General features: G+C 71.4%; 255 protein-coding genes and 1 tRNA gene (1 of these 256 only partly in view). 147 read left to right on the top strand and 109 right to left on the bottom strand.

From position 1 onward, the window contains the following. Positions 1 to 177, top strand: the 3' portion of a protein-coding gene (locus tag ACQSSQ_RS10615) for an alpha/beta fold hydrolase (RefSeq protein WP_431327048.1). It extends 666 nt beyond the left edge of the window; the window shows 177 of its 843 coding nt (coding positions 667-843); the start codon falls outside the window, past its left edge; the stop codon is at positions 175 to 177. Here the strand turns inward: ACQSSQ_RS10615 and ACQSSQ_RS10610 are convergent. After that, a complete protein-coding gene (locus ACQSSQ_RS10610) occupies positions 170 to 754 on the bottom strand; it encodes a GNAT family N-acetyltransferase (RefSeq protein ID WP_431327047.1) in 585 nt (194 codons plus the stop codon). The genes ACQSSQ_RS10615 and ACQSSQ_RS10610 overlap by 8 nt on opposite strands. A gap of 67 nt (positions 755 to 821) precedes the next feature. Here ACQSSQ_RS10610 and ACQSSQ_RS10605 point away from each other — a divergent pair, with 67 nt between their 5' ends. Next, complete coding sequence (locus ACQSSQ_RS10605) at positions 822 to 1,166, top strand: iron chaperone (protein ID WP_431327046.1); 345 nt, start codon at positions 822 to 824, stop codon at positions 1,164 to 1,166. A 16-nt stretch (positions 1,167 to 1,182) separates the two neighbouring features. On the opposite strand, the gene ACQSSQ_RS10600 is transcribed toward ACQSSQ_RS10605, so the two are convergent. Beyond that, positions 1,183 to 1,635, bottom strand: coding sequence for a MarR family winged helix-turn-helix transcriptional regulator (locus tag ACQSSQ_RS10600; protein WP_431327045.1), 453 nt, complete (start codon positions 1,633 to 1,635; stop codon positions 1,183 to 1,185). 123 nt (positions 1,636 to 1,758) lie between these two features. Between ACQSSQ_RS10600 and ACQSSQ_RS10595 the strand changes: the two genes are divergently transcribed. Together ACQSSQ_RS10595 and ACQSSQ_RS10590 are read left to right on the top strand one after the other, a co-directional pair. Then, positions 1,759 to 2,976: an MFS transporter gene (locus tag ACQSSQ_RS10595; protein ID WP_431327044.1), complete on the top strand. Its 1,218-nt coding sequence runs from the start codon at positions 1,759 to 1,761 to the stop codon at positions 2,974 to 2,976. After that, on the top strand, positions 2,973 to 3,797 hold the full coding sequence (locus ACQSSQ_RS10590) for an aldo/keto reductase (RefSeq protein ID WP_431327043.1): 825 nt from the start codon (positions 2,973 to 2,975) through the stop codon (positions 3,795 to 3,797). The genes ACQSSQ_RS10595 and ACQSSQ_RS10590 overlap by 4 nt, the downstream gene beginning before the upstream one ends. A 3-nt stretch (positions 3,798 to 3,800) precedes the next feature. Here ACQSSQ_RS10590 and ACQSSQ_RS10585 read toward each other — a convergent pair whose 3' ends face one another. The 6 genes from ACQSSQ_RS10585 to ACQSSQ_RS10560 form a co-directional block, all read right to left on the bottom strand. Next, positions 3,801 to 4,247: a hypothetical protein gene (locus tag ACQSSQ_RS10585; RefSeq protein ID WP_431327042.1), complete on the bottom strand. Its 447-nt coding sequence runs from the start codon at positions 4,245 to 4,247 to the stop codon at positions 3,801 to 3,803. A gap of 52 nt (positions 4,248 to 4,299) precedes the next feature. Next, positions 4,300 to 5,301, bottom strand: a complete 1,002-nt coding sequence (locus ACQSSQ_RS10580; RefSeq protein ID WP_431327041.1) for a GlxA family transcriptional regulator — start codon at positions 5,299 to 5,301, stop codon at positions 4,300 to 4,302. Next, positions 5,298 to 6,221, bottom strand: a complete 924-nt coding sequence (locus ACQSSQ_RS10575; protein WP_431327040.1) for an RNA polymerase sigma-70 factor — start codon at positions 6,219 to 6,221, stop codon at positions 5,298 to 5,300. The genes ACQSSQ_RS10580 and ACQSSQ_RS10575 overlap by 4 nt, the downstream gene beginning before the upstream one ends. Further along, the gene (locus ACQSSQ_RS10570; RefSeq protein WP_431327039.1) at positions 6,218 to 7,138 is read right to left on the bottom strand and encodes an NAD-dependent epimerase/dehydratase family protein; all 921 of its coding nucleotides are present in this window, start codon (positions 7,136 to 7,138) and stop codon (positions 6,218 to 6,220) included. The genes ACQSSQ_RS10575 and ACQSSQ_RS10570 overlap by 4 nt, the downstream gene beginning before the upstream one ends. A gap of 81 nt (positions 7,139 to 7,219) precedes the next feature. Further along, the gene (locus ACQSSQ_RS10565; protein ID WP_431327038.1) at positions 7,220 to 8,092 is read right to left on the bottom strand and encodes an RNA polymerase sigma-70 factor; all 873 of its coding nucleotides are present in this window, start codon (positions 8,090 to 8,092) and stop codon (positions 7,220 to 7,222) included. Then, positions 8,089 to 8,682, bottom strand: coding sequence for a carboxymuconolactone decarboxylase family protein (locus ACQSSQ_RS10560; protein WP_431327037.1), 594 nt, complete (start codon positions 8,680 to 8,682; stop codon positions 8,089 to 8,091). The genes ACQSSQ_RS10565 and ACQSSQ_RS10560 overlap by 4 nt, the downstream gene beginning before the upstream one ends. Before the next feature lie 161 nt (positions 8,683 to 8,843). Between ACQSSQ_RS10560 and ACQSSQ_RS10555 the strand changes: the two genes are divergently transcribed. The 3 genes from ACQSSQ_RS10555 (at position 8,844) to ACQSSQ_RS10545 (ending at position 10,186) form a co-directional block, all read left to right on the top strand. Then, on the top strand, positions 8,844 to 9,305 hold the full coding sequence (locus tag ACQSSQ_RS10555) for an SRPBCC family protein (RefSeq protein WP_431327036.1): 462 nt from the start codon (positions 8,844 to 8,846) through the stop codon (positions 9,303 to 9,305). Further along, a complete protein-coding gene (locus tag ACQSSQ_RS10550; protein ID WP_431327035.1) occupies positions 9,302 to 9,652 on the top strand; it encodes an ArsR/SmtB family transcription factor in 351 nt (116 codons plus the stop codon). The genes ACQSSQ_RS10555 and ACQSSQ_RS10550 overlap by 4 nt, the downstream gene beginning before the upstream one ends. A gap of 87 nt (positions 9,653 to 9,739) precedes the next feature. Next, positions 9,740 to 10,186, top strand: coding sequence for an SRPBCC family protein (locus tag ACQSSQ_RS10545; RefSeq protein WP_431327034.1), 447 nt, complete (start codon positions 9,740 to 9,742; stop codon positions 10,184 to 10,186). Between the two features lie 34 nt (positions 10,187 to 10,220). Here ACQSSQ_RS10545 and ACQSSQ_RS10540 read toward each other — a convergent pair whose 3' ends face one another. Continuing rightward, the gene (locus ACQSSQ_RS10540) at positions 10,221 to 10,907 is read right to left on the bottom strand and encodes a response regulator transcription factor (protein WP_431327033.1); all 687 of its coding nucleotides are present in this window, start codon (positions 10,905 to 10,907) and stop codon (positions 10,221 to 10,223) included. Next, a complete protein-coding gene (locus ACQSSQ_RS10535; RefSeq protein WP_431327032.1) occupies positions 10,904 to 12,121 on the bottom strand; it encodes a sensor histidine kinase in 1,218 nt (405 codons plus the stop codon). The genes ACQSSQ_RS10540 and ACQSSQ_RS10535 overlap by 4 nt, the downstream gene beginning before the upstream one ends. Before the next feature lie 162 nt (positions 12,122 to 12,283). Here ACQSSQ_RS10535 and ACQSSQ_RS10530 point away from each other — a divergent pair, with 162 nt between their 5' ends. Beyond that, positions 12,284 to 14,572, top strand: a complete 2,289-nt coding sequence (locus ACQSSQ_RS10530) for an MMPL family transporter (RefSeq protein WP_431327031.1) — start codon at positions 12,284 to 12,286, stop codon at positions 14,570 to 14,572. Next, positions 14,569 to 14,943: a DUF6223 family protein gene (locus ACQSSQ_RS10525; RefSeq protein WP_431327030.1), complete on the top strand. Its 375-nt coding sequence runs from the start codon at positions 14,569 to 14,571 to the stop codon at positions 14,941 to 14,943. Before ACQSSQ_RS10530 ends, ACQSSQ_RS10525 begins: the two co-directional genes overlap by 4 nt. Here the strand turns inward: ACQSSQ_RS10525 and ACQSSQ_RS10520 are convergent. The 6 genes from ACQSSQ_RS10520 to ACQSSQ_RS10495 all read right to left on the bottom strand — a co-directional run bounded on the left by ACQSSQ_RS10520 (position 14,938) and on the right by ACQSSQ_RS10495 (position 19,937). Further along, positions 14,938 to 16,152 carry an RNA polymerase sigma factor gene (locus tag ACQSSQ_RS10520; RefSeq protein WP_431327029.1) on the bottom strand — a complete coding sequence of 405 codons (1,215 nt, stop codon included), beginning with the start codon at positions 16,150 to 16,152 and terminating at the stop codon, positions 14,938 to 14,940. The two genes, ACQSSQ_RS10525 and ACQSSQ_RS10520, sit on opposite strands and share 6 nt — an antisense overlap. A 5-nt stretch (positions 16,153 to 16,157) precedes the next feature. Then, positions 16,158 to 16,568, bottom strand: coding sequence for a YciI family protein (locus ACQSSQ_RS10515; protein ID WP_431327028.1), 411 nt, complete (start codon positions 16,566 to 16,568; stop codon positions 16,158 to 16,160). Positions 16,569 to 16,648: 80 nt separating this feature from the next. Next, a complete protein-coding gene (locus ACQSSQ_RS10510; protein ID WP_431327027.1) occupies positions 16,649 to 17,899 on the bottom strand; it encodes an RNA polymerase sigma factor in 1,251 nt (416 codons plus the stop codon). 9 nt (positions 17,900 to 17,908) lie between these two features. Beyond that, complete coding sequence (locus ACQSSQ_RS10505) at positions 17,909 to 18,307, bottom strand: YciI family protein (RefSeq protein ID WP_431327026.1); 399 nt, start codon at positions 18,305 to 18,307, stop codon at positions 17,909 to 17,911. A gap of 143 nt (positions 18,308 to 18,450) precedes the next feature. Further along, entirely contained in the window at positions 18,451 to 19,032 is a 582-nt protein-coding gene (locus tag ACQSSQ_RS10500) for a dihydrofolate reductase family protein (RefSeq protein ID WP_431327025.1), read from the bottom strand. Positions 19,033 to 19,097: 65 nt separating this feature from the next. Next, positions 19,098 to 19,937 (bottom strand): helix-turn-helix domain-containing protein, encoded by an 840-nt coding sequence (locus ACQSSQ_RS10495; protein WP_431327024.1) that lies wholly within the window; start codon positions 19,935 to 19,937, stop codon positions 19,098 to 19,100. Between the two features lie 498 nt (positions 19,938 to 20,435). Here ACQSSQ_RS10495 and ACQSSQ_RS10490 point away from each other — a divergent pair, with 498 nt between their 5' ends. Further along, positions 20,436 to 20,975 (top strand): hypothetical protein, encoded by a 540-nt coding sequence (locus ACQSSQ_RS10490; RefSeq protein ID WP_431327023.1) that lies wholly within the window; start codon positions 20,436 to 20,438, stop codon positions 20,973 to 20,975. 53 nt (positions 20,976 to 21,028) lie between these two features. Here ACQSSQ_RS10490 and ACQSSQ_RS10485 read toward each other — a convergent pair whose 3' ends face one another. Both ACQSSQ_RS10485 and ACQSSQ_RS10480 read right to left on the bottom strand, forming a co-directional pair. After that, positions 21,029 to 21,484 carry a hypothetical protein gene (locus tag ACQSSQ_RS10485; protein WP_431327022.1) on the bottom strand — a complete coding sequence of 152 codons (456 nt, stop codon included), beginning with the start codon at positions 21,482 to 21,484 and terminating at the stop codon, positions 21,029 to 21,031. Between the two features lie 508 nt (positions 21,485 to 21,992). Beyond that, positions 21,993 to 22,583, bottom strand: coding sequence for a dihydrofolate reductase family protein (locus ACQSSQ_RS10480; RefSeq protein ID WP_431327021.1), 591 nt, complete (start codon positions 22,581 to 22,583; stop codon positions 21,993 to 21,995). A 59-nt stretch (positions 22,584 to 22,642) separates the two neighbouring features. Between ACQSSQ_RS10480 and ACQSSQ_RS10475 the strand changes: the two genes are divergently transcribed. Both ACQSSQ_RS10475 and ACQSSQ_RS10470 read left to right on the top strand, forming a co-directional pair. Then, complete coding sequence (locus tag ACQSSQ_RS10475) at positions 22,643 to 23,239, top strand: TOPRIM nucleotidyl transferase/hydrolase domain-containing protein (protein ID WP_431327020.1); 597 nt, start codon at positions 22,643 to 22,645, stop codon at positions 23,237 to 23,239. Then, on the top strand, positions 23,236 to 23,955 hold the full coding sequence (locus ACQSSQ_RS10470; protein ID WP_431327019.1) for a VOC family protein: 720 nt from the start codon (positions 23,236 to 23,238) through the stop codon (positions 23,953 to 23,955). The genes ACQSSQ_RS10475 and ACQSSQ_RS10470 overlap by 4 nt, the downstream gene beginning before the upstream one ends. Here the strand turns inward: ACQSSQ_RS10470 and ACQSSQ_RS10465 are convergent. Next, positions 23,949 to 24,614: an SDR family oxidoreductase gene (locus ACQSSQ_RS10465; RefSeq protein ID WP_431327018.1), complete on the bottom strand. Its 666-nt coding sequence runs from the start codon at positions 24,612 to 24,614 to the stop codon at positions 23,949 to 23,951. The two genes, ACQSSQ_RS10470 and ACQSSQ_RS10465, sit on opposite strands and share 7 nt — an antisense overlap. Before the next feature lie 156 nt (positions 24,615 to 24,770). Here ACQSSQ_RS10465 and helR point away from each other — a divergent pair, with 156 nt between their 5' ends. The 5 genes from helR (at position 24,771) to ACQSSQ_RS10440 (ending at position 30,179) form a co-directional block, all read left to right on the top strand. Next, complete coding sequence (gene helR / locus ACQSSQ_RS10460; RefSeq protein ID WP_431327017.1) at positions 24,771 to 26,936, top strand: RNA polymerase recycling motor ATPase HelR; 2,166 nt, start codon at positions 24,771 to 24,773, stop codon at positions 26,934 to 26,936. Between the two features lie 155 nt (positions 26,937 to 27,091). Beyond that, the gene (gene arsM, locus ACQSSQ_RS10455; RefSeq protein WP_431327016.1) at positions 27,092 to 27,907 is read left to right on the top strand and encodes an arsenite methyltransferase; all 816 of its coding nucleotides are present in this window, start codon (positions 27,092 to 27,094) and stop codon (positions 27,905 to 27,907) included. Positions 27,908 to 28,022: 115 nt separating this feature from the next. After that, positions 28,023 to 28,631 (top strand): VOC family protein, encoded by a 609-nt coding sequence (locus ACQSSQ_RS10450; protein WP_431327015.1) that lies wholly within the window; start codon positions 28,023 to 28,025, stop codon positions 28,629 to 28,631. Positions 28,632 to 28,645: 14 nt separating this feature from the next. Continuing rightward, the gene (locus tag ACQSSQ_RS10445) at positions 28,646 to 29,431 is read left to right on the top strand and encodes an alpha/beta hydrolase (RefSeq protein WP_431327014.1); all 786 of its coding nucleotides are present in this window, start codon (positions 28,646 to 28,648) and stop codon (positions 29,429 to 29,431) included. A gap of 37 nt (positions 29,432 to 29,468) precedes the next feature. Beyond that, positions 29,469 to 30,179, top strand: coding sequence for a HEAT repeat domain-containing protein (locus tag ACQSSQ_RS10440; protein ID WP_431327013.1), 711 nt, complete (start codon positions 29,469 to 29,471; stop codon positions 30,177 to 30,179). Positions 30,180 to 30,188: 9 nt separating this feature from the next. Here the strand turns inward: ACQSSQ_RS10440 and ACQSSQ_RS10435 are convergent, their stop codons facing one another. Both ACQSSQ_RS10435 and ACQSSQ_RS10430 read right to left on the bottom strand, forming a co-directional pair. After that, on the bottom strand, positions 30,189 to 32,579 hold the full coding sequence (locus ACQSSQ_RS10435) for an ATP-binding cassette domain-containing protein (protein ID WP_431327012.1): 2,391 nt from the start codon (positions 32,577 to 32,579) through the stop codon (positions 30,189 to 30,191). Between the two features lie 107 nt (positions 32,580 to 32,686). Then, a complete protein-coding gene (locus ACQSSQ_RS10430) occupies positions 32,687 to 33,094 on the bottom strand; it encodes a VOC family protein (protein ID WP_431327011.1) in 408 nt (135 codons plus the stop codon). A 98-nt stretch (positions 33,095 to 33,192) separates the two neighbouring features. Here ACQSSQ_RS10430 and ACQSSQ_RS10425 point away from each other — a divergent pair, with 98 nt between their 5' ends. Then, complete coding sequence (locus ACQSSQ_RS10425) at positions 33,193 to 33,717, top strand: hypothetical protein (RefSeq protein WP_431327010.1); 525 nt, start codon at positions 33,193 to 33,195, stop codon at positions 33,715 to 33,717. Here ACQSSQ_RS10425 and ACQSSQ_RS10420 read toward each other — a convergent pair. Further along, on the bottom strand, positions 33,714 to 34,175 hold the full coding sequence (locus tag ACQSSQ_RS10420) for a helix-turn-helix transcriptional regulator (RefSeq protein ID WP_431327983.1): 462 nt from the start codon (positions 34,173 to 34,175) through the stop codon (positions 33,714 to 33,716). The genes ACQSSQ_RS10425 and ACQSSQ_RS10420 overlap by 4 nt on opposite strands. 135 nt (positions 34,176 to 34,310) lie before the next feature. Between ACQSSQ_RS10420 and ACQSSQ_RS10415 the strand changes: the two genes are divergently transcribed. Beyond that, positions 34,311 to 35,066 carry an SDR family NAD(P)-dependent oxidoreductase gene (locus ACQSSQ_RS10415; RefSeq protein WP_431327009.1) on the top strand — a complete coding sequence of 252 codons (756 nt, stop codon included), beginning with the start codon at positions 34,311 to 34,313 and terminating at the stop codon, positions 35,064 to 35,066. Here ACQSSQ_RS10415 and ACQSSQ_RS10410 read toward each other — a convergent pair. Beyond that, positions 35,047 to 35,511, bottom strand: a complete 465-nt coding sequence (locus ACQSSQ_RS10410) for a ribosomal protein L7/L12 (protein ID WP_431327008.1) — start codon at positions 35,509 to 35,511, stop codon at positions 35,047 to 35,049. The two genes, ACQSSQ_RS10415 and ACQSSQ_RS10410, sit on opposite strands and share 20 nt — an antisense overlap. Before the next feature lie 110 nt (positions 35,512 to 35,621). Here ACQSSQ_RS10410 and ACQSSQ_RS10405 point away from each other — a divergent pair, with 110 nt between their 5' ends. The 4 genes from ACQSSQ_RS10405 to ACQSSQ_RS10390 all read left to right on the top strand — a co-directional run bounded on the left by ACQSSQ_RS10405 (position 35,622) and on the right by ACQSSQ_RS10390 (position 40,416). Beyond that, complete coding sequence (locus ACQSSQ_RS10405; RefSeq protein ID WP_431327007.1) at positions 35,622 to 36,314, top strand: response regulator transcription factor; 693 nt, start codon at positions 35,622 to 35,624, stop codon at positions 36,312 to 36,314. Then, the gene (locus ACQSSQ_RS10400; protein WP_431327006.1) at positions 36,311 to 38,926 is read left to right on the top strand and encodes a DUF4153 domain-containing protein; all 2,616 of its coding nucleotides are present in this window, start codon (positions 36,311 to 36,313) and stop codon (positions 38,924 to 38,926) included. The genes ACQSSQ_RS10405 and ACQSSQ_RS10400 overlap by 4 nt, the downstream gene beginning before the upstream one ends. A 25-nt stretch (positions 38,927 to 38,951) precedes the next feature. After that, on the top strand, positions 38,952 to 39,365 hold the full coding sequence (locus tag ACQSSQ_RS10395; protein ID WP_431327005.1) for a VOC family protein: 414 nt from the start codon (positions 38,952 to 38,954) through the stop codon (positions 39,363 to 39,365). A gap of 115 nt (positions 39,366 to 39,480) precedes the next feature. Further along, positions 39,481 to 40,416 carry an SMP-30/gluconolactonase/LRE family protein gene (locus ACQSSQ_RS10390; protein ID WP_431327004.1) on the top strand — a complete coding sequence of 312 codons (936 nt, stop codon included), beginning with the start codon at positions 39,481 to 39,483 and terminating at the stop codon, positions 40,414 to 40,416. 3 nt (positions 40,417 to 40,419) lie between these two features. On the opposite strand, the gene ACQSSQ_RS10385 is transcribed toward ACQSSQ_RS10390, so the two are convergent. After that, positions 40,420 to 41,289 (bottom strand): pyridoxamine 5'-phosphate oxidase family protein, encoded by an 870-nt coding sequence (locus ACQSSQ_RS10385; RefSeq protein ID WP_431327003.1) that lies wholly within the window; start codon positions 41,287 to 41,289, stop codon positions 40,420 to 40,422. Positions 41,290 to 41,431: 142 nt separating this feature from the next. On the opposite strand from ACQSSQ_RS10385, the gene ACQSSQ_RS10380 reads away from it, so the two are divergent. Then, positions 41,432 to 42,361: a sulfite exporter TauE/SafE family protein gene (locus ACQSSQ_RS10380; protein ID WP_431327002.1), complete on the top strand. Its 930-nt coding sequence runs from the start codon at positions 41,432 to 41,434 to the stop codon at positions 42,359 to 42,361. Positions 42,362 to 42,380: 19 nt separating this feature from the next. Here ACQSSQ_RS10380 and ACQSSQ_RS10375 read toward each other — a convergent pair whose 3' ends face one another. Genes ACQSSQ_RS10375 through ACQSSQ_RS10365 form a run of 3 tightly spaced genes read right to left on the bottom strand, consistent with a single transcriptional unit; the run spans position 42,381 to position 44,116 of the window. Beyond that, positions 42,381 to 42,911, bottom strand: a complete 531-nt coding sequence (locus tag ACQSSQ_RS10375) for a DUF1990 domain-containing protein (RefSeq protein ID WP_431327001.1) — start codon at positions 42,909 to 42,911, stop codon at positions 42,381 to 42,383. 11 nt (positions 42,912 to 42,922) lie between these two features. Beyond that, positions 42,923 to 43,540 (bottom strand): deaminase, encoded by a 618-nt coding sequence (locus tag ACQSSQ_RS10370; protein WP_431327000.1) that lies wholly within the window; start codon positions 43,538 to 43,540, stop codon positions 42,923 to 42,925. 9 nt (positions 43,541 to 43,549) lie between these two features. Continuing rightward, positions 43,550 to 44,116, bottom strand: coding sequence for a TetR/AcrR family transcriptional regulator (locus tag ACQSSQ_RS10365; protein ID WP_431326999.1), 567 nt, complete (start codon positions 44,114 to 44,116; stop codon positions 43,550 to 43,552). A gap of 52 nt (positions 44,117 to 44,168) precedes the next feature. On the opposite strand from ACQSSQ_RS10365, the gene ACQSSQ_RS10360 reads away from it, so the two are divergent. Together ACQSSQ_RS10360 and ACQSSQ_RS10355 are read left to right on the top strand one after the other, a co-directional pair. Then, on the top strand, positions 44,169 to 45,026 hold the full coding sequence (locus ACQSSQ_RS10360) for an alpha/beta hydrolase family protein (protein ID WP_431326998.1): 858 nt from the start codon (positions 44,169 to 44,171) through the stop codon (positions 45,024 to 45,026). A gap of 24 nt (positions 45,027 to 45,050) precedes the next feature. Further along, the gene (locus ACQSSQ_RS10355) at positions 45,051 to 45,677 is read left to right on the top strand and encodes a CG0192-related protein (RefSeq protein WP_431326997.1); all 627 of its coding nucleotides are present in this window, start codon (positions 45,051 to 45,053) and stop codon (positions 45,675 to 45,677) included. A 31-nt stretch (positions 45,678 to 45,708) separates the two neighbouring features. Here ACQSSQ_RS10355 and ACQSSQ_RS10350 read toward each other — a convergent pair whose 3' ends face one another. From ACQSSQ_RS10350 to ACQSSQ_RS10340, 3 genes are all read right to left on the bottom strand, one after another. Beyond that, complete coding sequence (locus ACQSSQ_RS10350; protein ID WP_431326996.1) at positions 45,709 to 46,176, bottom strand: PPOX class F420-dependent oxidoreductase; 468 nt, start codon at positions 46,174 to 46,176, stop codon at positions 45,709 to 45,711. A 4-nt stretch (positions 46,177 to 46,180) separates the two neighbouring features. Beyond that, entirely contained in the window at positions 46,181 to 46,591 is a 411-nt protein-coding gene (locus tag ACQSSQ_RS10345) for a VOC family protein (protein ID WP_431326995.1), read from the bottom strand. Between the two features lie 85 nt (positions 46,592 to 46,676). Continuing rightward, the gene (locus tag ACQSSQ_RS10340) at positions 46,677 to 47,492 is read right to left on the bottom strand and encodes a helix-turn-helix domain-containing protein (RefSeq protein ID WP_431326994.1); all 816 of its coding nucleotides are present in this window, start codon (positions 47,490 to 47,492) and stop codon (positions 46,677 to 46,679) included. A 130-nt stretch (positions 47,493 to 47,622) separates the two neighbouring features. Between ACQSSQ_RS10340 and ACQSSQ_RS10335 the strand changes: the two genes are divergently transcribed. Next, positions 47,623 to 48,000 (top strand): nuclear transport factor 2 family protein, encoded by a 378-nt coding sequence (locus ACQSSQ_RS10335; protein WP_431326993.1) that lies wholly within the window; start codon positions 47,623 to 47,625, stop codon positions 47,998 to 48,000. Positions 48,001 to 48,055: 55 nt separating this feature from the next. Next, the gene (locus ACQSSQ_RS10330; protein ID WP_431327982.1) at positions 48,056 to 48,253 is read left to right on the top strand and encodes a DUF1918 domain-containing protein; all 198 of its coding nucleotides are present in this window, start codon (positions 48,056 to 48,058) and stop codon (positions 48,251 to 48,253) included. On the opposite strand, the gene ACQSSQ_RS10325 is transcribed toward ACQSSQ_RS10330, so the two are convergent. Together ACQSSQ_RS10325 and ACQSSQ_RS10320 are read right to left on the bottom strand one after the other, a co-directional pair. After that, positions 48,250 to 48,645, bottom strand: coding sequence for a hypothetical protein (locus ACQSSQ_RS10325; protein WP_431326992.1), 396 nt, complete (start codon positions 48,643 to 48,645; stop codon positions 48,250 to 48,252). The two genes, ACQSSQ_RS10330 and ACQSSQ_RS10325, sit on opposite strands and share 4 nt — an antisense overlap. Before the next feature lie 24 nt (positions 48,646 to 48,669). After that, entirely contained in the window at positions 48,670 to 49,005 is a 336-nt protein-coding gene (locus ACQSSQ_RS10320) for a YnfA family protein (protein ID WP_431326991.1), read from the bottom strand. 114 nt (positions 49,006 to 49,119) lie between these two features. Between ACQSSQ_RS10320 and ACQSSQ_RS10315 the strand changes: the two genes are divergently transcribed. After that, positions 49,120 to 49,611 carry a class I SAM-dependent methyltransferase gene (locus ACQSSQ_RS10315; RefSeq protein ID WP_431326990.1) on the top strand — a complete coding sequence of 164 codons (492 nt, stop codon included), beginning with the start codon at positions 49,120 to 49,122 and terminating at the stop codon, positions 49,609 to 49,611. Positions 49,612 to 49,639: 28 nt separating this feature from the next. Here ACQSSQ_RS10315 and ACQSSQ_RS10310 read toward each other — a convergent pair whose 3' ends face one another. Continuing rightward, complete coding sequence (locus tag ACQSSQ_RS10310) at positions 49,640 to 50,131, bottom strand: phosphoribosyltransferase (RefSeq protein ID WP_431326989.1); 492 nt, start codon at positions 50,129 to 50,131, stop codon at positions 49,640 to 49,642. Positions 50,132 to 50,205: 74 nt separating this feature from the next. Between ACQSSQ_RS10310 and ACQSSQ_RS10305 the strand changes: the two genes are divergently transcribed. Next, positions 50,206 to 50,853 (top strand): MBL fold metallo-hydrolase, encoded by a 648-nt coding sequence (locus tag ACQSSQ_RS10305; protein ID WP_431326988.1) that lies wholly within the window; start codon positions 50,206 to 50,208, stop codon positions 50,851 to 50,853. A gap of 2 nt (positions 50,854 to 50,855) precedes the next feature. Beyond that, positions 50,856 to 51,554: a VIT1/CCC1 transporter family protein gene (locus ACQSSQ_RS10300; protein WP_431326987.1), complete on the top strand. Its 699-nt coding sequence runs from the start codon at positions 50,856 to 50,858 to the stop codon at positions 51,552 to 51,554. 5 nt (positions 51,555 to 51,559) lie between these two features. Here the strand turns inward: ACQSSQ_RS10300 and add are convergent, their stop codons facing one another. Beyond that, positions 51,560 to 52,621 (bottom strand): adenosine deaminase, encoded by a 1,062-nt coding sequence (gene add, locus ACQSSQ_RS10295; RefSeq protein WP_431326986.1) that lies wholly within the window; start codon positions 52,619 to 52,621, stop codon positions 51,560 to 51,562. A 130-nt stretch (positions 52,622 to 52,751) separates the two neighbouring features. Between add and ACQSSQ_RS10290 the strand changes: the two genes are divergently transcribed. Beyond that, positions 52,752 to 54,281: a helix-turn-helix domain-containing protein gene (locus tag ACQSSQ_RS10290; protein WP_431326985.1), complete on the top strand. Its 1,530-nt coding sequence runs from the start codon at positions 52,752 to 52,754 to the stop codon at positions 54,279 to 54,281. A 60-nt stretch (positions 54,282 to 54,341) separates the two neighbouring features. Here ACQSSQ_RS10290 and ACQSSQ_RS10285 read toward each other — a convergent pair whose 3' ends face one another. Together ACQSSQ_RS10285 and ACQSSQ_RS10280 are read right to left on the bottom strand one after the other, a co-directional pair. Continuing rightward, positions 54,342 to 57,140, bottom strand: a complete 2,799-nt coding sequence (locus ACQSSQ_RS10285; RefSeq protein WP_431326984.1) for an AAA family ATPase — start codon at positions 57,138 to 57,140, stop codon at positions 54,342 to 54,344. 54 nt (positions 57,141 to 57,194) lie between these two features. Then, positions 57,195 to 58,772: an Ig-like domain repeat protein gene (locus tag ACQSSQ_RS10280; RefSeq protein ID WP_431326983.1), complete on the bottom strand. Its 1,578-nt coding sequence runs from the start codon at positions 58,770 to 58,772 to the stop codon at positions 57,195 to 57,197. Between the two features lie 111 nt (positions 58,773 to 58,883). Between ACQSSQ_RS10280 and ACQSSQ_RS10275 the strand changes: the two genes are divergently transcribed. The 3 genes from ACQSSQ_RS10275 (at position 58,884) to ACQSSQ_RS10265 (ending at position 61,586) form a co-directional block, all read left to right on the top strand. After that, entirely contained in the window at positions 58,884 to 59,675 is a 792-nt protein-coding gene (locus ACQSSQ_RS10275; RefSeq protein ID WP_431326982.1) for a glycerophosphodiester phosphodiesterase family protein, read from the top strand. After that, complete coding sequence (locus tag ACQSSQ_RS10270; RefSeq protein ID WP_431326981.1) at positions 59,672 to 61,063, top strand: MFS transporter; 1,392 nt, start codon at positions 59,672 to 59,674, stop codon at positions 61,061 to 61,063. The genes ACQSSQ_RS10275 and ACQSSQ_RS10270 overlap by 4 nt, the downstream gene beginning before the upstream one ends. 127 nt (positions 61,064 to 61,190) lie before the next feature. Continuing rightward, entirely contained in the window at positions 61,191 to 61,586 is a 396-nt protein-coding gene (locus tag ACQSSQ_RS10265; protein WP_431326980.1) for an RNA polymerase-binding protein RbpA, read from the top strand. Positions 61,587 to 61,707: 121 nt separating this feature from the next. On the opposite strand, the gene ACQSSQ_RS10260 is transcribed toward ACQSSQ_RS10265, so the two are convergent. The 8 genes from ACQSSQ_RS10260 to ACQSSQ_RS10225 all read right to left on the bottom strand — a co-directional run bounded on the left by ACQSSQ_RS10260 (position 61,708) and on the right by ACQSSQ_RS10225 (position 69,416). Then, positions 61,708 to 62,175, bottom strand: a complete 468-nt coding sequence (locus tag ACQSSQ_RS10260; protein ID WP_431326979.1) for an FxsA family protein — start codon at positions 62,173 to 62,175, stop codon at positions 61,708 to 61,710. Between the two features lie 26 nt (positions 62,176 to 62,201). Beyond that, a complete protein-coding gene (locus ACQSSQ_RS10255; protein WP_431326978.1) occupies positions 62,202 to 62,945 on the bottom strand; it encodes a polyprenol monophosphomannose synthase in 744 nt (247 codons plus the stop codon). Continuing rightward, a complete protein-coding gene (lnt, locus tag ACQSSQ_RS10250; protein ID WP_431326977.1) occupies positions 62,942 to 64,474 on the bottom strand; it encodes an apolipoprotein N-acyltransferase in 1,533 nt (510 codons plus the stop codon). Before lnt ends, ACQSSQ_RS10255 begins: the two co-directional genes overlap by 4 nt. A 221-nt stretch (positions 64,475 to 64,695) precedes the next feature. Next, positions 64,696 to 66,240, bottom strand: coding sequence for an amidohydrolase (locus ACQSSQ_RS10245; protein WP_431326976.1), 1,545 nt, complete (start codon positions 66,238 to 66,240; stop codon positions 64,696 to 64,698). After that, positions 66,240 to 66,839: a GNAT family N-acetyltransferase gene (locus ACQSSQ_RS10240; RefSeq protein ID WP_431326975.1), complete on the bottom strand. Its 600-nt coding sequence runs from the start codon at positions 66,837 to 66,839 to the stop codon at positions 66,240 to 66,242. Before ACQSSQ_RS10240 ends, ACQSSQ_RS10245 begins: the two co-directional genes overlap by 1 nt. A gap of 7 nt (positions 66,840 to 66,846) precedes the next feature. Next, positions 66,847 to 67,287, bottom strand: a complete 441-nt coding sequence (locus ACQSSQ_RS10235) for an Lrp/AsnC family transcriptional regulator (protein ID WP_431326974.1) — start codon at positions 67,285 to 67,287, stop codon at positions 66,847 to 66,849. A gap of 71 nt (positions 67,288 to 67,358) precedes the next feature. Further along, the gene (locus ACQSSQ_RS10230; RefSeq protein WP_431326973.1) at positions 67,359 to 68,465 is read right to left on the bottom strand and encodes a M24 family metallopeptidase; all 1,107 of its coding nucleotides are present in this window, start codon (positions 68,463 to 68,465) and stop codon (positions 67,359 to 67,361) included. Between the two features lie 24 nt (positions 68,466 to 68,489). After that, positions 68,490 to 69,416 (bottom strand): 5'-3' exonuclease, encoded by a 927-nt coding sequence (locus ACQSSQ_RS10225; RefSeq protein WP_431326972.1) that lies wholly within the window; start codon positions 69,414 to 69,416, stop codon positions 68,490 to 68,492. Positions 69,417 to 69,588: 172 nt separating this feature from the next. On the opposite strand from ACQSSQ_RS10225, the gene ACQSSQ_RS10220 reads away from it, so the two are divergent. Beyond that, on the top strand, positions 69,589 to 69,888 hold the full coding sequence (locus ACQSSQ_RS10220) for a thiamine-binding protein (protein ID WP_431326971.1): 300 nt from the start codon (positions 69,589 to 69,591) through the stop codon (positions 69,886 to 69,888). Between the two features lie 111 nt (positions 69,889 to 69,999). On the opposite strand, the gene ACQSSQ_RS10215 is transcribed toward ACQSSQ_RS10220, so the two are convergent. The 7 genes from ACQSSQ_RS10215 to pafA form a co-directional block, all read right to left on the bottom strand. Beyond that, positions 70,000 to 72,747, bottom strand: a complete 2,748-nt coding sequence (locus ACQSSQ_RS10215) for a DEAD/DEAH box helicase (RefSeq protein ID WP_431326970.1) — start codon at positions 72,745 to 72,747, stop codon at positions 70,000 to 70,002. Positions 72,748 to 72,757: 10 nt separating this feature from the next. Further along, positions 72,758 to 73,615 carry a twin-arginine translocase subunit TatC gene (tatC, locus tag ACQSSQ_RS10210; RefSeq protein ID WP_431326969.1) on the bottom strand — a complete coding sequence of 286 codons (858 nt, stop codon included), beginning with the start codon at positions 73,613 to 73,615 and terminating at the stop codon, positions 72,758 to 72,760. 65 nt (positions 73,616 to 73,680) lie between these two features. Beyond that, positions 73,681 to 73,944 carry a Sec-independent protein translocase subunit TatA gene (tatA, locus tag ACQSSQ_RS10205; protein WP_431326968.1) on the bottom strand — a complete coding sequence of 88 codons (264 nt, stop codon included), beginning with the start codon at positions 73,942 to 73,944 and terminating at the stop codon, positions 73,681 to 73,683. A gap of 189 nt (positions 73,945 to 74,133) precedes the next feature. Then, the gene (locus ACQSSQ_RS10200; RefSeq protein ID WP_431326967.1) at positions 74,134 to 75,102 is read right to left on the bottom strand and encodes a helix-turn-helix transcriptional regulator; all 969 of its coding nucleotides are present in this window, start codon (positions 75,100 to 75,102) and stop codon (positions 74,134 to 74,136) included. Further along, entirely contained in the window at positions 75,099 to 76,061 is a 963-nt protein-coding gene (locus ACQSSQ_RS10195) for a helix-turn-helix transcriptional regulator (protein WP_431326966.1), read from the bottom strand. The genes ACQSSQ_RS10200 and ACQSSQ_RS10195 overlap by 4 nt, the downstream gene beginning before the upstream one ends. A gap of 100 nt (positions 76,062 to 76,161) precedes the next feature. After that, positions 76,162 to 77,124, bottom strand: coding sequence for an FKBP-type peptidyl-prolyl cis-trans isomerase (locus ACQSSQ_RS10190; protein ID WP_431326965.1), 963 nt, complete (start codon positions 77,122 to 77,124; stop codon positions 76,162 to 76,164). A 91-nt stretch (positions 77,125 to 77,215) separates the two neighbouring features. Next, positions 77,216 to 78,577, bottom strand: a complete 1,362-nt coding sequence (pafA, locus tag ACQSSQ_RS10185; RefSeq protein WP_431326964.1) for a Pup--protein ligase — start codon at positions 78,575 to 78,577, stop codon at positions 77,216 to 77,218. Positions 78,578 to 78,733: 156 nt separating this feature from the next. Here pafA and ACQSSQ_RS10180 point away from each other — a divergent pair, with 156 nt between their 5' ends. Together ACQSSQ_RS10180 and ACQSSQ_RS10175 are read left to right on the top strand one after the other, a co-directional pair. Beyond that, complete coding sequence (locus ACQSSQ_RS10180; protein ID WP_431326963.1) at positions 78,734 to 79,723, top strand: ATP-binding cassette domain-containing protein; 990 nt, start codon at positions 78,734 to 78,736, stop codon at positions 79,721 to 79,723. Then, complete coding sequence (locus ACQSSQ_RS10175) at positions 79,720 to 80,559, top strand: ABC transporter permease (protein WP_431326962.1); 840 nt, start codon at positions 79,720 to 79,722, stop codon at positions 80,557 to 80,559. Before ACQSSQ_RS10180 ends, ACQSSQ_RS10175 begins: the two co-directional genes overlap by 4 nt. A gap of 49 nt (positions 80,560 to 80,608) precedes the next feature. Here the strand turns inward: ACQSSQ_RS10175 and prcA are convergent, their stop codons facing one another. The 3 genes from prcA to ACQSSQ_RS10160 are packed head-to-tail and all read right to left on the bottom strand — an operon-like array spanning position 80,609 to position 82,374. After that, positions 80,609 to 81,307 carry a proteasome subunit alpha gene (prcA, locus tag ACQSSQ_RS10170; protein WP_431326961.1) on the bottom strand — a complete coding sequence of 233 codons (699 nt, stop codon included), beginning with the start codon at positions 81,305 to 81,307 and terminating at the stop codon, positions 80,609 to 80,611. A gap of 42 nt (positions 81,308 to 81,349) precedes the next feature. Beyond that, positions 81,350 to 82,165 (bottom strand): proteasome subunit beta, encoded by an 816-nt coding sequence (gene prcB / locus ACQSSQ_RS10165; protein WP_431326960.1) that lies wholly within the window; start codon positions 82,163 to 82,165, stop codon positions 81,350 to 81,352. Beyond that, positions 82,165 to 82,374, bottom strand: a complete 210-nt coding sequence (locus tag ACQSSQ_RS10160) for a ubiquitin-like protein Pup (protein WP_431326959.1) — start codon at positions 82,372 to 82,374, stop codon at positions 82,165 to 82,167. Before ACQSSQ_RS10160 ends, prcB begins: the two co-directional genes overlap by 1 nt. 158 nt (positions 82,375 to 82,532) lie before the next feature. Between ACQSSQ_RS10160 and ACQSSQ_RS10155 the strand changes: the two genes are divergently transcribed. Beyond that, positions 82,533 to 83,177: a hypothetical protein gene (locus ACQSSQ_RS10155; RefSeq protein ID WP_431326958.1), complete on the top strand. Its 645-nt coding sequence runs from the start codon at positions 82,533 to 82,535 to the stop codon at positions 83,175 to 83,177. Here ACQSSQ_RS10155 and dop read toward each other — a convergent pair. Further along, complete coding sequence (gene dop, locus ACQSSQ_RS10150) at positions 83,164 to 84,681, bottom strand: depupylase/deamidase Dop (RefSeq protein ID WP_431326957.1); 1,518 nt, start codon at positions 84,679 to 84,681, stop codon at positions 83,164 to 83,166. The genes ACQSSQ_RS10155 and dop overlap by 14 nt on opposite strands. 60 nt (positions 84,682 to 84,741) lie before the next feature. On the opposite strand from dop, the gene ACQSSQ_RS10145 reads away from it, so the two are divergent. Beyond that, positions 84,742 to 85,248, top strand: a complete 507-nt coding sequence (locus tag ACQSSQ_RS10145; protein WP_431326956.1) for an NUDIX hydrolase — start codon at positions 84,742 to 84,744, stop codon at positions 85,246 to 85,248. A 28-nt stretch (positions 85,249 to 85,276) separates the two neighbouring features. Here ACQSSQ_RS10145 and metH read toward each other — a convergent pair whose 3' ends face one another. From metH to ACQSSQ_RS10120, 5 genes are all read right to left on the bottom strand, one after another. Further along, the gene (gene metH, locus ACQSSQ_RS10140; RefSeq protein WP_431326955.1) at positions 85,277 to 89,068 is read right to left on the bottom strand and encodes a methionine synthase; all 3,792 of its coding nucleotides are present in this window, start codon (positions 89,066 to 89,068) and stop codon (positions 85,277 to 85,279) included. A gap of 124 nt (positions 89,069 to 89,192) precedes the next feature. Further along, a complete protein-coding gene (locus ACQSSQ_RS10135; RefSeq protein ID WP_431326954.1) occupies positions 89,193 to 89,672 on the bottom strand; it encodes a GNAT family N-acetyltransferase in 480 nt (159 codons plus the stop codon). A 35-nt stretch (positions 89,673 to 89,707) separates the two neighbouring features. Next, positions 89,708 to 91,468, bottom strand: a complete 1,761-nt coding sequence (gene arc / locus ACQSSQ_RS10130) for a proteasome ATPase (RefSeq protein WP_431326953.1) — start codon at positions 91,466 to 91,468, stop codon at positions 89,708 to 89,710. Positions 91,469 to 91,694: 226 nt separating this feature from the next. Beyond that, on the bottom strand, positions 91,695 to 92,591 hold the full coding sequence (locus ACQSSQ_RS10125) for a tRNA (adenine-N1)-methyltransferase (RefSeq protein WP_431326952.1): 897 nt from the start codon (positions 92,589 to 92,591) through the stop codon (positions 91,695 to 91,697). Continuing rightward, positions 92,584 to 93,771, bottom strand: a complete 1,188-nt coding sequence (locus ACQSSQ_RS10120; RefSeq protein WP_431326951.1) for a M50 family metallopeptidase — start codon at positions 93,769 to 93,771, stop codon at positions 92,584 to 92,586. Before ACQSSQ_RS10120 ends, ACQSSQ_RS10125 begins: the two co-directional genes overlap by 8 nt. 64 nt (positions 93,772 to 93,835) lie before the next feature. Between ACQSSQ_RS10120 and ACQSSQ_RS10115 the strand changes: the two genes are divergently transcribed. From ACQSSQ_RS10115 to ACQSSQ_RS10105, 3 genes are all read left to right on the top strand, one after another. Further along, positions 93,836 to 94,726, top strand: coding sequence for a RecB family exonuclease (locus ACQSSQ_RS10115; RefSeq protein ID WP_431326950.1), 891 nt, complete (start codon positions 93,836 to 93,838; stop codon positions 94,724 to 94,726). 160 nt (positions 94,727 to 94,886) lie between these two features. Then, positions 94,887 to 95,477 carry an ArsR/SmtB family transcription factor gene (locus tag ACQSSQ_RS10110; protein WP_431326949.1) on the top strand — a complete coding sequence of 197 codons (591 nt, stop codon included), beginning with the start codon at positions 94,887 to 94,889 and terminating at the stop codon, positions 95,475 to 95,477. Beyond that, positions 95,474 to 96,853, top strand: a complete 1,380-nt coding sequence (locus ACQSSQ_RS10105; protein ID WP_431326948.1) for an MFS transporter — start codon at positions 95,474 to 95,476, stop codon at positions 96,851 to 96,853. The genes ACQSSQ_RS10110 and ACQSSQ_RS10105 overlap by 4 nt, the downstream gene beginning before the upstream one ends. Here the strand turns inward: ACQSSQ_RS10105 and ACQSSQ_RS10100 are convergent. From ACQSSQ_RS10100 to ACQSSQ_RS10070, 7 genes are all read right to left on the bottom strand, one after another. Next, positions 96,743 to 97,216, bottom strand: coding sequence for an anthrone oxygenase family protein (locus ACQSSQ_RS10100; protein ID WP_431326947.1), 474 nt, complete (start codon positions 97,214 to 97,216; stop codon positions 96,743 to 96,745). The two genes, ACQSSQ_RS10105 and ACQSSQ_RS10100, sit on opposite strands and share 111 nt — an antisense overlap. Continuing rightward, positions 97,213 to 97,917 carry an HAD family hydrolase gene (locus tag ACQSSQ_RS10095; protein ID WP_431326946.1) on the bottom strand — a complete coding sequence of 235 codons (705 nt, stop codon included), beginning with the start codon at positions 97,915 to 97,917 and terminating at the stop codon, positions 97,213 to 97,215. Before ACQSSQ_RS10095 ends, ACQSSQ_RS10100 begins: the two co-directional genes overlap by 4 nt. 72 nt (positions 97,918 to 97,989) lie before the next feature. Further along, positions 97,990 to 98,844 (bottom strand): PAC2 family protein, encoded by an 855-nt coding sequence (locus tag ACQSSQ_RS10090; protein ID WP_431326945.1) that lies wholly within the window; start codon positions 98,842 to 98,844, stop codon positions 97,990 to 97,992. A gap of 69 nt (positions 98,845 to 98,913) precedes the next feature. Beyond that, positions 98,914 to 100,152 (bottom strand): cysteine--1-D-myo-inosityl 2-amino-2-deoxy-alpha-D-glucopyranoside ligase, encoded by a 1,239-nt coding sequence (gene mshC / locus ACQSSQ_RS10085; RefSeq protein WP_431326944.1) that lies wholly within the window; start codon positions 100,150 to 100,152, stop codon positions 98,914 to 98,916. 23 nt (positions 100,153 to 100,175) lie between these two features. Beyond that, positions 100,176 to 101,000: an SCO1664 family protein gene (locus tag ACQSSQ_RS10080; RefSeq protein WP_431326943.1), complete on the bottom strand. Its 825-nt coding sequence runs from the start codon at positions 100,998 to 101,000 to the stop codon at positions 100,176 to 100,178. After that, positions 100,993 to 101,517, bottom strand: coding sequence for a DUF3090 family protein (locus tag ACQSSQ_RS10075; protein WP_431326942.1), 525 nt, complete (start codon positions 101,515 to 101,517; stop codon positions 100,993 to 100,995). The genes ACQSSQ_RS10080 and ACQSSQ_RS10075 overlap by 8 nt, the downstream gene beginning before the upstream one ends. Before the next feature lie 62 nt (positions 101,518 to 101,579). Then, positions 101,580 to 102,269, bottom strand: a complete 690-nt coding sequence (locus ACQSSQ_RS10070) for an MSMEG_4193 family putative phosphomutase (RefSeq protein WP_431326941.1) — start codon at positions 102,267 to 102,269, stop codon at positions 101,580 to 101,582. A 49-nt stretch (positions 102,270 to 102,318) separates the two neighbouring features. Between ACQSSQ_RS10070 and corA the strand changes: the two genes are divergently transcribed. Then, the gene (gene corA, locus ACQSSQ_RS10065) at positions 102,319 to 103,302 is read left to right on the top strand and encodes a magnesium/cobalt transporter CorA (RefSeq protein ID WP_431326940.1); all 984 of its coding nucleotides are present in this window, start codon (positions 102,319 to 102,321) and stop codon (positions 103,300 to 103,302) included. 3 nt (positions 103,303 to 103,305) lie between these two features. On the opposite strand, the gene ACQSSQ_RS10060 is transcribed toward corA, so the two are convergent. Then, positions 103,306 to 104,031, bottom strand: coding sequence for an SDR family NAD(P)-dependent oxidoreductase (locus ACQSSQ_RS10060; protein WP_431326939.1), 726 nt, complete (start codon positions 104,029 to 104,031; stop codon positions 103,306 to 103,308). Between the two features lie 111 nt (positions 104,032 to 104,142). Between ACQSSQ_RS10060 and ACQSSQ_RS10055 the strand changes: the two genes are divergently transcribed. After that, entirely contained in the window at positions 104,143 to 105,042 is a 900-nt protein-coding gene (locus tag ACQSSQ_RS10055; protein ID WP_431326938.1) for a helix-turn-helix transcriptional regulator, read from the top strand. Here the strand turns inward: ACQSSQ_RS10055 and ACQSSQ_RS10050 are convergent. From ACQSSQ_RS10050 to ACQSSQ_RS10035, 4 genes are all read right to left on the bottom strand, one after another. Next, positions 104,996 to 105,418, bottom strand: coding sequence for a hypothetical protein (locus ACQSSQ_RS10050; protein ID WP_431326937.1), 423 nt, complete (start codon positions 105,416 to 105,418; stop codon positions 104,996 to 104,998). The genes ACQSSQ_RS10055 and ACQSSQ_RS10050 overlap by 47 nt on opposite strands. 4 nt (positions 105,419 to 105,422) lie before the next feature. Beyond that, a complete protein-coding gene (locus ACQSSQ_RS10045; protein WP_431326936.1) occupies positions 105,423 to 105,854 on the bottom strand; it encodes a peptidoglycan-binding domain-containing protein in 432 nt (143 codons plus the stop codon). A gap of 171 nt (positions 105,855 to 106,025) precedes the next feature. After that, positions 106,026 to 106,865 (bottom strand): undecaprenyl-diphosphate phosphatase, encoded by an 840-nt coding sequence (locus tag ACQSSQ_RS10040; RefSeq protein ID WP_431326935.1) that lies wholly within the window; start codon positions 106,863 to 106,865, stop codon positions 106,026 to 106,028. Next, positions 106,862 to 107,914, bottom strand: coding sequence for an LLM class F420-dependent oxidoreductase (locus tag ACQSSQ_RS10035; protein WP_431326934.1), 1,053 nt, complete (start codon positions 107,912 to 107,914; stop codon positions 106,862 to 106,864). Before ACQSSQ_RS10035 ends, ACQSSQ_RS10040 begins: the two co-directional genes overlap by 4 nt. Before the next feature lie 117 nt (positions 107,915 to 108,031). Between ACQSSQ_RS10035 and ACQSSQ_RS10030 the strand changes: the two genes are divergently transcribed. Together ACQSSQ_RS10030 and ACQSSQ_RS10025 are read left to right on the top strand one after the other, a co-directional pair. Beyond that, complete coding sequence (locus ACQSSQ_RS10030; RefSeq protein WP_431326933.1) at positions 108,032 to 108,976, top strand: aldo/keto reductase; 945 nt, start codon at positions 108,032 to 108,034, stop codon at positions 108,974 to 108,976. Between the two features lie 11 nt (positions 108,977 to 108,987). Next, on the top strand, positions 108,988 to 109,182 hold the full coding sequence (locus ACQSSQ_RS10025; protein ID WP_431326932.1) for a DUF5703 family protein: 195 nt from the start codon (positions 108,988 to 108,990) through the stop codon (positions 109,180 to 109,182). On the opposite strand, the gene ACQSSQ_RS10020 is transcribed toward ACQSSQ_RS10025, so the two are convergent. Beyond that, positions 109,179 to 110,501 carry a M20/M25/M40 family metallo-hydrolase gene (locus tag ACQSSQ_RS10020; RefSeq protein ID WP_431326931.1) on the bottom strand — a complete coding sequence of 441 codons (1,323 nt, stop codon included), beginning with the start codon at positions 110,499 to 110,501 and terminating at the stop codon, positions 109,179 to 109,181. The genes ACQSSQ_RS10025 and ACQSSQ_RS10020 overlap by 4 nt on opposite strands. 138 nt (positions 110,502 to 110,639) lie before the next feature. Between ACQSSQ_RS10020 and ACQSSQ_RS10015 the strand changes: the two genes are divergently transcribed. Both ACQSSQ_RS10015 and ACQSSQ_RS10010 read left to right on the top strand, forming a co-directional pair. Then, positions 110,640 to 110,725: transfer RNA gene (locus ACQSSQ_RS10015), tRNA-Leu, on the top strand. A 79-nt stretch (positions 110,726 to 110,804) separates the two neighbouring features. Further along, positions 110,805 to 111,932: a tyrosine-type recombinase/integrase gene (locus tag ACQSSQ_RS10010; protein WP_431326930.1), complete on the top strand. Its 1,128-nt coding sequence runs from the start codon at positions 110,805 to 110,807 to the stop codon at positions 111,930 to 111,932. A 506-nt stretch (positions 111,933 to 112,438) separates the two neighbouring features. Here the strand turns inward: ACQSSQ_RS10010 and ACQSSQ_RS10000 are convergent. After that, complete coding sequence (locus ACQSSQ_RS10000) at positions 112,439 to 112,711, bottom strand: helix-turn-helix domain-containing protein (protein WP_431326928.1); 273 nt, start codon at positions 112,709 to 112,711, stop codon at positions 112,439 to 112,441. Between the two features lie 96 nt (positions 112,712 to 112,807). Here ACQSSQ_RS10000 and ACQSSQ_RS09995 point away from each other — a divergent pair, with 96 nt between their 5' ends. Genes ACQSSQ_RS09995 through ACQSSQ_RS09985 form a run of 3 tightly spaced genes read left to right on the top strand, consistent with a single transcriptional unit; the run spans position 112,808 to position 114,056 of the window. Continuing rightward, entirely contained in the window at positions 112,808 to 113,068 is a 261-nt protein-coding gene (locus ACQSSQ_RS09995) for a helix-turn-helix domain-containing protein (RefSeq protein ID WP_431326927.1), read from the top strand. Then, positions 113,065 to 113,286: a helix-turn-helix domain-containing protein gene (locus ACQSSQ_RS09990; RefSeq protein ID WP_431326926.1), complete on the top strand. Its 222-nt coding sequence runs from the start codon at positions 113,065 to 113,067 to the stop codon at positions 113,284 to 113,286. The genes ACQSSQ_RS09995 and ACQSSQ_RS09990 overlap by 4 nt, the downstream gene beginning before the upstream one ends. After that, positions 113,283 to 114,056 (top strand): BRO-N domain-containing protein, encoded by a 774-nt coding sequence (locus ACQSSQ_RS09985; RefSeq protein WP_431326925.1) that lies wholly within the window; start codon positions 113,283 to 113,285, stop codon positions 114,054 to 114,056. Before ACQSSQ_RS09990 ends, ACQSSQ_RS09985 begins: the two co-directional genes overlap by 4 nt. Before the next feature lie 47 nt (positions 114,057 to 114,103). Here ACQSSQ_RS09985 and ACQSSQ_RS09980 read toward each other — a convergent pair whose 3' ends face one another. After that, positions 114,104 to 114,361, bottom strand: a complete 258-nt coding sequence (locus ACQSSQ_RS09980; RefSeq protein ID WP_431326924.1) for a hypothetical protein — start codon at positions 114,359 to 114,361, stop codon at positions 114,104 to 114,106. 134 nt (positions 114,362 to 114,495) lie between these two features. Here ACQSSQ_RS09980 and ACQSSQ_RS09975 point away from each other — a divergent pair, with 134 nt between their 5' ends. The 55 genes from ACQSSQ_RS09975 to ACQSSQ_RS09705 all read left to right on the top strand — a co-directional run bounded on the left by ACQSSQ_RS09975 (position 114,496) and on the right by ACQSSQ_RS09705 (position 145,035). Continuing rightward, the gene (locus ACQSSQ_RS09975) at positions 114,496 to 114,939 is read left to right on the top strand and encodes a hypothetical protein (RefSeq protein WP_431326923.1); all 444 of its coding nucleotides are present in this window, start codon (positions 114,496 to 114,498) and stop codon (positions 114,937 to 114,939) included. Beyond that, on the top strand, positions 114,927 to 115,487 hold the full coding sequence (locus ACQSSQ_RS09970; RefSeq protein ID WP_431326922.1) for a hypothetical protein: 561 nt from the start codon (positions 114,927 to 114,929) through the stop codon (positions 115,485 to 115,487). Before ACQSSQ_RS09975 ends, ACQSSQ_RS09970 begins: the two co-directional genes overlap by 13 nt. Positions 115,488 to 115,617: 130 nt before the next feature. After that, positions 115,618 to 116,058, top strand: coding sequence for a hypothetical protein (locus ACQSSQ_RS09965; RefSeq protein ID WP_431326921.1), 441 nt, complete (start codon positions 115,618 to 115,620; stop codon positions 116,056 to 116,058). Further along, positions 116,058 to 116,354 (top strand): hypothetical protein, encoded by a 297-nt coding sequence (locus tag ACQSSQ_RS09960; protein WP_431326920.1) that lies wholly within the window; start codon positions 116,058 to 116,060, stop codon positions 116,352 to 116,354. The genes ACQSSQ_RS09965 and ACQSSQ_RS09960 overlap by 1 nt, the downstream gene beginning before the upstream one ends. Continuing rightward, positions 116,351 to 116,680: a hypothetical protein gene (locus tag ACQSSQ_RS09955; protein ID WP_431326919.1), complete on the top strand. Its 330-nt coding sequence runs from the start codon at positions 116,351 to 116,353 to the stop codon at positions 116,678 to 116,680. The genes ACQSSQ_RS09960 and ACQSSQ_RS09955 overlap by 4 nt, the downstream gene beginning before the upstream one ends. After that, positions 116,677 to 116,913 (top strand): hypothetical protein, encoded by a 237-nt coding sequence (locus ACQSSQ_RS09950; protein WP_431326918.1) that lies wholly within the window; start codon positions 116,677 to 116,679, stop codon positions 116,911 to 116,913. Before ACQSSQ_RS09955 ends, ACQSSQ_RS09950 begins: the two co-directional genes overlap by 4 nt. Positions 116,914 to 116,992: 79 nt before the next feature. Beyond that, entirely contained in the window at positions 116,993 to 117,280 is a 288-nt protein-coding gene (locus tag ACQSSQ_RS09945) for a hypothetical protein (RefSeq protein ID WP_431326917.1), read from the top strand. Continuing rightward, positions 117,277 to 117,825 carry a hypothetical protein gene (locus ACQSSQ_RS09940; RefSeq protein ID WP_431326916.1) on the top strand — a complete coding sequence of 183 codons (549 nt, stop codon included), beginning with the start codon at positions 117,277 to 117,279 and terminating at the stop codon, positions 117,823 to 117,825. Before ACQSSQ_RS09945 ends, ACQSSQ_RS09940 begins: the two co-directional genes overlap by 4 nt. After that, positions 117,822 to 118,199 (top strand): hypothetical protein, encoded by a 378-nt coding sequence (locus ACQSSQ_RS09935; protein WP_431326915.1) that lies wholly within the window; start codon positions 117,822 to 117,824, stop codon positions 118,197 to 118,199. The genes ACQSSQ_RS09940 and ACQSSQ_RS09935 overlap by 4 nt, the downstream gene beginning before the upstream one ends. Then, positions 118,196 to 118,789 (top strand): hypothetical protein, encoded by a 594-nt coding sequence (locus ACQSSQ_RS09930; protein WP_431326914.1) that lies wholly within the window; start codon positions 118,196 to 118,198, stop codon positions 118,787 to 118,789. Before ACQSSQ_RS09935 ends, ACQSSQ_RS09930 begins: the two co-directional genes overlap by 4 nt. Then, on the top strand, positions 118,786 to 119,079 hold the full coding sequence (locus ACQSSQ_RS09925; protein ID WP_431326913.1) for a DUF1508 domain-containing protein: 294 nt from the start codon (positions 118,786 to 118,788) through the stop codon (positions 119,077 to 119,079). The genes ACQSSQ_RS09930 and ACQSSQ_RS09925 overlap by 4 nt, the downstream gene beginning before the upstream one ends. Further along, on the top strand, positions 119,076 to 119,696 hold the full coding sequence (locus ACQSSQ_RS09920) for a hypothetical protein (RefSeq protein ID WP_431326912.1): 621 nt from the start codon (positions 119,076 to 119,078) through the stop codon (positions 119,694 to 119,696). The genes ACQSSQ_RS09925 and ACQSSQ_RS09920 overlap by 4 nt, the downstream gene beginning before the upstream one ends. Beyond that, positions 119,693 to 119,887 (top strand): hypothetical protein, encoded by a 195-nt coding sequence (locus ACQSSQ_RS09915; RefSeq protein WP_431326911.1) that lies wholly within the window; start codon positions 119,693 to 119,695, stop codon positions 119,885 to 119,887. Before ACQSSQ_RS09920 ends, ACQSSQ_RS09915 begins: the two co-directional genes overlap by 4 nt. Further along, positions 119,884 to 120,327 (top strand): HNH endonuclease, encoded by a 444-nt coding sequence (locus ACQSSQ_RS09910; protein WP_431326910.1) that lies wholly within the window; start codon positions 119,884 to 119,886, stop codon positions 120,325 to 120,327. The genes ACQSSQ_RS09915 and ACQSSQ_RS09910 overlap by 4 nt, the downstream gene beginning before the upstream one ends. Positions 120,328 to 120,364: 37 nt before the next feature. After that, entirely contained in the window at positions 120,365 to 122,101 is a 1,737-nt protein-coding gene (locus tag ACQSSQ_RS09905; RefSeq protein ID WP_431326909.1) for a DNA cytosine methyltransferase, read from the top strand. Continuing rightward, positions 122,098 to 122,781: a hypothetical protein gene (locus ACQSSQ_RS09900; protein ID WP_431326908.1), complete on the top strand. Its 684-nt coding sequence runs from the start codon at positions 122,098 to 122,100 to the stop codon at positions 122,779 to 122,781. The genes ACQSSQ_RS09905 and ACQSSQ_RS09900 overlap by 4 nt, the downstream gene beginning before the upstream one ends. Then, positions 122,778 to 123,362 (top strand): WhiB family transcriptional regulator, encoded by a 585-nt coding sequence (locus ACQSSQ_RS09895; RefSeq protein ID WP_431326907.1) that lies wholly within the window; start codon positions 122,778 to 122,780, stop codon positions 123,360 to 123,362. The genes ACQSSQ_RS09900 and ACQSSQ_RS09895 overlap by 4 nt, the downstream gene beginning before the upstream one ends. Continuing rightward, positions 123,359 to 124,456, top strand: a complete 1,098-nt coding sequence (locus ACQSSQ_RS09890; RefSeq protein ID WP_431326906.1) for an RNA ligase — start codon at positions 123,359 to 123,361, stop codon at positions 124,454 to 124,456. Before ACQSSQ_RS09895 ends, ACQSSQ_RS09890 begins: the two co-directional genes overlap by 4 nt. Beyond that, positions 124,453 to 125,352, top strand: a complete 900-nt coding sequence (locus ACQSSQ_RS09885; RefSeq protein ID WP_431326905.1) for a phosphatase domain-containing protein — start codon at positions 124,453 to 124,455, stop codon at positions 125,350 to 125,352. The genes ACQSSQ_RS09890 and ACQSSQ_RS09885 overlap by 4 nt, the downstream gene beginning before the upstream one ends. Then, positions 125,352 to 125,816, top strand: a complete 465-nt coding sequence (locus ACQSSQ_RS09880) for a hypothetical protein (RefSeq protein ID WP_431326904.1) — start codon at positions 125,352 to 125,354, stop codon at positions 125,814 to 125,816. Before ACQSSQ_RS09885 ends, ACQSSQ_RS09880 begins: the two co-directional genes overlap by 1 nt. After that, positions 125,806 to 126,348 carry a hypothetical protein gene (locus ACQSSQ_RS09875; RefSeq protein ID WP_431326903.1) on the top strand — a complete coding sequence of 181 codons (543 nt, stop codon included), beginning with the start codon at positions 125,806 to 125,808 and terminating at the stop codon, positions 126,346 to 126,348. The genes ACQSSQ_RS09880 and ACQSSQ_RS09875 overlap by 11 nt, the downstream gene beginning before the upstream one ends. Further along, the gene (locus ACQSSQ_RS09870) at positions 126,338 to 126,637 is read left to right on the top strand and encodes a hypothetical protein (protein ID WP_431326902.1); all 300 of its coding nucleotides are present in this window, start codon (positions 126,338 to 126,340) and stop codon (positions 126,635 to 126,637) included. The genes ACQSSQ_RS09875 and ACQSSQ_RS09870 overlap by 11 nt, the downstream gene beginning before the upstream one ends. Then, positions 126,585 to 126,836 carry a zinc finger domain-containing protein gene (locus ACQSSQ_RS09865; RefSeq protein ID WP_431326901.1) on the top strand — a complete coding sequence of 84 codons (252 nt, stop codon included), beginning with the start codon at positions 126,585 to 126,587 and terminating at the stop codon, positions 126,834 to 126,836. Before ACQSSQ_RS09870 ends, ACQSSQ_RS09865 begins: the two co-directional genes overlap by 53 nt. After that, positions 126,833 to 126,991, top strand: coding sequence for a hypothetical protein (locus ACQSSQ_RS09860; RefSeq protein ID WP_431326900.1), 159 nt, complete (start codon positions 126,833 to 126,835; stop codon positions 126,989 to 126,991). Before ACQSSQ_RS09865 ends, ACQSSQ_RS09860 begins: the two co-directional genes overlap by 4 nt. Continuing rightward, positions 126,991 to 127,395: a hypothetical protein gene (locus ACQSSQ_RS09855; RefSeq protein WP_431326899.1), complete on the top strand. Its 405-nt coding sequence runs from the start codon at positions 126,991 to 126,993 to the stop codon at positions 127,393 to 127,395. Before ACQSSQ_RS09860 ends, ACQSSQ_RS09855 begins: the two co-directional genes overlap by 1 nt. A 150-nt stretch (positions 127,396 to 127,545) precedes the next feature. After that, positions 127,546 to 127,728, top strand: a complete 183-nt coding sequence (locus tag ACQSSQ_RS09850; protein ID WP_431326898.1) for a hypothetical protein — start codon at positions 127,546 to 127,548, stop codon at positions 127,726 to 127,728. After that, complete coding sequence (locus ACQSSQ_RS09845) at positions 127,721 to 128,284, top strand: 3'-5' exonuclease (protein WP_431326897.1); 564 nt, start codon at positions 127,721 to 127,723, stop codon at positions 128,282 to 128,284. The genes ACQSSQ_RS09850 and ACQSSQ_RS09845 overlap by 8 nt, the downstream gene beginning before the upstream one ends. After that, on the top strand, positions 128,284 to 128,574 hold the full coding sequence (locus ACQSSQ_RS09840) for a hypothetical protein (protein WP_431326896.1): 291 nt from the start codon (positions 128,284 to 128,286) through the stop codon (positions 128,572 to 128,574). Before ACQSSQ_RS09845 ends, ACQSSQ_RS09840 begins: the two co-directional genes overlap by 1 nt. A 3-nt stretch (positions 128,575 to 128,577) precedes the next feature. Beyond that, on the top strand, positions 128,578 to 128,916 hold the full coding sequence (locus ACQSSQ_RS09835; protein ID WP_431326895.1) for a hypothetical protein: 339 nt from the start codon (positions 128,578 to 128,580) through the stop codon (positions 128,914 to 128,916). Beyond that, positions 128,909 to 129,223 (top strand): hypothetical protein, encoded by a 315-nt coding sequence (locus ACQSSQ_RS09830; RefSeq protein ID WP_431326894.1) that lies wholly within the window; start codon positions 128,909 to 128,911, stop codon positions 129,221 to 129,223. Before ACQSSQ_RS09835 ends, ACQSSQ_RS09830 begins: the two co-directional genes overlap by 8 nt. Beyond that, complete coding sequence (locus ACQSSQ_RS09825; protein WP_431326893.1) at positions 129,220 to 129,468, top strand: hypothetical protein; 249 nt, start codon at positions 129,220 to 129,222, stop codon at positions 129,466 to 129,468. Before ACQSSQ_RS09830 ends, ACQSSQ_RS09825 begins: the two co-directional genes overlap by 4 nt. Then, a complete protein-coding gene (locus tag ACQSSQ_RS09820; RefSeq protein WP_431326892.1) occupies positions 129,461 to 129,820 on the top strand; it encodes a hypothetical protein in 360 nt (119 codons plus the stop codon). Before ACQSSQ_RS09825 ends, ACQSSQ_RS09820 begins: the two co-directional genes overlap by 8 nt. Beyond that, complete coding sequence (locus ACQSSQ_RS09815) at positions 129,813 to 130,775, top strand: DUF5131 family protein (RefSeq protein WP_431326891.1); 963 nt, start codon at positions 129,813 to 129,815, stop codon at positions 130,773 to 130,775. The genes ACQSSQ_RS09820 and ACQSSQ_RS09815 overlap by 8 nt, the downstream gene beginning before the upstream one ends. Next, positions 130,759 to 130,974 (top strand): hypothetical protein, encoded by a 216-nt coding sequence (locus ACQSSQ_RS09810; RefSeq protein ID WP_431326890.1) that lies wholly within the window; start codon positions 130,759 to 130,761, stop codon positions 130,972 to 130,974. Before ACQSSQ_RS09815 ends, ACQSSQ_RS09810 begins: the two co-directional genes overlap by 17 nt. After that, a complete protein-coding gene (locus ACQSSQ_RS09805; protein WP_431326889.1) occupies positions 130,971 to 131,174 on the top strand; it encodes a hypothetical protein in 204 nt (67 codons plus the stop codon). Before ACQSSQ_RS09810 ends, ACQSSQ_RS09805 begins: the two co-directional genes overlap by 4 nt. Next, positions 131,171 to 131,326, top strand: a complete 156-nt coding sequence (locus ACQSSQ_RS09800) for a hypothetical protein (protein ID WP_431326888.1) — start codon at positions 131,171 to 131,173, stop codon at positions 131,324 to 131,326. Before ACQSSQ_RS09805 ends, ACQSSQ_RS09800 begins: the two co-directional genes overlap by 4 nt. Continuing rightward, positions 131,323 to 132,090, top strand: coding sequence for a hypothetical protein (locus ACQSSQ_RS09795; protein ID WP_431326887.1), 768 nt, complete (start codon positions 131,323 to 131,325; stop codon positions 132,088 to 132,090). Before ACQSSQ_RS09800 ends, ACQSSQ_RS09795 begins: the two co-directional genes overlap by 4 nt. Beyond that, a complete protein-coding gene (locus tag ACQSSQ_RS09790; protein WP_431326886.1) occupies positions 132,087 to 132,686 on the top strand; it encodes a hypothetical protein in 600 nt (199 codons plus the stop codon). Before ACQSSQ_RS09795 ends, ACQSSQ_RS09790 begins: the two co-directional genes overlap by 4 nt. Then, positions 132,686 to 133,183 (top strand): DUF6221 family protein, encoded by a 498-nt coding sequence (locus ACQSSQ_RS09785; protein ID WP_431326885.1) that lies wholly within the window; start codon positions 132,686 to 132,688, stop codon positions 133,181 to 133,183. Before ACQSSQ_RS09790 ends, ACQSSQ_RS09785 begins: the two co-directional genes overlap by 1 nt. Beyond that, complete coding sequence (locus ACQSSQ_RS09780; protein ID WP_431326884.1) at positions 133,180 to 133,737, top strand: hypothetical protein; 558 nt, start codon at positions 133,180 to 133,182, stop codon at positions 133,735 to 133,737. The genes ACQSSQ_RS09785 and ACQSSQ_RS09780 overlap by 4 nt, the downstream gene beginning before the upstream one ends. Continuing rightward, positions 133,734 to 134,180 carry a hypothetical protein gene (locus tag ACQSSQ_RS09775; protein WP_431326883.1) on the top strand — a complete coding sequence of 149 codons (447 nt, stop codon included), beginning with the start codon at positions 133,734 to 133,736 and terminating at the stop codon, positions 134,178 to 134,180. The genes ACQSSQ_RS09780 and ACQSSQ_RS09775 overlap by 4 nt, the downstream gene beginning before the upstream one ends. Before the next feature lie 315 nt (positions 134,181 to 134,495). After that, a complete protein-coding gene (locus ACQSSQ_RS09770; RefSeq protein WP_431326882.1) occupies positions 134,496 to 135,266 on the top strand; it encodes a hypothetical protein in 771 nt (256 codons plus the stop codon). 351 nt (positions 135,267 to 135,617) lie between these two features. Further along, positions 135,618 to 135,938 (top strand): hypothetical protein, encoded by a 321-nt coding sequence (locus tag ACQSSQ_RS09765; protein WP_431326881.1) that lies wholly within the window; start codon positions 135,618 to 135,620, stop codon positions 135,936 to 135,938. A 168-nt stretch (positions 135,939 to 136,106) separates the two neighbouring features. Next, positions 136,107 to 136,727, top strand: a complete 621-nt coding sequence (locus ACQSSQ_RS09760) for a hypothetical protein (protein WP_431326880.1) — start codon at positions 136,107 to 136,109, stop codon at positions 136,725 to 136,727. 64 nt (positions 136,728 to 136,791) lie between these two features. Further along, the gene (locus ACQSSQ_RS09755; RefSeq protein ID WP_431326879.1) at positions 136,792 to 138,411 is read left to right on the top strand and encodes a hypothetical protein; all 1,620 of its coding nucleotides are present in this window, start codon (positions 136,792 to 136,794) and stop codon (positions 138,409 to 138,411) included. 19 nt (positions 138,412 to 138,430) lie between these two features. Further along, positions 138,431 to 139,852 carry a phage portal protein gene (locus ACQSSQ_RS09750; protein WP_431326878.1) on the top strand — a complete coding sequence of 474 codons (1,422 nt, stop codon included), beginning with the start codon at positions 138,431 to 138,433 and terminating at the stop codon, positions 139,850 to 139,852. Next, entirely contained in the window at positions 139,852 to 140,817 is a 966-nt protein-coding gene (locus ACQSSQ_RS09745) for a hypothetical protein (RefSeq protein WP_431326877.1), read from the top strand. The genes ACQSSQ_RS09750 and ACQSSQ_RS09745 overlap by 1 nt, the downstream gene beginning before the upstream one ends. A 60-nt stretch (positions 140,818 to 140,877) precedes the next feature. Continuing rightward, positions 140,878 to 141,621, top strand: a complete 744-nt coding sequence (locus ACQSSQ_RS09740) for a hypothetical protein (RefSeq protein ID WP_431326876.1) — start codon at positions 140,878 to 140,880, stop codon at positions 141,619 to 141,621. Between the two features lie 8 nt (positions 141,622 to 141,629). Further along, on the top strand, positions 141,630 to 142,016 hold the full coding sequence (locus ACQSSQ_RS09735; RefSeq protein WP_431326875.1) for a hypothetical protein: 387 nt from the start codon (positions 141,630 to 141,632) through the stop codon (positions 142,014 to 142,016). A gap of 14 nt (positions 142,017 to 142,030) precedes the next feature. Continuing rightward, positions 142,031 to 143,059: a major capsid protein gene (locus ACQSSQ_RS09730; protein WP_431326874.1), complete on the top strand. Its 1,029-nt coding sequence runs from the start codon at positions 142,031 to 142,033 to the stop codon at positions 143,057 to 143,059. After that, entirely contained in the window at positions 143,059 to 143,400 is a 342-nt protein-coding gene (locus ACQSSQ_RS09725; protein WP_431326873.1) for a hypothetical protein, read from the top strand. The genes ACQSSQ_RS09730 and ACQSSQ_RS09725 overlap by 1 nt, the downstream gene beginning before the upstream one ends. Before the next feature lie 21 nt (positions 143,401 to 143,421). After that, positions 143,422 to 143,802, top strand: coding sequence for a hypothetical protein (locus ACQSSQ_RS09720; protein WP_431326872.1), 381 nt, complete (start codon positions 143,422 to 143,424; stop codon positions 143,800 to 143,802). Next, on the top strand, positions 143,802 to 144,233 hold the full coding sequence (locus ACQSSQ_RS09715; RefSeq protein WP_431327981.1) for a DUF6093 family protein: 432 nt from the start codon (positions 143,802 to 143,804) through the stop codon (positions 144,231 to 144,233). The genes ACQSSQ_RS09720 and ACQSSQ_RS09715 overlap by 1 nt, the downstream gene beginning before the upstream one ends. After that, a complete protein-coding gene (locus tag ACQSSQ_RS09710; protein ID WP_431326871.1) occupies positions 144,230 to 144,616 on the top strand; it encodes a hypothetical protein in 387 nt (128 codons plus the stop codon). Before ACQSSQ_RS09715 ends, ACQSSQ_RS09710 begins: the two co-directional genes overlap by 4 nt. Then, positions 144,613 to 145,035: a hypothetical protein gene (locus ACQSSQ_RS09705; RefSeq protein ID WP_431326870.1), complete on the top strand. Its 423-nt coding sequence runs from the start codon at positions 144,613 to 144,615 to the stop codon at positions 145,033 to 145,035. The genes ACQSSQ_RS09710 and ACQSSQ_RS09705 overlap by 4 nt, the downstream gene beginning before the upstream one ends. Here ACQSSQ_RS09705 and ACQSSQ_RS09700 read toward each other — a convergent pair. Further along, on the bottom strand, positions 145,032 to 145,295 hold the full coding sequence (locus tag ACQSSQ_RS09700; protein ID WP_431326869.1) for a hypothetical protein: 264 nt from the start codon (positions 145,293 to 145,295) through the stop codon (positions 145,032 to 145,034). The genes ACQSSQ_RS09705 and ACQSSQ_RS09700 overlap by 4 nt on opposite strands. A 55-nt stretch (positions 145,296 to 145,350) precedes the next feature. Between ACQSSQ_RS09700 and ACQSSQ_RS09695 the strand changes: the two genes are divergently transcribed. From ACQSSQ_RS09695 to ACQSSQ_RS09600, 20 genes are all read left to right on the top strand, one after another. Beyond that, on the top strand, positions 145,351 to 145,602 hold the full coding sequence (locus tag ACQSSQ_RS09695; protein WP_431326868.1) for a hypothetical protein: 252 nt from the start codon (positions 145,351 to 145,353) through the stop codon (positions 145,600 to 145,602). Next, positions 145,599 to 146,126, top strand: a complete 528-nt coding sequence (locus ACQSSQ_RS09690; protein ID WP_431326867.1) for a phage tail tube protein — start codon at positions 145,599 to 145,601, stop codon at positions 146,124 to 146,126. The genes ACQSSQ_RS09695 and ACQSSQ_RS09690 overlap by 4 nt, the downstream gene beginning before the upstream one ends. Before the next feature lie 95 nt (positions 146,127 to 146,221). Further along, a complete protein-coding gene (locus tag ACQSSQ_RS09685; protein WP_431326866.1) occupies positions 146,222 to 146,878 on the top strand; it encodes a hypothetical protein in 657 nt (218 codons plus the stop codon). Positions 146,879 to 147,202: 324 nt separating this feature from the next. Next, positions 147,203 to 150,508 (top strand): phage tail tape measure protein, encoded by a 3,306-nt coding sequence (locus tag ACQSSQ_RS09680; RefSeq protein ID WP_431326865.1) that lies wholly within the window; start codon positions 147,203 to 147,205, stop codon positions 150,506 to 150,508. After that, positions 150,505 to 152,496 carry a hypothetical protein gene (locus tag ACQSSQ_RS09675; protein WP_431326864.1) on the top strand — a complete coding sequence of 664 codons (1,992 nt, stop codon included), beginning with the start codon at positions 150,505 to 150,507 and terminating at the stop codon, positions 152,494 to 152,496. The genes ACQSSQ_RS09680 and ACQSSQ_RS09675 overlap by 4 nt, the downstream gene beginning before the upstream one ends. Before the next feature lies 1 nt (position 152,497). Then, positions 152,498 to 154,078 carry a hypothetical protein gene (locus ACQSSQ_RS09670; protein WP_431326863.1) on the top strand — a complete coding sequence of 527 codons (1,581 nt, stop codon included), beginning with the start codon at positions 152,498 to 152,500 and terminating at the stop codon, positions 154,076 to 154,078. Positions 154,079 to 154,097: 19 nt separating this feature from the next. After that, on the top strand, positions 154,098 to 154,367 hold the full coding sequence (locus ACQSSQ_RS09665) for a hypothetical protein (protein ID WP_431326862.1): 270 nt from the start codon (positions 154,098 to 154,100) through the stop codon (positions 154,365 to 154,367). After that, positions 154,364 to 154,561, top strand: coding sequence for a DUF7620 family protein (locus ACQSSQ_RS09660; RefSeq protein ID WP_431326861.1), 198 nt, complete (start codon positions 154,364 to 154,366; stop codon positions 154,559 to 154,561). Before ACQSSQ_RS09665 ends, ACQSSQ_RS09660 begins: the two co-directional genes overlap by 4 nt. Continuing rightward, the gene (locus ACQSSQ_RS09655) at positions 154,558 to 154,866 is read left to right on the top strand and encodes a putative phage holin (RefSeq protein ID WP_431326860.1); all 309 of its coding nucleotides are present in this window, start codon (positions 154,558 to 154,560) and stop codon (positions 154,864 to 154,866) included. The genes ACQSSQ_RS09660 and ACQSSQ_RS09655 overlap by 4 nt, the downstream gene beginning before the upstream one ends. 60 nt (positions 154,867 to 154,926) lie before the next feature. After that, positions 154,927 to 155,685 (top strand): peptidoglycan recognition protein family protein, encoded by a 759-nt coding sequence (locus ACQSSQ_RS09650; protein ID WP_431326859.1) that lies wholly within the window; start codon positions 154,927 to 154,929, stop codon positions 155,683 to 155,685. Positions 155,686 to 155,688: 3 nt separating this feature from the next. Continuing rightward, on the top strand, positions 155,689 to 156,180 hold the full coding sequence (locus ACQSSQ_RS09645) for a hypothetical protein (protein WP_431326858.1): 492 nt from the start codon (positions 155,689 to 155,691) through the stop codon (positions 156,178 to 156,180). Positions 156,181 to 156,314: 134 nt separating this feature from the next. After that, positions 156,315 to 156,524 carry a hypothetical protein gene (locus ACQSSQ_RS09640; protein WP_431326857.1) on the top strand — a complete coding sequence of 70 codons (210 nt, stop codon included), beginning with the start codon at positions 156,315 to 156,317 and terminating at the stop codon, positions 156,522 to 156,524. 2 nt (positions 156,525 to 156,526) lie between these two features. Next, a complete protein-coding gene (locus ACQSSQ_RS09635; protein ID WP_431326856.1) occupies positions 156,527 to 156,658 on the top strand; it encodes a hypothetical protein in 132 nt (43 codons plus the stop codon). Continuing rightward, entirely contained in the window at positions 156,655 to 156,786 is a 132-nt protein-coding gene (locus ACQSSQ_RS09630; protein WP_431326855.1) for a hypothetical protein, read from the top strand. Before ACQSSQ_RS09635 ends, ACQSSQ_RS09630 begins: the two co-directional genes overlap by 4 nt. Before the next feature lie 3 nt (positions 156,787 to 156,789). Then, positions 156,790 to 157,302: a phage tail fiber repeat family protein gene (locus ACQSSQ_RS09625; protein ID WP_431326854.1), complete on the top strand. Its 513-nt coding sequence runs from the start codon at positions 156,790 to 156,792 to the stop codon at positions 157,300 to 157,302. Positions 157,303 to 157,305: 3 nt separating this feature from the next. After that, positions 157,306 to 158,895, top strand: a complete 1,590-nt coding sequence (locus ACQSSQ_RS09620) for a LamG-like jellyroll fold domain-containing protein (RefSeq protein WP_431326853.1) — start codon at positions 157,306 to 157,308, stop codon at positions 158,893 to 158,895. Next, complete coding sequence (locus tag ACQSSQ_RS09615) at positions 158,888 to 159,700, top strand: LamG-like jellyroll fold domain-containing protein (protein ID WP_431326852.1); 813 nt, start codon at positions 158,888 to 158,890, stop codon at positions 159,698 to 159,700. The genes ACQSSQ_RS09620 and ACQSSQ_RS09615 overlap by 8 nt, the downstream gene beginning before the upstream one ends. Before the next feature lies 1 nt (position 159,701). Continuing rightward, entirely contained in the window at positions 159,702 to 159,959 is a 258-nt protein-coding gene (locus ACQSSQ_RS09610; protein ID WP_431326851.1) for a hypothetical protein, read from the top strand. Positions 159,960 to 159,970: 11 nt separating this feature from the next. Beyond that, positions 159,971 to 160,288, top strand: a complete 318-nt coding sequence (locus ACQSSQ_RS09605; protein ID WP_431326850.1) for a hypothetical protein — start codon at positions 159,971 to 159,973, stop codon at positions 160,286 to 160,288. 10 nt (positions 160,289 to 160,298) lie between these two features. Further along, positions 160,299 to 160,523, top strand: a complete 225-nt coding sequence (locus tag ACQSSQ_RS09600; protein ID WP_431326849.1) for a hypothetical protein — start codon at positions 160,299 to 160,301, stop codon at positions 160,521 to 160,523. An 86-nt stretch (positions 160,524 to 160,609) separates the two neighbouring features. On the opposite strand, the gene ACQSSQ_RS09595 is transcribed toward ACQSSQ_RS09600, so the two are convergent. Both ACQSSQ_RS09595 and ACQSSQ_RS09590 read right to left on the bottom strand, forming a co-directional pair. Next, positions 160,610 to 161,029 carry a helix-turn-helix domain-containing protein gene (locus ACQSSQ_RS09595; protein ID WP_431326848.1) on the bottom strand — a complete coding sequence of 140 codons (420 nt, stop codon included), beginning with the start codon at positions 161,027 to 161,029 and terminating at the stop codon, positions 160,610 to 160,612. A 74-nt stretch (positions 161,030 to 161,103) separates the two neighbouring features. Then, positions 161,104 to 161,307 carry a hypothetical protein gene (locus tag ACQSSQ_RS09590; RefSeq protein ID WP_431326847.1) on the bottom strand — a complete coding sequence of 68 codons (204 nt, stop codon included), beginning with the start codon at positions 161,305 to 161,307 and terminating at the stop codon, positions 161,104 to 161,106. Positions 161,308 to 161,447: 140 nt separating this feature from the next. On the opposite strand from ACQSSQ_RS09590, the gene ACQSSQ_RS09585 reads away from it, so the two are divergent. The 4 genes from ACQSSQ_RS09585 to ACQSSQ_RS09570 all read left to right on the top strand — a co-directional run bounded on the left by ACQSSQ_RS09585 (position 161,448) and on the right by ACQSSQ_RS09570 (position 163,850). Next, positions 161,448 to 161,660 (top strand): hypothetical protein, encoded by a 213-nt coding sequence (locus tag ACQSSQ_RS09585; RefSeq protein WP_431326846.1) that lies wholly within the window; start codon positions 161,448 to 161,450, stop codon positions 161,658 to 161,660. Between the two features lie 3 nt (positions 161,661 to 161,663). Beyond that, positions 161,664 to 161,954: a hypothetical protein gene (locus tag ACQSSQ_RS09580; protein WP_431326845.1), complete on the top strand. Its 291-nt coding sequence runs from the start codon at positions 161,664 to 161,666 to the stop codon at positions 161,952 to 161,954. A 373-nt stretch (positions 161,955 to 162,327) separates the two neighbouring features. Beyond that, positions 162,328 to 163,188: a COG1361 family protein gene (locus ACQSSQ_RS09575; protein WP_431326844.1), complete on the top strand. Its 861-nt coding sequence runs from the start codon at positions 162,328 to 162,330 to the stop codon at positions 163,186 to 163,188. A 263-nt stretch (positions 163,189 to 163,451) separates the two neighbouring features. Continuing rightward, positions 163,452 to 163,850 (top strand): hypothetical protein, encoded by a 399-nt coding sequence (locus tag ACQSSQ_RS09570; protein WP_431326843.1) that lies wholly within the window; start codon positions 163,452 to 163,454, stop codon positions 163,848 to 163,850. 90 nt (positions 163,851 to 163,940) lie between these two features. Here the strand turns inward: ACQSSQ_RS09570 and ACQSSQ_RS09565 are convergent, their stop codons facing one another. The 4 genes from ACQSSQ_RS09565 to ACQSSQ_RS09550 form a co-directional block, all read right to left on the bottom strand. Further along, positions 163,941 to 164,990 carry a hypothetical protein gene (locus tag ACQSSQ_RS09565; RefSeq protein WP_431326842.1) on the bottom strand — a complete coding sequence of 350 codons (1,050 nt, stop codon included), beginning with the start codon at positions 164,988 to 164,990 and terminating at the stop codon, positions 163,941 to 163,943. Positions 164,991 to 165,278: 288 nt separating this feature from the next. Further along, on the bottom strand, positions 165,279 to 165,932 hold the full coding sequence (locus tag ACQSSQ_RS09560; RefSeq protein WP_431326841.1) for a LuxR C-terminal-related transcriptional regulator: 654 nt from the start codon (positions 165,930 to 165,932) through the stop codon (positions 165,279 to 165,281). Positions 165,933 to 166,041: 109 nt separating this feature from the next. After that, entirely contained in the window at positions 166,042 to 167,163 is a 1,122-nt protein-coding gene (locus tag ACQSSQ_RS09555) for a hypothetical protein (RefSeq protein ID WP_431326840.1), read from the bottom strand. A gap of 394 nt (positions 167,164 to 167,557) precedes the next feature. After that, positions 167,558 to 168,394, bottom strand: a complete 837-nt coding sequence (locus ACQSSQ_RS09550) for a class II glutamine amidotransferase (RefSeq protein WP_431326839.1) — start codon at positions 168,392 to 168,394, stop codon at positions 167,558 to 167,560. A gap of 143 nt (positions 168,395 to 168,537) precedes the next feature. Here ACQSSQ_RS09550 and ACQSSQ_RS09545 point away from each other — a divergent pair, with 143 nt between their 5' ends. Further along, positions 168,538 to 168,879: a hypothetical protein gene (locus tag ACQSSQ_RS09545; RefSeq protein ID WP_431326838.1), complete on the top strand. Its 342-nt coding sequence runs from the start codon at positions 168,538 to 168,540 to the stop codon at positions 168,877 to 168,879. Positions 168,880 to 168,918: 39 nt separating this feature from the next. On the opposite strand, the gene ACQSSQ_RS09540 is transcribed toward ACQSSQ_RS09545, so the two are convergent. From ACQSSQ_RS09540 to ACQSSQ_RS09520, 5 genes are read right to left on the bottom strand one after another with little or no spacing between them, the layout of a single operon-like run. Next, entirely contained in the window at positions 168,919 to 169,509 is a 591-nt protein-coding gene (locus ACQSSQ_RS09540) for a hypothetical protein (RefSeq protein WP_431326837.1), read from the bottom strand. Positions 169,510 to 169,565: 56 nt separating this feature from the next. Continuing rightward, positions 169,566 to 170,462, bottom strand: coding sequence for an aldose 1-epimerase family protein (locus ACQSSQ_RS09535; protein WP_431326836.1), 897 nt, complete (start codon positions 170,460 to 170,462; stop codon positions 169,566 to 169,568). Beyond that, positions 170,459 to 172,012 carry a GMC family oxidoreductase gene (locus ACQSSQ_RS09530; protein WP_431326835.1) on the bottom strand — a complete coding sequence of 518 codons (1,554 nt, stop codon included), beginning with the start codon at positions 172,010 to 172,012 and terminating at the stop codon, positions 170,459 to 170,461. Before ACQSSQ_RS09530 ends, ACQSSQ_RS09535 begins: the two co-directional genes overlap by 4 nt. 11 nt (positions 172,013 to 172,023) lie before the next feature. Then, positions 172,024 to 173,364 (bottom strand): NAD(P)/FAD-dependent oxidoreductase, encoded by a 1,341-nt coding sequence (locus tag ACQSSQ_RS09525; protein WP_431326834.1) that lies wholly within the window; start codon positions 173,362 to 173,364, stop codon positions 172,024 to 172,026. Next, positions 173,361 to 175,223, bottom strand: coding sequence for a glycoside hydrolase family 15 protein (locus ACQSSQ_RS09520; protein WP_431326833.1), 1,863 nt, complete (start codon positions 175,221 to 175,223; stop codon positions 173,361 to 173,363). Before ACQSSQ_RS09520 ends, ACQSSQ_RS09525 begins: the two co-directional genes overlap by 4 nt. A gap of 169 nt (positions 175,224 to 175,392) precedes the next feature. Between ACQSSQ_RS09520 and ACQSSQ_RS09515 the strand changes: the two genes are divergently transcribed. Both ACQSSQ_RS09515 and cydB read left to right on the top strand, forming a co-directional pair. Next, positions 175,393 to 176,787 carry a cytochrome ubiquinol oxidase subunit I gene (locus ACQSSQ_RS09515; protein ID WP_431326832.1) on the top strand — a complete coding sequence of 465 codons (1,395 nt, stop codon included), beginning with the start codon at positions 175,393 to 175,395 and terminating at the stop codon, positions 176,785 to 176,787. 10 nt (positions 176,788 to 176,797) lie between these two features. Then, a complete protein-coding gene (gene cydB / locus ACQSSQ_RS09510; protein ID WP_431326831.1) occupies positions 176,798 to 177,808 on the top strand; it encodes a cytochrome d ubiquinol oxidase subunit II in 1,011 nt (336 codons plus the stop codon). Here cydB and zwf read toward each other — a convergent pair. Then, positions 177,800 to 179,203 carry a glucose-6-phosphate dehydrogenase gene (gene zwf, locus ACQSSQ_RS09505; protein WP_431326830.1) on the bottom strand — a complete coding sequence of 468 codons (1,404 nt, stop codon included), beginning with the start codon at positions 179,201 to 179,203 and terminating at the stop codon, positions 177,800 to 177,802. The two genes, cydB and zwf, sit on opposite strands and share 9 nt — an antisense overlap. A gap of 115 nt (positions 179,204 to 179,318) precedes the next feature. On the opposite strand from zwf, the gene ACQSSQ_RS09500 reads away from it, so the two are divergent. Beyond that, positions 179,319 to 179,768 (top strand): phosphatase domain-containing protein, encoded by a 450-nt coding sequence (locus ACQSSQ_RS09500; protein ID WP_431326829.1) that lies wholly within the window; start codon positions 179,319 to 179,321, stop codon positions 179,766 to 179,768. A 1-nt stretch (position 179,769) separates the two neighbouring features. On the opposite strand, the gene ACQSSQ_RS09495 is transcribed toward ACQSSQ_RS09500, so the two are convergent. Continuing rightward, positions 179,770 to 180,141, bottom strand: a complete 372-nt coding sequence (locus ACQSSQ_RS09495) for a VOC family protein (RefSeq protein WP_431326828.1) — start codon at positions 180,139 to 180,141, stop codon at positions 179,770 to 179,772. A 109-nt stretch (positions 180,142 to 180,250) separates the two neighbouring features. Between ACQSSQ_RS09495 and ACQSSQ_RS09490 the strand changes: the two genes are divergently transcribed. Then, positions 180,251 to 180,985 carry an MBL fold metallo-hydrolase gene (locus ACQSSQ_RS09490; protein ID WP_431326827.1) on the top strand — a complete coding sequence of 245 codons (735 nt, stop codon included), beginning with the start codon at positions 180,251 to 180,253 and terminating at the stop codon, positions 180,983 to 180,985. Here the strand turns inward: ACQSSQ_RS09490 and ACQSSQ_RS09485 are convergent. From ACQSSQ_RS09485 to pdxR, 4 genes are all read right to left on the bottom strand, one after another. Continuing rightward, on the bottom strand, positions 180,982 to 182,604 hold the full coding sequence (locus ACQSSQ_RS09485) for an MFS transporter (protein ID WP_431326826.1): 1,623 nt from the start codon (positions 182,602 to 182,604) through the stop codon (positions 180,982 to 180,984). The two genes, ACQSSQ_RS09490 and ACQSSQ_RS09485, sit on opposite strands and share 4 nt — an antisense overlap. An 81-nt stretch (positions 182,605 to 182,685) precedes the next feature. Next, on the bottom strand, positions 182,686 to 183,522 hold the full coding sequence (locus ACQSSQ_RS09480) for an Rv0361 family membrane protein (protein WP_431326825.1): 837 nt from the start codon (positions 183,520 to 183,522) through the stop codon (positions 182,686 to 182,688). A 64-nt stretch (positions 183,523 to 183,586) separates the two neighbouring features. Next, complete coding sequence (locus tag ACQSSQ_RS09475; RefSeq protein ID WP_431326824.1) at positions 183,587 to 185,047, bottom strand: hypothetical protein; 1,461 nt, start codon at positions 185,045 to 185,047, stop codon at positions 183,587 to 183,589. Positions 185,048 to 185,070: 23 nt separating this feature from the next. Further along, the gene (pdxR, locus tag ACQSSQ_RS09470) at positions 185,071 to 186,585 is read right to left on the bottom strand and encodes a MocR-like pyridoxine biosynthesis transcription factor PdxR (protein ID WP_431326823.1); all 1,515 of its coding nucleotides are present in this window, start codon (positions 186,583 to 186,585) and stop codon (positions 185,071 to 185,073) included. A 28-nt stretch (positions 186,586 to 186,613) separates the two neighbouring features. On the opposite strand from pdxR, the gene ACQSSQ_RS09465 reads away from it, so the two are divergent. Then, positions 186,614 to 187,573, top strand: a complete 960-nt coding sequence (locus tag ACQSSQ_RS09465) for a DMT family transporter (RefSeq protein WP_431326822.1) — start codon at positions 186,614 to 186,616, stop codon at positions 187,571 to 187,573. Further along, positions 187,554 to 188,699: a GTPase family protein gene (locus tag ACQSSQ_RS09460; RefSeq protein WP_431326821.1), complete on the top strand. Its 1,146-nt coding sequence runs from the start codon at positions 187,554 to 187,556 to the stop codon at positions 188,697 to 188,699. Before ACQSSQ_RS09465 ends, ACQSSQ_RS09460 begins: the two co-directional genes overlap by 20 nt. A gap of 3 nt (positions 188,700 to 188,702) precedes the next feature. On the opposite strand, the gene ACQSSQ_RS09455 is transcribed toward ACQSSQ_RS09460, so the two are convergent. From ACQSSQ_RS09455 to ACQSSQ_RS09440, 4 genes are read right to left on the bottom strand one after another with little or no spacing between them, the layout of a single operon-like run. After that, on the bottom strand, positions 188,703 to 189,839 hold the full coding sequence (locus ACQSSQ_RS09455; RefSeq protein ID WP_431326820.1) for an FUSC family protein: 1,137 nt from the start codon (positions 189,837 to 189,839) through the stop codon (positions 188,703 to 188,705). 46 nt (positions 189,840 to 189,885) lie between these two features. Continuing rightward, positions 189,886 to 190,311 carry an SRPBCC family protein gene (locus ACQSSQ_RS09450; protein WP_431326819.1) on the bottom strand — a complete coding sequence of 142 codons (426 nt, stop codon included), beginning with the start codon at positions 190,309 to 190,311 and terminating at the stop codon, positions 189,886 to 189,888. A 10-nt stretch (positions 190,312 to 190,321) separates the two neighbouring features. After that, on the bottom strand, positions 190,322 to 190,678 hold the full coding sequence (locus tag ACQSSQ_RS09445) for a DoxX family protein (RefSeq protein ID WP_431326818.1): 357 nt from the start codon (positions 190,676 to 190,678) through the stop codon (positions 190,322 to 190,324). After that, a complete protein-coding gene (locus ACQSSQ_RS09440; RefSeq protein ID WP_431326817.1) occupies positions 190,675 to 191,181 on the bottom strand; it encodes a CGNR zinc finger domain-containing protein in 507 nt (168 codons plus the stop codon). Before ACQSSQ_RS09440 ends, ACQSSQ_RS09445 begins: the two co-directional genes overlap by 4 nt. Positions 191,182 to 191,227: 46 nt before the next feature. Here ACQSSQ_RS09440 and ACQSSQ_RS09435 point away from each other — a divergent pair, with 46 nt between their 5' ends. Both ACQSSQ_RS09435 and ACQSSQ_RS09430 read left to right on the top strand, forming a co-directional pair. Continuing rightward, positions 191,228 to 191,860, top strand: a complete 633-nt coding sequence (locus tag ACQSSQ_RS09435) for a LysE family translocator (RefSeq protein ID WP_431326816.1) — start codon at positions 191,228 to 191,230, stop codon at positions 191,858 to 191,860. Continuing rightward, positions 191,857 to 192,489 (top strand): GrpB family protein, encoded by a 633-nt coding sequence (locus tag ACQSSQ_RS09430; protein WP_431326815.1) that lies wholly within the window; start codon positions 191,857 to 191,859, stop codon positions 192,487 to 192,489. Before ACQSSQ_RS09435 ends, ACQSSQ_RS09430 begins: the two co-directional genes overlap by 4 nt. 44 nt (positions 192,490 to 192,533) lie before the next feature. Here the strand turns inward: ACQSSQ_RS09430 and ACQSSQ_RS09425 are convergent, their stop codons facing one another. Genes ACQSSQ_RS09425 through ACQSSQ_RS09410 form a run of 4 tightly spaced genes read right to left on the bottom strand, consistent with a single transcriptional unit; the run spans position 192,534 to position 196,751 of the window. Beyond that, complete coding sequence (locus tag ACQSSQ_RS09425) at positions 192,534 to 193,949, bottom strand: vWA domain-containing protein (protein ID WP_431326814.1); 1,416 nt, start codon at positions 193,947 to 193,949, stop codon at positions 192,534 to 192,536. Further along, positions 193,946 to 194,824 carry an AAA family ATPase gene (locus ACQSSQ_RS09420; protein ID WP_431326813.1) on the bottom strand — a complete coding sequence of 293 codons (879 nt, stop codon included), beginning with the start codon at positions 194,822 to 194,824 and terminating at the stop codon, positions 193,946 to 193,948. The genes ACQSSQ_RS09425 and ACQSSQ_RS09420 overlap by 4 nt, the downstream gene beginning before the upstream one ends. Positions 194,825 to 194,850: 26 nt before the next feature. Further along, positions 194,851 to 196,125: a DUF445 domain-containing protein gene (locus tag ACQSSQ_RS09415; RefSeq protein WP_431326812.1), complete on the bottom strand. Its 1,275-nt coding sequence runs from the start codon at positions 196,123 to 196,125 to the stop codon at positions 194,851 to 194,853. A 29-nt stretch (positions 196,126 to 196,154) separates the two neighbouring features. Beyond that, on the bottom strand, positions 196,155 to 196,751 hold the full coding sequence (locus ACQSSQ_RS09410; RefSeq protein WP_431326811.1) for a helix-turn-helix domain-containing protein: 597 nt from the start codon (positions 196,749 to 196,751) through the stop codon (positions 196,155 to 196,157). 18 nt (positions 196,752 to 196,769) lie between these two features. Here ACQSSQ_RS09410 and ACQSSQ_RS09405 point away from each other — a divergent pair, with 18 nt between their 5' ends. The 5 genes from ACQSSQ_RS09405 to hrpA are packed head-to-tail and all read left to right on the top strand — an operon-like array spanning position 196,770 to position 203,398. After that, positions 196,770 to 197,447 carry an AzlC family ABC transporter permease gene (locus ACQSSQ_RS09405; RefSeq protein WP_431326810.1) on the top strand — a complete coding sequence of 226 codons (678 nt, stop codon included), beginning with the start codon at positions 196,770 to 196,772 and terminating at the stop codon, positions 197,445 to 197,447. Next, complete coding sequence (locus ACQSSQ_RS09400; protein ID WP_431326809.1) at positions 197,444 to 197,755, top strand: AzlD domain-containing protein; 312 nt, start codon at positions 197,444 to 197,446, stop codon at positions 197,753 to 197,755. The genes ACQSSQ_RS09405 and ACQSSQ_RS09400 overlap by 4 nt, the downstream gene beginning before the upstream one ends. Positions 197,756 to 197,805: 50 nt before the next feature. Beyond that, complete coding sequence (ypfJ, locus tag ACQSSQ_RS09395; protein WP_431326808.1) at positions 197,806 to 198,705, top strand: KPN_02809 family neutral zinc metallopeptidase; 900 nt, start codon at positions 197,806 to 197,808, stop codon at positions 198,703 to 198,705. A gap of 4 nt (positions 198,706 to 198,709) precedes the next feature. Continuing rightward, positions 198,710 to 199,504, top strand: coding sequence for a CPBP family intramembrane glutamic endopeptidase (locus tag ACQSSQ_RS09390; RefSeq protein ID WP_431326807.1), 795 nt, complete (start codon positions 198,710 to 198,712; stop codon positions 199,502 to 199,504). A 24-nt stretch (positions 199,505 to 199,528) separates the two neighbouring features. Further along, complete coding sequence (hrpA, locus tag ACQSSQ_RS09385; protein WP_431326806.1) at positions 199,529 to 203,398, top strand: ATP-dependent RNA helicase HrpA; 3,870 nt, start codon at positions 199,529 to 199,531, stop codon at positions 203,396 to 203,398. Between the two features lie 34 nt (positions 203,399 to 203,432). Here hrpA and ACQSSQ_RS09380 read toward each other — a convergent pair whose 3' ends face one another. Further along, the gene (locus ACQSSQ_RS09380) at positions 203,433 to 203,909 is read right to left on the bottom strand and encodes a hypothetical protein (protein ID WP_431326805.1); all 477 of its coding nucleotides are present in this window, start codon (positions 203,907 to 203,909) and stop codon (positions 203,433 to 203,435) included. 69 nt (positions 203,910 to 203,978) lie between these two features. Here ACQSSQ_RS09380 and ACQSSQ_RS09375 point away from each other — a divergent pair, with 69 nt between their 5' ends. After that, positions 203,979 to 204,809, top strand: coding sequence for a DUF427 domain-containing protein (locus ACQSSQ_RS09375; protein WP_431326804.1), 831 nt, complete (start codon positions 203,979 to 203,981; stop codon positions 204,807 to 204,809). Between the two features lie 54 nt (positions 204,810 to 204,863). Here ACQSSQ_RS09375 and ACQSSQ_RS09370 read toward each other — a convergent pair whose 3' ends face one another. The 7 genes from ACQSSQ_RS09370 to ACQSSQ_RS09340 form a co-directional block, all read right to left on the bottom strand. Then, complete coding sequence (locus tag ACQSSQ_RS09370) at positions 204,864 to 205,232, bottom strand: FKBP-type peptidyl-prolyl cis-trans isomerase (protein ID WP_262852667.1); 369 nt, start codon at positions 205,230 to 205,232, stop codon at positions 204,864 to 204,866. 42 nt (positions 205,233 to 205,274) lie between these two features. Continuing rightward, a complete protein-coding gene (locus ACQSSQ_RS09365; protein ID WP_431326803.1) occupies positions 205,275 to 206,099 on the bottom strand; it encodes an aldo/keto reductase in 825 nt (274 codons plus the stop codon). Continuing rightward, complete coding sequence (locus ACQSSQ_RS09360; RefSeq protein ID WP_431326802.1) at positions 206,096 to 206,575, bottom strand: MarR family winged helix-turn-helix transcriptional regulator; 480 nt, start codon at positions 206,573 to 206,575, stop codon at positions 206,096 to 206,098. Before ACQSSQ_RS09360 ends, ACQSSQ_RS09365 begins: the two co-directional genes overlap by 4 nt. After that, a complete protein-coding gene (locus tag ACQSSQ_RS09355) occupies positions 206,572 to 208,644 on the bottom strand; it encodes a YhgE/Pip family protein (RefSeq protein WP_431326801.1) in 2,073 nt (690 codons plus the stop codon). The genes ACQSSQ_RS09360 and ACQSSQ_RS09355 overlap by 4 nt, the downstream gene beginning before the upstream one ends. After that, positions 208,641 to 209,255: a hypothetical protein gene (locus tag ACQSSQ_RS09350; protein WP_431326800.1), complete on the bottom strand. Its 615-nt coding sequence runs from the start codon at positions 209,253 to 209,255 to the stop codon at positions 208,641 to 208,643. Before ACQSSQ_RS09350 ends, ACQSSQ_RS09355 begins: the two co-directional genes overlap by 4 nt. A 206-nt stretch (positions 209,256 to 209,461) precedes the next feature. Further along, complete coding sequence (locus ACQSSQ_RS09345) at positions 209,462 to 210,670, bottom strand: acyl-CoA dehydrogenase family protein (RefSeq protein WP_431326799.1); 1,209 nt, start codon at positions 210,668 to 210,670, stop codon at positions 209,462 to 209,464. 26 nt (positions 210,671 to 210,696) lie between these two features. Beyond that, on the bottom strand, positions 210,697 to 211,989 hold the full coding sequence (locus ACQSSQ_RS09340; RefSeq protein ID WP_431326798.1) for an acyl-CoA dehydrogenase family protein: 1,293 nt from the start codon (positions 211,987 to 211,989) through the stop codon (positions 210,697 to 210,699). A gap of 176 nt (positions 211,990 to 212,165) precedes the next feature. Here ACQSSQ_RS09340 and def point away from each other — a divergent pair, with 176 nt between their 5' ends. Beyond that, positions 212,166 to 212,759, top strand: coding sequence for a peptide deformylase (gene def, locus ACQSSQ_RS09335; RefSeq protein ID WP_431326797.1), 594 nt, complete (start codon positions 212,166 to 212,168; stop codon positions 212,757 to 212,759). Positions 212,760 to 212,988: the final 229 nt, after the last annotated feature.

Genomic DNA, 212,988 nt, shown 5'->3' with positions numbered 1-212,988 from the left:
CGCCCCGTCCTCGTGGTCGCCGGGGAGGTCGACCTGAACTCGCCGCCGCCGGCGATGCGCGAGGTGGCCGGGATCTTCCCTGACGCGCGCCTGGTCGTGCAGCCCGCCGCGGGGCACTACCCGTGGCAGGACGACCCCGACGCCTTCGTGACGACCGTGGAGGCGTTCCTCAGCTGAGGGCCCGGTCGTCGGCCAGCCGGGCGTGCAGGTGCATGTCGTGCCACCCGTCGGCGTGCCGGGCGGCCGAGCGTCGCGTCCCCTCGAGCGCGAACCCCGCCTTCACCGCGACGCGGCACGAGGCGGCATTGGCGATCGCGTGCTCGATCTCGAGCCGGTGGAAGCCGACGTCGTCCAGGAGCCACGACCCGACGGCTCGTACGGCGCGGGTGGCGACCCCACGTCCGCGCGCCTCGGCGACCGTCCAGTAGCCGATCTCCGCGTAGCCGTCGACCAGGTCGACGTCGCTGAACGCCACGCGTCCGAGGAGCGCTCCACCGTGGTCGACGACGGCCCACTGACCGCCGGCCTCGGAGGACCACTGCTGCACCGTGGCGGTGATCCACTGCGCGGCCTCGGCGGCCGTCAGCGAGCGCACGTGCCAGCGCTGGACGTCGGCGTCCTCGTACGCGGCGACCAGCGCCTCGGCATCGCCCGGGCGCCAGGGGCGCAGCACCAGCTCGTCGGCCGAGAGGGTCGGTTGCGGCCTATCGCTCAGCGTCCCGCGGGGGAGCGACGGCTGGACGAGGTCGGGCACGTCGACAGCCTAGAGCGGTTCGCCGGGCCGTCGGGCGCGGTGACCGCGCCCGCCCTACGCTGAGCCGGTGGGAACCGTCGACACGTACGTGGAGGGGCTCGAGGAGCCGCGCCGGTCGGTGATCGCGGCGCTGTACGCGGCGGCGTCCGAGGCCGTCCCTGAGGCCGAGCAGGGCAAGGGCTACGGGATGCCGGCCCTGGTCTACCGCGGCAAACCGCTGGTGAGCGTGATGGCGACGAAGAAGCACCTCTCGCTGTTCCCGTTCAGCAGCGAGGTCGTGGCGCAGTTCGAGGACGACCTGGACGGGTTCGACACGGCGAAGGGGACGATCCGCTTCCAGCCGGAGGCGCCCCTGCCGACGAACCTCGCCGCCCGGATCGTCGAGGCCCGTCGGGCGCAGATCGACGGCTGACGCGCGCCGGCGCGGGTCAGTGGACCGGCGCCACCAGGCCGCCGACGACGTCGACGAGCGTCTTGAGCTCCGGCACGGCGCGCGCGTCGTCCAAGGTTCGCTCGAGCACCGCGTCGTGGACCGGTCGTGCCTCGTCGAGGAGGGCTCGTCCCTGCGGGGTCAGCTCGGTGTAGATGCCGCGCCGGTCGTCTGCGCACAGGATCCGCGTGAGGATGCCGCGGTCCTCGAGCCGGTTGACGAGCCGGGTGGTCGCGGAGGGGGAGAGGGCGGCGGCGCGGGACAGCTGCTGCATCCGCATGTGCCAGCCGTCCTGTCGGCCGAGCGCGTCCATCACGGTGAACTCCACGACCGACAGTCCGACCTGCGCGCTGAGCTGCCGCTCGAGCTCGGATTCGATCAGCCCGTGGAGCGACGCCAGCGTGCGCCAGCCCTGGGCCCGGACCTCGACGGCGTCGTCCGAGATGCCCATGTGTGCCACCTCACCTAGATAGTTGCTTGCGCGGGCTATTGCTGCGTGCAATCGTCAATAGAGCGCGTGTGCAACTACCAGCGTACGCGGTCCACCCGGTGTCCACCAGCAAGGAAGTCAGAGATGCCTGCAGGACTGATCGCGCTCGCCCTCGGCGGGTTCGGCATCGGCCTCACGGAGTTCGTCATCATGGGACTGCTGCCCGAGGTCGCCGCCGACTTCGGTGTCAGCGAGGCTGCGGCCGGCTGGCTCATCACGGGGTACGCCCTGGGAGTCGTGGTCGGCGCCCTCGGTCTCACCGCGGCCACCACGCGCCTGCCGCGCAAGAGGGTGCTGCTGGGGCTGCTGGTGCTGTTCGTGGCGGGGAACACGACGTCGGCGCTCGCGCCGTCGTACGAGGTGATGCTCGCCGGTCGTGTGGTGGCAGCCCTGTGCCACGGGGCGTTCTTCGGGATCGGCGCGGTCGTCGCCGCGAGCTTCGTGCCCGCGGCGAAGAAGGCGGCCGCCGTCGCGATCATGTTCACCGGCCTCACCGCCGCGAACGTCTTCGGTGTCCCGTTCGGTACGTTCCTCGGCCAGCAGCTCGGGTGGCGGTCGACCTTCTGGGCGATCACCGTGATCGGTGTCATCGCCTTCGTCGGCGTCCTCGCGCTGGTGCCCGACGACCGCGGCCAGCACGTGCCGACCCGGTTGCGCGACGAGCTCCACGCCTTCCGCAGCGGCCAGGTGTGGCTGTCGCTCGTGGTGACCGTCCTGGGGTTCGGCGGCATGTTCGGAGCGTTCACCTACATCGCGTACACCCTCACGGAGGTCTCGGGTTTCGCGTCCTCCGCGGTACCGTGGCTCCTTGTGCTGTTCGGCCTCGGGCTCCTGGTCGGCAACGTCCTCGGCGGGCGGTTCGCCGACCGGACGATCGACACGACCTTGCTGGTCGTGCTCGCCGGCCTGGTTGCCGTGCTCGTCGCGTTCGCGCTCACGGCGCAGAGCCGGCCCGCGACCGCGGTCACGGTCTTCCTCATGGGCGGATTCGGGTTCGCGACCGTGCCCGGCCTCCAGACGCGGATCATGCGCTACGCGGCTCAGGCGCCGTCGCTGGCGTCCGGGGCCAACATCGCGGCCTTCAACCTCGGCAACGCGCTGGGGGCGTGGATCGGCGGCGTGACGATCACGGCCGGCCTGGGCTACACGTCGCCGATCTGGGCCGGAGCCGTGATCACGGCGCTCGCGCTGATCGTGATGGCTGCCGCGGCGACCGCCGCCCGCCGGACAGGACGGGAGGAGCAGCCCGCCCCGCAGCAACCGACCGCACCCCACCAGCTCTCGACGAGAGGAATCTCATGACCATCCCCACCGTGACCCTCAACGACGGCGTCACCATGCCCCAGATCGGCTTCGGCGTCTTCCAGGTCCCCGACGCGGAGACGACCGCCGCTGTCGCCTCCGCCTTGGAGGCCGGCTACCGCAGCATCGACACGGCCGCCGTCTACGGCAACGAGGCGGGCGTCGGCAAGGCGCTCGCGCAGTCCGGCCTCGCCCGCGACGAGCTGTTCGTGACCACCAAGCTGTGGAACACCGACCAGGGACGGGAGAGCGCGCGCCCGGCCCTCGAGGCCAGCCTCGCGCGGCTCGGCCTCGAGCAGGTCGACCTGTACCTGATCCACTGGCCCGCTCCGGGGCGCGGGCGCTACGTCGAGACGTGGCAGGCGTTCGAGGAGCTGCGAGAGTCCGGTCTCACCCGGTCGATCGGCGTCTCGAACTTCCGCCCTGAGGACCTCGAGGCGATCGTCGCCCTCGGCGGGACGGTCCCGGCCGTCAACCAGGTCGAGGTCCACCCGCAGCTCCAGCAGCGAGACATCCAGGAGGCCGACGCCCGGCTGGGCATCCTCACCGAGGCCTGGAGCCCGCTCGCGAAGGCCGGCGTCCTCGGCGACCCTGTCGTCACCGAGATCGCGGCCGCGCACGACCGGACGCCCGCGCAGGTCGTCCTGCGCTGGCACCTCGAGCAGGGGCGCATCGTGATCCCGAAGTCCGTGACGCCGTCGCGGATCGCGGAGAACCTCGCGATCACCGACTTCACGCTCACGTCGGACGAGGTGGCGCGCATCGACGGTCTCGAGGCCGGCCGGCGTACGGGCCCGGACCCGGCGACCTTCAACGGCTGAGCCTCAGCCGATCCCGTGCGGGGTCTCGGGCGGCTCCGGGGGTACGGGTCGACCGGGTGGCCGGACGCGGCGGCGTACCCTCAAGGCCGCCGCGCCGGCCAGGACGCCGCCGGCCACGACCACCGCCACGACCGCGGGGTTGAGCCGCCAGCGGCTGCCCGGCGTGTCCGTCGTGGCCGCACACTCGTGCAGCGGGAAGCGGTCGCCGGCGTGGAACACCGACGTCAGGTCGGCCGACACGTACGCGAACGAGCCCGCGGGCAGGCCGAAGCTGGACAGCGTGCGGTACCACCGGCCGTTGGACCGGTCGATCCAGCACGTGACGTTCGCGTGCGAGCCGGGTCCGTCGGGCGGTTCGAGATGGCCGATGACGTGCCGTGCGCCGTCCCAGACCGGCACCTGGTGCGGCACGGTCGTCACCACCGCGGGGTAGTCGGCATCGAGTCCCATCACCCGACCGTAGACCCGGCCGTGGCTCGGGCCGGGCGTCGTTGCGTCCTTCTCAGGATGCGACCTGCCCGTCGAACCTCGCGCGGAAGGCGCGCCGGTACGCCGAGGGCGAGGTCCGCACCACGGTCGCGAAGCGCTGCCGGAGCGTGACGGCGCTCCCGAACCCCGTGCGCTGCGCGATCGTCTCGATCGGGAGGTCGGTCTCCTCGAGCAGCTCGCGAACGCGGGCGAGCCGCTGGTGCAGCACCCAGCGGCTCGGGGTCGTCCCGGTCACCTCGCGGAAGCGGCGCGAGAAGTTCCGCGTCGACATGAAGGCGAGCTCGGCGAGGGCGTCCAACGACAGCCGGGCGTCGAGGTGCTCGACGGCGTACGCCATCGCGCGACCCACACCACCCTCGGACGGTCGGTGGGGGACGGGTGACGTCACGAGCTGGGCCTGCCCGCCCTCGCGGTGGGGCGCGACGACCATGCCGCGTGCCACCTCCCGGGCGACCCTGGCCCCGAAGTCCTTGCGGATCAGGTGCAGGCTCAGGTCGATGCCGGCCGCCGTGCCCGCGGACGTGAGGACCTGGCCGTCGTCGACGTAGAGCGCCTCGGCCTCGACCCGGACGCGAGGGAACTCGCGCGCCAGGCGCCGGGCGTGCTGCCAGTGGGTCGCGGCGCGCCGGCCGTCGAGCACGCCCGCCTCGGCGAGCACGAACGCTCCCGTGCAGAACGAGACCATCCGGGCTCCGCGGGCGTACGCGCGCCGGAGCGCGTCGACGACCAGTGGGTCGGTCGGTCGCCGGAGCTCGTCCTCCTCCGGGACGATCACCGTGTCGGCGGCGTCGATCACCTCGACGCCGTGCGGGATCGCCGCCGCGAACAGGCCGCGGGTCGCGCGCGCCACGCCCGGCCGGGCGGCGCACACGCGCACGTCGTACCAGCCGGGGGTCTGCTCCGGGGGTGGCTGCGCGAACGCCTCGAGCGCGACGCCGAGCTCGAAGGGAGTGAAGTTCTGCGGGACGACGACGGCGATGCGGTGCGGGCGCGCCGTGCTCGGTGCGGCCGTCATGTCGGGCGGCGCCGGGATTGGTTGGCCTCGCGGACGACCGCCCACGGGTCCGCGAGCGGGCCGAGGTGTCCCAGCTTCTCGGGGTTCAGCACCGTCCGGATCGTCTGGACCTGCCCGTCGAGCACCTCGAGGCTCCACGTGTTGAGCACACGGCCGTCCCGGTCCCGCAGGATCGCGCCCGGCTGGCCGTTCGTCTCGCACGGCTCCACAGTGCCGCCGATCCCGACGAACGTGGTGATCATCGAGGTCGCCACCCGGGCGACGTTCTCCGCGCCGATGACCCCGCGCGCCCACTGCGGGGCCTTGCCGCCGCCGTCGCCGACCATCGCGACGTCGGCCGCGAGGGTGTCGCGGAGCGCCTCGACGTCCCCCTCGCGGAGGGCGGCGAAGAACCGGTCGGCGAGCTCGTCGCGCTCGGCCCGGTCGGCCTCGAAGCGCGGCTTGCCCGCCTCCATGTGGCGGCGCGCGCGCACCGCGAGCTGGCGGCACGCCTCCTCCGAGCGTCCGACCGCGGCAGCGACCTCCGCGAAGCCGAACCCGAACACCTCGCGGAGCACGAAGACCGCACGCTCCAACGGGCTGAGGCGCTCGAGCAGCAGCAGGGCGGCCATCGACACGGAGTCCGCCAGCTCGGCCGAGCGTTGCGGGTCCTCGTAGGGGTCTGAGACGAGCGGTTCGGGGAACCATGGCCCGACGTACGCCTCGCGGCGCACGCGCGCGGACCGCAGCACGTCGATCGAGAGGCGGGACACCACCGCCGACAGGAACGCGCGCGGCGACGCGGGTTCGGTCGGGGTCGACTCGTACCGCAGCCAGGTCTCCTGGACGGCGTCCTCGGCCTCGCTCACGCTGCCGAGGATCCGGTAGGAGATGGCGAAGAGCAGCGGCCGCAGCTCCTCGAAGTCCTCGACGCGGCTCATGCGAGATCTTCCGCGAAGCCCTGGCGCCACGACGGGTAGCGCAGCGTCCAGCCGAGCTCCCGCTTGGCCTTGGCGTTGGAGAACGCGCGCCCCTCGGTCATCATCGAGACCGCCACCTCGCCGGCGAGCAGCCGGGCGACCCACTTCGGGACCCGCATCGGCGGCTTGGCCCCCGCGCACGCCGCGAGGTACGGAAGCCACTCGCTGGCCGGGGCGGGCTCGTCGTCGACGATGTTGAACACCCCGCTGGCCTTCTGCTCGACCGCGAGGACGGTGGCGCTCGCGGCGTCGTCCAGGTGCACCCACGACGCGTACCCGCCGCCGCCCCCGACCAGCGGGAACTGCCGCTTGCGCACGAGCTCGACCTGGTCGTCGGTCGCACCCGGGCCGTACAGCCCGCCGTAGCGCAGCGCGGCTCCGCCGACCGCGAGCACGGACTCCTCGACGTGGCGGATCGCCCGCATGCCGGGGTTGGCGGCGGTGCCCTCGTGCAGGTCGAGCGGGTCCTCCTCGGTCTTCACCCATCCACCTTCGCGGATCCCGTTCCAGTTGGCGTAGCTCTGCGCGACGACGTGCGGGACGCCGGTCGCCTCGGCCGCGGCGAGGAGGTGGTCGGTGCCCTCGGTACGGAGCCGGTTGGTGGTCGCGAACCAGCGGTCGATGTGCTTGAGGTCGGGAGTGCCGGAGATCGCCGTCATCTCGTGCACGATCACGTCCGGGCGTGCGCCTGCCACCGCCTCGCCGACCGAGACCGCGTCGAGCCCGTCCATCACGACCGGGTCGGCGCCGAGCTCCCTCAGCCCGCCCTGCTTGGCCGGGTCCGTCGTCGTCGCCGTCACCTGGTGACCCCGTGCCACCAGCTGAGGCACGAGCCGCCGCCCGATCACTCCGGTCCCACCCGCCACGAACACGCGCATGATGCTCACCTTCCTGTCCGTCCATGCCTCTCTCATGAGGACGAGACAGCGCGGCCGGCTGTGACACGCGGCGGGCGGGGCTCAGCGGCTGAGCGTCATCTCGCCCCCGAGGCGGGTCAGCTTCTCCGGGTTGCGGACGTAGTAGAGCTCGGTGACGAGGCCGCCTTCGACCCGGACCGCGAGAACGCCGTCGAGCTTCCCGTCGAGCCGGGCGATGAGCGCCGGCCAGCCGTTGACCTGGGCCGGATCCACCGACATCGCCGCCCCGACCCTGGCCAGCCCCGCGCCGAAGAGACGCGCGACCTTGTCGGCACCCACGATCGGCCGCGGGACGGCCTGGGCGATGCCACCGCCGTCGCTCAGCGCGACCACGTCCGGGGCGAGGACGTCCACCAGGCTCTGCAGGTCCCCGGTCTCCACCGCCCGCCGGAAGGCCTCGAGCGCGCCCCGCGTCTCCGCCACGGACACCGTGGTGTGGGGACGGCGGGCGGCGACGTGCTCGCGAGCGCGGTGCGCGACCTGCCGGACCGCCGCCGGCGACTTGCCGACCGCCTCCGCGATCTCGTCGTACGGCGTCACGAACACCTCGCGCAGCACGAAGACCGCGCGCTCGGTCGGGCTCAGCGTCTCGAGCACGGTGAGCATCGCGAAGGAGACGCTCTCCGCGAGCTCGACGTCCTCGGCGACGTCGGGCGTGGTCAGCAGGGGCTCGGGGAGCCACTCGCCGACGTAGTCCTCGCGGCGACGCGAGACCGCCCGCAGCCGGTTGAGCGCCTGCCGGGTGACGATGCGGACCAGGTACGCGCGTGCGTCGCGGACCTCGTCGTGGTCGACGCCGGCCCACCGCAGCCAGGTCTCCTGGACGACGTCCTCGGCGTCGGCGGCAGAGCCGAGCATCTCGTACGCGACCGTGAAGAGCAGGCTGCGGTGGGTGACGAAGGCGTCGTCGCTCATGCGGGCGAGCGTACGACGGCGCTCGGGTCGGCCAGCGGCGGCAGACCGCAGGCCGCGGCGAACTCCTCCGAGTGGATGCCGAGCGCGATGTTCGATCGGGCGGCCATGTTCATCGCGCCGACGCGTGCGGTCAGCTCGATGAGTCCGGCGGCTCCGAGGTCGTCCAGAAGGGCGGCCGACATCGCGTCGGTGACGGCCGGCGGGGTCTGGCACATCGCCACGGTGTACTCCATGACACGCCGCTCGAGCGGGGTGAACACCTCCGACTCGCGCCAGCGGGGCACCTCGCGAGCCTTCGTCTCGTCGAGCCCGTGGTTGTGCGCCATGAAGTAGTGCAGGTCGAGACAGGCGTCGCACCCGATCGTGGCGGCCGCCGCCATGGACGCGAACGAGGCGAGGTTCGGGTCGAGGCGGTCCCACTTCTCGACCTTGCGGCCGAACTTCATCATGTCCATGAAGATCGTGCGGTGGTTCCACATCACGCCGGCCGAGTCGGGCACCTTGCCGACCATCTTGCGGGCCATCGTCTTGAGAAGCGTGCCGTACACGCCGGTGATCTCGGTCGCGGGGACGCGGGTCGTGCTGGTCATGTCTCCTCCTGGTCTGGGTTGCTCTCGGCATGAAGACACCGACGGTGCGCCGCCTGTGACACGGAGGAGGAGAAACTTCTCGGAGAATGCGCAACCGATGGTTGCATATCAGGCAGAGGGAGCGTAGCGTAATGCGCAACCAACGGTTGCAGGAGGATCCCATGGAGTTCGGAACCATCGAGCGCGAGATCTACGTCGACGCGTCGCCGGAGATCGTCTTCGAGGTCGTGAGCAGTCCCGACCACCTCAAGGAGTGGTGGCCGGACGAGGCGTCGTACGAGGTGCGGCCCGGCTCGCGGGGAGAGATCGTCTTCGGGGACCGGGACACCGACGGGACCGTCGTCGCCTTCTCCGTGCTCGAGGCGAACCCGCCTCGGACCTTCTCGTTCCGGTGGACGCACCCGGCCGACGAGGACGCGAGGGAGGGCAACTCGCTGCTCGTCACCTTCGACCTCACGCCCAAGGGCGGCGGCACCCTCCTCAAGATGACCGAGACCGGGTTCCGCGAGATGGGCTGGGAGGCCGCCGTCCTCGAGCAGCAGTACCACGAGCACGTCACGGGCTGGGACTTCTACCTCGCGCGGATCGCGCCGTACGTGGCGACGCTGGAGACGCGGCGATGAGCGTCGGGGTCGCCGAGGACGTCGACGACGACCTCTGGTCGGCGATCGGTGATCCCACCCGACGCCGGATGCTCGACCTGCTGCTGGCGTCGGGGCCGGGCACGGCCACGTCGCTGAGCGACCAGCTCCCCGTGACACGCCAGGCCGTCGCCAAGCACCTGAACGTGCTGGACCAGGCCGGACTCGTGCACGGCACGACGGCCGGGCGCGAACGCCGCTACCAGGTCGACGAGGCGCAGCTCGCCCGCGCCGTGGCCCAGCTGGCCTCGGTCGGTGCGAGCTGGGAGGCACGGCTGCACCGCATCAAGAGGATCGCCGAGGCGATCCAGCGCGACCGGGAGGCCTGAGCCCCGGTCGCCGCACCCCGAGCAGCCCGCCGCGCCACGCGGTGGGAGGAATCAGTGCGCCCTGCGCACCGACGAGAGGAAGTACAGATGGTGGACATCCTGCACAGGGTCGGGGTCGAGACGACGTCGCCCGAGAAGGTGTACGACGCGCTCGCGACGATCGATGGTCTCGCCGGCTGGTGGACCGAGGACACGAAGGGGAAGCCCGACGACGTCGGGGGAGTGGTCGAGTTCCGCTTCCCGCTCGGTGGCTTCGACATGGAGGTCCAGGACCTGCGGTCGTCCGAGCACGTCGGGTGGAAGGTGGTCGACGGCCCCGAGGAGTGGGTGGGGACGACGATCGACTGGGACCTCCGCCAGGAGGGCGACTACACGATCCTGATGTTCGCGCACCGCGGCTGGAAGGAGCCGGTCGAGTTCATGCACCACTGCAGCACGAAGTGGGCGACCTACATCATGAGCCTGAAGTCGCTCGTCGAGACGGGCGCAGGCGCACCCTGCCCCCACGACGTGCACATCGCGGACCAGGACTGAGGCCCGCGCGGGCGCTGCCGCCCGGCGCGGCGCGCTACGTCCCGACGAGCCCGGTCTCGTACGCGATCACGACCAGCTGTGCGCGGTCGCGTGCGCCGAGCTTGACCATCGCATGGCTCACATGGGTGCGGGCGGTGGCCGGACTGAGGAACAGCGAGGCCCCGATCTCGTCGTTGCTCAGCCCCTTGCCGACGAGCGCGAGCACCTCGCGCTCCCGGCTGGTCAGCACCGCGAGCCGCCGCTCAGAGGCCTGGGCGGCGGCTCGTTGTGCCGTCACCTGCGCGATGAGCCGCCGGGTGATCCGCGGCGCGAGGAGCGCGTCGCCCGCAGCCACGACGCGGATCGCGTGCAGGAGCTCCGCCGGCCCTGCGTCCTTCAGCAGGAAGCCGGAGGCACCGGACTCCAGGGCCTCGAACACGTAGGCGTCCGTCTCGTACGTGGTCAGGATCAGCACCTTGACACGCTCGAGGCCCGCCGTCCGCGCAATCTCCGCGGTGGCACGGATCCCGTCGACGCCCGGCATCCGGATGTCCATCAGGACCACGTCCGGCCGGGTGGCGCGCGCCAGCTCCACGGCCTCGGCGCCGTTGGTGGCCTCGCCGACCACCTCGACGTCGTCCTCAACCTCGAGGAGCACCCTGAACCCCGATCGGACGAGGCGTTCGTCGTCGGCGAGAAGAACCCTCACGCGCGCGCCGGCACGCGGCGTACCGACGGTCATCGTGACGTCTCTCCCGCCGGCACGACCGGGAGCCGCGCGCTGACCTCGAACCCGCCGTCCGGGAGAGGCCCGGCGGTGAGGGCCCCGCCGAGAAGGTCGCACCGCTCCTGCATGCCGACCAGCCCCCGGCCAGGCACGCCCGGGGGAGCGGGGTCGACCGACGGTGGGACGGAGCCGCGCGGGCCCTCGTCGGTCACCCGGACGGCGACCGCGTCGGCCTCGTACGCGAGCACGACCGTCACCCGCGTCGGACCGGCATGGCGGATCACGTTGGTGAGCGACTCCTGGACGATCCGGTAGACGGCGGCGCTCACCGTGCTCGGGAGGGTCGCCGGGGGAGGGGCGGCCTCGGTCTTGACGTCGAGCCCGGCGTCGCGCGCCTGCGCGACGAGGTCGTCGATCCCCTCGATCCCGACCAGCGGCGCACGGTCGTCGGAGTCGGCCCGCAGGACCCCGAGGATCGTCCGGATCTCGCGCAGCGCCTGGGCGCTGGTCTGCTCGATCGCTGTCAGGGACTCCTTGGCGCGCTCGGGGCGCCTGTCGAGCACGTGCGCGGTCACGCCGGCCTGGACGTTGATGATCGCGATCGCGTGCGCGACGGTGTCGTGGACCTCGCGCGCGATCCGAAGCCGCTCGGCGTCCACGCGTGCGCGCGCCTCGTCCTCGCGGGTGCGCTCGGCCAGCTCGGCACGCTCGACGGCGTCGGCGGCGATGACCTTGCGCGAGCGCACGGACTCGCCGAGCGCGGCGCTCATGACCGACGCCCCGATGCGGAAGAACACCCAACCGAGAGCGGCCTTGGGCTCGATGTCCGCGGCTGCCACCAGCCAGCCGACTGACAGCACGCCGATGCCCGCGGCGGCGACGAGCAGGGAGCGCCGACCGTCGCCGTACGCGGTGACCGTGTAGAGGGCGACGAAGAGCGCGAGCCAGGTCGGTCCGTCGGGCAGGTCGACCGCGTAGTACGCCAGGCTGCACGAGGCGACGGTCACGAACACCGGGACGGGCCAGCGGCGGCGTACGGCGAGGGCGAGGCCGCTCACGGCGAGCAGTGCCGGACCGAGCAGGCCGAGGTCGTCGAGCGGACGCGCCGCCACCTCCGACGACTCGGCCGCCCTGCGCACGCCCTGGACCTGCATCACGGCGACGAAGGCCGCCAGCAGCAGGTCCTGAGCCGCGACGGGCAGTCGAAACCCTCCCGTGCGATCGCGCATGTCGTGATCATAGGGTCCGGCGCGGCGATCGGGCTCCGTCGAGAAGCGTGAGGGTCTACGTCGAGGAGCGCGGTCACCGCCGGCGTCCTCACGCCGAACGAGGGGCGTACGGCCGTCCGCCGGCCGACGACCCGACGGCTTCTGCGGCCCGACGATCGTGGGATGAACCCAACGACGGACACGACAGACAGCCACAGCGCGTCCCGCCAGGACGGCCCCGTCCCGGCGCGCGCGACCCGGCCCGGCCCCCTGGGGCGGCTGGCCCGGGTGTGCTTCCGCCGGCGCGGGACGGTGCTGATCGCCTGGTTCCTCGCCCTGTGCGCCGCCGTCGGACTCTCGTCAGCGTTCGGCGGAGAGTTCGTCAACGGCACGTCGCTGCCGGGGTCGGACTCCGAGAAGGCGCAGAGCCTTCTCGCGGACCGGTTCCCCGCGCAGGCAGGCGACCGGATCGACGTCGTCGTGCGTGCGGACGACGTCACGTCGCCCGAGGTGCGTGCGGAGGTCGGGGCACTGGTCGCGCAGCTCGAGAGCGTGCCGCACGTCGCCGAGGTGGAGAACCCGTACGCCTCGGCCGACGCGCTCGCGCAGGCGGTCTCGCCCGACGACCAGGTCCTGGTGGCGCGCCTCTACCTCGACGTGGCGAACCCGAACGACATGCCGGTCGAGGACACCGAGCGCCTGCTGGCCGCCGCCGACGCGGTCGACGGTGGCACGATCGACGTCGCGCTGAGCGGAGACGCGGTGCGCGCTGCGGAGACTCCGATGAGCAACGCCGAGGCGGTCGGGCTGATCGCGGCCGCGGTCGTCCTGCTGATCGTGTTCGGCTCGCTCGTCGCCGCGGGGTTGCCGCTGGTGATGGCGATCGCGAGCCTCGCGGTGAGCGCGAGCCTGGTCGGTCTGGCGGCCGCCGTGGTGGACGTCCCCGAGTTCGCGACGACGATCGCGGCGATGCTGGGCATCGCGGTCGGGATCGACTACGCGCTGCTCATGGTGACGCGGTTCCGCGAGTGGCGTGCCGCCGGGCTCGACCCTGAGGCCGCGACGGCGGCGGCGCTCGACACCGCGGGCCGGGCTGTCCTCGTCGCCGGAGCGACGGTCATGATCAGCATGCTCGGCCTGTTCGCGATGGGGCTGTCGATCATGGACGGGACGGCGCTCGTCGCGATGCTGGCGGTGCTCGTGGTCGTCGTCGCGGCGGCCACGCTCTTCCCTGCGCTGCTGGGGTACACCGGGCGGTGGGTCGATCGGCTGCGGCTGCCGCTGGGGCGCCGTCGCCGTGGTGCCGCGGTCGGGGCCGACGGCCACCTGGCACCGTCGGCGGCATGGGTGCGGTGGAGCCGGCTCGTGGAGCGGCACGGCGTCCTGGCGACGGTCGGTGCGGTCGCGGTGCTGATCGTCCTCGCCCTGCCGTTCCTCGGGGTGAGCTTCGCGATGCCCGACGCGAGCAACGATGCGAAGGACACGTCGAACCGGCAGGCGTACGACACGCTGGCGAGCGGCTTCGGGCCCGGCTACAACGGGCCGCTGCTGGTCGTCGCCGACCTCGCGAAGGGGGCGGACGGTGTGGTGCTGGACCGGTTGCAGGAGGGCCTCGCGAGCACGCCCGACGTCGCCGCGGTGTCACCGGCACGGGTCAGTCCCGACGGAGACACGGCACTCTTCACCGTCGTGCCGACGACCGGTCCGCAGGATGCGACGACCGAGGACCTGGTGCACGCGGTCCGCGACGAGGTGATCCCGGTGGCGACGCAGGGGAGTGGTGCGACCGCGCACGTCGGAGGTCGGACGGCCACCAGCATCGACCTCAACGCGTCGCTCGTGGACCGCCTGCCGTACCTCGTCGGGGGAGTCGTGCTGGTGTCGATGGTCCTTCTCACCGTGGCGTTCCGCAGCGTCGTCATCCCGGTCACGGCCGCGGTGATGAACCTCCTGTCGGTCGCGGCCGCGTACGGCGTCCTCGCCTACTTCCTCGAGGGCGGCTGGGCCGGAGGGCTGGTCGGGATCGACGAGCCCGCGCCGCTGGCGGGATACATCCCGGTCATCATGTTCGCCCTGCTGTTCGGGCTCTCGATGGACTACGAGGTGTTCCTCATCAGCCGGATGAGCGAGACGTGGAGCCGGACCCGCGATAACCGGCAGGCGGTGCTGTCCGGGCTCGCCGGCACGGGACGCGTGATCACCGCGGCCGCGAGCATCATGATCGTCGTGTTCGCGATGCTCCTCGGCATGGACGGGCTCGTGTTCACGTGCTTCGGCGTCGGCATGGTCGCCGCCATCCTGATCGACGCCACGATCGTGCGGATGCTGCTCGTGCCCGCCGTGATGCTGCTGCTGGGTGAACGCAACTGGTGGTTGCCACGGATGCTGGCACGGCTCCCGCAGCTCCACGTGGAGGGCCGCGCGGACGCGTACCTGCCGCCCGTCGCGAGCCCCGCCGGAGCGTCGCGATGAACGCCGTGACGGAGATCGTGCGAGCACAGACGGTGGCCGCGGACGCGTACGACCTGACAGCGGAGCGGCTCGCCGCCTCGGGCGCCGCCGTGGTCGCCCTGATCGGGATCGTCGCGGGCGTCGTCGCGCTCGTGCGGGCCCGGCGCGCAGGCCCGGCCGGCGGGCGCAGGGGAGGGGTGGTGGCTGTCGGCGCAGGTGCGGTCGGCGCTGCCGTGGGTGCGACGGTCGCGCTGACGGCGGACGGAGGGCTCGGCACCGGCAACGGCCTGGGTGGTGCCGTCGTGGCGGTGGTGCTCGGGCTGGTCAGCGTCGCGATCGGCGCAGCAGGCCTCGGGCGCGCCCGACGGGCCGAGGCGCGGCGAGCCTCATGACGCCCCCTTCCGGACGGTCGCCCGCACGCGTGCAGCCTGGCGTACGAGGTGCTCGTGCTCCGCGACGTTCGTGGCCAGCCGTGCGGCCTCGGCGTACGACGCCCCGGCCGCGAGCAGGTCGCCGTCGAGCTCGGACAGGTGACCGCGCACGGCGTGCCAGCGGTGGCGCTCGCCGATCACCTCGCGCACGCGGTCCGTCTCCCGCAGGCCGGCGGCCCCGCCCAGGACGTGGCCCACCGCGATCGCGCGCGCGAGCACGGCGGCAGGGTGCTCGCGCACCGGGTCGTCGCTCAGCGCGACGAGGTCGTCGTACCAGGCGAGGATCTGGGGCCAGTCGGTCTCCTCGGCGGTCATGGCGTCGTCGTGCAGGGCGGCGATCGCAGCCTCGATCTGGTAGCGGCCCGGGGGAGCGGCATCCGTCTGCACGGCGAGCGCGGACTGCAGGACGCGGACGCCTTCGGCGATCTCGCGCCCGTCCCACAGGCTGCGGTCCTGGCGGTCGAGCGTGACGATGCGGCCCTCGGTGTCGATCCGGGCGGGCAGCCGGGCGTGGTTCAGGAGCATGAGGGCGAGGAGCCCGCGCGCCTCGGGTTCGTCCGTGGCGAGCGTGAGCTGGCGAGCGAGCCGGATCGCCTCGGCAGCCAGGTCGACGCGTTCGGCGTGACCGGCGGTGTAGACCAGGTACAGCACGCGCAGCACGACGGCCAGGTCGCCGGGCTGGTCGAGCCGGCGCCCGCGCAGGGTTCGCTTGGCGCGACTGATGCGCTGCGCCATCGTCGCCTCGGGGACGTAGAAGGCGTCGGCGATCTCGCGCGTCGTCAGGCCGCCGACGGCTCGCAGCGTGAGGGCGACCTGCGACGCGGGGGACAGGTCGGGGTGACAGCAGCAGAAGAGCAGGAAGAGGGTGTCGTCACCCTCTTCGGTGGCTCTCCCTCGCGGCTGCGCGTACGTCGCCTCCTCACGCCGGAGCCGGGCGGCCTCGCTGCGCCGGGCATCGACGAGGCGCCGCGTCGCGACCGTCGTCAGCCACGCGCGCGGGTCGCGCGGCGGATGCTCGGGCCAGACCCGGAGTGCCTCCACGAGCGCCTCCTGGAGCGCGTCCTCGGCGGCGTCGAAGTCCTCGCCGCGCCGTACGAGGCCCGCGAGGACCCGGGGGACGAGGGCGCGCAGCGCGCCCTCGTCCAGCCGTCGTACCGGATCGTCGACCACCCGGGTCAGTCCTCCGTCGGAGGTCCGGCCATGACCTCCCGCACGTCGATCCACTCGTACAGTGGGGATCCACCGGGGCCGGGCTCGGAGGAGACGTACGCCGCGACCTCGAGCGCTCGGTCGTGGGAATCGACGTCGATCATGAACCACCCGGCGACGAGGTCGCTGGTCTCGGGGTGCGGCCCGTCCGTGGTCACCGGGGCCGCGTCCGGGCCGCCGTAGCGCACCCAGGTCCGGCTGGGGACGAGCGCCTGGGCGTCCACGAGCTCACCGTTCTCCTCGAGCATGTCGTTCACGTGCTTGAGGAACGCCATGTGCGCCTCGACGTCCTCGGGTGCCCACTGGTCCATCGGCGGCACGGGGCGGTGCGGCTCAGGGCCGCCACGGTAGTGCTTGAGGAGCAGGTACTTCGGCATGGTGACCTCCTGGTGTCGTGGGTCGCGCGTTGCGAGCCCTTCACCTGTAGAGCGGAGCGGGTCGTCGCTTCTCGACATCATCACGCGTCCATGACGCGGGCGAGGAGGTGCGCGCGTTCGGCGGCGTTGGCGGTCAGGCTCGCCGCGCGGGCGAACTCGGCTCGTGCCTCGGCCGAGCGGCCGAGCCTCGCGAGGAGGTCCCCGCGGACGCTCGGCAGCAGGTGGTAGGAGCGCATCGCCGGCACGTCCACCAGCGTGTCCGCCAGGGCGAGTCCCGCGGCGGGCCCGTGGGCCATCGCCACGGCGACCGCGCGGTTGAGCTCGACGATCGGGGAGGGGTACGACGTCGCGAGCACCTCGTACAGGGAGGCGATCCGCTCCCAGTCGGTCGCGTCGGCGCTCGGTGCGCGGGCGTGGCAGGCCGCGATCCTCGCCTGGAGGGCATAGGGACCCGTGCCACCCAGCTCCTCCACTCGATCGAGCGCACCCAGACCGTGGGTGATGAGCAACCGGTCCCACCGTCCACGGTCCTGCTCGTCCAGCGTGACGATCTCGCCGGACGGTCCGGTGCGAGCGGGCAGGCGTGAGGCCTGGATCTCCATCAGCGCCACCACCGCGTGCGCCTCGGGTTCGCGGGGCGCCAGCGACGTGAGCATCCGTCCGAGACGCATGGCTTCCTGGCACAGGTCGGCACGTGCCCAGGACGCGCCGGCCGTCGCGGTGTAGCCCTCGTTGAAGACCAGCAGGACGGTGTCGAGCACGGAGCCCAGCCGGTCGGCGAGCGCGTCCCCGACGGGGACCTCGAACGGCACGCGAGCCTCCGCGAGCGTCTTCTTCGCCCGGGTGATCCGGGCCGCCATCGTGGTCGTCTTCACCCGGAACGCCCGGGCGATCTCCTCGGTGGACAGCCCGGCGACCACCTTGAGGGCCAGCGCCACGCGTGCTTCCGCCGAGAGCACCGGGTGGCAGGCGGTGAACATCAGCCGGAGCACGGCGTCGTCGACGTGCGACTCGAGCTCTATCTCGTCCATCGGGGCCTCGTGGGCGGGGAGCTCGCGACCGAGCAGCTCGACCTTGCGTCGGAGGAGCACCGCCCGGCGGATGGTGTCGACGCCGCGCCGGTGCGCCACCGCCATGAGCCACGCGCCCGGGTTGTCCGGCACCCCCGACTCAGGCCACTGCTCGAGGGCGGCGACGAGGGCGTCCTGCGCCAGGTCCTCGGCCAGGCCGACATCGGACACGAGGCCGGCCAACGCGGAGACCAGCCGGGCGGCCTCGATCCGCCAGACCGCCTCGATCGCCTGCTGGGTCGCTGAGGGCGCGCGGGTCACGGCCGATCCTCAGCGCGCGTCCTCCTCGGCCGCCGCGACCTGCTCCGCGAACGCGGGGTCGAAGTCCGAGGCGTCGAGGATCTTGCGGATCTCGACCTCGCTGCTGCGCACGGGGGAGCGCTTCACCCACTCGACGGCTTCCTCGAGGGAGGAGACCTCCCAGATCTGGTAGCCCGCGATCAGCTCCTTCGCCTCGGCGAACGGGCCGTCGACCACCGTGGCCTTGCCGTCGGCGTCGATGGCCACCCGTTTGCCCTTGCTCGTCGGCGCCAGCCCGTCGCCGGCGAGGACGATCCCCGCCGCAGCCAGCTTGGCGACGTACTGCTCCATCGCCTCGAAGTCCTCAGGACTGGCGAGCACGCCCGCCTCGGTCTCCGCCGTCGCCTTGCCCAGGATCATGACCTTCATCTGCGACCTCCACGTGTGCCTCGGACCGGTGCCGTGACCGGCGCCTCTCGTTGCTCATCTATGCGTCGATCGGGAGGCACTGGATTCGACAGCCGCGCGCACGATTTCTCATCGGCGATGGGCTCACGGGGTAGTGGTAAGGGTCAACGGCGCACTGGGAAGCGCAGGTGAAGCACCCGGTTGCCTTGAATCACCTCGTCAGGATCCTCCAGCAGGTGCTGCGCGTCGACCGACCCGAAGTAGCGCTTGCCGGACCCGAGCACGACCGGCACGACGTCCATGCGCACCTCGTCGACGAGGCCTGCAGCCAGCACCTGGCCGCCGACGTCGCCGGCGGCGACCTCGACAAGACGGTCACCCGCGAGCTCCCGCGCCTTGGCCACGGCCGCCTTGGCGCCGTCGACGAAGTGGAACGGCGCCTCGGGGGCCCACCCCTCGGGCCTCGGCCGGTGCGTCACGACGACCACGTGGTCGACCCCGCCCGGAGGCTCGCCGTCCCAGCCGTCCGTCAGGTCGAAGACGCGGCGGCCGGCGATCGTCGCACCGATCTGGTCCCAGTACGGCCGGGTGTAGTCGTACGAGGCCTGCGACACCTTCAGCACGCCGCTCTCGTCCAACGGCACGTCACCGCCGGTCAGCCAGTCGAACAGCGGCCCGGGCTGGTCGTTGTCGTCGGCGATGAAGCCGTCCACGGACGCCGACGCGTACATGACCACCTTGCTCATGGCCTCTCCTCTGGTCTGGGGAGCCCCCAAGCTAGCGCGTCACGAGCAGTCGCTCTTGTACGAAATCAATCGGCCGGCAGTGACCACCCGTCGAGCGCGTGGCCCGGGTGCTCGCGCAGGAACCGCCGCCTGACCTCGACGTACCGCGTCGGCGTGAGCCCGGTGAACTCCTTGAACTCGTGGACGAAGTGGGCCTGGTCGAAGTAGCCGGCGCCGGCGGCGAGGCCGGCCCAGTCGACCGGTACGGCGGGGTCGATCGAGAATACGGCGGCAGTGAAGCGATAGGTGCGGGCAAGGCGTTTCGGCGTGACCCCGACGAGCTCTTTGAAACGCTGCGACAGGTGAGTGCTGCTGACACCGGCGGCCGCGCTCAGGTCGGCGACCGCCACCGAGCCGCTGGCCGTCGCGATGACGCGGCTCGTATGTCGGACCAGCCCCAGTCCTGCCGCCTCGCTCAGCCGTCGTCTGAGCTCGTCCTCGAGCAGCGTCAGCATCTCGTGGGGTCCGGGCGCCGCGGCCAGCCGGTCGCGCAGCTCAGCGGTGGCGGGCCGGCCCCAGACCTGTTCCAACGTCACCGGCCGGTCGCGCAGCTCGGCGGCGGGCATCGGCAGGAACGGCGCCAGACCCCACGGCTTGACGTGCACACCGACCGAGCGGGTCTGCGCCGGGTAGCCGAACTCCAACGCACGGGTGCGCATCGTGACCACGCAGCCGTCGGCGTACGCCGCTGTCTCGAGGTCGGCGCCGGCGCGGACGCGGAACGGCGCGCCGAGGTTCACGATGAGCAACGCCGACGGCGACGGCGGTAACGTCAGCAGGGCGTACGGCGGCGCACCCTCCAGGTAGTAGAGGTCGTCGATCAGCCCGTCCAGCGGCGGTCGCGGCACTCTGGACACGTACTCCACAGGCCCAGTATCGCCGAGGTCAAGAGAGGGGCTCGTGGCAATGAATTGACAGGCTGCGTACCAAGTCTGAGCGTATTCGTAGCTGCTGCGGCGGTTACGTCGCGTACGCTGGCGGCGTATCCTCACCGGATCGCGCAACGTCACGGCGCAGCAGATGACTCGAATCGAATCCCGCGCGACGCCTATGAGGCCTCGCGCGTCCAGGACTTTCAACGGCGACTACACCCAGTCGTACCTCCGCTCCTACGAACACCTCGTGAAACGCGCCGGGGCTGGCGGTGCGTCGCATGTCACTGGATGTCCACAGTGCGACGGTGATGACGGTCTCGACGCTCGTGACCAGCTCGAAGCACTGATCCTGCGGGGCGGTCGACGGGGGAGACGGCTCGCCGAGTTGGTCGCGATGCTCGACGAGCGCTTCCGCCAAGCAACGACGCCGAACCCACAAGTCGCGGTCGGCGGTCAGTGGTGGCGCGCTCGAAATCTGGATTGAGCCGCATGGATGGTACAGCGCAGCGGGTGGTCGACAGTTGGCCGCTTCTGGCTGGCCAGCTTCGTTATGCCCTCGTCGCTGAGAAGGAGGAGATTCTCGCGATGCAGTGGCACTCCGCCTCATTCAGGAAGCGTGGCACCGCGGATTCGTTCTATGTTTTCGGCGTGACAGTGGACGCATTGGACCGCGAGTGGCAGCTCCTCGCGAAGGCCGACCCGGCAGCCCGTGCCGCACTTGCAGCAGAAGACCCCGACTCGGCGTATCAGGCGATCTTCTGGTCGCGGAATGACCTTCTCGAGGATCCAGAAATGCCGCACGCCGGTGATCTCTACTGCGCGTGGGCGGAGCTTGAAGATCTGTATGAGATCGGCCGCTCAGCGCCAGAGCAGTTCCACACCTTGGCACGGACGGCCGCTGCGAGCTGGCTAGCTCGACCGTCGGCCCAGTCCAGCGACTGGATCCAGACGTGGGTGAACGAGACGCGCGAAGCCATCGCAGCCCTGTTCCGCCGCGATGGAACCATCCTTGATGAGAAGCCGCGCTGAGCAAACCGGGCAGGTCCCCGAAGCCGCGGGTGAAAGCAATCTGGGCTCGCAACTCAAGTGACTGCAGTAGCCCACACCGGCACAGGCTGTGGCTCATGGTCGATGTCGTCTTCATGCACGAGGGCAGCCTCGTCGCCCCACGAGATGACGCCGGGCGAGGCGTCTTCGAGCACCTCCGCGATGACCTCGTCCAGGTCTTCGGTGATACGGATCCTGCCGCTGAAGGGGAGATTCCCCTGTGAAGTGACGGAGCAACGCAGTTGTCCGGCCTGCGGGTCGTACCAGGCGTAGAACTGGGCGTGAACGTCGCTTCCCGCCCATCTAGTGCTGAGCCCGGTCACCACAAAGGCAATCGAATCGACAAGCTCTTGGCGCGACGACGGCTGTTCAAGGCCAACGCCGTATGACCAGGTGTTGCGACGCACTTCGACTTCCGGGGCGCTGGGCAGCAGCGACACTTCGTTGTCGTCGAGGTATTCGCGAATCCAGGTCGCCAGGATCCCCGCCATGCCTGAAGTCTGGCACCGGTTCGTAGAGCCACACGAGGAACTTCACCGTTTCGGCGATCTCCTGCTTGGCGGAGTGGACAGGCCCGCGCGTGGTCGCGCCGGCGGCCGCCTTGGCCCGGATGCGGCGAAGGTGATGCCAGCTGGCGAAGTGCTGGACCGGACTTGCTCGTCGGGGACGGGCACAGACTCGACGAGCAGGACCCGTACGGAGCCATCAACCTGCATCGAAAAAGCTCCCGAGATTGTGGATACATCCAAAATGAGACTCACTCGGTGTTTGCGCGGGTCAACGGCGTGTCGCGATGGCAGCAACGAGCCTCGGCCCAGATGCTTTCGCCGCACGCCAAGCGCCTCGATAGCAGACGCTGCCTCGTTTCAGCAGGTCAGACCGGTTCACGCAACTTCAGGAGGGAAGTGGTTCAGGCCGAAGCCAGTGATTCATCTGATGCAGCATGCAGATCAAGAACTGACATAATGTCGCTTATCGGCGCGTCAGAACGCCCGTTCCTCATTCGGTCTCCGGCGGTCCCTCCAGACGCCGGAGCCGCATCAGGGTGACGCCTGACGGATATGCGGTCGGCGCCTCGTGCAACGCGAACCGGGTCGGTCGCGTGCCGTCCGGGAAGATCCGCTTGCCCTCGCCGATCACGACGGGACAGATCCAGAGGTTCACCTGGTCGACCAGGCCTTCGCGGAACAGCGTCTGCAGCAGGTCGCCGCTGCCCCAGGTGTGGATCTGCTGGTGGCGCTCGCGCAGCTCCGGCACCTGGGCCGCAGCGTCGGAGACCTGGGTGCTGTGCTCCCACGTGAGCTCCGGCTCTCCACGTGAGGCGACGTACTTGGGCACCCGGTCGAACACCTGTCCGATCGCGTCGGCCTGCCCAGGCCAGTAGCCGCGGAAGATGTCGTACGTCGTACGACCCAGCAGGAGCGCGTCGGATGCCGCGACGTCCGCGTCGAGCTGGGCGCCGGACTCCTCGCTCCAGTACGGGCGCTCCCACCCGGCGTACCGGAAGTCGCCGTCCTGCATGGTCGGGCCGCCGTTCGCCTGGATCACGCCGTCGAGCGTGACGTTCATGTTGACGTGCACCTCGCCCATCGCTGCTCCTCCGCCGAAACCCGGTTGACCCTCCCGACCACCCCACCTTCAATGGCGAGGTGACCACTCCGCAAGCCGTCGTCCTGGTCGAGGGGAACAGCGACCGGGTCGCGCTGCAGACGCTGGCGGCTCGCCAGGGACGGGATCTCGTCGCCGACGGCGTCGAGGTCGTCGCCATGGGAGGGGTCACCAACACGCGGGCGTTCGCGACGCGCTTCGGGCCGCAGGAGCTCGGCCTTCGGCTGGCCGGGCTCTACGACCTTCCGGAGGAGGACAAGCTCCAGCGCGGTCTGGTCGCAGCGGGGCTGAGCGCCGCAGCCGACCGCGACCGCCTGGCGGAGCTGGGATTCTTCGCCTGCACGGCAGACCTGGAGGACGAGCTCGTGCGCGCGCTCGGCGTCGAGGGCGTCGAGGCTGTGATCGAGGCGGCGGGCGAGTCGTCCTCCCTGCGCCTGCTGGCGGGCATGCCGGCTCAGCGGAGCTGGTCCCGCGAGGCCGTGCTCCGACGCTTCCTCGGGGTGAGGTCGGGTCGCAAGGCACGGTACGCGGCTCTGCTCGTCGAGGCGCTGGAGCCCGGACGCGTTCCCGAACCGTTGACCGCCGTCCTCGCTCACGTCACAGAAGTCCGGTCGGCGACCGTAGGAGGACGGCGATGACGACGACCCTGCACGCACTCTGCTTCGACGCGTACGACCCGCCCGCACTCGCCCGTTTCTGGGCCGGGGTCCTCGCCTGGGACACGACGGACGACTCCCCCGACGGCGTCGACCTGCTCCCCCGCGATGACACCGGGTTCCGGCTCCGGTTCGTCGCCAGCGACGAGCAGAGGTCCGGGCAGAACCAGATCCACTTCGACCTGACGAGCACCTCCCTCGACGACCAGCAGGCGACGGTCGCCAGGGCGCTGCGGCTCGGCGGCAGCCACCTGGACATCGGTCAGGGGCCCGACGCGGAGCACGTCGTGCTCGCCGACCCCGAGGGCAACGAGTTCTGCGTGATCGAGCCGGGCAACAACTTCCTCGCCGACTGCGGGTTCATCGGGGCGCTCTCGTGCGACGGCTCGCAGGCGGTCGGCTACTTCTGGAGCGAGGCGCTGGGCTGGCCGCTGGTCTGGGACCAGGACCAGGAGACCGCGATCCGCTCACCCCACGGGGGTCCGAAGGTCACGTGGGGTGGACCGCCCGTGGCGCCGAAGACCGGCAAGAACCGGCTGCACTTCGACCTCGCTCCCCCGGCCGACGGCGACCCGCAGGCGGAGGTCGCTCGTCTCGTCGCGCTCGGGGCGAGACGGATCGACAGCGGTCACCTCGGCGGCGGCCGAGTCCTGATGGCCGACCCGGACGGCAACGAGTTCTGCGTGCTCGCTCAGTAGCGGGCGGAGAAGGCTCCGTCGGCGTGCAGCAGCTGACCGGAGACCCATCGCCCTGCCGGTGACACGAGGAACGCGACCACGCCGGCGATGTCCGCCGGGGTGCCCAACCGACCGAGCGGGTGGTGGCCGGTCAGGGACTCGCGCGTCTCGGCATCCATCCACCCGGTGTCGATCGGACCCGGGTTGACCACGTTGGCGGAGATGCCTCGGGGGCCGAGCTCGCGCGCCGCGGAGATCACGATGCGGTCGAGCGCGCCTTTGGAGGCGCCGTACGGGAGGTTGCCGGTCGTGTGGTCGCTGGTGAGCGCCACGACTGCTCCGCCGCCGGCGGGGACCTGGCGGGCGAACGCCGCGATCAGCAGGAGGCTGGCACGCGCGTTCACCGCCACGTGGCGGTCGAAGCTCTCGGCGGTGGTGTCGAGGACGCCGGTCTCGACGTCGTATGCGTGGCTCAGGACGAGCGCGGTGATCGGGCCGCGCTCGCGGACGACCTCGTCGACGAGCTGCTGCGGCGCCGCTGGCAGCGACAGGTCGCACGGATGGTCGACGTCGCTGAGGTCGCTGGTCGCCACGTCCCAGCCGTCGGCGGCGAGCCGAGGGACGACGCCGGCGGCGATGCTGTCGGCGCGCGCGGCGCCGGTGATCAACGCGAGGGGCACCCGCACACGATAGGCGCGGGGCGACAGGGCGGGGAAATGAGAAAAGAGGGGAAACCACTCCCCTCTCCTTTCCAAGGTATAGCGCCCTGGGGGGCTTGAAACAAGCCCCCGTCCGTCCCGCACAATCTCCTTCGACCTCGATTTGGAGCTGATCACTTGCCTTCTGAGACGCCCAGCGTTTTCTCCCTCGTCGACCACCCGGCCAAGGCCGATCCCGCGCTCGTCGCCGCCGACGAGCAGCACTTCGCGGCGATCGCCGAGAGCCTCGAGCACACGATCGCGGACCTGACCGAACGCCTCGACGCCGCGCGCAAGGCTCCCGGTCGCGGGGGTACGGCGGCCCTCGAACGCGACCAGGAGATCCATCGGCTCACCGCCCGGCTGCGGACCTTCCGTCGGTTCAGCCTCGACCTGTGCCTCGGCAGGGTCGTCGGCACGGACGGCGACGCGCCGGTGTACGTCGGTCGCCTCGGCCTCACCGACCGTGACGGACGCCGGCTCCTGGTCGACTGGCGCTCCCCCGCCGCCGAGCCGTTCTTCGCCGCCACGCTGGCCCGTCCGATGGGGCTCGCGAGCCGCCGTCGCTATCGCTGGAACCAAGGCCGGATCAGCGACTACTGGGACGAGGTGTTCACCCCCGACGGCCACGAGGGGAACGCCGCGCTCGACGACGACTCCGCCTTCATCGCCAGCCTGGGGAGCAGCCGGTCCTCGACGATGCGTGACGTCCTCGGCACCATCCAGGCCGACCAGGACGCGATCATCCGCGCCGGTTCCCGGGGCGCGCTGGTCGTCGACGGAGGGCCGGGGACCGGCAAGACCGTGGTGGCGCTGCACCGGACGGCATACCTGCTCTACTCCGATCCCCGCCTGGGGCACCGACGCGGCGGTGTTCTGTTCGTGGGGCCCCACCAGCCGTACCTCGCGTACGTCGCCGACGTGCTGCCCAGCCTCGGCGAGGAGGGCGTCCAGACCTGCACGGTGCGCGACCTCGTTCCCGAAGGCGCCTCGGCGGCGGTCGAGAGCGACGACGAGGTCGCCGGGCTGAAGGCGACGGCCGGGATGGTGCACGCGATCGAGGCCGCCGTCGGGATCTACGAAGAGCCACCGACCGAGGGCATGGTGGTCGAGACGCACTGGTCCGACGTGTGGCTCAGTGCCGACGACTGGGCCGAGGCGTTCCGCTCGCCGGACCCGGGCACCCCTCACAACGAGGCGCGCGAGCAGGTGTGGGACGAGCTGCTGGCGATCCTCGTCGACAAGCACGGCGAGGACGACGAGATCTCGGCGGACCTCGTCCGGCGATCGCTCTCGCAGAACGCGGAGCTTCGCGAGGCGCTCGCGAAGGCCTGGCCCCTCGTCGACCCGGACGACCTCGTGAGCGACCTCTGGACGGTGCCCGCGTACCTCCGCCTCTGCGCTCCCTGGCTCACGACCGAGGAGGTGGCGCGGCTCCAGCGCGTCGACGCGAAGGGGTGGACGGTCTCCGACCTGCCGCTGCTCGACGCGGCACGACAGCGTCTCGGTGACCCGGAGGCAGCGCGTCGGCGCAGGCGCGAGGCCGATCGTCTCGCCACCGAGCGCGAGCAGATGGACCGGGTCGTCGACGATCTCATCGCGGCCGACGACTCCGAGCTGATGCTCATGACGATGCTCCGCGGCCAGGACATGCGGAACTCGCTCGTCGACGACGCCGGGGGTGAGACCGTCGATCCCGACCTGCTGGCCGGACCGTTCGCCCACGTCGTCGTGGACGAGGCCCAGGAGCTGACCGACGCGGAGTGGCAGATGCTCCTGCTGCGGTGCCCGTCGCGCAGCTTCACGATCGTCGGCGACCGTGCGCAGGCCCGGCACGGGTTCACCGAGTCGTGGAAGGAGCGGCTCGAGCGGATCGGCCTCGACCAGGTCGAGCTCGCGTCGTTGACGATCAACTACCGGACCCCGGAGGAGGTCATGGCGGCGGCCGAGCCCGTGATCCGCGCTGCGCTCCCGGACGCCAACGTGCCCACCTCGGTCCGCGCGAGCGGCATCCCGGTCGTGCACGGTTCGACGTCGGATCTCGGAGAGGTCCTCGGCGACTGGCTGAGGACGTACGACGAGGGCACGGCCTGCATCGTCGCCGCCGAGGTCGTCGACACCACCGCGTACGACGCGACCGCCCGCGCACGCTCGCTCACGCCGGAGAACGTGAAGGGTCTCGAGTTCGACCTCGTCGTGCTGATCGATCCCGCGACGTTCGGGACCGGCGTCGAAGGCGCTGTCGACCGCTACGTCGCCATGACCCGCGCGACGCAGCAGCTCGTGGTCCTCACCAGCGCCTGAGGTCAGACGTCGACCGTGAAGCCGAGCTCGACGTCGCAGGCCGCCTGGCCCCCGCGGATGCCCCAGCTCGCCGCGGGGGCCTCGGAGTATTGACATGGTTCGGTCGACGCGCGACCGTCGATGTATTGACATTCTTCAATGCGTGGAGGTGCGTGATGGGGACGTCCGACGAGGCGCTGCGTGACGAGGTCCGCCGGCGCTACGCCGAGGCTGCGGTCAGGGTTCGTGAGGGCGCGAGCAACGCGGCGGTCCTCGACACGACGGAGGGCAGCACCTGCTGCTCCCCTTCAGCGTCCGCGTCGGCTCCGTGCTGCGGACCTGGCGGCGAGGTCGACGACACGTTCGGTGCCGGGCTGTACGCACCCGACGAGACCGCGGAGCTCCCTGCCGAGGCGCTGGCCGCGAGCCTCGGGTGCGGCAACCCTTTGATGGTCGCCGCCCTGAGTCCCGGCGAGAAGGTCCTCGATCTCGGCTCGGGCGGCGGCATCGACGTGCTGCTGTCCGCGCGGCGCGTCGGACCCACGGGGTTCGCGTACGGCGTCGACATGACCGACGAGATGCTCGACCTGGCACGGGCGAACGCGGAGAAGGCCGGTGCCGACAACGTGCGGTTCCTCAAGGGCACGATCGAGGACGTCCCGCTGCCCGACGCAGCGGTCGACGTCGTGATCTCCAACTGCGTGGTCAACCTTTCGGTGGACAAGCACAAGGTGCTCGCCGAGATGTTCCGCGTGCTGGGCCCGGGCGGGCGGATCGGGATCTCGGACGTCGTCGCGGAGGACCACCTGACGACGGCCGACCGCGCCGAGCGAGGGTCGTACGTCGGCTGCATCGCGGGTGCGCTGTCACGCCGTGAGTACCTCGACGGGCTCGCCGCCGTCGGCTTCGCCGAGGCGGAGGTCGAGTTCACCCACGAGGCGGCGGCCGGCATGCACAGCGCGATAGTCCGCGCCACCAAGCCCGGAGGATGACGCCTCAGAGCATCGGTCACGAATCGAGAAGCCCCTCCCCTCCCCCGGCTTCTAGCGTGAAGTCATCGACATCGCGTCCACCCGGACGACGAGACCATCCGTTGAAGGAGCAGTCATGACTTCCATCGCATCGCTCACCCTCGAGGCGCCGGACCCGGCGGCGGCAGCACAGTTCTACGAGGACGCGTTCGGCCTGGGCGACCTTGTGACCGTCCGGACGTCCGAAGAGCCGACCTCCGGTTTCCGCGCGTACACGCTGTCGCTGGTGCTGCCGCAGCCGTCGAGCGTCGACAGCTATCTCGGCACGGCGGTCGACGCCGGCGCCACCGTGCTAAGGCCGGCCGCCAAGAGCCTGTGGGGCTACGGCGGTGTCGTCCAGGCGCCCGACGGCGCGATCTGGAAGGCCGCGACGCCGTCGAAGAAGGAGAAGGGACGCCCCGTGCGCGAGATCGACGAGGTCGTGCTGCTCATCGGCGCGTCCGACGTCGCCGAGACCAAGCAGTTCTACGTCGACCACGGGCTGGAGGTCGAGCGCAGCTTCGGCCGCAAGTACGTCGAGTTCAAGGCGCCCGAGGGGCATGTGAAGCTCGGCCTCTACGGCCGGAAGGCCCTGGCGAAGGACGCCGGCGTGCCCGTCGACGGCGACGGTTCGCACCGGATCGTCATCGTGAACGACGCCGGCACGTTCACCGACCCCGACGGGTTCGCCTGGGACGTCGCCTGAGCAGAATCAAGCCCGTGCCGCAGATCGACGTCGAGAAGCTCCGCCGCGAGGCGCACGCCCGGGCGCTCGGGCGTGCGCGCCGGCCGTTCGACGGCAGCGTCGAGGATCTCCAGCGCGGGGGTGTGGCGATGCGCCGCTATCGGCCGGCGCTCCCCCGCCCGGATGCCGCGATGGTCTTCCTCCACGGAGGATACGGACTGTTCGGCGACCTCGAGCTGCAGGACAGGTCGTGCCGGCGGCTCGCCGAGGAGCTGGGCGTCGTGGTCCTCTCCGTGGACTACCGGCTCGCCCCCGAGGCGTCGCTCGACGACTCCGTCGCGGATGCTCTCGACGGAGTGGCGCTCCTCGCCCAGGACGGCTTCGCGCAGGTGTTCCTGTGCGGCGACTCCGCGGGTGGCGCGGTGGCGCGGTCGGCCGCCGTACGCACGACCTCGCCGGTGTCCGGGCTGCTGCTGACGAACCCCAACCTCGATCTCACCCTGCGTTCCTTCGACACGGATCGGCCGGGTGGCCCCGACCGTGAGCTGTCGGCGTTCTCGTTCCGGTCCTGGGCGCGGGTCGCGGACCTCGACGAGGCACCGCGCCTGCAGCTCTCCGCAGCCGGCCTCCCCCGGACGCTCGTGGCCGTCGGAAGTCTCGACGCGCTCCTCCCCGAGGCACGCGCGCTCGCCGAGACCTGTCGGCGCGACGGCGTGGAGTGCCGCCTGGTCGAGCTGTCCGGGGCGGAGCACGGCTTCCTCGGCACCGACCGCGCCGGCGAGGTCCTCGCCGAGGTCCGGAGGTTCTTCGGTCTGGGATGACCGGCCGGCGCATCCCCCGCGTCGTACGATGCAGCGCGTGACGGCCGTCGAGGAGCACCGCGCCGCGCTGAGAGAGATGCCGGCCTCCGAGGTCCGCGCCTATCTCAGCTCCCGCTCGGGGCTCCCGGGGCCGCGGGCGAACCTCGAGCTGATGGGAGCGTTCGCCGACGTCGCGCCCGAGCCGCTCGTACGCGAGCTGGCTGGCGATGACGACGAGTACCTGCGCTGCTGCGGGACGGTCGGGCTCGGTCGCCTGCTGGGTGAGCGGTCCGCCGATCAGCGCAGCGAGCTGTTCGCCGTGCTCCACGCTCGTGCGGCCGACGCGTCGTGGCGCGTCCGCGAGGCCGCGGCGATGGGGCTCCAACGCCTCGGTGACGTGGACGCAGACGGGCTGCGCTCCGTGGTTGCCGTGTGGGCGACCGACGAGCACCCGCTCGTGCGGCGAGCGGCGATCGCGGGGATCTGCGAGCCGCGGCTGCTGCGCGACGAGTCGACGGCGCGGGCAGCCTTGGACGCCTGCGCGGAGGCCACCTCCAGCCTGGCCGCCGTGCCCGCGTCGCAGCGCCGGGACCGGGACGTCCGTACGTTGCGCAAGGCCCTCGGCTACTGCTGGAGCGTCGCGGTGGCCGCGCTCCCGGACGAGGGCCTGCCGCGCTTCGCGGCTCTCGCCGGCAGCACCGACCCGGACGTCGCGTGGGTCGTCCGCGAGAACCGGGGCAAGGCCCGGCTTCGCCGCCTGCTTGAGTGAGCCCGCGCGTCAGCCCCCGACGTACTCCGCGAGGTGCTGACCGGTGAGCGTCGAGCGGTCCGCGACCAGTGCCGCCGGCGTGCCTTCGAAGACCACCGTGCCTCCGTCGTGACCCGCGCCCGGGCCGAGGTCGATGATCCAGTCGGCGTGCGCCATCACGGCCTGGTGGTGCTCGATCACGATCACCGACCTGCCGGACTCGACCAAGCGGTCGAGCAGACCGAGCAGCTGCTCGACGTCCGCGAGGTGGAGACCCGTGGTCGGCTCGTCGAGGACATAGACGTCACCCTTCTCGGCCATCTGCGCGGCCAGCTTCAGCCGCTGGCGCTCGCCGCCCGACAGGGTCGTGAGCGGTTGTCCGAGGCTGAGGTAGCCCAGTCCGACATCAGCGAGCCGGTCGAGGATCTTGTGCGCGGCAGGCGTCCGTGCCTCGCCCTCGCCGAAGAACGACTCGGCCTCGGTGACCGACATCGCGAGGACCTCGGCGATGTTGCGGCCACCGAAGGTGTACTCGAGGACCGAAGCCTGGAAGCGCCGCCCCTCGCACTCCTCGCACGTCGACTCGACGGTCGCCATCACGCCCAGCTCGGTGAAGATCACGCCGGCGCCCTTGCACGCCGGGCAGGCACCCTCGGAGTTGGAGCTGAACAGCGCCGGCTTGACCCCGTTGGCCTTGGCGAACGCCTTGCGGATGGGCTCGAGCAGCCCGGTGTAGGTCGCGGGGTTGCTCCGGCGCGACCCGCGGATCGCGCCCTGGTCGACGACGACCACGCCCTCGCGCTCGGCAATCGACCCGTGGATCAGCGAGCTCTTGCCGGACCCGGCGACGCCGGTCACGACGCACAGCACGCCCAGCGGCACGTCCACGTCGACGTCACGGAGGTTGTGGGTCGACGCGCCGCGGATCTCGAGCGCTCCGGTGGACTCCCGGACCGTCTCCTTCAGCGATGCTCGGTCGTCGAGGTGGCGCCCGGTCGTCGTGTCGCTCGCCCGCAGACCGTCGATGGTGCCCTCGAAGCAGATCGTGCCGCCCGCCGTGCCCGCACCGGGGCCGAGGTCGACCACGTGGTCGGCGATGGCGATCGTCTCGGGCTTGTGCTCGACGACGAGGACGGTGTTGCCCTTGTCGCGCAGCTGGAGCAGCAGGTCGTTCATCCGCTCGATGTCGTGCGGGTGCAGACCGATCGTCGGCTCGTCGAAGACGTACGTGACGTCGGTCAGCGACGAGCCGAGGTGACGGATCATCTTGGTGCGCTGCGCCTCGCCGCCCGACAGCGTGCCGGCGGGACGGTCGAGGCTGAGGTATCCCAGGCCGATGTCCTGGAAGGCGTCGAGCAGGTGCTGGAGCCCGCCCACGAGCGGAGCGACGCCGGGCTCGTCGAGGTCGCGCATCCACTCGGCGAGGTCGCTGATCTGCATCTGGCACAGCTCGGCGATGTTCTTGCCCTTGATCTTCGACGAGAGCGCCTCCTTGCTGAGCCTGGTGCCCTCGCAGTCCGGGCAGGTCGTGAAGGTGATCGCGCGTTCGACGAACCGGCGGACGTGCGGCTGCAGCGCGTCGATGTCCTTGGAGAGCATCGACTTCTGGATCTTGGGGATCAGGCCCTCGTAGGTGAGGTTGACGCCCTCGACCTTGATCTTGGTCGGCTCCGCGTAGAGGAGCTGCTGCAGCTCCTTCTTGGTGAACGAGGCGATCGGCTTGTCCATCGGGAGGCCGGCGCCGCTGAAGATCCGGCCGTACCAGCCGTCCATGCTGTAGCCGGGGACGGTGAGCGCTCCGTCCTCGAGCGACTTGGAGTCGTCGTACAGGGCCGTCAGGTCGAAGTCGCTGATCGACCCCATGCCTTCGCAGCGCGGGCACATGCCGCCCTGGTAGACCGCGCCGCGGACGACGGTCTTCTCCTCCTTGCCGCCCTTCTCGGTCTTCATCACGCCGCTCGCCACGCGGGTGGGGACGTTGAAGGCGAAGGCCGTCGGCGGTCCGATGTGGGGGGTGCCGATCCGGCTGAAGAGGATCCGCAGCATCGCGTTGGCGTCGGTCGCCGTGCCGACAGTCGAGCGCGGGTTGGCCCCCATCCGCTCCTGGTCGACGATGATGGCCGTCGTGAGCCCGTCGAGATAGTCGACCTCGGGACGCGACAGCGTCGGCATGAAGCCCTGGACGAACGCGCTGTAGGTCTCGTTGATCATCCGCTGGGACTCCGCGGCGATCGTGCCGAACACCAGGGAGCTCTTGCCGGAGCCGGACACGCCCGTAAAGACCGTCAGGCGGCGCTTCGGGAGCTCGACGCTCACGTCCTTGAGGTTGTTCTCGCGGGCACCCTGCACCCGGATCAGGTCGTGGCGGTCGGCGGCGTGCGCAGCGGTGCCGGTGCTCGCCGAGGTGGCGGCCTTGGTCATCGTCTCTCCATCGGTCGAGCGGGCGGGGCGGTGCTCGGTCCCACCCTAGAGGCGGATCAGGTCGGTTCCGGCCACGTCGCCCCCGGACAGGGCGACGTCCGGAGGCGTCAGGTCTGGTTGATGCGCAGCAGGTTGCCCGACGGGTCGCGGAAGGCGCAGTCACGGACGCCGTACGGCTGGTCGGTCGGCTCCTGGACCACGTCGGCGCCGCTGGCCTCCAGCTTCTCGAACAGGCCGTCGAGGTCGTCGGTCGCGAGCGTGATCGAGCCGTAGCTGCCCTTCGCGATGAGCTCGAGGATCGTCCGTCGTTCGTCGTCGGTGATGCCGGGCTCGGCACCCGGGGGGTAGAGCAGGATGCCGGTCTCGGGCTGGTTCGGCGGGCCGACGCTGATCCACCGCATCCCCTCGAAGCCGACGTCGTTGCGCACCTCGAAGCCCAAGGTGTCGCGGTAGAAGCCGAGCGCTGCCTCCGGATCGGTCTGCGGCAGGAACGCGTAGTGAATGGTGATGTTCATGGCAGTCACGCTAGTGGCGACCGGGACCGGGTCGCTTCTCGATTCCTGACTGTTCCCTCGGGGTGACCGCGGTAGCGACGGTGAGTGAGGATGACGCCATGACGACGCTGGCGCACCTCCGCAGGACCGCACTGTCGCTGCCGGAGGCCGAGGAGCAAGCCGATACCGGGCTGGTCTCCTTCACGGTCGGTGGCACGGAGTTCGTGAGCGTCACGCAGGAAGGGGACGTCCGGCTGCGGCTCACCGGTGCCGATGTTGAGATCGCCCTCGCCGAGCAGCCCGGCGCCACGCCGCTCCCGCAGGGCGCTTCCCCCATCGGCGTCCAGGTCCCGCTCGCCGGCCTGAACGGCCAACAGCTCAACCACTGGGTACGCCTCGCGTGGCTCGCCTGCGCGCCGGAGCGGCTGTCGGCACCGGCGCGGGCCGCGGAGACCGCCCGGGCCGGCGAGGTCGGCGACCTGCCGAGGGCCATCGGCAACCCTGCGACGCGAGCCCTGGTGGCGGCGGGGCTCGCCTCGCTGGCCGACGTCCGCGCGTACGGCGTCGACCGGCTCGGCGCGCTGCACGGTGTCGGCCCGAAGGCGGTCGCGATCCTCGAGCGCGAGGTCGCCGCACTCCCCTAGCTGTGGCTCGGTGCGGGCGTACGACCGTCCGTGCGCTCCTCGCCGAGGGGACGCGGCTCGCGGTTCCGGATCGGGCGGGTGACCTGCTTCGCGACGCACGCGGGCATCCCGTCGAGCGGGGCGATCGTCCTCTCCTCCGCCGCGCGGCGGAAGGCGCTCGGCGGGACGCCGACCAGCTCCGTGAACCGGGTGCTGAAGGTCCCCAGGGACGAGCAGCCCACCTCGAAGCACACGTCGGTCACGCTGAGGTCTCCGCGGCGCAGCAGCGCCATCGCCCGCTCGATGCGCCGGGTCATGAGATAGGAGTACGGCGACTCCCCGTACACGAGACGAAACTGACGGCTCAGGTGCCCGGCCGACATGTTCACGCCCTTCGCGAGCGCCTCGACGTTGAGCGGCTGCGCGTACTCGCGGTCGATGCGGTCGCGCACGCGGCGCAGCAGAGCGAGGTCGCGCATCCGCTGGGTCTCCGTGGGGCTGACGCTCACCCGACCGATCGTGCCACGCGCGGCCGGTCAACTGCCAGTGCCGACCCGCTCGCGCCCGCTAGCCTCCAGACACCGGTCACGCTCCCTCGTCCAGGAGGCTTCTCGATGTCAGAGCTCAACGGAAAGCGCATCTTCATCACCGGATCGGCAGCGGGCATCGGCCGCGCGATCGCGTCACTGGCCCTCGAGCAAGGCGCTCAGGTGGTCGTCAGCGACCTCGACGCGGCTGCCGCCGAGGCGACGGCGGCCGAGCTGGGCGCCGCGGGGACGGCGAGCTGCGACGTCTCCGACGAGGCTGCGGTCCAGGCCGCGGTCGCCGAAGCGGTCGGGATCCTGGGTGGCCTCGACGTGCTGGTGAACAACGCGGGGATCGAGGTCGCGAGCCCGCTCGTCCAGCAGTCGACCGAGAGCTTCGACAGGATCTTCGCCGTCAACGTGCGGGGCCCGTTCGTCGCGACGAAGGCCGCCGTGCCGCACCTCGTGGAGTCCGGCGGCAACATCGTCAACATCGCATCCATCGCCGGCCTCGGCGGGAGCCCGCTGCTCGGGTCCTACTGCGCGACGAAGGCAGCACTCATCCAGCTCACGCGCGTCACGGCCGTCGAGCTGCGCGCGTCGGGCGTCCGCGTCAACGCGGTGTGCCCGGGATTCGCCGACACGAGCATGGTCGACCGGCTGCGCCCCGACTTCGAGGGTGCGACCCAGGTGCCCTTCGGCGACCTCGTGGCCGCGAAGCAAGGGCGCCTCGGCACTCCTCGCGACATCGCGGAGGTCGCCTGCTTCCTGGCCTCCGACCGCGCGTCGTGGATCACCGGCAGCAGCTACGTCCTCGACGGCGGACTCACGGCGAGTCTCGTGTAGGCGTCACCAGCGCCGACGCCCCGGCGGCGTTGAACGTCTGCGCGACGGCGCACGCACTCCGCTCGCTCCGCCCCCTCACGACACGGCCGGGCGTGGCGCTGACGATGGCGCGCGCGTCGGCCAGCCCGAGCGCCGTGGTCTCGCGGACGGCCTTGATGACCTGGATCTCGTGGGGTCCCACGTCGGTCAGGTGGACGTCGTACTCCCCCGGCTCCGCGTAGCGGGCGGCGATCGCCGGGCGGGGGCGCTCGCCGGTCCTGACGAAGGTCCACCAACCGCCGGCGACCGCGTCGAGGGCGGACACCACCAGAAGGACGCTCGCCGCGCCGAGCACCCAGCTTGAGTCGGCGGCGATGACCAACCAGGTGAGCGCGGCCAGGCAAAGGATCCTCGGCAGCGCCCGGCGTACCTGCGCCCGGCAGGTCGTACGTCCCACGTCGCCCACGGCGCGATTGTGTCGCAGGCCTCGCGTGCGCGTCTGCCGGACCACGATCTGCACAGAACCTCCACACGTCGTCCACGCCTTCCGACCGCGCGCACTCGTAGCCTTCGAGCATGAGCACAGAGCGCCGGCAGGTTCTCGTCGTGGAGGACGACACGGTCATCAACCAGGCGGTCTCCGACCGGCTCGAGGCCGAGGGGTACGACGTCGTCCGCGCGTGGGACGGACCGGGGGCGGTCGACGCGTACGCCGTGCACTCCCCCGACGTGGTCGTGCTCGACGTCATGCTTCCCGGGTACGACGGGCACGAGGTGTGCCGGCGGATCCAGGCCGACCGGCCCGTCCCGGTCCTCATGCTGACGGCGCGGGCGGACGAGACCGACGTGCTGGTCGGGCTCGGCGTCGGTGCGGACGACTACCTCACGAAGCCGTTCCGCATGCGCGAGCTCGTCGCCCGGGTGTCCGCGCTGCTGCGCCGCGTCGCCCGCGCCGCGGAGCTCACGGGACGTCGCGAGGTCGCGCTCGGTGACCTGCGCGTCGATGCCGACGCGCGGCGGGTGTGGCTGGCGGACGAGGAGGTGCGCCTGACGCCGACCGAGTTCGACCTCCTGCTCTGCCTGGCCGGGCAGCCGGGAGCGGTCGTCACCCGCGACCGGCTGATGGCGGAGGTGTGGGGATGGCCCGGTGCCGCCGGCACCCGCACACTCGACAGCCACGTGAAGGGCCTGCGTACGAAGGTCGGCGCCGACCGGATCCGTACCGTCCACGGCGTCGGGTACGCCCTCGAGACCGGCGACGACCGATGACCTCGCAGCCGCTCGCCCGGGTCACGTCGATCAAGGTCAAGCTCGGCCTGCTCGTCGTGGTCAGCGTCGCGGTCGCGCTGGCCGTCGCGACCCTCGGACGCGCCGGTGGCGTGCCGGTGTGGCTCGGCGTCCCCGTGACCATGCTGCTCGCGCTGGCGGTGACCCAGCTGCTGGCGGTCGGCATGACCTCGCCGCTGCGCCAGATGACCGATGCCGCCAGGCGGATGGCAGTCGGCGACTACGACGTGCGGGTGAGCGAGACGTCGAAGGACGAGGTCGGTGAGCTCGCCCGGGCGTTCAACACGATGGCCCGCGACCTCGCGACGGTCGACCGGCAGCGCCGCGAGCTGGTCGCCAACGTCAGCCACGAGCTGCGTACGCCGCTGGCGGCGCTCTGCGCGGTGCTGGAGAACCTCGTCGACGACGTCGGTCCTCGGGACCCGGAGTCGCTCGCGGCAGCGCTGGCGCAGGCCGAGCGCCTGGCGGGACTCGTCGAGGACCTGCTCGACCTCGCCCGCGTCGACGCCGGCAAGGCACCGCTCGAGCCCGAGCCGGTCCCCCTCGCCCCGCTGCTGGCCGACGCCGTCGCCGAGGCGAGGGTCCTCGGCCGTGCCGTGACGTACGACGTCCGCGTCGAGCCGCCCGACCTGGTCGTGCGCGCCGACCCCGCACGGCTGCGTCAGCTCGCGGCCAACCTCCTCGACAACGCCTCGCGCCACAGCCCCGCAGGCGGCACCGTCCTGGTCACGGCGACGCGTGCCGGGGAGCGCTACCGCCTGGAGGTGCACGACCAGGGTCCCGGTGTCGCCGCGGAGGACCGGGAGCGGGTCTTCGAGCCGTTCGGCACCCTCAGGGCGAACGAGGGCGGGGGCGGCACCGGGCTCGGACTCGCGATCGCCCGATGGGTCACCGAGCTCCACGACGGCACGATCCGCTTCGTCGACCCCGAGACCGGCGGCGACGGCGCGCGGATCCGCGTCGAGCTGCCCGTCCAGCCCGCAGACCGCCCCGCTCACCGCCAGGAGGACACCATGCCGACCCCGCCGCCACCTTCGACGACCCCTTCCTCCAGCGCGCGTCCGCCCGCTCCTCCCGTCGTCACCCCGCACCCCGGCCCGTACCCCTCCCCCGGGGTGCCTTCGGGGCCGGTGCCTCCGAGGCCGCTCGGCAACGACGTCTTCGGCGCCTTCTGGCCCGACCGCGGGGTCCCGGCCCGGCTGTCGGTGCTCTTGGGCGCGCTCGCGACCGGCGTGCTCGCGGGCATGGTCCTGCCGTACCGCACGGTGGGTCTCGGGACGTTCCTCGTCCTGCTCGCGGCCGGTGCCGTCGTCCTCGCCGCGAGTGCGAACCGTCGCGACCCCTTCACCCTCACGTGCGCCGCGATCGGCGTCCTGCTCGCCGCGACGACGATGTTCCGCGCCGCCGAGTGGATCGTGGTGCTCTGCCTCCTGGCTGCGGCGACGATGATGGTCTGCGGCGCCACCCGCGGGCGTACGCTGCCGGGCTTCGTCCTCTCCGGTCTCGCGTGGCCGCTCGCGGGGTTGCGTGGCATCCCGTGGCTGGGCCGGACGTTCGGAGTGCTGACCGGGCTCGGCAAGAGCGCTGCGCTGCTCCGGACGGTCGGGCTGTCGGTCCTGGGACTTCTGGTCTTCGGCCTGCTCCTCGGGTCCGCCGACGCCCTTCTCGCGGAGTGGGTGGATGCGCTGCTCCCCGACCTGACGATCGACACGTTCGTCCTGCGCGCGTTCGTGGCCGTCGCGGTGGGCGGCACCGTCCTCGCCGCGGTGTACCTCGCGCTGAACCCACCCCGCGTCGAGCAGGGCAACGGCACGGTACGCCCGGTCGCGAACCGCTTCGAGTGGCTCGCCCCGGTGCTCGTCGTCAACGGCGTGTTCCTCGCGTTCCTCGTCGCGCAGGCGACCGTCGTCTTCGGCGGGCACGACTACCTGCAGCGCACGACCGGGCTGACCTACGCCGAGTACGTGCACCAGGGCTTCGCCCAGCTCACGGTCGCGACGGCGCTGACGCTGCTCGTCATCTGGGCCGCAGCCCGCAAGGCGCCCCGCGAGACGGCAGCCGACCGGACCTGGCTGCGTGCGTCGCTCGGCCTGCTGTGCCTGCAGACGCTCGTCGTGGTCGCGTCGGCGCTCTACCGGATGCACGTCTACCAGGAGGCGTACGGGTTCACCCAGCTCCGCCTGCTGGTCGACGTCTTCGAGGGTTGGCTCGGGCTGCTCGTGCTCGCCGTGCTGGTGGGCGGCATCGCGCTGCGGGCCGCCTGGTTCCCGCGCTTCGCCCTGCTGAGCGGTGCCGTCGCGCTCCTCGGCATCGCCGTGATCAACCCGGACGCGTGGGTCGCCGAGCGCAACATCGATCGGTACGAGGAGACCGGTCGCATCGACTGGACCTACCTCCGCGAGCTTTCCGACGACGCCGTCCCGGCACTGACCGAGCTCCCAGCCACGCTGCAGGCGTGCGTCCTCGACGGACGGGAGGCCTCCTCCGACGACTGGCTCGAGTGGAACCTCGGCCGTGCTCGCGCGGCCGAGGCGCTCGACGGCGTGACGCCCGGACGGGTGGACCTCGCCACGAGCTGTCCACCGTCGTTCTGACGACAGGTCCCCTAGCGTGAGGTCCATGGCCGTCTATCCCCAGCTGTTGCACACCGTCCTCGACACCACGACGCCGCGTGAGCTCGCGGAGTTCTACCGCGAGCTCCTCGGGCTGCGCTACCGGGCGGGCGACGAGCCCGACGCCTCCGGAGACGCCGAGGAGCCCGGGTGGCTCGTGCTCGTGGACGAGGACGACAAGCGGATGCTGGCGTTCCAGCGGGTCGAGAGGCTCGCGCGGACGACCTGGCCCGACCACGACGTGCCGATGCAGCTCCACCTGGACCTCACGGTGCCCGACGTCGACGAGCTGTACCGGCAGCGGGAGCGTGCCGAGACGCTCGGGGCGGAGCTGCTGCTCGACCGCAGCGACGACGCCGACGAGCCCCTGTTCGTCTTCGCCGACCTCTCGGGCCACCCCTTCTGCATCTTCGTCGCCTAGCGACAGCCGCCTCCGGGGGCAGCCAGGACCGCCGGTCGTCGCTTACGGTGGGGGTGTCCGCCTGTTGTCGCTGCGTCGACCGGCGCGCGGCTCTCGGTCACGAGGAGTGACGATCATGCGTACATCCCGCTTCGTTCTCGCCTTCGCGCTCGCGCTCGTCGTCGCGGTCCTGGCCCCGCCGGCCGCCACGGCGAAGGCGTTCCCCGACCGGCTCGAGCTGCCTGACGGCTTCCTCCCGGAGGGGATCGCCATCGGCCCCGGACCGACCGCGTGGTTCGGCTCGCGCGCAGACGGCGACATCTTCGAGGTCGACCTGCGCACCGGCGCCGGGCACATCATGAGCCAGGGACCGGGCACACCCTCGGTCGGGCTCAAGTCCGACCGCCGCGGGCGGCTCTTCATCGCCGGAGGACCGGCCGGCGACGGACGCGTCGTCGACGTCGACAGCGGCGAGATCCTGGCGTCGTACCAGTTCACGACGGCGGCGAGCTTCGTCAACGACGTCGTCCTGACCAAGCGCTACGCGTGGTTCACCGACTCCTCGCAGCCCCAGCTGTACGGCGTGCCGCTCGCTCGCGACGGGCGGCTGGCCGACCCCGAGGACGTCGTCACGCTGCCGCTGTCCGGCGACTGGGTGCAAGGCACGGGGTTCGGCGCGAACGGGCTGACGGAGACGCCTGACGGACGCGGGCTGCTCGTCGTCCACTCGACCGCCGGTGAGCTGCACCGGGTGGACCTCCGCACCGGCGCGACCCGCCGGGTGGACCTGGGCGGATACGCGGTGTCCAACGGCGACGGCATGCTGCTGCGCGGCCGCACGCTGTACGTCGTGCAGAACCAGCTCAACAAGGTCGCCGTCTTCCGGCTGGACCGGGCGGCGCGCACGGGCCGGCTGATCCACACCATCACCGATCCGGGCTTCGACATCCCGACCACGGTGGCGGCGTTCGGCCGCTGGCTCTACCTGCCCAACGCCCGCTTCACCACTCCGCCGACGCCGGACACGCCGTACTGGGTGACGCGCGTGGATGCGCCGCGCGGCTGCCGCTGACCCTCAGCCACCCTCGGCGTACTCGTCGAGCAGCCGGTCGACGAAACCGACGAAGCTCCGCGCGTAGACCGCCGGCCCGCCGTACGGGTCGTGGTGCACGACCGCGACCTCCCCGTCGTCGGTCGGCTGGGTGAAGTCGAGCTCCCACCACCCGGCGTCGTCGAGCGTGAGCACCGGCAGGCGTCCGCCGTGCGCTCCCCCGGCCAGACGAGGGCGGTAGCGGAGGTCGTCGTCCGCCAGGTCGACGTGCTCGTCGGGGACGAGGTGGGCGATCTGGCCGTGCGCGACGCGGGTGCCGTTGAAGGTCCGCAACCACGTCGCGTACGACGGCGGGAACGTCACTCCCAGCTCGGCCTCCGCCGCGCGGATGCGGTCCTCGGGGGCGCCCCTGCCCTCGTGCACGGTCGGCGCGCCGCGCTCGCGGAGGGACTCCCACACGGCGGCGGCCTCCCAGCCGGTGACGTCGATCTCGTGCGTCACGGGGACGTCGGACCGGTGGTCGGCGAACCGTGCCCACGTCAGCCGTACGCGGACGAGGACGATCCTCACGTCGGACAGCGAGGCCTCGTACTGGGGGAACGCGTCGAGGTACGCCGCCGCGCACCGCACCCGCTCGCGTCCGGTGGGGATGTCGGCCTCGCCCTCGCACTGCAACGTGCTTCCGTCGCGGCCCCCGACGACCAGGGCGGTACGCCGGTCCCGCCGGAGGTTCGCGACCTTGCGCGACGACGCCCGTGCGTCGAAGAGGAGCTCGCCTCGATCCGTTACCGCGACCTCGAGGTAGGCCGCCTGCGGCCCACCCTCCGGGCCGACCGTGGCGACGACGGCGTCGCGCTGCGCTCGGACGTAGGCGATGAGCTCGTGCCGGTTCACGGGGGCACGCTATCGGCTGGTGTGGAGGCCTCCTCGACACGCCCCGTCTCACGACCTGGAGTTTCTTGCAGGGTGCACAAAAATCTGGTTATTGTGTAGCGAACAACGTGACTTAAGCGATTACACCATCATTGGGGACTTGATGCGAAGCCTGGTTCTTCTCTCGCTCGTCGGCCTCGGCGCGCAGCTCGTCGACGGCAGCCTCGGCATGGCCTACGGCGTGACGTCGACGACGCTGCTGCTGGCGATCGGCACCAACCCGGCTGCGGCGTCGGCCACCGTGCACCTGGCCGAGATCGGGACGACCCTCGTCTCCGGGGCCGCCCACTGGCGCTTCGGCAACGTCGACTGGAAGGTCGTCGCGAAGATCGGCATCCCCGGTGCGATCGGCGCGTTCGCGGGCGCCACGTTCCTCTCGAGCCTGTCGACCGAGGCCGCGGCTCCCCTGATGTCCCTGATCCTGCTCGCCCTCGGCGCCTACATCCTCGTGCGCTTCACGGCCGCAGGGATCCCCCAGGGCAACCTCGGCAAGCCGCTGCGCAAGCGGTTCCTGGCGCCCCTCGGCCTGGTCGCCGGGTTCGTCGACTCGACGGGCGGTGGCGGCTGGGGTCCCGTCGGGACGCCGGCCATCCTCGCCAGCGGGCGGCTCGAGCCGCGCAAGACGATCGGGTCGATCGACACCAGCGAGTTCCTCGTGGCCATCGCCGCGAGCCTCGGCTTCATCGTGGGGATCGGCTCGCAGGGCGTGAACTACACCTGGGCGCTCGCGCTGCTCATCGGCGGCATGATCGCGGCCCCGATCGCCGCCTGGCTGGTCCGGCACATCCCGCCGCGCGTGCTGGGCTCCCTGGTCGGCGGCCTCATCATCATCACCAACGTCCGCACCCTGCTGAAGAGCGACTGGATCGACGCCTCGGGCGACGTGCGCTCGGTCGTGTACCTCGCGCTCGCCGCGCTCTGGGCAGCCGCGGTCGTCTACTCGTTCCGCCAGCTCCGCAAGGAGCGTGAGGACGAGAAGCGCCTCGCCGAGGAGGCGGAGGCGGCCTCCGACGACGCTCCCGTCCACCCCTGACGGACCTGCTCGGTCGGGCTCAGGGAGCGACGAGCGCCCGGAAGTAGCGTGCGGTCATCCACCGCTGCACGAGCCGGCTGGGCGCCGGGGCCAGGCGGGTGAACCAACGGGCCTGCCGGGAGAACGCGCGGATCCGGGCGGTGACACGTCCCTCCGCGTCGATCGCGACCTCGAAGCGCTCCTCCCCGCACTCGGGGTGGCCGTCGAGCGTCCCGTACGCGAAGCCGCGCCGGGCGGGTTCGTCGACCACCGCGACCACCTGGCACGGTGCGTCGAAGCGCAGCGGACCCAGCCGGAGGCGCTGGACGACCACGGCCCCCTCGACGACCGGCACCTGCGTCGCCACCACGGTGTTGCCCGCCGCCCGGTGCATCCCCAGCGTCAGGAGCCTCGTCGCGGCCGCGTCGAAGAGCGCGCCGCCCGACCCGAGGACGCGCGTCTCGTCGGCGTGGTGGTAGCCGGCCGGCATCGGCCCCGCGGTCGCCCCGACCTCGGGGTAGGTGAGGCTGCGCCCGGTCCACCGGCGTACCGAGAGGCTCCGTCTGCCCATCGCTCCCGTCCTCAGCTCAGCGGGATCCCGCGGTGTCCCTTGTCGCGCTGGTAGGCGTCGGAGATCGCGGCGTAGGTCGCCGCGAGCGCCTCCATCCTCCCGACGAGCAGACCGCCGTCGTCGGCCTCACGGATCTCGGACGCGAGGTCGGTGCTCGTGAAGTAGGCGTTCGCGCGGTTGTAGAGGTCGCGCCCGGGAGCCGGCGCGTCGCGGTCGGGGTCCGGCACCGCGTACACGGCCTTGAGGATGGCGATGTCGTGCGGGATCGCGAAGGCGTCGGCGGAGTCCTGGTGGCTGAACAGGTAGGAGACGTTGTCGAACCCCGACCACGCGATCGCGCTCAGGCACAGCGAGCAGGGCTCGTGGGTGGCGAGGAAGACGCACTCCCCTGGCTCGGGGCGAGCACCCGCCGGCAGCTCGTAGAACCGCTTGATCGCGTGGACCTCGCCGTGCCACAGCGGGTTGGCGGTCTCGTTGTTCGTCTCGGCGACCACCACCGAGAGGTCGGCCTTGCGCAGGATCGCGGCGCCGAAGATCTTGTTGCCGGCCGTGACGCCCGCCCGCGTGAGCGGGACGATGTCGCGCTCGACGACGTCGAGGAGTCGGTCGAGGGTCTCGGGCGCCGTCATGGACGGAGACTACGGCACGCGGGCGACCGCAGCGGCGACGACGGAGCGCAGGTGCGCGGCGACGGCGTCGAGCGGCTCGGCGCTGCGCTGGCTGCGGGACAGGACCACCGCGCCCTCCACGGAGGCGAGCACGGTCCAGGCGAGCCCGCGCGCCTCGTCGGCCGCGATCCCGTCCTTCTCGAGCGTGGCGGCGATGAGACGGTGCCAACGCGCGAAGGCCGGCGTGGACACGGGCTCACCGTCATCGCCGAGGGCCGGCTCCTCGGCCGCCACGGCGAGGACCGGGCAGCTCGCGTGGTAGCCGGTGGACTCCAGGAGTCGCCGCCAGCTCGCCACGAAGGCGTCGAGCGCGTCCAGCGCGCTGTCGCTCTCGCGCAGCAGGGTCTCGATCCGGTCGGACACCCACGCGACCGCCTCGGCGACGAGCTGCTCCTTGCCGCCCGGGAAGTAGTGGTACGTCGAGCCGAGCGGCGCGCCGGTGTGCTTCGCGAGCTCACGCACGCTGGTCGCGCCCACACCGCGCATGCCGATCATCGTCGCCGCGCCGGCGACCATCGTCGATCGCGCATCACCCATGCCGTCACCCTACCCCTTGACTAGAACGACTGTCATAGAACACACTCCGATTATGACGACTGTTCTAGACGAGGCCACTATCCCCACCGACGACGGCCGCACGCTGTACGGACGCTGGTTCGAGCCCGTCGGGCGCCCGCGGGGCGTGGTGGTCGTGGCTCCGGCGATGGCGACCGACGCCGCGTACTACCGCCACCTGGCGTCGTGGCTGCGCGACCAGCAGCTCGCGGTCCTGCTGTTCGACTACCGCGGCTACGGATGGTCCGGCTCGGGGGCGCTCGCCGACGTGGACGCCGATGCGATGCGGTGGATGCTCGACGCGCGCGACGCGGCGGCGTACGCGATCGAGCGCGCGGACGGGCTGCCGGTCACCTGGATCGGGCACAGCCTCGGCGGTCAGGCCCTGGGCGTCGTGCCGCACGAACGGCTCGCCGGCGCGGTGCTCGTCGCCTCCGGCACCGGCACGTGGCGCTACAACGTCGCGAGCCTGCGGTGGCGCGCCCCGCTCTTGTGGAAGGTCATCGCGCCGGTGGCGATCGCCGTGTCCGGCTACTTCCCCGGCAAGCGTCTGGGCGTGCTCGGGGACGTGCCGCCGCACGTGATGCGGCAGTGGGGCCGGTGGTGCATGCAGCGCGACTACCTGTGGTCGGAGTTCCCCGATCTCGTCACGGCGTACGAGGAGGTCACGACGCCGACGGTCTCGCTGTCGTTCGTCGACGACGAGCTGCTCGCCGAGCGCAGCTTCCGGGATCTCGCCGACCGGCTGCCCAACGCGGTCGTCGAGTTCCTCCGCGTCTCACCCGCCGACCACGACCTCCGCGCCGTCGGGCACCACGGCTTCTTCCGCAAGGACAAGGCGGCCCTCTGGGAGTCGCTCCTCCTCCCCCGCCTCGCGACCCTCCCGTCCTGAGCGGCACGTGATGGGATAGGCCGCATGGCGCACATCCATCGGGCCGAGATCCGGCCGACCAAGCTCGAGCTGCTCGACGCGTGGGTCCCCGCGCAGCCGTGGGCGATCGGGGTCGCCGGTCCGCTCTCGCGCCTGGGGGCCTACCGGTTCGACGATCCCGACGGCGAGGTCGGCATCGAGACGCTGCTGGTCGCCTCGGGCGAGGGGCCTGTCCTGCAGGTCCCACTCACCTACCGCGGGGCGCCGCTCGAGGGCGCCGAGCCGTCGCTGGTCGGCACGATGGAGCACTCGGTGCTCGGGTCGCGATGGGTGTACGACGGCTGCGGCGACCCGGTCTACGTGCAGGCGGTGCTCGCCGCGATGCTGACCGGCGGGCAGCAGGCCGACGAGATGGTCGAGACCGACGACGGCCTCGTACGCCGCGAGCCGACGACGTTCGTCACCGGAAGCGGCTCCGCCGGCGCCTCCGTGCCGCAGGTCCTCACCCCGGTCCCCCGCAGCGACGCGACGCAGACCGTCGTCGACGCAGGACGCGTCACAATCGTCGTACGGCGTGTCCTGGCGGGCACCACCGAGGCGGAGCCCGCGACGTACGCCCTGCGAGGACGGTGGCCGGGCCAGGACGACGACGTCGTGCTGGTGACCGCGTGAGGCACGCCGACCCCGGTCGTACGCCTCCCGCTCAGTCGTCGGCGAGACGCGGCGGGAAGCCCCCGGTCGCGACCGGGCCCCAGCGTTCGATCGTCACCCGGATGAGCGACTTCCCCTGCTCGACCATCGCCCGGCGGTAGTCGTCCCAGTCGGGGTGCTCGCCGGCGACCGCGCGGTAGTAGTCGACCAGCGGCTCCACCGCGTCCGGAAGGTCGATGACCTCCGCCGTGCCGTCCACCTGGACCCACGGGTCGTCGAAGTCCGGCCCCAGCGACAGCAGCGACGCAGCAGGGCGGCGTCGCAGGTTCGCGGTCTTCGCGCGGTCGGGGTAGGTCGAGACCACGACGCGACCCTCGGCGTCGACGCCGTACGTCACCGGGCTCATCTGCGGCGACCCGTCGGCGCGCGTCGTGTGCAGGACGGCGTGGCTGCGGCTGCGCAGGAACGACAGCAGCGCGTCGCGGTCGACGGTCTCGGCGGTCGCGATCCGACGGGGCACCCGGTCAGCCCTGCCCCGAGATGTTGACCATCCACGACACGCCGTAGCGGTCGGTCAGCATGCCGAAGGAGTCGCCCCAGGGGGCCTTCTCCAGCGGCACCGCCACCTGGGCGCCGTCGGACAGCGCGTCCCAGTAGCCTCGCAGCTCGTCTTCGTCGTCCCCGCTGAGCGAGACGGTGCCGTTGGGGGTGGGCTCCCCCATCTCGGGTGGGGTGTCGGATCCCATGAGCACCATGCCGTTCGGCGCTTCGAGCTGCGCGTGCATGATGCCGTCCGCCTGGGCCGGGTCCGCCGTCGCGTCGAACTCGGCGAAGGTGCTGGTCGTGAGCTCGCCCCCGAGGACGGAACGGTAGAACTCCATCGCCGACCGCGCCTGGTCCTTGAAGGACAGGTACGGGTTGAGTCGCGTGGTCATCGCTTCCTCCGTGGTGTCGTGCCCGCGTCCGCGGGTCACCTCCCACCTTGGCCTCGGCGCCGCCGACACGCCAGAGGGCGGACCGTCATCCCTGGTCGGCCGCGGCCGAGCCGACGTGTGCGCGCAGCCAGGACGTCGTCTCGGGGTCGGCGGGGACGAAGGTCTCGATCGCGAGCTCGGAGAGCGTGAGGTCGAGCGCGGTGCCGAAGGTCGAGATCACCGACAGGAACGACAGGAGGGTGTCGTCGACCCGCAGCACCATGGGCACGTAGATCTGCGGACCCGGGTCGACCGTACGCCGGGTGTCGGCGCCGGCCGGGTAGGCGGCCAGCTCGTCGTGCAGGGCGAACATCTCGTCGTCCCCGCGCGCCTCCGCGCCGCGCTGCAGGGCGGAGAGCACAGACGCCCGCCACTGCGGAAGGTTCTCCATGTGCGGCGCGAGGCCGTCCGGGTGGAGCGTTAGGCGCAGCGCGTTGACGGTGCCAATGAGGAGGTCGGGCGAGACGAGCGCGGTGAGGAGTGCGACGCCGGCGTTGGAGTCGACGACGTTCCACAGCCGGTCCACGGCGAGCGCCGGGTTCGGCTCGTGCGCCACCAGCACGTCACGGACTGCTCGACGGGCGGCCACGAGGTCGTGGTCGTCGAGCGAGCGCTCCGGGAACGCAGGAGCGTACCCGCCGTGGAGGAGCAGACGGTTCTGCTCGCGCATCGGGATCTGCAGCGCCTCGGACAGCCGCTGGATCATCTCGCTGCTCGGCCGGGAGCGGCCGGTCTCCATGAAGCTGATGTGGCGGGTCGAGATCCCGGTCTCGCTCGACAGCGCGAGCTGGCTGTAGCGCCGGCGCGTGCGCCACTCCCTCAGCAGGTCGCCGAGGGCGTTGTTCTCGGTGGTCGTCGTCACGGGACCACTCTTGCGCACCGACGGACCACGAACCATGACGTGACAGGTCATCGACGCCGTTCCCTGCCAGGGGTCACGGTGGACCTACACGAGGCGCACCGAGGGTGCGGCTCCCGACGAGAGGAACACCATGACCGACGTCATCACGACCTACGACACCCTTCTCGCCGACTACCTGGCGTTCTGGAACGAGGCCGACCCCCAGGCGCGGGCGACCGTCGCCGAGCGCACCTTCACCGCCGACGTGCACTACGTCGACCCTCAGGCCTCGGTGAGCGGCCGCGACGCGCTGACCGAGCACGTCGGCGCCGTCCACGCAGCCCTGCCCGGGATGACGTTCTCGATCGGCGACCTGGTCGACGGCCACCACGACGTGGTTCGGTTCCGCTGGTTCCTGGGGCCGGCAGCCGACCCGCGGCTGATCGAGGGCTTCGACGTGGCGACGCTGAGCGAGGAGGGCAGGATCACGTCGGTCATCGGGTTCCTCGACAAGGTCCCGCAGGGCTGACCCCCGTGACGTCGTGGCCGCCTCGCCGTAGCCTGGCGAGAAGGGGGTGAGCGAGATGCACGCGACTGTCGGTGAACGAATCCGCTTCCACGGTCGGACGGTCGGAGCCGCCGACCACAGCGGTGAGATCGTGACGGTGAAGGGCGAGGACGGGCAGCCGCCGTACGTGGTCCGGTTCGACGACGGGCACGAGGCGCTGGTCTACCCGGGCGCGGACTGCGAGATCGAGCACGCCGACCCGAAGGGCGGCTAGACGGGGGCTGCGTCCTGGCGGTCGGCGGCTCGGGCCGCGGCCGCCGGACGGGCCGTCCACGCGCGTACCGCGGGCGAGGTGAGGCAGATCAGCGCGGCAGCGTTGAGGAGCGTGCCCGCGAACGGCCGGGCGTCGTCCGCCGGGACCGGTCCACCGGTGACCAGCAGCCAGCCGACTCCGACGACGGCGAGCGCGGTCCCGAACGCGTACGCGAAGCACAGGACCAGCCGCGCCCAGGAGGCGCCGCACGCCACCAGGCCCAGCAGGGCGAGCAGGACGAGGGTCTGCGCGGGTCGCAGGTCCGGGAGCAGGACGTCGGTCGCCAGCATGAGCACGGCGACGACGGCCAGCGGGCGCCAGGCGTCGGCGGGCATGCGGCGGGGGTCCTTCACGGGCGGAATCCTACGGGCGGCGTCTCAGGCACTGCGCGGCGCGTACATGATGATGGCGACGCCGAGCAGGCACACGAGCGCCCCGGCGACGTCGAAGCGGTCCGGCCGGAACCCGTCCACCGCCATCCCCCACAGGAGCGAGCCGGCGACGAAGACCCCGCCGTACGCGGCGAGGATGCGCCCGAAGTGGGCGTCGGGCTGGAGCGTCGCGACGAACCCGTATGCGCCGAGCGCGATCACTCCCGCCCCGATCCAGGCCCACCCGCGGTGCTCCCGCACGCCTTGCCAGACCAGCCAGGCGCCGCCGATCTCGAACACCGCCGCCACGGCGAACAGGACGATCGAGCGCATCACGGACATCGGGGGCTCCTTCGGGTCAGGTGGTGCGCAGGATTGTTCCAACTCGGCCACGGTTGACGCGCCCGAGGGACCATCGTGTGGGACAACGTCCCACGCTCGTGCCAGCATCGGGCTGTGCGACACGACACGTCAGCAACGGTCGGACGACGGCGTACGGCGGTTCCCCCGCTGTGCTCCACCGCTCTCACCCTCGCCGGCCCCGGCGCGGGCCGGACGGCGGTCGTGCTCGGATGCGCGGGAGGCGTCGAGGCCACCGCCCTCCTCGAGCTTGGATGGACCGTCATCGGCATCGACGAGGACCCGTCCGCGCACGACGCGGTGCGCGCGATGACCGACGTCGAAGGGCTCGGGCGGCTCACCACGGTGGTGGGGAGCCTGCCGCGCATGAGCCGCCTGCCGGACGCGGACCTCGTGCACGCGCGATCGGCGTTGCTGGCCGACGGTGCGCGGCAGCTGTGGGGCCGGATCACCACCGCCCTGCGGCCGGGAGGCTACGTCGCGGCGCGGATCACGGAGGGCGACGAGTCCCTCCTCCGCGGGTGGGAGCTGCTCAGCGAGCGCTGGATCGCCCCCCAGGTGGTCGAGGTCGTCGCGCGGCGCGCCTGAGCCTCAGGCGCGGCGCTGGCGCGACGCCTCAGGCGTCGACCACACCCGTCCTGCGCACCACCGGCGGCAGCGTCGACCAGGGGAAGTTGATCCACGCCTCGGTCCGGCGCCAGGCGAAGTCCGGCTTGATCACCGAGTGCGGCTTCTCGTAGATCACCGCCGTCCGCGCCGTACGGACATGGTCGGCGCAGAACTCGTGGACCAGCTCGAGCGTCTTGCCGGTGTCCGCGACGTCGTCGACGATGAGGACGTCCGCGCCCGTGAGGTCGGCGCGGTCCAGGAACGGCGGCAGCATCACCGGCACGTCCAGGCGGGTGTCGACGCCGGTGTAGAACTCGACGCTCATCGTGAAGAGGTTCTTGCAGTCCAGCGCGTACGCCAGAGACCCGGCGGGGATCAGGCCTCCCCTCGCGATGCCGAGGACGATGGTCGGCTCGAAGCCGCTGTCGGCGACCATCTGGGCGAGCTCGCGGCTCGCCGTCCCGTACAGCTCCCAGGTGAGGACCTCACGCTCCGCCATGGCCCGAGCCTAGCCGTGGATCTCGTGGACCGGCGGGCGAGCGTCGCGCGCGCGCCGAGGGCAAGAATGGCCCCATGGACATCACGCGCTTCGGCCACGCCGCCCTCCTCGTCGAGTCGGGACCGCACCGGGTCCTCATCGACCCCGGCACCTTCAGTCGCGAGGAGACGTTCTCCCTCACCGACCTCGACGCGATCGTCGTGACCCACCAGCACCCCGACCACGTGGACCCGGCGCGGATCGAGGGGCTGCTGGCCGCCAACCCGGACGCCCGCCTCCTGGCGGAGCCGCAGACCGTGGCAGCGCTCGAGGGCCTCGGCGTCTGGCAGGCGACGGCCGCCGACGTCACGGTCGAGCTCGGCCCGTCCATGACGCTGACCGGCGTCGGCTTCCAGCACGCCGTCATCCACCCCTCCATGCCGCGCGTCGGCAACGTCGGGGTGCTCGTCGAGGCCGACGGCACGCGGCTCTTCCACCCCGGCGACTCGTACGAGACCGTCCCCGCCGACGTCGACGTGCTCGCGGTCCCGCTCAGCGCTCCGTGGGCCAAGGTGAGCGAGACCGTGGACTTCGCCCAGGCCGTCGGCGCGCGCGTGGTGTTCCCGATCCACGACTGCACGATCTCCGACCGTGCGTACCCGATCTACTGGGGCCGCGTCGCCGAGCTCTCCGGCGCCGAGGACGCGCTCCTGCTGGGCCAGGACGGATCGGCGGCGCTCTGAGCATGGTCGACGACGCGGAGCCGTCACGCGGAGACCTCGGTGGACGGCTCAACCAGCTGCGTGCGGGTGTCCTCGGTGCGAACGACGGGATCGTCTCGACCGCCGGCATCGTCATCGGCATGGCGGCCGCCACCAACTCGGTGCCGGTGATCCTGGCTGCCGGACTCGCGGGACTCGCCGCCGGCGCGCTGTCGATGGCGTCGGGTGAGTACGTCTCGGTGAGCACGCAGCGCGACACCGAGCGGGCGCTCCTCGAGGCCGAGCGTGCCCAGCTGGCTCGGGATCCGGAGGGAGCGCTCCAGGAGCTCGCCGACGAGTACGTCGCCAAGGGCCTGAGCGCGCCGCTCGCCCTCCAGGTCGCCACCGAGCTGAGTGCCGGCGACGCGCTCGGCGCGCACGCCGATGCGGAGCTCCACCTGGACCCCGACGCGCTGACCAACCCGTGGCAGGCGGCCGCCGCGTCGATCGTGTCGTTCACGATCGGCGGCATCCTCCCGCTGCTCGCGATCGTGCTCGTCCCGGTCGACGTCCGCGTGCCGGTGACGTTCGTCGCCGTGGTCCTCGCGCTGGTGCTCACCGGGTACGTGAGCGCACGGCTCGGCCACGCCCCGACGAGCCGGGCGACGGTACGCACGGTGGTCGGCGGAGCGCTCGCGATGGGAGCGACGTTCGCCCTGGGCTCGGCGTTCGACGTCGGGTGAGCCGGTCAGCTCTCGAGCATCGCCTCAGCCACGACGACGTCGATCTCGTCGCGGATCGCGACCTTGAGCGTGTCCGGAGCGAAGGAGACGTCGACCGCGGCACGGGCGACGTCGGCCAGGTCGGCGAGGCTGAGCCCGAAGACGTCGTGCGCGAGCTGGTACTCGTGCTCGAGGGTCGTGTCGAACATCCCCGGGTCGTCGCTGTTGAGCGTGACGAGGACGCCGGCGTCGCGCAGCGCGACGAACGGGTGGTCCTCGATCGCCGTGACGGCGCCCGTGCGCAGGTTGGAGGTCGGCGCGATCTCCAGCGGGACGCGTCGCTCGACGAGTTCGGCGACGAGCGCGGGGTCGTCGGCGGCACGGATCCCGTGTCCGATCCGGACCGCGCCCAAGGTGTCGAGCGCGTCGCGCACGGTCTGGGGCCCCGTCGTCTCCCCCGCGTGCGGCACGCTCGCGAGGCCGAGCGCGCGAGCCCGGGCGAAGACGTCGGCGAACTGAGGCCGTTCGACCCCGATCTCGGGACCGCCGAGCCCGAAGCCGACCGTCCCGTCGGGCGCGTGCTGCTCCACCCACGCGATGGTCCGCTCCCCCGACTCCAGCCCGAGCTCGCCGGGGATGTCGAAGATCCACGCCAGCTCGACGCCGGCCTCGCGGGCGCGGGCGCGCCCGCCGAGCAGCGCCTCGGCCAGCTCGTCCGGCGCGATGCCCATGAGGAGCTGGCTGTCCGGGGTGACGGTCAGCTCGGCGTACCGGACGTTCTGCGCGGCCATGTCCGCGCCCACGCCGGCCACCAGGTCCTCGACGTCCTGCGGGGTGGTCACGAGCTGGTTGGTCTGGATGTAGACCTCGATGAAGTGGGCGAAGTCGCGGAAGCGGTAGAACTCCCGCAGCTCCTCGATCTCGGTCGGCACCCCCACCTGCGGATGGCGGCGGGCGAGGCCGAGGACGGTCTCGGGGGATGCTGCTCCCAGCAGGTGCACGTGGAGCTCAGCCTTCGGGAGGGCGTGCACGAAGGGATCCACGGGGCGTTCGCGACTGATCGGCGACACGGCGGAGGGGTTGCTCACCGCGCCATTGAACCACCCCGTACCGTGGGCAGGGTGCCTTCGCTCGGGTCGGGGGCACACCTGCGTGGCGTGACACGCGGAACACCCTGACCGCGACGACTTATCTCATATGTGAGATACGGTGGAGCCCATGACTGACGACTACCTGACCAGGATCGGGAACCTCATCCGCGACGCGCGCAAGCATCGCGGCCTGACCCAGGCAGAGCTTGCTCAGCTCCTGAAGACGAGCCAGAGCGCCGTGAACCGCATCGAGCAGGGCCAGCAGAACCTCTCCCTCGAGATGCTCGCGCGCGTCGGCGCCGCCCTCGACTCCGAGTTCGTGGCGCTGGGCACCTCCGGCCCCAGCCACCTGCGGGTGGCCGGCGAGACCAAGCTCTCCGGCGCGATCGACGTGAAGTCCTCCAAGAACGCCGGCGTCGCCCTGCTGTGCGCCGCCCTCCTCAACGAGGGCCGGACGACGCTGCGCAAGGTCGCTCGCATCGAGGAGGTCAACCGGCTTCTGGAGGTCCTCCAGTCGATCGGCTTCAAGACCACCTGGATCGGCGACGAGGGCGACCTCGAGCTCGTCCCCCCGGCCACGCTCGACATCTCGGGGATCGACGCCGAGGCGGCACGCCGTACGCGCAGCATCATCATGTTCCTCGGCCCGCTCATGCACCGCGAGCAGTCCTTCGAGATCCCGTACGCCGGTGGTTGCGACCTCGGCACGCGCACCGTCGAACCGCACATGACCGCGCTGCGACCCTTCGGCCTCGAGGTGAAGGCCACCGAGGGCAGCTACCACGCCACGGTCGACCAGGCCGTCGCCCCGACCCGCCCGATCGTGCTGACCGAGCGCGGCGACACGGTGACCGAGAACGCGCTCCTGGCCGCCGCGCGCTACGACGGCACGACGGTGATCCGCAACGCCAGCCCCAACTACATGGTCCAGGACCTGTGCTTCTTCCTCGAGCGGCTCGGCGTCCGCATCGAGGGCATCGGCACGACGACCCTGCGGGTGACCGGCCGGTCGCGGATCGACGTCGACGTCGAGTACGCGCCGAGCGAGGACCCGATCGAGGCGATGAGCCTGATCACCGCCGCCATCGTGACCGAGTCGCAGATCACCGTCCGCCGGGTCCCGATCGAGTTCATGGAGATCGAGCTCGCGCTGCTGGAGGAGATGGGCTTCAGCTACGACCGCAGCGACGAGTACCTCGCGGAGAACGGGCACACCCGCCTGGTCGACATCACCACCCACCCCTCGGTCCTGCACGCCCCGATCGACAAGATCCACCCGATGCCGTTCCCGGGGCTCAACATCGACAACCTGCCGTTCTTCGCCGTCATCGCGGCGACCGCGTCGGGCACGACGCTGCTGCACGACTGGGTGTACGAGAACCGCGCGATCTACCTCACCGAGCTCAACAAGCTCGGGGCGAACGTCAAGCTGCTCGACCCGCACCGGGTGCTGATCGAGGGCCCGACACGGTGGCGCGCGACGGAGCTCGTCTGCCCGCCGGCGCTGCGGCCCGCGGTCGTCATCCTGATCGCGATGCTCGCCGCGAAGGGCACGTCGGTGCTGCGCAGCGTGTACGTGATCAACCGCGGCTACGAGGATCTCGCGACCCGGCTGAACGCGCTGGGCGCCGAGATCGAGACGTTCCGCGACATCTGACGCGGCTCCGGTGATCGAGCAGCCCGAGCCGCTGGGCAAGGGCATATCGAGATCCCCGGACTACTCTCCGGCCGCCGGCCCGCCAAGGTGCTCCCCGAGCCCCTTGCGGGACCGGATGCCGAGCTTCGCGTAGCTCGCCGACAGGTGCCACTCCACCGTCTTGATGCTCAGGAACAGCTGCTCGGCGATCTGGCGGTTCGTCAGCCCTGACGCCGCCAGCTCGCACACGGACAGCTCCGCGGGTGACAGGCGGTCGACGCGCGACTCGGAGGCGCCTGCGTCCACGACCGGCGGCGCCAGTCCGGAGAGCTGCTCGGAGAGGCGGGCGGCACCGATGCGGTCGGCGATGCCGCGCGCCCGGGCAGCGAGGCTCACAGCCTCGGCCTGACGAGGGTCCGACGTGTCCTCGGGGTCCGCGGACCCCGCGAGCAGGGCGGCGAGCCGGCCGAGCGCCTCGGCGTGGTGCAGCTTCGCCTCCGTACGCGACAGCAGGCCGACGGCCTCGCGCAGCATCCGCACCGCTTCCTCGAACGGTTGCGGCACCGACGCGGCCGAGAGCGTCGCTCCGAGTCCGCGGGGCGCCCCGAAGCGCCGGGCGTCAGCGACGATCTCCTCGGCGATCTGCAGAGCCAGGTCGGTCTTGCCGACGGCGGTCGCGGACACCACCGCTGCGCGGTGCCACGCCTGGAAGCCGGGAGTCCGGAAGCCCTCCGAGAGCTCCATCGCCTCCGTCAGGCTGGTGAGCGCGTCGTCGTGACGCGCGTTCGCCGCGTCGACGACTCCGCGCAGGTACGCGTCGGTCGCGAGCAGGAGCGGCGGCGCGGCGGGATCGTCCTCCAGGGTCGCGACCAGCTTCTCCGCAAGGTCGACGTCGCCCATCGTGACGTAGATGCGCCCGAGCACCGAGGTCGCCGGATGCGTGAACGCCCGCCACCCGTACGCCCCGGCCGCGACGCACGACTCGAGGTCGGTCCGCGCCCGGCGCAGACGGCCGCGCTCGAAGTGCAGGTAGCCGCGGTGGTAGAGGTTGTTCGCCCGGCTGAGCACCGCTCCGCGCTCGAGGGCGCGGGCGATCGACCGGTCGAGCAGCCGGAGGGAGGCGTCGTCGCGCTCGGCCTCCACCATCGCCGCCAGGCCCATCACGTAGCCGGCTCCGGCGCCCTCCTCGTAGTCGATCTCCCCGACGGGCGCCACGCCGCGCTCCCCCAGGTCGCCGGCCCGCTCGGCGTCCTCGCCCGAGATCGCGAGCCGGTACGCCTCCTGGCACAGGAGCAGCGCGTCCGCAGGCGTGTCGTCGGCGGGGTCCTGGGCGACCACAGCGGCGAGCTGCGCGTCGCGTGCGCGTCCAGGCTCGCCCCGCTGGAAGCCGATGCCCACGATGCGCGCCAGGACCTCCGACCGCGCGGTGGCGTCGTCGAGGAGGGCGAGCGCACGACCGAAGGCGTCCTCGGCGGCCTGGCCGCGTCCTGCCTGGAAGTGGGCGTTGCCGAGGTCGACCCAGCGCCGCGCCCGGACTGAGGCGTCACCCGAGAGGTCGGCGGACCAGTGCTCGACGGCCCCGTCCAGGTCGCCGACCAGGACGCAGGCACCCCCAGCGGCGTCGCGGAGTCGGCTGCGGAGCGCGCCCGGCAGCCCGTCCTCCTGGAGCGCACGCTCGTACATCCGCCGAGCGAGGTCGCCCGCCCCCGCGGCGACCGCCTCGTCGGCGGCGTCGGCGAGCGTGGCCGCGACCCGCGGGTCCGCTCCTGGACGGGTCCGCAGGAGGTGCGGACCGTGGACGGCTACCGGGAACCCGGCCGCGGCGAACGCGGTGGCGATCCGCTCGTGCACGTCACCGAGGGCGTCGGCCCCGACCACCGACTCGACGACGTCGACCACGATCGGGTGCGCCGCGGCCGCCGGCAGCGCGGGGGTGATCAGGTGGGCGGCGCGCAGCGTGGCGTACGCGTCCTCGAGTCGTGACGGCGTCAACCCCGTGACGGCGAGGAGCTGCTCCTCCTCGTTGCGGTCGGCGAGGCACACCACGGCGACGAGCACCCCGCGCGTCACGTCGTCGAGCCCGCGGACGCGCTCGGCGACCAGGCGCGCTGCCCCGTCAGGCCCGTTCGGGTCGCCGGGTCCGACGCCTCCCCCGGTCCGCAGCTCGCGCACGCACTCGGCGACGTAGTAGGGCAGACCGCCGCTGGCGGCCGCCACGAGATCGACCGTCTCCCGGCCGGCGGGCAGCCCCTCGGCCCGCAGCCACGTGCCGACCTCGGGCCGGGTCAGCGGGCGGAGGTCGGCCCGCAGGACTCCCCCGCCGTCCAGCAGCGCCGAGAACGGGCCGGCGTCGCTCCCCGGCTCCGTGCGGACCCCGAGCGCGACGACCACGGGGTCGTCCGCGAGGAGGGTCGGAAGCCCGCAGAGGACCTCGGCGGAGAGCCGGTCGCACCATTGCGCGTCGTCGACCGAGACGAGGACGGGGCCGGCGGCCGCGAGGCTGCGCAGCACCCACGCGGCGGCGTACCGCAGCGCGAGCACGTCCGACTCCGGCGGACCGCCGCGCAGCGCGGCCTGCAGCCGTGCGCCCGGACCGTCGAACGGCGCCATGCCGGAGCCGACCTGCTGGGCGTCGCGACCGAGGAGCTGCCACAGGGCGGATCCCGGCAGGTCCTGGTTGAGCCGGTCGCCCACCGCGCGCAGGTGGCGTACCGGGGCGAGCGTCTCGGGGCCGAGGGCGAGGACGCGGCTCTTGCCGACCCCGGCGGGCCCGGTGCACGCGAGGCAGGCGCCGTGTCCGGAGGAGACCCTGGCGGCGGCCAGCTCCCACGTGGCAACCGCGGTGTCACGCCCGTACAGCCGGCCGTCCGGCTGGTCCATGCACCGGAGTGTAGACCAGCCGGACGGCGCTGCGCCGGGTCTCGCGAGGCCGCGTCAGCGTCGTACGCGGACGACGACCTTGCCCGAGCGGCTCGGGGCGGCGACCGCCGACCCGAGGTAGCGGACGGTGAGGCGGTGCTTGCCCACCCGGGACATGCGCGGCAGCCTGACGGTGATCCTCCCCCGGTGTCCTGCCTTCAGCGCCACGACCTTGATGCGGCGCTTGCCGTCGTACACGGCCACCTTGCCGGTGGGCGTCACCGCCGCGCGGACCCGCACGACGACCTTCGCCCTGCTCGTCCGCCGGACCGTCCGCTTGGTGGCCTTGAGCGTTGTCGCCGACACGGCCTTCGTGACGACCACGGCGCGGGTCGCCGTCGCGGGTGCGTAGGTGAACGAACCGCCGTACGCGGCCGTGACCGGGCGCGAGCCGGGCCTGAGCGCCGTCCCGGGCACCGCGAGCGTCGCCTTGCCACCGGACAGCGTCCGGGTACCGAGGAGGGTGCTGCCCGAGCGGAAGGTGACAGTGCCGCTCGGCGTCCCGCCGGACCCGGTGACCGTGGCCGCGACGGTGAACCCCTTGCCGTACGCGGTACGGGTGAGCGAGGTCGCGACCGCCGCGGTGGCGACGCGCTTCTGGACCCGGACGGCCAGGCTGTGGCTGTTGCCGGCGGCGATCGCGGTGTAGCGCGTCGACGGGGACGGCTTCGGCAGCGACGCCTGTCCCTGGGTGTTGAGGCCGAACCCGACGACGACGCCGTCCGAGCGCAGCGCGAGGGAGTAGTTCGCGCCGGCAGCGATCGCGACGTATCGCAGGCCCCCCGTGAGCGCGGGGACGGTGGTCTGCCCGTGCGTGGGCGCGCCCCAAGCGACGACCTTGCCGTCCGAGCGGAGGGCGAGCGAGTGCCGCTGCCCGGCGGCGACGTCGGTGTAGGTCGTCCCGGCCGGGAGCGGCGGCACGGTCGTCTGGCCCCACGTGCCGTCTCCCGCGGGGATCACGGCACCGTCGGACCGCAGGGCGAGGGAGTGCCGGTCCCCCGCGGCGATGGCGGTGTAGCTCTGGCCGACGAGCAGCAGCGGGATGTCGAGCTGCCCGTCGTCGTTGCCTCCCCACGGGGTGATCCGGCCGTCCGAGCGCAGCGCCAGGGAGTGCTCCCGGCCTGCGGCGACGGCGGTGAAGGTGACGCCGGGCGGCGGCGCCGGCTCCGTGCTCTGCCCCTCGTCGTCGAGCCCCCAGGCGCGGACGGTGCCGTCGGAGACCAGCGCGACGCTGTGCCACCCGCCGGCGGCCACCGCCGTCCAGTCGAGCGCGGGCGCGAGCGCAGGGACCGTCGTCTGGCCGTCCGTCGCCGGGCCGAACGCGGCGATCTCACCGTCGGTACGCAGGGCGAGCGAGTGCTCGATCCCCGCGGCGACGGCGTTGTACGCGACGCCGGCGGGCAGCGCAGGGAACGTCCCCTCGCTCGAGGCGGCGGCCACGGCGACACCTGTCCCGGGCTCGGCGACAGGCTGTCCGACGGGTGCGGCCGAGGCGGTGCCGGGGACGGTCGCGGCGAGACCCGCCACCAGGGCCAGGGTTCCGAGAAGTGCCGTGGTCCGGGTCCCGGAGCGCGCGGCGGTGCGTGCAGTCATGCTGATCCTCGTCGATCGGTGGTGTGACAGCCTCAACCCTCGGCCCCGACGGCGCGGACGGAGTTCTCCAAGCACCCTGGTTCGTGAACCTGGGGGCGGCATACTGGGGCCGTGACAGCCGCGGTGCCGCCCTTTCTCGCCTCCCCGACGCCGCGGGCGTACGCCCATCGCGGCGGTGCGCACTACGCCCCCAACGCGGGCATCGAGAACTCCCTCGCGGCGTTCGAGAACGCCGTCCGGCTGGGCTACCGCTACCTCGAGACGGATGCGCGGGTCTCCGCCGACGGGACCGTGTTCGCCTTCCACGACGCCTCGCTCGACCGCACCACGGACCGGACGGGTCTGCTCGCCCGCCTCCCGGCCTCGGAGATCGCCCGGGCCCGGATCGGCGGCCGGGAGCCCGTGCCCCTCCTCCGTGACGTGCTCGACGCCTTCCCCGACGCCCAGATCAACGTGGACGTCAAGGAGATGGCGTCGGTCGTGCCGACGCTGAAGGCCATCCAGGACGTGGGCGCTGCCGACCGCGTGTGCATCGCGTCGTTCTCGCACCGCCGGCTCAGCCGGGTCCGGGCGGCGGCGCCTCACCTCGCGACCTCGGCCTCTCCCCCGGAGATCGCCCGCGTGATGCTGGACCCCTGGCGCGCGCTCCCCGCGGTGCGCCGGATGGGGGCGACCTGCGTCCAGGTGCCGACCCGACACGGCTGGCTGTCGATCGTGACCCCGCGCTTCGTCGAGGTGGCCCACCGCCTCGGGCTCGAGGTCCACGTGTGGACGATCGACGACCCCGACGAGATGGCACGGCTCCTCGACCTCGGGGTCGACGGGCTGATGAGCGACCGCATCGACGTCCTGCGGGACGTCTTGACCGCCCGTGGGCAGTGGACCGGAGGAGAGGCACGATGACGACCGCACGGACGAGCGACCAGCCCGGGTCGGCGGCCTCCCGTCGCCGGGAGCAGCGCGCCTGGTACTGGTACGACTGGGCCAACTCTGCCTACATCACGAGCGTCGGCACCGTCCTCATCGGTCCCTACCTGACCTCGGTCGCCGAGCGGGACGCGTGCGGCCGGGTCGGCACCACCGACAACCCCTGCGACGGCAACGTCGACCTGCTGGGTCTCGGCCTGTCCGCCGGGTCGCTGGTGTTCTACGTCGTCACCTTCGCCACGCTCCTGTCGGCGGTCGTCCTCCCGATCGTGGGCGCCGTCGCCGACCGCGTCGAGTCCAAGCGCACCCTGCTGGCCCGGCTCGCCTGGGCCGGCGCGATCGCGGCCTGCTGCATGTTCCTGGTCGCCGGAAGCAACTGGCAGCTCGGAGCGCTGCTGCTCGTGGTCGCCAACCTCTGCATGGGTGCGTCGCTCACGGTGTACGACGCGATCCTCATCGACATCGCGGAGCCCGACGAGCGCGACCGGGTCTCGTCACGGGGATGGGCGTTCGGCTACCTGGGCGGAGGCCTGCTCCTCCTGCTCAACCTGGGGCTGGTGCTCGGGGCCGGCGACCTGATCGGCACGGACACCGCGGTCCGCATCAGCCTGCTCTCCGCCGGGCTGTGGTGGGGCGGGTTCACGATCGTCGCGTACCGCGGACTCCGCGACCACCCGCCGCTCGACGTCGTCGCCGACCCGCGGCAGGACGCAGGGCTGGTCCAGCGCAGCTTCGGGCAGCTGTGGAGCACCCTGAAGCACCTCAAGAACTATCCCCAGACGATGCTGTTCCTCATCGCGTACCTCTTCTACAACGACGGCATCCAGACCGTGATCTACTCGTCGTCGGTCTTCGGGCAGAAGCAGCTCGGCTTCTCCCAGGAGGTGCTCATCGCGACCATCCTGCTGGTGCAGTTCGTCGCGATCGCCGGGGCCCTCTCGTTCGGACGGGTCGCCCGCAGCATCGGTGCCCGCCGCACCATCATGGGCGGGCTCGTCGTCTGGATGGTGATCGTGTCCGTCGGCTACGTCCTGCCGGCCGGCCAGGTGGTCCCGTTCCTCGTCCTCGCGACGGGCATCGGCATCGTCATGGGCGGAACACAGGCCCTGTCCCGCTCGTTGTACTCGCAGATGATCCCGAAGGGTCGCGAGGCCGAGTACTTCAGCCTCTACCAGGCAGCCGAGCGCGGGACGAGCTGGCTCGGTACGCTGGTCTTCGGTCTCGTCCACCAGATGACCGGCTCCTACCGCCCGGCGATCTTCGCCTTGATCGTCTTCTTCCTGGTCGGGTTCGTGCTCCTGGTGCGGCTCGACCCACGACGTGCGATTCGTGAGGCCGGCAACACTGTCCCGGCAGCGGTCTGAGGGTGGCGTAGGACACGGTCTGCTCTCAGGGGAATCTCACGAGCCCCCGATACGTTGGACAGTGTGTACGGAAACGGACACCCGGTTCCGTACGACCATGTAGTGATCCATTGTCGGGAGGGCAGTAATGGCTGAACGCGCACTCCGGGGGGCGCGCCTCGGAACCCAGAGCTTCGAGGACGAGCGTGGCGTCGAGATGGCGCCGCGGCAGGACGTCGAGTACGTCCTCCCCGACGGCAAGACCTTCACGGTGACCATGGCCGACGACGCCGAGGTTCCGGCTGAGTGGGAGGACCCGCGCACCGGCAAGATCGGGCGTCTGGTCGACGGCACCGAGCCCGAGCACAAGGACGTCAAGGCCCCGCGGACGCACTGGGACATGCTCCTCGAGCGCCGCTCGATCCCCGAGCTGGAGGAGATCCTCACCGAGCGTCTGGAGCTGCTCCGCGCCGGCGAGATCGGCCCGGCCCACCTTCACCGTCCGGCGAAGACCAAGGCGAAGGCCCGCAAGCGTACGGCCTGACCGGCACGCACAGCAGAATCCCCCGATCGCCTGGGTCGCACCGTCCCCCCGTGGTGCGGCCCAGGCTTTTCTGTGCCTCCTGGTCGTCCGCTCTGTGCCTCCTGGTCGTCCACGCTGTGCCCTACTGGTCGTCCACGACCTCGCCCTGGACGACGCTCCCGGACGCCGGGCCCGAGGCCGAGGACCCCGCCCCCTGGACGGGGCGGCCGAACCGGTCGACGACCATCCACGTCCCCTGCCGGTCGACCCAGCGGCGGGTGCGGCGGCGTACGAGGCTGCGGACCGGGGGCAGGAAGAGCAGCAGGCCCGCCGCGGCGGTGAGGAACCCGGGCACCGCGAGGAGCAGGCCTGAGACCACCGTCAGGGCCCTGCCGCCGCCCTGCGGCGGGACGACGCCGTCCCGCGTGGCCTGACGCATCGCCTGCCAGCCACGACGTCCGGCGTCGCGCAGCACCAGCACCCCGATCACCGACAGTGCCAGGAGCGCGAGCAACGTCGGACCGACCCCGACGAGCTGGCTCACCGCGACCGCGACCGCGATCTCGGCGACCGGCAGCAGCAGGAACGCGGCGGCGATCCCTCGACGCATCGGCTTCCCCTCTCGCGTGCGGGCGTTCAGTCCCGTTGGTTCGAGCCTACGCGGCGCAGCCAACGGGTCCGGTCGTGCAGACCCCACCCCGTCACCCGCCACAGGGCCTCGCGGACGATCGCGCCGTCCATCTTCGACTCCCCCGCGACGCGCTCGACGAAGGTGATCGGCACCTCGCGCACGTCGTACCCCGCACGGACCGCGCGCCGCGCGAGGTCGACCTGGAAGCAGTAGCCCTGCGACGCCACGTCCTCACCGAGGAGGTCCTTCAGCACCTCGCTCCGGAACGCCCGGTAGCCGCCGGTTGCGTCCCGCAACGACAGGCCGAGCGCCATGCGCACGTAGAGGTTGCCCCCGCGCGAGAGCACCTCGCGCCGCAGCGGCCAGTTGACGACGGACCCGCCGTCGACCCAGCGCGACCCGAGCACGAGGTCTGCGCCGGCGTCGACCGCCTCCAGGAGCCGGCGGAGCTCCTCAGGGCGGTGGGAGCCGTCGGCGTCCATCTCGACCAGCACGTCGTAGCCGCGCTCGAGGCCCCACGCGAAACCCGCGAGGTACGCCGCTCCCAGCCCGTTCTTGGCGGTGCGGTGCAGGACGTGGACCGCGGGGTCGGACGCCGCCATCGAGTCGGCGAGGGCACCGGTGCCGTCCGGGGAGCCGTCGTCGACCACGAGGACGTCGACGTCGGGCTGCGCGGCACGGACGCGACCCACGATGGACTCGATGTTGTCCGCCTCGTTGTAGGTCGGGATCACCACGAGGGCTTTCACCGGCGACGCACCTTCCTTCGGATACCGCTCAGCAGGACGACGGCCACGGCAAGCAGCGCTGCGCCCTCGATCCAGACCCCGAACCGGGTGCCGGTCGTGACCGACGTGGCCGCCTGCACCTGCTCGGCGAGGAACGCGGGCTCCTGCTCCGGCGCCGTCGCCTGAACCGTACCGTCCGGACGGATCACGCCGGAGATCCCGTTGGTCGACGGCACGGCGACGTAGCGGCCGGACTCGACCGCCCGCAGCCGCGCGATCTGCCACTGCTGGTCGGGCTGCGGGGTCCCGGTGAACGTCGCGTTGTTGGTCTGGACCACGAGCATCTCGGCGCCGTCGAGCACAGCGCTGCGGGCCAGACCGTCGAAGACGACGTCGAAGCACATCATCGTGCCGACAGTGCCGTCGCCCATCGAGAGTGCGCCGGACTCGTCGCCGGAGAGCATGTCGCGCGGCACCTCCTCGGCGAGCAGCGGCACGAGCCACTCCGAGAAGCCGCGCATCGGCACGTACTCGCCCCACGGGACGAGGTGCTGCTTGATGTAGCGATCACCGGGTCCGGTGACGGGGTCCCAGACGAGACCGGCGTTGTACGCGGTGTCCTCCGTGGGGCCGTCGAGGATGGCGCCCACCAGGATCGGCGCACCGACGTCGCGGGCGGCGCCGCTGATCGCCTCCCCGGCCTCGGCGTCGGTCGTGGGATCGATGTCGGAGGCGTTCTCGGGCCAGAGCACGAGGTCCGGCTGCGGCAGCTCACCGCTGTGCACGCGGGCGGCGTACGCCGACGTCTCGCGCACGTGGTTCTCGAGGACCTGGCGCTGCTCGCCGTACCACTGCGCACCGGTGCCGGGGACGTCTCCCTGGATGACGGCCACCTGCATCGAACGCCCGTCCCCGGCGAGGCCGACCGGCAGGACCGCGCCGACCGCGAAGACGGCCGCCACCGCTGCCGCGCCGAGCACCAGTCGTCGTCCGCGTCCCGACTCGGCGCGCCAGCGTCCGAAGGCCCACACGACGAGCGCCGCCGTGAGGAAGACGGCGCCCGACAGGGCCGAGACGCCGAGCCACCGTGCGACCGGCGCGAGCGGCGTGTCCACTGCAGCGAACGCGAGCCTCCCCCACGGGAATCCGCCGAACGGCAGCAGGCTCCGCAGCATCTCGGTGGCCATCCACGCCAGCGCGCCGAGCAGCGGCCACGCACGCCGGCGGGAGAGCACGGCGAACGCGGCCCCGAACGCGGCGTAGAAGAGTCCCTCGAAGGCGGCCAGTGCGACGTACGCCGCGGGGACGTCGAACACCAGCACCCAGTTCAGGAGGACGAGCAGGAAGGACGTGCCGAACACCCACCCGTACCACGCACCGGCGCCGGCACGCGCGCCGCGGAGGGCGACCACGAGCAGGATCACACCGGGCCACACGAGCCACGGCTGCGACACCGGGGCGAAGCCGCACGAGACGAGGAGGCCGCCGGCAAGAGCGACGACGGTCCGCCGGATCCAGGTCCGGTCGGCGAAGGAGAGGGCACGCGGCACGGGACAACGCTACCGGGCGAGGTGCGGGGCGGGAGACGCGAGAGGCGATCGGGACACGCCGGACGAAGATCCGCCAGAAGCCCGACACCCTTCGGACCAGCTGTCGCTGTTGTCTAGTGGGCGCCGGGGCTTCTGGCGTTGGGCCTCTCCCCGTGATACTCGCCAGCATCCGAGAGGCGATCAGGTACGACAGTGCCGAACCTCAGCGCCCGTGTCAACCGTCAGGCACCACTCGAGGCGATCTCGTACGCGACGCGACCCCCGACCACGGTCCGGATGCAGCGTGCGTCACCCGCTGCGGCGGCCTCGACGGGGTCGGCGTCCGCGGGAACCTCCCAGAACGCGAGGTAGGCCGCAGCCCCTGCCTCCAGGCGGCCCGCGTCGTCGATCCGCGCGGCGCGCCAACCGCCGACCGTGTGCGCGTGGACGGCCTGCATGAGCGAGAGCGCCTGGCCACCGGCCTGCGGACGGGTCGCGGCCTGCACCGCGTGCCACGGCGCGAACGGGGTCACCGGCGCGTCGGAGCCGAACGCGAGCGGGACGCCGATCGCGGCCATCGCAGCGAACGGGTTCATCCGCTGGGCGCGGTCCCTGCCGACGCGCGCGGCGTACATGCCGCTCGGGCCGCCCCAGGCTGCGTCGAAGGCGGGCTGCACGCTCGCGGTGACCCCGAGCTGGGCGAGCAGCTCGAGGTCGGCGCCGGACGGCATCTCGAGGTGCTCGACGCGGTGCCGCGCCGCCCGTAGCGTGTCCGTCCCGAGGACGTCGCGGGCGCGCCGCAGACCTTCGACGAGCGTCGCGCTCGCCCGGTCGCCGATCACGTGGAAGCCCGCCTGCAGTCCGGCGCGGGTGCAGCCGACGACGTGCTCGGCGACCTCGTCCGGGTCGAGGTACTGGTGGCCGATCGTGGAGGGCTGGTCGTCGTACGGCTCGTGCAGGGCGGCCGTGTGCGAGCCGAGCGAGCCGTCGATGTTGAGGTCGCCAGCCAGGCCGGCGACGCCGTACGCGCGCGCCTCGTCGTACGCGCCGCGCGCACCCCAGTAGGTGACCACGTGCGGCACGACCTCGGCGTCGCTCAGTGCCCGCACGAGGTCCACGTCGTCGAGCGGCGAGATGTCCGGTGCGGCGTTCTCGTGCACGGACACGATCCCGGCCGCCGCCGCCGCTCGCAGCGCCGTGGCGATCGTCGTGCTGCGGTGCGCAGGGTCGGACAGCGTCGCGAGGTGGCGGCGTACGAGGTGGTGGGCGTCGCGCTCGACACGACCGAGGTCGCTCCAGCCGTCGGCCTCGCGCACACCGCCGACGCGGCTCACGAGGGCCGCGGAGACGACCGCCGAGTGCCCGTCGACGCGGGCGAGGTAGACGGGTCGCCCCTCGGCGGCGCGGTCGAGGTCGGCGCCGGTGAGGCTTCCGTCCGGCCACGCGGTGTCGTCCCACCCCTGACCGTGCACGATGACGTCGTCGGAGTGCGAGGCGTGGGCGTGGAGGCGTTCGAGCGCCTCGACCCGCGAGCGGGCACCGGAGAGGTCGAGGCCGCGGAGCGCGTGGCCGGTCATCGCCAGGTGCGCGTGCGCGTCCACGAACCCCGGCGTGAGCAGCGCGCCCTCGAGGACGTGCACCTCGGTCGCGCCGTCGGCCCAGCGGTCGGCGTCGGCCTCGTCGCCGACCCACGTGATGCGGTCGCCCTCGACCGCGAGCGCCGTCGGTCGGCGCCGGTCCACCAGCGTGACGCCGCGGTAGAGCGTACGACCCTGGTCGGCGGCCATCAGCGCACCTCGGAGGCGCCGGGCCCCGTGGGGGTGTCACCGTGCAGCGTGAGGTCGTGCTCGTCCGGTCGCAGGTCGAGCCAGAAGTAGACGTTGTCCCACCGCTGGTCGCCGATCGCGACGAAGTCGGGGATGCGGCCGTACTCCTTGAAGCCGAGCCGCTCGTACAGCGCCATGGCGGCGTGGTTGTTGCCGCGCACGTCGAGGGTGAGGACCTCGATGCCGGCCTTGCGGGCGTAGTCGACGAGCTCGTTCACGAGCCGCTGGCCGAGCCCGCCCCCGCGCGCGGCGGACGAGACGGCGACGCGGCCGATGTCGGCGTGCGGCTGCTCCGTCTCGCCGATCCGGCGTGACCAGTAGGCGAAGCCGACGACGCTGCCGTCCGAGGCCTCGGCGATGGCGAGGCACGCGTCGTCGAGGTCGCTCTCGTGCACCAGGTCGCCGAGGAGGTCGCCGACGTCGGAGCGACTCGGTGGCTCCAGCCAGCCGAGCGCCGCACCCTCCTCCACCAGCTGGGCGATGAGCGCGTGCAGCGAGTCGAGGAGCTCGGGCTCCGGCTCGGTGACGCGCCGTACGGTGAAGGAGGCCAGGTCGGCCATGCTCGGGTCAGCCTCCGATCGGGCGGTTCTCGTAGTACGTGGACAGGACGATCGTGCTGCGGGTGGAGACGTTGGCCGCTGCACGGATCTCCGCGAGCAGGCCCTCCAGCGCTCCGGTGCTCGGCACGCGAACCTTCAGGACGTAGCTCTCCTCGCCTGCGACCGAGTAGCACGCCTCGATGGCGTCGAGGTGGCGGAGGCGCTCCGGTGAGTCGTCGGGCTGGCTCGGGTCGATCGGCCGGATGGAGATGAACGCCGTGAGGCCGAGGCCGATCGCGTCGTGGTCGAGCTGGGCCTGGTAGCCGCGCACGACGCCGCGCGCCTCGAGCCGCTTCACCCGTTGGTGGATGGCGCTGGTGGACAGCCCTGTAGCCCGTCCGAGGTCGGTGAAAGACATCCGGCCGTCCGCGGACAGGAGCCGGACGATCTGCGCGTCTGTCTCTTCCACGTCGGACAGGATATCGATCACCGGGCGCGAAGCATCCCTCTGCCCGCTGGCAGAGACGTCGCCGTCCATGGTCAGTCGAGGACGACGAGATCGCGGGTCGTCACGTTGAGCCGCTCCAGGCCGTCGTCGGTCGTCACGACGATGTCCTCGATCCGTGCCCCGTGCCGTCCCTCGAGGTAGATCCCGGGCTCGATCGAGAACGCCATCCCGGGCTCGAGCACGAGCGCGTTGCCGGACACGATGTAGGGCTCCTCGTGCGTCTCCAGCCCGATGCCGTGCCCCGTCCGGTGCAGGAACGCCTCGCCGTAGCCGGACTCGGCGATCACGTCGCGGCCGACGGCGTCGACGGACTGCGCCGAGACGCCCGGACGGGCGTACGCGCACTGCGCCTCCTGGGCGCGCTGCAGGACCTCGTAGTACGCGAGGAAGTCGGCCGGCGCGGTGCCGCCCGCGACGTAGGTGCGGGTGGAGTCCGAGCAGTAGCCCGACGGCATGATCCCGCCGATGTCGACGACCACCGGGTCGCCCTTCTCGATCACCCGGTCGGTGACCTCCGCGTGCGGCGACGCGCCGTTGGGACCGGAACCGACGATGACGAACTCGACGCTCTCGTGGCCCTCGGCGAGGATCGCCTCGGCGATGTCGCGACCCACCTCGCGCTCGGTGCGTCCCGGACGGAGCCACTCCTCCATCCGGGTGTGGACCCGGTCGATCGCCGCACCGGCGTCGCGCAGCGCGTCGATCTCCCCGGGGGTCTTGCGTATCCGCAGCTGACGGAGGACCGGTCCGGCGAGCACCTGCTCCGCGTCGCCGAAGGCGTGCCCGAACGCGAACACGCGCTCGGCCCACATGTGGTCGTCCACCGCGACCCGACCCGCACCCTTCGCGGCGGCGGTCGCGGCGGCGTACGGGTCCTCCGTCTCCTCCCAGCCGACGAGGCGGATCCCGTGCTCCTCCACACCCGCCTCGACAGCCATCGCGACCTCGAGGCGCGGCAGCACGAGGACGGGCTCGCCCTCGGTCGGCAGCACCAGGCAGGTCAGGCGCTCGAGCGGCATCGCGGCGAAGCCGGTGAGGTAGCGCAGGTCGGCGCCGGGGGTCACCAGCAGGGCATCGATCCCGGCGGAGCCCGCGGCCTCGCGGGCGGCAGCCAGCCGGAGGGAGACGTCAGTCGGCATGTCCTCGACACTACCGCCGGGCGGTCACGGCGCGGACAGGGCGGTGACCGCGCGCTCGGCGGGACGCCCGAGACCCCACGCCTCCGCGAGCTCCGCCATCTCGCGGACCTGCTCGGTGGAGATCGGGTGCAGGGTGAGGTCGACGTCGAGCGGGAGGTCGCGGACGACCTCGACGACGCGCGGCGCCACGGCGAGGTAGTCGGCGGCGGCGAGCAGGTTGGTGCGCGCCCTCGGGGCGATCTTGGTGTGCCGGTCCGCGGCCGCGGCGACGATGCCCGCGAGGTCACCGTGCGCGGCCAGGAGTGACGCCGCGGTCTTCTCGCCGATGCCGGCGACGCCGGGGAGCCCGTCGGACGGGTCGCCCCGCAGGACCGCGAAGTCGGCGTACTGCGACGGCTCGATGGCGTAGCGCTGCCGGATCCACGCCGCGTCGACCGGTTCGAGCTTGCTCATCCCCTTCGCGGGATAGAGGACGCGCACGCCACGCGCGTCGTCGACGAGCTGGAAGAGGTCGCGGTCCCCCGTCACCACGTCGACAGGGCCGTCCCAGGTCGTGGCGAGCGTCCCGATGACGTCGTCGGCCTCGTAGCCGTCGGCGCCGACGACCGGGATGCCGAGGATCTGCAGCGCCCGTGCGATCACGGGGACCTGCACGTCCAGCAGGTCGGGGGTCTCCTCCACGTCGGGACCGGTCTCGGTCGGGGTCTCGACGCGGTGCTCCTTGTACGACGGGATCAGGTCGACGCGCCAGGCCGGCCGCCAGTCGTTGTCCCAGCACGCCGCCATCGCCTGCGGCTCCGTGAGCTCGACGAGCGTCGCGACGAAGTCGAGCATCCCGCGGACCGCGTTGACCGGGGTGCCGTCGGGCGCCTTGAGGCTGTCGGGCAGCCCGAAGAACGCGCGGAAGTAGAGCGAGGCCGAGTCGAGCAGGAGCAGCTTCTGCTGGGACATACCCGCACCGTAGCGGGAGACACCGACCAATCGCCCGCGAGCCAGGCTCGGCGCACCCGCGAGCCAGGCTCGGCGCACCCGCGAGCCAGGCTCGGCGCACCCGCGAGCCAGGCTCGGCGCACCCGCGAGCCAGGCTGGGCGCACCCGCGAGCCAGCGCCGTACCCTGAAGCGATGATCGCAGCGTTCAGCATCAGTCCGGGCACCTCCGACGACACCGGCGGGGTGGCCGAAGGGGTCGCTCGGGCCATCGCCGTGGTGCGCGCCAGCGGGTTGCCCCACGAGACCAACGCGATGTTCACCAACGTCGAGGGCGAGTGGGACGAGGTCATGGACGTCGTCAAGCGTGCCGTGGAGGCTGTCGCCGAGGTGTCGCCGCGGGTGTCGCTGGTGCTGAAGGCCGACATCCGCCCAGGCCGTACCGACCAGCTCACCGAGAAGGTCCGGCGCATCGACGAGCTCCTCGAGGACTGACGCGTACGACAGTGGCTCGCGAGCGCACCGACAGTGGCTCGCGAGCGCACCGACAGTGGCTCGCGAGCGCACCGACAGTGGCTCGCGAGCGCACCGGGAGTGGCTCGCGGGCTACTCGGAGACGGAGGAGTACGCGATCACGCCGCGGCGCAGCAGGTCCGCGGCGGACCGCGCCTTCTTGCGCAGCGCGTCGTCCGTCGCCGCCGCGGCCACCTGCTCGATGACGTCCAGGAGCTGCTTGACCGCGCGGACGAAGTCGCCGGCTGCCACGTCGTTGGACTCCAGGACGACGTCGAGGTCGTAGCCCGAAGCCCACTGCCACGCCGTCCACGCGAAGCCGAAGTCCGGCCGGCGCAGGAACGACAGGCGGTGGCCGCGCTCGACCTGCTCGAGCTCAGCCCAGATGTGCGCCATCTGGTCGGCGACGATCGCCGACTTCCCGCGCGGGAACCGCGGCGGCCCGTCGCCCTCAGGATTGCGTGACTCGTAGGTGAGCCCGCTCAGCACACACGCGAGCTCGGCCGGATCCAGGTCGTCCCACGTCCCGCGCCGCAGGCACTCCCCCGCGAGCAGGTCGAGCTCGGAGTACAGCCGCTGGAGCCGCTGCCCGTCGGGCGTCACGGTGTCGCCGTCGAGGTAGCCGAGCTCGTCGAGGACCTCGCACACCCGGTCGAACTGCCGCGCGACCGTGTTGGTGCGCTGCTCGATGCGCCGACGCTGGTTGACGGTGTCGCGCTCGAGCCGGAACCAGCGCTCCGCCCACCGCGCGTGCTCCTCGCGGTCCGGGCACTGGTGGCACGGGTGCTGCTTGAGCTGGGTCCGGAGCTCCTCGATCTCGGGATCGTGCACCGGTGCGCCCTTGCTGCGCCGCGCACGGGGGAGGTCGAGGTCGCGGGTCTTCTGCCGCAGCGTCGACGCGAGGTCGCGACGCTGCTGCGGGTTGCGCGCGTTGAACGTCCGCGGGACGTGCATCCGCGTGACCGGCTCGACCGGCGTCGGGAAGTCGACCAGCCCGAGCCGACGCGCGTGACGGTCCTCGGTGAGGACGAACGGTCGCGGTGCGCTGCGGTCCTGCGCGCCCGGGTCGAGGACCACGGCCCATCCCGCCCAGCGGCCGGCGGGGACGGCGATCACGTCGCCGTGCCGCAGCCGGGCGAGCGAGGCCGCGACGTCGTCGGCGTGGGACGCGCGCCGCTTGCGGGAGGCGTTCTGCTCGAGGTCCTTGATGCGGCGGCGCAGGGCGGCGTACTCCATGAAGTCGCCGCGCGAGCACGACGCCGCCTCCGCGTACCCCGCCAGCGCCTCGTCGGCCTTGTGGACCTGGCGGGCGAGCCCGACGACCTGACGGTCGGCCTGGAACTGCGCGAAGGACTGCTCCAGCATCTGCCGTGCGGTGGCCCGCCCGACCTGGTGGACCAGGTTGACGGCCATGTTGTACGACGGGTGGAACGACGACCGCAGCGGGTACGTCCGGGTGGACGCGAGGCCCGCGACGTGCTTCGGGTCGAGCCCCGGCTGCCAGAGGACGACGCCGTGGCCTTCCACGTCGATGCCACGGCGACCGGCACGACCCGTGAGCTGCGTGTACTCCCCCGGCGTGATCTCGGCGTGGGTCTCGCCGTTCCACTTCGTGAGGCGCTCGATGACCACCGAGCGGGCCGGCATGTTGATGCCGAGCGCCAGCGTCTCGGTCGCGAACACCGCCTTGACCAGGCCCTCGCTGAACAGGTGCTCGACGACCTCCTTGAAGGTCGGCAGCATGCCGGCGTGGTGCGCCGCCACCCCGCGCGCCAGACCCTCGACGAAGTCGGCGTAACCGAGGACCTCGAGGTCGGCCTCGGGCAGGTTGGCCGTCGCCTCCTCGACGTACGCGCGGATCTCCCGCTCCTCGGCGGGGCTGGTGAGCCGCAGGTTGGTGGAGAGGCACTGCTCGACCGCGGCGCGACAGCCGGCGCGGCTGAAGATGAACGTGATGGCCGGCAGGAGTCCGGCAGCGTCGAGACGGTCGAGGACGTCGACGCGGTTGGGCGTGTAGTTGCGCGAGCGGTGCCGATGGGCGCCGTACGACTTCCCGCGCTTGCCGCGCCGCCCCGGGCCGCCGCCGGCCCTCCCGACCTGACGCATCCGCCACTCGTCGCGGGCGATCCGCTCCAGCTCGCTGTTGACCTGCGCGCCCTCCGTCGGGTCGCCCTCGAACAGGTCGTAGAGCCGGCGGCCGACCAGCACGTGCTGGTAGAGCGGCACAGGACGCTTCTCCGACACGACCGTGACCGTGTCGCCGCGGACCTCCGAGAGCCAGTCGCCGAACTCCTCGGCGTTGGAGACGGTCGCCGACAGCGACGCGACCTGCACGGACTCCGGCAGGTGGATGATGACCTCCTCCCAGACCGCGCCGCGGAACCGGTCGGCGAGGTAGTGGACCTCGTCCATGACCACGTATCCGAGGCCCTCGAGCGTGCGGGAGCCGGCGTACAGCATGTTGCGCAGCACCTCGGTCGTCATGATGACGATCGGCGCCTCGCCGTTGATCGTGTTGTCACCCGTCAGCAGCCCGACCTGGTCGGGGCCGTAGCGCTCGACGAGGTCGTGGAACTTCTGGTTCGACAGCGCCTTGATGGGCGTCGTGTAGAAGCACTTGCGCCCCGTCGCGAGCGCGAGGTGGACGGCGAACTCGCCCACGAGGGTCTTGCCGGACCCGGTCGGCGCCGCCACGAGCACGCCGTGGCCGTCCTCCAGCGCCTCGCACGCCTCGATCTGGAACGGGTCCAGGCTGAAGTCGTAGAGTCCGGCGAACTCGGCGAGGAGGGGTCTGGCCTGCGCGGCCCGGAACTGGGCGTAGCGCTCCGCCGGAGAGGTCATGCCCTCAAGACTACGGGGCGGGCCTCGGGTCGTCCGGCGTGTCCAGGTCGCTCGGCAGGTCGTCCTCCGGCTGGTGCTCGACGGTGATGTCGGACATCTCGTCGTCGCCCACCGCCAGGCCCTCGGCCGCGGCACGCTTGGCTCGCCGCCGGTCGGTGAGGTGGGCGATGGCCTCCGCGATGAGGAACAGCAGGGTCATCGGCAGCGCCAGCACGACCATCGTCAGCGGATCGGTCGACGGCGTCGCGATCGCGGCGAAGACGAACGTCGCGACGATGATCCACGAGCGCGATCGCGCGAGCTGCGCCCCGGAGACCGCGCCCATCGCGTTGAGGAGCACCACGAACAGCGGGATCTCGAACGCCACCGAGAACACGAGCAGGATGCGCAGCACGAACGCCAGGTAGTCCGGGAGCGCGTTGAAGTTCGACGCGAAGTCGGGCGTGAACCCCATCAGCAGCTCGATGCCCTTGGGGAGCACCAGGTAGCCGGTGACGAACCCGATGATGAACAGCGGGCCCGCGATCGCGCAGAAGAGGATCGTCCAGCGCCGCTCGTTGCGGTGCAGCGCAGGGACGATGAAGGCCCAGATCTGGTAGAGCCAGACCGGGCTGGACACGACGAGGCCCGCGACGAGCGAGATCTTCAGCGCGAACGTGAACGGGTCCGCGATCCCCGAGAACGTCAGAGCCTCGTTGATGTCCTGACCGTTCTCCTCCAGCGTCTCGACGGCCTGGAAGTAGGGAACCGTCAGGAAGTCGAGCAGCTGGTCGTAGAAGAATGCCGCGAGCACCGTGCCCGCGACGATCGCCAGGACCGCCTTGAGGAGCCGGTCGCGCAGCTCGCGCAGGTGCTCCGCCAAGGGCATCGTGCCGTCAGGGGCCGCCGCCGGTCTCGGCCGCTTCCCCCTCGAGATGAGCGCCACGGGTCAGGTCAGGGCGTGTCGGGGTGCTTGTCGTACGAGCTCGGCCGGGTCGGCTGCACGACGTCGGACGGCAGAGCCGCCGGCTTCTCCGGTGCCGGCTGGGCGACGGGCTTCTCGTCGTCGTCGTCCATCAGGCCCTTGGTCTCCGACTTGAAGATCCGCAGGGCGCGGCCGGATCCCCGAGCGAGCTCGGGAAGCTTCTTCGCACCGAAGAGCAGGACCAGGACAGCCAGGATGAGGATGATCTCCATCGGGCCGATCTGCTTGAACATAGGGACCTCACGATCTCCGTGCGTCGTTGCGCAGGACGCGCTCCGTTGCGCCTTCAGTGGCATCGTACGCTGCCGCGGAAGCAGCAGTCGCGCGTACCGGCCAGCCGGACCGGATGTGGCCACGATAGCCACGTCCCGTTCACTCTGGCGACACCGGTCTCACGGCCGGCCCGGCCGGTCGGACGGGTCTCAGGACTCGTCGTACGCCGCCAGCGAGGCCCTGGTCTCGCTCGCCACCTGCTCGGCGAGCCGCCGGGGCTCGACGACGCGGATGTTGCCGGCCGCGCGCAGCACGAAGCGCTTCAGCCACGCCTCGTCCCCCGTCACGACCTTGATCAGCACCCAGCCGTGGTCGTCGGTGCCGAGCTCGGTGTGGTCGACGTACTCGCGGACCCACAGCGCGTTCGGGTGCAACGCGATCACGGCCTCCGCGTCGCCCTCGTGGGGCTCGAAGAGGTGGGTCGTGTAGTCACGGCGCTCCACGCCCTCGTGCTCGGCGACGGGCGTCTCGAGGACCTCGATGCCCTCGACGCGGTCGAGCCGGAAGAGGCGTACGGCGTCGGCGCGGTAGCACCATCCCTCGAGGTAGAGCCTGCCCTCGGCGGTGATCAGGCGCAGCGGGTCGACGTCGCGCTCCGTCCGCTCGTCGCGGGACTCGACGCGATAGGTCAGGTGGACGCGCCGGCCCCGGGCGAGCGCGTCGGCGGCCCGCTCGTGGACCGCGGACGCAGGCTCGTCGACGAGGATCTCGGCCGCGTCCACACCGCGCTCGGAGCCGCCCGTCGCCGCCTGGAGCTTGGCCAGGGCCGACTCGATCGCCGGCTGGTCCTGGCCGCCGGCCGTCTCGCGCAGCGCACGCAGGGCGGTGATCAGGGACGCCGCCTCGTAGCCGTTGAGCCGCAGGGGCCGGCCGAGGAAGTCCGCGTTGTCGATGTAGACGACCCCGTCGGCGGTGAGGGCGTCCATGTCGATGTCGATCATCTCGCCCGTCACCGCCTCGGGGAGGCCGCAGAACCAGAGGACGTTGAGGTCCTTGACGATCTGCGCCTTCGGGACGCCGAAGAGGTCGGCGACCTCCGCCACGGGGACGCCGTCGTTGGTGCGCAGGAACGGGACGAGCGCGAGCATGCGCTCGATCTGCTTCGCGGACGGGCTCACAGCTCCGCCACCTCCAGGACACGGGCGAGACGGGAGCGCACCTCGGTGCGCAGCTCGGCGGGCGAGACGGCCACGGCGTCGGCGCCGTACGACGCGATCTCGGTCGCCAGCTCCCCGACCGAGCCGTACGGGAGCTGGATGAGGTCCCAGCCGTCCTCGGTCGGTTCCTGCTTCGTGGCGCGTCGCCGCAGCCCGAGGCCACGACCCTTGCGGACGCGCACCACCGCGTCGGCCGTGGGAGGCGCCGGGAAGAGCGACGCGGCGATCTCGCGCACGTCGGCGTCGTCGGGCACGTCGAACTCGTGGGGTGCGCCGGCCGGCTGGACGTCGCCCACGACACGGCTGAGGCGGAAGAGCCGCTGGTCGGCGCGGTCGCGGTCGTAGCCGACCAGGTACCAGCGGCCGTGCCACGACACCAGCCGCCACGGCTCGACGATCCGCTGGGCGCGGGCGCCGTCCGCGCGCTCGTAGAGGAACGTGACGGGCGTGCGGCTGACGACGGCCTCCCAGATCGGCTCGAATGCCGGCTCGCTGGCGGCGAGCCTGGGCTCGACCCCGGACAGCGCCTCCGGGTCGACCGGGACCCCGGCGGCCAGCAGCTTGCGCAGCGCCACCGCGGTCGCCTCCCCCAGGCGCGCGCTCTGCCAGACCCGGGCGGCCACGCCGATGACGGCTGCCTCCGCGGGCTCCAGGTCGATCGGCGGGAGCTCGAACTCCTCACGGCGGATCCGGTAGCCCGGCTCCACGCCGTGGTAGGACTCGGTCTCCCCCACCTCGATCGTGATCCCGATCGTCCGCAGCGACTCCTTGTCGCGCTCGAACATGCGGTCGAACGCCGTGTCGGACTGGCCGCGGTAGGGCTCGATGACCTCCCGGATGCGGGACTTCGGGAGGTAGGTCGGTGTCACCAGGAGGGCGATGAGGAGATTCATCAGCCGCTCGGTCGTGCGTGGTGCCACCAGGTGCTCCTCGTCGGGTCGGACCAGCAGGTCAGCCCGCGAAACGCAGGCCAGCCAATAAACTACAGCGTTCGACCCGACGAGGAGGACAGGCTCCGGGCTACTCCGTCGGGGTCGCCGTGGGGCTCGGCGTGTCCGTCGCGGCCGGGGCGCCCTTCTTGACCAGGTCGACGACGAACACGAGGGTGTCACCGCCGTTGATGCCGCCCTGCGGGTTGCCGGCCGAGCCGTAGCCGTCGGCGTACGGGATGGTGACGAGGACGCGGCTGCCGATCTTCTGGCCGACGAGCCCGGTGATGAAGCCCGGGATCATCTGGCCCTGCGTCAGCTGGAAGTCGACGGTGTCGCCACGGTCGTACGAGCTGTCGAACGTCGCGCCGTCGCGGCCGTTGACGCCGATGTAGCGGACGGTGACGGTGTCGTCGGCCTTGACGGTCGCGGCCTTCTTGTCCTTCGCCGGGATGACGACCTTGGACTCGGTCTTGGCGACGACGAGCGGCTTCTTGTCGAGCTTGACCGTCGGCTTCTTGCCCCAGGCGCCGGTGACGGTCACGTCGTCGATCGTGCCGGTGGCCTTCGGCGCCTCCCACTTGGAGATGACGTCGGCGACGACGAGCATCGTCTCCTTGGCCTGGTCGGTGCCCTCCTGCGCGCCCAGGTCCTTGCCGGTGACGCCGATGAGGACGCGGGTGCCGAACGGCTTGCCGATCACGGCCGGCGAGATGATCTGGTCCTGGTCGGCGCTCATCGGGGTCGCGCCGCTGGCGTCGGTCTCGAACGTGTTGCCGAGCTCCTCGCCGTCCTTGGCCTGGATGATGACGTACTTCATCACGACGTCGTCGCCGTCGGCGACCTTGGCGCCGTCGCCCTCGGTGATGACGCGGGTCGTGACCTTGTCGACCTCGACGCCCTTGGCGTCCTCGACCTTGGGCGCCTCGCCGACCTTGCCGGTGACCTTGACCGAGTCGAGGTCGCCCGCGTCGGAGTCGTCGTCACCTCCCCCGCCACAGGCGGCGGTGAGGACGAGGAGCGGGGCGATGATGACGGCTGCTAGGCGGCGCACGCGGAGGCAACTTTCACTCGGGGGGCTGGGCAACGTCAGCAACCGTAGCCGACGAACCTCAGAATTCGATGAGTGAGGCTGAGAACGACGGTCACATCCCGTCGATCAGCTTCTGGACCCGCTCGTCGTGGGCACGGAAGGGGTCCTTGCACAGCACCGTGCGCTGAGCCTGGTCGTTCAGCTTGAGGTGCACCCAGTCCACCGTGAAGTCCCGCCGGCGCTCCTGCGCACGCTTGATGAACTCGCCGCGCAGACGGGCGCGGGTGGTCTGCGGGGGCTTCGACTTGGCCTCGAAGATCGCGAGGTCGTCGGTCACCCGCGCCACCGCACCCTGGCGCTCCAGCAGGTAGTAGAGGCCGCGGTCGCGGAGGATGTCGTGGTAGGCGAGGTCCATCTGCGCGATGCGCGGGTGGCTCCAGGTGAGGTTGTTCTTCTCGCGGTAGCGGTCGAGCAGGCGGTACTTGATGACCCAGTCGATCTCGCGCTCGACCAGCGACAGGTCCTCGGACTCCACCGCCTTGAGGGTGCGCTCCCACAGCTCGAGCGCACGGGCCGCCACGGGGTCGTCCGGGTTGTGGCGGTCGACGAAGGCGCGCGCCTTGCCGAGGTACTCGGACTGGATCTCCAGCGCCGACAGCTCGCGCCCGTTGGCGAGCGACACCTTGCGGCGTCCGGTCATGTCGTGCGAGATCTCGCGGATGGCCCGGATCGGGTTGTCGAGGGTGAGGTCGCGCATCGGGATGCCGGCCTCGATCATCTGCAGCACGAGGTGGGTCGTCGCCACCTTGAGCAACATCGTCGTCTCGCTCATGTTGGAGTCGCCGACGATCACGTGGAGCCGGCGGTAGCGCTCGGCGTCGGCGTGCGGCTCGTCGCGGGTGTTGATGATCGGTCGCGAGCGTGTGGTCGCCGACGAGACGCCCTCCCAGATGTGCTCGGCGCGCTGCGACACCGAGAACATGGCGCCCCGAGGCGTCTGCTGGACCTTGCCCGCGCCGCAGATGATCTGGCGCGACACCAGGAACGGGATGAGGATGTCGGCGATCCGGCTGAACTCGCCGTCGCGCGAGACGAGGTAGTTCTCGTGGCAGCCGTAGGAGTTGCCGGCCGAGTCGGTGTTGTTCTTGAAGAGGTAGATGTCGCCGAGGATCCCGTCCTCGCGCAGCCGCGTCTGGGCGTCGAGCAGGAGCCCCTCGAGCACCCGCTCCCCCGCCTTGTCGTGCGTGACGAGCTCCACGATGTCGTCGCACTCGGGCGTCGCGTACTCCGGGTGGCTGCCGACGTCGAGGTAGAGGCGTGCGCCGTTGCGCAGGAACACGTTGCTGCTGCGGCCCCAGGAGACGACCCGGCGGAAGAGGTAGCGCGCCACCTCGTCGGGAGACAGGCGTCGCTGTCCGCGGAACGTGCACGTGACGCCGTACTCGTTCTCGATGCCGAAGATCCGTCGCTCCACGTCTCCACCCTATGCCCGAAGTGGTCGCGGCACCTGTGCGTTCACCACGGGTCCGCCGACGACTTTTTCGGTCGAGTTCTGTCTGTCCCTTGTGCAAGGCTGAGTGATCTTCCTAAAAGGAACAGTTGGACCGTGCAACGACACAAGGTGAGGGACATGGAGAGCGGCATCGCGATCGAGACGCACGAGCTGGTGAAGACGTTCGGGGACAAACGGGCGGTGGACGGGATCGACCTCCGGGTGCCGGAGGGAGGCGTGTACGGCTTCCTCGGGCCCAACGGAGCGGGCAAGACGACGACCATCCAGATCCTCGCGACGCTGCTGCGCCCGGACGGCGGGTCCGCGCGCGTCCTCGGGCACGACGTGGTCTCGGAGGCCGACGCGGTCCGCAGCGTCGTGAGCCTCACCGGCCAGTACTCCTCGGTCGACGAGGACCTGACCGGCCGCGAGAACCTGCAGCTCCTGGGCCGCGTCCTCGGGTTCTCCCGGGCGCAGGCCCGCAGCCGCTGCGACGACCTCCTGGAGGCGTTCGGGCTCACCGACGCGGCCAACCGCCAGGCCAAGCGCTACTCCGGCGGCATGCGGCGACGGCTCGACATCGCCGCGAGCATCGTCGTCACGCCGCAGCTGCTCTTCCTCGACGAGCCGACGACCGGTCTCGACCCCCGCAGCCGCATCCAGGTGTGGGACATCGTCCGGTCGCTCACCGCACGCGGCACGACGGTGCTCCTGACCACGCAGTACCTCGACGAGGCCGACCAGCTCGCCGAGCGGATCGCGGTGATCGACGCCGGCAAGGTCATCGCGGAGGGCACGAGCAGCCAGCTCAAGGCCGAGGTCGGCTCCGGAGCGCTGCACGTGCACCTCATGGACGCCGCCGACCGCCCGCGTGCGATCGACGTGCTCACGCGGGCGTTCGGGCACGAGGTGTTCCCCGGGTCCGACCCGGCCGACGTCACGGGCCGCGTCGACGACCGCACCAAGGTCCCGGTCGCCCTGGCGACGCTCGCCGCGGACGGCGTGGAGCTCGCCGGCTTCAGCTACGGCCAGCCGACGTTGGACGAGGTGTTCCTCGCGCTCACGGGCCACACCGCGGAGGACGCCGAGGCCGCCGACCAGACCGACACCGAAGGAGCGATGGCATGACGACGACGACCAGCACCGACACGCGGATCGCCGCCGAGAAGCTCGACGCCGTCCTCGCGACCGGCCCGCGTCCCCCGCGGGCGAGCGCGCTGACGACGTCGCTGGCCTTCGGGTGGCGCGCGATCCTGCGCATCAAGCACGTCCCGGAGCAGCTCTTCGACGTGACGCTGTTCCCGGTCATCTCGGTCCTGCTCTTCACGTACCTGTTCGGCGGCGCGATCGCCGGCTCGACGACCGCCTACCTGCAGTTCGTCCTGCCCGGCATCCTGGTCCAGACGGTCGTGATGATCACGATGTACACCGGGGTCGCGATCAACACCGACATCGAGAAGGGTGTCTTCGACCGGATCCGCACGCTGCCGATCTGGCGGCCGTCGGCGCTCGTCGGCGCGCTGCTCGGGGACGCGGTGCGCTACACCCTGGCGTCGATCTTCGTCGTCACGCTCGGCCTCATCCTGGGCTACCGGCCTGACGGCGGTCCCGTGGGCGTGGTCCTCGGCATCGCCGTGCTGATGGTGTTCAGCTTCGCGTTCAGCTGGATCTGGACGTGGGTCGGCCTGCTCGCCCGCAGCCCTCAGTCGGTGATGGGGATCAGCATGATGGTGCTGTTCCCGCTGGCATTCCTCAGCCCGGTCTTCGTCGACCCGTCGACGATGCCGGACTGGCTGCAGACGTTCGTGGAGATCAACCCGATCTCCCATGCCGTCTACGCCGTGCGAGGCCTGATGTCCGGGGATGCCGTCGGCGACGAGGTCATGTGGACGTTCGTCGCGTCGGCAGTCATCCTCGCGATCTTCGCGCCGCTGACGATGCGGGCCTACAGCCGGCGTCGCTGAGCGCGGACCGCTGGGTCGTCGCCGCCCGAGACATCGGGCGGCGACGTCGTCAGCCGGCGGCGAGCGCCTCGTCGACCTGGGCGTCGGTCAGCCGCTTGAACTTGCGCGGCTGGCTGCGGGTCCGGTCGAGCACCGCCACCTCGAGGTTGTCCGCGACGAGCGTGCGCGGCGTCGTGTCGTCGTGCCCGAGCGCTCTGGCGGCCAGGCCGATCGCCGCGGCCAGACCCAGGCCCTCGGAGTACTGCTCCTTGAGGTAGCCCTCGGCCGACTCCGCCTGCCCGCCCATGACGGCGTGCCCCTGGATGTCGGCGACGGAGCCGTCGTACGTCAGCCGATAGATCTGGTCCTGCGCCGCCGTTGCCCCGACCTCGGCCACGAACAGCTCCACCTCGTACGGCTTCTCGCCGCCGGAGGAGAAGATCGTGCCGAGCGTCTGCGCGTACGCGTTGGCGAGACCGCGGCCCGTGACGTCGCTGCGGTCGTAGGAGTAGCCCCGCAGGTCGGCCAGCCGGACGCCGGCGATGCGCAGGTTCTCGAACTCGTTGTAGCGCCCCACCGCCGCGAACCCGATGCGGTCGTAGATCTCGCTGATCTTGTGCAGGGCGTTGGACTGGTTCTCGGCGACGAAGAGCACGCCGTCGGCGTACTGGACGACCACGACGCTGCGGCCGCGGGCGATCCCCTTCCGCGCGAAGTCCGCGCGGTCCTTCATCAGCTGCTCGGGCGAGACGTAGAACCCTGCGCTCACGTGAGTCCTCTCTGGTCAGGCGTACGGCGGTGGGTCGGGGCGTCAGTCCAGCGGGGCCGAGGGCCCGTCGGGACGGACCATGCGGCCACCGATCACGCGGTCGGCGATGGCCGCGGTGGTGTCGTCGTCGTACGCGCGGTATCCGTCGGCGGTGATGACGGCGACCATCGGGAAGATGCGGCGCGTCAGGTCAGGGCCCCCGGTCGCCGAGTCGTCGTCGGCCGCGTCGTACAGCGCCTGGATGCACGCGGTGACCGTCTCGGTCTCGTCGAGGTCCGGGGAGTACAGCTTCTTGAGGGCGCCGCGGGCGAAGGTCGACCCCGACCCGACGGAGTGGAAGGAGCGCTCCTCGTTGCGGTTGCCGGTGACGTCGAAGACGAAGATGCGTCCGACGCCGGCATCGAGGTCGTACGCCGCGAACAGCGGCACGACCGCGAGCCCCTGCATCGCCATCGCGAGGTTGTTGCGGATGAGCGTCGCGAGGCGGTTGGCCTTGCCGTCGGTCGAGAGCGGCGTGCCCTCGATCTTCTCGTAGTGCTCGAGCTCGAGCTGGAAGAGGCGCGTCATCTCGACCGCGATGCCCGCGGTGCCGGCGATGCCGACCGCGGAGAACTCGTCGGCCGGGAAGACCTTCTGGATGTCGCGCTGGGCGATGACGTTGCCCATCGTGGCGCGGCGGTCGCCGGCCATGACGACGCCCCCGGGGAAGGTCGCCGCCACGATGGTCGTCGCGTGGGTCACCTGGTGGGCGACGGACGCGTCCGCCAGCCGGGCCGCGGGGAGCAGCTCGGGCTGGTGTCGTGCGAGGAACTCGGTGAAGGAGGACGAACCGGCCGTGAGGAACGCCTCAGGCAGCATCACTGCCCACCCTTCTGCACGAAGCTGCGCACGAACTCCTCGGCGTTCTCCTCGAGCACGTCGTCGATCTCGTCGAGGATCGAGTCGATGTCGTCGTCGAGCTTCTCCTTGCGCTCGGCGACGTCCTCCGAGGGCTCGACCTGGACGTCTTCCTCGTCCTCGGTGCTCTTGCGTGTGGTCTTGTGCTGCTGCCCACCGTCGCGTGCCATCGCAAACCTCCTCGAGTCGGCTGTGCGTGCCGTGGACTCGACCCTATACCGCAGCGGTGACCGAGCGCGTGCGACTTCGCGGGCGGCGAACGCAGGGCCCGACGGTGCAGCCGACCGACGGTGCCGGAAGCCCTGGCGCCCAGTGAAAGACTGGGCCCATGGACGAGCCTGACGGCGGCTGGCGCAACACGACGCACGACTGGCGCCGCGGGGTCGACGTCTCCCACCTGGAGGCGGTCAGGGCGTCGGCGAGCGCGTACGCACCGGGCGGCACCCTCCACCTCGTGCTCGAGGTGCTCGCGTACGCCGCCGACGAGGCGGAGGCGCGTGGCGCTGGACGAGCCGCGGTCACGGTCTATGCCGACGGGTCGGTCGAGGTGGCCGACGACGGCCGGGGCACCGACACCCGTACGGACCTGGCGGGCGAGGTCGTCAAGAAGCCGGTGATGGCCACGCGCGACCTGCGGTTCTTCGACGCGCCCGCTCCCCCGCTCCTCGGCGACGGCCACCCCCGGCGCGGGATGTCGGTGGTCGCCGCGCTGAGCACGCGCCTCGTCCACACGAACCGTCGGACGAACGGCTCGTGGCGGCAGGGGTACGAGCACGGGGTGCCCGTGACCGGTCTCGAGCCGATCCAGGACGACGGGAGCACGGGGACCACGGTGCGGTTCTGGCCGGATCCCCTTCTCCGCTCCCTGGACGGCGACGCGCTCGCGGTGGTGGCCCGCGCGGCGTCGACGCCTCGTCTCGCCGTCGAGCTGGCGGTCCCCGCGACCGCTCCGGAGCGCCCTAGCGTCCCGTGATCGCGTCGAACAGGCCCTGGGCGGTGTCGTGGGCCTCGAACAGCCCTCCGACGTGCTCGCGGGTCCCTCGCAGCGGCTCCATGGTCGGGATTCGCTGGAGCGTGTCGCGGCCGGGGAGGTCGAAGATCACCGAGTCCCACGACGCTGCCGCCACCGCCTCGGGATAGCGCGTGAGGCACTGTCCGCGGAAGTAGGCGCGCGTGTCGTCCGGCGGCTGCGTGACAGCGCGCTCGACCTCGGTGTCGGAGAGGAGCCGCTTCATCCGCCCCGAGCGGACGAGACGGTGGTAGAGCCCCTTCTCCGGGCGGAGGTCGGCGTACTGGAGGTCCACGAGGTGCAGCTTGGCGTGGTCCCAGTCGAGCCCGTCGCGCTCGCGGTAGGACTCCAGGAGCGCGAGCTTGGCCACCCAGTCGAGCTCATCACGCAGCTGGAACGCGTCCTCCGCGAGCCGGGTCAGCACCGACTCCCAGCGGTCGAGGACGTCCTTGGTCTGCCCGGCGGCCGGGTCCTCGCCGTCGTGGCCCTGCTCGACGAACGTCTTCGCCTTCTCGAGGTAGGCCCACTGCAGGTCCAGCGCCGTGATCGTGCGGCCGTCCGCGAGCTCGACCGCCGTGGTCAGGGAGGCGTCGTGGGAGATCGCGTGCAGCGCGTTGACGGGTTGTGCGAGCTCGAGCCCGCTCCTGAGGAAGCCAGCCTCGATCATCGCGAGCACCAGCGCGGTCGTGCCGAGCTTGAGGTACGCGGCGATCTCCGACATGTTGGCGTCGCCGATGATGACATGCAGGCGGCGGTACTTGGACGGGTCGGCGTGCGGCTCGTCGCGGGTGTTGATGATCGGGCGCTTCAGCGTCGTCTCGAGACCGACGCCGACCTCGAAGTAGTCGGCGCGCTGGCTGATCTGGAAGCCGCTCTCGGAGCCGTCCTGCTGGCGCCCCACCCGTCCGGCGCCGCAGACGACCTGGCGGGAGACGAAGAACGGCGTGAGGTGCTCGACGATCGCGCCGAACGGCACGTCGCGGCGCATCAGGTAGTTCTCGTGGGCCCCGTACGAGGCGCCCTTGTTGTCGACGTTGTTCTTGTAGAGCAGGAGCCCCGGCGACCCGGGGAGCTGCGAGGCGAGGTCGGCGCCGCGCTGCATGACCAGCTCGCCGGCCTTCTCCCACAGCACGACGTCGCGCGGGTTGGTGCACTCGGGCGTGGAGTACTCCGGGTGCGCGTGGTCGACGTAGAGCCGGGCGCCGTTGGTGAGGATGACGTTGGCGAGACCGAGGTCCTCGTCGGTCAGCTGCGTCGGGTCGGCGCGGTCACGGCTGAGGTCGAAGCCGCGGGCGTCACGGAGCGGATTCTCCTCCTCGAAGTCCCACCGGGCGCGTCGGGTCAGTCCGTGAGCGCTCGCGTACGCGTTCACGACCTGGGTCGAGGCCACCATCTGGTTGGCCGTGGGCTGCCCCTTGACCGAGATGCCGTACTCGACCTCGGACCCCATCACCCGTCGCACCGTCATGCCGCCAGCCTAGCCGCGGCTGCCGCGCTCCCCCGGAAACCGCGCTGTCATGATGGCCCCGTGGACGAGATCGTGGCGCTGTACGACGACGGCGGGCGTCCCTGCGGATCGGCGCCCCGGTCACGGGTCCGGCGCGAGAACCTGCACCACGCCGCGACGGCGGTCGTCGTGCTCGATCCTGCGGGGCAGGTCTACGTGCACCGCCGCACCGACACCAAGGACGTCTTCCCCGGGATGTACGACGTGTGCGCCGGCGGCGTCCTGCTCGCGGGCGAGGCGCCGTACGACGGGGCCGTCCGTGAGGTCGCCGAGGAGCTCGGGATCACCGGGGTCGCGCTGGAGCCGATCTTCACCGGACGGTACGACGACGAGCACACCTCGTACCAGGCGTTCGGCTACCTCGTCGACGGGTGGGACGGCCCGATCCGGTGGCAGCCCGAGGAGGTCGCGTGGGGCGGCTGGATGCCGCTCGAGGACGTCGTACGCCGTCTCGACGACCCGGCATGGCCGCTCGTGCCCGACTCGTACGCGCTGGTCGGGCCGTGGTTGCGCGCCCGCGCGCGCTGACGCGCGCTCGGGGCGGCCGGCGTACGGGTCAGTCGTCCTCGGTGCGGTAGCCCAGGTTGGGCGAGAGCCACCTCTCCGCCTCTGCCACCGTCCAGCCCTTGCGCTTGGCGTAGTCCTCGACCTGGTCGCGCCCGATCCGTCCCAGGACGAAGTAGCGCGAGTCCGGGTGCGAGAAGTAGAGGCCGCTGACCGCCGCGCCCGGCCACATCGCCATGCTGTCGGTCAGCTCGATCCCCGTGCTGCGCTCGACGTCGAGGAGCTCCCAGATCGTCTGCTTCTCGGTGTGCTCCGGGCACGCCGGGTAACCCGGGGCCGGGCGGATGCCGGAGTAGCTCTCCTTGATCAGGTCGTCGTTGGTCAGCGCCTCGTCGGGGGCGTAGCCCCAGAACTCCTTGCGGACCCGCTCGTGGAGTCGCTCCGCGAACGCCTCGGCCAGCCGGTCTGCGAGCGACTCGAGCAGGATCGCGCTGTAGTCGTCGAGGTCCTTCTTGAACTCGGCGATCTTCTCGGCCGCACCCAGGCCTGCCGTGACCGCGAAAGCTCCCACGTAGTCGCGGAGCCCGGTGTCCTTGGGTGCGACGTAGTCCGCGAGCGACTTGCGTGCCGAGCCCTCGCGCCCCTCGCCCTGCTGGCGCAGCGCGTGCAGGGTGGTCAGGACCTCGGTGCGCGTCTCGGCGGTGTAGACCTCGATGTCGTCGCCGGGCACCTGGCTCGCCGGGAAGAGACCGAACACGCCGTTGGCGCGGATCCACTTCTCGTCGATGATCCGGTCGAGCATCGCCTGCGCATCGTCGTACAGCTTGCGCGCCGCCTCACCCGTCGACGGGTTGTGGAGGATGTCGGGGAACCTGCCGCGCATCTCCCACGCGTTGAAGAACGGCTGCCAGTCGATGTAGTCGCGCAGCTCCTCGAGCGAGTAGTCGGTGAGCGTCCGGACGAACTGGATGTGCCCTTCGTGGCGGTGGTCGCAGCCCGGACCGCTGCAGACGTCGCGCGCCTGCTGCAGCAGCATGTGCGGCCGCGGCGGGCGGTAGTCGCTCCAGTCGATCGGCGTGGCCTGGGCGCGGGCGCCCTCCAGCGTGAGCAGCGCCCGCGTGCTCTGCCGGGCGGCGTGGCGTTCGCGCAGCGAGGCGTAGTCGGCATCGGTGTCGGCAAGCAGCTGCGGACGCTGTTCGTCCGACAGCAGGGCCGCGACGACCGGGACCGAGCGGGAGGCGTCCTTCACCCAGAGGACCGGGCCGTGGTACTTCTGGTCGACCTTGACCGCCGTGTGGGCCCGCGACGTCGTCGCACCGCCGATGAGCAGCGGGATGTCGAACCCCTGGCGCTCCATCTCCGAGGCGAGGTTGACCATCTCGTCGAGCGACGGCGTGATGAGGCCGGACAGGCCGATGACGTCAGCGTTCTCGGCCTTGGCGGTGTCGAGGATCTTCTGCGCAGGCACCATGACGCCAAGGTCGACGACGTCGTAGTTGTTGCACTGCAGGACCACACCCACGATGTTCTTGCCGATGTCGTGCACGTCGCCCTTGACCGTCGCCATGACGACCTTGCCGTTGCTGCGCTCGGCGTCGCCGGGCTGCTTCTCGGCCTCGATGAACGGGATGAGGTAGGCGACGGCCTTCTTCATCACCCGAGCCGACTTCACGACCTGCGGCAAGAACATCTTGCCCTCGCCGAACAGGTCGCCGACGACGTTCATGCCGGCCATGAGGGGGCCTTCGATGACCTCGATCGGGCGACCGCCACGGTCGGCGATCTGCTGCCGCAGCTCCTCGGTGTCGGACTCGGCGTACTCGTCGATGCCCTTCACGAGCGCGTGCGTGATCCGCTCGTCGACCGGGAGCGAACGCCACTCCTCGTTGGCGACCTCCTTCGCCGCGCCGTCACCGGCGAAGTCGCCGGCGATCTCCAGCAGCCGCTCGGTCGCGTCCGGCCTCCGGTTGAGCACGACGTCCTCGATGCGCTCGCGCAGCAGCTCAGGCACCTCCGCGTAGACCTCGAGAGCGCCGGCGTTCACGATGCCCATGTCCATGCCGGCGGCGATCGCGTGGTAGAGGAACACCGCGTGGATCGCCTCGCGGACAGGATTGTTGCCGCGGAACGAGAACGACACGTTGGAGACGCCGCCCGAGACCAGGGCGTGCGGGAGGTTCTGCTTGATCCAGCGGGTGGCCTCGATGAAGTCGACCCCGTACGCGGCGTGCTCCTCGATGCCGGTCGCGACCGCGAAGACGTTGGGGTCGAAGATGATGTCCTCGGCGGGGAACCCCACCTCGTCCACCAGGATCCGGTAGGCGCGCTCGCAGATCTCCTTGCGCCGCTGGAGGGTGTCGGCCTGACCGTCCTCGTCGAAGGCCATCACCACGATCGCGGCACCGTAGCGGCGGCACAGCCGCGCGTGCTCGACGAACGCCTCGACGCCCTCCTTCATCGAGATCGAGTTGACGATCGGCTTGCCCTGGACGCACTTGAGCCCGGCCTCGATGACCTCCCACTTCGAGGAGTCGACCATGACGGGGACGCGGCAGATGTCCGGCTCGGAGGCGATCAGGTTGAGGAACCGCACCATCGCCTCGACGCCGTCGATCATCCCCTCGTCCATGTTGACGTCGATGACCTGCGCGCCGTTCTCGACCTGCTGGCGCGCGACGTTGAGGGCCGTCGTGTAGTCGCCGGCCTTGATGAGGTTGCGGAAGCGGGCCGACCCGGTGATGTTGGTGCGCTCGCCGACGTTGACGAACAGCGTGTCCTCGACGACGGTGACCGGCTCGAGACCGGCCAGCCGCAGCGCGGGGGTCGTCGTCGGAGGCACCCGCGGCGCCGTGTCGGCGACCCTGGCGGCGATCGCCTCGATGTGCGCCGGTGTGGTCCCGCAGCACCCGCCCACGAGGTTGACGAAGCCGGCGTCGGCGAACTCCCCGAGGATCGCCGCGGTCTCGTCGGGCGCCTCGTCGTACTCGCCGAAGGCGTTGGGCAGACCCGCGTTGGGGTAGCAGCTGACGAAGGTGTCCGCGATCCGCGCGATCTCCGCGATGTAGGGACGCATCTCCTTGGCGCCGAGCGCACAGTTGAGGCCGACCAGCAACGGCTGCGCGTGGCGGACCGAGTGCCAGAACGCCTCCGTGACCTGACCCGACAACGTGCGGCCCGAGGCGTCGGTGATGGTGCCGGAGATGATGACCGGCCACCTGCGGCCGTGCTCGGCGAACACCGTCTCGACGGCGAAGATGGCCGCCTTGGCGTTGAGCGTGTCGAAGATCGTCTCGATGACGACGATGTCGGCCCCGCCGTCGAGCAGGCCGCGGGTCGCGGTGGCGTACGCCTCGACCAGCTCGTCGTACGTGACGTTGCGGGCACCGGGATCGTTGACGTCGGGCGAGATCGACGCCGTTCGCGAGGTCGGCCCGAGGGCTCCCGCGACGTAGCGCGGGCGGCCGGTGGCTTCGGCGACCTCGTCGGCGGCGGCTCGTGCGAGGGCCGCGGACGCGTGGTTGAGCTCGTACGCGAGGTCCTCCATGCCGTAGTCGCGAAGCGAGATCGCGTTGGCGTTGAAGGTGTTGGTCTCGATGATGTCGGCGCCCGCGGCGAGGTACTCACGGTGGATGCCGGTGATGATCTGCGGCTGCGTGAGTGACAGCAGGTCGTTGTTGCCCTGCACGTCCGACGGCCAGTCCTTGAACCGCTCACCGCGGTAGCCGGCCTCGTCAGGACGGTCGCGCTGGATCGCCGTGCCCATCGCCCCGTCGAGCACGAGGATGCGCGACCGCAGCGCCTCGGTCAGCTCGTCGGTCGCGTCCGGACGGTGGTGGCTGCTCACAACGCGTGCCCTTCCGAATGGGTGAGGAGATGGCGAACGCCAGCCTCGAGCCTAGTCCACCGCCGTCGGCCGACGGCGGTCATCAACCCTCCGTCCAGCATGTGAACGGGACGGTCAGCGCGTCTCAGGCGAGGGCCTTCCCGAGGTAGACCGACAGCGGATCCTGGGCGTAGTAGCCGAACGGCTCGACGTCGGCGTAGCCCGCCGAGCGGTAGAGCGCGATCGCCTCCGGCTGGAGACGGCCGGTCTCCAGGATCACCTCGGCTGCGCCCGCCTCCGCGGCTGTCGCCTCCAGCCACGCCAGCACCCGTCGCGCGTAGCCCCGACCGCGGGCGGACTCACGGACGTACATCCGCTTGACCTCGGCCCGGCCGTCACCCAGCAGCCGCCACCCGCCCGTGGCGACCGGCGTGCCGTCGACGTCGTACGCCACCGCGAACACGCCACCGGGCGCACGGAACTGCGCGGCGTCGGTCGGACCCTCGTCCGGGCTGCCGTAGCGGCGGACGTACTCGGCCTGCACCTCGGCGATCAGCGTCACGGCGTCGGCGTGGTCGTAGCCGACGGCGCGGATGTGGAGCGGGACGGTCGTACGCGCGGTCACGGAACCATTGTCCGTGACCGCGGCGCACGCCCCTCTCAGAGGTACTGCCCGGTGTTGGCGACGGTGTCGATGGACCGACCCGGCTCGCTGCCCTGCTTGCCGGAGATGAGCGTGCGGATGAAGACGATCCGCTCGCCCTTCTTGCCCGAGATCCGCGCCCAGTCGTCGGGGTTGGTCGTGTTGGGCAGGTCCTCGTTCTCCTTGAACTCGTCGAGGCACGCCTGCAGCAGGTGCTGGACGCGCAGCCCCTTCTGGTGCAGCTCGAGGAAGTCCTTGATCGCCATCTTCTTGGCGCGGTCGACGATGTTCTGGATCATCGCGCCGGAGTTGAAGTCCTTGAAGTAGAGGACCTCCTTGTCACCGTTGGCGTAGGTGACCTCCAGGAAGCGGTTCTCCTCCGACTCCGCGTACATCCGCTCGGTGGTGCGCTGGATCATCGCCGCCACGCACGCGTCCTTGTCCCCCGCGAACTCGGCGAGGTCGTCCTCGTGGAGCGGCAGGGTCCGGGTGAGGTACTTGGAGAAGATGTCGCGCGCCGACTCGGCGTCGGGGCGCTCGATCTTGATCTTCACGTCGAGGCGTCCCGGGCGCAGGATCGCGGGGTCGATCATGTCCTCGCGGTTGGAGGCACCGATGACGAGGACGTTCTCGAGGCCCTCCACACCGTCGATCTCGCTCAGCAGCTGCGGCACGATCGTGTTCTCCACGTCGGAGGAGACGCCCGACCCACGGGTGCGGAACAGCGAGTCCATCTCGTCGAAGAACACGATGACCGGGGTGCCCTCGGACGCCTTCTCACGCGCGCGCTGGAACACCAGGCGGATGTGCCGCTCGGTCTCGCCGACGTACTTGTTGAGCAGCTCGGGGCCCTTGATGTTGAGGAAGTAGGAGCGCCCCTCCTCGCCCGTCTTGGCCGAGACCTTCTTGGCCAGCGAGCTCGCGACCGCCTTCGCGATCAGCGTCTTGCCGCAACCCGGCGGACCGTACAGCAGGACGCCCTTCGGTGGCTTGAGCTCGTGCTCGACGAAGATCTCCGGGTAGAGGTACGGCAGCTCGACCGCGTCGCGGATCGACTCGATCTGGCTGTGGAGCCCGCCGATGCTCGAGTAGTCGATGTCCGGCACCTCCTCCAGCACCAGCTCCTCGACCTCCGACTTGGGCACCCGCTCGTAGACGTAGCCCGCCCGGGAGTCGAGCAGCAGAGAGTCGCCGGCGCGCAGCCGCGTGTCCTGCAGCGAGTCGGCGATGCGGGCGATGCGCTCCTCGTCAGCGTTGCCGATGACGAGCGCGCGCTCCCCGTCGGCGAGCAGCTCCTTGAGCATGACGACCTCGCCGACGGTCTCGAAGTCGAGCGCGGCGACGACGTTGAGCGCCTCGTTGAGGATGACCTCCTGACCGCGCCGCAGGTCCTCGACCTCGACCGACGGGCTCACGTTGACCCGCAGCTTGCGGCCGCCGGTGAACACGTCGACCGTGTCGTCCTCGTTGTGCTGGATGAACGTGCCGAACCCCGTCGGGGGCTGCGCCAGCCGGTCGACCTCCTCCTTGAGGGACAGGATCTGGTCGCGCGCCTCTCGCAGCGTGTCTCCGAGGCGCGCGTTCTGGGCGGTCACGGCGGCGAGGCGAGCCTCGGTCTCGGCAAGGCGAGCGTCGACCGCGCTGTCGGGGCGGCCGGTCGCGAGGCGCCGGCGGAGGTGCTCGACCTCCGCGCGCAGGTAGTCGATCTCTGCCTGCTGCTGGTGCACGGTCTGCTCGGTCGCAGGCGGACGCCGGTCGGTGTGGTCGGACTCGCTCATGTCGTACCTCCCGCGAAGGCCGCCACACCGTGTGCCCCGTTCACCGCCGGGGTCGACCCGTGTGCGCGGCGTGCTGGCTCCTCGTACGACGACACTACCCGCCCCCGGTGACGAACCGCTCGCGTCCGAGCCGGGTTATCAGAATGAGATACGACGGGTGTGATTTACCTCACGTCGTACGGCCGTGGCTCGGCCGCGCGACCGTGCGGGCGCTGCCGGGTGGACGTCACTCCGGGAGGTCGGCGGGGCGGGGTCCGCTGTAGTCCGGGCCGTACGCGCCGGGGGCCGGTCGCCGCTTCTTGGCCAGCGCGCGCTGCCCGTGCGCCATCCGGCGCGAGGTCACGAGGAAGGCGGTGTGGCCGTTCATCGAGTGCTGCGGCCGCACCGCCAGGCCTTCGAGGTGCCACCCGCGCTGCATCGTCTCCCACGCCGCCGGCTCCGCGAACTCGCCGTGCGCGCGCAGCGTCTCCACGACCCGCGACATCTGCGTCGTGGTCGCGACGTAGCAGCACAGGATGCCGCCGGGAACGAGGACCTGGCCCGCGAGCGCGACGTACTCCCACGGGTCGACCATGTCGAGGATCATCCGGTCGACGTCGGTGTCGACGACGCTCTCCCCCAGCTCGCCCACGGTCAGCCTCCAGGCAGGGTGCGGGCCGCCGAAGAACTGCTCCACGTTGCGGGTCGCGATCTCGGCGAAGTCCTCCCGCTGCTCGTACGACGAGACCAGACCGCTCTCGCCGACCGCCCGCAGCAGGAACGTCGTCAGCGCGCCGGACCCGGCACCGGCCTCGAGGACGCGGGCCCCGGGGAAGATGTCGGCGAAGGTGACGATCTGCGTGGCGTCCTTGGGATAGATCACCGCCGCGCCGCGCGGCATGGACGTCGTGTACTCGTGCATGAGCGGGCGGAAGACCAGGTACTGGCCGCCGAGCGAGGACTCGACCACGATGCCCTCGGGCTGGCCGATCAGCGCGTCGTGCGCGATCTCGCCGAACTTCGTGAAGAACTTTTTGCCGTCCTCCAGCCGGATGTTGTGCCGTCGCCCCTTGGCGTCGGTGAGCCGAACCCACTCGCCGGCCGCCATCGGCCCGCGGTGCACCCCCGAGAGGCGCTCATCCATGCGTCTGCCTTCCTGCGTCGCCCTGCCTGCCACCTGGACGGACCCGCTCCGCGAACGCCGTGTCGACGTCCGTCATCACGAGGACGCCGTACAAGCGGTCGCCGTCGACGACGAGGTAATCGCTGGACGGAGTCCTCTGCATCGCCCGGATCAGCGCCTCGCCGGCGAGATCGACGGGCAGCGTGAGGCCCGGGGAGAGCGTACGCGCCAGCGCTCCGACGCTGACCCAGGGGCGTCGTTCCTCGGGCGTCGCGAGCACCGCGCGCTCGTCGACGATGCCGTCGATCGCGCCTGTCGCGCCGTGGACGACGATGGAGCCGGCGCCCGCCTGCCGGGCCTGGTCGATCGCCTGGTTCAACGGGGTGTCACGGGGTACGTCGAGCGCGCGGCGGGCGAGCCCCCGCGCGGTGAGCCCCGGCAGGCCGCGCCGGATCCGAGCGGCGACCAGCGCCTGGGAGGCCCCGGTCCAGAGGAACATCGCGACGACGAACGCGATCAGGTAGTCCAGGATCGTGATGTCGAAGCCGAAGAGCTCTCCACCCACGAACGGGAACGCCAGCGCCAGGAGCGCGACGACGCGCCCGCCGTACCCGGCGGCGACCGAGCCGGCGTACGGGTTGCCGGTGGCCTTCCAGACGGCCGCACGGAAGACGCGACCGCCGTCGAGCGGGAGGCCAGGAAGCAGGTTCAGGACACCGACGACCAGGTTGGCGAGCGCGAGCGCGCGGAACGCGAAGAGGAGGAGACCCGAGTCGGGGACGAGCAGCGCCGCGCCCCAGGACGCGGCTCCGACCGCGAGCGAGGTGAGGGGGCCGACGACCGCGATCCAGAACTCCCGTCCCGGCGTGTCCGGCTCGCCCTCGATCTCGGTGACGCCGCCGAGGAAGTTGAGGGTCACGGAACGCACGTCGTACCCGAATCCCTTGGCGACCAGCGCGTGGGAGATCTCGTGCAGCAGCACGGAGAGGTAGAGCAGCACCGCGAAGGCGAGCCCGGCCACGAAGGTGAGGGCCCCGAGGCCTGGCGCGATGATCTCGATGGTCGGCTGGAGGACGAACGCGATGAGGACCGCGACAAGCAGCCACGAGGAGCGCACGAGCACGTCGATCCCCCCGATCTCGCCGAGGCGCAGCGTGCCCGGAGGGCGGGTGCGTGAGGGGGGTGTGGACGACGCGTTCACGTCGTCCACCGTATCGGGTCGTGGCACACCGGGATTGTCGGTCGCCTGACCTAGGCTGACCGACATGAGGACGGAGACCGTGGAGCGCACGCTGGTGGACGGTGTCGACGTGATCGGCTCCCTCTCCCCCAGCCGCGCGTCGGACTTCATGACGTGCCCGTTGCTCTACCGCTTCCGCGTGGTCGACCGCATCCCCGAGGAGCCGTCGCCGGAGGCGGTCCGGGGCACCCTCGTGCACGCGGTGCTGGAGGACCTGTTCGACGCCCCGGCCGCTGAGCGGACGCTCGAGCGCGCGCGCTCGATGGTCGGTCCCGCGTGGGCACGGCTGCAGGAGGCCCAGCCCGACGTGGCGGGTCTGTTCGACGACGGTGCTGCCCTCGCCGAGTGGCTCGGCAGCGCGGGCGACCTGCTCGGGTCCTACTTCGTGCTCGAGGACCCCCGTCGGCTGGAGCCGGCCGAGCGCGAGAAGTACGTCGAGACCGTGATCGACGGCGGTCTGCTGCTGCGCGGCTACGTCGACCGCGTGGACGTCGCGCCGACCGGCGAGGTGCGCGTCGTCGACTACAAGACGGGGCGGGCGCCGCGCGAGGTGTTCGAGGCCAAGGCGATGTTCCAGATGAAGTTCTACGCCCTGGTCATGTGGCGCACGACCGGCACGATCCCGACGCTGCTGCAGCTGATGTACCTCGGCAACGAGGAGATCCTCCGCTACTCCCCCGACGAGCAGGACCTCCTCGCGACCGAGCGCAAGCTCCGTGCGCTCTGGTCGGCGATCGAGCGTGCGTCCACCACGGGCGAGTGGCGGCCGCACAAGAGCGCGCTCTGCGCCTGGTGCGACCACAAGGCGCGGTGCCCCGAGTGGGGCGGCGTCATCCCGCCGCTGCCCGAGCGGGAGACGCTGCCGCTCGAGCCCGCGGTGCTCTCCCCCGCCGAGAGCCCGACCGCCGCCGACTGACGCCGGGTCACCTTCTGGGAGTTCCGGGTCACTCTCCGGTCGGCGCGAGCGCGTCCGTGCGGCGGGCGCCAGACGCTGACCCGGCGACGCCAGACGGTGACCCGGCGCGGATTGCAAAAGACTCTTTGCAAAATTCCCTTTGCAGTCTTACGCTCGCCTCATGTCCACGGATCAGAGTCGTGTCGTCCTCGACGCCTCCTCCCTCAAGGCGCTGGCGCACCCGCTGAGGGTGTCCCTGCTCGGCTCGCTGCGCCGGTACGGCCCTGCGACCGCGACGCAGCTCGGCGAGCGGCTCGGCATGAGCTCGGGCTCCGCGTCGTACCACCTGCGCCAGCTCGAGAAGGCCGGACTCGTCACCGACGACGCCACGCGGGGCAACGCCCGCGACCGCTGGTGGCGAGCCGCTCACCGGGTCACGGAGCTGCGCGGCGAGGACCTCGACCCCGCTGACGCCGACGCCGTCGACGAGTACCTCCGCTCGATTGCGGCGAGCTACACGCTGCTCCTCCAGCAGACCGTCAACGAGCGCACGACCATGGCGCCCGAGTGGCGCGACGCGATGGACATGAGCGACTACCTGCTAAGGCTGACCCCCGACGAGGCCAAGACCCTCGCAGTCCGTCTGCACGCCGTCGTGCGCGAGTTCCGCTACGACGTCCCCGAGAACCGCGCGCCCGAGGACGCCGACCGCGTGAGCGTGGTCCTCCAGATCCTCCCCCAGCCCGACAGCGCCGTGGCGGAGGAGTCGTGACGTCCGCAGCCACCCGGCGCACTCGCGCCCCGCTCGCCGGGCTCCTCCTCGCGATGGCCGTCGCGCTCACCGGCACACGCGTCTCGGCGATCGCCTTCCCGTGGTTCGTGCTGGTCACCACCGGCAGCGCGACCAAGACGGGTCTCGTGGCGTTCTGCGAGCTCACGCCGTACGTGGTGGTCAAGGCACTGACCGGTCCGTGGGTCGACCGTGTCGGCGGGCGCCTCGTGTCGTGGACCACCGACCTCGTCAGCGCCGCCGCGGCGGCCGCGATCCCGCTGCTCCACCTGCTGGACGCGCTCTCGCTGGAGGTCTTCCTCGTGCTCGTCGCCGTGGTCGGAGCGGCACGGGGACCGGGCGACCTGGCGAAGGAGATCATGATCCCGGAGGCGGCCGACCGGGCGAAGGTGCCTCTCGTCCGGGCGACCGGGCTCTCCGGCACCATCGAGCGGCTCGCCTCGACCGTCGGGCCCGCGGTCGGCGGGGCGCTGATCGCGTGGGTCGGTCCGGTCTCCGGCGTCGGGCTGACGGCAGCGTGCTTCGTCCTCGGCTCCGCGCTGGTCGGCCTGAGTCTGCCGCGCGGGATGGGCGGACCGGACCACGAGCACAGCTCCGAGGACAGCGCGGACGGCGGCGAAGGCGAGGCCGCGCCGCTCCCCTACCTCCACCGGCTCGGGGAGGGCTTCTCGTTCCTGCGCCGCGATCCGCTCCTCGTCGCGATCGTCGTCATGGTCGGCATCACGAACCTGCTCGACATCGCGTTCGTCGCAGTCCTGCTCCCCGTCTGGGCGCACGAGTCGGGCGCAGGCGCGGGCACGCTCGGCCTCGTCCTCACCCTGACGAGCGCGATGGCCGTGGTCGGGAGCCTGCTCGCCTCGGCGTTCGCCCACCGGATGCGCCGGCGGCCGGTGTTCTTCCTCGGGTTCCTCGTGGCCGGGGCGCCACGGTTCCTCGTCCTGCTCGCCGACCCGCCCCTCCCGGTCCTGCTGACGGTCTTCGCCATCGGCGGGCTGGGGTCGGGCTTCCTCAACCCGATCCTGAGCGCCGTCTTCTTCGAGCGGGTCCCGCGTCGCCTGTACGGGCGGGTCGGTGCGCTCACCGACGCGGTCGCATGGGCCGGGATGCCGATCGGGGGTCTCGCGGCCGGGGTCGTGGTCACGGCCGTGGGACTGTCCCCGGTGCTGCTCGTCAGCGGCGTGGCCTACTTCCTCACGACCACGCTGACCAGCCTGCGGCCGGAGTGGCGCGAGATGGACGCGGGTCGGTCAGGCGGCGAGCGCGGTGGCGTACGCGAGGAGGGCGATGCCGGAGAGGACGGCTCGGACGTGGTTGCCCAGGGTCCAGGGCCGGGAGTATCCCACCCAGGCGACGCGTGAGGCCTCGGCGTCGGACGCGTCCACCGCGTCGATCGCGTTGTTGCGCGGGATGTGGAAGGCGCCCGTCAGCACGATCGTGAGCAGGTACGCGAAGGAGCCGGCGAGCAGCCACCCGCGCTCGACGTCCTCAGCGGCGAACGCGAGGACGACCAGCGCGACGGCCACCACCGCCGTACCGGAGAACCACACCTGGAACCCCGGGCGCACGGCCCACCGGTTGGTCTCCTGCATGAACGCCACGGCCTCGTGCGGCGGGCGCCGGTCGAGCGACGGCATCACCATCACGGAGAACGCCACGTAGACCCCCGCCATCACGCCGGCGCCGAGGGCGCCCAGCGCGGTGACGACGGTCGCGACGGTCACGGGACCAGGCCGTCCTGGAGGGGCAGCAGCAGCGCGCCCAGGTCGCACGGATCGAGTCCCGCGAGCGAGTCGACCTGGGTCCGGCGCTCGCCGGCGTCCACCGCGACGAGGTTGGGCACGACGAGGACGTGGCAGCCCGCAGCCGACGCCGACCGCGTGCCGGTGTTGGAGTCCTCGATCGCGACGCAGCGCTCGGGAGCGACGCCCAGCGCCGCCGCGGCGGAGAGGTACGGCTCGGGGTGCGGCTTGCCGTTGGTGACGGTGTCCCCGGTGACGACCGCACCGAAGGGGTTGTCGCCCAGCCGCGCGATCATCGGCTCGGCGATCGCGGAGTACGACATGGTGACCAGTGCCTGCGGGACCCCTGCCTCGGCGAGCGCGGCGATCATCTCGCGCGCTCCCGGACGCCACGCGAGGTCGCCGCTGCGCATGTGCTCGGCGACCGTGCCGACGAGGGCGTCCACGACGTCCTCGGCCATGATCGGGAGGCCCATCCGGCGGGTGATCTCCCGTCCGGCCTCCAGCAGGTCGCTCCCGACGAGGTCGAGGCCGTCCTGCTCCGACCAGGTTGCGCCGAATCGACCAGCGAGCGCGAACTCCGCCGCGAGCCAGACCGGCTCGGTGTCGACGATCGTGCCGTCGAGGTCCCAGAGGACCGCGTCGGGCAGTGCGGTGCGGGTGGCGCAGTCGGACAGGCTCATCGGCTCGCTTCGTGTCAGGAGGGAGCGGGTGCCACCCGCGATCGGCCGAGGTCGAGTCTACGCGAGCGAGGGTTACGTATCGGTGTCGCGCGAGCGACGCTTCAGGTAGCGCTCGAACTCGCGCGCGATCGCGTCGCCGGACGCCTCGGGGAGCTCGGAGGTGTCGCGTGCCTCCTCGAGCGACTCGACGTAGGCCGCGATCTCGGAGTCCGAGCTCGCCAGCTCCTCCACGCCTCGCTCCCACGCACGAGCGAGGTCGCGGAGGTCGCCCAGCGGCAGGCTGATCTCGAGGATGTCCTCGAGGTAGCCGAGAAGGGCGAGGGTCGCCTTCGGGCTCGGCGCCTGTGCGACGTAGTGCGGCACGGCCGCCCACAGCGACACGGTCGGCAGACCGGACTCGCTGCTCGCGACGGTGAAGACCCCGTTGATGCCGGTCGGGCCCTCGTACTGGGACTCCTCGACGTGCAGGCGCGCGGCGAGGTCGGCGTCGCTCGTGGAGCCGGTGACGGGGATCGGGCGGGTGTGCGGCGTGTCGGCCAGGAGCGCGCCGAGCGTGACGACGCCGCGGACCGAGAACCGGTCGGCGAGCATGAGCAGCTCGTCGCAGAACGGGAGCCAGCGCATGTTCGGCTCGAGGCCTCGGACGAGGAGGACGTCGCGGTCCGAGCCCACGGGACGCGCGACGAAGACCCGCGTCGTGGGCCACGAGATGGACCGCTCGCCGTCGTCGTCGCGGCCGATGTAGGGCCGGTTGACCTGGTAGTCGTAGTAGTCGTCCGGATCGAGCTCGGCGACGAGCTCCGCGTCCCACCACTCGATCAGGTGGTCCACGGCTTCCGTCGCGGCTTCCGCGGCGTCGTTCCAGCCCTCGAAGGCGACGACCATCCAGGGGTCGACGACCGCGGGGAAATCGCTCTGCTCGCTCACCCCTTCACTCTATGACGCCGGTGGAGGTCGAGGAGAGAGTGATGGCGGCTCCTGGCCGCAGAAGGTGGCTCAGGCGACGCCGAGCAGGGCGTCGACCGCGGCGCCGACGACCCGGCCGGACGCGGGGTCGTGGTCGCCCGCTCCCCCGCCGGCCAGCGCGGCGTCGACCCAGGCGTCGACGGCCGCGACCGCCCGAGGCGTGTCGAGGTCGTGGGCGAGCGCCGCGCGGATCGCGTCCACGACCGGGGCAGCCTCGGACCCGCCGGCCGCGAAGGCGTCACGCCAGCGCGCGAGGCGCTTCTGGGCGTCGACGATCTCGTCGTCGGCCCACTCCCACGGCGTGCGGTAGTGGTGCGCGAGCAGCGCGAGGCGGATCGCCGACGGGTCGTGGCCGTCGGCCCGCAGCCGGGAGACTAGCACCAGGTTGCCGAGGGACTTCGACATCTTCTCGCCCTCGAAGGCCACCATCGCCTGGTGCACGTAGGTTCGTGCGAACCGCGTCTCGGTGGCGACCTGCGCCTCGGCGGCCGACATCTCGTGGTGCGGGAAGACGAGGTCGGTGCCGCCGCCCTGGACGTCGAAGTCGTGGCCGAGCGTCTCGAGCGCGATCGAGGCGCACTCGACGTGCCAGCCGGGTCGCCCAGGTCCGAAAGGGCTGTCCCAGGACGGCTCGCCGGGGCGCTCGGCCTGCCACAGCAGACAGTCCAGCGGGTCGCGCTTGCCCTCGCGGTCGGGATCGCCGCCGCGCTCGGCGAAGAGCCGGAGCATCGTCTCGCGGTCGTACCCGGACACGCCTCCGAAGTCGGGGTCTGCGTCGACGGAGAAGTAGACGTCGCCGTCCACCTCGTACGTCACGCCGCGGTCGCGCAGCCGCTCGACCAGGGCGATCGCGAGGTCGATCGACTCGACGGCTCCGACGTAGTGGTCGGGCGCGAGGATCCGGAGCGCCGCCATGTCCTCGCGGAACAGCTGGATCTCGCGCTCGGCCAGGTCCGTCCACGCCACGCCGGTGGCGGTCGCGCGCTCCAGCAGCGGGTCGTCGACGTCGGTGATGTTCTGCGTGTAGACCACCTCGAGGCCGCGGTCGCGCCACGCGCGCTGGAGGAGGTCGAAGGTCAGGTACGTCGCGGCGTGCCCGAGGTGGGTCGCGTCGTACGGGGTGATGCCGCAGACGTAGAGGCGCGCCCGCTCCTCGGGATCGACGGTCGCGAGCGCCCCGCTGGCGGTGTCGAAGACCTGGACGGCGGAGCCTCGGCCGAGGCCGAGCTCGGAGAGGTCGGGGACTTCGGGGGACGTCCAGGCGCGCATGTCACGAGGGTATAAGGCGTCGCCTACAGCGGTGGCCACGGGATCGTGGGCCAGCGGTCGCCCGGATCCGGCATCCGCCCCGACACGAGCAGCTCCGCGACCCGCTCGCTCAGCGCGGCGCGCTCACGGCGGGTGAGGAGCTCGGCGAGCGCGTCGTGGAGCGGACCTGCGGCGAGACGGCCCTGCAAGCGCTCGAGCGTCCGCCGCTCCCCCGGCTCGAGCGCCGCGTCGGCCCAGCCCCACAGCACCGTGCGGAGCTTGACCTCCTCGTGGAACGTGAGCCCGTGGTCGCACCCCAGCACCGCGCCGCCTGTCGGGAGCAGGTGGCCGCCCTTGCGGTCGGCGTTGTTCACCACCGCGTCGAAGAGCGCCAGCGCCCGGAGCTCGGGCGAGTCGCGGTGCAGCAGGACCACCGGGCGGTCCTCGACGTCGACAGCCTCCACGACGGCGAACCACCCGTCCGGCGCCTGCCCCGCCGGGACGACCGCGACCTGAGGGGCGTCCACGTCGACGTCGATCCACACCTGAGCCATACCGAATCCGAAGGGCCCCTCGCGCAGCACGGTGGGAGGGACGACGTGCCAGCCCGCGGCCTCGGAGACGAGGTACGACGCTCGCTCCCGGGCCGCCAGGGTCCCGTCGGGGAAGTCCCACAGCGGGCGCTCGCCGCGTACCGGCTTGTAGACGCACTCCAGGACGTGGTCGTCGCGGGTCACCCGGCCGAAGAACGTGCCGTTGGACGCCTCGACGAGACGGCCGGTCACCTCCAGCGTCCCGTCGGTGAGCGTCCGCAGCGTCGCCTCGCGGTCGACCCCGTCGCCGACCTCGCGGGCCGCGCCTTCAGTCACGTGCGACCCGGCGGAACCCGTTGGCACGAGGGCACAGGTGTCCCTCGGGCTCGACCACGCCGCCGCAGAACGGGCACGTGGGGCGCCCGGCCGCCACGACGCTCTTGGCCCGCTCGGCGAACTCGAGCGCGACCTCCGGACGCAGCGTCACCACCAGCACGTCGCTCGCCTCGGTGTCCTCGTCGTCGGTCGCGGCGAACGCCTCCACGACGACCTCACCGACGTCGGGCTCCCACGCGAGGGTCATCGCGCCGACCCGGAACTCCTCCTCGATCGGCTGGTCGAGCGGGTCCAGGTCCACCGACCGCCCCGGAGCCGGCGTCGACGCGGTGCCGCCGCCGACCTCCACGAGGAGGGCCTCGAGGCGCTCGGCGAGCACCCGGACCTGCTCCTTCTCCAGGGCCACCGACGTCACGCGGGACCCGTCGCTGGCCTGCAGGAAGAACGTCCGCTCCCCGGGCGCGCCGACCGTCCCCGCGACGAAGCGCCTCGGGCGTTCGAACCGGTGGATCAGCATGGCACCGAGCCTAGACAGACCCCTCGGAGGCGGCGACTCCTGCCCCGGGTCGCGGCCATCGGTCACGCACCTCCGCCGACGGGCGCGTCGCCGGTGGGACGGTCACCCTCCGGCTCGGGGACGAGGTGGCTCAGGTCGGAGCCCAGGTCGTTGACGTGCCGGACGGTCGGCCGGTGCGTCCCGTACGTGACCACGCTGACCGAGCCGGGCGACACCACGATGCGCTGGAACTGGTCCAGGTGCAGGCCGAGGGCGTCGGCGAGCACGGCCTTGATGACGTCGCCGTGGCTGGCAGCGGCCCACACCGCGCGCGGGCCGTGACGGCGCTCGACGCGACGGTCGATGCGCCGGACGGCCTCGATCGCGCGCGCCGACACGTCGGCGAGGCCTTCGCCGCCGGGGAAGACCACCGCGCTCGGCTGCTGCTGGACGGTCGCCCACAACGGCTCCCGGGCGAGGTCGGCGATCTTCTTGCCGGTCCAGCGGCCGTACCCGCACTCCACGATCCCGGGCTCCCTGCGCACGGGGACGTCGCCCTTCTGCGCGTCGGCGATCTCCCGGGCGGTCTGCATGGTCCGCATCAGCGGGCTGCTCACGACCACCGCGAGCGGGACGACCGACAGGCGCTGCGCCGTCGCGCGAGCCTGCTCGCGGCCGACGTCGTCGAGGCTGACGCCCCGGGTGCGCCCGGCGAGGACACCGTCGGCGTTGGCGGCGGTCCGTCCGTGTCGGACGAGGATCAGGGTCGGCACGCCTCGAGCGTAGTCGGCCTGCTGCCGCCCGACGGGCCAGAATGATGAGGTGATCCTGGACTGCGCCGCCTACCGCGACGAGAAGGCCGTGCACTCGAGCAGCTCGTTCGACGGGCTGGCCGAGGTCGCCGCCACGCTCACCGGCCCCGCCGACTTCGTGTGGGTGCTGCTCCAGGACCCCACGTACGAGGAGTTCCGTGAGCTGGAGACCGTGTTCGGCCTCCACCCGCTCGCGGTCGAGGACGCCGTCACGGCGCACCAGCGACCGAAGATCGACGTCTACAAGGACTCCGCCTTCCTGGTGCTGCGCTCGCTCGAGTACGACAAGGTCTCCAACGAGGTCCTGATGAGCGAGGTCGCCATGTTCATCGGCGCGCACTACGCGATCACGGTGCGCCACGGGTCGTGGCCCCAGCTCGACCAGATCCGCGACCGGGCGGACAAGCAGCCGGACCTCGTGAAGTACGGCTCGGTGTCGGCGGCGTACCACGTCGTCGACGCGGTCGTCGACGAGTACCAGGTGATCGCCGAGGAGCTCACCGAGGACGTCGAGGAGGTGGAGACCGCCGTCTTCTCCCAGGAGCCGCCGGCGTCGACCGCCCGCGTCTACCCGCTCAAGAGGGAGCTCCTGGAGTTCCGGAAGGCCGTCGTCCCCATCCACGCCCCGCTCCAGGACCTGCTGGGCGGACGCGCGAAGTGGTCGGTCCCCGAGGGTCTCCTTCCCTACTTCCGCGACATCGCCGACCACCTGGTGCACGCCCGGGGCACCCTCGACGTCCTCGACGGGCTGCTCGACAACGTGATGGCGGCGCGGGCCACGCAGATCTCCGTCCAGCAGAACGACGACATGCGCAAGCTCGCCGCGTACGCCGCCATGTTCGCCGCGCCCACCCTCGTCGCCGGCGTGTACGGGATGAACTTCGACGACATGCCGGAGCTCCACTGGGCGCTCGGCTACCCGATGGCGCTCCTGCTCATGGTCGGCTCCGTCACCGTGCTGTGGCGGCTGTTCAAGCGGTCCGGCTGGCTGTAGCGCTCACCACGGCAGGAACCCCTCACGCCCGAAGAAGGCACCCGTCGGCCCGTCCGGCGGCACGGTCGCGGCGCGGACGCTCGCCTCCGCGCCCTCCGCGACGGTCTGCGTCCCGCGGTGGTCGTTGAGGTCGGTGGCGGTGTAGCCCGGGTCGGCCGCATTGACACGGAAGTCCGGCAGCGCCTTCGCGTACATGGTGGTGACCATGTCGAGCGCCGCCTTGGAGGACGGGTAGACGAGGCTGACCAGCGTCGACTCGAACCGGCTCGGGTCCTGGGTGACGCCGAACGAGCCCATGCCGCTGGAGACGTTCACGACGCGCGGGTGCTCTGAGGCGCTCAGCAGCGGCAGGAACGCCTGGGTGACGCGGACGGGGCCGAGGAGGTTGACGCCGAAGACGGGGAGGAAGTCCGCGGGCACGGTGTCCGCCGGACCGACCCGCCTTCCCGTGATCCCGGCGTTGTTGACGAGCACGTCGAGCCCAGTGGCGGCGGCCTCGACCGTCGCCGACGCCGAGCCGACGGAGTCGTCGGAGCTCACGTCGAGGGTGACCGGCCGGACGTCGAGCCCGTCGTGCCGGAGCGTGTCGGCCACCTTCGTCCCGAGCTCGGCGTCTCGCGAGCCGAGCCAGACCGTCCATCCCAGCCCCGCCAGCCGGCGTACCGTCTCGAGGCCGATCCCCTTGTTCGCCCCGGTGACCAGGGCCGTCGTCTTCGTGGTTGTCGTCATGTCTCGACTCTCGGCCCTCGCGCCGACCCGCTCCAGGACCGGTTCGTCCTGGTACCGGCCGTACCCGGCTCCGGCATGGTCGGCACCGTCCGCGCGTGCCATCGTGGCGGTGTGGATCGCCGAGAGCTGGGACGCCTCCTCGTCCGTGCCCGCAGCCGCGTCGCGCCGGCCGACGTCGGTATCCCTGCGGGACCACGCCGCCGCGTGGCGGGGCTGCGCCGCGAGGAGGTCGCGATGCTGGCCGGCATCAGCGTCGACTACGTGACCCGGATCGAGCAGGGCCGCGGAGCCCACCCGTCAGCGTCCGTCCTGGCCGCGCTCGCACGCGCCCTGCGGATGAGCGACGACGAGCGCAGGGAGATGTTCGACCTGGCCGACACGGCCTCGCCCCGAGAAGGCCACGTCCCGATGCTGGTCCGGTCCAGCATCCTGCGCCTGCTCGACCGGCTCGAGGACCAGCCGGCGATCGTGCTCAGCGCCAAAGGCGACGTCCTCGCGTGGAACCCGCTGGCGGCGGCGCTCCTGGGAGACTTCTCGGCGCTCACGCCCCAGCAGCGCAACATCGTCCGTCAGCGGTTCCTCGGAGCGCCGAGCCGCGTGTCGGTGTCGCCGGACGAGGCCGCGGTCACCGCCGCCCAGTCCGTGACCTCGTTGCGCGCGGCGGCCGCGAAATACCCCGACGACCCCGACCTGCGACGGCTCGTCGAGGAGCTGCGGGCGCGGAGCCCGGAGTTCGAGCGCCTGTGGCTCGACGCCCCGTCTCAGGTGTGGCGCAGCCATCAGAAGACGATCGAGCACCCGACGGTCGGCAGGCTCACCCTGGACTGCGACGCGCTCGAGATCGCCGAGACCGACCAGACGGTGATCGTCTACTCGGCCGAGCCCGGGTCGCGTGCCGCGGAGCTGCTGCAGCTGGTCAAGGTCGTCGGCACCCAGAGCCTGGGTGCCGACGACCGACCCAGGGTCACGGACAGGCCGACGCCCACTCGATCTTCACGCCGGTCAGGGTGAAGGCGCTCGGGACGTACAACGACGTGTTGGGCGGGATGCACTCGTACACCACCGCGCCCGTCGCGTTGACGACGTAGCGCACCCAGACCCGGTCATCGTTCCGGGTGTTGGTCATCCAGTCCGCACCTCGGCTGCGAGAGCCGAGGTTCTGGTACGAGCTGGTGACGTCCTGATAGGCCGCAGTGGGCCTGCTGGCCTGCCAGTCGCTCGCGGACAGGTAGAAGCACACCCGCGGGTAGGCGCAGCCCCTGAAGGAGTCCGCTGCGGCCGGCGAGGCGCCCGCTGCGACGCACGCGAGCGCAACGGCAGCGAGCAGACCGGCGATCCGGTGGATGCGGGCCCGACCTCGGGAGCTGGTGCGGCTGGGACCTCCCACGTCGTCACCAGCTCAGCTCGCGGCAGACGTTGGGGTCCTGATCGCCCTCCCAGGCGACCTGCCGGTGCTTCATCGCGTCGCGAGTCTGAGGACCGTAGACACCGTCGGCGGTGACTCCCTCGATCTGCTGGACCCGCTTGAGGGCCGCCTTGGTCTTCGGCCCGAAGTTGCCGTCGACCGTGATCTTCAGAACGGTCTCGTTGTAGCCGCGGTAGCACCACGCGATCGAGTTCTGCAGGGTCCGGACGGCGGCACCGACGTAGCCCTGCTGGAGGTGACAGTGCAGCGGCGTGCTGCTGCTGGCAGCCGGGACAGCGACGATCCAGCCGCTGCGGGTCGTGGTGAGCAGATTCTTGGTACAGGACGGGCTCGCGGACGCCGGGCTGGCGGCGGACATCAGGCCCACCATGAGCCCGGCGACGGCGAGCACGCTCACGATCCATTTCTTCACAGAGATTCCCCTCGTTGCGTTGTCGGACGAGACGAGAGGGACGTTGTCAGTCGTGGGCGCGTGAGGGCACGCGAGATGTCAGCAATGGCCGAATTCGAACGGATCCTGGCGTTATCGCACGGTTTTCTGTGCGTCAGGACCAGCCAGCGGTCGTGACTAACCGACGGTCGTGCCGGCCGCGATCGTCCCGGTCGCGAGCAGGATCAGGACCAGCGAGCCGAGCCCGATCCGGTAGATCACGAACGGCGTGTACGAGTGCTTGCTGACGTAGCCGAGCAGCCAGTGGATGACGGAGATGCCCACCACGAACGACACGACCGTCGCGAGGATCGTCGGACCGACGCCGTACGCGTTGTCGCCCCCCGGGATCTCGGGCAGCTGGAAGAGCCCCGCCCCGACGACCGCCGGGATCGCCAGCAGGAACGCGTAGCGGGTGGCGGCGGCACGGTCGTACCCGAGTGCCCGGCCCATGCTGATCGTCGCGCCCGAGCGCGAGACGCCCGGGATCAGAGCCATCGCCTGGGCGAGGCCGAAGAGCACGGCGTGCTTCGCGTTGAGGTCCTCGATCGTCCGGTCCAGGCGCCCGAGCCGGTCGCAGATCCCGAGGACGACACCCATCACGACGAGCATCGTCGCGATGACCCAGAGGTTGCGGAAGTCGCTCTCGATGACGTCCTTCAGCGCGACGCCGAGGATCACGATCGGCAGCGAGCCGATGATGACGAACCAGCCCATGCGCCACTCGAGCGTCGTCCGCGCGTTGCGGTCGAAGAGGCCGCGCAGCCAGCCGCCGGCGATGTTCCAGATGTCGCGCCAGAAGTAGATGATGACGGCGAGCTCGGTCCCGATCTGGATCACGGCCGTGAACGCCGCGCCCGGATCCTCCCAGCCGAAGAACTTGGGGAAGATCGCGAGGTGGCCGGACGAGGAGATCGGGAGAAACTCGGTGAGGCCCTGGATCAGGCCGAGGACGAGGGCTTGAAGCAGGTCGCTCAAGAGCCGAGACCCGAGGCGTCGAGAGCGTCGGAGACGGTACGCAGGACGTGCGCGCGCTCGTCGTGGGTGCTGCCGAAGGTCGAGATCGCCAGCGTGGTCACGCCGGCACCGGCGTACGCGTGGAGGCGCTCGGCGATGCGCTCCTTCGGACCGATGAGGGCGGTCTGGTCGACCAGCTCGAACGGCACCGCGGCCGCGGCCTCGGCCTGCTTCTTGTCCAGGTAGAGGTCCTGGATCTTCTGGGCGGCGTCCTCGAAGCCCATCCGACGTGCCAGGGCGTTGTAGAAGTTCTGCTGGCGGCTGCCCATGCCTCCGACGTACAGGGCGGTGTAGGCACGCACCATGTCGGCACACTTCTCGAGGTCGTCGCCGACCACCACGGGGACCGTCGGCACGATGTCGAACCCGTCCAGGGTCTTGCCGGCCTTCTCCCGGCCCGCGCGGATGTGGTCCGTGGACACCGCGGCCTGCTCGGGGTTGAAGAAGATCGCGAGCCAGCCGTCGGCGATCTCGCCGGCGAGCTCGAGGTTCTTGGGGCCGACCGCCGCCAGGTAGATCGGGATGTCGGGGCGGTAGGGGTGAAGCATGATCTTGAGCGGCTTGCCCGGGCCGTCGGGCAGCGGGAGCGTGAAGTGCTCGCCCGCGTAGTTCAGCGGCTCCTCGCGGGCGAGGATCGTGCGGACGATCTCGACGTACTCGCGGGTGCGGGCCAGCGGCTTGTCGAACTTGACGCCGTGCCAGCCCTCCGACACCTGCGGTCCGGACACACCGAGGCCGAGACGCACCCGTCCCTCCGACAGGCGGTCCAGCGTGGCGGCCGTCATCGCCGTCATCGCGGGCGTCCGGCCGGGGATCTGCAGGATGGCCGTGCCGAGCTCGAGCGTCGTCGTGCGAGCGCCGATCCACGACAGCAGCGTGGGAACGTCGGAGCCGTACGCCTCTGCCGCCCAGGCGGACGAGAACCCGAGGGACTCGGCGTAGACCGCCGTCTCCACCCGCTCCGCCACGTCCGGTCCGGCGACGTACCCGACGTTGATCCCCAGCTTCATGCTCTGCTCCTTCATCGACGTGCACAGCGATGCGAGGGCGAGCCTAGCGGCACAGGTGCCCCCGCCTCGACTAGCCTTCCGACAGGGCCCCGGACGGGCCGCCACGCGAGGAGAGACATGCACGAACGCTTCGTCGGTCGCAGCGGGCTGGCCGTGTCGCGGCTCGGCCTGGGCACCGCCTCCTGGGGGCGTGACACCGACGAGCACGAGGCGGCCGACCTCTTCCGCCTGTTCCTCGAGGCCGGCGGGACGCTGCTCGACACGGCAGCGTCGTACGGCGCGGGGGCCAGCGAGGCGCTGATCGGCAGGCTTCTCGCCGACGTGCGCCGCGACGACGTCGTGCTGGTCTCCAAGGCGGGCACCAGCGGTCCGTCAGGGCGTGCGGGGACGTCGCGGAGCGCGATGCTGTCCACGCTCGACACCTCCCTCGCCCGGCTGGGCACGGACCACCTGGACCTCTGGCTGGTGCAGGGATGGGACCCTCGTGTGCCGGTGGACGAGACGCTGTCCGCCCTGGACCACGCCGTCGCCACGGGCCGTACGCGCTACGCCGGGATCGCCAACTACACCGGCTGGCAGACCGCGTACGCCCACACCCGCCAGGCCCTGCTCCCGTCCGCCGCGCCGATCGTGGCCACCGAGGTCGAGTACTCCCTGCTCGCGCGCCAGGTCGAGCGGGAGGTCGTGCCGGCGGCCGAGACGCTGGGCGTCGGGCTGCTTGCCTGGTCGTCGCTCGGACGCGGGGTGCTCACCGGCAAGTACCGGTACGGGATCCCGTCGGACTCCCGCGCCGCGTCCGACCACCTCGCCGGGTTCGTCGAGCCGTACCTGGACGCCCCGTCGCGGCAGGTCGTCGAGGCCGTCTGCCGGGCTGCCGAAGGGCTTCAGCTGACACCTCTCGAGGTCGCTCTCGCCTGGGTCCGGGACCGCCCAGGTGTGGCGAGTGCACTCATCGGCCCCCGGACAGCGGCACAATTGAAGGCAGCGCTCTCGGTGGAGCAGGTCACGCTCCCTGTGGAGATCACCGAGGCGCTCGAGGACGTGTCGATCGAGACGGTGTAGACGGAGGCGGTGTGGCGGAGTACGAGTTCCAGCGGTTCTGGCTGCCGCGCACGGAGTCACGCCAGGCGGTGCGCCGCCTGCTCGTCGACGCGGCCGAGCATCATGGCTGGGAGCTCGACCGTCTGCGGCTCTTCCCGGACGGTCGTCGCCGGGTGACGCTGCGGCGGCGCATCATCCGCGTCCGCAGCACGCTGACGCCGCACTAGGCCAGGTCCAGCAGCCGGTCGAACACCCGCGCGCCGAACTCCAGCGCGTCCGTCGGCACCCGCTCGTCGACGCCGTGGAAGAGCGCGGTGAAGTCGAGGTCCGCCGGCAGTCGGAGCGGCGTGAACCCGTACGACCGGATCCCGAGCCGGTCCCACGCCTTCGCGTCGGTGCCGCCGGACATCAGGAACGGGGCGATGTGCGCCTCCGGGTCCTCCGCGTGCAGGGCCACCGTCATCGCGTCGACGAGGTCGCCGCTGAACGGGTACTCCAGGGCCGGCTGGAGCGTCACCGGGTCGATGGTGACCGCGTCCCCGGCCAGCGCCCGGACCTCGGCGAGGAACGACGACTCCTGGCCCGGCAGGAACCGCCCGTCCACGTGGGCCGAGGCCTCGCCCGGGATGACGTTGACCTTGTAGCCGGCGTCGAGCATGGTCGGGTTGCTGATGTTGCGCATGCCCGCGCGGATCATCCGCGCAGCCGGACCGAACTCCGCGAGCAGTTGCTCGACCGACGCCTGCGGGGCGGCCGTCAGCTCGCGCACCTTCGCGAGGAGCGCCTGCATCGACGGCCCCGGCTCGTACGGCCAGTCGTGGTCGCCGATCGCCGCCACGGCGCGGCCGATCGCCGTGACCGCGTTGTTGTCGCGCACCATCGATCCGTGACCGGCCGTGCCCTGGGCGGTCAGCCGCATCCAGGCGAGCCCCTTCTCCCCCGACTCCAGGAGGTAGAGCCGCTGGCCGCCGATGTGCGTCGAGAACCCGCCGACCTCGCCGATCGCCTCCGTGCAGTCGGCCACGAGGTCGGCGTGGTGATCGACGATCTTGTGCGCGCCGTGGATCGAGCCCGCCTCCTCGTCCGCCGTGAACGCCAGCACGATCGTGCGCTGCGGTGCGAGGCCCGCCCGTCGCCGGGCGCGGACGACCGAGAGCACCATCGCGTCGAAGTCCTTCATGTCGACCGCACCCCGGCCGTACAGGTAGCCGTCCACGATCTCGCCCGCGAACGGGTCGTACGACCAGTCCGCGGCCTGGGCAGGCACGACGTCGAGGTGACCGTGGACGAGCAGCGGCGGGAGCGAGGTGTCCGCGCCCTCCCACCGGGCGATCACATTCGTACGCCCGGGGGTGACCTCGACGATCTCCGGCTCGAGGCCCACCTCGGAGAGGAGCCCGGCGACGTACTCAGCCGCCTTGCGCTCCCCCGGACCGCTGTCGTCGCCCGTGTTGGTGGTGTCGATCCGGATGAGGCTCCGGCAGATCTCGACGACCTCCGCGGCAGGGTCGACGGGCAGGGTCGTGGGCGTGTCTGCGGCGGTCATTCCCCCATCCTGCCTGGCCAGCGGGCCGGACGACGAATGGGCGCCCCCCGGTTTGGAGTTCACCACCGGGGGTTTGCTAAAGTTCTGACGCACGGTGAACGACGCGGTCGGCACGACGCGGAGGCTCACCGAGACCCAGTCCGGGTGGCGGAATAGGTAGACGCGCTAGCTTGAGGTGCTAGTGCCCGTATTAGGGCATGGGGGTTCAAGTCCCCCCTCGGACACATAGTTTGACCAGGGAAGTAGCCCCGATCCGGCTCCTGAGGACACACTCAGGACTCAGGTCGGGGCTATTCTGCGTTCATGGCGAGCCCCGAGCACCGCGTCCACGAAGCGTCCGGCACCGAATCCTGGCGGGTCCGCTTCCGCATCGGCGGGAAGCAGCGGTCCGAGACCTTCTACGCCGAGTCGACCGCGGAGGAGTTCGCCGCGCTGGTCAACACGCTCGGCGCCGAGCGTGCCCTCGCGTACTGGCTGCGGGAGACGGCTGACCCCGCCACGCCAACGCTCGACCAGTGGGCTGACCGCTACCTCGCGGCCCTCACGGGTGTCACGGACGGCACCCGCCGCACCTACGCGCGGATGTACCGGAAGGTGTGGAGCCCCCTCCTCGGCTCCTACCCGCTCGACGCGATCAGCCGCGAGACGATCCAGCTCGCGATCGCCAAGCTCGACCCCGATTGGTCGGACAAGACGATCCGGAACCATCACGGTCTGCTGGCCTCGATGATGAACGGCGCTGTCGTCGACAAGCTGATCGCTGGCAGCCCATGCAAGGGTGTGCGCCTCCCCCGCCGCACCGAGCACACCGTGGTCGAGATGCGGTTCCTCGACCACGGTGAGTTCGACCGCCTCCTCGGTGAGGTTCCCGCGCACTACCAACCGCTCGTGCTGACCCTCGCTGGCACGGGAATGCGGTGGGGTGAGGCTGAGGCCCTCGAGGTCGCCGACGTCGACTTGGCGAAGCGGACCGTGCGGATCACGAAGGCCGCCAAGTGGGACGGGTCGAAGGCGGCCCGCGACGTGGGCCCGACCAAGACTCGCCGCTCACGGCGGACTATCACCCTTCCCCCGCAGGTCGTTGCGGCCCTCGCTCCCCTGGTGTCTGGCCGGTCGAAGTCCGACCGGCTGTTCCTCGCCCCCCGCGGAGGCCCGCTGCGTCACCGGACGTTCTACGACGACTGGAAGCCGGCTGTCGAGCGCGCAGGACTCGATCCTCAACCACGGATCCACGACCTCCGCCACACGCACGTGGCATGGCTGATCGCACAGGGCGTCAGCCTCCCGGTGATCCAGGCGCGGCTCGGTCACGAGAGCATCACCACCACCATCGACAGGTACGGGCACCTGCTCCCAGACCTTCAGCGTGCGGCGGCGGATGCAGCGGAGGCAGCTCTGGCCGGGGTCTCGCTCAGCGCGATCGAGGCTTAGAGCCGACGCTCGTCGTTCACGTGCTCGGCCACCCAGCGCTCAAGCAGGTCCCGGACCACGTCAGACAGAGACTCACCACGTCTGTCAGCGATCTCCCGCGCGGACTCGAACAGGTCGTCAGGGATCCTGAACGCGCGAATCGGAGTCCCCCTGCCTGCCATGCCGGACGACACTTCACCTTCCGACGCGCCGAGGGTGTACTACACCCCTGGTCACAGAATGATCACGAGGTTGCGTGATTCACATAGCCCCGTCAGTGCCGGTCGATACGGTTTCAATCACCTCGGGGGACCGCGCTGGGTGGTCGAGAGGGACCAGGGGTAGTGCCAGGGGGTAGATAGGAATGAAGGCGTTCCAGCCGGTCGAGATGCTGGGTGTGCAAGTCCGCGAGGTAGACGACCTGGGCCGGCGATCGCTGTACGTCCCGTCAGTGCGCATGGCGTTCATCGAGCGCTCGCTCGACGCCGAGCAGCGGGAGGAAGTCGCGTGTTCCCTCCTAGGAGCGATCAGTGCTCGTCTGGGTCGATCGCCTCGTCAGCAACCACATCCTGACGTCCCGCAAATTCCATGAGGCGCCAGAACGAGCCGAGCTTGTAGAGCGACGCCAACTTCGTGAGATCGTCCAGGTCCCACGCCTCGAGCCCCCGGTCGCGGTCGGACACGTAGGTCTGGCCGCGACCGATGAAGGTCGCAACCGCTGTCTGGCTGAGCCCAAGCTCCTCGCGTCTGCTCCTCAGAGCGGCGGAAATCTGGCGCGTTGCCGGGGATGTTTCACGCATCTCGCTCCTTCTCACCATGGTGGCACTCTACCGCTTTTGCGGTTCACCACTCCAAATCGCTTGCATTCGTTACCGCATATCCGGTAGAAAGTACTCATGCCCCCCACTCCACCCCCAGCCATCAGTCCGAAGGTGGCTACCGCAAAAGCGGTAACGGTCGAGCTGGCGCGCCGCGGCCTCAGCCAGTCCTGGCTCGCGAATCAGATCAGCATGTCGGAGAACACGCTCTCGGCGCGGATGACCGGCCGCAAGGCGTTCGACGTCGCCGAGCTCGACCTGATCGCCACTGCGTTCGGCCTCTCGATCTTCGAGTTCATGCGCATCGCCGAGGACGAGGCAACTCGGAGCGCCGCATGATCAACGTCCTCACCACGTCCCAGGTCGCCGAGCGGCTCGCCATGACCGAAGACTACGTTCGCCGGCAATGCGAGTCCGGCGCGCTGCGCGCGGTGAAGCTCGGGAACCGGTGGCGAATCACCGAGGCCGCCCTCGAGCAGTTCCTCGCCGGCAATGCCCCCGCAGCTCAGCCTCGTGCTGAGCGGTTGAGCGCGCGCCAGCGGAGGCGGTCGGCATGACCGCCCTCGACCTCTTCCGCTACGACGAGCACCAGGTACGCGTTGTGGTCCGTGACGGCGATCCCTGGTTCGTGCTCGCCGACGTGTGCAGCGTGCTCGACCTGACCAACCCCACGATGGTCGCGGGCCGGCTCAGGGTCGATGACCTAAGTACTGCTGAGGTCATCGACTCGATGGGCCGGACCCAGACCGCGCGGATCGTGAGCGAGTCCGGGCTGTACGCGGTGATCTTCCAGAGCCGTAAGCCTGAAGCGCTCGCGTTCCAGGATTGGGTCACCCACGACGTCATCCCGGCGATTCGCCGTACGGGATCGTACGGCGCACCGGTCGGCATCTCGTTCGAGGAGATGACGGCGCAGGTGATCGCCGGACTCCAGGACCGCATTGCCGCGGCCCAGGAGCGAGCGAAGGCGCTCGAGGCCCCGGCCGCGGCGTGGAACGGACTCGCGGCGGCCGATGGGGACTTCACCGTCTCCGACGCGGCGAAGGTCCTCGCCCGCGGCGGCATCGAGACCGGGCCCCGGAAGCTCTACGCCTGGCTCGACGACCACGGATGGATCTTCCGCCGCGGCGGACGCTGGCAGGCGAAGCAGACCGCCGTCAACGCCGGCCTCCTCGTCGAGCGCGTCACCTCGGGCTACTTCGACGAGCACACCGGCGAGCGCAAGCAGGCCGACCCGCAGGTCCGCGTGACCCCGAAGGGCCTCGAGCGCCTGCGGGAGCTCATCGGAGGTCAGGGACTCGCCGTCATCGACGGGGAGGCGTCATGACGAGCCCGTACATCGAGCAGCTCGCCCGCCACCGGCCGAAGCGGTGGCTACTCGGGCAGTCGCAGCTCGAGTTCTTCGACGTCGTCGGCCAGGCCGAGCAGTGCGCGGCCGATCTTGACCGAGAGCTGCATCGCGGCGATCGCGTCGGCCTGAGCGTTCAGCGCCTGCTGGTACACGTTCGCGATCGCGTGCTCGACGGGGGCCGTCGGCGTTCCGCTCTGGAGAAGCGCGTCCGACTCCTTCCAGTGGAGCGCATGCTCCCTGGCCCGTTCCTCGATCTCGTCCAGCGCGTGTCGCAGTTCCATCGCCGAACCGTACCGAGCGGCGGGATCACGCCGCAGGAGAACGGCGACCCCTCGCCCTGAGATCTCCTCGCCCCGTTTCCCCCGGCGGGGCGAGGTCAGACCCACCCATCCATCACCCACCGCAGGAGCACTCCATGCTTCGCTCCACCGGCGCCGTGGTCGGCGCCATCCTCGGCGGCCTGGCCGCCATCGCCCTCGCCCTCGTGGTCGGGGTCTACGGGTTCGGCTGGTTCTCCCAGCAGTCCGCCGGCTTCCGAGGCGAGACCTCGAAGCGGAACCTCGTCGAGGCCAACGGTGCGTACCGGATCGCCGCGTACGACTCGTTCTTCGACCGCTGCGCGTCCGTCCAGGCGACCGAGGATTCCATCCGCGTGCAGCTTGAGGAGATGGCGACCGCCAGCCCCGAGCGCAAGCAGCAGATCGCCGCGAACGTCACCGCGTCCCGCGCGGTCCGGGCCCAGGCGATCCGCCGCTACAACACCGACGCCGCGAAGACCTACACCTCCGGCCAGTTTCTCTCCTCCGACCTCCCCTACCAGCTCGACATCAACGCCAAGGAGACCTCATGCACCGCCTGACCCGCCCGCTCACGATCCTCTTCGCCGCGATCGCCGTCGCGCTCACGCTCTCCGCGTGCGACACCACGACGAGCGCCACACAGAAGGAGGACACGGCCCGCCAGCACACGTACTCGACGCTCACGTCGAAGCAGCCCGCCGCGAGCATGGGCTACTCCCCCACACGGGAGACGAAGAACCGCTGGATCAAGACGTGGGACGACCCATCGAAGCTGTCGTACGTCTACCTGCTCAACGCCGCCGGCGACACCATCGGCTACTACGTGCTCACGGGCCTGCCGGTGTCGTACTGCACCAGCCTGATCCCCCCGTACACGTGGGTCGACCGTCCTGGTGACGGCTCGTCGGAGAAGGTGCAGGCGCCCGCGCCGTCGGTCGACGGAACGTACTCCTCCGGCTCGAACTGCGCCGTCTTCTACGGCTTCGACGCCACCTCTGGCGCGTACATCGAGTACACGACCGGCCAAGGCATCAACGCCCTCGTCTACGACCAGCCGCTCCCCCGCTTCAAGGACGCGGAGCCGCTCGGTCAGGCACGTCAGAAGTAGCACCTCGGACCCGGCGGGTGCGCGCTGCCGAAACAGGACCGCGCACCCGCCGAGCACCAGACGCAGCACGACCGCGGCACACCTTCACGCACGCCGCGGCCGCAACCACTACCAGAAGGGTACGACACCCATGGACACAACCACGCTCATCCAGGCGTCGGCGAAGGTCGTCACGATCACCGAGCTGAAGCCGGGCGACGTCTACAAGCGCGTCGACGACGCGTACGGCGGCACGAAGCTGATCTTCGGGATCGTCCGCGACGTCATGAACAACGGCACCGACGCTGCCTTCACGGCGCTCGAGGTCGAGTCGGGTTATCAGCCGACGCCAACGGTGAAGGTCTTCAAGGCTGGGGCGAGCCTGTCGCTGTTCGCAGCCCGACCGGACGAGGTGTCGGCGCATCTGGTCGACGTGCAGATGGCCGCCGCACGCCGGGTCGCCGACGCCGAGCGTGCCCTGACAACGGCTCACGAGGCGTTTGACGCGGTCGTCGCGATCCGCGACGACATCTCGCGGGGCCACGAGCTCACCCCGGCGACCACCGGCGCGATCGATGGGCAGGTGGCGTGATGCAGGCCGCCGTCATCGAGCTCTACCCGTCTCGGGCGGAGCGCGCCCAGTACACCGCGAACCCCGCTCACAAGGTCGTCGGTCGTCTCGACCTGTCGCCCGAGGTCGGGATCGCCTTCCCGATCGACCGCGGTCTGGTGCGCGACCGGATCCGCGATCGCCGCGCCGCCGTCGACTACCTCGAGTCGCTCGCGGCCGCTACCGCGCAGGCGATCGCGCACATCACCGGCGAGGACGTGTGCGTCTACGCCAGGCACGCCGGCGCCGACCGCATCGACACGGAGGTCACCCGATGACGCACGTCCACCCATCCGGTTTCCTCGCCGACGGCACACCGGCGCTGCGGCACGCCGACTGGGCAACCTGCCGCTGCGACGGCCGTACGACCTGGTGCGCGATCTGCGAAGGCCGCGACCTGCAGCTCGAGGCAGTCGCCGAGGCCGTCGGCATGCCGGTCGACCGTGAGGGACACCCCTCGCGACTCGCCCCGGTGATGGCCATGACCGTGCCGCCCCGGCCGCGCATCGACTGGGTGAACGTCGCGACGTGGTCGTGGGTCGCTGCGGTGGCCGTCGGCACGGCGGTGTTGCTCGCGGTGGTCGTGGCGGGCTGGCTGTCGTGAGCGCGCTCGCTGCGGAGAAGCGACCGCCCCGGTTCAGCACGACGGTCAACATCGACTACGTCGACGTGGACGTCGACGCCTCCGAGCTCGAGGAAGCGGGCTGGGTGTACGTCGGCGAAGGCCACCCGACCACCGACTCGCTCATCGACGTCATCCGCCGTGCACACGACGACGAGCACGACGGCCCGCTGCGGTGGTGCCAGCACACCGTCTGCAAGGCGGTGGCAACGTGATCGGCCGCGTCGTGTTCGCGGTCCTCGCGTCACAGCGCGCCTGCACGGTCGGCGAGTACTTCCTCGGGCGGGGCTGGCGGTGGCCGCGATGAAGCCCGGCCGGTACGCCCGCCTGACCCGCGCGGTGACGGACGCCGTGCCGATGCTCGCCCCCCGCGAGCGGCAGCTCCTCCAGGCACTCATCTCCGAGCACCGCCAGCAGGAGATCGCTCTCGGACGCGTCCGGACCCTGGCCGAGTCGTACCGCCAGCGCGCGGTCGACCTCCGCGCGATCTCGACCACCGACCCCGGCGTGTGCCTCCGAGCGTCCCAGCTCGAGAACGTCACCTCCGACCTCACCCACGCCCTCACAGGAGCAGCCCGATGAACCGACTCACCACCGTCCTCACTGCCGCCGCGCTGGTCGTCGGTGTCGGCGGCGCTGCCCGAGCCGACGCTCCCGAGCAGCCCGTCTGCTACCGCACCGACTCCGGCTGGTCGCTGGTGTCATACGACCAGGCGACCGAGCTCGGCGCCGCCCTCGGCACCGGCGTGATGCCCCTCAACGGGTCGTGCCAGGCGCTCGCCGGCGGCGCGCTCGTCCTCACCCCCGTCGACCCGGTCGACCCTCCGGAGGCGAAGCCGGCCGCGCTCCCGCTCGTCCGCTACGTCGAGCCGACGTGCCGCCGCCCGCGGGGCCGGGTGACCGTCGAGTTCGTCGCCCCAGGCGTACGGTTCATCGGCACCCGCGGCATGAACGCGCAGCACGAGTACAGCCTCAAGCAGTTCCGGAAGAAGCGGTTCAAGCCGGGCGCCGAGATCCAGTGGTACGCCGAGTCGCGGCCCGGCCACTACATCCTCGTCGGTGACTCCTCGGCGTCGTCGTTCGGGGAGTCGCACCGCTTCGCGAAGCCGCGGGGGTGCAAGCGATGAACGAGATGGCCGAGGCGATCCGCCGCCAGATGGACCAGGCGCACGAATCGATGATGGTCGACCGCAACGGCTGGACCGACCAGCAGTGGGTCGAGGATGCGAAGCACCTCATGGACCACGTCGACGGCGCGGTCACGTCCCTGCTGAACGGACACGCTCACGCGCTGATCCGGCTCGCCCTTCCCAGGCTGATCGAGACGCCCGCCGAACGTGCGGCGCTCCCCCGCGAGACCGTCGTCCGCAGCGCCGGCGGCACCATCGCCTGCCGCTACGACGACGCCTCCGGCTTCGTGTTTGGCATGTCCTCGCCCATCAAGTGGAGTGACCTCGGACTGCCGCTCACCGTCCTCTGGGATCCGGAGGCCGACCGATGACGGACATCGACTTCGCCGATCTGCGCGCGAAGGCGCAGGCTGCACCGAACACAACCGCAGCGAGCATCGCGGCAAGGCCGAAGATCCTCCTCGCGCTGCTGGACCGCCTGGAACGCAGCGAGGCTGCCGTCGCGCGGGCGCGGGCCGCGGCGGAGGTCGACGTCACGCGGGACCGGTGCGCGCACGCCATCCTCGCGGCTCTCGACGACGGACCGCACGTCCTGCCCGACGTGGGGACGGTGGCGCGGGCGCTCGCTGAGCGTGACGTGATGTTCGAGACCTACACCGAAGAGCTGCAGCGGTCGTGCGTTGAGGCATGGCTGCCCGAGGCCACCACCGTCCTCGCCCTGTTCTCCGAGCAGCCGACCGTGGACGCGGTGAAGCGCGACGCGCTCGATCCGGTGGTCGACCACATCAACCAGCGGCCCGAGTACGTCCAGGCGCTTCGCAACACGAGGGGTGACGGCGACCAGGCTGACTACTGGCGCTGGCAGGGGCACGCCGAGGCCCGCCGCCAGCTCGCCGCGAAGCTCGGCCTTCCCGTGCCACACGAGTCCTCCGACCGCATCGAGCGGGAGGCGAGCCGATGATCGCGCGCTTGGACCGTCTCGTGTTCTACCGCGGCTACGACCGCCTGAGGTTCGACAGCCGGGGCAAAGTGCTCGGCCACGTCCCTGACTGGCGGTGGCGTTACGTCGCCGCGAACGGGAACGTGCTCGCGGTCTCGTCGGAGGGCTACCGCAAGCGCATCGACGCGGTGAAGTGCGCGGCCCGGGTCACAGGCCACGGCATCGACTACCTGCGGCCGGCGGTCGACGAGGCCGCACGAACGGCGGTCGTGGTCGAGACGGTCAGCGTCCGCGTGGAGGTCGTCAAATGAGGTACACCGTCCGCCCCATCAGCGACCGCACCCCGTTCACCGGGAAGCACCGCCGCTCGGCGTTCGACTCGACCTGGACGTCGACCCAGCAGCTCCTCGAGCGCGAGGTCAAGATGCTCGACGGCCGCGACCTCGTCGTCGAGTGCGACGTCACCGAATCCCAGATCCGCATCGACGGCGGCCTGTACGCCAACGCCCGACCGACCTCGCCCGCGGTGCGGGTCGCGTTCACGTCGAAGCACGGGCCGCTGACGTACGCCACGGACCGCTTCGACAGCTGGCAGGACAACGTCCGCGCGATCGCCCTGTCGCTCGAAGCGCTCCGCCGCGTCGACCGCTACGGCGTGTCCGAGCACGGCGAGCAGTACACCGGCTGGAAGCAGCTCCCCGCCGGGACCGCGATGCCCGCCTCACACATGACCCACGACGAGGCATGGCGCGTGATCGACAAGGCGCTCGGCTTCAAGCTCAGCGCCGACGAGCGCGCCGACACCAACGAGGCCAGGGCGGCGTACCACCTCGCGCGACGACGCGTTCACCCCGACCGCAACGGCGGAGACCGCACCGCCTGGGACCAGGTCGAGGCCGCCGCGAAGGTGCTGGGGGTGCTGTCGTGAGCGCCGCGTACGTGCGCAGCCGCTACGCCGTGGACTACAAGGTCGGCGACCGTCTCGTCGTCGACGGCCGCGCGGGGACGCTCGCCTCGTTCCCCGACCAGTACCTCGGCGTCCGCTTCGACGGCGAGACCCGTACGAGTCGCTGCCACCCGACGTGGCGCGTCTCGCGCGAGAGCGGCGGTGCTTCATGACTGCCGTCCCGACCGCGGTCCGGCAGGACGTGTACGACCGTGACGCTCACCGGTGTGTCCGCTGCGGCAAGGGCGGGCAGCTGACGATCCAGCATCGGATCGGTCGCGGCATGGGCGGCACCCGGGACCCGAAGGTCGCGGCCGTGTCAAACCTCCTCGCCCTGTGCGGCTCCGGGACGACCGGCTGCCACGGCTGGGTCGAGCACCACCCCATCCTCGCGGACGCGCACGGGTGGTCTGCCCCGAGGCGAGCGACCACGACCGCGTGGGCCGTCTACAGCTGGCGCGGCTGGATCGCGCTCAGCGACGACTACGGCGTCGATGCTGTCGACCCGCCCGGCCCGGACACAGACCAGGGCATCGCCCTCGCGTCATGCGGCTGCGACTGCGGATGCCTCACCCCACCCCGCCACCAGCTCCACGGAGAGGGCCCGATGTGACCGCCCTCCACTCCCCCGACATCGAAGGAGGCCGCGCGTGAGCGCCAACCTCACCATGACCGACCTGTTCTGCGGAGCAGGTGGCAGCTCGACCGGCGCGATCTCCGTGCCCGGCGTCCAGGTTCGCCTCGCCGCGAACCACTGGGACCTCGCGATCGAGACCCACAACGCGAACCACCCCGACACCGACCACCTGCAGGCCGACATCTCCCAGACCGATCCCCGCTACATCCCGGCCACCGACATCCTCTGGGCGTCGCCGGAGTGCACCAACCACTCGCGGGCGAAGGGTCGCCGGCAGATCTTCCAGGCCGACCTGTTCGGCGACACCCTGCCCGACGAGGCCGCCGAGCGCTCCCGCGCGACGATGTGGGACGTCGTCCGCTTCGCCGAGGCGCACCACTACCGCGCGATCCTCGTCGAGAACGTCGTCGAGGTCGTCGACTGGTCCTCGCCGCACGGGGTCCGTGGCGGCCTGTTCCAGGCGTGGCTGTCGGCGATGCACGCGATGGGCTACGACCACACCCTGATCTCGCTCAACAGCATGCACGCCCAGGCCGGCGGGCTCCCGGCGCCGCAGTCGCGCGACCGCGTGTACGTGGCGTTCTGGCGACGCGGCGAGCGGCGCCCGGACTTCGAGCGGATGCAGCGCCCGAAGGCGTACTGCCCGACGTGCGACCAGCTGGTCGATGCGATGCAGGTCTTCAAGAAGTCCGGCACGAAGGTCGGCCGCTACCGGTCGCAGTACGTCTACCGCTGCCCGAACATCACCTGCCGAAACCAGGTCGTCGAGCCGGGCTGGCTGCCCGCCGCGACGATCATCGACTGGTCGAACCGCGGCCAGCGGATCGGCGACCGCGACAAGCCGCTCGCCGAGAAGACGATGCGCCGGATCCAGGTCGGCATCGAGCGCTACTGGTCGCCGATCGCCGTCGAGCACGGCGGCAACCAGTACGACGCCGCCGACCCGAAGCACCCCGGCTACGGCGACCCCAGCTCGTACTACCGGGCGTGGCCGGTCGACGAGGTGCTCCGCACGATGCACACCCGGGAGTCGAAGGCGATCGCGTACGCGCCGGTGATGGTGCCGGTCGAGGGCCGCGACGGGAAGCATCCGACGAGCTCGGTCGACGCGCTCCGTACGGCGACGACCCGCAATGAGTCGGGGTGGGCGTTCCACCCGGCGTTCATCGCCGAGCTGCGGGGCGGCGGGTCGACCGCCCGCCGGGCGTCGGACGCTCTGTCGACCGTCACCGCGTCGGGCAACCACCACGCGCTGATCACGACGTACTACGGCAACGGCGGGGTCCGCCCGGCCGACGAGGCTCTCGCGACAGTCACGACGCTCGAGCGGCACGCGCTCGTCGTTCCGGCCGGCGGCACGTGGAACGACGACGCCCGGCCGACCGCCGAGGTGCTGCGCTCGCTCACGACCCGCGAGGCGTACGGACTCCTGATGAGGAACAACGGCAGCAGGGGCGACGGCGCCGAGATGACGACCCCGGTCGACGAGCCCGCGCGGACGATGACGACCAGCGGGCACCAGTCGCTCCTCGCCGCCGACCGCCCGACCGTCGACATCGCCGACGTCCACTTCCGAATGCTCGAGCCCGACGAGATCAAGCAGGCCATGGCGTTCCCCGCCGACTACGTGATGCGCGGCAACCGCCGCGAGCAGGTCAAGCAGTCCGGCAACGCCGTCACCCCGCCCGCGGCCCGCGACCTCATCGGCGCCGTCGTCGCCGCCATCACCGGAGAGGACGTGGCGGCATGATCATCCGTGGATCAGCGACCGCCGCCGTGATGGGCGGCGACTACGACCGCCAGCTCCCGATCGGGAAGCGAGGCGCCACCCGGTACGCCGACCACAGCGTGCGAGCGACACCGTGCACCGGCTGCAAGCGCAACACCAAGCCGGCCGACAAGGACCAGGCGGGTCGCTGCGGAACCTGCGCGGAGCGGGCACGCCGCGCCGTACCCAGCGTCGAGGAGGTGCCCCCGGCCCCCGCGATCGTGCCTGCGCCCCGCCCGAAGCGGACCCGCACGCCGAAAGCGAAGGCACGCCCCGCACCGCCCCGGGAGCGCCGTGCCCCGCGACTGCGCCCGATCGACGCCGACGCCGTCGTCGCCGCCTACGCCGAGCGCTCGATCGACAACATCGCCGCCGACATCCAGGTCAGCGCACGCAGGGTCCGCGAGACCCTCATCGCCGCCGGCGTCCCGATCCGACCCAGCGGGACACGGATCAAGCCCGGCACCACCCGCCGCTCACGGACCTTCGACGCCGGCGCGGCCGTCGCCGCCTACCGGGACGGCAACGGGATCGGCGCCATCGCGAAGAAGCTCCGCGTCGGCAAGGCCCGCGTCCGCGACGCCGTACTCCAAGCCGGGCTCGAGATCCGCCCCGAGGGCGGCATCCCCGGCCGCCCCCGCACCAGGAAGGACGCAGCATGACCACCATGACCGCGGCCGCGTGCCGCCGACACGACCCCGAACTGTTCTTCTCCGACCTGCCATCCGCCAAGGACGAGGCAAAGCGCGTCTGCCTCGGCTGCCTGCTCCGGGAGGCGTGCCTCACCGGTGCGCTCGCCCGCAACGAGCCGGCCGGTGTGTGGGGTGGCCTCACCGCCGACGAGCGGCTGCTCATCGCGACCCGCGACGGGATGCGCCGCACCACCGCGCAGCGCCACAACCTCGACACCGACGCCGTCCTCGCAGCCATCGCCGCCGGGCAGCCGATGACCAAGGTCGCCAAACGGTTCGGCGTCCACCAGAGCGTGATCCGCGCGGTCCGTGACGAAGCTGGCGACACCGCGCGCCAGGTTCAGGCGCCGCGGACCGCCGCCACCGACCTCCCCGCCGAGGAGATCGCGGCCGCGTACGCCGCCGGCGCGACGCTGCACCAGCTCGAGTCGAGGTACCACGCGGCCCCGAAGACGATCCGGAAGGCGATCGTCTCCCAGGGCGGAGCGATCCGCCCCCGATCGATCGGTCCCCGCCCCACGATCCACGGCCCAAGGCCGGTGACCGTGTGAGCACCGAGAGCTTGACCCTCGACCAGATCCTCGACGTCGCCGACCTCTCGGTCGCGATCAAGGACGGATACGTCCGCGAGCGCGAGCACCCCGACGACCCGGACCTGGTGATCCTGAACTACGCCGAGAAGGCGCAGTACGAGCGCGTCTGGACGCCCGTCACCCGAGCCTGTCGTGGGCTGATCGTGCGGAAGAGCACCGGCGTCGTGCTCGCGCGGCCGTGGGAGAAGTTCTTCAACTACGGGGAGCACCCCGTCGACGCCCTCGACCTGGACGCGTCCGCCGAGGTCACCGACAAGATGGACGGCTCGCTGGGGATCCTGTACCCCGCTCCGGACGGGTGGGCGATCGCGACGCGCGGATCGTTCACGTCTGAGCAGGCGGTCCACGCGACCGCGCTGCTCCGCCGGGAGTACCTCGAGCATTGGTCGCCGCTCCCGGGGCTGACGTACCTGTTCGAGATCGTCTACCCGTCGAACCGGATCGTCCTCGACTACGCCGGCCTCGACGACCTCGTGCTCCTCGGCACCCGCCACATCTCGACCGGGTACACCTTTGGCCCGACATCGTTTCCGTGGGACGGGCCGCGTACCACGACGTACCCCGAGTCGACGCTGCGCGAAGCCCTCGCGCGGGCTCCGCGGTCGAACGCCGAAGGGCTCGTCGTACGGCGCCGCATCGCCGGGCTGATGGTGAAGATCAAGCAGGACGACTACGTGCGCCTGCACAAGCTCGTCACCGGCCTGTCGGAGCGGGCGGTGTGGGAGCACCTCGCCGCCCACGGCGGATCGTACGACGCTCTTCTGGCGTCGGTGCCCGACGAGTTCCACGGCTGGGTCCGTGACCACGCCGAAGCGCTGATCGACCGCCACGAGGACATCGTCGGCCGCGCGCACGCCGAGCACCACCACCTCCTCGAGTGGCTCGGCGACGACTTCGAACGCAAGCAGTACGCCCTCGCCTGCGCCGACAACCCGCTCAAGGGCCTCATGTTCCACCTGCTCGACGGCCGCGACATCACGCCGGTCGTCTGGAAGCAGATCCGTCCCGTCGGGGCCAACCCGATGCGCCACATCTCGGAGGACGTCGCATGACCACCCTGCTCATCACCCGCGGCTACCCCGGCTCGGGGAAGACCACCGCCGCCCGCGACTGGGTCGCCCGCGAGCCGCACCAGCGGACCCGCGTCAACCGTGACGACCTCCGACGCAGCCTGTTCGGGGTCTCCCACGGCCTGTTCCACGACCAGGAGAAGACCGTCACTCGCGTCGAGTTCGCCATGGTCCGCTCCCTGCTGCGCGCCGGCCGGGACGTCGTCGTCGACGACACGAACCTCCGGCTGAGGTTCGCCCGCGACTGGTGCGACCTCGCCACCGCCCTGGGCGCCGACTTCGAGGTCCTCGACGTCACCACCGACGTCGAGCAGTGCGTGAAGAACGACGCCGCCCGACCGGAGCCGGTCGGCGAGCAAATCGTCCGCGGGTTCGCCGCCCGCTACCGGATGCCGTGGCCCAAGGTCCACCCCACCGAGCGGACCGCCGACGCAGCCGCTCCGGACATCTACGTGCCAGACGAGACGCGCCCCGAGGCCTGGATCGTCGACGTCGACGGCACCCTCGCCCTGATGGGCGACCGCAGCCCGTTCGACTGGACGAGGGTCGCCGAGGACCGACCGAACACCGCGGTGATCCAGCTCGCCCAGACCCTCCACGACGCCGGCTACGTCCTGATCGTGATGTCCGGTCGCAGTGAGGAGTGCCGCACCGCCACGAAGGCGTGGCTCGACGAGCACCTCGACGGGTACGCCGAGCTCCACATGCGCGCCGCCGGTGACAACCGGCCCGACCGGATCGTGAAGGCCGAGCTCTTCGACACCCACCTACGCCACCGGTGGAACGTCCGCGGTGTCCTCGACGACCGAACCCAGGTCGTACGGATGTGGCGGGCGATGGGCCTCACCTGCCTCCAGGTCGCCCCCGGGGACTTCTGATGAGCAACTTCGAGCCCGCCCGGCTGTACCTCTGGGACCGCGCCGGCGAGACGTGGGGCGTGTACGGGTTCGAGCACGTCGGGCCAGCGTGCGCGCCGTTCGAGGAGGTCGCTCGGTTCTTCCCCGACCGCCCCGGTGTGACGAACCCCCGCCGCGCCATCGTGCTGGACCCCCAGGACGAGGACGTGCAGGCGTTCGTGCAAGTCGCGTTGGCGGTCGGCTCGTCGTCAGCGGTGGCTGTCAACCTCGCGCGCAAGATCGCCGCCCAGAGCACCCCGCCCAAGCCGCCGATGGAGGAGCCGCAGGAGTGGGGCGCGAAGGTCACCGACGACCGTGCGGACTGGATTCGCGTCCACGGGTCCGATGTCCGCAAGGGCTGGTACGCGCCCGCTGATGTCGTTTGGGACGACTGGGCCAGCATGCTCAACCCCCGTCCGTACGAGGGGGTGCGTGATGGCGACTGACCGCCGCACGAAGCGTCGCTTCGCGCACGAGCTCTACCCCCACCCCGGCGAGGGCGTGGTGCAGCCGCTCGCCGAAGCGGTCCCGTACCTCTACGCGCTCGCGATCGGCTTCGAGATCTGGGGCACCGACTGGCACGACCTGTGGAGGCCTGAGCATAAGGAGACCGAGCCTGACCGTGAGCCGCTGTCGCGACGCCTGGCCGTCGCACGCACACTCCGGCTGATCGACGCCCGGTCGGCTGCCCTGCACGCTGACGCGCTGCTCCAGGGCCTGACTGGCGAGGAAGCGTGGCGGTGGGCCGAGACCCGCGCCAGGGATGAGGAAGGCGGGACCGTGTACGACCGCGCCGTTCACTACGGCGTCCCGGTCGAGCGGATCAAGCCGTACCCCGTCGTCGAGGAGCCGGATCACCACAACCACGTCGAGGAGCCCGACGCGCACGGGTGGCGCATCTCCACCCGCGTCGTCGGCAAGGAGTCGGAGTGCCCCGAGTGCACGGAGCCCATCGAGGGGGTCTCTGATGGTGACTGACCGCGAGGCACTGGAGGAGGCGCGCACGCGCTTTCTCTCCGAGCTGGACCACTGGAAGGCGGGCCAGCGATCCGGCATCGAGATCGTCGCTGCGCTCGCCGCCCACGATCGCGAGGTCCGCGAGGCGACGAAGAAGGGGATCGCGGAGGCGATCGAGGCGAGGGTGAACGCCGAAAGCTACGGAACGACGTCCGGGATTGCGTGGGTCGGCGGGTGGCAATCAGCCACGTCTGAGCATGCCCGCATCGCCCGCGGGTGGGAGCCGGCCGGGGGTGCGTCTCATGGTTGACGTCCGGCACACCGTCGACTGCCCTGTGACGTACTGCCAGGCACGACCGGGGCAGTCGTGCATCACGATCGAGGGCGGTCCGCGGCGGTGGCCGCACGACGAGCGTGAGCGGGTCGCGAGCGCCGTCACGCGGGGTGCGGCCGCTGGCCGGAAGGCCGCACAGGACGCGCTCCGTGCCGCGCTGGGAGATGAGCCGTGAGCGACCTGACCATCCTCCGCGACCACGCCCGGTCGATGGCCGTGCGCGGCGGCAAGGACGCGCCGCTGTGGACGCAGATCGCCGACGAGATCGACCACTACCTCACCGAGCCCGACACCCCGGGGCTCTTCGACGACGAAGGAGGGGCCACCTGATGGCGCTCCCGTGGGTCCGTCTGGACTCCCACATCGCCTCCCACGACAAGGTCCTGGCGCTGCTCGCGGACCCCTCGTCGAAGCGCTGGCAGGCCGCGTTCTCGTACGTTTCGGCGCTCGGATGGTCCGGTTCGCAGGGCACCGAGGGCCAGATTCCGGCGACGGCGCTGCCGTTCGTGCACGGAACCACGGTCACTGCGCGCCTCCTGGTGAAGCACCAGCTGTGGGACGAAGTCGGGCCCGGGCAGGGGTGGGTGATCCGGAACTACCTCGAGCGGCAGATGTCGAACGAGGCGTTCGAAGCCCTGCAATCACGGCGCCAGATGGGTGCGGAGAAGGGCGGCTGCCGGAAGAACCACGGGCCCGACTGCTGGCAGAACGGCAGGTGCACGCGTGCTGCCTGAACGCACTGCGTCCAGGCACTGCCTCTACGCAGTGCCATACGGACGGACGAACGAACTAAGAACAGTGGCTGAGGCAGATCGTTCCCCTGACCACCGCAACCGCGGGCGCGCATACGGCCAATTCATCTCGATCTTGAGCAGGGCACGCCTGTGAACGACCGCCTCGACGAAGCCACCGAACGGTACGGCGACCGTCGCGACCGGATCCGCAAGCACCGCGACGACGCCATGGCTCGTGTCACCGAAGCGCAGAAGCAGCTCTGCCCCAACCACCACTCCCCCATCTGCACCGAATGCGGACACCCCGCACCGAAGGAGACCCCCGATGTCTGACCGCCCGATCGTCGCCATCGACTGCGAGACCACCGGCCTCGACCCCGACCGCCACGACGTGTTCGAGGTCGCCTACCAGCGCCTCGGCCTCGACGAGGAGCCGACCACGGTGTGGCTCTCCCACAGCCTCGCCGATGCGTCCCCTCGGGCTCTGCGGATCAACCGGTACGCGGATCGGTGGCCGTACGGCACGACCGAGCCCACCACCAACGGCGGCGATGGATCTTGGCCGACGACGAGCACCCTCGACCTACGGCGGGCGATCGACGGGGCACACATCCTCGGTGCCAATCCGGCGTTCGACGTCGCGTTCCTGCAGAAGCGTCTGAAGGTGGCGACGTGGCATCACCGCCTGATCGACATCGAGGCGTACGCGATGGGCTTCTTCGGCTGGTCGCTACCTCGCGGGCTACGGGACATCGCCGACGAGTTCGCCCAGCTGGGTCACGACATCCCCGCCCCCGACCACTCTGCCGCTGGCGACGTCCGCACGCTGGTCGCGTGCTGGCAGGCGTTCGGCGTCACGCCCTCCGCCCGCCAGGCGGAGGGCGTGTGATGGCCGCCGGCACTGCGACGGTCGTCTTCCGCGTGGACACGTCCCGGTTGATGGCGGCCCTCGAAGAGGTGCGCGAAGCGTACGAGCGGCTCGCCCAGCAGGTCGCCGAGGCGACCACGCGGGCCGGCGGTCGCGGTCGTCCATCCGCGTTCGACCGGATCTACCTCCGCACGGTCGCCACCGAGCAGTACCTCATCGGCCGCGACCACCTCACGGAGCTCCTCGAGCGGATGCACGCCGACATCGGGCTCCCGTTCATCCCCCCGAACATCACGCTCGGCGAGGAGTAGCCGATGCTCACCACCAGCCCTCCGAAGGTCGCCGTGTCCCGAAACGCCATCACCCGCATATGGCAGATCACGTGCACCGCGTGCGAACCCGGCTTCGTCGCACTGCCGCAGCCCTGGGCGTTCGCGCAGGACGGCGACACCGCCCGCCTCGTCGCGCTCTGGCACGTCGCCGAGCACCAACGGGACGCCTGCGGGACGTGCGGCGCGATCCCCCCGATCCTCAAGCCCGTCGTCGACCCGGACCACCGCAACACCTTCCGCATCGGCGACCGCGTGTTCCGGATGACCCCCTGGGGCGTGACCGAGCTGGTCCCCGCACCGAAGGAGGCCCACGATGCCTGAACCCGGAACAGCCGACGGGAACGTGATGGCCGCCGCCTACCTCGCCGCCCTCGTGGTCGTCGTGGTCGCGGTCGTCGTCACGACGATGCCCGTCAGCGTGCTCCGCGCACCCCGCCGTCGGCCGTACAGGGGCGCCCTCGCCGCGGTGCACGACCTGCACCACCGCCGACCCCACCAGCTCGGCGACTTCGTCCACTTCGGGCAGGCCGTGTTCCCCGACCTGTGCGACCACTGCCGGGTCGCCTACCCGTGCGACACGGTCCAGGCGATCCAGGAAGCACTCGACCCCCGAAAGGCCAACCGATGAGCCGCACAGCAGACTCCTACCGCCGCTCTGCCAGGATCACGGAGATCGTGGGCGAGCTCGACGATGTCGCGATCGCCTACGCCAGCGGCCACACGAACAACCTCGGGCCGGTGCACCAGGCCCGCACCGACGCCCAGCGAGCGGTCTTCGATACCGCGGTCGCTGCGAGGAACGCCGCCCGCGCGCTCCGAGAGGCGAACGACGCGCTCACGGCTTCTCTGGTCGAGCGGGGTCGCCGTGTCTGACCAGCGGCTCCCCCGGGTCCTGATCGTGCCGACCATCGCCGATGCCGCCGCCCCCACGATGGCCGAGCTGAACGACGGCATCGACATCGGCAGCGTCCTCCCCGACACAGTGACGTTCTCGTACGCGCCGACAGACGAGCTCGACCCCCACGCGGAGGCGTGGGACGAGCTCTACCGCCGCCTCGACGCCGGCGAGCAGGTCGCCGTGCTCGCCGCAGACGGAACGGTCATCGCGCACGCCCAGGGCCCCGTCCGACCGTCCGGCGACCACCAGATCACGTGCCGTGTGACGCTCCCCGCTCCTGTCGGAGAGCCCGCTGACGCGACGAACGAGGAGGAAGGCCGTGGGTGACCGCACGGGCATCGAGTGGACGGACGCGACGTGGAACCCGGTGACGGGCTGCACGGAGGTGTCGCCGGGCTGTGACCACTGCTACGCGAAGACGCTCGCCGAGAGGTTCCGTGGCGTCGAGGGCCACTACTTCGAGCAGGGGTTCGATGTCGTGCTCCGGCCGGACAAGCTCGACCAGCCGCTGCGGTGGCGTCGCGCGCGGAAGGTGTTCGTCAACAGCATGTCGGACCTGTTCCACACCGACGTGCCCGACGAGTACATCGCGCGTGTGTTCGCGGTGATGGCGTGCGCCCCCCAGCACACGTTCCAGGTCCTCACGAAACGTCACGGCCGGATGCGGTCGCTGCTGTCGTCGTCGAGCTTCCAGCAGCTCGTGTACCGGGCTATCAACGATCTGCCGTCCGCGGTGCGGGCGGACGTCGCCGGCACGCTGCCGCTGCCGAACGTGTGGCTAGGGGTGTCGGTCGAGAACCAGCAGTGGGCCGACATCCGCATCCCCGCGCTGCTGCAGACGTCCGCGGCGGTCCGCTTCCTTTCGTGCGAGCCGCTGCTCGGACCGATCGAATTCCAGCGCGTCCCTGGCTTCAATCGGATCGGCTTGGACCTGAGTGCCTGGTGGGTGATCGTCGGCGGCGAGTCCGGCCGGGGCGCTCGCCCGATGCACCCGGACTGGGCGCGGTCCCTCCGCGACCAGTGCATCGCTGCCGGGGTGCCGTTCACGTTCAAGCAGTGGGGTGAGTGGGCGCCCGGCCACCGCAACGGCCGGATGAGCAAGCACCGCTTCCGGTACGAGTCGACCCGGTTCGCGCCGGACGGCACCCGCTACAAGGCGAACGAGCCGGACCTGTACTCGTACCCGGGCATGGAGTCCGTGCTGCGCGTCGGGAAGCGTGCTGCCGGGCGTGAGCTCGACGGCCGCACCTGGGACGACTCCCCGGGTGGCGACCGTGCCTAACCCGTTCACGCGCTACCGAGCCCGCGTCTACTCGGACCACCGTCTCGGACGCCGCACCTGGCACCTCGAGGTCCGCGACCTCGAGACCGGTGACGTCGTCTACCGCGACAACACCGGCTCCAACGTCCGCCTTCACGACCTCGGCGCCGAGGTCGTCGCTCATGCCCGGTTCGCGGCGTACGCGGGGTGGTTGAAGTGACCGACTGCCCGACCCCGACGAAGCGCCGGCACCGGTCGAAGGACGCCGCGCTCGCGCAAATCACGTCGCTGTACTCCCACGGGCGCGGCAACCCGGACCTCAACGCCTACCGCTGCGTCTGCGGCTCCTGGCACGTCGGCCACTCGTCATGGCTCCTGCGGAAGCGGATCCGCCGCGCGCTGCGGAGGCGACCCCGATGAGCACACGCAAGGAGCGGAAGAACCGCTGGTGGCTCCGCTGCCCCGGCTGCGGCGGGTGGAAGGGCAGCACGCACGGCGAGCGCCAGACCGGACCCCACTTCGACCCGTTCACCAAGACCTACGTCTGCTCTACTCGGAAGGGCATCGCATGAACGACTCCCCCACTGACGCCGACGTCGTGTGCCTGTTCGCTGGTCGCGACGAGCCGCGCGTCGTCCGCGGCCGCCACGATGACGGCTGCACCGGCGACTGCCGCGGCTGCCTGCCCTGCCCCCACGCCCACTGCATCGTCTGCGGCCGGGTCCACGTCGACCAACTCGTGTGCCCGCTGTGCGTCAGCGCGACCCGCGACCACCTCCACGCGATCGTCACCCTCTGCCGCGGCCTGCGGGCCCGCACCGTCGACAAGGCACGCGACGCCGCCCCAGAACGCGACCGGATCCTCGGCGGCGACGCCATGGTGATGATCGGCCCGTACGGCACGAGCAGCGACGGCGGAGCCACCCGCCGCGGCGACGCCCAGCCGCCGCTTGCGGTCCTCGCCTCCTGGGAGGACGACTGGCGGCGAGCGTTCGGTCAGGCCGGCGGCCCGCGCGCAACCATCCGCACCGCAGCCGCCTACCTCGACCGCTGGCTCCCCCGCGCCGCCACCGAGCTCGACACCTTCGACGCCTTCGCGACCGAGGTCCGCGAGCTCCGCGCCTCCCTTGAGGCAGTCCTCCACGCCGGCGACCGCGACGACTCGACCGCGACCGCCTGCTTCGAGTGCGGCGGTCAGCTCGTACGCGAGGTCACCGACACCGGGCGTGTGGATGAGTACACGTGCCGCAGGTGCCATCGCCGCTACTCTGACGCCGAGTATTGGCTCGCAGTGAAGGCGAACCTCGAACGCCAGGCGGAGGAGAGCACGGGATGATCAGTGACAGCGCCGCGGCGGAGCTCGAGGCGTGGGCGACGCTCGGGGCGACGGTCCTCGCCTGCTTCGCACTCGTCCTCGCGGCGCTGGCGTGGCGTCGGGAGCAGCAGCTTTCCCGCCGGCTGGTCGAGAACGAAGAACGGAATCAGGAGATGCGAGAACGCGCCCAGGCCGCTCTGGTCACGACCTGGTTGGCCGAGGGCGAGGCGCAGCCCGTAGGTCCAGCCGAGCGGCCGTGGGGCCACTACGTACCGCTGTTTCAGATCTTCAGGAACGCCTCCGAGACGTCGGTCTACCAGGCCACCGGTGAGTACGTCCTCGACGGCCAAGTTCTCGGCCCGATGCAGCCGCGTGCCCAAGTCCCGCCATCCGTCGACGGCATCGGTTTCAGGATCGCGAACCGAGATAAGGCGCGACTCGCTCGAGCCCTCGGCGAGGACGGGTCGTTCGATGACGTGCTCGTCACCATCACCTTCAGAGATGCCGCGGGACTCTGGTGGCGACGCGAGATCGACGGGAGACTCAGTCGGGTCGACGGCCCCGCGCGGACCGAACCCCCATGGCGCCCGGACTTGATTGAGGGCGACGAGGAGTGATGGACGTGAGAACGCACGCGATCGCTGACTTCCTGCTCGCCCGCATCGCGGAGGAGGAACTCGGCGCCCGCGCCGCAGTCCTCGCTTCGCCGTCGTGGAACGTCACCTACACGACGTCGCTGGAACACGGTGGCTACCCCGCGGATGCCGGCGACACGTACCGCGACGTACGTGACGGCGAAGGAGACCTCGTCGTCGAAGCGACTCCTTCGGCACCGACGTCGCACACCGCCGCACACGTAGCCCAATGGGACCCGCGCCACGTCCTCGAAACCTGCGAGGCGCGACGCCGGATCGTCACCCACTACCTCGCCCTCTCTCAGGCCGAAGACGACCTGCGAGCGGACCCCGAGTCACAGATCCCCGAGAACATCACTCACACCGCAGGGGGCGTCGCCGGACTCGACCTCGCGCTCCACGCACTCGTCCAGCCGTACCGCGACCACCCCGGATTCAACGACGACTGGGCCACTGACGGCCTCCGAGGGTTCCGATGATCAGCGACAGCGCGGCACTCGAGCTCGAGGCATGGGCGACCGTCCTTGCGGCCGGCGCAGCGATCGTCGCGCTGTTCTTCGCCCGAGCTGCCTGGAAGCGCGAGCAGAGCGTCGAGAAGAAGCTCCTCGCGTCTCAGAAGGCTAGCCGACGGGCCGAGAAGCGCGCACAGGCTGAGAAGGTTGCGGCTTGGCTCAACACCGACGTGGAGGACCACACGCTCGCCGGCGATCCCATTCTGAGCCACTCCCTCGCCGTCAGGAACGCATCCGACGCCCCCGTCTACGACGTCAAACTCGTCATCTACCACCGCGACGAGGAGCTAACACTGCCGGTTTTCACCGACGTCATCCCGCCCACGAACGAACCGGAGAACCTCGAGCTCGTCCCCGAGGAAGCGGCGAAGCTGAACGAGCTGTTGCTCGGGGATCCGTGGGGTCCAGGCCCGCTGCTCGTATCGATCAAGTTCCAGGACGCCTCCGGACGCCGCTGGCACCGTGACCGATTCGGCAACCTCGCAAGGCACGAGGGCGAGCGATGGAGCGACGGAGAATGATCACCCTCGTCGCAAGCAAGGCCGCCGCCAGTGATCCGACGGTGAGTTGGGAGCTTGTGGTCGCAGTGGGGGCGTTCCTGCTCTCGTTCTACGCGGCATCCCGCGAGTGGCGTGAGCGCCGGCAGGCCGCGATCGAGGTGCGTTGGGAGCGTGTCCCCGCCCCAGACGGAGGACGATCGCCGCATAGCTTTCTCGTGATCGCCAACCACGGCCCGGCCACGGCGAAGAACGTCTCCGCGATCCCGAAGGGCGCGAACGGTCGGCCCGTGGACCTCGTGTCGCCAGACCTCCTCCCCCTGGCCGAACTGCACCCAGGACAGGACTTCCACCTCCAGGTGACGGTCATCCTCAACGTAGGGTTCCGGTCGGTAGAGCTCGGATGGAAGGATCACCGCTGGCGACGCCAGCGGCGCACGGTCGTCGTCTCGCCACGCGCCTACTGACGCCGCCAAGCAGCCCGACGTTCCTAGCGGTAGAAGTGGCGATCGTCGACCGGCGGCTGACAGTCCGCCCTCCCGCAGCGGATTTCGACCATGCGCCCAGTGCTTCCCGGTTGGTGCGACTCTGACCACCAGATGTCCACCTCTGCGGCGCCGTGGCCGTACGGACACTCCGCAACGTGTGTTTCGATCGATCCCGACATGATTCCTCCTTCGCGGCCACGCCGAGCGCGCGGCTCTCAGTACGTCCGCACCGTAGATTCCGAGGGGCGGTAACGTCGCGCCGATACGACCCCTTCGAACTCCGGAGTCCTACCGATGCCGTACATCCCTGACGACGAGGAGATGGACCGCCCCGGCTATCCCAGCCGGGAGACCGTCCAATGGAAGGCGATCAATCCGGACGACCCGCCCGACGAGTTCACTCCAGACCTCGTCCGCAGCATGTCGATGGGTGAGATCGCCGTCCTCGAGCGCAAGGACAACGGGATCCTCAACCCTGACCAACAGGCGTCCTTCGACTCCGCTGCCGACGTAGCTCTGAAAGACCTACGCGAGGCCGCCAAGAAGGTGGGCGAAACTCTCAAGGAGAGTCTCAAGACCGCCGACCTGAGGGTCGACGTCCTGCCGCGCTCGGTGAAGGGCGGCTACGACAGCCTGCTCAACCGAAATAGCAAACTGCAAGAGAGTCTCGACACTCTCAGCAGGCCCGTCGGGACGCGAGCAACGAGGCCCTACATCCCAGACTTCAGCCACCTGGGCCTTCCAACACCTCCCCACCTCCAGCAGCGCGACATCCGCAGTGTGGAAGAAGAGGTGGACCTGCAGCGAAAGGAGTCGTCACGTCTGGTGGAACTCGCCCAAGAACACGTCGAACTGTCACGGCGACGTGACAACTCGGATGCGGCACTTAGCGTCCTGTTCTGGATCGTCTCGGGGTTCGCGATCGTGCAGGGAGTCAGTTCGTTCGTCGTCATGGAAACGGCGGACGAGAGGATCGCCACCGGCCTAATCTCGCTGCTCCTGCTGGCCGTCGCCGTCGTCGCCTTCTTCGGTGTCCGAGCCAAGCAACGCAAGCGACGGCGCTGACGCCGCCCTCCACATGTCCAACGCCCCTCGTACGCTCGATGCATGGTCGGTTGGGGCACACCTGAGCAGGTCGCCGTGTACGTCGGGCGACCGTCCCGAACGATCCGCACGTGGGTCGCACGCAACCGGATCACCGCGGCCTGCGACCTCGCGAGCCGTCGCATCCTCGTCCACGCCGGCGACGCTCGACGCCACGCCGACACGCACGAGAACCGCGCACCTTTGCGAACGCAGGCCGCCTGAGTCATGATCTGAAGCAGACGACCCCTGCCCTCCAGCAGGAAGTCCACACACTGAGCACGAGCCCTCGCACACCAGTGCCGGGGCTCGACTGCTGTCCGGGGAGGCACGATGCCCCGCGCACACAAGCGCTGCAGCGACCCCACCTGCGACAACCGGATGCCGTGCCCCGCGCACAAGCCACCCGACCGCCGCCCCAGCCGCCACCACCGCGGCTACGGCAACGACCACGACGACCGAGCCGCAGCCCTCAGGCGCCAGGCCGCGAGCAAGCAGCTCCCCTGCGCCCTGTGCAACAAGCCCATCGACTACACCCTCCGAGCACCACACCCCCACTCCTTCGCCGCCCACCACACCACGCGCGACAAGGCCGGACCCATCGTCCAAGCCCACAAGCGCTGCAACGAGATCGCCGGCCAACCAGACGCGTGACCCGGTCGAATCGGACATAAGGGGTGGGCGGGGACCCCTCCCCCGGCCCCACCCGGAGTACCGCCGGGGTCTGCTGAAAAGGGCGCGTACGGGTTCCGGGAGGGGTCGCGAAACCTGCACTTTCTCGCCCGACAGGGGCACCCCGATCCCGACATGGGAGGTACCGCCGTGCCCGGACCTGCACCGAAGCACCCGTCCGTACGAGCGCGGCGCAATGACCCGAAGTCGGGGTTCGTCACCCTGCCGTCGAAGGGCCGCGAGGGCGACGCGCCACCGTGGCCGCTGAAGCCGGACAACGCGCTGATCGTCGAGCACCGGGTCGCGGTGTCGATGGTCGAGCGGATCGAGGTCGCCCTCGACCAGGAGACCGACGGACGGAAGCGTCGACGACTGACGAAGGACCTGGAGGCCGCCGAGGTCAAGGCCGAGACGCTGCAGTCGCAGATCGAGGGTCAGGCCGAGGCCGAGCTCGAGGTGTGGCGGGAGCTGTGGGCCACTCCGCAGGCGGTCGAGTGGGAGCGGACACACGCGTTCCGTGCCGTGGCGATGTTCGTGCGCTGGTCGGTGAAGGCCGAGGGCGGGAACCTCGACGCCACGAAGGAAGCGCGGATGTGGTCCGACCGGCTCGGGCTGAACCCGCTCGCGTTGCACAAGCTCCGCCAGGAGGTCGAGCAGGGCGACGCGGCCGAGGAGAAGGGCGACGAGCGTCGGAAGCGGCGCGCGCAGAAGAAGGCGCCGGCGGCGTCGGACCGTCCTGACCCGAGGGCTGCGCTGCACGTCGTGAGCTGACGTGGCGACGCTCATCGTCCCCCGGTGGGACCCTGATGAGCCGTGGCCGACGTTGGGGCCGCAGGTGTGTGACCTCATCGAGGAGCGGATGGTCTTCGGGCCGGGGTCGTTGAAGGGCCAGCCGGCCGTGCTGGACGACGACAAGCGCGCGATCATCTACGCCGCCTACGAGGTGTTCCCGCAGGGTCACGAGTTCGCGGGTCGGCGGCGGTTCAAGCGGGTCGGAGTGTCGGTCCGGAAGGGCCTCGCGAAGACCGAGCTGATGGCGTGGGTGACGCAGGGCGAGCTCCACCCCGAAGGCCCGGTCCGGTGCGACGGGTTCGACGCGTACGGGCAGCCGGTCGGGCGGCCGGTGGTCGACCCGTACATCCCCCTGCTGGCGGTGACGGTCGAGCAGGTCGAGGAGCTCGCGTTCGGCGCGCTCTACATGATGGTCACCGAGGGCCCAGACGCGGACCTCTTCGACGCCACGCAGGAGCGGATCGTCCGCCTCGACGAGCGTGGACGTGCGGACGGCAAGGCCGTGCCGCTGGCGAACTCCCCCGGCGCCCGCGACGGCGCGCGTACGACATTCCAGGGCTTCGACGAGCCGCACCGGCTCCACCTGCCCCGGCAGGTCGCCGCACACGAGACCATGGTCGCGAACCTCGAGAAGCGGGTCTTGGAGGACCCGTGGGGGCTGTACGTCGGCACCGCCGGCGAGCCCGGTCAGGGATCGGTCGCCGAGGGCGTCCACGCTGAGGCGAAGGCGATCGACAAGGGCGAGATCGACGAGCCGCAGCTGTTCTACTTCCACCGCGAGGCCGGTCCCGGCTACGACATGAACGACCTGGACCAGCGGATCGCCGCCGTCGCGGAGGCCACCGGCCCGGTCGGCGAGTACGGGCCGGGCCAGTTCCGGTCGATCGCGAAGCAGTGGGACCGCCCGAAGGCCGACAAGAAGTACCTCGAGCGGGTGTGGCTGAACCGGTGGACCCGGTCCGATGAGCAGGCGTTCGACCCGAAGAAGCGGCTCACCCTCCTCGTCGACGAAGACCCGTTCAAGCGGAACGCGTTCGTCACCGCAGGGTTCGACGGCGCCCGGTTCCGTGACTCGACTGGCATCGTCATCACGCACGTCGAATCCGGTCGGCAGAAGCTCTGGTCGCTGTGGGAGCGCGAGGACTACAACCTCGACCCCGAGACCGGCGAGCTGGAGCCCTGGGAGATCGACGAAGCCGAGGTCACCGAGTCCGTCACGAAGCTGATGACTGACCTCGAGGTGTGGCGCTTCAACGCCGACCCGCCGCACTGGACCGAGACCGTCGGCTCGTGGGCCGGCACGTGGGACTGCGTCGAGGAGTGGTGGACCAACCGCATCAAGGCGATGGCGTACGCCGTGCGGAACTACGGCGAGGCGATGGACACCGGCGCGGTGACCTTCGTCGCCGGCGACCCGCTCGAGGAGAAGTTCGCCGAGCACATGGGCAACGCCGGCCGCAAGGACGTGAACCTCTGGGACGACGCCGAGGACTCCGACGAGCACCAGCGCGGCCGCCAGCTGTTCATCCTCCGCAAGCTCCACACCGACCGGAAGTTCGACGCGCAGATGGCCGCGATCCTCTCCTGGGAGGCGCGGCTGGAGGCCATCAAGCAGGGCGCCAAGCCGAGGCGCCGTCGAGGAACCGTGAAGCGGCTCCGCTGACCCGAGGGGAGGCCTCGTGATGGACGTCGAGACCCCCGCGGGTCGGATCTTCAAGCGACTCGCGACTCAGCTGCACGACCGCCGCGTCGGCCGGCAGGGCAGCAAGGTCTGGCACCAGCGGAACACGAAGCCGCTTCGGATCCGGCCTGGAGTGCAGCGCCTCGACGACTACCTGCGGGGCGAGCCGCCGCTCGACCGGGTCGCGAACGAGTGGAAGGCCCACGTGCGCGAGTTCATCCGCAAGGGCTCGCTCAACGCCGCCGACCTCCTGATCTCGTCGACGGCGAACCGGATGAACCTGCGCGACTTCCGTACGGCGGCCGCGGACGACGAGATGGGCGACCAGCGCGCCCGCGAGCTGATGCGGCTCAACGGCATGTCGGTGAAGATCCGCGAGGTCCACGAGTGCTTCCTCGCGCACGCCGACGCGTACGCGATCGTCACTCCGCCGTCGAGCGCGCGGCCGTACCCGCTGATGACCGCCGAGGACGCCCTCCAGACGATCACCCACGACGATCCTGCGACAGGCGAGAGCCTCGCGGGGCTGAAGATGTTCCGCGACGAGTGGGACACCGAGGACGTCGCCTACCTGCACCTGCCGGGCAAGGTCCTCGTCGCACGCAAGCCGGGCCGGACGTCGATCACCGACGGCGGCATGTGGTCGATGTCGGAGCGGTGGTACTGGGACGAGGAGATGTCTCAGGACGTCCCCGACGGCCGGCTCGCGATCGTGCACTTCCGGAACCGGTTCGGCCGTGGCGAGTACGAAGGTCACCTGCCGACCCTCGACCGGATCAACGACAAGGTCGCGTCCGAGTGGTGGCTGATCAAGATCCAGGCCCACCGCCAGCGTGCGATCAAGGGTCTGCCCGAGACCGACGAGCAGGGCAACGAGGTCGACTACACCGACGTGTTCGTCTCCGCCCCGGACGCGCTGTGGCAGGTCCCGGCCGACGCCGAGTTCTGGGAGTCGTCCCCGGCCGACATCTCCCAGGTGACGAACGCCGTCAAGCACGACCTCGAGCGGCTCGCCGCGACGACCTCGACGATGCTCCACACCATCACCCCCGACGCCGCCTCGGGGTCGGCCGAAGGCGCCGCGCTGCTCCGCGAGGAGCACACCTTCAAGGTCGAGGACCGACGCGACCGCGTCGCGTCGCCCTGGGCGGGGGTGATGGAGCTGATGTTCGCCTTCAGCGACGAGCCCGAGGACAAGAAGCGTGCCGACCGGTCGCAGATCGAACCGATCTGGGGGCCGCTGCAGAGGTTCTCGCTGACGGAGAAGGCCGACGCCTCAGCGAAGGCCACGGGCACGCTGCCGACCGAGTCCATCTGGACCGACATCTGGCAGTACCCGCCGGCCGAGGTCCAGAACCTCCGCACCCTCCGCGGTCGCGACCTGCTGTTCCAGCAGCCCACCCCGCCGCCACCGGCGAGCTGATGGACACCTCGACCGAGGCCGAGATCACCACCTGGGTCGCGTCCTCGTCGTACGCCGCCGCCCAGCTGAAGGCGACCGCCGCAGGGCGAGCGCAGACGTTGTGGGAGCAGTTCCAAGACTGGTACTCCACCGCGCTGGTCGCCGCGCTCGCCGCCGAGGTCGCGAACCTCTCCCAGGCGGCGCAGGACGCCACGCAGGGGCTGTACGGGCAGTACGTCGCGAACGTCATCGCCGCCCTGCGGGGGACGTCGGTGCAGATCCCGAGCATCGACCTCCCGCCGGTCCGCAACGGCGTCGACCTGTCGCTCGTGCACACCCGCCCGGCCGAGGCGTACCGGCGCGCGATCGCGGTCGGGAAGACCGAGGACCAGGCGCGGCAGGCGGCCGTGCTGCGCGCCGGCGGGCTCGTCACCAGCGACATCCTCCTCGTCGGACGCTCCACGCAGGTCGAGACGATGCGGGGCCTCGACGTCGCCCGCTACCGGCGGGTCATCCGCCCCGAGCTGTCGGAGACCGGCACCTGCGGGCTATGCATCGCGGCGTCGGACCGGATCTACCGCCGCGGCGACCTGATGCCGATCCACCCGCCGTCGTGCCAGTGCACCACCCTGCCGATCGTCGGCGACGACGACCCAGGGCTGTCCCTGAACCGTGAGGACCTGGAGCGGCTGTACGCCGACGCTGGCTCCACGGCCGCGGACGACCTCCGCAAGACCCGGTACACCGTCAACGAGCACGGCGAGTTCGGCCCCGTCCTCACCAAGGCGGGCGACGCCTTCCGTGGCCCGACCGAGGTCGCGCTCGAGGACGACCCCGACCGTGCCGCCCGGATGCTCGACAAGCTCCTCCCCGTGCTCGACACCCTCGAGCAGCGGGCAGCCGCCGGAGAGGACGTCTCCGGCCCGCTGGCCTACCAGCGCAACCTCGTCGCCCGACTTCGACGCATCACCGAGTCGGCCGCCTGATCCCCCGCCCGGCACGCCCGCCATGGGCAGCCGGGCACCAACCCCGACATGGGAGTCAACATGCTCGAGCCGATCACCCTGCCCCTCCACCCGACCCTCGTCCACCCACTCACCGGCCAACCGCTGCGCGCTCTCTACGTCGACAAGCGCGGTCGCGCACGGTTCCCGATCATGGGCGGCGACCCGTCGAACGACGACAAGGGCGACACGGACGACAAGGGCGGCGACGACGACAAGGGCGGAGACGACCTCGGGTTCCCCAAGGACACCCCGGTCGACGACATGAAGCCCGAGGAGCAGGCGGCCTACTGGAAGCACCAGGCCCGCAAGCACGAGGGCCGCTCGAAGGAGTGGCAGACCAAGACCGGGAAGAAGAACCCGGACGAGGTCGTCACCGACCTCTCCGAGCTCGCGACCCTGAAGCGCGGGCAGCTCTCCGACGCCGACAAGGCGATCGAGGACGCGAAGGAGCAGGGCCGCAAGGAGGCCCGAGCCGAGGCCGCCCCTCGGCTCGCCCGCGCCGCGCTCGAGGCGCGCCTGGAGCACCTCGACAGCAACAGCCGCGAGGCGCTCATCGACACCATCGACCTCTCGAAGCTCGTCACCGAGAGCGGCGACGTGGACACCGACAAGGTGGCCGCGCTCGTCAAGACGATCGCCCCAGCCGACAAGGACAAGGGCAAGCGCGAGTACGACTTCGGCGGCGGTCGCCGCGGCGGAGGCGCAGGAGCCTCCGGCGTCGCGGCAGGCCGTCAGATGTTCGAGGACTCGCGCCGCAAGACCACCACCACCAACGGTTCCTAGGAGGAATCATGCCTCGTCTCAAGACCGAGACCATCGGCGCTGGTGACCTGTCCTGGCTGGGCTCGAACCACGGCATCGCGAATGCCCGCACCGAGCTGCTGGACATCAGCGCCTTCACCGCCGGCACGCACTACCCCAACGGGTACATCCCGTCCGGCCTCCCCGTCGCGAAGGTCGGCGGCGTCCTCGTCCCGTACGACGCGACGGAGGGCACCGTCACCGGCGCCGGCGTGCTCGCGGGCTTCGTGCTGACCGACCAGCCGGTCGTCGGCACGAACGACTTCGCGGTGCCGGTCATCGACCACGGCCGCGTCGTCTCGGCGAAGCTGCCGGTCTCGTTCACCCCGCCCACGGCTGCCGCCAAGTCGGCCGCCACGACGTTCGTCTTCATCTGAGAGGGGTCTGAAACATGGCTCTGTGGACAGACATCATCGACCCCGCCACCCTCACGGGGTACGCGCGGGCGAGCCTGGCCGACTACGAGGCGCGCAAGGGCACCCTGGCGCGCTGGCTACCGAACCGGACCGTCCCCGACATCGTCGCGCGGTTCGTCGCCGGCTCGACCGGCCTCATCGACGTCGCGGACTTCCGCGCCTACGACGCCGAGCCGAAGGCCGGCAAGGGGCCGTCCGGCAAGCGCGTCACGCTCGAGCTGCCCGCTCTTGGCCGGTTCATCCCGGTCTCGGAGTACAACCAGCTCCGGGCTCTGAACGCCAACCAGTCCGACGACGCGGTGCTCGTCACGATCCGCAAGACGACCGACATCGTCGTCCGGGCGATCGCCGACGCGCTGGAGTGGCAGCGCGGCGTCGTCCTCCAGACGGGCCGGGCCACCGTGCCCGGCTTCATGGACGACGACTTCGGGCGGTCGGCCGGTCACACGGTCACCGCTCCGGCACTGTGGTCGGTCGTCGGGACTGACGCCCTCGGGCAGATCCAGGGCTGGTGCGACACGTACGAGGCCGCGAACGGCGAGCAGCCGGGCTCGATCGTCACCTCGACCCGTGTGCTGCGGGCGATGGCGAAGCTCTCGCAGTTCGCCAACGGCCTCCTCAACGGGGTGTCGCGGCCGGCGACGGTCGCCGACGTCAACCGGCTCATGGAGGAGAACGGCCTGCCGCCGATCTACACGTACAACCGCAACGTGCAGATCGCTGGGGCGAAGACCAAGGTCCTCTCCGACGACCGGTTCCTCCTGCTCCCGGCGCCGGTCGAGACCGACGCGTGGGAGGACACCGAGCTCGGGGCGACGTTCCTCGGGCGCACCCTCTCGTCGGTCGAGGCCGACTGGGGCATCGAGGACTCGGAGCAGCCGGGCGTCGTCGCCGGTGTCTTCCGCAACGAGAAGCCCCCGATGATCGCCGAGGTCTACGGCGACGCGATCGGCATGCCGGTCCTCGCCAACGCGGACCTCTCGTTCGTGGCGGACGTGCTCTGATGGGCGCGCCGAAGCTCGCAACGTACGTGCAGGTCGGCGACCGCGTGTTCGCGGCCGGCGACGTGCCGCCCCGGGAGTACGCCGAGCAGATCACGAACCCGAAGGCGTGGGTCGACGGTGTCGTGCCCGGCTTCGACTCCGACGACGAGCCGGGGTACGCCAGCCTCACGAAGGCGAAGCTGCAGGAGGAGATCGACCTGCGCAACGCCGACCGCGAGGAGGGCGACCAGATCGTCGTCGAGGGGACCAACAAGGACGCCCTCGTCGGCGCCCTGGTCGCCGACGACGCCCGCACGGCGGGCTCGGACGACACCGGCGACGACACGTCCTCGGACGACTGACCCAGGAAGGTAGGCGGCGAGATGGCCGACATCATCACCGGTGACGACCTCGCCGCCTACCTCCCGGGCCGCAACGTCGTCCCCGACTCCGCGACCACAACGCTCTACGTGGAGCTGGCGAACGGGATCGTCTCCGAGGTCACCGGCGAAATCTTCCCCGTCCCGGTGCGGATCCGTGCGATCACCCTCGAGGTCGCCGCGCGGGGGCTGAGGGACGCCGACGGCTACACCTCGGTCACGACAGCGTTCGACGACACAAGCAGGACCGTCCGCCGTGAAGGCGCCGGAGAGGACCTCGGCGTCTACCTCACCGACGAGGAGCGCGACGAGATCGTCGACATCCTCAGCGGCCGGCCGCGGCGGCGGGCGGGCACGATCCGCCTCGGCGTGGCGAGGCCGTGATGCTCTCCGACGCCGAGGTCGGCGAGCTACGCGACGTCGCGGAGTCCACCCTCGACGACACGTGCACGATCACCCGGCCCGGCACCGGGCCACGCCCGTTCGACCACGGCACCGGGCGCTACCTCGACCCGCCGCGGGTCACCGTGTACGCGGGACCGTGCCGGATCCAGGTGCGGTCGGTGGTCGCAAACGTCGCCAGGGCCGGTGAACGGCAGGTCGTGCAGCTCGTCGCCGAGCTCCAGCTCCCCGTCGCTGCACACCCCGCCATCACCGCCGGCTCGTCGGCGGCGGTCGCCGTCAACGACGTCGTGCACATCGACACGTGCCGCCACGACCCCGCTCTCGTGGGACGCGCGCCGACGGTCACCCAGCGGACGGGCAAGACCCACGCGACCACGCGCCGGTTCCAGCTGACGGAGGTGAGCGGATGACCATCGAGTTCGACACCTCCGAGGTCGACCGGCTCGCTGTCGACCTGTCCCGCGCCGAAGGGCGGCTGCGCACCCGCGCCGGTCAGGTCCTGTACGTGGGCGCGAACAAGATCAAGCGCGGGATGCGCGACGACGCCCGCGGGCACAACTTCCTCTCCGGGCTCCCGATGCCCGTCTCGTACGACAAGCTCGGCCAGTTCGACTACGAGATCGGCTTCGACAAGGAGGGGCAGGGCAACCTGGCGGCGATCGCCGCGTTCGGAACCCCCCGGAGCGCCCCGGTCATGGATCACACCGCAGCGCTGCGCCGCGAGACGCCGATCATCGTCGAGAAGCTCGGCGACGCAGCCGAGGACTCGGTGCTCGGAACGGACGCGTCGTGAGCAACGCCGTACGTGAAGGCGTGCTCGCGCTCCTCGCGCCGGCCGGTCTCGCGGGCGTGTGGGACGGCGAAGTGAAGGTCGACGAGGCCGAGAAGGTGATCCTCGCCGACCTGCCGTACGCCGTCGTGTACGTCGGCGCCGGCGACCCGAACCCCAACGAGCGCCTGTGCGCGGGACCCCGACCCGCCGTGGTGCCGTTCACCGTCGGCAACGTCGGCGAGAGCGTCGAGCAGGTGCTGTGGGTGGTCGAGCAGACCCGCGCACGGCTCGATGGTGTCACGCTCGCCACGGTGGGGCCGAAGGCCGGCCCGCTGACGCTGCTGGACGCCGACGTAGCGCCCCGCGCGGACGACACCTACACCCGGCCGGGCGGCGGTCGCATCTTCTACCTCGGCGACCGGTACGAGATCTCGCTCTAGAACGGCTGGCGCTCCCGTCCGCGTCCGGCGACGAACGTGATCGCGCGCGGGACAACGAACGCCGCGACGAGCAGCCCGAGGGACCACCACATGCGGGTCTGGCGCGGGCCGTCGCAGACTGCCTCGCCGACCGCGCCACTGGGACCGTCTGCCCACCACCGACCGCAGTCGATCATGCCGGCCGACGCGGGCATCAGCGTCACCACCGCCGCAGCGATGAGCAGCCCCACGAACGCGAGCGCGCCGATCCGAACGTCCATCCGCCGACCGTACCGGCCGGGCGGGTCACGCACACCCGGAATGCAGGGAGTCTCCATGCCCGAGTTCGTCTCCGTCTTGCAGGGCGAGGACAGCGACGTCGTCGTGACGGTGTCGGCTGCGCTCGCCAAGTCGAACGGCCTGGAGGTCGTCGACGTCCCGGCCACCGACGCGAACGGTCGGCCCCTCAGCGCCCGCCGCAAGAACGGGCGGCCCATCAAGCCTCGCGTCCCCAAGGGCGGCGCAGCGGCCACCACCCCCAACCCCGACGACACCGCCGGGTCGAAGCCCGAGGAGGGCCAGTCATGAGCGTCATCTACCCCGAGGCGACCAGGTACAAGGGCAACGTCAAGGTCAAGGCGGTCCTGTCCGTCGCCGACGTCGCCGCGCCGAAGCTCGCGACCGAGATCAACGCCGTCACGTCGGTCGACGTGTCGTGCTTCCTCCGCGACTTCAACGCAGCGGTGAACCTCAACTCCGGCACCGCTCCCCCGCGGCTGTGCACGACCACCCTCCTGCCGCAGGAGGGCGACGCCGAGTTCCAGGCCATCGAGCTCCGGTACGTGTACGACCCGCAGGAGGCCGACACGACCGACAACAACAAGGCGAAGGCGACGCTCGAGGAGGGCCTCGAGGTCTACCTCATCGTCCGCAAGGGCCTCGCCGCGCGCGGTGTCGCGTACGCCGCCACCCAGCGCGCGGAGGTGTGGAAGGTCCGCCTCGGCAAGCAGATCCGCACCCGGTCGGGCGACGACGCCCAGGCCGAGTTCGAGATCCAGCAGATGGCCTACCCGATCGTCGAGCCCGAGCTCGACGCCGTCATCGCGGCCTGACGCGGATCCCCTGATCGAGGGCGGCGGGCCTGGCTCGGACCCGCCGCCCTCAACCTCCATCCGAGCCACCGAGCCATCCGAGCCAAGGAGACCCCATGCCGCTGCAGCGCCGCCGCACCGTTGTGACCCTCTACCAGGGCGACTACGAGCAGAGGCTGGCCGATCTTGGCGGCAGGGTCGCCGCCGCGTTCGAGGCCGAGAACGAGACCCCGAGGCGGCTCTCCGACGAGTCGGATGCTGCTGCCCTCGCGCAGGAGCACGACGACCTGCGTGCTGAGGCGGACGAGACCGCCGAGAAGGTCACGCTCTTCGCGCTCACCAACACCCAGTGGGTCGAGCTGGCGGCGCAGCACCCACCGCGGGACGACGACAAGGCCGACGCCGCGCGAGGTGTCAACACCGACACGTTCCCCGGTGCGCTGCTGCTCGCCTGCCTCGTCCCGCCCCCGGACGGCCACGACCGCCGCGAGGTGCTGGACCTGCTCAACGAGGGGCAGCGCATCCTCGACACGATCGGCGACCCTACGCGCGTCCAGTGGCTGAAGCTCACGCGTGCCGCGTACGCCGTGAACATGCAGGACGACGATCTCCCAAAAGTGTCGCTCGTCTCCGCGCTTCACAACGCGAGAGAAGCCGGCTCCGGGCGGCAGAGCGATTCGGGGTCAGCCCCCGACGCTTCGACGGGTGGGAGCCAGTCGAGCTCCACGAGCACTTCGACGCCGACGGACGGCTCACCGGAACGACTCGCGTAACGCGCGAGCCCGAGTGGGACGACCTGACCCAACAGAGGGCACTCGCGCTCGTCGCCGACGAGGCTCGCCGCTGCTCTTCGTGCGGCAACACCGACTCCCTCGTCGAGCTCGAGGAGACTCCGTCGCCAGTGGCGTGGCCGGACGGCCGAATCTACGACGTCCGGCACTACCGGTGCCTCGCGTGTGTCTCCGCCGAGCTTGTCCGCCGTGACTGGCACGCCGTCCACGACGCCAAGGACGCCGACAAGGACGCCCCACCAGGGCAGGTGAGGCCGTCCGACGGCCGGGTCTTCATCGCCACACCACACCAGGAGGAGGACGTCCTTGAGTGATCGCTCCGTCCTGGTCCGGCTCCGGGCGAACACCTCCGACTTCGATCGGGCGCTCGCAGGTGCTTCGGCGAAGACCCGCGCGTTCGCCGGCGACCTCGACGCGTCGTCGGATCGGATGTCGAACCTGGTGCAGACCGCGCTCGCGCTCGGACCCGCGCTAGTTCCGATCGGTGCCGCGGCAATCCCCGCGCTCGCTGGCCTCACGACCCACCTGTCCGCCGCCGCTGGCGCTGCGGGCGTCGCCGTCCTCGCGTTCTCCGGCGTCGGCGACGCGCTGACAGCGCTGAACGAGTACGAGCTGGAGCCGAGCGCGGCGAACCTCGAGAAGCTCAACGAGGCCATGTCGAAGCTCGGGCCGGCCGGGCAGGACTTCGCGCGGTTCCTCCAGGACATCCGCCCCGACATGCAGGCGCTCCAGGACACCGCCCAGGCAGGCCTCTTCCCCGGCCTCGAGGACGGCATCACGGCGCTGATGACCCGCGGTCCCGAGGTGCAGGCGATCATCGCCGAGATCTCAGACACGATGGGCGACCTGGCCCGGGAGGGCGGGGAGTCGCTGGCGTCTGACCGCTGGACCGCGTTCTTCGACTACATCCGCACCCAGGCCCGCCCCACGCTCACCGACATGGGGTATGCCCTCGGCGACGTAACCGAGGGTCTGGCGAACCTGATGATGGCTGTCGACCCGCTGTCGGACGACTTCTCCGGTGGCCTCCGCGACGCGGCCCGCGACTTTCGCGAGTGGACCGACAGCGTGTCGGAGACCGAAGGGTTCGAGGAGTTCCTCGACTACGTCCAGCGGGTCTCGCCGAAGGCGCTAGACACGCTTGGCTCCGTCGGGAACGCGCTCCTGCAGCTCGTCGAGGCCGCCGCGCCCGTCGGCGAGGCCACCCTGCCAGTCATCAAGGCGATCGCTGACACGATCGCCGCTGTCGCCGACTCGCCCGCCGGGCCCGTGCTCATCGGGGTCGCGGCGGGCCTCTCTGCCGTCTCCCGCGCCGTCGCTCTCTACAACGCCGCGCAGGGGTCAGCGCTGCTGAACCTCATCGGTGGCGGCGGGAAGAACGGCGCCGCCGCTGGAGCGGGGTTCCGCGCCGCCGGCGCCGGTGTGGGGGTCCTCGCGCTCTCGCTCACGGATCTAGACGACAAGCTCGGTGTGTCCAACACCGCCATGTACGGCGCGCTTGGCCTCATGGCGGGGCCGTGGGGTGCCGCCATCGGCGCCACCATCGGCGCCACGATGGACCTCACGTCGGCGAACACTGACCTCGAGGCATCGCTCGAACGACTCAGCCGAGTCACGTCAGACACCCCACTCGCCGCGCAGAAGGACGCGATCGAGCAAACCGAGAAGGCCCTCGCCGACTTCACCAAGAAGGCCGAGGCCGGGATCCTCGACAAGGACTTCTGGCTCGACGCCGACACGGCGGTCACCAGCCTCAAGAACACCTACGAGGACTGGTTCGGCTCCTCCGATGTCGAGGAGTGGGCCGACAAGACCGACAAGGCAATCGCCGGGATCGGCTTGGGCCGGTTCATCGGCGAGGTCACCGAGATGGCGAAGGCGCAGGACGTCGCCGACATCGCCGCCCAGAACACCGCGACCGCGTTCGACGAGCTCGGCGACTCCGCTTCGACGGCGACCGATCAGGCGCTCGGCCTCGCTGACGCCCTGTACGCCGTGATCGACCCGTCGCTGGAGGCCGACAAGGCCGCGCTGGCGATGAAGGAGGGCTGGCAGGGCCTCATCGACACCCTCGATGAGACCGGCGGTGCGTGGGACCGGAACACGAAGAAGGGGCTGCGGTCGCAGATCGCGATCCAGGAGCAGGCGAAGCTCACCATCGACGCGGCCACGAAGGGATTCGCCGAGGACGGGAACGTCGAGAAGCTGACCCGGTCGCTCGAGCGCTCGCGTGACCGGCTGATCGACATCGGCAAGGCATCCGGCATCCCGGGCCCGAAGATCCGCGAGCTCGTCAACGAGATGTTCAACATCCCCGAGCTGGTGCGGACCCAGGTCGAGGCGCGTGGTGTCGACCCGACGCGCGCGAAGATCCGGGACCTGGCGAAGCAGTACAGCCTGACCCCCAAGCAGGTGAAGACCCTCGTCTCCGAGGCTGGTGCGAGCCCGACGAAGAAGAAGCTCCAGGACCTCGCGAAGCAGTATGGGCTGACCCCGCGTCAGGTGCGGACGATCCTCACGGCGGTGGACAACGCGTCGCCGACGATCCGCACGGTGCAGAGCGAGCTGGCGAGCATCCCGCAGACAGTCACGTCGACGGTCGTCGTCCGCCGCAGCGGCGTCGGTGGCGGCGGTGGGCACACGTCGAACGCCGACGGGTCGGTTACGGACTACTACGCGAACGGCGGCATGCGCGAGAACCACATCGCGCAGATCGCGCCGGCCGGCGCGTGGCGGGTGTGGGCGGAGCCGGAGACCGGCGGCGAGGCGTACATCCCGCTCGCGGCGTCGAAGCGGGACCGCTCGATCGACATCTGGCGAGAGACGGGTCGACGTCTTGGCACGCTGGAGGCGTACGCGAGCGGCGGTCTGAACACGAACAAGGACCCCGACGACGACATCAACCTTGTCCGGCTGCTGCGGCAGTTCAACATCCGGCCGACGATGGACCGCAGCGCGGTGCGGTCGGAGGTCGACGAGGTCCTGGCCGGCTTCAAGGAAGCGTTCGGCCGCGGCTCGGACCTGTACAAGGCGGCCGACCGTCTCGGTGACCGGCTGGTGGCCAACGCCAAGGCGCTGGACAAGAACCGCGAGCGGCTCGAGGCGGTCAACAGCCGCCGCGCGGACCTGATGAGCGACGTCACCTCGAACCTGACCCACGACCCGTTCGAGGGCGGACTGGCCGACTTCCGCAACCAGACCGACGCCGACCGCAACGACGCGAACGCCTTCAACCGTGCGCTACAGCAGGCGCGGAAGCGGGGCCTCGACGGGAACCTGTTCCGCGACCTCGCCGCCTCGGGGAACCTCGCCCTCGTCCAGGAGTTCGCGGGCCTCTCGGCGGCGCAGATCGAGCGGGAAGAGGTCCGCTACCGCGGCGCGCAGGCCGCGATCGGCAACGCAGCCAAGTTCGCCGGCGACGCCCAGTTCGGCCGCGCGATCGCCACCCTCGAGCGCACCGTCGCGCGCCAGGAACGGGCGCAGGAGCGGTTCGAGAAGCGGATGGACAAGCTCCCTGACCGGTTCGAGAAGAGCACGGAGCGCGGATCGGAGAAGGGCACCCGTGCGGGCATGAAGGACGTGGCGATCAAGGCGAGGGGGCGACGAGGGTGACGGACTACCCGATCCTGCGGTCCGTCGAGGCCGTCGGCGAGTTCACCGCTCGCCTCGACCTCAACGATCGGGAGCCGTTCTGGACCGGTCACGACGACTTCACCCTCGGCGCGCCGGCGTACGACGCCGCACCGCGAGCGGTCGGCGTGACCTACCGCGAGCGCGAGGTGACGTTCCGGGCGTTCATCGACGGCGACCTGGCCTCGGCTGCCGGCGCCCTGCAGGCTCTCTCGCGAGAGCTGATGCGCGCGGAGACGGTGTGGCTGTTCCAGGCGACGGCGTCCTCGGACCCGATGTGGGTCCACGCGTGGCAGTCGTCACCGGACGCGCTGTCGTGGGAGGAGGTCCGCGTCGACGAGGAGACCGGCGAGACGCTCGACCGCTCCTACGTCGCCGTCGACGTCACCTTGGTCTCGGACCCGTTCGTGTACGGGGAGCCGGTCACGATGGGCCCGTACGAGCTGGCGAACAACCCGCTCAACCCGTCCACCGTCGTGGTCCGCAACAAGGTGCCGAACCCGTCGTTCGAGGCCGCGACGACCGGGTGGGAGGTCACCGTCGGCTCGCTGTCGCGCGTCACCGGGCAGGCTGTCGTCGGGTCGTGGACGGGGCGGTGGAACCTCAACCTCATCACGGGGCTCGGCGAGCTGCGGCAGACGGCGGCGAACCGGTGCCCGGTCGATCCCGCCGACATCGGTGTCCCGCAGAAGTACGGGGTCTATCACCGCTGGCCCGGCGCGCCAGGGGCGACGACCACGATGCAGCTGCGGCTGCAGGTCCGGTTCTACAACGCCGGAGGCGTGCAGGTCGGATCGACCGTCACCGCCCCGGAGACGTTCTCGCCGACCCCGTCGACCGGGTTCGCGTCGATGAACGCGACCCCGCCGGCGACGGCGACGTCGGCGCAGATCTCGATCGCGAAGACGAACGCGGCGTGGGCGGATCCGGTGTACGTGGACGCGTTCCGGTTCGGGCCCGTCAACCAGGACTACGGCGACGGGTCCGGCGTGGGCTGGGGCTGGTCGGGCACGCCGAACCTGTCCCCGTCGGGGCCGGTGGTCCCCACCGGCCAGCTGCCCGCCCGGGTGGCGCTCCCGCCGATCCCGGGTGACGCTCCGGCACCGCTGAAGATGCGGCTGCTGCCTTCGATCGGGTGGACGCACAACGACGTGGCCGTGCTGGTGACGGCGTTCACCGACGCCGTGGCCGCCGACGCGGCGGTGATCCCGATCGACGATGCGTGGAGCGGGGCCGGCGCGGCCACTTCCACTCCCTCCGCGGCGATGGTCTCCGGCCAGTACCGGGAGACCACCGGAGCAGCAGCGCTGACCCGCACCGTCACCGTCGCGCCGGGCAGGTACCGGGCGTACGTGCGGATGGCGAAGGACGTCACCGCGCCGCTGACGTTGGCGGTCTCGCTTGCGTCCGGGTCGACGCGGCTGACCGACCCGGCGATGGGGATCTTCGACGCCACCGGCGGGGGTGCATCCTTCCTGGCGTCGTACGTCGACCTCGGCGAGGTGACGCTGCCACCGGGCACGGACGCCAAGCGGCTGAGCGGCGGTGCGGCGGAGTTCTCGCTCACGCTCGGGGTGACCAAGCCGGTCGGCACCGGCCAGGGCCGCCTCGACGCGCTGGTCCTCATCCCGGTGTCCTCCGCGCGGATCGCGGCATCTGGGGCGAGCACGCTCGAGTTCCGCGCCGGCGCCGCGCCGGCGGTCGGCACGTCGGGCATCGCGGCGGTCCTCGACGGCGACGAGCGCACGACGTGGCAGGAGTCCTCCGCCGGTATCGCTTCCGGCTCGCCCGCGATCGCGCGGGGCGGGTTCCCACGGGTGTGGCCGGGCGCCGACAACGTCCTCTACCTGCTCGCGCAGACCGCCACACGCGGCACGTTCCCCACCGCCGGCTCGGACGTCGTCACCGCCACGTGCGAGGTCGAGCTCGAGGTGACACCCCGCTACCTCCACCTGCCGACGGGAGCCTGAGGTGCTGGACGGTGTCGCGGTCCGCCTCAAGACGCCCACCGTCGACCGCGACGTCACGCATCTGGTCGAGGGGAAGCTGGGCTTCACGACGCAGGCCCCGGGCGGCGAGGTGCAGTGCACGTTCCGGCTCAACGCCGGCTACGACGCGTTCCCCGACCTCGGGCCGATGTCGCGGGCCTGGGTCTCCGACGATCACGGGAACCCGCTGTGGGGAGCCGGGTACGCGGACAACCCCGGCAAGGCGTACGACGGAGCCCAGGGGTTCGACCTCACGTTCCGGGGCGGTGTGTCTCGCGGGGAGGACGTCTCCCGGTTGCAGGTCTTCATCGACACCTCGCAGGAGCACCTGGAGGAGTGGGACGGCGCGGGCTCGGCGAGCCGGGTGTCGTCGGCGTCGGCCGGAGTCTCGCCGCTGCCCGGGCAGACCGGTGTCGACGCCGCGGTGATCCAGTTCAACCAGGGCACGACCGTGGGGCCCGGCCAGTTCGCGGGGCTGAAGTACACGGCGCTCGAGGGCGCTGCGCAGACCCTCGGCGCCTACTCGTTCGGGTCGCGCGCGGGTCTCACGAGCGGCGACTACGTGCTCCGCATCGCGGGTGTGGGCAACAACAACGACCGCAACGCCAACACCGGCGCGGCGACCCAGTCGATGACGAACACGTCGTTCGGGTTCGCGCCGACGTCGCTGTTCCTGATCTGGTCGCGCACGGGCCCCGCCACCAACGTCGGCAGCGAGAACGCATGGGGCGGGTTCTACAACCCCCTCGTCAAGGGCCTCCTGTTGAACCGCATGGGCGCGGTCGTCAACGGGAACACCAACCGCTACGTCCTCGCCTCCGACGTGGTCGCCGACCTCGTCGGGCGCGGGCTCCTCGCGGTCGACGCCGCGGCCGCCGAGATCGCCGCCTCCACGTTCCAGATCGACCAGCTGGTGTACACCGACGGGGCCACGGCAGCGCGTGTGCTCGACGACCTCGCCGAGTTCGAGCCCGACATGATGTGGTGGATCGGCGGAAGCACCAGCGACACCGGTCACCAGTTCCGGTTCGTGCCCTGGCCGACCAAGCCCCGCTACGAGCTGTGGTCCGACGACGGCATCGAGTTCCCCGGCACCGAGTCCGACCTGTGCGACCGCGTGACCGTCTTCTACATCGACGCGAAGGGCCGCAAGCAGTCCACCACCGTCGTCACCACCGACCCGGTCGTCCTGGCCCGACTCGACGGCCGCCAGCGCTCGGCGCCGTCGGCGACTCTCCCCGACGGGCTGGGGTCGGCCGCGAACGCTGTCAAGGCGGCTCAGGCGATCCTGGCGAACTCCAACGCCGTCGCCCAGGCCGGCAACGTCACGATCGCCCGTCGGGTCAAGGACCTCGTCACCGGCAACATGCTCGCCCCTGCCGCGCTGCGGTCGGGTGAGGTTGCCCGGGTCGCCGACCTCGGCATGACGCTCCGGGTCACCGAGACCGACGTCTCCATCGATGCCGCCGGGCAGTCGAACGCGCTGACGTTGGGCACGCCGGCCCGCGCCTTCGTCGACCTCCTGTCCGGGCAGAAGGTTCACCGCTGGGCGCTGCCCACATGACCGACTCGGAGGTCTGCTGATGACGATCGACGGTCTGCCCCTCGCAACGTTCGGACCACTCGTCGGCGTCGTCATCCTCGTCTTCCTCGGACTGATGAAGGGCTGGGTCGTCGTGAGACACGTCTACGACGCACAGGTCAGCGAGACCGCGTACTGGCGCGACGCCTTCTTCAAGGAGCAGGCCGCGCACACGCTGGCGCAGACGCAGAACACCGAGCTGCTCGAGGTCGGCCGGCTGCAGCGGGCCCGCATCGAGGCGGCCGAGCAGCCCCACAAGGAGCTGTCATGAAGTGGCCCTGGTCGAAGCCCGACGACGAGCCGGTGCGGACCGCGCGCCGCTTCCGCGACGCCGCCGCCGAACGCCTCGCGGCAGCGATGGCCCGCGAGGCCGAGGTACGCGAGATCGCCGAGTGGTCGCGCCGGCGCCGCGAGCGAAACCACCTCACCGAGCTGTTCTACGAGATCCGAGAGGGACGGGCATGAACGATCCGCTCATCATCAACGTCCTGTCCCTCCTGATCGCGGTCGGCGCGGTCGCGTTCGTCGTGATGTTCGCCCGCGAACCGTGGTGGCGGTCCTGGTTCGGCCGCTCGCTGATGGCGATGGCCGGCGCTCTCGTGGTCTTCGCGCTGGTGGTCGTCCTCACCCTGTGGCTCGGCCGCCACTATCCGGGGCGTGAGGCGCTGCGCGTGACCGGCTACAGCCTAGTCGCCGTCGCGATCTGGTCGCGGGTCTACGTGCTCTGGCGCGTGCGCCGCGACGACCGCAAGCACCTTCCCGTCGACTGACCAACCCGTCCACCACCCCGCCGACCGCGGGGTGTTCGTCATGCCCAGGAGGCACCCGTCATGGCCGTCATCCCGTTCGCGCTGAACAAGCTGATCAAGCCCGGCCCGAACGACCCCCGCATCGAGCCCCGGCTCTTCATCCTCCACGTCGACGCCGGGAACGCGTTCAGCCTGTTCGGGCTGTTCTCGCGCAACCAGCGCGGCAACGGCATCGAGTCCCACGGGCACATCCGCAACGACGGCGTGCTCGAGCAGTACCGCGACACCGACTACGAGGCCGACGCGAACTACCTCGCGAACCCGATCGCGCTCTCCTTCGAGACGCAGGGCTTCGGCGGCGGGAAGTGGACCGCCAAGCAGCTCTCGACGATCAAGCGGGCGATCCTGTGGGCCCACCGCCAGCACGGCATCCCGTTGCAGGTGCCGAAGACGTGGGACGGCTCCGGAGTCGGCTACCACGTCCTGTTCGGCGCCCCCGGGAAGTGGACGCCGGTCGCGAAGTCCTGCCCGGGGCCGAAGCGGATCAAGCAGTTCCGCGACGTGCTCGTGCCGTGGCTGGCCGACCAGGCGAGGGCCGAGACCGCGCAGCCCGCACGCCCGGCGCTCGGCAAGTACACGACCCGGCAGCGGGTCAACCGCCGCGACCGCCCCGACGCCGACGCGAAGGTCCTGTCGACGCTGCGCGCCGGCGCGACCGTCAACATCACCGCCGTGCACTGGGACGAGAAGCGCCGCGTCTGGTTCGGCCGCTACCGCACCCGGTTCGGAAACAAGCGCTGGATCCCGATGCGCAACTCCAACGTCCAGAAGAAGGGCTGACCCGTGTCCGACCTGATCCCCTCCCTCATCCGCACCTACGTGCCGCTCGCGGTCGGGTGGCTCGTCGGCCTGCTCGCCGCGGTCCGCATCGACGTGTCGACGTCCGGGCAGCTCGCGCTCGCATCGCTGCTCGGCGGCGTCGCAGCGCTCGGCTACTACCTGGCCGCACGCTGGCTCACCACCCGCGTCCCGTCCCTGTCGTGGCTGCTGGGCACTCCGACCGCGCCCACGTACGGCGGCCCGTCGGTCAGCAACCTCCTGCCTGCGATCATCCGCACGACCGTGCCGCTCCTCGTCTCGACCGCGGCGTCCTGGCTGCTCTCCCTCGGCGTCACCATCGGCACCGACCTGCAGCTCGTCCTCATCACCGCGATCGGTGGCCTGACCTCGGCCGGCTACTACGCGCTCGCGCGCGAGCTCGAGGAGCGGTGGCCGATCCTGTCGCCTCTCCTCCTCGGTTCGCGGTACACACCGACGTACGGCGACGGCCAGTGACCGCCTGCCCGAAGTGCGGCGGCTCCGGCGACAAGGGGCACTGCAAGGGACGCGCATGCCCGTGGCGAATCTGCCGCCCCTGCAAGGTCAGCTTCGACCGCCGCGGCAACGCGATGCGCTGGAAGGCCTGAGCCGTGCGTCGCTTCACGCTCGAGCGCACCCGAGACGTCTCCGGAGTCTCCGGCATCGGCACGGTCGCGGAGGGCGTCATGTTCTCCGACGGCTCTGCCGTGATCCGGTGGCGCGGCCCGAAGTCGTCGACGGTCGTGTGGCCGTCGATCCAGGACGCGATGGACGTCCACGGCCACGGCGGCGCAACGACCATCGCCTGGATCGACGGCTGACCATGGCCGAGCCCGAACGACCGGCCGAGGTCACGCAGACGTTGTGGCGGTGCTCGGTGTGCACCGGCGACTACACCTCGGCGCTCGCCGCGTCGGTGTGCGAGGACGAGCACGCGCAGGAGCGTCGCCGATGACACACCCGCAGCGCCTGGCCGAGGGCGGGCTCCTCGCAGTCTGCCTCCTCGGCTGGGCGCTGCTGATCACCCTCTGCGTGCGCGCCTACCGGCTCGTGCGCCTCCCCCGACGACACCGAGGAGCGTGACCCGTGGCGTTCGCACAGAAGACGTGGCAGAACCTGGAGGCCGGCGGGACGCCGATCTCTGCCGCCGAGCTCAACCGCATCGAGCAGGGCATCGAGGACAACGACAACGCGATCGCGGGCAAGGCGAACGCCAGCCACACGCACGCGCAGTCGGACGTGACCGGGCTGACGACGGCGCTCGCAGGGAAGTCGAACACCGGCCACACGCACGCGACCGCCGACGTCACCGGCCTCGATACCGCACTCGCGGGCAAGTCGAACACCGGGCACGGTCACGCCCAGTCCGAGGTGATCGGCCTGACGAGTGCGCTGGGCGGGAAGTCCGACGTCGGGCACACCCACAGCCAGGCCGACGTGTCCGGCCTCGCCATGGCGCTCGACGGACGCCTCGCGTGGGTCGACGTGGTCACCGGCGACGAGCCGCGCCCGTCGGCGACGCGGGTGCTGTGGAACGGCGGCGCGACGCAGCCGACGAACATGGCGCTGGGTGACATCTGGCTGTCGACGGGAGCCTGACCGATGGCGATGCCGCTGTCGTTCCCGCTGCGAACCGACCTGCGCTGCACGTCGGGCTACCCCGGCGTCACCGGAAACCTGCGCTCGGGCGCGGGGTTCGTGACGGCGGCCGACGGGCCCGCGCTGCAGTGCGGCACCGCCGGCGGCGCGACCATCACCGTCCCGGACGGGAACTACTACTACATCAACACCGGCGGCCACGGGGTCTCGTGCACCGTCCGCGCGCTCGACGCCACGATCCAGCCGCGCACCCTGGTCGAGAAGGGCGGCTTCACCCTGTGGCTGTCCGACGCCGACGGGCACGTGGCCTACAAGGTCGGCTCGGTCACCCTGACCACGAACGTCAACATCCTCGACGGCCAGCCGCATCACATCGCCGCGTCCTGGCAGAACTCCAACCCGACCGGCCCCGTCCGGATCTGGATCGACGGCGTCCTCGCCGCCTCGACCACGGTCGGCGTCGACGGCGCGTTCTGGGCCGACTCGGTCGCGACCTCACTGACGATCGGCTACTCCGCGTCCCGGTCGGAGGCCGCCCGCGCGCTGATCCGCGACGTCCGGCTGTGGAACGACCCGATCTTCCCCAACGAGCTGACCATGCTCGCGACCACGCCCGCCTGGGAGCGGCTCATCGGCGAGTACCGCCTCGACGAGACCCACCCCGGATCCGGGAAGGTCCTCGACTCCTCCCCGTCGCGACGCCACCTCACCCCGACCCCGAACGCCTCCTACGTCGCCGGCGCGTCCGGGCAGGCACTCGCCCCGACGTCCAACTCCGGTCCGGCAGCGACCTGGACCGGGCCGCCGTTCGCGACCGACCGGATCTGCATCCTCGGCCGCGTCAAGCTCACCACCACCACCCCGGGCACCCTGCTCGAGATCCTCGACGGCACCGGCACCGTCCGCCTCAAGGCCGAGTCGTTCGGCGGCGGCCGGCTCCGCTGGACCGCGATCCGCGACAACGGCTCAGGACTCACCTACGAGTCGACCGGCGTCGAGCTCTCCACCAGCTCGTGGACGTACGTGCAGCTGGTCGCCTACAACGGCGGCCTGCAGGTCCTCCCGATGGCCGACTGGCCCGGCTCCGACTCCGGATCCGGGGCCCCGCCTGCCGGACTCGACCCGCTGACGAACCTCCCGGTCTTCTCCGACCTGCGGACCATCCGCGTCGGCGGTGGGGCCACCACCGGAGTCGGCGCGTGGGACGACCTGCGGATCGTCGCGAACTTCCTCTCCACCGGCGCCGGCGCCGTCTACCAGAGCAGGCCGATCGACGCGGCGGTCCCGCCGGTCGCCGGGTTCTTCGCCGCCGACGGGTCCCCATTGACGCCGTGGCTGCTCACCGACGAGGGGTTGGTCGAGCTCGGCATCGGCGCCCCGCCTGCGCCGGACGACACCACCGCGCCGTCGGTCCCGACCGGGCTCGCCGCGTCGAGCATCACCGACGACGGGTTCACCGTCACCTGGTCGCCGTCGACCGACCCCGACCCGGACGACGACACCACCGCGCCGACCGTCCCCACCGGGCTGGCGGCGTCCGCGATCACCGACACCGGCTTCACCGCCACCTGGGAGGCGAGCACCGATGGCTAGCGGCATCAAGGAGTACGACGTCGAGCTGGACGGGGTCGTCCTGACGCCGCCCGTCACGGCCCCGACGGTCAGCAAGGCGATCAGCGGCCTGGCCGCCGGCACCGAGCACGACGTCCGCGTCCGCTCCCGCGACAACGCCGGGAACGTGTCCGCCTGGTCGTCGGTGCTGACCGTCACCACCACCGGCGGCGGAGGCGGCGGCGCGGTGCTCCTCGCCGCCTACAACTTCAACGAGGGCTCGGGCGCGGCGCAGGACAAGTCCGGCAACGGCCGCCACATGGCCTCGACGTCGTACACCGCGTCGGGCACCGGGCACGGCGACGCTGGCTACGCGTGCCGCGGCGGCGTCGTCGCCTCGGCCGCGGCGTGTGATCCGTTCGAGACCGACTCGCGGTCGTTCTCGTGCTGGGTCAAGGACGACCCGGCAGGGCCGAACCCGTGGCCGCTGCGGTTCCAGAACAACGCCCTCGACACCGGCGGCTGGGGCCTCATCTCCACCGGCACCATCGGCGTCCGTGCGCGGTCGTCGAGCGTGAACCACAACCTCACCGTCACCTACCCGACCCCGTCCGCGTGGCACCACTGGGCGGGACCGTACGACGCCGACACCGACGAGACCGTCCTCTACCTCGATGGCGTCGAGGTCGCCACGGGTTCGTTCGCGGGCCCGTTCCTCGGCACCGACGCCATCGATATCGCGCTCGGTTCCACCTCGTCCACGATGTTGGTCGACGACCTACGGCTCTACTCCGGCGTCATCACCCCCGCCCAGGTCATCACCGACCGCGACACCCCGGTCGCCTGACATGGCCGCCCAGCTCTACCCCGGCCCGGCGACATTCCCGAGCTCGACGACGTGGCCGGGCGTGTACGACGACGAGGACCCCGGCCCCGAACCCGTCGACCGCGTCGACATCACCGTTGAGACCGGCCCCACCCGATCCGCGGCCGCGGCCGGGGAGCCGGGGCTCACCAGCGGTGCCGGCGCGGCAGCTCCCACCACGATCGCCGGGCAACCCGGACCCACCACGATCGCCGGCCAGCCCGGCGCGACCCGCATCTGAGAGGAACCGCCGTGGCCGTCACCATCGCCTCTACCGCGACCGAGAACGTCTCGAACCTCATGCCGATCCTGCACGGCACCGCTGCCGACGTCACCGCGGTCGGCGTGTTCCACACCACCAACCCTGCGACCACGCCGACCGTCGACAACTTCGTCATCGTCACCGGTGTCCCCTCGAGCGACGGGAAGAGCGTCGACATCCAGTCGCTCATCGGCCCTCGCGACGGCGACCTCACCCTCGCCGTCGGCGAGCACCAGCGGTGGCTCCTGGTCAAGACCGCCACCGAGGACATCATCCGCAAGGCCCCCGACACGGTGAAGGTGATCTGAGATGGCGCGCGTGCGCATCGAAGCAGGCTGGGTCGTCGTCGACCTGCCCGGCGTCGACCCTCTCGTCCCGGTCGCGATCGCCGTCGGTGAGGGACCCGCTCAGCCGGCCTTCCGCGACACCCTCGCGGGGAGACCGGTCGCCAAGGTCCCCGTCTTGGACATTCCGCGCGTCGGCGTCCGCATCTACCTCGAGCTCGACGGCTCACGTACCGAGGTCGGACGCTTCACGGGCTGACCTCGCAGACGCCTCACAGCGCCCCGCTCACCCTCACGGGTGGGCGGGGCGCTTCGTCGTGTCCGGCCGCTCGGCCGACACGGGACTCACCGACGGATCGCCTCGGCGGGGATCACATAGTCCCGACCGACCTTCGTCGCCGGGAGCGTACGCCGCGCGATCCGGTCCAGCACCGCCTGCCGCGACACCCCGAGCGACTCGGCCGCCTGCGTGACCGACACCAGCTCGGGCGCCGACACGAAGCCCTCGCGCGCGTCGAACTCGGTCTCGGTCGCGACCTCGCAGGCGATCGCCGCCGCGCCGGTCGCGGCCTCGACGAGGGCGACCGCGGTCGTCGACGCCTGCGCGAGCGACTCCGCGGGGAGGCTGATCCGCGCCGACACCCAACCGCGGGGCGACTCGCCCACGGCCGGGTGGTGGTGCTCGAGCGCCGCGATCAGGTCGTCGGCGAAGTCCTCGTCGAGGCCCTTGCGGGCGACCTCGACGAGAGCGTTGTACATCTGCATTCCGGTCCTCGTTCCCTCGGTGTGATGATGGGTCCGAGGACCGGGGCGATTTCCGCGCCCCGGTCCTCGTGTTCCTACCGGCGGGGCGGCCAGCGGAACCCGGCCCGTCGTGCGGCTGCGAGTGCATTCCTGAACCCGCGGCTGTCGCTCGGCGTGCCAGCGAAGGTCGTCACGAAGCGACCGTCGAGGTAGACGGCCGGGTGACCCTTGCGGGTGTACCGGACCTCGAACCCCTGGTCCTCGAGGGCCTTGATGACCTTCTTGATGTCCTTGTCCATTTTTCACCTCCTCTCGACTTGCTGACAAGTAGATACTAGCGCATCCCCTTGTCAATTGACAAGGGGATGCGGGATGGAGATTCCGCTTGGCGGCTGGGAGCCTCGCGGAATCGTCATCGGTGCGATCTACGGTGGGCCGCATGAGCACGAAAGACAGCACCTACCTCGTTGTGGTCGATCACAACCAGGCCCACCCCGAGCACCACGCCTCACCGCAAGAGGCTGGCAGTCACGTCGTCCAGGACACCCTCTGCGGCATCTCGCCCGCTCGATTCGGGATCGTGAAAGACGCGACGTGGCCGACTGATGGCCCTCTGTGCGAGACGTGCGCGCAGGCGTCCGGCGTCTCCTGACCGATGAGCCGCGGTCTCACGCCCGAGCAATACCTCTCGATCCGAATCGACGCGACGTTCTCCCGCAGCGCGTTCACCAAGGACCCAGGTCCAGTCGTCGCCGCGGCACTCGAGCTCGCCGGCGACCGCTCGGACCTCGTCGAAGAGGCGGCCGGACGATGGGTCGGCTACCACGAGGACTCAGCCGCGCACGCGCCGCTCGTGAACGCGTTGCGCCCGTACGCCGCCTCGGCCACGGCCGCCGAAGCGCGTCATCGCCGGCGCAGCCACCACGGCGGAGACGTAGAGCGCTAGAAGAAGGCAATGCTCCGCGCGGCGGCAAGGCGCACGAGCGCAGGTACATGGCGGGCGAACCGCACGGCGGCATCTGCTGGGTACCGAGTCCTGAGGACACATGCCGCCTGGCATCCGCTAGCAACCGATGGCAACCGAAGGTGTCAGATCCCCGGAATTCCGGGCTTCTTGCTGTCTTTCCGGGCGTCCAAGGGCGTCGGGAATCGTATTCAAGTCCCCCCTCGGACACACAAAGACGGGCCCTCCGACACTGCACCACTGTCGGAGGGCCTGTTCGCGTCCAGGCCCCGGGGGTGGGGTCGAGGCCGGCAGCGGCTCCTGGAGTCCGCGGATCCGCTACGGTGTCCGCAGATTTCGCGGCTTGGAGGTTGTCATGAGGCTCGGGTTCATGCGCGGTGTCGCGCTCGTCGGCGCTGCGGTGCTCACCGCGGGGGTGTTCGCGGGCGCGACGCCGGCGGCAGCTGCGACACCGGCGGGCACCGTGATCGCCAAGGCGGCAACGCTCGCGACGTATACCGGGGCCGTGCCCGCCGGGACCGCGACCGTCACCAGCATCACGGTCCGCCAGGACCTCCAGCGCAGCACGCTGACGGTGGCGGCGCGGTGGAGCGCCGGCACCGTCCCGAAGACGGTCGTCGTCGGACTCGGACGGTGGAACGGCACCGAATGCAGCGTGGACGGCGATGACGGGGCGCACGCCTATGCGGGCGACATCGGCCAGGAGCGTGGATTCCGTGTCTACATCCCCTTCTCCGGTGATCCGGTGGCGGGACAGGCCACCTGGACAACGCGGTCGGTGACCGCGTCCTTGCGTGACACCCGGATCGCGTCACGGGTGTGGACCTGCGCGGTCGCCGCACACCGAGGAGCGAACAGCGCTGACCTCCAGCTCTTCTCGCCCGTCAGCCTGGCCCCGGTGCGGGCGACGCCGCGGCTGTCGGTGAAGGCACCGAAGAAGCGCGTCGTGCGCGGCGGAGCCTGGGCCGAGGTCAAGGTGACCGTCCGCAACTCGGGGACGGGGACGGCGAGCCGCGTCCGCGTACGCGCCGCAGGCAGCAAACGCATCAAGGTCAAGGGCCCCAACGTGCGTTCGTACGGACCGGTGGTCGAAGGCACGCGAGAGACGAAGGTCTTCAAGGTGCGCGTCACCCGGAAGGGCCGGCACAAGGTGACGTTGACGGTGCGCAGCGGGGCGACGACGCTCAAGCGTACGGTCGTCGTCGTCCGTCGCTGAGCCGTGGCGAGACGAGCGGAGATCCGGGACGGCGACTCCCCCCGGGCAGCGATCGGGTTCGAGCGGGCCACTTGGCCCCACGATGACGAGGTGTGTTGATGCGAGGTCGCGCGGCCGTCACAAGTCTGGTTCTGTCGCTCGTGATGCTCGCGGGCTGCGGCGAGGATGACGCCGCTGCCCCGGCGCGGGAGCCCACCTCGTCGCCGACGACACCGACGTCGCAGGCCTCCGCACTACCGACGGTCACGCCGGCTACGGGCCCGGTGATCGGTGACGACCTCCTCCAGATCAACCTCATGGAGGGCATCGACTGGCGCATGGTCGACGCCGACGCCGCCGTGAAGCGGATCGATGCCGGGATCGTTGCCGTCTCTGTCGGCTCGCTGCTGGACGCGAACGCCGTCGACCTCGACCCGTACGCCGAGAGCTGGGAGGAGACCTATCGCTCGGACGGGCACCAGACACGGCGACTGGAGAACCGTGACGTCGCCGGCGTGGAGTCGTGGGTCATCGAGGCGCGCAGGGGCGAGACGCGCTCGTACATGGTGGGCGGCGGGCGGTCCGGCTACGCCTGGGACATCACGTTCGACGTCCCGGTGAACCTGGCCGAGGCGGACGACTACATCGACTCGATGCTGGCCAGCGTCGCCTGGAAGATCTGAGCCACGCTGCCCCATCGTCGACACGCGTGAAGGGGCCCCCGGCCAGGCAGAATCTGCCAGGCCGGGGGCCCCTTCTCGCGGCGCCGCTGCTCAGAGCGTCGCGGCGGTCAGGACCTTGGTGACACCGTTGTAGGTCACGAGAACCTTCGGCGTCCCGTCGTCGGTGATCGCGCCGTACCCGACCGGGTCGATCGCGGTGATCGCACCCGGCGTGACCTCACCGTCGGAGATCGCACCGTCGGTCACCGGTCCGTCCGTCACGTCGCCGTCCGTGATCGCGCCGTCCGTGATCGCGCCGGGGGTGATCACGTCGCTGATCTGCGTGATCTTGTCGGCGTTGGTCGAGCGCAGGCAGTCGTCGGGGTTCTCGCCCGGCACGACGTTCTCCCACGTGCCCCACTCGACGACGGACACCGGCTCCCACGTGTACGCGTCCGAGAACGCGTAGTCACCCGCGAAAGAGGCGGCACCGAACTCGTACGCACCGAAGTGGTAGTCACCGAACTCCCACGCGCCGAGCTCCGGCGCCTCCCAGACCTGAGGTCCGACCGTGGAGTAGCTCGTGGTCCCTGTGAAGCCCTTGAGGTTGAAGCCGGTGTACTGGCCGGTCTTCTTGTCGGTGACGTTCAGGTCGGACGCGAGACTGCCGACCTGCTTCCCGGACTGGACACCCGTACGGACACCGTCCCGCTCCCCGGCGCGAACACCCTCGCGGACGCCGACTCGGACGCCTTCACGGGCACCGGTGCGCTCGCCGCCCCGAACGCCCTCACGATGGAAGGTCTTGGTGCCGCTGCCGTTGGTGAACGTGCAGGTGAGGTCCTGCGTGACGGTCTGGGTCGCGGACTGGCTGGCGAGCTGCGTGAGCGCCATGGTGCCGTCCTGGGTGCCCGCCTGTGTGCCGGTCTGCCGCACGTCCTGGGTGAGCTCCTGGACCGTGGGCTGCTCGGCCTTGAAGGTGAAGGCCTTCGCGTCGACGGCCTTCTGCATCGCGGCGTTGTTCAGGTTGTACGCCGACTGGACCTCACCCTTGCCGACGAAGCCCTTGCCGTCGGTGTCGATGGTGAAGGCCTGGGCGGTGCCGACCGTGAGGGTGAGGGCAGTCAGGGTGAGCCCCGCGATCGTGGTGGTGCGCTTCATGCTTGTCTCTCTGGTTGACGGACTCGTGGGGGATGTGGCTGACACCGCTCCAGGACGTGTCCTGCAGCGGTGCCAGCGTGGTGAAGAGACCGCGATCGAACCGCGAGTGTCCGCACCGTCCCGGTTCCCTCCCCTCCCCCGACACGGGAGAAGAACCGGTTACCCCCAGTTGACCAGCGTCGTGTCGTCGTCTCTGCTGACGACGAGCACCGACATCGCGCGCCGGTGTCACCGATCGGCGATGACACCTGTCACCACGGAGGCCGCGACCGGCACCCCCGTGCGCGCTCAGACGGCGGTGTGACCGGTGAGCTCGCGCCTCGCAGCGAGCGCGATGACCTGCCCGCGGCCGTCGATCTCGAGCTTGCGAAGCAGCCGCGAGACGTAGTTGCGGACCGTGCCGGGAGAAAGGTGCAGGCGTTGCGCGATCTCCCGGTTCGACAGTCCCTCGCCGACCAGGGCGAACAGCTCGCGTTCCAGCGGCGTGAGGCTCGCGAGGGGATCCGGCGGTGACGCGGCGTGCTCGAGGCTCAGGACGCTCATCAGCGTGCGCGTGGTCAGCACCATCTGCCCCGTGGCGGCCGTCTGGATCGCTCGGACGAGCTCCCGCACGTCGACGGTGTGGATGAGCACTCCCGCGACACCCGCGTTGAGTGCCGCGGAGACGAACTCCGGGCTGGGATACAGGCCGAGGAGGAGGACCTGGACGTCCGGCACAGCAGCGCGGAGCAGCCGGGTCATCTCGATGGAGTCCGGGTCGCGCATGTGCGCGCCGGCGAGCACGACGTCCGGTCGCACCGCGGCAGCTCGGGACACGCCCCCCGAGGAGCTTCCGGCCTCGCCGACCACCGTGATCTCGTCGTAGGCGTCCAGCTCGCGCGCCAACGACTCACGGATCGCCGCTGCGGGCGAGACCATGAACAGCCGGACAGGGACGTGCACAGGACAAATCTTGGCACGAGAGGCTCACCCCAGCGCCTCTCGTGCGCCCTCACCCGCCAGGTCGGGTGAGGGCGACTCCTGACGATCAGAATGCGCACTCGCCGCTGGATCACGATCCCGGCACGAGGCGCCGGAGCTGCCCGGGGACCTCGCCCGGGAAGAAGGGTCGTCTGGTGTGCGTCGAGTACGCCGTGGCGTACAGGACGTTCCCGCGCGCCGTCAGGGAGCCCGGATCCGGCACGGACCACTGGGGCACGCCCGATCCTGCGCGGGCCTGGCGGACGATGCCGTCCTGCTCGACGGCGATCCATACGCGACCGTCTGCCGTCGCCGTCGCGGACTGCACCCGGGGCAGGCCGACGTGGCGCGCGACCAGACGCCCGGTCGTCGTCAGCTCGTCCACCCGTGCTTCCATCCCTCCCAGCTCGCCCACCACCACGTAGACGTGCCCGTCCGCGCCGAGCGACATCGACTGGGGCATCTGCCGGTTGGCGGGGTCGCCCAGCTGCGCCGGTCGGTACCAGACTCCCAGGCGACCCTGGCGGTACCTCAGGACGACGCCGGCGCTCTCGTCGAGGAAGAGGACCTTGCGGCGCAGCGCCACCAGGTCGGTCGGCTCGCTGACCTCTTGGGCTCCCAGGAGACCGTGACGGCGGCCGAAAGCGGTCGGTCGGGCAACGACGCGGATGCGGCCGGCCTTCGTCCCGCGGACGAGCTTGCCGTTGAACCGGCGGACCGATCCCGAGGACACCTGCTCCCACGCCTTGCTCGAGATCGTCGCGAACAGGCGGCCCTGGGGGGTCCTGTCGACGCCGTTGATGCCGAACGTCAACGAGTTGGAGGCCTCACGTGTCGACGGCAGCCGGTCCAGCACTCGCGCGCGGCGCCGTCCGAGAGCACCCATCGTGGTCGCGCGGCCGGTCAGACCGCGGCAGAACCCGTCGAGCCCGCCACCGCCCGCCACACGGCAGTTTCCCCCGTCCCACCGTCCGTGCCCGGCTTGGGCGACCAGCAGGCGGCCGGACGCCGTGACGCTGACCTGTCGGGGATTGTCGAGACCTCGCGCGATGACCCTCTGCGAAGGGGCTCGAGCACCCGGGTCCGACGCCTCGCTCGCTGCGTCTGAGCGCGTCGTGGCGCCGGCGCTCGGGCTCGTCAGAGCCGCTCCGAGCATCGCCGTGACGGCGGCAGCGGTGCCCGTCGCGGTCACGAGTGTGCGGTGGATGTGCATGAGGATCCCCCCTCGTCGCCCCCGTCTGGGGATGAAACCGCCTATCCTGCCCGCGCACCCACGAGCGCGTCTGCGGCTTTCGAGCTCACTCGAACGCCGTCCTACGCGGTCGCGGACGTTGCCACAGGCCCTTCCCGTGACCCCAAGTGGGTCAACGATGGCGTTGGAGCGACTGAGCTCGGGAGGCAGCCATGGAGATCACGACATGTCCACAGTGCGGCGCGACGGCGGAGGTGACGTGGCGCTTCGCCGAGGAGAGTACGGACGGGCCCGTGGAGCACGTCCGGGTCAGATGTCTGAACCGTCACTGGTTCATGGGTGCCGCTGACGCGCTGCTCCCGGAGCGGCCGACCCGCCCAGCGATCCGCGCGGTGTCACGCATCGGGTTCCGCCGCTAGCGGTCACCCTGGGCAGGCGAGAACGGGTGGAGCTCCTCCGACCCCCCGCGGATCACGACGTAGCTCGACTCGGGCACCTCGCGCCAGGCACCCCGGAGGTCTCCGAGCGGCTCCGAGACGACGAGCCGTGACTCGTCGGACAGGAGATGGAGGGCGGGGTTGTCCGGGTACTGCCGACGGAGCGTCGCGATGTCGGTGCTGTGGAAGAGCGTCCGCGAACGGCCCTCCGTCGAGTAGCGGAAGGCCCAGGTCGTCTCGCCGTCGGTCGTGGCCACGCTCATCTGCACGGGGAAGTCGATGCCGTGGCGGCGAGCGGTCTCCTCGACCACCCCGACGGCTCTGGCGAGGGCGGCCGGCGGGTCGTCCATCAGTCCGTGGGTCAGCGCGAGGTAGAAGAGCATCTCCGTGTCGGTGGTGCCCTCGATGTGCGGGAACAGCTCGGGCGCCACCGCGAAGGCCAGATCACGCTTGATCGCCGCGTAGCCGTCGATGAACCCGTTGTGCATGAAGAGCCATCGGTCGTGGCGGAACGGGTGGCAGTTGGTCTGCTGGACCGGGGACCCGATCGCCGCCCGGATGTGGGCGAAGACGTGCGAGGCCGCGATGCTGCCCGCGATGTCGCGGAGGTTGCGGTCGTTCCAGGCCGGCTCGGTGCTGCGGAAGACTCCCGGCGTGTCGCGCACGCCGTACCAGCCGACGCCGAAGCCGTCGCCGTTGGTGGTCTCGGCGCCCATCGTCGCGTGCATGCTCTGGACGATCAGCGAGTGCTCGGGCCGGTAGAGCAGGTCCTCGAGGAGGACCGGCGATCCGGAGTACGCAAGCCAGCGGCACATCTGTCCGTCCCCCCTCGGTGCTCCCGGGACCTCCATCCAACCGCACATGATCCCGCTCGTCAGGGCGTTGTGCGGGCAGCAGACCACCGACACCGCCGCTCAGACGGATCGGACTGACCCACCCGTCGGCCAGACTGTGCCGGATGAGCATGAGCGGATGGCTGCTCTTCGGCCTGTTGCCCCTCCCGGCGATGGCAGGATTCGTCCTCGGGCTGCTCGTCGCCGCCCTCGACTCGTTCCCGGCCGCCGTCCGAGCGATCTTCGCGACCTTGACCGGCATCCTTGGCGCGGCGTGCCTCTCCGCCGTCGTCGCCTGGGTCCTCCCGGCACACCTCGCGCTCTCGGACAGCGCCTCGGACCGGTACGTCGAACTCTTCAACGCCGGCGTCCACGCGACGATCGCCTATGCGATGGTCTTGAGCGTGGTGTGCATCGCGCTCCTCGGCGCCGCAGGGCTCGCGAGCGCGACGCGACGCGCGCGCTGACCGAACCGGCGTGCGCGCGGACGGTCGCGGCCGCAGAGGTCAGGCTCTCTCGGGGCAGCGCGAGCCGTCTTCCTCGCACACCACGAGTCCGTAGCGGATGTGCACCTCGTGGGTCCGCCCGCCCGATCGATAACGGACGTCGAAGCCGCGGGTGCGTGCGACACCAGCGATCGTCTTGTCGATCTGCACCACGAGCTCAGGAATCTCGTCACCGTCGTCGCACGTGGCCGACAGCTCGGTCGTGGCGGGTCGGCCACGCAGGTTCTCGGCGAGGGTCTTGCGGCGCTTCGTGATGGTCGACTCGCTGCCGCCGCCTGGCGTGGGGACCCACGCGACCAGGGCGAAGTCGGTGACGGTCAGGCCGCCCGTCGCGCTGGTCGCGACGACGTCGGTGACCGTGACACGTCCCGGCGACTCGAGGCACAGCGAGCTGAGGGAGAAGGAGAACGTCGAAGGTCCTGCCACGTACGTCGCCAGGGTTGCGGACCCCTCGCCGTCGAAGTCCTCGATTCGAGGGCCGGCCGTGAAGAGGGCGTACGCAGTCGCGGTGATCACCACTGCTGACAGGGCGGCGATGACGGCGACGACCGCCGTACGCCGGCGCCACCGGCGTCGCGGTGCTGCGTCCACGAGGGACCGCCCTTCTCCTCGACCCGCCCCGACTCGGCGCGCACGTCGGACGAACCCTAGCGGGTCGACGCGTCGCGGATGCCCCACGAGCCCTGCCAGGTCGCGCCCGGCTCCAGCGTGACGAGGTCGATGCCGGTCCGGAGGGCCTCCGGCGGGCACGTCATGGGCTCGACGGCGACGGCCATGCGGTGCCGCTCGGGCCTCGCGACCGCGTCCGCGGTGTAGACCATCAGGTAGCGGAACGCCCCGTCGACCCACAGCTCCACGGCCGCACCGTTGGCCGGGTCCTCCAGGCGGGCGACCGCGCAACCGTCAGCGCCGCGCACGAGGGACCCGAAGGCGTTGTCGAGCCGGGTGGACCCGAGGTGGCGCGGGGTCCGGAAGTCGTGGTCCCACGAGGCGTCGGCGGTCGCCGGGACGGTGAGCATGAGACCGTCGATCGGGCGCCGCCCCAACGTCAGGTAGGGGTGGAAGCCGACACCGAAGGGTGCGGCCTCGACGTCGGCGTTCCGCGCGTCGAGCGTCACCCGCAGTCCCGCTGCGTCCAGCGCGTACGTGATCTCCAGGTCGAGGTGCCATTCGTACCCGGGCTGCGGACGGACGGTGCAGCGCAGCGTGACCGACGACGCGGTGTGCTCGACGCAGGTCCAGTCGAGCCATCGGACGAGCCCGTGGATCGCGTCGTGACGGCTGAGCTCGTTCAGCGGTGCCTGGCACTCGCGCCTGCCGAACGTGTACTTCCCGTCGGTGAGCCGGTTGGGCCACGGAGCCAGCACCTGCCCGCGCCCGTCGGAGGCGCGTTCGTCGACCCCGAAGCCGTCGATCGCGCTGCGGCCGGCGAACCGCAGGCGACGCAGCGTCGCCCCCACTTGGGTGACGGTGGCCTCGCTGGTGCCGTGGCTGATCTCGTACTGCTCCCCCGACGGCGGCGTACGACCGTGGTCCCCGCTCACGCGAGCCGTGCCAGCAGGTGGTCGCCGACGCGGAGCGCGTTCGCCATCGCGGTGAGCGCGGGGTTCACGGCACCGATGCTGGGGAAGAAGCTCGTGTCGACGACGTACAGGTTGTCGACCTCGTGCGCCCTGCAGTCGGTGTCCAGCACCGAGGTCGCGGGGTCCGTGCCGAAGCGGGTGGTCCCCGCCTGGTGCGCGCATCCCGCGACCGGGACGTCGTTCTTCATGTAGACGTCGCGCGGGACCAGGTGGTGCGGGTGCATGCCGAGATGGCCGAGGTGCTTCGTCACCCGGTGGTAGAGCTGGTCGAGCGGCTCGCGGTTGTTCGGCGTGTAGGTGAGCGTGATGTTGCCGTCGTCGGCCAGCGTCACGCGGTTCGCCGGATCGGGCAGGTCCTCCACCGAGAGCCAGAAGTCGACCGCGTGCTCGGCGACCTCCTCGAGGGCGAAGGTCGGGGCGAGGCGTGTCTCGAGCGGCTTCTCGCCCCGGTACATCGGCGCCGAGGACTTGCCGACCATCTGCACGTTGCCCATCGGGTACGCGAACTCGTCGTCGCCGAAGTAGTAGTCGTTGAGCCCGAGGGTCTTCTGGAAGCGCGTGTCGTTCTTCTCCACCGACACGGCGAGGAAGGCCCGGCTGTTGTGGAACATGTAGTTCCGTCCGACCTGGTCGGAGCCGTTCGCGAGGCCGTTCGGGTGCGCGTCGTTCGCGCTCGACAGCAGCAGCTTCGCGGAGTTCGCGGCGCCGGCGGACAGCACCACGACCGATCCCGTGAACCGTTGCTCCTCGCCGTCGACGTCGGCGACGACGGTCGTGACGGTACGCCCTGACGGGTCCGTCTCGAGGCGTCGCACGTGCGCGTTGCGGACGAGCGTGACGTTGTCGTGCTCGATCGCGGGACGGACGGCGATCACGTCGGCGTCCGACTTGGCGTGCACCAGGCACGCGAAGCCGTCGCACGTCCCGCACCGGATGCACCGGCTGAAGGCGGGGTTCGCCTCGTCGAGCATGATGCCGTTCGGTGAGTGGAACGGGTGCAGGTCGACACGGACCATGTCGTCGAAGAGCTGCTGGATCCGTGGCTCGTGCGAGACGGCCGGGAACGGGTACGGCGCCGAGGCAGGCGGCTCGGTCGGGTCCTCGCCGCGGTTGCCGTGCACCTGGTAGAGCTGCTCCGCCTGCGTGTAGTACGGCTCGAAGACGTCGTAGCCGACCGGCCACGCCGGCGACATCCCCCCGTGGTGGGTGAGCTCGCCGAAGTCGCGCTCGCGCAGGCGATAGAGCGCCGCCCCGTAGAACTTCGTCGCGCCGCCGACGAAGTAGTGGATCTGCGGCTGGAACGCGCGGCCCCGCTCGTCGTACCAGGTGTCGTGCGAGACGTACCGGTTGTCGACGAAGACCGCCGTGGCGTCCCAGTTGTCGGGCTCACGGGGCAACCAGTCCCCGCGTTCGAGAATCAGGATCCGCTTGCCCGAGGGCGCCAGCCGGTGGGCCAGCGTGCCTCCCCCGGCGCCCGAGCCCACGATGACGACGTCGTACTCGTCGGACATGACCGTCCTCCTCAGGGAGTGGCAGGGTTTCCTGCGTCGCGGGCCGCGGTCCGGTCCAGCGAGATGTGAGGGATGTCGTCGCCGTGGTCGGCCCAGGCGAGGCGTTCCGGAGACGTGGTGGCCTCGACGACGGCGGCGTGGTCGCGGTCGAAGTAGTCCCACGCCCAGGTCAGGAACGCGTCGGTCTTGCTGTGCACGCCGCTGAGCAGCATCGCGTGGACGCCGAGCCACGCGGCGAAGGCCAGGGGGCCCTCCATCTCGTGGCGGTGCTTGCCGACCTCGGCGACGGCGGCGTTGCGCCCGATCATCGCCATGATCCCCTTGTCCTTGTAGACGAAGGGCTCCGTCGGCTCCCCGCGCAGGTCGTGGACGACGTTCCGGGCCGCCCAGGCCCCCGACTGCTGCGCGACCGAGCCCAGCTGGGGAAGGACGGCGCCGTCGGGACCGCCGGGGATGTTCGCGACGTCGCCGACGGCGTACGTGCCCGGGTGGTCCGGGATGGAGAGGTCCGGCAGCACGTCGATCCGACCTCCCCGGCCGAGCGTCGGTCCGGCCCCCTCCGCGACGGCTGCCCCGGACTCGCCGCCGCCCCAGACGACGGTCCGCGTCGGGAGGGAGGTGCCGTCGTCGAGGTCCACCCGGTCCGCGTGGACCGCCGCGACTCCGACGCCGAGGCGGATGTCGGCCCCGACCTTGGTCAGCCGGTCGTGCGCGTAGCCGTGGGCCTTGTCGGAGAACGGACCGAGCAGGGCGTCGCCACGGTCGACCAGCGTGATCCGGCCGGGCTCGGCCAGGCGCCCGGTGGCGTGGAGCGCGCGCATCAGCTCCGACAGCGCCCCGGTGGTCTCCACGCCGGTCGGTCCCCCGCCGACGACGACCACGTCGAGCGCCCCGGGCTCCGGTGCCGCCGTGCCGTCCAGCGCACCCTGGAGCAGTCCCTGCAGGTGCAGCCGAAGGCGTTCGGCGTCTGCCACGGAGTAGAGCGGGAACGTGTGCTCGGCGGCACCCGGGACGTGGAAGAAGTTCGGGCGGCTGCCGGCCGCCATCACGAGATGGGAGCCCTCGAGACGGCGACCGTCGGCCAGGGTGAGCATCCTGCCGGCGAGGTCGGCCGCGGCGACGCGCTCGGTGACGACCTCGACACCCTCCGTCTCCTTGAAGATGGTCCGGTGCGGTCGGGCGATGTCCTCGGCGGGCAGCTGCGAGCTCGCCACCTGGTAGAGCAGCGGCTGGAACTGGTGGTAGTCGTTGCGGTCCACCAGCGTCACGGGGACGCCCTCGTCGGCCAGCTGGAGGGCGCAGGCGACGCCGGCGAGGCCGCCGCCGAGCACGAGCACCCGCTCGGAGGTCACAACGACATCTCCTCGCGGCGGTCGGCCATGATGATCCGGGCCGAGGCCTCGATCAGGGCGAGGTGCGAGAACGCCTGAGGGAAGTTGCCGAGGTGGCGAGCGCGGTCGACCTCGAACTCCTCGGCGTACAGGCCGAGCGGCGACGCGATGCGCAGCAGCCGCTCCATGAGGTCGGTGGCCTGCTTCATCTCTCCGACGACCGCGAACGCCGAGACCAGCCAGAACGAGCAGATCAGGAACGTCCCCTCCTTGCCGGACAGCCCGTCGTCGGTCTCCCCGGTGACGTAGCGCAGCACGAAGCCGTTCTCCGTCAGCTCGGTGGCGATGGCGTCGACCGTGGCCTTCATCCGCTCGTCGGTGCCCGGCAGGAACCCGAAGATCGCGGCGAGGAGCGTCGAGGCGTCCAGGGCGTCGGTGTCGTAGTGCTGGCGGAGGACACCCCGGTCGCTGACCCCGTGCGTCAGGATGTCGGTCCGGATCTCCTCCGCGGCGTCGCTCCACGTCTTCTGCAGCGTCAGGTCGTCGCGGATGCCCGCGAGCTTGGCGGCGCGGTCCAGCGCGACCCAGCCCATCAGCTTCGACGACACGTAGTGCTGCGGCGCACCGCGGGCCTCCCAGATGCCCTGGTCAGGCTCCCGCCAGACCGCCATCGCCCGCTCCGCCTGGGACTGGACCAGCGGCCACAGGCGGTACGGGAGCCGCTTGCTGCGCACCGTGTGCAGGAGGAGCGAGTCGAGGACGGCGCCGTACACGTCGTTCTGGCGCTGGTCGAAGGCCCCGTTGCCGATCCGGACCGGCTTCGCGCCCTCGTACCCGGTGAGCTCGTCGCGGGTCGACTCCGTGAGGTCGCGCCGGCCGTCGATGCCGTACATGATCTGCAGACCGCCGTCCGGGTTCGGCTCGAGGTCGGCGATGAACTGCATGAACTCGTCCGCCTCCCAGTCCAGGTTCAGCTGGTGCAGCGCCTGGAGGGTGAAGGTGGCGTCGCGCATCCAGGTGTAGCGGTAGTCCCAGTTGCGCTCGCCGCCCGGCGTCTCCGGCAGCGAGGTGGTGAGTGCGGCGACGGTCGCCCCGGTCGGCATGTAGGTCAGGCCCTTGATCGTGAGGGCCGACCGCTCGATGGGATGGCGCAGCGGGTGGTCCGGCACACGCGCGCCGGCGAGCCAGGTGCGCCAGAACTGGACGGTACGCAGTACCCGATCCGCCGCGTCGTCGACGTCCGCGGGTCCGGCGAAGCCGTCGGCCCACGACATCGCGCAGAATGCCCGCTCGCCCTTGGCGAGCTGGTGGCGGGCCCGCGCGGAGCTGCCCTCGATGCCGATCGCCATGTCCGAGCTCAGCCGGAACGTCTGGCCCGCCCCGGTCGCGTCGGCGGCGTGCCCGTCCGCGCCGACCATCGTCCACGACGCCGGCGCGCGCCCGTAGTCGAACGCCGGCTCGCAGACCAGCTCGACCCTGACCGTGCCCTCGAGGCACTCGACCAGTCGGACGAGGACGTGCTCGGCGTCGTCGTCGGCAGGGGGCCGGGTGTGCGGGGTCACCGTGTCCGGACCGAGGCCCGACCCCATCGTCAGCGCGTCGTGCACCAGCAACCAGCCGGTCGGCGTGTGCCAGGTGGTCGTGAGGACGTTCGTGCCCGGGACGTACGACCGCTGCGTGGGCACGTTGATCCCGTACGGCCCGAAGCGGAACGAGCCGGCGCCGCGGTCGAGGAGGTTGCCGAACAGGCTCGGAGCGTCGAAGGCCGGGAGGCACATCCAGTCGACCGACCCGTCGGGAGCGACGAGCGCGCCCGTGTGGCAGTTGGACAGGAAGGCGTAGTCGGCGATCGGCGGGAAGGGTGACGACGACAGGCTCACGGTCCCGACCTCCTTCACGTGGTCACGGGGCAGGACAGACCTCGGGCAAGTGCGGGGACTCCGTCAAGGTCGCACCGCGCGCGTTCGCGAGGCATCACCCAAGTGGGGTGATGTCCCTCCCCAGAGGCGGTGGTGCCCTGGGAAGGGGATTGCGGAGAGGAGCAGCGCCGTGGACGTACTCGACCTTGCGCGCGTCCAGTTCGCGATGACCAGCATCGTCCACTTCTTCTTCGTCCCGGTGACGATCGGTCTGGCCTTCCTCGTGGCGCTCCTCCACACGCGCTGGCACCGCAGCGGAGACGTCCGGCACGAGCGGCTGACGCGCTTCTTCGGCACGCTGCTGCTCATCAACATCGCGGTCGGCGTCGTCACCGGTCTCGTCCAGGAGTTCCAGTTCGGGATGAGCTGGTCGGCGTACTCGCGGTTCGTCGGCGACGTGTTCGGCGCTCCGCTGGCGATGGAGGGCCTTGCGGCGTTCTTCCTCGAGTCGACCTTCCTCGGCCTGTGGGTCTTCGGGTGGAAGATCCTGCCGCGACGCGTCCACCTGCTGTCGATCTGGCTGGTGTTCTTCGGGGCCATCCTGTCGGCGGTGTTCATCATGGCCGCCAACTCGTGGATGCAGCGCCCGGTGGGTTACACGACCGACGCCGAGACCGGTCGGCCGCAGCTGTCGTCGATCGGCGACCTGTTCACCAACCCCGTCTTCGTCTGGGGGTACCTCCACGTGGTCCTGGCCTCGCTGGTCACGGGCGCGATGGTGATGCTCGCGATCTCGGCGTGGCAGCTGCGCAGAGGACGGGAGGTTTTCACGACCTCCGCGGTGCTCTCGCTCGTCGTCCTGGCGCCGTTGTCGATCGTCCAGCTCGCGGTCGGGAGCCACCTGGGCGTGGTCGAGGCGACGTACCAGCCGATGAAGATCGCCGCTGCCGAGGCGCAGTGGGAGACCTGCCAGCCGTGCTCGTTCTCCCTGTTCCAGATCGGCGGCGGCGCGAACGACGAGGAGCCGACCAAGATCATCGAGGTCCCCCACCTCCTGTCGATCCTCGCGACCGGCACCTGGGACGGCGAGGTGATCGGGCTGAACGAGCTCCAGCAGCAGGACGAGGCGAAGTACGGCTCGGGCGACTACGTGCCGAACGTGTTCGTCCAGTACTGGTCGATGCGCGTGATGGCCTACGCGGGGACCCTCGTCGTGCTGCTGTCCCTGTGGGGGGCGTGGCTCGCCCACCGGCGCAGGCTGCCGAGCTCGCGGGTGTTCCTGTTCCTCGCCACGTGGGCGGTGGTCCTGCCGTTCGTCATGAACACGGCCGGCTGGTTGCTGACGGAGAACGGTCGGCAGCCGTGGCTCGTCCAAGGGCTGATGAAGACCGCGGACGGGGTCTCCGGCTCGTTGTCCACGACCGAGCTGGTCCTCAGCCTGAGCGCCTTCCTGCTCGTCTACCTGGTGCTGACCGTCCTCGACGTCGTCCTGATCATGCGCTACGGGCGGCGCGAGCTCGATCTCGACGACGAGGTCGAGGACGGCGCCGACGCCGACCGCGGTCTGACCGCGCTGACCTACTGAGGGGGACCCGGTGAGCCTCGCCGATCTGTGGTTCGTCGTCGTGGCCGTGTTCTGGACGGGGTTCTTCGTCCTCGAGGGCTTCGACTTCGGAGTCGGTGCGCTGCACTCGGTGGTCGGGCGCTCGGAGTCGGAGCGGCGGACGGCGATCAGCACGGTCGGGCCGTTCTGGGACGGCAACGAGGTCTGGCTGGTCGTCGGCGGCGCCGCGATCTTCGCCGCGTTCCCCGGCTGGTACGCGACCTGGCTGTCCGCCGCGTACCTCGCCGTCGTGCTCGTGCTGCTGGCGCTGATCGTGCGGGGCCTCTCGTTCGAGTGGCGCGGCAAGGGGCTCTCCGACCGCTGGCGGTGGTCGTGGAGCCTGTGCCTCACCCTCGGCAGCGTCGTCGCCCCGACCGTGCTGGGGATCGCGCTCGGGGACCTCGTCGCAGGCCTGCCCGTCGACAAGGACGAGGAGTTCACGGGCAGCTTCTGGGACCTCTTCACGGGGTTCGGCGTCTGGACCGGCGTCACCCTCCTGGTGCTGTGCCTCCTGCACGGCGCCGTCTTCCTCACGCTGCGCATCGCGGGCGGGTTGTCCGAGCGCGCCCGCGCGTTCGCCGGACGCATCGGACTGGCGGCGCTCGCCGTCGTCGCGGTCTACGTCGTGTGGCTGAGCCTGATCGCCGACGCCGGCGTGGCGACGTACGTCGTGTGCGCGGTCTCCGTCGTCGCGCTCGCGGCCACCCTCGTCGCCCTGCGGCGAGGCAGGGACGGCCTGGCCTTCACCGCGAGCGCCGTGGCGATGGCGACGACGGTGGCGTCGCTCTTCACCAGCCTCTACCCCGAGGTCCTGGTGTCGACGACCAGCGCGTCGTACAGCCTCACGGTCGACGGCACCGCCTCCGGTGACTATGCGCTCACCGTGATGACGGTGGTCGCGGCGGTGTTCTTCCCGGTGGTGCTGGTCTACCAGGGGTACACGTACGTCGTTTTCCGTCGGCGACTCGGTGGTGCGCCGACGGAGCCCGTCGGGTCAGTGTGACGGGTCCACGATCCAGGGCCCTTCCCATCCCCCGTGGTCGGCCGGGAGGGTCGCCGCGATCGCCGGCCCCCAGGTCCCCGGTGCGTACGGGTGCACCGGCGGCGGGTCGTCGAGCAGCGGCTGCATGATCCGCCAGCACTCCTCGACCACGTCCTGCCGCTTGAACCGGCTGGCGTCGCCGAGCAGGGCGGCGTGCAGGAGCACCTCGTACGGCGTCGGCGCCTCCCCGCCCTCGTCGGCGAACTCCACGTCGAGGGTCACGGCCTGCGGGCCCTCGCTGTCGGCGCGGTGGGCGTCCACCACGAGTCGCGCGCCCGTCGACGGGTCGAGCTTGACGACGAACTCGTCGCGCACCGGGAGGCGGTCGTCACCTGGCTCGAGGCCGAGGTGGACGGGCTGCGGCTCTCGGAAGACCACCCGCAGCTCGGTCTGGGTCACCGGCAGGCGCTTGCCCGTCCGGATGTAGAACGGGACGCCGTCCCAGCGCCAGTTGTCGATCTCGAGGCGGAGCGCGACGTACGTCTCGGTGGTCGATCCCCGCCTCACCCCGTCGACGTCCTGGTAGCCCTCGTGCTGGCCGCGGACGCAGTGCGCCGGGTCGGCAGGCTTCACGGCGCGCAACAGCGCGACCTGCGCGTCACGCAGCGCGTCGCGGTCGTTGCTCGAAGGCGGCTCCATCGCCGCCGCGGCCACGACCTGCATCAGGTGGTTGACGACGACGTCGCGCAGCGCCCCGACCGGGTCGTAGAAGTGGCCGCGGTCGTCGACGCCGAACGCCTCGGCCATCGTGATCTCCACGCACTCGACGTAGCCGCGGTTCCACAGCGGCTGCAGCACCGTGTTGGCGAAGCGGAGGTAGAGGATCTCCTCGTACCCCATCTTTCCGAGGTAGTGGTCGATCCGGTAGAGCTGCTCCTCGTCGATGTACTGGTGGAGCTCGGCCGCCAGCGCCTTCGCTGACTCCAGGTCGTGCCCGAACGGCTTCTCCACCACGACGCGAGCGGACTTGGTGAGTCCGGCACCGGCCAGGCCCTTCACGACCGTGCCGAAGAGGAAGGGCGGGATCTCCAGGTAGAAGACCGGGTTGCTGGTGCCGGCGATCGCCTCACCGACCCCTGAGAACGTGGCCGCGTCGCCGAAGTCGCCCTGGACGTAGCTCAACCGCCCGATGAACCGGGCGAACACCTCCTCGTCGAGCGTCTCGCCGGTCGCGACGATGGAGTCGCGCGCACGGGTCTCCAGCTGCTCGAGCGTCCAGTCGTCCACCGCGACGCCCACGACCGGACAGTCGAGGAGACCTCGTCTCTCCAGCCGGTAGAGCGATCGGAAGGTCATCACCCGCGCCAGGTCCCCGGTGATCCCGAAGACCACCAGCACGTCCGCCGTCGCCGCCATGCCGTCCTCCAGTCTGCGCGGGAGGTCCCGCTGATCGAACCGTCGGGATTCTCAGCCTGCCAGAGCCCCCGCGACCACGCCCGCGACTTTGCGCCCGACCGCTAGCCTCACCTCCATGCCGAGACCGACCGCCGTCATCTTCGACGTCGACGGAACCCTCTGCGACGTGAGCACGGTGCGGCACCACGTACGCGGGCCTCGGCGCAACTTCGACGCGTTCCACGCCGCGTCGCTCGCCTGCCCGCCGAACGCCGAGGTCGCGGAGGCTGCGCGCCGGGCGAGCCGCGACGGCCACGCGGTGCTGGTCGTGACAGGTCGCGCCGCGCGCTGGGCCCGACCGACGGGCTTCTGGCTCGCGCTGCACGACATCCCGTCGGACGGCCTGTTCACCCGGGACGAGCACGACCAGCGATCGGACGTCGCCGTGAAGACCGACATCCTCGCGCTGATCCGACGCCGGTACGACGTGGTGGCGGCCTACGACGACAACCCGTCCGTGATCGCCCTGTGGAAGTCGTACGGGATCCCGGTGCACACCGTCGCCGGCTGGGACGAGGAGGACTGACTCAGGCTCCAGCGACCGGCGGCGCCCACGACGGCCTGGGGATGAGGCAGAACGGGTGCCCGGCAGGATCGGCGTACACGTCGCCGCCGAGCGGTCTCGCGCCGAGCCGCTCCACCGCGACGCGGGCCGTCGCCACGTCGTCGACCATCACGTCGAGGTGCATCTGCTGCGGGACACGGGGATCGGGCCAGGTCGCGGAGGTGAGGTCCGGCGCTCGCTGGAACGCCATGCCCGACGTCTGCTGGTCGGCGGACACCACGACGAAGTCGCCGTCGTCGAAGGTGACCGGGTCACCGAGCACCTCCGACCAGAACGCGGCGCTGGCCTGCGGGTCCGGGGCGTCGATCACGAGGTGGTGCCGTCTGCCGATCACTCCCGCAGCCTACGACCGCGTGCCGGTGGCCGCGGCGACGTAGCAGAGCCGTCCGTTCTGGGTATCCCTCCGACGAGGGGGTGACCGTCGCTCCCGGAGAGGCCCGGCGATGCACACCCTCGACGTCGTGCCGGGCGTGCACCGTCTCGCGCACGCCTCGACCGCCTGCTACCTCGTGGAGGCCGACGACCGGCTGCTCCTGGTCGACGCTGGTCTGCCCGCGTTCTGGCCGGACCTGGAGAGTCTGCTGCGCGTCCTCGGCCGCACCACGGACGACGTGCGGGACGTCCTCCTGACCCACGGCCACTTCGACCACCTCGGGGTGGCCCGACGGCTGGAGAAGACCGGGGCGCAGATCTGGGTCCACCGTGACGACCGACGGATCGCCGAGCACCCGTACCAGTACGAGCCGGGGCATCCCCGCATCTCCTACCCCCTGAGCCACCCCCGCTCGGTCCCCCACCTGGCCTCGATGGTCGGAGCCGGGGCTCTGTGGGTACGAGGCGTGACCACGCCGAAGACCTACGACGAGGACCCGCCCTTCGCCGACGCCGTCAGGATCGTCCCCACCCCGGGGCACACGGACGGGCACGTCGTGATCGTCCTGCCCGACCGCGACGCGGTGCTCACCGGCGACGCGCTCGTGACGCTCGACCCGTACACGGGGCGGACAGGTCCGCGGATCGTCGCGCGCGGGGGCACGTACGACGCGGGCCTCGCCGTGCGATCGCTCGACGCGATCGCGGCGACGCAGGCCCGCACGGTGCTCCCCGGCCACGGTCACGTGTGGCGCGAGGGAGCCGAGGCGGCGGTACGACAGGCACGCAGCCGACCGGTCGCCTAGGTCGGCGGAGGTGCGCGCTCGGGCTCGGTCTCGGCGACCGGGTGGGTCGGCAGCAGCCGGGTGAGGAACAGCGCGAGCAGCACGAACAGGGCGAGGACGACGAGGCTCAGGCGGAGACCGGCGATCCTCGCCTCGGTGTTCTCGTCGACGGCCGCGTCCGCCTGAGCCTGGGGCACTCCCGCCTCGTCGAGGGCCTCCGCGAGCTGGGTGTCGGAGACGAACGGGATCCCCGAGGCCAGCTCGACCCGCGCCGAGTCCGAGACGTCGTCCGGGACAGCAGGGTTGTCCTCGACGCCGGCGAGGAACGACACGGTCAGCGCGCCGATCAACACGGATCCCGCCAGCGCCGTGCCCAGGGACGCGCCGAGGTTCGTCGCCGTGTTCTGCAGACCCCCCACCTCGGCGCTCTTCTCGTCGGGGAGTGCGGACACGGTCACCGCGCCGAGCTGCGACGCGAGCGCTCCGACGCCGAGACCGGCCAGCAGCAGCGGCAGTGTCACGACCTCCGGGCCGGTCCCGACGTCGAGGGCGAGGACGAGCGTGACGATCCCGCCGAGCAGCGCCACCAGGCCCCACTCCACGACCCTGCGCGGCGAGGCCGTCGGCCAGAGCCGCGGCACGCCGACCGCTGCCGCGAGCAGCGTGACGGACAGCGGGAGGAGCCGGACGCCGGTCTCGACCGCGCTCAGCCCGAGCGCGACCGACAGGAAGAGCGGGATGGTGAAGAAGAGACCCGCCTGCACCAGGAACTGGAAGAAGAACATCGTCAGTCCGCCGACGAGCTGCTTGTTGCGCAGCATCGTCGTGTCCACCAGGGGCTCGCGGCCGGCGGCCGCCACGTGCTCCTCCCAGGCCATGAAGAGGCGGAGGACCACCAGCCCCGCGACGATGCACCAGACCGTCGGCGACAGGCCCACGATCGAGGGGCCGCCCTCGTTCGGGCGCACCCACCCCCACACGCCCGAGCGGAGGACCCCGAACACGACGAGAGCCAGTCCGAGTGCCGAGAGCACCGCCCCGGTGCCGTCCAGCGAGGTACGTCCGGTCGGACGTTCGTCGTGCATGCGCCGGGCGAGCAGCAGGATCCCGATCACGACGACGACCTCGCCGGCGAACACCAGCCTCCAGGTGAGGTAGGTCGTCACCGCGCCACCGATCAGCGGGCCGGCCGCGACCGCGATCGCACCCGCCGACGCGACCAGCCCGTACGCGCGTGGTCGTTGGTCGGGCGCGAAGTTCGCGGCGACCAGCGCGACGATCGCCGGCATGATCAGGGCCGCGCCGAGCCCCTCGAGGAGGGACCACCCGAGGAGCAGGACGGCGAGGTTCGGCGCGATCGAGGTCGTGAACGAGCCGAGGCCGTAGACGACGCAGCCGATCGCGAACGCCCGGCGCCGGCCGATCATGCTCCCGATCTTGCCGCCGGTGATCATCGTCGCCGCCATCACGAGCGTGTAGAGCGTGATGGCGGTCTGGATGCCGGTGACCGTCGTCCCGAGGTCGGAGGCGACCTGCGCGATCGACACGTTCATGACGGAGCTGTCGAGCGTCATCAGGAACTGGCCGGACGCGAGCGTCAGCAGCACGATGCCGGAGGACTCGTTGCGCGGCGCGTTCACGCCCTCAGTGTGGTGCGGGGCCGCCCTGGGTGGGGGGACGTTGCAGGTCGCGCGACGCGGTGTCGTGCGACCTGCCTGACGTCACGGGGTGGCGTCGAGGTCGGGGACCTCGATGCTCGGGAGGTCGTCGAGGTTCGGCATGTCCGGCGTGTCCGTCGCACCGAAGTCGTCGACCTTCCAGCCGCCGCCCTGCTTCTCCAGCTCGATCTGCTGGTCGACGGAGGTGCCGGCGATCGTGAGCGAGACGGTCACGGTCGCCTCGTCGCCGTCCTCCTTGGTGTCCTTGATCTCGAACTCCGCGTCGCCGAGCGCCTTGAGCATCCCGCCGTCGCTGCCGCCCGCCTTCTCCAGCGACTCCTTGCACTCGGCGGCGCCCTGGCCGTCGCGGAAGTCGTCGGTCGTGACGTCGACGAGCGCATCGCAGTCGCGGTCCTGGAGGGCGTCGATGAAGGACTGCGCCGCGTCCTCGGGCGACGACGCGCCACCGCCGTCGTTGCCGCTCAGCAGCGCGAAGCCGGCGACGGCGAGGATCACGAGCGCCGCGACGCCGCCGCCGATGATCGCGATCAGCTTGCCCGAGCCCTTCTTGTCGCCCTGGGGAGCGTTCGGGGGGATGTACTGCGGCTGCTGACCGTAGTAGCCCTGCTGCCCGTACGGCGGCTGCTGGCCCTGCGCGTACGGCGGCTGCTGCCCGTAGCCGGGCTGGCCCTGCGCGTAGGGAGGCTGGCCCTGCTGGTACGGCGGCTGACCCTGCTGGTAGGGCGGCTGACCCTGGCCGTACGGGGGCTGTTGCCCGTACGGCGGCTGCCCCTGCCCGTACGGGGGCTGACCTTGAGGAGGTTGTCCCTGCGGCGGCTGCTGGCCGTAGGGAGGCTGCGGGCCCTCGTTCGACGGCGGGCCGGACCACTGATCGCTCACGCCGCTACCGTACGCGAACCGGAGGGCACGCGTCGCGCCGCGCCGAGGCCCGAGACCGGGCGGCTCAGCCCTTGCGGAGCATGGATGGGAGACCGCCGACCGCCGCCACCCCGAGCGCCGAGCGCGGCTCGTAGCCGACGCGCCACAGGCCGCCGTGCGCCGCACCGTCGGCGAACAGCTGCTCGGGGTGCTCGTGCAGCACGACGGGGCCGTGCAGGTCGTGCACGAGGAGCGCGGCCATCAGCGCCCGCGTCGTCGCCGGGTCGAAGATCTCGACGCCGAAGTGCCGTGCTCCCCCGTACGCCGCCGCGAGCAGCCGGTTCTTGGTGACCGACCGGGTCCAGGTCGCCGGCGCGACGTTGAAGGACACCCGCTGGCCGCCGTCCTCGGCGACGATCCCCCGCCACCGCTGGATCCGCTTGGCCATCGCGTAGTTGGGGCCCTGCTGCGGGACCAGGATGTCGGCGACCCCTGTGCCGTCGGCGAGCACCGTCGAGTAGTTGGGCGTGAACAGCCGCCCACGGCTGGCCGCACGCAGCGGTGCCTGGAGCCACCGGACGGAGCCCCGCTCGCGGTAGGCCCGGGTGCCGGCGTCGACCACCTCGCTGGGGACGACGAAGGCGTCCGTCGGCGTGGCGAGGTAGGCGATCGCGGTGTCCGGAGCGTCGGCGGTGAGGCGGGTCGCGATGACGTCCGCGGCCGCGGTGACGGCGACGTGGGCGCCTCCGTCGGCGTAGGCGTACATGCCGACGACGAGTCCCTTGCCCGCGGACTCCTCCCGCAGCCAGCCCAGGACGTCGGCGGTCCGGCTGACCAGGTCGGCACCCGGCTCACCGTCCGGCGCCACGGGGTACGCGGTCGTCCCCGCGCCGCTCTCGGCGAGCGTGCGGACACGGTCCCAGACCCGTGACGACGGCACGTCGACGGCGAGGACGTCGGCACCCCACGAGGTCAGCGGCCCCAAGGGGCTCATCTCGGCGGCGGCACCGAGCAGCACGACCCGGCGCCCCGGCACGGAGAGCCACTCCGGGTGGTCGATCACCTGCTCGATCGCGGTGACGAACGACTCCTCCACGATCCCGGCGTCGCGCCAGCGCCGCAGCTGCGCGCGCAGGCTGTCGCCCCGCAGCGTCGTACCGCCGTACGGGACCGTGAGCTCCCGCACGGGTGCGGAGGTGCCGTGGACGACCTCGGTCCTCAGCGGCGCTCCGGACGGGTCCGGCTCCCACTCCTCCAGCGGGACGTCGCCCGCCGGGGTGGCAGCGACCATGCGTGCCCGCATCGAGGAGATCCCGCCGTACGCGAGGGCGAGCGCGGCCTTTGAGGACTCCGCGGACGCGGCGGTCGTACGCCCGACGAGCGGCACGTAGTCGGTGCGCCAGGAGTCCGCGGCCTCGACGTCGGCGGCGAGCTGCGGGTCGACGTCGCGGGTGGCGTCGGCGAGGATGCCGCGCACGGTCGGGGTCGACGGCCGGCGCCCGTCGGTGGCCGGGAACGCGATCTCGGTCTGCGATGGGGAGTGCACACCCCCAGTATCCGAGGTTCCCCTCATGTTTTGTCCAGCGCCCCTCGGACGACGTCCGCGACGACGTCGATCCCGTCGGCCAGGACGCCCGGGCCGTTGGCGGCGTAGCCGAGCACGAGGCCGGGTGCGCCGGGGACCTGGCGGTGCAGCGCGAGCGGGTGCACCTTGACGCCTCGCTCGAGCGCGGCGGCCGCCACCGCCCAGTCGTCCACCCCGTCGGGCAGCGTGACGACGAGGTGGAGCCCGGCGGCGGCGCCGTGCACGGTCGCCTCGGGCAACCGCGCCGACAGCGCTGCCACCATCGCGTCGCGGCGTCGGCGGTGACGAGCCCGCAGCGCGCGCAGGTGGCGCTCCATCGCGCCGGACTCCATGAGCTCGGCGAGCACGAGCTGCGGAAGGACCGGGTTGCCGAGGTCGACGTCGCGCTTGAGGCGCAGCAGCGGTTGCTGGAGGCCTGCCGGTGCGACGAGCCATCCGGTCCGCAGCGCGGGCGCGAGCAGCTTGGAGACGCTCCCCGTGTAGGCGACCCCCTCCCCCAGGGTCGCGCGCAGCGCGGGGACGGGCGCGCGGTCGTACCGGTGCTCGGCGTCGTAGTCGTCCTCCAAGACGATGCCCCCCTCGGCGACCCACGCACCCAGCTCGCGTCGCCGGGCGCCGCCCAGGACGACGCCGGTCGGGAACTGGTGCGCGGGCGTGGTCATCACCGCGCGCACGCCGCTCGACCGCAGCGCGTCGACCCGCAGCCCGTCGGCGTCCACCGGCACGGGGACCACGTCCATCCCCTGACGGCGCAGCTGCTGGCGAGCGCCGAACGAGCCGGGGTCCTCCATGCCGATCCGACTCGTGCCCCGCTCGCGCAGCAGGTGGGAGAGCAGGAAGAACGCCTGGGCGGCTCCGGCGACGACCAGCACGCCGTCGGGATCGACGAGGATCCCGCGGTTGCGCGCCAGCCAGTGCGCGACCGCGACACGCAGGGCGAGCGCGCCTCGCGGGTCGCCGTAGCCGAGGTCTGCCGCGGACCTGCCGTCGAGCACCTCCCGCTCGGCGCGCAGCCACGCCGCGCGGGGGAACGCGGTCAGGTCCGGCACGCCGGGCGAGAGGTCGATGCGCGCCGGCGCGGCTCGGAGACGGTCGACCACGTCGTCCGCGGCAAGGTCGCCGAAGACGTCGTCGTGGTCGGCGCCCGGTGCCGCGGCGGCGGGAGCCGGGGCGTCGCGTGCGGGGGCGCGCACGGGCCGGGCGACGACGACCGTCCCGCCGCGTCCCCTGCCCTCCACGTGCCCCTCGTCCGCGAGGCGCTGGTACGCCTCCGTCACCACGCCGCGCGAGAGGCCGAGGTCCGCCGCGAGGGTCCGGCTCGGGGGCAGGTGCGACCCGACCGCGAGGACGCCGTCGGTGATCGCGTCCCGCACACGGGTGACGAGCCACGCCGTCCGCCCTCCGCGCGGTGCGTCGCCGAGCCAGAGGGCGAGGAAGTCCGTCCCGGGAGTCAGCGCCCGATTGGACCTCTCCCCACCAGCATGATTGGCACTGTCCACCAGGCCATTCTGGGGCAACCGTGGAGACATGCACACCGAGAACCGTCCTTCCTCCTCCCTCGGCTCGTACCTTCCCGGAGCCGCCGGCATGGCACTCGTCGGCGGCGGCGTCGCGGTCTCCCATCTCCTCGTCGACGCACCGCTGATGACGGCCCAGGCCGTCCGGTACGCCGCTGCGGCCGCCGTGCTCCTGGGCGCGGCACGCCTCCTGCGACGTCACGTCCCGATGCCGCGCGGCAGGGAGTGGCTGCTTCTGATCGCGCTCGCGGGCACGGGCCTCGTGCTCTTCAACGTCGCCCTCGTCCGCGGGGCCGGCCACGCCGAGCCTGCGGCGATCGCGGTCGCGGTCGCGTCCGTGCCCGTCGTCCTCGGGCTCGTCGGTCCGCTGCTCGAAGGCCGCTCCCCCACACGCCGCCTCCTCGTCGCCGCGACCGTCGTCACGCTCGGCAGCGTCCTCGTCCAAGGGGTCGGCCGGACCGACGCGGTCGGCGTCATGTGGGCGACGGTGGCGCTGGCCTGCGAGGCCGCGTTCACGCTCCTGGCCGTCCCGCTCCTCCCGCGGCTCGGCGCCTGGGGCGTGTCCGTGCACTCCGTCGTCGTGGGGACAGTGCTGTTCGCAGTCCTCGCCCTGGCCCTTGAGGGCCCGACCGCCGTGGTCCGGCTCTCGCCGGTCGCATGGGCCGCGGTCGCCTACCTCGCGGTGCTCGTGACCGCGGTCGCGTTCGTCCTCTGGTACGCGACGGTCGCCCGTGTCGGCGCGGCGTCGGCCGGCCTGCTCACCGGGGTCGCTCCCGTCGCCGCGGCCGGGATCGGCGTGTTCGTGACCGGCGACGTGCCTGGCGCGTTCGTGTGGGTCGGCGTCGCCGTGGTGGCCGGCGGTCTGGCACTCGGGCTCGGCGGACGCTCCGGCGTACGACGCGTGCGGCCGACCCCCGGCGACGCGACCGTCGCTCTGGCACCCTTGTCCCGTGCCCGACTCACCGACTGAGAGCTGGTTCGCCGACACCTTCCGCAACGCGTGGGAGAACGAGCAGCGCAAGCTCGGCCGCTTCAACCTCGCGATCTTCGGCAAGACGGGCGTCGGCAAGAGCACCCTGGTCAACGCCATCTTCGGGGACGAGATCGCCGCGACCGGCATCGGCGAGCCGGTCACGCGCGAGGAGCACCTCTACCTCCACACCAGCGGGACGCTCGGCGTCCTGGACACGCGGGGGCTCGAGGTCGGCGTCGACAACGACGCGATCATCGCGGAGGTCGCCGACCACGTGACGCGGATGCGGCGTCGCCCGCTCGCGGAGCAGGTCCACGTCGCGTGGTTCTGCGTCCGGGCGGGCGACCGTCGCTTCGAGGACACCGAGGCCGACTTCGTCCGTGAGCTCGCGCGACTCGGCGTCCCCGTGCTGCTGGTCATGACCCAGGTGCCGCGGATCGACGACGCCGTCCATCCTGACGCGCTCGAGCTCGCCAGCCGGATCGAGGCCTTGGAGCTGCCGATCCACCGCGGGCACGTGTACCCCACGATGGCCGCCGCCGACCCGTTCGCCCGGCTCGAGGCCCACGGGCTGCAGGAGCTCCTCGATGCCACCTTTCGCTGCGCCCCGGACGGGGTAGCCCATGCGATCACGGCCGCGCAGCGCATCGACCTCGCCCGCAAGCGCAAGCGCGCCGGCGACGCGATCAAGCTGGCGACCAGCGCCGCCGGCACCGCGGGCGCGAGCCCGATCCCGTTCTCGGACGCGGCCGTGCTGGTCCCGCTCCAGATCACGATGATGGCGTCGATCGCCAACACGTACGGTCTCAGCCTCGAGCGCTCCACCGCCGCCTCGCTCGCCGCGACCGCGGCCGCGACGGTGGCCGGCCGCAGCGCGGTGACCAGCCTCCTCAAGCTCATCCCCGGTGCCGGCACGATCGTCGGCGGGTCGATCAACGCCGCCGTGGCCGGCACCCTGACGTACGCCGTCGGGCACGCGTGGACCCGCGTGTGCGAGCGGCTCACGGCCGGCGACCTCCAGACCGTGGCCGGCGCCCTGGACAGCGCGACCATCCGGCGCGTCTTCATGGACGAGTTCACCAAGCGCGCGAAGCGACGCACTCCCCCCGAGCTCGACGGCTGACGGTCAGCGACGCCGGCGTCGTCCGACCCGCGGCGGCCAGGACGGGTCGCGCAACGGCGTGATCGGCGGAGCGATCGCGTCGGACTCGGGCATCGGAAGCACCCCGAGGATCCGGCGCAGGCTCACCACGACGGCCGCGCCGGGGAACGACTCCTCCCCCAAGCCGACCGTCTCCCTGACGAGTGCGGACAGGCGCTCGACGCCCTGCACGAGCGGCTCGGTGTCGCGCGCCTGCAGCGGCTCGTCGCCGACCAGGCGCCGTACGACGGAGGCGAGCTCGTCGAGCACGTCGGCCACGGTCTGCGCCGCGTCGCCGCCGATCCGCAGCCACGGCCGCGGCGACTCCTGCACCTCGCCGAGCATGTACGTCAGGTTCTCGACCAGGGCCGCGACACGCTCGATCACGTCCGCCTCGGAGCGACGCCGCCCGACCAGCTCCCGCCAGCGGCCGGCCCGCAGGTTGCCGCGCAGGGCGTCGTCGAGGTCGGAGTAGCTCTCGCGCAGGCGCAGCGCGTCCGGCAGCACCTCGCGCGCCACCTCGAGCCAGGCCGACGCGGGATCGTCGGTCTGCCCGCGCAGCACGACCGCCATGCCTTCGAGTTGCTCGGCCACCTCGGTGGACACGGCGTCGAGCCGTCGGCGCGCCACGCGTGCGGGGATCGGCGGCAGGAGGAGCGTCAGCGCGAGGCCGACGACAGCGCCGAGCGAGACCTGCCCGACCAGGCCCAGCACGAAGTCGGACGTGTCGAGGTTGCCGAGGATGTAGGTGAACAGCGCCGCGGTGATCACCCAGCTCCGCTCGGCGCCGAGGCGGTCCCAGCCGGCGAGGATCACCGCGATCAGGACGAGCAGCCCGATCCCCGCCCAGCCGGGGAGCGGCAGCAGGTGGAACGTCGCTCCGACCGCGGCTCCGACCAGGAGCGCGACGAAGAGCTGCAGCGATCCCCGCAACGACCCGGCGACGCTCGGGTGCACGGCGAGGACGGCGCCCATCGGCGCGTAGTAGGCGTAGTCCCCCATCGGGCTCGGGAGCAGGTTGCCGATCTGCCAGGCGAGAGCAGCGGCGAGCGCGGCCTTGATCGCGATGTGGAGCCGCGATCCGAGGAGCGGGTCGGTGCTCGCCGTCGAGCGCATGAGCATGCCGCCCACGCTAGTGCGAGGCGGCAGGACGAGCCGATGGTCGGACTCAGCGGGCGCGGTGCTCGGCGGCGCCGGCGAGCGTCGCGGCCTCCCGGTCGACGAGCGCTCGGTAGTGCGCGCCCCCCATCGACGCGACCGCCCGCGCCAGCGGACCGGACTGCACCATCTCGAGGTGGAGCTGAGCGCCACCTCCGGTCGGCACCACACGGTGGCTCGCCTCGGTCCGGACGCCCAGCACCGACGAGCGCCAGGTGAACGCGGCGCCGGGCTCGACCTCCGTCACCGTCCAGCGCATGGCGCGGATCGAGGGCTGCTTGACGAGGTAGCGCTGGCCGACGACGAGCCCGTCCGCCGTTTCCGGCGTCACCTTGATGAAGCTGTCGGAGATCAACGGCCACCCGGTCGGCTCCGCGACCACGGTCCACAGCACGTCCGCCGGCGCCTCGACGTCGACCTGCACGGCGTACCTCATGCCCACCGCCTCATGCGAACGACCACCAGGCCACGCCGACGCAGATCACGAGCATGCCGGTCGCGTTGACGAAGAGGTTGCGCCCGAGGTCGCGGGCACGCAGGTGCGCGGCGATCGCCGCGACGAAGTAGGCGACGAGCGCGAGCGTGGTCACGAGGCCCAGGTACGGGACCCAGATCCCGGCGACCAGACCCGCCGCCGCCGCGAGCTTGAGCGGGGTCAGCACCGGCCACCACCGACGGGGGAACCGGACGTCGGTCAGGCACTCGCGCACGAACGGCAGCGGCTTGAGGCAGAACACCGCGTCGGCGAGCTGGATCACGGCGAGCACGACCACGGGCCACACCGGGTCCGGGAGGTCGTTCATGCCGTTCCTCTCTGTCGTCTCCGGTAGGCGGCGACGCGCGCACGTCCCGAGCAGGTGCCCGAGCAGTAGCGGCGCGGGCGGCCGCGAGGGCGGTCGATCCAGACGTCGACGCACGCCTGGCCGTCGCAGGTGCCGATCGCGCCGGCTCCCCGCTCCCCGAGGATGTCACGGATGGTGTGCAGGGCGTCCACCAGCAGCCCGTCCGCAGCGCGGGCCGGGACCCACTCCTCCGCGACCCGGTCGTCGACGAGGCCGATCCGCACGGTCACGCCGGCGCGCACGAGCAGCGCGTCGAGGTGGCGAACGCGGTCCTGCGGTGAGGCGGCGGCGAACACGGGATGCAGGAGGTCGGCGACGCGGACGAGGTCGGAGTCCTCCGCTCCGGGCCAGCCCACGGTCGCGAGGTCCGGGAAGGGCTGGTCGGACTCGCCTGCCTCGGCCCGCGGCGCCGAGCCCCACTCGTTGACCAGCGTGACGACGGCGGAGGGCGTGAGGACGGCCATGCCGACACTGTAACGCAAAACATCGTATTTAGCGTTAGCATGAAGGATGGTCGATCCCGCCGTCCTCCCTGGCTTCGTCGTCGCGGTGCTGGTCGTGACGATCGCACCAGGGCCGGACAACACCTACATCGCGGCCGTCGCGCTGCGGCACGGTCCGCGTGCCGGAGTGGTCTCCGCCCTCGGGATGGCCTGCGGGATGGTCGTGCACGTCACCGCCGCGGCGCTCGGGCTCGCTGCACTCCTGCGCCTCAACCCGGAGATCATCGTCCTCATCCAGCTCGTCGGCGCCGCCTACCTCGCCTGGCTCGCGGTCGACGCGGTCCGGGGCCTCGGGCACGCGTCGGACGCCGTCGTGCCCGCGACCCGTGACGTCCTCGTCCGGGCGGTCCTCACCAACCTGACGAACCCGAAGGTGATCCTGTTCTTCGCGGCCTTCTTGCCCGGCTTCGTGAAGGCCGGTCACGGATCGACCGCGGTGCAGATGCTCACCCTCGGCACGATCTTCCTCGTGGTGGGCCTCGTCTGCGACGCGGTCATCGGGATCACCGCCGGTCGCCTCGGGCGGGCCCTGGACTCGCGCGGGCGTGCCGGGACGATCCTCACGGTCCTCGCCGCGTGCGTGTACGCGGGGCTGGCGCTCGTCCTCCTCGTCGAGGCGGTCCGTACGATCGCGGCATGACCGTCCACCCGCTCTGGCGCCCGTACGAGACCCCGTCCCAGGAGGAGACCGACAAGGCCTTCGTTGCGGGGCGCGAGCCCCGCACCGCCGACGGACGCGTCGACGTGGTGGCGTACGACCCCGCGTGGCCGGCGACGTACGCGCGGGTCGCGGGCGCCGTCCGCGAGGCCCTCGGGGACGTCGTGGTGGCGATCGAGCACGTGGGCTCGACGTCGGTGCCGGGACTGGCCGCGAAGCCGTTCATCGACGTCGACCTGGTCGTCACGGACCCGGCGGACGAGGCGTCGTACGTCCCGGCGCTCGAGCGGCTCGGCTACGTCCTGCGCGTGCGCGAGCCGTGGTGGGAGGAGCATCGGATGCTGCGGCTCGATGACCCGCGGGCGAACCTGCACGTCTTCGGTCGCGACGCCGCCGAGCCGCAGCGCCACCTGCTGTTCCGGGAACGGCTGCGCACCGACGCCGCGGACCGGGCGGCGTACGCGGCGCTCAAGACGGAGCTCGCGACGCGGGAGTTCGGGACGGTGATGGAGTACAACGCGGCGAAGTCGGCCCTGATCTACGCGATCTACGAGCGGGCGTTCGCGGCGGACCCGGCCCACCCGCACGATCCTCAGCCGCTCGACCGCTAGGAGCCGCACCACGGCGCGGTGCTCGCGCGGCCGGTCGTCTGGTCCTAGACCGGAAGCAGCCGCCCGACCAGCCCCGAGAGCTGCTCGACGGTGCGGCACTCGTGCATGTCGACGATCTGCGCGTACGCCGGGGCGACGGAGTCACCGAGCCCCCACCGGCTCTCGTGCTCGGGGTTGAGCCAGAACGTCCGTCGCGCGCGGGCGACGACGTCGCGCAGCGCGTCGAGGTCGGGATCGAGGTTGTTCGAGCGCGCGTCGCCCAGGATCAGGACGCTCGTCCGCGGACCGACGACGTTGCCGTACCGGCTGACGAACGACCGCAGCGCTCGTCCGTAGTCGCTCGACGGGTGCCACGGGGCGACGTTGGCGCTCGACGAGATCCGCTCCGCGAGCGCGGCCGGGTCGGCCTCGCCGGAGGTCACGAGCTCGGTCACCTCGTCGGTGTGGTTGACGAACGCGAAGACGCGCACCTTGCTGAACTGGTCGCGCAGCGCCTGGACGAGCAGCATCGTGAAGCCCGCGAAGCCTGCGACCGATCCCGAGACGTCGCACAGCAGCACGAGCTCAGGACGAGCCTTGCGGCGGTGCTCGTAGACCGGGTTCAGCGGGACGCCGCCGTACGACATCGAGCGTCGCAGCGTGCGCCGGATGTCGACCTGCCCCCGGTTGCGACGCCGGCGGCGTGCGGAGAGGCGGGTGGCGAGGCGGCGCGCGAGCGGCTGCACGGTGCGGCGCAGCTCCAGGACCTGCTGGCGGTTCGCGGCGAGGAACTCAACCTGGCTGGGGTCGGGACGCACGGCGTACTTCGCGACGCGCTCACGGCCGCGGACCTCCGCCGAGCGTCGGCTGGCCTCGCTCTGGACCAGCGAGCGGAACCGCTCGACGTCGCGCCGGACCTCGTCGCGGTCGAGGCGCTCGGCGAACCCCTCGGTGCTCCCCCGCTGCGCGAGCGCCCGCACGATCGTCGTCTGCGGTCGCAGCTGCTCGAGGGTCTGGCGTGCGGACCACCCGGAGCCCGCCATGCCGGGTCCGTCGCCGCCCTGGACGGCGCCGAGCGCGTCCACCGCGGCGGCGGCGACGTCCTCGAGCGCACCCTGGCTCCCGCGGGCCAGCGCCTCGACGAGGCTGTCGCGCAGGTCGTCCACGGTCGGAGCCTGAGCGCGACCTGCCTCGTCGGCACCCGTCGTACGCCCCTCGGCCGCCTCGCGGACGGACTCGCGGGCCCCGACGCCGGCCGGGAAGTAGACGTCGAACACCCCGTCGAACACCCGCCGCTGGCCCGACCGGCGCAGCAGCGCCGCGGCGAGCCCCTCGCGGAGGAGGTCACGGTCGGCGAGGGACAGCACCCCCATGACGCGAGCCGCGTCGACGGTCTCGCTCGTGCCGACCACCATCCCGTGGCCGCGCAACGCCTCGACCATCGCGACGAGACGTCCCGGGAGCGTCCCCCCGTCGGTCATCTGCGGCCGTCCGCCTCGTCGAGCTGGAGGTGCTTGCGCGCACGGGCGACGTCGTCGGTGTGCTTGAGCAGGACGCCGAGCGTCTCGTCGACCACCGCCTCGTCCAGGGAGTCGGCGCCGAGCGCGAGGAGCGTCCGGGCCCAGTCGATGCTCTCCGACACCGACGGCGCCTTGCGCAGGTCGATGCGGCGCAGCGCGTTGACCACCCGGACCAGCGACGCGGCGAGCGTGTCGTCGACGTCGGGCACCCGCGTACGGACGATCCGCTCCTCGAGCTCGGGCTCGGGGAAGTCGATGTGCAGGAACAGGCAGCGGCGGCGCAGGGCCTCGCTGAGCTCGCGCGTCGCGTTCGAGGTGAGCACGGTGAACGGTGCGTGGCGCGCGGTCAGCGTGCCGAGCTCGGGCACCGTGATCGCGTAGTCGCTCAGCACCTCGAGCAGCAGGCCCTCGATCTCGAGGTCGGCCTTGTCCACCTCGTCGACGAGCAGCGTGCTCGGGCGCTCGGACCGGATCGCCTGCAGCAGCGGGCGGGCCAGGAGGAACTCGTCGGTGAAGATGTCGTCGCGGGTGGCGTCCCACGTCTCGCCGCGACCCGCGGTGATGCGCAGCAGCTGCTTGGCGTGGTTCCACTCGTAGAGCGCGCGGGCCTCGTCGACCCCCTCGTAGCACTGGAGCCGGACCAGCCCCGTACCCGTCGCCTGCGCCACCGCGCGGGCCAGCTCGGTCTTGCCGACACCCGCAGGTCCTTCGACGAGCAGCGGCTTGTCGAGCCGGTCGGCGAGGAAGACGGTGGTCGCGACGGACGGCGACGCGAGGTATCCGAGGTCGGCCAGGCGGGTGGTCACGTCCTCGACGGAGGAGAAGCGTTCGCTCACGCGGGTCAGCCTACGCGGGCGTCCCGTCAGAGGAGCTGCGAGAGGGCGTGGATCGTCACGCCCGCCAGGGCGCCGACGACGGTGCCGTTGATGCGGATGAACTGCAGGTCGCGACCGACGTGGAGCTCGATCTTGCGCGACGCCTCCTTGCCGTCCCAGCGGTTCACCGTCTCGGAGATGATCGTCGCGATCTCGCTGCCGTAGTTGGTGACCACGAACGCCGCGGTGTCGCTCATCATCCGGTCCAGACGCGCCTGCAGCTCCGGCTCGGCGACGACCCGCTCCCCCGTCTCGCACAGGATCGCGACCATGCGGGTCCGGAGCATGCCCGCGTCGTCCTCGAGGGAGTCGAGCAGCGCGTGCCGCAGCCCGGCCCACAGCGCGACCGCGACGTCGACGACCTTCGGCTGGGAGAGCACCCGCTCCTTGAGCGCCTCCGCGCGAGCCTGCGTCGCCGGATCGTGCTGAAGGTCCTCCGACAGCGTCACGAGGAAGGCGTCGAGCGACTGGCGCACGCGGTGCTCGGGATCGGAGCGGACGTCGTCGACCCACGAGACGGCCTCGCGGTACATGCGGGACGAGATCTTGTCGTCGACCCAGTGCGGGGTCCACCAGGGGGCCCGGTCGGCGACCATGCCCTCGACGGTGTCCTGGTTCTCCAGCAGCCAGCGGTGCATCTCCTCGACGACGATGTCGACGACACCGTGGTGCGCGCCGTCGCGGACGATCTCGCCGAGCGCCTGCCCCGCCGCAGGGCTCAGCTCCTCCGCCTTCAGCCGGGGCACGATCACCTCGCGGACGATCGCCGCCACGTCGTCGTCGCTGATGCGGGCCAGGCCGTCCCGCAGGACCCGCGAGCCGATCTCGACCACACGGCGCGCGTGCATCGGGTTCGCGAGCCAGCGACCGACCCGCAGGCTGATCTGCGCGGCCTCGACCCGCTCCCGGACGACCGGCTCGTTGAGGAAGTTGTCGGACACGAACTCCTGGAGGCTCTCGCCGAGGGCGTCCTTGCGCTTCGGAATCAGCGCCGTGTGCGGGATGGGCAGGCCGAGGGGGTGCTTGAACAGCGCGGTCACGGCGAACCAGTCCGCGAGCGCACCCACCATCGCCGCCTCCGCGCCGGCGTTCACGTAGCCCAGGGCGCCGGTCTCGCCGTGGGTCAGCGCGTAGATCACGGCCGCCACGACCAGCAGGCTCGTCGCGAGCGTGCGCATCCGACGCAGCCCTCGCCGGCGCACCTCGTCCGAGCCGCCCAGAGATGCGGGCACGAAGAAGTCGAGAGCGCGCGTGTCAGTCACGCGTGCAGGCTATCGGGACGACCCCACGCTCACCGTTGCTCGGAGATGCTGACGGCGGTCGTCCCCACCTCGAGTGCCTCGAAGACGTGCGGCGCGTCGCCGGGATAGGTCATGTAGTCACCCGGGCCGAGCTCGACCGGCTCCTCGGACGGCCCGACGAGCGCGCGGCCGGTGCTGATCACGACGTGCTCGACCGTGCCGCGCGGGTGCGGGTCGGAGCGTCGCGGCGCCCCGGGCTCGGCGGTGATCAGGTAGAGGTCCCGGCGCGCGTGCGGCGGGGAGGCCGACAGCAGCGTGGCGACGTACGCGGCCTCCCCGGCGGCCACGCGCGTCCCCTCGCCCGCGCGGACCACCTCCACGCGCGACGCCTCCGGGTCCACCAGCCGGGAGAACGGGATGCCGAGGGCGGTGCTGAGCGCCCAGATCGTCTCGACGCTCGGGTTCGCGGCGCCGGCCTCGAGCTGCGAGAGCGTCGACTTGGCCACGCCGGCCTGCTGGGCGAGCTTGGAGAGGCTGACCCCGGCTGCGGCGCGCTCGCGGCGCAGGGCGCGGGCAACGAGCGCGCGTAGGTCCGTCTCGCGTTCGGCAGGCGGGACCGAGTGTTCGGCTTGACGATCGACGTCCATAGGTTCCATGGTAGAGACATGCGTTCGTTCTGGCGAACACCCGATCGGCTCGTCGTACGCGATGTGCTGCCGATCTGCGTGACCGTGGCCCTGGTCGGCATCGCGTACGGTGCCACCGCGACCGGCTCCGGCTTCCCCCTCTGGCAGGTCGTGGCCCTGGCGGCGCTCGTGTTCGGTGCATCCTCGGAGCTGCTGTTCGTCGGACTGGTCTCGGCCGGCGCCGCCCCGGTGGTCGCCGCCGTGGCCGGGCTCCTCGTGAACCTCCGCACCACCGCGTACGGCATGGCCCTGAGCCCGCTCCTGCGCTCCGCACCCCAGCGGGTCGTCGGTGCCCACATGGTGAACGACGAGACGGCGGCTCTCGCGACCGCCCAGCCCACGCCGTACGCCGCTCGGCGGGCGTTCTGGATCTGCGGCATCGGCCTCGCGATCGCCTGGCCTCTCGGTGCGGTCGTCGGCGCCGGGGTCGGGCAGGTCGTCCCCGACCCCCAGGCGTGGGGACTCGACGCCGTGTTCCCGGCCGTGATCGTCGCCCTGGTCCTGTCGTCGCTGCGCGAGCGCGCCACCCTCGTCGCCGCGCTCGTCGGTGGGGGCGTCGCGGTCGCCGTCACGCCGTACGTCCCTCAGGGGCTCGCGCCTGCCCTCGCGCTGGTCGGCCTTCTCGCCCCGCCGCTTGCGAGAGGGTGGCGACGGTGAGCACCGGGTCGTTCGCGGTCGCCGTCGCGGTGCTCGCCCTCGGGACGTACGCGCTGCGGTTCGGCGGCCTGGTGGCCGGCGCACGGATGCCCTTCGGCGAGGAGGCCGAGCGTGCGGTGGACCGCGCCGTCGCCGTGCTCCTCGTCGCGGTGGCGCTAACGACCACGCTGTACGACGGGACGGAGGCCGCCGACGCCGCGCGGCCCGTCGGCGTCGCCGCGGGAGCACTCGCCGCGATCGCCCGGGCGCCGCTCGTCCTCGTGGTCCTGATCGCGGCGCTCACGGCCGCGTTGGTGCGCCTGGCATGAGGTGCCCACGCTCGCCCGACAGCGGGGGGCGATCGCCCTAGACTCCGAGCATGACGTTCAACGAAGGCGCCGACCTCGACACCAGCCAGGTCCGCAGCGGCGGCTCGAGCCGTGGCGGCGTCCTGCTCGGCGGTGGCGCCGGATCGATCATCCTGCTCCTCGTCGCGATGTTCCTCGGCGTCAACCCGTTCGACACCGGCGGCTCGTCCAGCGCCTTCGACACCTCGCAGGTGCAGCAGTCCGGCGGCTCCGAGGCGGACTTCGCCCAGTGCCAGACCGGCGCCGACGCCAACCGCGACGTGACCTGCCGGGTGATCGGCACCGTCAACTCCGTCCAGGACTACTGGCGCGACGCCCTCCCCGCCGACGCGAACCGGCAGTACCGCGACGCCTACACGGTCCTCTACTCCGGCCAGACGCAGTCGGCGTGCGGCACGGCGAGCAACGCCGTCGGCCCGTTCTACTGCCCGACCGACGAGCAGGTCTACATCGACGCGTCGTTCTTCGACGAGCTCACGTCGCGCTTCGGAGCGGACGACGGCGCCCTTGCGCAGATGTACGTCGTCGCGCACGAGTACGGCCACCACGTCCAAAACCTGCTGGGCGTCCTCAAGTACGCCCAGCAGGACCCGCAGGGCGCGGAGTCCGGCGCCGTCCGGGTCGAGCTGATGGCAGACTGCCTCGCCGGCGTCTGGGCCAACCACGCCTCGACCACCGAGGACGCCGACGGCACGACGCTCATCCAGCCGCTCACCGAGGCGGACATCCAGTCCGCGCTCTCGGCCGCCGCCGCGGTGGGCGACGACCGGATCCAGGAGTCCGCGACCGGCCGCGTCAACCCCGAGAGCTGGACGCACGGCTCGGCCGAGCAGCGCCAGCGCTGGTTCATGACCGGCTACGAGGAGGGCAACCTCAACGCCTGCGACACGCTCTCCGCCCGTCAGCTGTGACGCCGTGACGCTGACCTTCCCCGGTCCTCTCGTCCCCGCGCCGGCCGCGGTGGCGGCTCCCCAGCGCAGGCTCCTGGGCACCGAGGTCTGGATCGTCCTGCTGATCTCGCTGCTGCAGTCGGGCGTGTACGCCACGGTGTCGCTGATCGCGAAGCTCACCCGCGGCCCGCTCGCGGACCAGACGGCGACGCTCAACGCGTCCCGGAGCGACCGCGCCTGGCTCGATCTCACCTACCAGCTCCTCGGCATCGGCTTCGCGCTGATGCCCGTCGCGCTCGTGCTGTACCTGCTCGTCCGCTCCGGCGACGCCCCGCGCCGCGTGCTCGGCATCGGGCGAGGCTCCGCGGCGAGCGACGCCGGCTGGGGCGTGGGTCTCGCCGCGCTCATCGGGCTCCCCGGGCTCGGCCTCTACTTCGCCGGTCGCGCGCTCGGGATCACGGCGACGATCGTGCCGAGCGCGCTGGACGACCACTGGTGGCGCGTCCCCGTCCTCGTCCTGTCGGCGCTGATGAACTCGGTGCTCGAGGAGGTCATCGTCGTCGGCTACCTGATGTGGCGGCTGACCCAGCTCGGGTGGAGCCGCTGGTGGGTGCTCGCGGCCAGCGCGACGCTGCGCGCGTCGTACCACCTCTACCAGGGGATCGGGCCGGCGATCGGCAACGCGGTGATGGGTATCGTGTTCGGGTACTGGTACCAGCGGACAGGGCGCATCGTGCCGCTGGTGATCGCCCACGCGATCCTCGACATCGTCGCGTTCGTCGGCTACGCCCTGCTCAAGGACGCACTCAACCTGCCGTGATGGCACAGTCCTAGGGGTTCTCGGATGACCGTCGGCGAGCTGCGGACGCGGCTGCGCGAGGTGACGCTGCGCGACGAGCGCCGGCTGCGACGCCGGCTCGACCGCGCCTCCTCCCAGCGCGACGCCGGTCGGCGCGCCCACGAGCTCGCCGAGCTCGAGAAGGAGGTCGCCGCCGCCGAGCGCCGGGTGGCGCGTCGTACGGCGTCGGTGCCCGCCCTCGAGTACCCGCCGGAGCTGCCCGTCACCGAGCGGCGCGACGACATCGCCGCCGCCATCGCCGAGCACCAGGTGGTCGTGGTGGCCGGCGAGACAGGGTCCGGCAAGACCACGCAGCTCCCCAAGATCCTCCTCGGTCTCGGCCGCGGTGTCCGGGGCACGATCGCGCACACGCAGCCGCGCAGGATCGCCGCCCGCAGCGTCGCAGCCCGCATCGCGGAGGAGACCAGGACGACGCTCGGCGAGACCGTCGGCTATGCCGTCCGCTTCGACGACCGGTCCGGCCCGGACACGCTGGTGCGGGTGATGACCGACGGCGTGCTGCTCGCGGAGATCCACGACGACCCGCTCCTCCTGCGCTACGACACGATCGTCGTCGACGAGGCGCACGAGCGGTCCCTGACCATCGACTTCCTCCTCGGCTACCTGCGGCGACTCCTCCCCCGCCGCCCCGACCTCAAGATCGTCATCACGTCCGCGACCATCGACCCCGAGCGCTTCGCCGCGCACTTCTCGTCAGCCGATGGCACCGCGGCACCGATCATCGAGGTCAGCGGCCGGACGTACCCCGTCGAGGTCCGCTACCGCCCGCTCACCGACCGTGAGGACGGCGACGTCCTCGGGGCGATCGGCGACGCCGTGGACGAGCTCGGGCGGGAGTCCGAAGGGGACGTGCTCGTCTTCCTCTCCGGCGAGCGGGAGATCCGCGACACGGCAGACATGCTGCGCGATCGCAAGCTCCGCCGTACCGAGATCCTCCCCCTGTACGGCCGGCTGTCCGCGGCCGAGCAGCACAAGGTGTTCGAGCCCCACACGGGTCGGCGCATCGTGCTCGCGACCAACGTCGCCGAGACGTCGCTGACCGTGCCCGGCATCAAGTACGTCGTCGACCCGGGGACGGCCCGCATCTCGCGCTACAGCCAGCGCCTCAAGGTCCAGCGGCTGCCGATCGAGCCCGTCTCGCAGGCGAGCGCCAACCAGCGCTCGGGCCGTTCGGGCCGCACGTCCGACGGCATCTGCATCCGGCTGTACTCCGAGGAGGACTACGACTCCCGCCCGGAGTTCACCGACCCCGAGATCCTGCGCACCAACCTCGCGTCGGTGCTCCTGCAGATGGCGTCCCTGGACCTCGGACCCGTGGAGGACTTCCCGTTCCTCGACCCGCCGGACCAGCGGGCGGTGCGCGACGGCGTCGGCCTCCTCGAGGAGCTCGGCGCGCTGAGCGAGGGCGCCAAGGGCATGCGCAGCTCGTTGACCGCCGTCGGGCGCCAGGTCGCGGCCTTCCCGCTCGACCCGCGGCTCGCGCGCATGCTGGTCGCCGCGTCGTCGTACGGCGTGCTCCGCGAGATGCTCGTGATCGTCTCGGCGCTCTCGATCCAGGACCCGCGCGAGCGCCCGCTCGAGGCCCAGCAGCAGGCGGACGCGAAGCACGCGCGGTTCACCGACCCGACGTCGGACTTCCTCGCCTACCTGAACCTCTGGAACTACCTGCGCGAGCAGCGCCGCGAGCTGTCCGGCAACGCCTTCCGGCGGATGGTCCGCGACGAGTACCTGCACTTCCTGCGCATCCGCGAGTGGCAGGACGTTCACGCGATGCTGCGCGACCAGTGCAAGGGCCTCGGGCTGGACCTCAACAGCACGCCGGCCGACCCCGACCGCATCCACCAGGCAGCCCTGGCGGGCCTGCTGTCGCACATCGGGCTCCGCGAGGGCGACACCCGCGACTACCTCGGCGCCCGCAACGGGCGGTTCGCGATCTTCCCGGGGTCCGGACTCGCGAAGAAGCCGCCGCAGTGGGTCGTGGCCGCCGAGCTGGTCGAGACCTCGCGGCTGTGGGCGCGCACCGCCGCCAAGGTCGAGCCGGCGTGGATCGAGCAGGAGGCCGCGCACCTGCTCAAGCGCACCTACTCCGAGCCGCACTGGTCACGCCGCCGCGGCGCCGTGATGGCGCACGAGCGCGTGACGCTGTACGGCGTGCCGGTCGTCGCGGACCGGCTCGTGTCGTACGGCCGGGTCGACCGCGAGATCGCGCGCGAGCTGTTCATCCGGCACGCGCTGGTGCAGGGCGAGTGGAGCACGCACCACGCGTTCTGGACGCACAACGCCGAGGTCATCGCGGAGATCGAGGGCCTGGAGGACCGCGTACGCCGTCGTGACATCCGCGTCGACGACGAGACGCTGTTCGCGTTCTACGACGACCGGGTCGGCCCCGACGTCGTCTCGGTGCGCCACTTCGACACCTGGTGGCAGAAGGCGCGACGGCGCAAGCCCGACCTCCTCGACCTGACACCCGAGGACCTGGTGCGCGACGACGCCGGCGACGTGGCGCTGGAGGCGTACCCGACGACCTGGGAGTCGGCCGGGATCGACCTCCCGCTGTCGTACGCGTTCGAGCCGGAGAGCGACGTGGACGGGGTCACCGTCGACGTCCCGCTGGAGCTGCTGCCCGACCTCGACGAGACCGCCTTCCTCTGGGGCGTCCCCGGCTACCGGCAGGAGCTCGTGACGGCGCTGCTGCGGGGGCTGCCGAAGCAGGTTCGGCGGCAGCTGGTGCCAGCGCCCGACGTGGCGCGTCGCCTCCTCGCGCTCCCCCTCGACACCTCGCGCCCCGTCGCTGAGGCGATGTCGACCGGCATCCGGACGCTGACCGGAGACCTGGTCAAGCCGGAGACGTTCGACCTCGGAGCGCTGCCGCGGCACCTCCGCGTGACCTTCCGCGTCCTCGACGGGGACACGGAGATCGCCCGTGGGAAGGACCTCGACGCGCTGCGCGCCGAGCTGCGTCCGCGTCTCGGCCGGACCATCGCCGCCGCGTCCAGCAGCATCGAGCGAGACGGTGTCCTGCAGTGGGACCTCGGCACGATCCCCGCCGAGGTGACGTCGACGAGCCGCGGGCACGAGGTGACCGCCTATCCGGCGCTCGTCGACCGTGGCACGCACGTCGACCTCCGCGTCTTCGCGTCCCCGCTGCACGCCGAGATCGCGATGCGGCAGGGCGTACGCCGCCTGCTGGCGCTCAACGTCCCCTCCCCCGCCGCGCAGGTCGCGAAGGACCTCGGCACCCGGACGCTGCTCGTCCTCGCCGGCGCGCCGTACCGCAGCACGTCGCTGCTGATGGCCGACTGCGTCCTCGCCGGCATCGACGCGGTGACCGGCCGCGCGGTCGTCCGGGACGGCGAGGCGTTCGGGCTCCTGCGCGAGCAGGTGCGCGCCGAGCTGTACGCCCAGACGTCCGCCGTGGCGAAGGAGGTCGAGCGGGTGGTCGCCGACCTGGGCACCCTCCGGTCCGACCTCGACCGCTACCGCGCGGCGAAGCCGGAGATCGTGCGCGACGTCGAGGTGCAGCTGTCGTGGCTGGTCTACGACGGGTTCGTCCCGGAGACCGGGCTCGAGCAGCTGCGCCACGTCCCGCGCTACGTGCGTGCTGCCTCGTACCGGCTCCAGCACGCCGACGACCGCTCCGAGGAGGACAAGCGCCTCACGGTGCAGGACCTCGAGGCACGCTTCTACCAGGTCGTGGAGGGGCTGCCCGACATCGAGCGCCAGTCCGACGCGGTCGCGGCTGCCCGGTGGGCGCTGGAGGAGCTGCGGGTGAGCCTCTTCGCGCAGCGGCTGCGGACGGCCGCGACGGTCTCGCCGAAGCGGGTCACGAAGCTGATCGACGCGCTCGGCGGCTGAGGCGGCCCAGGTCGGTCCGGCCCGTCGCGGCGCGTCAGCCGATCTCGATCGACTCCGCGGAGAACCGTGACGCCACCGGCTCGGCCGTCCCGAGCGGCTCGGTCAGCGGCACGGAGGTCCGGGCGGTGACCGGTGCGCCGGGCTCGCAGTCGTCCTCGTGCCCGATCACGATCGTCACCTGGACCTGGTCCTCGGTCCGGCGCTCGGCGAACCCTGCCAGCGCCTCGCACGTCGCATCGGTGGCCTCGTACGTGACGTCGACGGCCCGCGCGTCCGGCCGGCCGGTGACCGCGGTGACCTTCGCCGTACGGAAGGCCTCCCAGGACGTGTCGATCATCGTGAGCCCGCGGAGCTCACCGAGGCTGCTCAGCGACGGGGCGGTCGGCGTCGTCGGTCCGGGCTCCGGCTCGTCTCCCCCGCCGGAGCAGGCGGTGAGCGCGAGAACGACGGACAACGTGCTGCCCGCGACGAGGGCAGCACGACGAGGAGAACGTCCCGAGAAGGTGCTCATCACCTCTACCGTACCTGCGTCGCGCACGTCACGGCTGCCGCCGGAGCCGTCGCGGGCGCACACTGGAGGATGGCCACCTGGATGCGCGAGGCGATCACCGGAACCATGACGGACCTCAGGGCCCACCCCGTGCCGCAACGCGTCCGTGCCCTGGTCGGTGGGTCGGCGGTCGTCGACAGCACGGCGGCGCTGCTCGTGTGGGAGCCGCGGCGGGTCGTCCCGTCGTACGCCGTGCCGATCGAGCACGTCGCGGCAGAGCCAGGCGACTCGACGGCCGGGCAGGGCGAGGAGCACGCCGTCCGGATCGACGCGGGCGGCGGGCCCGTCCTCGATCCGAGCTCGGGCTTCGGCGTCCACACCGCCGACGGCACACCGCTGGACCTGCGGATCGAGAGCGGGGTCCTCAGGGGCGCTGCGTTCGCGCCCGACGACCCGGCTCTCCACGGCTACGTCGTGCTCGACTGGGACGCCTTCGACGCGTGGCTCGAGGAGGACCAGGAGATGGTCGGGCACCCGCACGACCCGTTCTCGCGGATCGACTGCCTGCAGAGCGGCCGCCACGTCGAGATCGCGATCGACGGGAGGGTGGTCGCCGACAGCCGGCGGCCCGTCATGCTGCTCGAGACCTGGCTGCCGGTCCGCTACTACCTGCCGTGGGACGACGTGCGCCGTGACCTGCTGGTGCCGACCGACAAGACCTCGGTGTGCGCGTACAAGGGCACGGCGTCGTACTGGTCGTACGAGGCGGACGGCGCGAAGCACCGCAACATCGCGTGGTCGTACCCCGACCCGCGCCACGACGCGGTCCCCGTGAAAGGGATGGTGGCGTTCTTCGACGAGCGGGTCGACCGCGTCGTCGACGGCGTGCCGCAGGAACGTCCGGTGACGCCCTGGTCGTGACGCCAGGTCCTGGCCGGGCAGCACAGCGCGTGCCCGGCCAGGGACGGCGTGCTGTCAGCCGACGCCGAGGAGGTCGATCACGAAGATCAGCGGCTCGCCCGACAGCGGGTGACCGCCGCCGGCCGGACCGTACGCCTTGTGCGGCGGGATGGTGAGCTGGCGGCGTCCGCCGACCTTCATGCCGGGGATGCCCTCCTGCCATCCCTGGATCAGGCCCTGCAGCGGGAACCGGATCGACTCGCCGCGGTTCCACGACGCGTCGAACTCGGCGCCGTCGCGGAACTTCACGCCCACGTAGTGCACCGTCACGTAGTCGCCGGGCTTCGCCTCGGCGCCGGTGCCCTCCACGATGTCGAGGATGTCGAGATCCTCCGGCTCGTCGCCCTCGGGGAACTCGATGACTGGCTTCTCGAGATTGCTCATACCCCTACCCTCCCAGATCCGGGCGTCGCCGCTCCTCGGCGCTCACACGAAGGTGTCCGGGTCGGGGCCGGTCCTGTTGCCGCGGTCGAGCGCGCTCAGGCGCTCCAGGTCCTCCCGGTCGAGCACGAGGTCGAGCGCCGCGAGGTTCTCGACGAGGCGTTCGGCGCGGACCGTCTTCGGGAAGACGACGTGCCCGAGCGCGAGGTGCCACGCGAGCACGACCTGCGCCGGCGTCGCCCTCGTCCGTCGCGCGATCTCCTGGACGAGCGGCTCGACGAGGTCCTGCCCACGCCCCAGCGGGCTGTACGCCTCGACGACGATGCCGCGCTCCTCGCACGTCGCCCGGAGCGCCTCCTGCGTGAACGTCGGGTGGATCTCGATCTGGTTCACCGCCGGCACGACCTCCCAGGTGCGGGCGAGGTCGTCGAGGTGCCGCTCCGTGAAGTTCGAGACCCCGATCGCGCGGGCACGACCGTCGGCGTACGCCTGCTCGAGGGCGCGCCACGTGTCTGCGCCGAGTCCGAGGTGCGGGAGCGGCCAGTTGATCAGGAAGAGGTCGACGTAGTCCGTGCCGAGGCGCCCCAGGCTCGTGTCGAGGGCCGCCAGCGCGTTGTCGTACCCGTGAGAGTCGTTGCCCAGCTTGGTGGTGACGAAGACATCCTCCCGCGGCACCCCCGCGTCCTCCAGGCCGCGCGCGACGCCGCGCTCGTTCCCGTACGCCGCCGCGGTGTCGACGTGGCGGTAGCCGATCTGGAGCGCGGCCACGACGACGTCCTCGATGGTGTCGTCGCCGACCTGCCACGCGCCGATGCCCAGCTGCGGGACGTCCACCCCGTTGTTGAGGACGATGCTGGGCGCAGCGGTCATTCGACGGGGCGCTCCAGTGCGGTGTTGAGGCGTCCGAGCAGCGACGCCAGGGTGTCGAGGTCCGACTCGGTCCAGTCGGCGATCGCGTGCGCGAGCCGGGCCCGCCGGGTCGCCTGCACCTCGGCCAGGCGCTCGGTGGCGACCTCCGTCAGCGAGATGAGGCGCGCCCGCCCGTCGGTCGGGTCGGGCACCCGCTCGACGAGCCCCAGCCGCTCCAGCTGGGCGATGCCGCGACTGACCGTCGACTTGTGCACGCTGACGGCCTCGGCGAGGTCGGAGCCACGGATGCCCGCACCGGGTGCCGGACGGGCGTCGACGATCGCGACGAGCAGCATGTAGGACGCGAAGTCGAGGTCGGGGTGGATCCGCGTGATCGTGCCGAGCCCCCGAAGTCGCGCGCGGCGCAGCAGGCGGGTGACCTCGTACTCGACGTCGTGCTCGAGGCTCGAGGAGACCTGCTCGGGGATCGTCGTCATAGGGCAAGCTCCGGTTCGATGCGGGAAGCGGTCCACGTCCGTTGGACGCGAGCGGCCAACGCGGTCAGTGCAAGACTAGCCAGCAGATAGGCCGTGAGGACGGCGATGTCACCACCGACCGGTCCGAGGGACGCCCCGTACATCAGGTGCCGCATCCCCTCGATCGCATAGCTCATCGGCATCAGGTGGTGCACGACCTGGAGTGGTTCCGGGAGCGTCTGCCAGGGGAACGTCCCGCCCGCGCTGACCAGCTGGACGACCAGCAGCACGAGGCCGAGCAGCTGGCCGACGGGCCCCAGCCACACGTTGAGGGTGTGCAGGATGGCGACGAAGCACGCGCCGACGAGCAGGAGGAAGAGCGAGACCTTCAGCGCGTTGACGAAGCCGATCCCGACCGCGAGCCGGATGATGCCGAGCATCACGAGCACCTGGCAGGCGCTCAGCAGCGCGGGCGTGAACCATCCGGCGAGCGCGACCAGCGCCGGCGACCTGCGCGCAGCCAGTCCGCGGCGCGAGAGCGGACGGACGATGAGGAACATCACGTACGCGCCGATCCACGCCGCGAGTCCCATGAAGAAGGGCGCGAGCCCACCGCCGTACGACCCCGCGTCCGCCTGCGACACGTTCTTGGTGGTCACGGGCGAGGCGAGGGTCTGCGCGACGTCCTCACGGTCGTCCGCGTCGAGGTTCGGGACCTGGCCGAGCCCGGACCGCAACCCGTCGGCCAGGCGGGAGGCGCCCGCCTGCGCCTCCGTGATCCCGGTCGCGAGCGTCCCCGAACCTTCCTCGAGCTGCTGGGCCCCGTCCGCGGCCGTCCGCTGCGCCTCCACCAGACGGCTGCTGCCGCTGCGGGCCGTGTCGAGGCCGTCGGCGAGCGTCCGGCTGCCGTCGCGCAGCTCGACGCTGCCGTCGTGCGCCTGGCGGATCCCGCGGACGAGCGGCCCGGACGCCTGGTGGAGGCGACGGGCGCCCGCCGCCACCTCGGCAGACCCGTCGCGCAGCCGGTCGAGGTCGCGTACGACGTCGTCGATCTGCCCGTGCGCGTCGTCGAGCGGCTCGCGCAGCCGGTCGAGGGTCGCCAGGATCTCGCTCTGCTGCGCGGGCGTCAGACTCAGAGCTGGGTCAGCGAGCTGGGTGACGATCCGGGCACGGACGGTGTCGAGGCGGTCCTCGAGATCGTCCGCCGCCGCGCCGACATCGTCGCCGGCCTCGGCGAGGCGCGCGTTGCCGGCCGCGACCTGCCGCGCCCCCTTCGCGAGCGCCTGCGTCTGCGACGGAAGGGCCCGTGTCCGGTCCTCCAACGTCCCGAGCCCCGACGCCAGGGTCCGCGCACCGGTCGCGAGACGCCCGGCACCGTCGTCGGCGCTCGCGATCCCGGCGGCGAGCTCCTCCTGACCGGAGACCAGGCGGCGCTCGCCGTTCGCGAGGCGTGTCGCCCCGTCGTGCAGCGCGTCGGCCCCGGATGCGGCGTCGGTGAGCCCTTCGCTCAGCTCGGTGGCCCCGTCGGCCGCCTTGACCATCTGGTCGTGCAACGTCGAGTAGCCGAGGAGGAACGTCGAGGCGGCCTGCTCGCTCACCCGCTCGGCGATCGAGCCGCTCACCCGCACGAGGAGCTGGTCGGCGATCGTGTGGGCGAGGTAGTTGTTGGCGTCGTTGGTCGTGAGCACCAGCGTCCCGCGCTCGGGCTGGAAGTCGGAGGTGGACGCCAGCGCGGCGGAGAAGTCCCTGGTGATGGTCAGCGAGAAGCTGTAGGTGCCGTCGCGCACCCCTGCCTCGGCCTCGGCGCCGCTGACCTGGTGCCAGGTGAACGACCCGTCCTTCACGAGGTCCTCCGCGACCTCCTTCCCGACGTCCACGGTCTCGCCCTGGGCCGTCTTGGCCGGCTGGTCGTCGACCACGAGCGCGGCGTCGAGCGAGGCCAGCCGGGCGTACGGGTCGTGGTTGGCCCACAGGTAGAAGCCGGCGTACAGCGACGGGATGAGCACCAGCGCGAGGATCGCCAGCCGAGGCAGGCGCCCGGCGCTCAGGCGGCGGACCTCGGTCCACGCCATCCGCAGGGCGGCCGTCATGCCGCCCCCATCCGGGCCGTCTCGACGTCGAGCCCGAGGGCGGTGTTGCCCATCAGCTGCAGCGCGACCGCGTATCCCGCCTCGGCCAGGCTGTCGGCGACGTCGGAGCTGTGGCGCGCGGTGGCGCCGTACCGGTCGGGGCACACGAGGACGAGCGCCTCGACGCCCGGTCGGCTCGCGGCGAGCTCGGCGAAGAGGCTGATCCGCACGTCGCCCGGCACGTCGGCGACCCGCGTCCGCGCCAGGTGCGAGACGCCGCGGGCGCGGAGCCACCGGGTGATCGCGCCGGGCGTGTTCGGGGCCTTCGCGTACGCGAGCTCCTCCCCCACAGCCGTCCCCAGCGGCACCGCGTCCTCCGGCTCGGAGACGCCGGGGCAGTCCACGACCGCGACGACCTCGGGGATCCGCTTCGGCGCGCGCTCGCCGTCGAGGCGGACGCTCCCGGTCGTCGGGACGAGCCGGCCGGCCATCACGAGCGCCAGGGCGACGTGACCGGACCCCGGTGGCCCCGCCACGACGGTCACCGCGCCCGAGCGGAGCGTCACCGACGTCGGCTCGAGCATCATCCCGTGCGTGGCCCTGACCGCCACGCCGCGTGCTTCCAGCTGCACCCAGACCACCTCCGGTGGACGTTCGCCGTACCTCCGGTATAGGCGATCACGGCACCGCCCGCCCGGGGGCACGGGCTCACCGACGGCGTGTCGTGGCGTGGTGCCGGACACAGCGACCAGCCCCGGGCGGGGGCGCTCCGGGGCTGGTCACCGCCCCCGTGCGGGAGGCGGGTCGTGCGCTCGGCCGGTGGCCGGGCGTGCTGCGGTCAGCGCAGCTCGGCGGACGTCAGGCCGAGGACGCGGCGCGCGACGATCAGCTGCTGGATCTGCTGGGTGCCCTCGAAGATGTCGAGGATCTTGGAGTCGCGGGCCCACTTCTCCAGCAGCTCGTCCTCGCCGTAGCCGAGGGTGCCGGCGAGCTCGACGCACTTCAAGGTCACCTGGTTGCAGACCCGGCCGGCCTTCGCCTTCGCCATCGAGGCCTCGAGCGAGTTGGGCTTGCGGTTGTCGGCCATCCACGCGGCCTCCAGCATCAGGAGGTTCGCAGCCTCCCAGTCGGCCTCCATCTGCAGGTACGTCGCCGCAGCCGCCGACTGTGCGAGCACGGGGCGGTCGTAGTCGATCTCGACACCCGCCTCCTCGAGGATCTCGCGGGTGCGCTCGAGCGCGGCGCGGGCGCAGCCGACCGCCATCGCCGCGACCAGCGGGCGCGTGTTGTCGAACGTCTGCATGACGCCCGCGAAGCCCTTGTCGACGTCCACCTCGGGGTCCCCGAGGAGGTTCTCGGCGGGGACGCGGCAGTTGTCGAGCACGATCGTCGCCGTGTCGGAGGCCTTGATGCCGAGCTTGTGCTCCAGCCTCTCGACCCTGATGCCGGGCAGCGACTTCGGGACAACGAACGACTTGATGGCGGCGCGGCCGAGCGTGCGGTCGAGCGTCGCCCACACGACCACGGCGTCGCTGCGGTCGCCGGAGGTGACGAAGATCTTCTCGCCGTTGAGGACGTACGCGTCGCCGTCCTTGGTCGCGGTCGTCGTGATCGCGGCGGAGTCCGAGCCGCAGTCGGGCTCGGTGATCGCCATCGACGCCCACATGCCCTTGAAGCGCTCGAGCTGCTCGTCGGTGGCGACCGAGGCGATGGCCGAGTTGCCGAGCCCCTGCCGCGGCAGCGAGAGCGTGAGGCCCACGTCTCCCCAGCAGGTCTCGGCGACCGACAGCACCGAGGCCATGTTGGACCCGTTGCGGACACCGGTCTCGGCGTCGGAGGACCGGCGCACCCCGGCCGCTCCCGCGCCCTGGCCCTCGCCGGAGTCGCCCATGCCGTCGACGACGGCGGCGAGCAGGTCGAGCTCCTTGGGGTACGCGTGCTCCGCGAGGTCGTACTTGCGCGAGTTGGCCCGCATGAACTCCGTCGCGACCCGGTGGGCCTGGGCGACGAAGCCGCGGAACTTCTTCGGCGTCTCGAGATTGATCATCTGCGTTCTCTCCTCCTCGCAGCCCCTCAGACGAGGAGGCCGCCCTCCATGACGCCGACCGCACGCAGGTCGCGGTACCACCGCTCGACCGGGTGCTCCTTGGTGAACCCGTGCCCGCCGAGGAGCTGGACCCCGTCGGTGCCGATCTTCATGCCGTACTCGGCGCACAGCCGCCGCGACAGCGCGGCCTCACGGGCGAAGGACTTGCCGAGGTCGGCACGCGACGCCGCGCGCAGCGTCGCCAGGCGTGCCCCCTCGAGCTCGATCGCCATGTCGGCGACCATGAACGCGACTCCCTGCCGGTGCGCGACCGGCTCTCCGAACGCCTTGCGGTCCTTGACGTAGGGCGTGACGTAGTCGAGCACGGCACGCATGGCACCGAGGGACAGGCTGCTCCACGCGATGCGGGCGAGGCGGACGCTGTCGGCGTACGAGGTCACGCTCTCGGGCAGCAGTGCCTCCGGCGTGACCTTGACGCCGTCGAGGACGAGCCGCGACAGCGACGCCGCGCGCAGCCCCATCGACGGGTCGGCGACGATCGAGATGCCCGGCGTGCTCGACTCCAGGACGAACAACCCGGGGCGCCCGTCGTCCATCCGCGCGGCGACGACGAAGAGCTCGGCCGAGGCGCCGCGGATGACACCGGACTTCACGCCGTCGAGCACGAAGCCGCCCGGGATCTTGTGGGCGGTCGTCCGCAGCGCGAACGGGTCGAACAGCGCGTGCGGCTCGGCGACCGCGAGGGCCGCGGCCGGCACGTCGGAGCCGGTGAACGACGGCAGGTACGTCGCCTGCTGGGCGCTGTCGCCCCACAGCCCGATCGCGGTGGCGACGGCCGTCGGGGCCAGCAGCGAGGCCGCGATCCCCATGTCGCCGCGGCCCAGGGCCTCGGCGACGAGGGCGCCGGTCGTGGCCGAGCGCTCCGCCGCGAGCCCGCCGAGGTCCTCCGGGAGACCGGTCAGCGTCAGCCCCAGCTCGTACGCCTGGGTGAAGAGGTCGGCCGGCGTCTCGAGCGCCGTCTCCGCCTTCTCGACCGCCGGCGCGACGACGTCGGTGGCGAACTCGCTCACCACGCCGACCATCATCTGCTGGTCCTCGGTGGGCGTGAGGTCGAAGACGCCGGTCGCGGGAGCGGTCGCGGGACGGACGGGCGCTCCCCGACCGGGGACCTTCTTGAACCCCCGGCTCACCGCGGCGGCGGTGCGGAAGCCGACCCGCGCTCCGTGGTAGGCCACCTGCTCGGAGGGGCCGCGGAGGTTGAGTCGGTCGAGCACCGGCATCGAGGCGATCCGGTTGAGGACGGCGAGACCCTTGCTCATGGGATCTCGGCGCGTCGAGTGCGCTGTCACAGCGTCTCCTCGTGGTCGGGACGGCAGTACGTGTGACCCCAACTGTAACTGCGAGTTGCACCTTTGTGCACCCGACCCGCGGATCCTGGTCGGATACCCTTCCCAGGTCAGCGTCCGCAGGCCGAGATTCCGCGAAGGAGCCCCTGTTGTCCGTCTCCCTGCCCTCCGGTGGAACCGTACGCCCGATCACGCGCTGGGGCGAGCCGGTGATGCACCGCAAGCTCGAGCCCGTGACCGTGTACGACGAGGAGCTGGAGAAGCTCGTCGCGGACATGTTCGCGACGATGTACGCCGCCGAGGGCGCGGGCCTGGCCGCCAACCAGATCGGCGTGGACCTCCAGGTGTTCGTGTTCGACTGCACGGACGGTGACAACAAGCGCGTGGCCGGCGTGGTCTGCAACCCCGTCCTCACGCTCCCCGAGACCGGCGACCGCAACCTCGACGACAGCGAGGAGGGGTGCCTCTCGCTCCCCGGCGCCTACACCTGGTGCGCGCGTCCCGACTGGTCGCAGGTCGACGGCACCGACCACACCGGAGCACCGGTCACCTACGTCGGCGAGGGCGGCACGCTGGCGCGCTGCCTGCAGCACGAGACCGACCACCTGATGGGCACCGTCTTCGGCGACCGCGTGCCGTCGCGCGCCCGCAAGAAGCTCTTCAAGCAGGCCGAGGCGATCGCGGACGACTACCCCGCCGAGTGGCCCGCGGTGGCCCGCGTCAGCTCCACGCACGACCTCTGAGCGACCTCGCTGGTCGAGTAGCCCGACCCCGGCCCCCGGTGGTCGAGTAGCCCGAGCCCCTGGGCGAGGGCGTATCGAGACCTGGTCTCGATACGGGCTCCGCTAGCTGTGATGTCCAGGCACGTTGGTCGAGATCGTGTGACGACTCGGTCTGAGGTGTAGATGGGTGAAGGCCTCCTGGTGTGGAGTGGAGCTGTCTAAGGAACCGCTCCGCCACCAAGGAGGCCTT

This window comes from Mumia spirodelae, from assembly GCF_050632745.1.
Classification (GTDB): domain Bacteria; phylum Actinomycetota; class Actinomycetes; order Propionibacteriales; family Nocardioidaceae; genus Mumia.
Note: the sequence above shows the minus strand (reverse complement) of the source record. Positions and strands in the feature narration are given on the sequence as shown.

Coding starts and splice junctions, on each gene's coding strand:
- ACQSSQ_RS10600 (WP_431327045.1), bottom strand. CDS start 1,635: ATGGGCATCTCGGACGACGCCGTCGAGGTCCGGGCCCAGGGCTGGCGC.
- ACQSSQ_RS10595 (WP_431327044.1), top strand. CDS start 1,759: ATGCCTGCAGGACTGATCGCGCTCGCCCTCGGCGGGTTCGGCATCGGC.
- ACQSSQ_RS10590 (WP_431327043.1), top strand. CDS start 2,973: ATGACCATCCCCACCGTGACCCTCAACGACGGCGTCACCATGCCCCAG.
- ACQSSQ_RS10585 (WP_431327042.1), bottom strand. CDS start 4,247: ATGGGACTCGATGCCGACTACCCCGCGGTGGTGACGACCGTGCCGCAC.
- ACQSSQ_RS10580 (WP_431327041.1), bottom strand. CDS start 5,301: ATGACGGCCGCACCGAGCACGGCGCGCCCGCACCGCATCGCCGTCGTC.
- ACQSSQ_RS10575 (WP_431327040.1), bottom strand. CDS start 6,221: ATGAGCCGCGTCGAGGACTTCGAGGAGCTGCGGCCGCTGCTCTTCGCC.
- ACQSSQ_RS10570 (WP_431327039.1), bottom strand. CDS start 7,138: ATGCGCGTGTTCGTGGCGGGTGGGACCGGAGTGATCGGGCGGCGGCTC.
- ACQSSQ_RS10565 (WP_431327038.1), bottom strand. CDS start 8,092: ATGAGCGACGACGCCTTCGTCACCCACCGCAGCCTGCTCTTCACGGTC.
- ACQSSQ_RS10560 (WP_431327037.1), bottom strand. CDS start 8,682: ATGACCAGCACGACCCGCGTCCCCGCGACCGAGATCACCGGCGTGTAC.
- ACQSSQ_RS10555 (WP_431327036.1), top strand. CDS start 8,844: ATGGAGTTCGGAACCATCGAGCGCGAGATCTACGTCGACGCGTCGCCG.
- ACQSSQ_RS10550 (WP_431327035.1), top strand. CDS start 9,302: ATGAGCGTCGGGGTCGCCGAGGACGTCGACGACGACCTCTGGTCGGCG.
- ACQSSQ_RS10545 (WP_431327034.1), top strand. CDS start 9,740: ATGGTGGACATCCTGCACAGGGTCGGGGTCGAGACGACGTCGCCCGAG.
- ACQSSQ_RS10540 (WP_431327033.1), bottom strand. CDS start 10,907: ATGACCGTCGGTACGCCGCGTGCCGGCGCGCGCGTGAGGGTTCTTCTC.
- ACQSSQ_RS10535 (WP_431327032.1), bottom strand. CDS start 12,121: ATGCGCGATCGCACGGGAGGGTTTCGACTGCCCGTCGCGGCTCAGGAC.
- ACQSSQ_RS10530 (WP_431327031.1), top strand. CDS start 12,284: ATGAACCCAACGACGGACACGACAGACAGCCACAGCGCGTCCCGCCAG.
- ACQSSQ_RS10525 (WP_431327030.1), top strand. CDS start 14,569: ATGAACGCCGTGACGGAGATCGTGCGAGCACAGACGGTGGCCGCGGAC.
- ACQSSQ_RS10515 (WP_431327028.1), bottom strand. CDS start 16,568: ATGCCGAAGTACCTGCTCCTCAAGCACTACCGTGGCGGCCCTGAGCCG.
- ACQSSQ_RS10505 (WP_431327026.1), bottom strand. CDS start 18,307: ATGAAGGTCATGATCCTGGGCAAGGCGACGGCGGAGACCGAGGCGGGC.
- ACQSSQ_RS10500 (WP_431327025.1), bottom strand. CDS start 19,032: ATGAGCAAGGTGGTCATGTACGCGTCGGCGTCCGTGGACGGCTTCATC.
- ACQSSQ_RS10490 (WP_431327023.1), top strand. CDS start 20,436: ATGGATGGTACAGCGCAGCGGGTGGTCGACAGTTGGCCGCTTCTGGCT.
- ACQSSQ_RS10485 (WP_431327022.1), bottom strand. CDS start 21,484: ATGGCGGGGATCCTGGCGACCTGGATTCGCGAATACCTCGACGACAAC.
- ACQSSQ_RS10480 (WP_431327021.1), bottom strand. CDS start 22,583: ATGGGCGAGGTGCACGTCAACATGAACGTCACGCTCGACGGCGTGATC.
- ACQSSQ_RS10470 (WP_431327019.1), top strand. CDS start 23,236: ATGACGACGACCCTGCACGCACTCTGCTTCGACGCGTACGACCCGCCC.
- arsM (WP_431327016.1), top strand. CDS start 27,092: ATGGGGACGTCCGACGAGGCGCTGCGTGACGAGGTCCGCCGGCGCTAC.
- ACQSSQ_RS10450 (WP_431327015.1), top strand. CDS start 28,023: ATGACTTCCATCGCATCGCTCACCCTCGAGGCGCCGGACCCGGCGGCG.
- ACQSSQ_RS10435 (WP_431327012.1), bottom strand. CDS start 32,579: ATGACCAAGGCCGCCACCTCGGCGAGCACCGGCACCGCTGCGCACGCC.
- ACQSSQ_RS10430 (WP_431327011.1), bottom strand. CDS start 33,094: ATGAACATCACCATTCACTACGCGTTCCTGCCGCAGACCGATCCGGAG.
- ACQSSQ_RS10425 (WP_431327010.1), top strand. CDS start 33,193: ATGACGACGCTGGCGCACCTCCGCAGGACCGCACTGTCGCTGCCGGAG.
- ACQSSQ_RS10420 (WP_431327983.1), bottom strand. CDS start 34,175: ATGCGCGACCTCGCTCTGCTGCGCCGCGTGCGCGACCGCATCGACCGC.
- ACQSSQ_RS10415 (WP_431327009.1), top strand. CDS start 34,311: ATGTCAGAGCTCAACGGAAAGCGCATCTTCATCACCGGATCGGCAGCG.
- ACQSSQ_RS10405 (WP_431327007.1), top strand. CDS start 35,622: ATGAGCACAGAGCGCCGGCAGGTTCTCGTCGTGGAGGACGACACGGTC.
- ACQSSQ_RS10400 (WP_431327006.1), top strand. CDS start 36,311: ATGACCTCGCAGCCGCTCGCCCGGGTCACGTCGATCAAGGTCAAGCTC.
- ACQSSQ_RS10395 (WP_431327005.1), top strand. CDS start 38,952: ATGGCCGTCTATCCCCAGCTGTTGCACACCGTCCTCGACACCACGACG.
- ACQSSQ_RS10390 (WP_431327004.1), top strand. CDS start 39,481: ATGCGTACATCCCGCTTCGTTCTCGCCTTCGCGCTCGCGCTCGTCGTC.
- ACQSSQ_RS10380 (WP_431327002.1), top strand. CDS start 41,432: ATGCGAAGCCTGGTTCTTCTCTCGCTCGTCGGCCTCGGCGCGCAGCTC.
- ACQSSQ_RS10375 (WP_431327001.1), bottom strand. CDS start 42,911: ATGGGCAGACGGAGCCTCTCGGTACGCCGGTGGACCGGGCGCAGCCTC.
- ACQSSQ_RS10370 (WP_431327000.1), bottom strand. CDS start 43,540: ATGACGGCGCCCGAGACCCTCGACCGACTCCTCGACGTCGTCGAGCGC.
- ACQSSQ_RS10365 (WP_431326999.1), bottom strand. CDS start 44,116: ATGGGTGATGCGCGATCGACGATGGTCGCCGGCGCGGCGACGATGATC.
- ACQSSQ_RS10360 (WP_431326998.1), top strand. CDS start 44,169: ATGACGACTGTTCTAGACGAGGCCACTATCCCCACCGACGACGGCCGC.
- ACQSSQ_RS10355 (WP_431326997.1), top strand. CDS start 45,051: ATGGCGCACATCCATCGGGCCGAGATCCGGCCGACCAAGCTCGAGCTG.
- ACQSSQ_RS10345 (WP_431326995.1), bottom strand. CDS start 46,591: ATGACCACGCGACTCAACCCGTACCTGTCCTTCAAGGACCAGGCGCGG.
- ACQSSQ_RS10335 (WP_431326993.1), top strand. CDS start 47,623: ATGACCGACGTCATCACGACCTACGACACCCTTCTCGCCGACTACCTG.
- ACQSSQ_RS10330 (WP_431327982.1), top strand. CDS start 48,056: ATGCACGCGACTGTCGGTGAACGAATCCGCTTCCACGGTCGGACGGTC.
- ACQSSQ_RS10320 (WP_431326991.1), bottom strand. CDS start 49,005: ATGTCCGTGATGCGCTCGATCGTCCTGTTCGCCGTGGCGGCGGTGTTC.
- ACQSSQ_RS10310 (WP_431326989.1), bottom strand. CDS start 50,131: ATGGCGGAGCGTGAGGTCCTCACCTGGGAGCTGTACGGGACGGCGAGC.
- ACQSSQ_RS10305 (WP_431326988.1), top strand. CDS start 50,206: ATGGACATCACGCGCTTCGGCCACGCCGCCCTCCTCGTCGAGTCGGGA.
- ACQSSQ_RS10300 (WP_431326987.1), top strand. CDS start 50,856: ATGGTCGACGACGCGGAGCCGTCACGCGGAGACCTCGGTGGACGGCTC.
- ACQSSQ_RS10290 (WP_431326985.1), top strand. CDS start 52,752: ATGACTGACGACTACCTGACCAGGATCGGGAACCTCATCCGCGACGCG.
- ACQSSQ_RS10285 (WP_431326984.1), bottom strand. CDS start 57,140: ATGGACCAGCCGGACGGCCGGCTGTACGGGCGTGACACCGCGGTTGCC.
- ACQSSQ_RS10280 (WP_431326983.1), bottom strand. CDS start 58,772: ATGACTGCACGCACCGCCGCGCGCTCCGGGACCCGGACCACGGCACTT.
- ACQSSQ_RS10270 (WP_431326981.1), top strand. CDS start 59,672: ATGACGACCGCACGGACGAGCGACCAGCCCGGGTCGGCGGCCTCCCGT.
- ACQSSQ_RS10265 (WP_431326980.1), top strand. CDS start 61,191: ATGGCTGAACGCGCACTCCGGGGGGCGCGCCTCGGAACCCAGAGCTTC.
- ACQSSQ_RS10260 (WP_431326979.1), bottom strand. CDS start 62,175: ATGCGTCGAGGGATCGCCGCCGCGTTCCTGCTGCTGCCGGTCGCCGAG.
- ACQSSQ_RS10245 (WP_431326976.1), bottom strand. CDS start 66,240: ATGGCCGCCGACCAGGGTCGTACGCTCTACCGCGGCGTCACGCTGGTG.
- ACQSSQ_RS10240 (WP_431326975.1), bottom strand. CDS start 66,839: ATGGCCGACCTGGCCTCCTTCACCGTACGGCGCGTCACCGAGCCGGAG.
- ACQSSQ_RS10230 (WP_431326973.1), bottom strand. CDS start 68,465: ATGCCGACTGACGTCTCCCTCCGGCTGGCTGCCGCCCGCGAGGCCGCG.
- ACQSSQ_RS10225 (WP_431326972.1), bottom strand. CDS start 69,416: ATGTCCCAGCAGAAGCTGCTCCTGCTCGACTCGGCCTCGCTCTACTTC.
- ACQSSQ_RS10220 (WP_431326971.1), top strand. CDS start 69,589: ATGATCGCAGCGTTCAGCATCAGTCCGGGCACCTCCGACGACACCGGC.
- ACQSSQ_RS10215 (WP_431326970.1), bottom strand. CDS start 72,747: ATGACCTCTCCGGCGGAGCGCTACGCCCAGTTCCGGGCCGCGCAGGCC.
- tatC (WP_431326969.1), bottom strand. CDS start 73,615: ATGCCCTTGGCGGAGCACCTGCGCGAGCTGCGCGACCGGCTCCTCAAG.
- tatA (WP_431326968.1), bottom strand. CDS start 73,944: ATGTTCAAGCAGATCGGCCCGATGGAGATCATCCTCATCCTGGCTGTC.
- ACQSSQ_RS10180 (WP_431326963.1), top strand. CDS start 78,734: ATGGAGAGCGGCATCGCGATCGAGACGCACGAGCTGGTGAAGACGTTC.
- ACQSSQ_RS10175 (WP_431326962.1), top strand. CDS start 79,720: ATGACGACGACGACCAGCACCGACACGCGGATCGCCGCCGAGAAGCTC.
- prcB (WP_431326960.1), bottom strand. CDS start 82,165: ATGCTGCCTGAGGCGTTCCTCACGGCCGGTTCGTCCTCCTTCACCGAG.
- ACQSSQ_RS10160 (WP_431326959.1), bottom strand. CDS start 82,374: ATGGCACGCGACGGTGGGCAGCAGCACAAGACCACACGCAAGAGCACC.
- ACQSSQ_RS10155 (WP_431326958.1), top strand. CDS start 82,533: ATGGACGAGCCTGACGGCGGCTGGCGCAACACGACGCACGACTGGCGC.
- dop (WP_431326957.1), bottom strand. CDS start 84,681: ATGACGGTGCGACGGGTGATGGGGTCCGAGGTCGAGTACGGCATCTCG.
- arc (WP_431326953.1), bottom strand. CDS start 91,468: ATGAGCGAGTCCGACCACACCGACCGGCGTCCGCCTGCGACCGAGCAG.
- ACQSSQ_RS10125 (WP_431326952.1), bottom strand. CDS start 92,591: ATGGATGAGCGCCTCTCGGGGGTGCACCGCGGGCCGATGGCGGCCGGC.
- ACQSSQ_RS10115 (WP_431326950.1), top strand. CDS start 93,836: ATGAGGACGGAGACCGTGGAGCGCACGCTGGTGGACGGTGTCGACGTG.
- ACQSSQ_RS10110 (WP_431326949.1), top strand. CDS start 94,887: ATGTCCACGGATCAGAGTCGTGTCGTCCTCGACGCCTCCTCCCTCAAG.
- ACQSSQ_RS10095 (WP_431326946.1), bottom strand. CDS start 97,917: ATGAGCCTGTCCGACTGCGCCACCCGCACCGCACTGCCCGACGCGGTC.
- mshC (WP_431326944.1), bottom strand. CDS start 100,152: ATGCGCGCCTGGACGTCCCCCGAAGTCCCCGACCTCTCCGAGCTCGGC.
- ACQSSQ_RS10075 (WP_431326942.1), bottom strand. CDS start 101,517: ATGCTGATCCACCGGTTCGAACGCCCGAGGCGCTTCGTCGCGGGGACG.
- ACQSSQ_RS10060 (WP_431326939.1), bottom strand. CDS start 104,031: ATGACGACAACCACGAAGACGACGGCCCTGGTCACCGGGGCGAACAAG.
- ACQSSQ_RS10035 (WP_431326934.1), bottom strand. CDS start 107,914: ATGAAGCTGGGGATCAACGTCGGGTACGTCGCCGGACCGGACGTGGCG.
- ACQSSQ_RS10030 (WP_431326933.1), top strand. CDS start 108,032: ATGCACGAACGCTTCGTCGGTCGCAGCGGGCTGGCCGTGTCGCGGCTC.
- ACQSSQ_RS10020 (WP_431326931.1), bottom strand. CDS start 110,501: ATGACCGCCGCAGACACGCCCACGACCCTGCCCGTCGACCCTGCCGCG.
- ACQSSQ_RS10010 (WP_431326930.1), top strand. CDS start 110,805: ATGGCGAGCCCCGAGCACCGCGTCCACGAAGCGTCCGGCACCGAATCC.
- ACQSSQ_RS10000 (WP_431326928.1), bottom strand. CDS start 112,711: ATGCGTGAAACATCCCCGGCAACGCGCCAGATTTCCGCCGCTCTGAGG.
- ACQSSQ_RS09995 (WP_431326927.1), top strand. CDS start 112,808: ATGCCCCCCACTCCACCCCCAGCCATCAGTCCGAAGGTGGCTACCGCA.
- ACQSSQ_RS09990 (WP_431326926.1), top strand. CDS start 113,065: ATGATCAACGTCCTCACCACGTCCCAGGTCGCCGAGCGGCTCGCCATG.
- ACQSSQ_RS09985 (WP_431326925.1), top strand. CDS start 113,283: ATGACCGCCCTCGACCTCTTCCGCTACGACGAGCACCAGGTACGCGTT.
- ACQSSQ_RS09980 (WP_431326924.1), bottom strand. CDS start 114,361: ATGGAACTGCGACACGCGCTGGACGAGATCGAGGAACGGGCCAGGGAG.
- ACQSSQ_RS09975 (WP_431326923.1), top strand. CDS start 114,496: ATGCTTCGCTCCACCGGCGCCGTGGTCGGCGCCATCCTCGGCGGCCTG.
- ACQSSQ_RS09970 (WP_431326922.1), top strand. CDS start 114,927: ATGCACCGCCTGACCCGCCCGCTCACGATCCTCTTCGCCGCGATCGCC.
- ACQSSQ_RS09965 (WP_431326921.1), top strand. CDS start 115,618: ATGGACACAACCACGCTCATCCAGGCGTCGGCGAAGGTCGTCACGATC.
- ACQSSQ_RS09960 (WP_431326920.1), top strand. CDS start 116,058: ATGCAGGCCGCCGTCATCGAGCTCTACCCGTCTCGGGCGGAGCGCGCC.
- ACQSSQ_RS09955 (WP_431326919.1), top strand. CDS start 116,351: ATGACGCACGTCCACCCATCCGGTTTCCTCGCCGACGGCACACCGGCG.
- ACQSSQ_RS09940 (WP_431326916.1), top strand. CDS start 117,277: ATGAACCGACTCACCACCGTCCTCACTGCCGCCGCGCTGGTCGTCGGT.
- ACQSSQ_RS09935 (WP_431326915.1), top strand. CDS start 117,822: ATGAACGAGATGGCCGAGGCGATCCGCCGCCAGATGGACCAGGCGCAC.
- ACQSSQ_RS09930 (WP_431326914.1), top strand. CDS start 118,196: ATGACGGACATCGACTTCGCCGATCTGCGCGCGAAGGCGCAGGCTGCA.
- ACQSSQ_RS09925 (WP_431326913.1), top strand. CDS start 118,786: ATGATCGCGCGCTTGGACCGTCTCGTGTTCTACCGCGGCTACGACCGC.
- ACQSSQ_RS09920 (WP_431326912.1), top strand. CDS start 119,076: ATGAGGTACACCGTCCGCCCCATCAGCGACCGCACCCCGTTCACCGGG.
- ACQSSQ_RS09910 (WP_431326910.1), top strand. CDS start 119,884: ATGACTGCCGTCCCGACCGCGGTCCGGCAGGACGTGTACGACCGTGAC.
- ACQSSQ_RS09900 (WP_431326908.1), top strand. CDS start 122,098: ATGATCATCCGTGGATCAGCGACCGCCGCCGTGATGGGCGGCGACTAC.
- ACQSSQ_RS09895 (WP_431326907.1), top strand. CDS start 122,778: ATGACCACCATGACCGCGGCCGCGTGCCGCCGACACGACCCCGAACTG.
- ACQSSQ_RS09885 (WP_431326905.1), top strand. CDS start 124,453: ATGACCACCCTGCTCATCACCCGCGGCTACCCCGGCTCGGGGAAGACC.
- ACQSSQ_RS09880 (WP_431326904.1), top strand. CDS start 125,352: ATGAGCAACTTCGAGCCCGCCCGGCTGTACCTCTGGGACCGCGCCGGC.
- ACQSSQ_RS09875 (WP_431326903.1), top strand. CDS start 125,806: ATGGCGACTGACCGCCGCACGAAGCGTCGCTTCGCGCACGAGCTCTAC.
- ACQSSQ_RS09870 (WP_431326902.1), top strand. CDS start 126,338: ATGGTGACTGACCGCGAGGCACTGGAGGAGGCGCGCACGCGCTTTCTC.
- ACQSSQ_RS09865 (WP_431326901.1), top strand. CDS start 126,585: ATGCCCGCATCGCCCGCGGGTGGGAGCCGGCCGGGGGTGCGTCTCATG.
- ACQSSQ_RS09855 (WP_431326899.1), top strand. CDS start 126,991: ATGGCGCTCCCGTGGGTCCGTCTGGACTCCCACATCGCCTCCCACGAC.
- ACQSSQ_RS09845 (WP_431326897.1), top strand. CDS start 127,721: ATGTCTGACCGCCCGATCGTCGCCATCGACTGCGAGACCACCGGCCTC.
- ACQSSQ_RS09840 (WP_431326896.1), top strand. CDS start 128,284: ATGGCCGCCGGCACTGCGACGGTCGTCTTCCGCGTGGACACGTCCCGG.
- ACQSSQ_RS09835 (WP_431326895.1), top strand. CDS start 128,578: ATGCTCACCACCAGCCCTCCGAAGGTCGCCGTGTCCCGAAACGCCATC.
- ACQSSQ_RS09830 (WP_431326894.1), top strand. CDS start 128,909: ATGCCTGAACCCGGAACAGCCGACGGGAACGTGATGGCCGCCGCCTAC.
- ACQSSQ_RS09825 (WP_431326893.1), top strand. CDS start 129,220: ATGAGCCGCACAGCAGACTCCTACCGCCGCTCTGCCAGGATCACGGAG.
- ACQSSQ_RS09800 (WP_431326888.1), top strand. CDS start 131,171: ATGAGCACACGCAAGGAGCGGAAGAACCGCTGGTGGCTCCGCTGCCCC.
- ACQSSQ_RS09795 (WP_431326887.1), top strand. CDS start 131,323: ATGAACGACTCCCCCACTGACGCCGACGTCGTGTGCCTGTTCGCTGGT.
- ACQSSQ_RS09790 (WP_431326886.1), top strand. CDS start 132,087: ATGATCAGTGACAGCGCCGCGGCGGAGCTCGAGGCGTGGGCGACGCTC.
- ACQSSQ_RS09785 (WP_431326885.1), top strand. CDS start 132,686: ATGGACGTGAGAACGCACGCGATCGCTGACTTCCTGCTCGCCCGCATC.
- ACQSSQ_RS09780 (WP_431326884.1), top strand. CDS start 133,180: ATGATCAGCGACAGCGCGGCACTCGAGCTCGAGGCATGGGCGACCGTC.
- ACQSSQ_RS09775 (WP_431326883.1), top strand. CDS start 133,734: ATGATCACCCTCGTCGCAAGCAAGGCCGCCGCCAGTGATCCGACGGTG.
- ACQSSQ_RS09770 (WP_431326882.1), top strand. CDS start 134,496: ATGCCGTACATCCCTGACGACGAGGAGATGGACCGCCCCGGCTATCCC.
- ACQSSQ_RS09765 (WP_431326881.1), top strand. CDS start 135,618: ATGCCCCGCGCACACAAGCGCTGCAGCGACCCCACCTGCGACAACCGG.
- ACQSSQ_RS09750 (WP_431326878.1), top strand. CDS start 138,431: ATGGACGTCGAGACCCCCGCGGGTCGGATCTTCAAGCGACTCGCGACT.
- ACQSSQ_RS09745 (WP_431326877.1), top strand. CDS start 139,852: ATGGACACCTCGACCGAGGCCGAGATCACCACCTGGGTCGCGTCCTCG.
- ACQSSQ_RS09740 (WP_431326876.1), top strand. CDS start 140,878: ATGCTCGAGCCGATCACCCTGCCCCTCCACCCGACCCTCGTCCACCCA.
- ACQSSQ_RS09735 (WP_431326875.1), top strand. CDS start 141,630: ATGCCTCGTCTCAAGACCGAGACCATCGGCGCTGGTGACCTGTCCTGG.
- ACQSSQ_RS09730 (WP_431326874.1), top strand. CDS start 142,031: ATGGCTCTGTGGACAGACATCATCGACCCCGCCACCCTCACGGGGTAC.
- ACQSSQ_RS09725 (WP_431326873.1), top strand. CDS start 143,059: ATGGGCGCGCCGAAGCTCGCAACGTACGTGCAGGTCGGCGACCGCGTG.
- ACQSSQ_RS09720 (WP_431326872.1), top strand. CDS start 143,422: ATGGCCGACATCATCACCGGTGACGACCTCGCCGCCTACCTCCCGGGC.
- ACQSSQ_RS09715 (WP_431327981.1), top strand. CDS start 143,802: ATGCTCTCCGACGCCGAGGTCGGCGAGCTACGCGACGTCGCGGAGTCC.
- ACQSSQ_RS09710 (WP_431326871.1), top strand. CDS start 144,230: ATGACCATCGAGTTCGACACCTCCGAGGTCGACCGGCTCGCTGTCGAC.
- ACQSSQ_RS09700 (WP_431326869.1), bottom strand. CDS start 145,295: ATGGACGTTCGGATCGGCGCGCTCGCGTTCGTGGGGCTGCTCATCGCT.
- ACQSSQ_RS09695 (WP_431326868.1), top strand. CDS start 145,351: ATGCCCGAGTTCGTCTCCGTCTTGCAGGGCGAGGACAGCGACGTCGTC.
- ACQSSQ_RS09690 (WP_431326867.1), top strand. CDS start 145,599: ATGAGCGTCATCTACCCCGAGGCGACCAGGTACAAGGGCAACGTCAAG.
- ACQSSQ_RS09685 (WP_431326866.1), top strand. CDS start 146,222: ATGCCGCTGCAGCGCCGCCGCACCGTTGTGACCCTCTACCAGGGCGAC.
- ACQSSQ_RS09665 (WP_431326862.1), top strand. CDS start 154,098: ATGACGATCGACGGTCTGCCCCTCGCAACGTTCGGACCACTCGTCGGC.
- ACQSSQ_RS09660 (WP_431326861.1), top strand. CDS start 154,364: ATGAAGTGGCCCTGGTCGAAGCCCGACGACGAGCCGGTGCGGACCGCG.
- ACQSSQ_RS09655 (WP_431326860.1), top strand. CDS start 154,558: ATGAACGATCCGCTCATCATCAACGTCCTGTCCCTCCTGATCGCGGTC.
- ACQSSQ_RS09650 (WP_431326859.1), top strand. CDS start 154,927: ATGGCCGTCATCCCGTTCGCGCTGAACAAGCTGATCAAGCCCGGCCCG.
- ACQSSQ_RS09635 (WP_431326856.1), top strand. CDS start 156,527: ATGGCCGAGCCCGAACGACCGGCCGAGGTCACGCAGACGTTGTGGCGG.
- ACQSSQ_RS09630 (WP_431326855.1), top strand. CDS start 156,655: ATGACACACCCGCAGCGCCTGGCCGAGGGCGGGCTCCTCGCAGTCTGC.
- ACQSSQ_RS09620 (WP_431326853.1), top strand. CDS start 157,306: ATGGCGATGCCGCTGTCGTTCCCGCTGCGAACCGACCTGCGCTGCACG.
- ACQSSQ_RS09615 (WP_431326852.1), top strand. CDS start 158,888: ATGGCTAGCGGCATCAAGGAGTACGACGTCGAGCTGGACGGGGTCGTC.
- ACQSSQ_RS09610 (WP_431326851.1), top strand. CDS start 159,702: ATGGCCGCCCAGCTCTACCCCGGCCCGGCGACATTCCCGAGCTCGACG.
- ACQSSQ_RS09595 (WP_431326848.1), bottom strand. CDS start 161,029: ATGCAGATGTACAACGCTCTCGTCGAGGTCGCCCGCAAGGGCCTCGAC.
- ACQSSQ_RS09590 (WP_431326847.1), bottom strand. CDS start 161,307: ATGGACAAGGACATCAAGAAGGTCATCAAGGCCCTCGAGGACCAGGGG.
- ACQSSQ_RS09585 (WP_431326846.1), top strand. CDS start 161,448: ATGAGCACGAAAGACAGCACCTACCTCGTTGTGGTCGATCACAACCAG.
- ACQSSQ_RS09580 (WP_431326845.1), top strand. CDS start 161,664: ATGAGCCGCGGTCTCACGCCCGAGCAATACCTCTCGATCCGAATCGAC.
- ACQSSQ_RS09575 (WP_431326844.1), top strand. CDS start 162,328: ATGAGGCTCGGGTTCATGCGCGGTGTCGCGCTCGTCGGCGCTGCGGTG.
- ACQSSQ_RS09565 (WP_431326842.1), bottom strand. CDS start 164,990: ATGAAGCGCACCACCACGATCGCGGGGCTCACCCTGACTGCCCTCACC.
- ACQSSQ_RS09555 (WP_431326840.1), bottom strand. CDS start 167,163: ATGCACATCCACCGCACACTCGTGACCGCGACGGGCACCGCTGCCGCC.
- ACQSSQ_RS09550 (WP_431326839.1), bottom strand. CDS start 168,394: ATGTGCCGCTGGCTTGCGTACTCCGGATCGCCGGTCCTCCTCGAGGAC.
- ACQSSQ_RS09545 (WP_431326838.1), top strand. CDS start 168,538: ATGAGCATGAGCGGATGGCTGCTCTTCGGCCTGTTGCCCCTCCCGGCG.
- ACQSSQ_RS09530 (WP_431326835.1), bottom strand. CDS start 172,012: ATGTCCGACGAGTACGACGTCGTCATCGTGGGCTCGGGCGCCGGGGGA.
- zwf (WP_431326830.1), bottom strand. CDS start 179,203: ATGGCGGCGACGGCGGACGTGCTGGTGGTCTTCGGGATCACCGGGGAC.
- ACQSSQ_RS09500 (WP_431326829.1), top strand. CDS start 179,319: ATGCCGAGACCGACCGCCGTCATCTTCGACGTCGACGGAACCCTCTGC.
- ACQSSQ_RS09490 (WP_431326827.1), top strand. CDS start 180,251: ATGCACACCCTCGACGTCGTGCCGGGCGTGCACCGTCTCGCGCACGCC.
- ACQSSQ_RS09465 (WP_431326822.1), top strand. CDS start 186,614: ATGCACACCGAGAACCGTCCTTCCTCCTCCCTCGGCTCGTACCTTCCC.
- ACQSSQ_RS09455 (WP_431326820.1), bottom strand. CDS start 189,839: ATGCTCATGCGCTCGACGGCGAGCACCGACCCGCTCCTCGGATCGCGG.
- ACQSSQ_RS09450 (WP_431326819.1), bottom strand. CDS start 190,311: ATGAGGTACGCCGTGCAGGTCGACGTCGAGGCGCCGGCGGACGTGCTG.
- ACQSSQ_RS09445 (WP_431326818.1), bottom strand. CDS start 190,678: ATGAACGACCTCCCGGACCCGGTGTGGCCCGTGGTCGTGCTCGCCGTG.
- ACQSSQ_RS09440 (WP_431326817.1), bottom strand. CDS start 191,181: ATGGCCGTCCTCACGCCCTCCGCCGTCGTCACGCTGGTCAACGAGTGG.
- ACQSSQ_RS09435 (WP_431326816.1), top strand. CDS start 191,228: ATGGTCGATCCCGCCGTCCTCCCTGGCTTCGTCGTCGCGGTGCTGGTC.
- ACQSSQ_RS09430 (WP_431326815.1), top strand. CDS start 191,857: ATGACCGTCCACCCGCTCTGGCGCCCGTACGAGACCCCGTCCCAGGAG.
- ACQSSQ_RS09425 (WP_431326814.1), bottom strand. CDS start 193,949: ATGACCGACGGGGGGACGCTCCCGGGACGTCTCGTCGCGATGGTCGAG.
- ACQSSQ_RS09410 (WP_431326811.1), bottom strand. CDS start 196,751: ATGGACGTCGATCGTCAAGCCGAACACTCGGTCCCGCCTGCCGAACGC.
- ACQSSQ_RS09405 (WP_431326810.1), top strand. CDS start 196,770: ATGCGTTCGTTCTGGCGAACACCCGATCGGCTCGTCGTACGCGATGTG.
- ypfJ (WP_431326808.1), top strand. CDS start 197,806: ATGACGTTCAACGAAGGCGCCGACCTCGACACCAGCCAGGTCCGCAGC.
- hrpA (WP_431326806.1), top strand. CDS start 199,529: ATGACCGTCGGCGAGCTGCGGACGCGGCTGCGCGAGGTGACGCTGCGC.
- ACQSSQ_RS09380 (WP_431326805.1), bottom strand. CDS start 203,909: ATGAGCACCTTCTCGGGACGTTCTCCTCGTCGTGCTGCCCTCGTCGCG.
- ACQSSQ_RS09375 (WP_431326804.1), top strand. CDS start 203,979: ATGGCCACCTGGATGCGCGAGGCGATCACCGGAACCATGACGGACCTC.
- ACQSSQ_RS09370 (WP_262852667.1), bottom strand. CDS start 205,232: ATGAGCAATCTCGAGAAGCCAGTCATCGAGTTCCCCGAGGGCGACGAG.
- ACQSSQ_RS09365 (WP_431326803.1), bottom strand. CDS start 206,099: ATGACCGCTGCGCCCAGCATCGTCCTCAACAACGGGGTGGACGTCCCG.
- ACQSSQ_RS09360 (WP_431326802.1), bottom strand. CDS start 206,575: ATGACGACGATCCCCGAGCAGGTCTCCTCGAGCCTCGAGCACGACGTC.
- ACQSSQ_RS09355 (WP_431326801.1), bottom strand. CDS start 208,644: ATGACGGCCGCCCTGCGGATGGCGTGGACCGAGGTCCGCCGCCTGAGC.
- ACQSSQ_RS09345 (WP_431326799.1), bottom strand. CDS start 210,670: ATGATCAATCTCGAGACGCCGAAGAAGTTCCGCGGCTTCGTCGCCCAG.
- ACQSSQ_RS09340 (WP_431326798.1), bottom strand. CDS start 211,989: ATGAGCAAGGGTCTCGCCGTCCTCAACCGGATCGCCTCGATGCCGGTG.